Annotated in this window: 185 protein-coding genes, 1 tRNA gene and 1 pseudogene (2 of these 187 running past the window's edge); 91 read left to right on the top strand and 96 right to left on the bottom strand. The window is 71.5% G+C overall.

What is annotated here, in order from left to right; translation table 11 throughout:
• Together WME89_RS09885 and WME89_RS09880 are read left to right on the top strand one after the other, a co-directional pair.
• A protein-coding gene (locus WME89_RS09885) for an efflux RND transporter permease subunit (protein ID WP_438008971.1) crosses the window boundary here: on the top strand, positions 1–257 show its end. It extends 2,914 nt beyond the left edge of the window; 257 of the gene's 3,171 nt are visible here — the last part of the coding sequence; the start codon falls outside the window, past its left edge; it ends in the stop codon at positions 255–257.
• On the top strand, positions 254–1,504 hold the full coding sequence (locus WME89_RS09880) for an efflux RND transporter periplasmic adaptor subunit (RefSeq protein WP_438008970.1): 1,251 nt from the start codon (positions 254–256) through the stop codon (positions 1,502–1,504). The genes WME89_RS09885 and WME89_RS09880 overlap by 4 nt, the downstream gene beginning before the upstream one ends.
• Before the next feature lie 106 nt (positions 1,505–1,610).
• Here the strand turns inward: WME89_RS09880 and WME89_RS09875 are convergent, their stop codons facing one another.
• Complete coding sequence (locus tag WME89_RS09875) at positions 1,611–2,198, bottom strand: hypothetical protein (protein ID WP_438008969.1); 588 nt, start codon at positions 2,196–2,198, stop codon at positions 1,611–1,613.
• A gap of 739 nt (positions 2,199–2,937) precedes the next feature.
• Here WME89_RS09875 and WME89_RS09870 point away from each other — a divergent pair.
• Positions 2,938–3,903 (top strand): STAS domain-containing protein, encoded by a 966-nt coding sequence (locus tag WME89_RS09870; protein WP_438008968.1) that lies wholly within the window; start codon positions 2,938–2,940, stop codon positions 3,901–3,903.
• A gap of 62 nt (positions 3,904–3,965) precedes the next feature.
• On the opposite strand, the gene WME89_RS09865 is transcribed toward WME89_RS09870, so the two are convergent.
• The 4 genes from WME89_RS09865 to WME89_RS09850 form a co-directional block, all read right to left on the bottom strand.
• A complete protein-coding gene (locus WME89_RS09865) occupies positions 3,966–5,579 on the bottom strand; it encodes a vanadium-dependent haloperoxidase (protein ID WP_438008967.1) in 1,614 nt (537 codons plus the stop codon).
• Between the two features lie 223 nt (positions 5,580–5,802).
• Complete coding sequence (locus WME89_RS09860; RefSeq protein ID WP_438008966.1) at positions 5,803–6,864, bottom strand: ABC transporter substrate-binding protein; 1,062 nt, start codon at positions 6,862–6,864, stop codon at positions 5,803–5,805.
• 41 nt (positions 6,865–6,905) lie between these two features.
• On the bottom strand, positions 6,906–8,312 hold the full coding sequence (locus WME89_RS09855) for an LLM class flavin-dependent oxidoreductase (RefSeq protein WP_438008965.1): 1,407 nt from the start codon (positions 8,310–8,312) through the stop codon (positions 6,906–6,908).
• A 67-nt stretch (positions 8,313–8,379) separates the two neighbouring features.
• A complete protein-coding gene (locus tag WME89_RS09850) occupies positions 8,380–9,540 on the bottom strand; it encodes an MFS transporter (protein ID WP_438008964.1) in 1,161 nt (386 codons plus the stop codon).
• Between WME89_RS09850 and WME89_RS09845 the strand changes: the two genes are divergently transcribed.
• From WME89_RS09845 to WME89_RS09835, 3 genes are all read left to right on the top strand, one after another.
• A complete protein-coding gene (locus tag WME89_RS09845; protein ID WP_438008963.1) occupies positions 9,539–9,880 on the top strand; it encodes a hypothetical protein in 342 nt (113 codons plus the stop codon). The two genes, WME89_RS09850 and WME89_RS09845, sit on opposite strands and share 2 nt — an antisense overlap.
• Before the next feature lie 176 nt (positions 9,881–10,056).
• The gene (gene otsB, locus WME89_RS09840) at positions 10,057–10,866 is read left to right on the top strand and encodes a trehalose-phosphatase (RefSeq protein WP_438008962.1); all 810 of its coding nucleotides are present in this window, start codon (positions 10,057–10,059) and stop codon (positions 10,864–10,866) included.
• A gap of 141 nt (positions 10,867–11,007) precedes the next feature.
• Positions 11,008–11,853: a PPK2 family polyphosphate kinase gene (locus WME89_RS09835; RefSeq protein WP_438008961.1), complete on the top strand. Its 846-nt coding sequence runs from the start codon at positions 11,008–11,010 to the stop codon at positions 11,851–11,853.
• Between the two features lie 54 nt (positions 11,854–11,907).
• Here the strand turns inward: WME89_RS09835 and WME89_RS09830 are convergent, their stop codons facing one another.
• From WME89_RS09830 to WME89_RS09820, 3 genes are read right to left on the bottom strand one after another with little or no spacing between them, the layout of a single operon-like run.
• On the bottom strand, positions 11,908–12,771 hold the full coding sequence (locus tag WME89_RS09830) for an SDR family oxidoreductase (protein WP_438008960.1): 864 nt from the start codon (positions 12,769–12,771) through the stop codon (positions 11,908–11,910).
• Positions 12,772–12,800: 29 nt separating this feature from the next.
• Positions 12,801–13,235: a GNAT family N-acetyltransferase gene (locus WME89_RS09825; protein WP_438008959.1), complete on the bottom strand. Its 435-nt coding sequence runs from the start codon at positions 13,233–13,235 to the stop codon at positions 12,801–12,803.
• On the bottom strand, positions 13,235–13,369 hold the full coding sequence (locus WME89_RS09820) for a hypothetical protein (RefSeq protein WP_438008958.1): 135 nt from the start codon (positions 13,367–13,369) through the stop codon (positions 13,235–13,237). The genes WME89_RS09825 and WME89_RS09820 overlap by 1 nt, the downstream gene beginning before the upstream one ends.
• A 141-nt stretch (positions 13,370–13,510) precedes the next feature.
• Here WME89_RS09820 and WME89_RS09815 point away from each other — a divergent pair, with 141 nt between their 5' ends.
• From WME89_RS09815 to ylqF, 4 genes are all read left to right on the top strand, one after another.
• Positions 13,511–14,293, top strand: coding sequence for an endonuclease/exonuclease/phosphatase family protein (locus WME89_RS09815; RefSeq protein ID WP_438008957.1), 783 nt, complete (start codon positions 13,511–13,513; stop codon positions 14,291–14,293).
• 117 nt (positions 14,294–14,410) lie between these two features.
• A complete protein-coding gene (locus WME89_RS09810; RefSeq protein ID WP_438008956.1) occupies positions 14,411–16,108 on the top strand; it encodes a rhomboid family intramembrane serine protease in 1,698 nt (565 codons plus the stop codon).
• Positions 16,109–16,246: 138 nt separating this feature from the next.
• Positions 16,247–16,957 carry a DsbA family oxidoreductase gene (locus tag WME89_RS09805; protein ID WP_438008955.1) on the top strand — a complete coding sequence of 237 codons (711 nt, stop codon included), beginning with the start codon at positions 16,247–16,249 and terminating at the stop codon, positions 16,955–16,957.
• 30 nt (positions 16,958–16,987) lie between these two features.
• Positions 16,988–17,887, top strand: a complete 900-nt coding sequence (ylqF, locus tag WME89_RS09800) for a ribosome biogenesis GTPase YlqF (protein ID WP_437652453.1) — start codon at positions 16,988–16,990, stop codon at positions 17,885–17,887.
• 61 nt (positions 17,888–17,948) lie between these two features.
• Here the strand turns inward: ylqF and WME89_RS09795 are convergent, their stop codons facing one another.
• Positions 17,949–18,521, bottom strand: a complete 573-nt coding sequence (locus WME89_RS09795) for an NADPH-dependent FMN reductase (protein ID WP_438008954.1) — start codon at positions 18,519–18,521, stop codon at positions 17,949–17,951.
• Positions 18,522–18,994: 473 nt separating this feature from the next.
• On the opposite strand from WME89_RS09795, the gene WME89_RS09790 reads away from it, so the two are divergent.
• Positions 18,995–19,921: a DUF808 domain-containing protein gene (locus WME89_RS09790; protein WP_438008953.1), complete on the top strand. Its 927-nt coding sequence runs from the start codon at positions 18,995–18,997 to the stop codon at positions 19,919–19,921.
• An 82-nt stretch (positions 19,922–20,003) separates the two neighbouring features.
• Here the strand turns inward: WME89_RS09790 and WME89_RS09785 are convergent, their stop codons facing one another.
• From WME89_RS09785 to WME89_RS09775, 3 genes are all read right to left on the bottom strand, one after another.
• Entirely contained in the window at positions 20,004–20,426 is a 423-nt protein-coding gene (locus WME89_RS09785; protein ID WP_438008952.1) for a DUF3037 domain-containing protein, read from the bottom strand.
• Positions 20,407–21,270 (bottom strand): HipA family kinase, encoded by an 864-nt coding sequence (locus WME89_RS09780; protein WP_438008951.1) that lies wholly within the window; start codon positions 21,268–21,270, stop codon positions 20,407–20,409. Before WME89_RS09780 ends, WME89_RS09785 begins: the two co-directional genes overlap by 20 nt.
• 431 nt (positions 21,271–21,701) lie before the next feature.
• The gene (locus WME89_RS09775) at positions 21,702–22,829 is read right to left on the bottom strand and encodes a hypothetical protein (protein ID WP_438008950.1); all 1,128 of its coding nucleotides are present in this window, start codon (positions 22,827–22,829) and stop codon (positions 21,702–21,704) included.
• Here WME89_RS09775 and WME89_RS09770 point away from each other — a divergent pair.
• Positions 22,828–23,295 (top strand): hypothetical protein, encoded by a 468-nt coding sequence (locus WME89_RS09770; protein WP_438008949.1) that lies wholly within the window; start codon positions 22,828–22,830, stop codon positions 23,293–23,295. The two genes, WME89_RS09775 and WME89_RS09770, sit on opposite strands and share 2 nt — an antisense overlap.
• Before the next feature lie 111 nt (positions 23,296–23,406).
• On the opposite strand, the gene WME89_RS09765 is transcribed toward WME89_RS09770, so the two are convergent.
• A complete protein-coding gene (locus WME89_RS09765) occupies positions 23,407–23,841 on the bottom strand; it encodes a hypothetical protein (protein WP_438008948.1) in 435 nt (144 codons plus the stop codon).
• 320 nt (positions 23,842–24,161) lie between these two features.
• Positions 24,162–24,632 carry a hypothetical protein gene (locus tag WME89_RS09760; RefSeq protein ID WP_438008947.1) on the bottom strand — a complete coding sequence of 157 codons (471 nt, stop codon included), beginning with the start codon at positions 24,630–24,632 and terminating at the stop codon, positions 24,162–24,164.
• 175 nt (positions 24,633–24,807) lie between these two features.
• Between WME89_RS09760 and WME89_RS09755 the strand changes: the two genes are divergently transcribed.
• Complete coding sequence (locus WME89_RS09755) at positions 24,808–25,308, top strand: hypothetical protein (RefSeq protein WP_438008946.1); 501 nt, start codon at positions 24,808–24,810, stop codon at positions 25,306–25,308.
• A gap of 35 nt (positions 25,309–25,343) precedes the next feature.
• Here WME89_RS09755 and WME89_RS09750 read toward each other — a convergent pair whose 3' ends face one another.
• The 3 genes from WME89_RS09750 to WME89_RS09740 form a co-directional block, all read right to left on the bottom strand.
• The gene (locus tag WME89_RS09750; protein ID WP_438008945.1) at positions 25,344–26,543 is read right to left on the bottom strand and encodes an MFS transporter; all 1,200 of its coding nucleotides are present in this window, start codon (positions 26,541–26,543) and stop codon (positions 25,344–25,346) included.
• A gap of 140 nt (positions 26,544–26,683) precedes the next feature.
• On the bottom strand, positions 26,684–27,856 hold the full coding sequence (locus tag WME89_RS09745; RefSeq protein WP_438008944.1) for a hypothetical protein: 1,173 nt from the start codon (positions 27,854–27,856) through the stop codon (positions 26,684–26,686).
• Between the two features lie 294 nt (positions 27,857–28,150).
• Positions 28,151–28,696, bottom strand: a complete 546-nt coding sequence (locus WME89_RS09740; RefSeq protein ID WP_438008943.1) for a dihydrofolate reductase family protein — start codon at positions 28,694–28,696, stop codon at positions 28,151–28,153.
• 442 nt (positions 28,697–29,138) lie between these two features.
• Here WME89_RS09740 and WME89_RS09735 point away from each other — a divergent pair, with 442 nt between their 5' ends.
• Positions 29,139–30,161 carry an NADP-dependent oxidoreductase gene (locus WME89_RS09735; RefSeq protein ID WP_438008942.1) on the top strand — a complete coding sequence of 341 codons (1,023 nt, stop codon included), beginning with the start codon at positions 29,139–29,141 and terminating at the stop codon, positions 30,159–30,161.
• 10 nt (positions 30,162–30,171) lie between these two features.
• On the opposite strand, the gene WME89_RS09730 is transcribed toward WME89_RS09735, so the two are convergent.
• The 5 genes from WME89_RS09730 to WME89_RS09710 form a co-directional block, all read right to left on the bottom strand.
• Positions 30,172–31,368: an outer membrane protein assembly factor BamB family protein gene (locus tag WME89_RS09730; RefSeq protein ID WP_438008941.1), complete on the bottom strand. Its 1,197-nt coding sequence runs from the start codon at positions 31,366–31,368 to the stop codon at positions 30,172–30,174.
• Positions 31,369–31,646: 278 nt separating this feature from the next.
• Complete coding sequence (gene dinB, locus WME89_RS09725; protein ID WP_438008940.1) at positions 31,647–32,861, bottom strand: DNA polymerase IV; 1,215 nt, start codon at positions 32,859–32,861, stop codon at positions 31,647–31,649.
• A gap of 74 nt (positions 32,862–32,935) precedes the next feature.
• Positions 32,936–33,217: a hypothetical protein gene (locus WME89_RS09720; protein ID WP_438008939.1), complete on the bottom strand. Its 282-nt coding sequence runs from the start codon at positions 33,215–33,217 to the stop codon at positions 32,936–32,938.
• Positions 33,218–33,233: 16 nt separating this feature from the next.
• Positions 33,234–33,947, bottom strand: a complete 714-nt coding sequence (locus WME89_RS09715) for a YcnI family copper-binding membrane protein (RefSeq protein WP_438008938.1) — start codon at positions 33,945–33,947, stop codon at positions 33,234–33,236.
• 155 nt (positions 33,948–34,102) lie between these two features.
• Positions 34,103–35,182 (bottom strand): FG-GAP repeat domain-containing protein, encoded by a 1,080-nt coding sequence (locus WME89_RS09710; protein ID WP_438008937.1) that lies wholly within the window; start codon positions 35,180–35,182, stop codon positions 34,103–34,105.
• Positions 35,183–35,595: 413 nt separating this feature from the next.
• Between WME89_RS09710 and WME89_RS09705 the strand changes: the two genes are divergently transcribed.
• Positions 35,596–36,903, top strand: coding sequence for a hypothetical protein (locus WME89_RS09705; RefSeq protein ID WP_438008936.1), 1,308 nt, complete (start codon positions 35,596–35,598; stop codon positions 36,901–36,903).
• Between the two features lie 75 nt (positions 36,904–36,978).
• Here the strand turns inward: WME89_RS09705 and WME89_RS09700 are convergent, their stop codons facing one another.
• Positions 36,979–37,584 carry a hypothetical protein gene (locus tag WME89_RS09700; protein ID WP_438008935.1) on the bottom strand — a complete coding sequence of 202 codons (606 nt, stop codon included), beginning with the start codon at positions 37,582–37,584 and terminating at the stop codon, positions 36,979–36,981.
• A 279-nt stretch (positions 37,585–37,863) separates the two neighbouring features.
• Here WME89_RS09700 and WME89_RS09695 point away from each other — a divergent pair, with 279 nt between their 5' ends.
• Entirely contained in the window at positions 37,864–38,694 is an 831-nt protein-coding gene (locus tag WME89_RS09695) for a GNAT family N-acetyltransferase (RefSeq protein WP_438008934.1), read from the top strand.
• A 67-nt stretch (positions 38,695–38,761) separates the two neighbouring features.
• On the opposite strand, the gene WME89_RS09690 is transcribed toward WME89_RS09695, so the two are convergent.
• Positions 38,762–40,456 (bottom strand): hypothetical protein, encoded by a 1,695-nt coding sequence (locus WME89_RS09690; protein ID WP_438008933.1) that lies wholly within the window; start codon positions 40,454–40,456, stop codon positions 38,762–38,764.
• Between the two features lie 605 nt (positions 40,457–41,061).
• Here WME89_RS09690 and WME89_RS09685 point away from each other — a divergent pair.
• Positions 41,062–41,682: a Uma2 family endonuclease gene (locus WME89_RS09685; RefSeq protein ID WP_438008932.1), complete on the top strand. Its 621-nt coding sequence runs from the start codon at positions 41,062–41,064 to the stop codon at positions 41,680–41,682.
• Between the two features lie 392 nt (positions 41,683–42,074).
• On the opposite strand, the gene WME89_RS09680 is transcribed toward WME89_RS09685, so the two are convergent.
• Complete coding sequence (locus WME89_RS09680; RefSeq protein WP_438008931.1) at positions 42,075–43,262, bottom strand: hypothetical protein; 1,188 nt, start codon at positions 43,260–43,262, stop codon at positions 42,075–42,077.
• Positions 43,263–43,324: 62 nt separating this feature from the next.
• On the bottom strand, positions 43,325–44,110 hold the full coding sequence (locus tag WME89_RS09675; protein ID WP_438008930.1) for an SDR family NAD(P)-dependent oxidoreductase: 786 nt from the start codon (positions 44,108–44,110) through the stop codon (positions 43,325–43,327).
• Positions 44,111–44,452: 342 nt separating this feature from the next.
• Between WME89_RS09675 and WME89_RS09670 the strand changes: the two genes are divergently transcribed.
• The 4 genes from WME89_RS09670 to WME89_RS09655 all read left to right on the top strand — a co-directional run bounded on the left by WME89_RS09670 (position 44,453) and on the right by WME89_RS09655 (position 51,556).
• Positions 44,453–46,915 carry a lysyl oxidase family protein gene (locus WME89_RS09670; RefSeq protein WP_438008929.1) on the top strand — a complete coding sequence of 821 codons (2,463 nt, stop codon included), beginning with the start codon at positions 44,453–44,455 and terminating at the stop codon, positions 46,913–46,915.
• Between the two features lie 229 nt (positions 46,916–47,144).
• Positions 47,145–49,013: a M16 family metallopeptidase gene (locus WME89_RS09665; RefSeq protein WP_438008928.1), complete on the top strand. Its 1,869-nt coding sequence runs from the start codon at positions 47,145–47,147 to the stop codon at positions 49,011–49,013.
• 3 nt (positions 49,014–49,016) lie between these two features.
• Complete coding sequence (locus WME89_RS09660) at positions 49,017–50,756, top strand: M16 family metallopeptidase (protein WP_438008927.1); 1,740 nt, start codon at positions 49,017–49,019, stop codon at positions 50,754–50,756.
• A complete protein-coding gene (locus WME89_RS09655; RefSeq protein WP_438008926.1) occupies positions 50,753–51,556 on the top strand; it encodes a phosphatase PAP2 family protein in 804 nt (267 codons plus the stop codon). Before WME89_RS09660 ends, WME89_RS09655 begins: the two co-directional genes overlap by 4 nt.
• Positions 51,557–51,577: 21 nt before the next feature.
• Here WME89_RS09655 and WME89_RS09650 read toward each other — a convergent pair whose 3' ends face one another.
• Positions 51,578–52,000 (bottom strand): DUF1992 domain-containing protein, encoded by a 423-nt coding sequence (locus WME89_RS09650; RefSeq protein ID WP_438008925.1) that lies wholly within the window; start codon positions 51,998–52,000, stop codon positions 51,578–51,580.
• 187 nt (positions 52,001–52,187) lie between these two features.
• Here WME89_RS09650 and WME89_RS09645 point away from each other — a divergent pair, with 187 nt between their 5' ends.
• The gene (locus tag WME89_RS09645; RefSeq protein ID WP_438008924.1) at positions 52,188–52,646 is read left to right on the top strand and encodes an SRPBCC family protein; all 459 of its coding nucleotides are present in this window, start codon (positions 52,188–52,190) and stop codon (positions 52,644–52,646) included.
• 120 nt (positions 52,647–52,766) lie between these two features.
• Here WME89_RS09645 and WME89_RS09640 read toward each other — a convergent pair whose 3' ends face one another.
• Complete coding sequence (locus tag WME89_RS09640; RefSeq protein WP_438008923.1) at positions 52,767–53,138, bottom strand: hypothetical protein; 372 nt, start codon at positions 53,136–53,138, stop codon at positions 52,767–52,769.
• Between WME89_RS09640 and trxA the strand changes: the two genes are divergently transcribed.
• Positions 53,137–53,595: a thioredoxin gene (gene trxA, locus WME89_RS09635; protein WP_438008922.1), complete on the top strand. Its 459-nt coding sequence runs from the start codon at positions 53,137–53,139 to the stop codon at positions 53,593–53,595. The two genes, WME89_RS09640 and trxA, sit on opposite strands and share 2 nt — an antisense overlap.
• A gap of 103 nt (positions 53,596–53,698) precedes the next feature.
• On the top strand, positions 53,699–54,292 hold the full coding sequence (locus WME89_RS09630) for a hypothetical protein (RefSeq protein ID WP_438008921.1): 594 nt from the start codon (positions 53,699–53,701) through the stop codon (positions 54,290–54,292).
• Between the two features lie 95 nt (positions 54,293–54,387).
• Here the strand turns inward: WME89_RS09630 and WME89_RS09625 are convergent, their stop codons facing one another.
• From WME89_RS09625 to WME89_RS09560, 14 genes are all read right to left on the bottom strand, one after another.
• Entirely contained in the window at positions 54,388–55,563 is a 1,176-nt protein-coding gene (locus tag WME89_RS09625; RefSeq protein WP_438011916.1) for a sigma-54 interaction domain-containing protein, read from the bottom strand.
• Positions 55,564–55,693: 130 nt separating this feature from the next.
• Positions 55,694–56,449, bottom strand: a complete 756-nt coding sequence (locus WME89_RS09620) for an ABC transporter ATP-binding protein (protein ID WP_437624833.1) — start codon at positions 56,447–56,449, stop codon at positions 55,694–55,696.
• 19 nt (positions 56,450–56,468) lie between these two features.
• Positions 56,469–57,248, bottom strand: a complete 780-nt coding sequence (locus WME89_RS09615) for an ABC transporter permease (RefSeq protein ID WP_438008920.1) — start codon at positions 57,246–57,248, stop codon at positions 56,469–56,471.
• Positions 57,249–57,274: 26 nt separating this feature from the next.
• Positions 57,275–58,135: an ABC transporter permease gene (locus WME89_RS09610; protein ID WP_438008919.1), complete on the bottom strand. Its 861-nt coding sequence runs from the start codon at positions 58,133–58,135 to the stop codon at positions 57,275–57,277.
• A 71-nt stretch (positions 58,136–58,206) separates the two neighbouring features.
• Positions 58,207–59,289: an ABC transporter substrate-binding protein gene (locus tag WME89_RS09605; RefSeq protein ID WP_438008918.1), complete on the bottom strand. Its 1,083-nt coding sequence runs from the start codon at positions 59,287–59,289 to the stop codon at positions 58,207–58,209.
• Positions 59,290–59,460: 171 nt separating this feature from the next.
• The gene (locus WME89_RS09600; protein WP_438008917.1) at positions 59,461–61,164 is read right to left on the bottom strand and encodes a hypothetical protein; all 1,704 of its coding nucleotides are present in this window, start codon (positions 61,162–61,164) and stop codon (positions 59,461–59,463) included.
• 85 nt (positions 61,165–61,249) lie between these two features.
• Positions 61,250–62,779 (bottom strand): amidohydrolase family protein, encoded by a 1,530-nt coding sequence (locus tag WME89_RS09595; protein ID WP_438008916.1) that lies wholly within the window; start codon positions 62,777–62,779, stop codon positions 61,250–61,252.
• 134 nt (positions 62,780–62,913) lie between these two features.
• Positions 62,914–63,165 carry a hypothetical protein gene (locus WME89_RS09590; protein ID WP_438008915.1) on the bottom strand — a complete coding sequence of 84 codons (252 nt, stop codon included), beginning with the start codon at positions 63,163–63,165 and terminating at the stop codon, positions 62,914–62,916.
• 482 nt (positions 63,166–63,647) lie between these two features.
• Positions 63,648–67,007 (bottom strand): glycosyl hydrolase 115 family protein, encoded by a 3,360-nt coding sequence (locus tag WME89_RS09585; protein WP_438008914.1) that lies wholly within the window; start codon positions 67,005–67,007, stop codon positions 63,648–63,650.
• 810 nt (positions 67,008–67,817) lie between these two features.
• A complete protein-coding gene (locus WME89_RS09580; RefSeq protein WP_438008913.1) occupies positions 67,818–68,315 on the bottom strand; it encodes a nitrilase-related carbon-nitrogen hydrolase in 498 nt (165 codons plus the stop codon).
• Positions 68,312–68,974, bottom strand: a complete 663-nt coding sequence (locus tag WME89_RS09575; RefSeq protein WP_438008912.1) for a hypothetical protein — start codon at positions 68,972–68,974, stop codon at positions 68,312–68,314. Before WME89_RS09575 ends, WME89_RS09580 begins: the two co-directional genes overlap by 4 nt.
• Before the next feature lie 13 nt (positions 68,975–68,987).
• Positions 68,988–69,377: a tautomerase family protein gene (locus tag WME89_RS09570; RefSeq protein ID WP_438008911.1), complete on the bottom strand. Its 390-nt coding sequence runs from the start codon at positions 69,375–69,377 to the stop codon at positions 68,988–68,990.
• A gap of 41 nt (positions 69,378–69,418) precedes the next feature.
• A complete protein-coding gene (locus tag WME89_RS09565) occupies positions 69,419–70,717 on the bottom strand; it encodes an FIST signal transduction protein (RefSeq protein WP_438008910.1) in 1,299 nt (432 codons plus the stop codon).
• A gap of 161 nt (positions 70,718–70,878) precedes the next feature.
• A complete protein-coding gene (locus WME89_RS09560; RefSeq protein ID WP_438008909.1) occupies positions 70,879–72,813 on the bottom strand; it encodes a D-glucuronyl C5-epimerase family protein in 1,935 nt (644 codons plus the stop codon).
• Positions 72,814–73,120: 307 nt separating this feature from the next.
• Here WME89_RS09560 and WME89_RS09555 point away from each other — a divergent pair, with 307 nt between their 5' ends.
• The 5 genes from WME89_RS09555 (at position 73,121) to WME89_RS09535 (ending at position 82,135) form a co-directional block, all read left to right on the top strand.
• Positions 73,121–76,330, top strand: a complete 3,210-nt coding sequence (locus WME89_RS09555) for a beta-propeller domain-containing protein (RefSeq protein WP_438008908.1) — start codon at positions 73,121–73,123, stop codon at positions 76,328–76,330.
• Positions 76,331–76,503: 173 nt separating this feature from the next.
• Positions 76,504–77,670: an RtcB family protein gene (locus tag WME89_RS09550; RefSeq protein ID WP_438008907.1), complete on the top strand. Its 1,167-nt coding sequence runs from the start codon at positions 76,504–76,506 to the stop codon at positions 77,668–77,670.
• 130 nt (positions 77,671–77,800) lie between these two features.
• Entirely contained in the window at positions 77,801–79,660 is a 1,860-nt protein-coding gene (locus WME89_RS09545; protein WP_438008906.1) for a Rieske 2Fe-2S domain-containing protein, read from the top strand.
• Positions 79,661–79,907: 247 nt separating this feature from the next.
• The gene (locus WME89_RS09540) at positions 79,908–80,810 is read left to right on the top strand and encodes a serine/threonine-protein kinase (RefSeq protein WP_438008905.1); all 903 of its coding nucleotides are present in this window, start codon (positions 79,908–79,910) and stop codon (positions 80,808–80,810) included.
• A gap of 5 nt (positions 80,811–80,815) precedes the next feature.
• Entirely contained in the window at positions 80,816–82,135 is a 1,320-nt protein-coding gene (locus WME89_RS09535) for a GNAT family N-acetyltransferase (protein WP_438008904.1), read from the top strand.
• A 28-nt stretch (positions 82,136–82,163) separates the two neighbouring features.
• Here the strand turns inward: WME89_RS09535 and glgX are convergent, their stop codons facing one another.
• Positions 82,164–84,293, bottom strand: a complete 2,130-nt coding sequence (gene glgX, locus WME89_RS09530; RefSeq protein WP_438008903.1) for a glycogen debranching protein GlgX — start codon at positions 84,291–84,293, stop codon at positions 82,164–82,166.
• A gap of 67 nt (positions 84,294–84,360) precedes the next feature.
• Positions 84,361–84,615, bottom strand: a complete 255-nt coding sequence (locus WME89_RS09525) for a hypothetical protein (protein WP_438008902.1) — start codon at positions 84,613–84,615, stop codon at positions 84,361–84,363.
• A gap of 665 nt (positions 84,616–85,280) precedes the next feature.
• Here WME89_RS09525 and WME89_RS09520 point away from each other — a divergent pair.
• Complete coding sequence (locus WME89_RS09520; RefSeq protein ID WP_438008901.1) at positions 85,281–86,414, top strand: hypothetical protein; 1,134 nt, start codon at positions 85,281–85,283, stop codon at positions 86,412–86,414.
• Positions 86,415–86,487: 73 nt separating this feature from the next.
• On the opposite strand, the gene WME89_RS09515 is transcribed toward WME89_RS09520, so the two are convergent.
• Both WME89_RS09515 and WME89_RS09510 read right to left on the bottom strand, forming a co-directional pair.
• Positions 86,488–87,675 (bottom strand): glycosyltransferase family 4 protein, encoded by a 1,188-nt coding sequence (locus WME89_RS09515; protein ID WP_438008900.1) that lies wholly within the window; start codon positions 87,673–87,675, stop codon positions 86,488–86,490.
• Positions 87,676–87,689: 14 nt separating this feature from the next.
• Positions 87,690–88,868: a glycosyltransferase family 4 protein gene (locus tag WME89_RS09510; RefSeq protein ID WP_438008899.1), complete on the bottom strand. Its 1,179-nt coding sequence runs from the start codon at positions 88,866–88,868 to the stop codon at positions 87,690–87,692.
• Between the two features lie 216 nt (positions 88,869–89,084).
• Here WME89_RS09510 and WME89_RS09505 point away from each other — a divergent pair, with 216 nt between their 5' ends.
• The 4 genes from WME89_RS09505 (at position 89,085) to WME89_RS09490 (ending at position 93,418) form a co-directional block, all read left to right on the top strand.
• Positions 89,085–89,981 (top strand): hypothetical protein, encoded by an 897-nt coding sequence (locus WME89_RS09505; RefSeq protein WP_438008898.1) that lies wholly within the window; start codon positions 89,085–89,087, stop codon positions 89,979–89,981.
• Positions 89,982–90,009: 28 nt separating this feature from the next.
• Positions 90,010–91,089, top strand: coding sequence for a nucleotidyltransferase domain-containing protein (locus tag WME89_RS09500; protein WP_438008897.1), 1,080 nt, complete (start codon positions 90,010–90,012; stop codon positions 91,087–91,089).
• A gap of 8 nt (positions 91,090–91,097) precedes the next feature.
• Positions 91,098–91,805 (top strand): hypothetical protein, encoded by a 708-nt coding sequence (locus tag WME89_RS09495; protein ID WP_437652511.1) that lies wholly within the window; start codon positions 91,098–91,100, stop codon positions 91,803–91,805.
• Between the two features lie 200 nt (positions 91,806–92,005).
• Positions 92,006–93,418 carry a HAMP domain-containing sensor histidine kinase gene (locus WME89_RS09490; protein WP_438008896.1) on the top strand — a complete coding sequence of 471 codons (1,413 nt, stop codon included), beginning with the start codon at positions 92,006–92,008 and terminating at the stop codon, positions 93,416–93,418.
• On the opposite strand, the gene WME89_RS09485 is transcribed toward WME89_RS09490, so the two are convergent.
• The 3 genes from WME89_RS09485 to WME89_RS09475 form a co-directional block, all read right to left on the bottom strand.
• Complete coding sequence (locus WME89_RS09485) at positions 93,415–94,668, bottom strand: glycoside hydrolase family 113 (protein WP_438008895.1); 1,254 nt, start codon at positions 94,666–94,668, stop codon at positions 93,415–93,417. The two genes, WME89_RS09490 and WME89_RS09485, sit on opposite strands and share 4 nt — an antisense overlap.
• Before the next feature lie 52 nt (positions 94,669–94,720).
• Positions 94,721–96,715, bottom strand: coding sequence for a serine/threonine-protein kinase (locus WME89_RS09480; RefSeq protein WP_438008894.1), 1,995 nt, complete (start codon positions 96,713–96,715; stop codon positions 94,721–94,723).
• A gap of 467 nt (positions 96,716–97,182) precedes the next feature.
• Positions 97,183–97,530 (bottom strand): transcriptional regulator, encoded by a 348-nt coding sequence (locus WME89_RS09475; protein WP_438008893.1) that lies wholly within the window; start codon positions 97,528–97,530, stop codon positions 97,183–97,185.
• Positions 97,531–97,740: 210 nt separating this feature from the next.
• Between WME89_RS09475 and fusA the strand changes: the two genes are divergently transcribed.
• Positions 97,741–99,852, top strand: coding sequence for an elongation factor G (gene fusA, locus WME89_RS09470; protein WP_438008892.1), 2,112 nt, complete (start codon positions 97,741–97,743; stop codon positions 99,850–99,852).
• Positions 99,853–99,935: 83 nt separating this feature from the next.
• Here the strand turns inward: fusA and WME89_RS09465 are convergent, their stop codons facing one another.
• On the bottom strand, positions 99,936–101,567 hold the full coding sequence (locus WME89_RS09465; protein WP_438008891.1) for a L,D-transpeptidase: 1,632 nt from the start codon (positions 101,565–101,567) through the stop codon (positions 99,936–99,938).
• A gap of 252 nt (positions 101,568–101,819) precedes the next feature.
• Here WME89_RS09465 and WME89_RS09460 point away from each other — a divergent pair.
• Positions 101,820–101,893 (top strand) — tRNA-Arg (locus WME89_RS09460).
• 147 nt (positions 101,894–102,040) lie between these two features.
• Here the strand turns inward: WME89_RS09460 and WME89_RS09455 are convergent.
• Complete coding sequence (locus WME89_RS09455; protein WP_438008890.1) at positions 102,041–103,075, bottom strand: GNAT family N-acetyltransferase; 1,035 nt, start codon at positions 103,073–103,075, stop codon at positions 102,041–102,043.
• Between the two features lie 91 nt (positions 103,076–103,166).
• Here WME89_RS09455 and WME89_RS09450 point away from each other — a divergent pair, with 91 nt between their 5' ends.
• The 4 genes from WME89_RS09450 to WME89_RS09435 all read left to right on the top strand — a co-directional run bounded on the left by WME89_RS09450 (position 103,167) and on the right by WME89_RS09435 (position 106,816).
• Positions 103,167–104,624: a PLP-dependent aminotransferase family protein gene (locus WME89_RS09450; protein ID WP_438008889.1), complete on the top strand. Its 1,458-nt coding sequence runs from the start codon at positions 103,167–103,169 to the stop codon at positions 104,622–104,624.
• A 214-nt stretch (positions 104,625–104,838) separates the two neighbouring features.
• Positions 104,839–105,099 carry a SemiSWEET transporter gene (locus tag WME89_RS09445; RefSeq protein WP_438008888.1) on the top strand — a complete coding sequence of 87 codons (261 nt, stop codon included), beginning with the start codon at positions 104,839–104,841 and terminating at the stop codon, positions 105,097–105,099.
• Between the two features lie 302 nt (positions 105,100–105,401).
• Positions 105,402–105,899: a Kazal-type serine protease inhibitor family protein gene (locus WME89_RS09440; protein WP_438008887.1), complete on the top strand. Its 498-nt coding sequence runs from the start codon at positions 105,402–105,404 to the stop codon at positions 105,897–105,899.
• 266 nt (positions 105,900–106,165) lie between these two features.
• On the top strand, positions 106,166–106,816 hold the full coding sequence (locus WME89_RS09435) for a methyltransferase family protein (RefSeq protein WP_438008886.1): 651 nt from the start codon (positions 106,166–106,168) through the stop codon (positions 106,814–106,816).
• Positions 106,817–107,123: 307 nt separating this feature from the next.
• Here the strand turns inward: WME89_RS09435 and WME89_RS09430 are convergent, their stop codons facing one another.
• Entirely contained in the window at positions 107,124–108,446 is a 1,323-nt protein-coding gene (locus tag WME89_RS09430; RefSeq protein WP_438008885.1) for a serpin family protein, read from the bottom strand.
• A 181-nt stretch (positions 108,447–108,627) separates the two neighbouring features.
• On the opposite strand from WME89_RS09430, the gene WME89_RS09425 reads away from it, so the two are divergent.
• Positions 108,628–109,176: a gluconokinase gene (locus tag WME89_RS09425; RefSeq protein ID WP_438008884.1), complete on the top strand. Its 549-nt coding sequence runs from the start codon at positions 108,628–108,630 to the stop codon at positions 109,174–109,176.
• Between the two features lie 163 nt (positions 109,177–109,339).
• Here WME89_RS09425 and WME89_RS09420 read toward each other — a convergent pair whose 3' ends face one another.
• Positions 109,340–110,851 (bottom strand): hypothetical protein, encoded by a 1,512-nt coding sequence (locus WME89_RS09420; RefSeq protein WP_438008883.1) that lies wholly within the window; start codon positions 110,849–110,851, stop codon positions 109,340–109,342.
• 166 nt (positions 110,852–111,017) lie between these two features.
• On the opposite strand from WME89_RS09420, the gene WME89_RS09415 reads away from it, so the two are divergent.
• Positions 111,018–112,259: an NAD-dependent epimerase/dehydratase family protein gene (locus tag WME89_RS09415; protein ID WP_438008882.1), complete on the top strand. Its 1,242-nt coding sequence runs from the start codon at positions 111,018–111,020 to the stop codon at positions 112,257–112,259.
• Positions 112,260–112,475: 216 nt separating this feature from the next.
• Entirely contained in the window at positions 112,476–115,424 is a 2,949-nt protein-coding gene (locus tag WME89_RS09410) for a GAF domain-containing protein (RefSeq protein ID WP_438008881.1), read from the top strand.
• 638 nt (positions 115,425–116,062) lie between these two features.
• Here WME89_RS09410 and WME89_RS09405 read toward each other — a convergent pair.
• Positions 116,063–116,371 carry a hypothetical protein gene (locus WME89_RS09405; protein WP_438008880.1) on the bottom strand — a complete coding sequence of 103 codons (309 nt, stop codon included), beginning with the start codon at positions 116,369–116,371 and terminating at the stop codon, positions 116,063–116,065.
• A 381-nt stretch (positions 116,372–116,752) separates the two neighbouring features.
• Here WME89_RS09405 and WME89_RS09400 point away from each other — a divergent pair, with 381 nt between their 5' ends.
• Positions 116,753–116,890, top strand: a complete 138-nt coding sequence (locus tag WME89_RS09400) for a hypothetical protein (RefSeq protein ID WP_437308771.1) — start codon at positions 116,753–116,755, stop codon at positions 116,888–116,890.
• A 512-nt stretch (positions 116,891–117,402) separates the two neighbouring features.
• Here WME89_RS09400 and WME89_RS09395 read toward each other — a convergent pair.
• From WME89_RS09395 to WME89_RS09380, 4 genes are all read right to left on the bottom strand, one after another.
• Positions 117,403–119,547 (bottom strand): response regulator, encoded by a 2,145-nt coding sequence (locus WME89_RS09395; protein WP_438008879.1) that lies wholly within the window; start codon positions 119,545–119,547, stop codon positions 117,403–117,405.
• A 680-nt stretch (positions 119,548–120,227) separates the two neighbouring features.
• Positions 120,228–121,343 (bottom strand): prephenate dehydrogenase/arogenate dehydrogenase family protein, encoded by a 1,116-nt coding sequence (locus tag WME89_RS09390; RefSeq protein WP_438008878.1) that lies wholly within the window; start codon positions 121,341–121,343, stop codon positions 120,228–120,230.
• Between the two features lie 145 nt (positions 121,344–121,488).
• The gene (locus WME89_RS09385) at positions 121,489–122,709 is read right to left on the bottom strand and encodes a serine/threonine-protein kinase (protein WP_438008877.1); all 1,221 of its coding nucleotides are present in this window, start codon (positions 122,707–122,709) and stop codon (positions 121,489–121,491) included.
• Between the two features lie 283 nt (positions 122,710–122,992).
• Positions 122,993–123,640 (bottom strand): TetR/AcrR family transcriptional regulator, encoded by a 648-nt coding sequence (locus WME89_RS09380; protein ID WP_438008876.1) that lies wholly within the window; start codon positions 123,638–123,640, stop codon positions 122,993–122,995.
• A 154-nt stretch (positions 123,641–123,794) separates the two neighbouring features.
• Between WME89_RS09380 and WME89_RS09375 the strand changes: the two genes are divergently transcribed.
• Together WME89_RS09375 and WME89_RS09370 are read left to right on the top strand one after the other, a co-directional pair.
• Positions 123,795–124,871 carry a Rieske 2Fe-2S domain-containing protein gene (locus WME89_RS09375; RefSeq protein ID WP_438008875.1) on the top strand — a complete coding sequence of 359 codons (1,077 nt, stop codon included), beginning with the start codon at positions 123,795–123,797 and terminating at the stop codon, positions 124,869–124,871.
• 465 nt (positions 124,872–125,336) lie between these two features.
• Positions 125,337–130,427 (top strand): AAA family ATPase, encoded by a 5,091-nt coding sequence (locus WME89_RS09370; protein ID WP_438008874.1) that lies wholly within the window; start codon positions 125,337–125,339, stop codon positions 130,425–130,427.
• Between the two features lie 37 nt (positions 130,428–130,464).
• Here WME89_RS09370 and WME89_RS09365 read toward each other — a convergent pair whose 3' ends face one another.
• From WME89_RS09365 to WME89_RS09350, 4 genes are all read right to left on the bottom strand, one after another.
• On the bottom strand, positions 130,465–131,010 hold the full coding sequence (locus WME89_RS09365) for a cytochrome C (RefSeq protein WP_438008873.1): 546 nt from the start codon (positions 131,008–131,010) through the stop codon (positions 130,465–130,467).
• 159 nt (positions 131,011–131,169) lie between these two features.
• The gene (locus tag WME89_RS09360; protein WP_438008872.1) at positions 131,170–133,320 is read right to left on the bottom strand and encodes a heavy metal translocating P-type ATPase; all 2,151 of its coding nucleotides are present in this window, start codon (positions 133,318–133,320) and stop codon (positions 131,170–131,172) included.
• Complete coding sequence (locus tag WME89_RS09355) at positions 133,317–133,910, bottom strand: hypothetical protein (RefSeq protein WP_438008871.1); 594 nt, start codon at positions 133,908–133,910, stop codon at positions 133,317–133,319. The genes WME89_RS09360 and WME89_RS09355 overlap by 4 nt, the downstream gene beginning before the upstream one ends.
• A 59-nt stretch (positions 133,911–133,969) precedes the next feature.
• On the bottom strand, positions 133,970–134,137 hold the full coding sequence (locus tag WME89_RS09350; RefSeq protein WP_437624781.1) for a hypothetical protein: 168 nt from the start codon (positions 134,135–134,137) through the stop codon (positions 133,970–133,972).
• A 648-nt stretch (positions 134,138–134,785) separates the two neighbouring features.
• On the opposite strand from WME89_RS09350, the gene tssC reads away from it, so the two are divergent.
• From tssC to WME89_RS09335, 3 genes are all read left to right on the top strand, one after another.
• A complete protein-coding gene (tssC, locus tag WME89_RS09345; RefSeq protein ID WP_438008870.1) occupies positions 134,786–136,267 on the top strand; it encodes a type VI secretion system contractile sheath large subunit in 1,482 nt (493 codons plus the stop codon).
• A gap of 91 nt (positions 136,268–136,358) precedes the next feature.
• Positions 136,359–138,473 carry a M13 family metallopeptidase gene (locus tag WME89_RS09340; protein ID WP_438008869.1) on the top strand — a complete coding sequence of 705 codons (2,115 nt, stop codon included), beginning with the start codon at positions 136,359–136,361 and terminating at the stop codon, positions 138,471–138,473.
• Between the two features lie 52 nt (positions 138,474–138,525).
• Complete coding sequence (locus WME89_RS09335; protein ID WP_438008868.1) at positions 138,526–139,155, top strand: glutathione S-transferase family protein; 630 nt, start codon at positions 138,526–138,528, stop codon at positions 139,153–139,155.
• Between the two features lie 320 nt (positions 139,156–139,475).
• On the opposite strand, the gene WME89_RS09330 is transcribed toward WME89_RS09335, so the two are convergent.
• The gene (locus WME89_RS09330; protein WP_438008867.1) at positions 139,476–140,558 is read right to left on the bottom strand and encodes a phosphotransferase family protein; all 1,083 of its coding nucleotides are present in this window, start codon (positions 140,556–140,558) and stop codon (positions 139,476–139,478) included.
• Between the two features lie 49 nt (positions 140,559–140,607).
• Here WME89_RS09330 and WME89_RS09325 point away from each other — a divergent pair, with 49 nt between their 5' ends.
• The gene (locus WME89_RS09325) at positions 140,608–141,807 is read left to right on the top strand and encodes an acyl-CoA dehydrogenase family protein (RefSeq protein ID WP_438008866.1); all 1,200 of its coding nucleotides are present in this window, start codon (positions 140,608–140,610) and stop codon (positions 141,805–141,807) included.
• 248 nt (positions 141,808–142,055) lie between these two features.
• Here the strand turns inward: WME89_RS09325 and WME89_RS09320 are convergent, their stop codons facing one another.
• Positions 142,056–143,039 (bottom strand): lipoyl protein ligase domain-containing protein, encoded by a 984-nt coding sequence (locus WME89_RS09320; RefSeq protein WP_438008865.1) that lies wholly within the window; start codon positions 143,037–143,039, stop codon positions 142,056–142,058.
• Between the two features lie 50 nt (positions 143,040–143,089).
• Between WME89_RS09320 and WME89_RS09315 the strand changes: the two genes are divergently transcribed.
• The 4 genes from WME89_RS09315 to WME89_RS09300 all read left to right on the top strand — a co-directional run bounded on the left by WME89_RS09315 (position 143,090) and on the right by WME89_RS09300 (position 147,545).
• Positions 143,090–144,028 (top strand): serine/threonine-protein kinase, encoded by a 939-nt coding sequence (locus WME89_RS09315; RefSeq protein WP_438008864.1) that lies wholly within the window; start codon positions 143,090–143,092, stop codon positions 144,026–144,028.
• A 679-nt stretch (positions 144,029–144,707) separates the two neighbouring features.
• Positions 144,708–145,580 (top strand): STAS domain-containing protein, encoded by an 873-nt coding sequence (locus WME89_RS09310; protein WP_438008863.1) that lies wholly within the window; start codon positions 144,708–144,710, stop codon positions 145,578–145,580.
• 34 nt (positions 145,581–145,614) lie between these two features.
• The gene (locus WME89_RS09305; RefSeq protein WP_438008862.1) at positions 145,615–146,370 is read left to right on the top strand and encodes an SAM-dependent methyltransferase; all 756 of its coding nucleotides are present in this window, start codon (positions 145,615–145,617) and stop codon (positions 146,368–146,370) included.
• A 362-nt stretch (positions 146,371–146,732) separates the two neighbouring features.
• Complete coding sequence (locus WME89_RS09300) at positions 146,733–147,545, top strand: hypothetical protein (protein WP_438008861.1); 813 nt, start codon at positions 146,733–146,735, stop codon at positions 147,543–147,545.
• Here WME89_RS09300 and WME89_RS09295 read toward each other — a convergent pair.
• The 3 genes from WME89_RS09295 to WME89_RS09285 form a co-directional block, all read right to left on the bottom strand.
• Entirely contained in the window at positions 147,535–148,983 is a 1,449-nt protein-coding gene (locus WME89_RS09295; RefSeq protein ID WP_438008860.1) for a multicopper oxidase family protein, read from the bottom strand. The two genes, WME89_RS09300 and WME89_RS09295, sit on opposite strands and share 11 nt — an antisense overlap.
• Positions 148,971–151,436, bottom strand: a complete 2,466-nt coding sequence (locus tag WME89_RS09290; RefSeq protein WP_438008859.1) for a PAS domain-containing protein — start codon at positions 151,434–151,436, stop codon at positions 148,971–148,973. The genes WME89_RS09295 and WME89_RS09290 overlap by 13 nt, the downstream gene beginning before the upstream one ends.
• Before the next feature lie 259 nt (positions 151,437–151,695).
• The gene (locus WME89_RS09285; protein ID WP_438008858.1) at positions 151,696–152,124 is read right to left on the bottom strand and encodes a response regulator; all 429 of its coding nucleotides are present in this window, start codon (positions 152,122–152,124) and stop codon (positions 151,696–151,698) included.
• A gap of 285 nt (positions 152,125–152,409) precedes the next feature.
• On the opposite strand from WME89_RS09285, the gene WME89_RS09280 reads away from it, so the two are divergent.
• The 8 genes from WME89_RS09280 (at position 152,410) to WME89_RS09245 (ending at position 165,007) form a co-directional block, all read left to right on the top strand.
• Positions 152,410–152,985 (top strand): flavodoxin family protein, encoded by a 576-nt coding sequence (locus tag WME89_RS09280; RefSeq protein WP_438008857.1) that lies wholly within the window; start codon positions 152,410–152,412, stop codon positions 152,983–152,985.
• 260 nt (positions 152,986–153,245) lie between these two features.
• Positions 153,246–155,294, top strand: coding sequence for an ABC transporter ATP-binding protein (locus tag WME89_RS09275; RefSeq protein WP_438008856.1), 2,049 nt, complete (start codon positions 153,246–153,248; stop codon positions 155,292–155,294).
• Positions 155,295–155,441: 147 nt separating this feature from the next.
• On the top strand, positions 155,442–157,106 hold the full coding sequence (locus tag WME89_RS09270) for a glycerol-3-phosphate dehydrogenase/oxidase (RefSeq protein WP_438008855.1): 1,665 nt from the start codon (positions 155,442–155,444) through the stop codon (positions 157,104–157,106).
• A gap of 542 nt (positions 157,107–157,648) precedes the next feature.
• A complete protein-coding gene (locus WME89_RS09265) occupies positions 157,649–158,416 on the top strand; it encodes a hypothetical protein (RefSeq protein ID WP_438008854.1) in 768 nt (255 codons plus the stop codon).
• Positions 158,413–159,444 (top strand): hypothetical protein, encoded by a 1,032-nt coding sequence (locus tag WME89_RS09260; RefSeq protein WP_438008853.1) that lies wholly within the window; start codon positions 158,413–158,415, stop codon positions 159,442–159,444. The genes WME89_RS09265 and WME89_RS09260 overlap by 4 nt, the downstream gene beginning before the upstream one ends.
• A 39-nt stretch (positions 159,445–159,483) precedes the next feature.
• On the top strand, positions 159,484–159,930 hold the full coding sequence (locus WME89_RS09255) for a response regulator (RefSeq protein WP_438008852.1): 447 nt from the start codon (positions 159,484–159,486) through the stop codon (positions 159,928–159,930).
• Positions 159,931–159,933: 3 nt separating this feature from the next.
• Positions 159,934–162,789, top strand: coding sequence for a response regulator (locus tag WME89_RS09250; RefSeq protein WP_438008851.1), 2,856 nt, complete (start codon positions 159,934–159,936; stop codon positions 162,787–162,789).
• Positions 162,790–162,817: 28 nt separating this feature from the next.
• A complete protein-coding gene (locus tag WME89_RS09245) occupies positions 162,818–165,007 on the top strand; it encodes a TonB-dependent receptor plug domain-containing protein (protein WP_438008850.1) in 2,190 nt (729 codons plus the stop codon).
• A 133-nt stretch (positions 165,008–165,140) separates the two neighbouring features.
• On the opposite strand, the gene WME89_RS09240 is transcribed toward WME89_RS09245, so the two are convergent.
• The 6 genes from WME89_RS09240 to WME89_RS09215 all read right to left on the bottom strand — a co-directional run bounded on the left by WME89_RS09240 (position 165,141) and on the right by WME89_RS09215 (position 172,843).
• Positions 165,141–166,271, bottom strand: coding sequence for a substrate-binding domain-containing protein (locus WME89_RS09240; RefSeq protein ID WP_438008849.1), 1,131 nt, complete (start codon positions 166,269–166,271; stop codon positions 165,141–165,143).
• 73 nt (positions 166,272–166,344) lie between these two features.
• Positions 166,345–167,652, bottom strand: a complete 1,308-nt coding sequence (locus tag WME89_RS09235) for an ABC transporter substrate-binding protein (RefSeq protein ID WP_438008848.1) — start codon at positions 167,650–167,652, stop codon at positions 166,345–166,347.
• A 707-nt stretch (positions 167,653–168,359) separates the two neighbouring features.
• Positions 168,360–168,743, bottom strand: a complete 384-nt coding sequence (locus WME89_RS09230; RefSeq protein WP_437510722.1) for a response regulator — start codon at positions 168,741–168,743, stop codon at positions 168,360–168,362.
• A 188-nt stretch (positions 168,744–168,931) separates the two neighbouring features.
• Complete coding sequence (locus WME89_RS09225) at positions 168,932–170,860, bottom strand: PAS domain-containing sensor histidine kinase (RefSeq protein WP_438008847.1); 1,929 nt, start codon at positions 170,858–170,860, stop codon at positions 168,932–168,934.
• Positions 170,861–170,954: 94 nt separating this feature from the next.
• On the bottom strand, positions 170,955–171,647 hold the full coding sequence (locus WME89_RS09220) for a hypothetical protein (protein ID WP_438008846.1): 693 nt from the start codon (positions 171,645–171,647) through the stop codon (positions 170,955–170,957).
• Positions 171,647–172,843 (bottom strand): hypothetical protein, encoded by a 1,197-nt coding sequence (locus WME89_RS09215; protein ID WP_438008845.1) that lies wholly within the window; start codon positions 172,841–172,843, stop codon positions 171,647–171,649. The genes WME89_RS09220 and WME89_RS09215 overlap by 1 nt, the downstream gene beginning before the upstream one ends.
• Before the next feature lie 287 nt (positions 172,844–173,130).
• On the opposite strand from WME89_RS09215, the gene WME89_RS09210 reads away from it, so the two are divergent.
• From WME89_RS09210 to WME89_RS09185, 6 genes are all read left to right on the top strand, one after another.
• Positions 173,131–173,448: a putative quinol monooxygenase gene (locus tag WME89_RS09210; protein ID WP_438008844.1), complete on the top strand. Its 318-nt coding sequence runs from the start codon at positions 173,131–173,133 to the stop codon at positions 173,446–173,448.
• Position 173,449: 1 nt separating this feature from the next.
• Positions 173,450–174,640 (top strand): iron-containing alcohol dehydrogenase, encoded by a 1,191-nt coding sequence (locus tag WME89_RS09205; RefSeq protein WP_438008843.1) that lies wholly within the window; start codon positions 173,450–173,452, stop codon positions 174,638–174,640.
• A gap of 27 nt (positions 174,641–174,667) precedes the next feature.
• Positions 174,668–174,871, top strand: coding sequence for a hypothetical protein (locus WME89_RS09200; RefSeq protein WP_438008842.1), 204 nt, complete (start codon positions 174,668–174,670; stop codon positions 174,869–174,871).
• A gap of 30 nt (positions 174,872–174,901) precedes the next feature.
• Positions 174,902–176,005 (top strand): class I SAM-dependent methyltransferase, encoded by a 1,104-nt coding sequence (locus tag WME89_RS09195; protein ID WP_438008841.1) that lies wholly within the window; start codon positions 174,902–174,904, stop codon positions 176,003–176,005.
• A gap of 172 nt (positions 176,006–176,177) precedes the next feature.
• The gene (locus WME89_RS09190) at positions 176,178–177,344 is read left to right on the top strand and encodes an acyl-CoA dehydrogenase (protein ID WP_438008840.1); all 1,167 of its coding nucleotides are present in this window, start codon (positions 176,178–176,180) and stop codon (positions 177,342–177,344) included.
• A gap of 84 nt (positions 177,345–177,428) precedes the next feature.
• The gene (locus WME89_RS09185; RefSeq protein ID WP_438008839.1) at positions 177,429–177,662 is read left to right on the top strand and encodes a DUF433 domain-containing protein; all 234 of its coding nucleotides are present in this window, start codon (positions 177,429–177,431) and stop codon (positions 177,660–177,662) included.
• A gap of 44 nt (positions 177,663–177,706) precedes the next feature.
• On the opposite strand, the gene WME89_RS09180 is transcribed toward WME89_RS09185, so the two are convergent.
• The 4 genes from WME89_RS09180 to WME89_RS09165 form a co-directional block, all read right to left on the bottom strand.
• On the bottom strand, positions 177,707–178,186 hold the full coding sequence (locus WME89_RS09180; RefSeq protein ID WP_438008838.1) for a DUF2383 domain-containing protein: 480 nt from the start codon (positions 178,184–178,186) through the stop codon (positions 177,707–177,709).
• Positions 178,187–178,483: 297 nt separating this feature from the next.
• Positions 178,484–178,990, bottom strand: a complete 507-nt coding sequence (locus tag WME89_RS09175; protein ID WP_438008837.1) for a hypothetical protein — start codon at positions 178,988–178,990, stop codon at positions 178,484–178,486.
• 284 nt (positions 178,991–179,274) lie between these two features.
• Positions 179,275–180,636: a DNA topoisomerase IB gene (locus WME89_RS09170; protein ID WP_438008836.1), complete on the bottom strand. Its 1,362-nt coding sequence runs from the start codon at positions 180,634–180,636 to the stop codon at positions 179,275–179,277.
• 12 nt (positions 180,637–180,648) lie between these two features.
• The gene (locus tag WME89_RS09165) at positions 180,649–180,990 is read right to left on the bottom strand and encodes a polyhydroxyalkanoic acid system family protein (RefSeq protein ID WP_438008835.1); all 342 of its coding nucleotides are present in this window, start codon (positions 180,988–180,990) and stop codon (positions 180,649–180,651) included.
• A 293-nt stretch (positions 180,991–181,283) separates the two neighbouring features.
• Here WME89_RS09165 and WME89_RS09160 point away from each other — a divergent pair, with 293 nt between their 5' ends.
• The 3 genes from WME89_RS09160 (at position 181,284) to WME89_RS09150 (ending at position 185,005) form a co-directional block, all read left to right on the top strand.
• Positions 181,284–183,224, top strand: a complete 1,941-nt coding sequence (locus WME89_RS09160; RefSeq protein WP_438008834.1) for a hypothetical protein — start codon at positions 181,284–181,286, stop codon at positions 183,222–183,224.
• Between the two features lie 75 nt (positions 183,225–183,299).
• Entirely contained in the window at positions 183,300–184,301 is a 1,002-nt protein-coding gene (locus tag WME89_RS09155; RefSeq protein ID WP_438008833.1) for an N-acetyltransferase family protein, read from the top strand.
• Positions 184,302–184,384: 83 nt separating this feature from the next.
• Positions 184,385–185,005, top strand: coding sequence for an LLM class flavin-dependent oxidoreductase (locus WME89_RS09150; protein ID WP_438008832.1), 621 nt, complete (start codon positions 184,385–184,387; stop codon positions 185,003–185,005).
• Between the two features lie 145 nt (positions 185,006–185,150).
• On the opposite strand, the pseudogene WME89_RS09145 reads toward WME89_RS09150, so the two are convergent.
• Together WME89_RS09145 and WME89_RS09140 are read right to left on the bottom strand one after the other, a co-directional pair.
• Positions 185,151–185,300: pseudogene (locus WME89_RS09145) on the bottom strand (DUF3291 domain-containing protein); the annotation flags it as partial.
• A gap of 60 nt (positions 185,301–185,360) precedes the next feature.
• On the bottom strand, positions 185,361–186,461 hold the full coding sequence (locus WME89_RS09140; protein WP_438008831.1) for a hypothetical protein: 1,101 nt from the start codon (positions 186,459–186,461) through the stop codon (positions 185,361–185,363).
• Positions 186,462–187,242: 781 nt separating this feature from the next.
• On the opposite strand from WME89_RS09140, the gene WME89_RS09135 reads away from it, so the two are divergent.
• Together WME89_RS09135 and WME89_RS09130 are read left to right on the top strand one after the other, a co-directional pair.
• Positions 187,243–188,712 (top strand): serine/threonine protein kinase, encoded by a 1,470-nt coding sequence (locus WME89_RS09135; protein ID WP_438008830.1) that lies wholly within the window; start codon positions 187,243–187,245, stop codon positions 188,710–188,712.
• Between the two features lie 535 nt (positions 188,713–189,247).
• The gene (locus WME89_RS09130) at positions 189,248–190,288 is read left to right on the top strand and encodes a serine/threonine-protein kinase (RefSeq protein ID WP_438008829.1); all 1,041 of its coding nucleotides are present in this window, start codon (positions 189,248–189,250) and stop codon (positions 190,286–190,288) included.
• A 142-nt stretch (positions 190,289–190,430) separates the two neighbouring features.
• Here WME89_RS09130 and WME89_RS09125 read toward each other — a convergent pair whose 3' ends face one another.
• From WME89_RS09125 to WME89_RS09115, 3 genes are all read right to left on the bottom strand, one after another.
• The gene (locus tag WME89_RS09125) at positions 190,431–191,720 is read right to left on the bottom strand and encodes a cytochrome P450 (protein ID WP_438008828.1); all 1,290 of its coding nucleotides are present in this window, start codon (positions 191,718–191,720) and stop codon (positions 190,431–190,433) included.
• Positions 191,721–192,184: 464 nt separating this feature from the next.
• Positions 192,185–192,940 carry an alpha/beta fold hydrolase gene (locus WME89_RS09120; protein ID WP_438008827.1) on the bottom strand — a complete coding sequence of 252 codons (756 nt, stop codon included), beginning with the start codon at positions 192,938–192,940 and terminating at the stop codon, positions 192,185–192,187.
• Between the two features lie 54 nt (positions 192,941–192,994).
• On the bottom strand, positions 192,995–194,041 hold the full coding sequence (locus WME89_RS09115) for an RNA polymerase subunit sigma-70 (RefSeq protein WP_438008826.1): 1,047 nt from the start codon (positions 194,039–194,041) through the stop codon (positions 192,995–192,997).
• A 504-nt stretch (positions 194,042–194,545) separates the two neighbouring features.
• Here WME89_RS09115 and WME89_RS09110 point away from each other — a divergent pair.
• Complete coding sequence (locus WME89_RS09110) at positions 194,546–195,610, top strand: sensor histidine kinase (RefSeq protein ID WP_438008825.1); 1,065 nt, start codon at positions 194,546–194,548, stop codon at positions 195,608–195,610.
• On the top strand, positions 195,607–196,362 hold the full coding sequence (locus WME89_RS09105) for a LytR/AlgR family response regulator transcription factor (protein WP_438008824.1): 756 nt from the start codon (positions 195,607–195,609) through the stop codon (positions 196,360–196,362). Before WME89_RS09110 ends, WME89_RS09105 begins: the two co-directional genes overlap by 4 nt.
• Before the next feature lie 7 nt (positions 196,363–196,369).
• Here the strand turns inward: WME89_RS09105 and WME89_RS09100 are convergent, their stop codons facing one another.
• Positions 196,370–197,407: a serine hydrolase domain-containing protein gene (locus WME89_RS09100; RefSeq protein ID WP_438008823.1), complete on the bottom strand. Its 1,038-nt coding sequence runs from the start codon at positions 197,405–197,407 to the stop codon at positions 196,370–196,372.
• 411 nt (positions 197,408–197,818) lie between these two features.
• On the opposite strand from WME89_RS09100, the gene WME89_RS09095 reads away from it, so the two are divergent.
• The 3 genes from WME89_RS09095 (at position 197,819) to WME89_RS09085 (ending at position 200,640) form a co-directional block, all read left to right on the top strand.
• The gene (locus tag WME89_RS09095; protein WP_438008822.1) at positions 197,819–198,085 is read left to right on the top strand and encodes a hypothetical protein; all 267 of its coding nucleotides are present in this window, start codon (positions 197,819–197,821) and stop codon (positions 198,083–198,085) included.
• Between the two features lie 264 nt (positions 198,086–198,349).
• On the top strand, positions 198,350–198,787 hold the full coding sequence (locus WME89_RS09090) for a nuclear transport factor 2 family protein (protein WP_438008821.1): 438 nt from the start codon (positions 198,350–198,352) through the stop codon (positions 198,785–198,787).
• A gap of 560 nt (positions 198,788–199,347) precedes the next feature.
• Positions 199,348–200,640: a hypothetical protein gene (locus WME89_RS09085; RefSeq protein ID WP_438008820.1), complete on the top strand. Its 1,293-nt coding sequence runs from the start codon at positions 199,348–199,350 to the stop codon at positions 200,638–200,640.
• Positions 200,641–200,869: 229 nt separating this feature from the next.
• On the opposite strand, the gene WME89_RS09080 is transcribed toward WME89_RS09085, so the two are convergent.
• The 3 genes from WME89_RS09080 to WME89_RS09070 form a co-directional block, all read right to left on the bottom strand.
• Complete coding sequence (locus WME89_RS09080; RefSeq protein ID WP_437306593.1) at positions 200,870–201,295, bottom strand: STAS/SEC14 domain-containing protein; 426 nt, start codon at positions 201,293–201,295, stop codon at positions 200,870–200,872.
• An 85-nt stretch (positions 201,296–201,380) separates the two neighbouring features.
• Positions 201,381–201,806: an STAS/SEC14 domain-containing protein gene (locus WME89_RS09075; RefSeq protein ID WP_438008819.1), complete on the bottom strand. Its 426-nt coding sequence runs from the start codon at positions 201,804–201,806 to the stop codon at positions 201,381–201,383.
• A 144-nt stretch (positions 201,807–201,950) separates the two neighbouring features.
• Positions 201,951–202,262, bottom strand: coding sequence for a hypothetical protein (locus WME89_RS09070; RefSeq protein ID WP_438008818.1), 312 nt, complete (start codon positions 202,260–202,262; stop codon positions 201,951–201,953).
• On the opposite strand from WME89_RS09070, the gene WME89_RS09065 reads away from it, so the two are divergent.
• The 4 genes from WME89_RS09065 to WME89_RS09050 all read left to right on the top strand — a co-directional run bounded on the left by WME89_RS09065 (position 202,261) and on the right by WME89_RS09050 (position 205,018).
• A complete protein-coding gene (locus tag WME89_RS09065; protein ID WP_438008817.1) occupies positions 202,261–202,569 on the top strand; it encodes a hypothetical protein in 309 nt (102 codons plus the stop codon). The two genes, WME89_RS09070 and WME89_RS09065, sit on opposite strands and share 2 nt — an antisense overlap.
• 48 nt (positions 202,570–202,617) lie before the next feature.
• A complete protein-coding gene (locus tag WME89_RS09060; RefSeq protein ID WP_438008816.1) occupies positions 202,618–202,926 on the top strand; it encodes a group II intron maturase-specific domain-containing protein in 309 nt (102 codons plus the stop codon).
• A gap of 269 nt (positions 202,927–203,195) precedes the next feature.
• Positions 203,196–204,455: a cytochrome P450 gene (locus tag WME89_RS09055; protein ID WP_438008815.1), complete on the top strand. Its 1,260-nt coding sequence runs from the start codon at positions 203,196–203,198 to the stop codon at positions 204,453–204,455.
• A gap of 410 nt (positions 204,456–204,865) precedes the next feature.
• On the top strand, positions 204,866–205,018 hold the full coding sequence (locus WME89_RS09050) for a hypothetical protein (RefSeq protein ID WP_438008814.1): 153 nt from the start codon (positions 204,866–204,868) through the stop codon (positions 205,016–205,018).
• A gap of 92 nt (positions 205,019–205,110) precedes the next feature.
• Here the strand turns inward: WME89_RS09050 and WME89_RS09045 are convergent, their stop codons facing one another.
• On the bottom strand, positions 205,111–206,382 hold the full coding sequence (locus WME89_RS09045) for an acyl-CoA dehydrogenase (protein WP_438008813.1): 1,272 nt from the start codon (positions 206,380–206,382) through the stop codon (positions 205,111–205,113).
• A gap of 591 nt (positions 206,383–206,973) precedes the next feature.
• Here WME89_RS09045 and WME89_RS09040 point away from each other — a divergent pair.
• Positions 206,974–207,240: a hypothetical protein gene (locus WME89_RS09040; protein ID WP_438008812.1), complete on the top strand. Its 267-nt coding sequence runs from the start codon at positions 206,974–206,976 to the stop codon at positions 207,238–207,240.
• 30 nt (positions 207,241–207,270) lie between these two features.
• The gene (locus tag WME89_RS09035; RefSeq protein ID WP_438008811.1) at positions 207,271–208,695 is read left to right on the top strand and encodes an LLM class flavin-dependent oxidoreductase; all 1,425 of its coding nucleotides are present in this window, start codon (positions 207,271–207,273) and stop codon (positions 208,693–208,695) included.
• A gap of 517 nt (positions 208,696–209,212) precedes the next feature.
• Here the strand turns inward: WME89_RS09035 and WME89_RS09030 are convergent.
• Positions 209,213–210,298, bottom strand: coding sequence for an RICIN domain-containing protein (locus WME89_RS09030; protein WP_438008810.1), 1,086 nt, complete (start codon positions 210,296–210,298; stop codon positions 209,213–209,215).
• Between the two features lie 470 nt (positions 210,299–210,768).
• Here WME89_RS09030 and WME89_RS09025 point away from each other — a divergent pair, with 470 nt between their 5' ends.
• Entirely contained in the window at positions 210,769–211,821 is a 1,053-nt protein-coding gene (locus tag WME89_RS09025; RefSeq protein WP_438008809.1) for a Rieske 2Fe-2S domain-containing protein, read from the top strand.
• Between the two features lie 1,648 nt (positions 211,822–213,469).
• On the opposite strand, the gene WME89_RS09020 is transcribed toward WME89_RS09025, so the two are convergent.
• Complete coding sequence (locus tag WME89_RS09020; protein ID WP_438008808.1) at positions 213,470–214,561, bottom strand: SDR family oxidoreductase; 1,092 nt, start codon at positions 214,559–214,561, stop codon at positions 213,470–213,472.
• 42 nt (positions 214,562–214,603) lie between these two features.
• Between WME89_RS09020 and WME89_RS09015 the strand changes: the two genes are divergently transcribed.
• Positions 214,604–215,575: a LysR family transcriptional regulator gene (locus WME89_RS09015; protein ID WP_438008807.1), complete on the top strand. Its 972-nt coding sequence runs from the start codon at positions 214,604–214,606 to the stop codon at positions 215,573–215,575.
• A gap of 691 nt (positions 215,576–216,266) precedes the next feature.
• Positions 216,267–216,680 (top strand): transposase zinc-binding domain-containing protein, encoded by a 414-nt coding sequence (locus WME89_RS09010; RefSeq protein WP_438008806.1) that lies wholly within the window; start codon positions 216,267–216,269, stop codon positions 216,678–216,680.
• Here the strand turns inward: WME89_RS09010 and WME89_RS09005 are convergent.
• From WME89_RS09005 to WME89_RS08975, 7 genes are all read right to left on the bottom strand, one after another.
• Positions 216,578–217,750 (bottom strand): hypothetical protein, encoded by a 1,173-nt coding sequence (locus tag WME89_RS09005; protein WP_438008805.1) that lies wholly within the window; start codon positions 217,748–217,750, stop codon positions 216,578–216,580. The genes WME89_RS09010 and WME89_RS09005 overlap by 103 nt on opposite strands.
• A gap of 774 nt (positions 217,751–218,524) precedes the next feature.
• On the bottom strand, positions 218,525–219,250 hold the full coding sequence (locus WME89_RS09000) for a cysteine hydrolase family protein (protein ID WP_438008804.1): 726 nt from the start codon (positions 219,248–219,250) through the stop codon (positions 218,525–218,527).
• An 887-nt stretch (positions 219,251–220,137) separates the two neighbouring features.
• Positions 220,138–220,593, bottom strand: a complete 456-nt coding sequence (locus tag WME89_RS08995; protein ID WP_438008803.1) for a GNAT family N-acetyltransferase — start codon at positions 220,591–220,593, stop codon at positions 220,138–220,140.
• 595 nt (positions 220,594–221,188) lie between these two features.
• Complete coding sequence (locus WME89_RS08990) at positions 221,189–221,671, bottom strand: double zinc ribbon domain-containing protein (protein WP_438008802.1); 483 nt, start codon at positions 221,669–221,671, stop codon at positions 221,189–221,191.
• 136 nt (positions 221,672–221,807) lie between these two features.
• Positions 221,808–222,350 carry a YkgJ family cysteine cluster protein gene (locus tag WME89_RS08985; protein WP_437624724.1) on the bottom strand — a complete coding sequence of 181 codons (543 nt, stop codon included), beginning with the start codon at positions 222,348–222,350 and terminating at the stop codon, positions 221,808–221,810.
• Entirely contained in the window at positions 222,347–224,161 is a 1,815-nt protein-coding gene (locus WME89_RS08980; RefSeq protein ID WP_438008801.1) for a WD40/YVTN/BNR-like repeat-containing protein, read from the bottom strand. Before WME89_RS08980 ends, WME89_RS08985 begins: the two co-directional genes overlap by 4 nt.
• Before the next feature lie 118 nt (positions 224,162–224,279).
• Positions 224,280–225,230: a glycoside hydrolase family 5 protein gene (locus WME89_RS08975; RefSeq protein ID WP_438008800.1), complete on the bottom strand. Its 951-nt coding sequence runs from the start codon at positions 225,228–225,230 to the stop codon at positions 224,280–224,282.
• On the opposite strand from WME89_RS08975, the gene WME89_RS08970 reads away from it, so the two are divergent.
• The 4 genes from WME89_RS08970 to WME89_RS08955 form a co-directional block, all read left to right on the top strand.
• Positions 225,193–225,900: a hypothetical protein gene (locus tag WME89_RS08970; RefSeq protein ID WP_438008799.1), complete on the top strand. Its 708-nt coding sequence runs from the start codon at positions 225,193–225,195 to the stop codon at positions 225,898–225,900. The genes WME89_RS08975 and WME89_RS08970 overlap by 38 nt on opposite strands.
• 33 nt (positions 225,901–225,933) lie before the next feature.
• Complete coding sequence (locus WME89_RS08965) at positions 225,934–226,629, top strand: ArsR/SmtB family transcription factor (protein ID WP_438008798.1); 696 nt, start codon at positions 225,934–225,936, stop codon at positions 226,627–226,629.
• On the top strand, positions 226,626–227,102 hold the full coding sequence (locus tag WME89_RS08960; RefSeq protein ID WP_438008797.1) for an SRPBCC family protein: 477 nt from the start codon (positions 226,626–226,628) through the stop codon (positions 227,100–227,102). Before WME89_RS08965 ends, WME89_RS08960 begins: the two co-directional genes overlap by 4 nt.
• Before the next feature lie 199 nt (positions 227,103–227,301).
• Positions 227,302–227,965: the 5' portion of an ABC transporter substrate-binding protein gene (locus WME89_RS08955; RefSeq protein ID WP_438008796.1), read on the top strand. The gene runs 383 nt beyond the window's last position; the window shows 664 of its 1,047 coding nt (coding positions 1–664); its start codon is at positions 227,302–227,304; its stop codon lies off the right edge, out of view.

Below are 227,965 nucleotides of genomic sequence, written 5' to 3'. Positions count from 1 at the left end.
ACGCGGTCGCCGCGGCCCTCGCCGCGGGCATGACGCGCCTCCGGCCGGTGCTCATGACCGCGCTCGCGATGATCTTCGGCATGCTGCCGATGTCGCTCGGCCTCGGCGAGGGCGGCGAGCAGAACGCCCCGCTGGGCCGCGCGGTCATCGGCGGTCTGCTCGTCGCGACGATCACCACGCTGTTCTTCGTGCCGGTGATGTACAGCATCCTCCGCAACAAGGCGCCGGCCCGAGACCTGCTGGCAGAGAACCTATGAGCCCCCCCGATCACCCCGCCACAGCTCCGCACCCGGCCCCGCCGGGCGACGATCTCGGGTTCGACCTGCCCCCGCCCGCCGTGATGACGAGGACGCGCGGCGTCGCGCTCGGCGTGGGCGTCCTCGTCGTGCTCGGCGCGGCGTTCGCCTCGGCCTACCTGCCCCGCCGGAGCGCCCGCGCCGCGCTCGAGGAGGGCGTGAGGGCCGGCGAGGGCGCGGCCCCGCGCGTCGCTACCGTCGCGCCGCAGCCGGTGTCGAGCGACAGGGCGCTCGTCCTGCCGGGGAGCATCCAGCCGCTCGAGGAGACGGTCGTCTACCCGCGCGTGAGCGGCTACGTGCGCAAGTGGAGCGCCGACATAGGCGACAAGGTCGAGGAGGGGCAGGTCCTCGCCGAGGTCGACACGCCCGAGCTCGACCAGGAGCTCGCGCAGGCCCGCGCGCAGCTCGTGCAGGCGAACGCCGGGCTCCTGCAGGCCAGGGCCAACCGCGACCTGTCGCTGTCGAGCGTGAAGCGCTACGAGCAGCTCGTCCCGGCGGGCGTGGCGCCGCAGGAGGAGCTCGAGCAGCGGCAGGGCCAGGCGCACGTCGCCGAGGCGAGCGTCACCGTGGCGCAGGCGGCGATCACCGCGGCGCAGGCGAACATCCAGCGCCTCCTCGACCTGAAGAGGTTCGCGAAGATCGTCGCCCCGTTCGCGGGGACGGTCACCTCGCGCACGGTCGAGCGCGGGGCGCTCGTCACGGCCGGCAACGCGACGCCGCTGTTCAAGATCGCCGCGACGGACCCCGTGCGCGTCTTCGTGGGCGTCCCGCAGGACGTCGCGCCCAGCGTGCGCGTCGACGCCCCCGCGAAGGTCACGGTGCGCGAGTTCGGGGGGCAGCCGTTCCAGGGCACCGTCGCGCGCACCGCCGGCGCGCTCGACGCGGCGACCCGGACGATGAACACCGAGGTGCGGGTGCCGAACCCGGACCGCAGGCTCCTCGCGGGCATGTACGCTGAGGTCGCGCTGACGCTGCCCACGCCGCACCGCGTGCTCGAGATCCCGGCGACGGCGCTCTACAACGACGCCAAGGGGCTCCGCGTGGCCGTCGTGGACCCGGGGAACAAGATCCGCTTCGTGCCCATCGTCGTCGAGCGCGACACGGGCGCGACCATCCAGATCGCGACGGGGCTCGACGGGAGCGAGCGCATCGTGAAGCTCGCGAGCGCGGAGCTCGGCGAAGGGATGGCCGTCGAGGTCATCCCGTGACAGGCGGCGGCCGCGCCCGGCGCGGTGGGCGGGTCGGGCGTGGGTGGCAGCCCGGCCCGAGGAGGGCCCACTGTCGTCGCGGAACCGGGGATGCCCCGGGGCGGCGCTAGTTGTTGAAGTACGCCGGGATGTCGATGAACTCCTGCGTGAACAGCGCCCTGAAGAACTCCGGGTCGGTTCCCGGCGCGAGCTCGATGTACCGGGTGTACTCGAGCAGCGTCTTGTTACCGCACACCCGGGTCGCATCTCCGAACGCGTAATATTGCTCCATGCCCAGCTCCGGCACCGGCTCCACGAGACGAACGAGTATCTGGTTCTCCTCCTCGGAGCGGTAGATGATCTCCTCGTGGAGCGTGATGCCACCCGAGGTGAACTGGTAGCGCGAGGGGATGATCTCCGGGCCTCCACCGTCCTCCCACATGAACGTCGGCGCCACGTCGGGGAGGACGGCCTCCACGAACCGCTCGATGTCGCGGAGCACCGGCCAGACCTCGCTGATCGGCGCGTCGAGCAGCACCCGCTGATAGCTCAGGTACTGATTCTCTCCGATGGGCGTGAGCACGAGCACACTCTCTGTGTCATTGCACTTGACCTTGCGCGCCGCGCCATCGCCGGCGCCCGGCGCATGGTCCTTTGCGGCCGCGCTGCCCGTCCAGAGCAGGGCCGTCAGGCAGCCCGCGAGTACGACCGACAAGCTCGTTGTAGCTCTCATTGTCAAGCTCCTCTCGTTACGCTGGGGAGGCGTTGTTCTCTTCGATGGCGCGGCGCCTCTGGCGTCACGTGCGCGCTCCAGCCCAGAAGGGCTCTCGCGCTCGCGAGCGCGCAGAGCGCTCTCCGGCCAACTGGAGCAGCCTAGCAAGCTCTACCGTGCGTCGTCGAGCGGAAAACCGTTGTTACCTTGCGGTGTTACCTCCGAGGCATCCCCTCAAATTTTTCGAAAAATTCACAGGGAGGCGGGGAGGGAAATCTTCAAAACACTCCCCGTCTCCCCGCCTCCCTGTTCAATTTCCCCGCTGAAAAGGGCTGCACAATGAGGGGATTCCTCAGGTGTTACCTCGCAAGGCCCGCCCCGCGGGTCACGGCGCGAGCGGGGCGTCGTCGCGTCGTCGCGTCGTCGCGTCGTCGCGTCATCGCGTCATCGCGTCATCGCGTCATGCGCAGCGGATGGATCCGGACGTGTGGCGACCACCCGACGTGGAGCAGCGTCTCCCACACGGAACGACGACAGCCACACCATCGTGGATGGCGAGCACGACAGCGGCGCGGACAGGTCCTGTGCAACCCAGCGCACCACGCGCGCTGCGCCCGTACCTCGATTTACACGTGGCGAGCGCTCGAATACCATCCCCGTACAGTGGCGCTACCGCTGGCCCGACCGGCACTTACCTTTCTTCAGGGCAGCGAGGGAGCAGCGGAGCGTCGCAGGACGAGGGATGGCAATCAGCATCATGGGAGAAGGCACGCATGAAGGGACGGCTCCTGCAGGTGCGCCCACGTCCGAGAGCGCGGAGCGGCGGATAGCGGCGCTGGAGAGGGCGCTGGCGCAGGCGCAGGCCGAGCTCTCGGACCTGCGGTCAACGCACCAGAGCCTCCACGACATGCTCATGCACGCGCGCACGCCGGTCTGCATGTGGCGGGGCGACGAGCTCGTGTTCACCCTCGTGAACCCGGCCTACTGCGCCTCTTTGCCGGGCCGTCAGCTCCTGGGGAGGCCGCTCCTCGACGTGCTCCGCGAGGTGCTCAGCGAGGAGGCGGCGCAGGGGTTCCATGCCCTCGTGAACGGCGTCTACCGCACCGGCCAGCCGTTCCTCGGCAGCGAGGTGCCCGTGAAGCTGCAGGACGCGGAGCAGGGCCGCGAGGAGCTGCGCTGGTTCAACATCGTGTACGCGCCCGTCCGCGATGGGTCGGACGGCATCGTCGGCGTGTGCCACTACGGCGTCGAGATCACGGAGCAGGTGCAGGCGCGCCAGGCGGCGGAGGCGAAGGCCGAGGAGCTGCAGCGCAGCGCCGAGCTGATCGCGGCGCAACAGGAGACGATCCGCGCCCTGAGCACGCCGCTCCTGCCGCTGGCGAAGGACGTGCTCGCGATGCCGCTGGTCGGGCCGATCGACGCCCGGCGCTCCGAGCAGATCATGGAAGGGCTGCTCCGGGGGGTCGCGAAAGAGGGCGCCTCGATGGTGATCCTGGACGTCACCGGCGTGGAGACGATCGACACGCAGGCCGCTGACGCCGTGGTGCGGGCCGCGCAGGCGGTGCGGCTCCTCGGGGCGCGGGTGCTTGTCACCGGCATTCAGCCGTCGATGGCGCAAGTCCTCGTACAGCTCGGCGTGGACCTGCGCGGCATCGCCACCTACAGCACCTTGCAATCCGGTATCGCCGCCGCGATGCGCGCACGATAGCCGCCCCGGCGGCCCGCGGCGCGGCGCTGACCCGCCGCCCGCAGCTCCAGCCGGGGCTCCTCTCAACCCGTCTTCCGTCGCCGGCGCAGGGCGGACAGCGCGAGCGCGGCACTGGCGATCAGGAAGCCCGCGCTCGGGCGGCCTGCTCCGGCCCCCGTCGCGGCGGAGCAACCGCTGTCGTCGGCCGGCCCCGGAGAGTCGCCGCCCCCGCCGCCGCCGTCGCTGGCCTGCCCGCCAGCCCCACCGTCGCCCCCGGCCGCGCTCCCGCCGCCGCCGGCTCCGCCTGTCCCCGGCGCGCCCCCCTCGCCTGCGCTGCCCTCGCCGCTGCCCCCTGCGCCGCCGGCCCCACCGCCGTCACCCCCCGCGCCGCCGGCCCCACCGCCGTCACCCCCTGCGCCGCCGGCCCCACCGCCGCCGCCCGAGCCTCCCTGGCCTGCGTCGTCCGGGCTCGGCGGGAGCAGGTTGATGTAGGTCTGTCTGGCGATCTTCTCACCGAGCGTCTGCCCCGCCGCCGTCGAGGCGGGGAAGTGGACGCCGCCGTAATAGCGGCTGCGAGCCGCCTCGCTCACCGCCTGGCTGAAGCTCGCGAAGGTGCGCGTGGTGTCGGGATAGGTGTCGGACGCGAGCGAGAAGCTCACGTCGTCGCCGAAATAGTACCTGAGCACGTTCAGGCCGGCGGAGACCGCTGTCGCCGCGCCGCTCGGGTAATCCGGGTGCGCGGGCAGCGGGCTGAGGAGCGATGTCCACTCCGGATCAGCGACCGTCGCCTCGTTGCCGTCGGCGGCGGCGAGCGGGATCGCGGAGGCGGGCCGCCACAGCTGGTAGAAATACTTGCCGTCCCAGGCCGCGATCCGGGCGTCGGCCAGCGCCGCGTTCAGCAGCGCGAAGAGGCGCGCCTCCTCGGCGATGTCGAGGCCGCGCGCCGCGGACACCTGGCGCGCGACGGCGTTCGGCGTGAGGACCGCAGAGCCGTTCCAGAACTGCGCGATGACCGTCTGCTCCGGCGTCCGCGCGCTGCTGTTCGCGCCGCCGAGGGCCTTCACCTGGTTGACGGTGGCTGCATACTCGGCCGAGTCGAGCGCCGGCGGAGGGGGGCTGCGGTGCTCGTCGGGGCTGGAGAGCACGAACGGATCGACCGAGCGCCAGGTCGAGTCGGCCGTCTGGCCGGGCTGGGGGTGGCGCCACTTGCCCGGCTCGGTCCCTTCCGGGAACGACTCCGAGCCGGCCGAGCCGTCGTCAGCGCGCAGCGCCAGAGTCTCCTCGGCGGCCTGGACGCCGACGGCGACGCCGTTGTCCTCCTCCGCGCCGTCCGGGATGCCCTGGAGCGAGAAGCTCAGCGCGTCGTCCAGCGCCTCGGCCTGGGCGGGGAAGAGCTGCGTCAGCACCGCGTGCGCGGCGGCCGCGGCGGCGGCGTCCGCCGAGGCCGGCCCCGCGGCGACGGGGTGCGAAGAATAGGCCTGATAGCGCGGCACGATCGCGGCCACCGCGTCGTGCACCGCGAGGTGCACGAGGGCGAGATCGCGGCTCTGCGCGTTGGTGCTCCGCCCCGCGGTCTTCGCGGCCTGGACGGTCACCCTGTTCCAGTCGAGGACGACGTCGGCGTGGGCCGTCGCGCCTTGCAGGACCAGGGCGGTAGCCAGGCACGCGGGCGCGGCCCGGAGAATGGATCTCGGCATGTGATGACTCCTCGGAGGCTTTTCGTTGCACAACGAAGCGAAGCGTCGCGCCGCGCCGCCGGCCCGCTGAACGGGTCGTGAAGGGCGCCGGACGGCTCGCGCGCGACGCGAGCTCAGGTCATTTCAGCTGCACGGACGCGGAGGCCGCCCGGAGCGGGAGAGCACCTCTGCGCTCTCCACACCTCATGGGGATCCCTCCTGCGCGCTCGAGCGTTCGACCTCGTCACTGCACCTGCGGCGCGAACGGGTTGAGCTGGTTGGTGTACAGGTCCTCGGCCTTGATCTGCCCCTCTTTGAGCTCGCCGTCCCTCACCAGCCAGTCGATCCAGACCTGGTATTCCTTCGAGGCCAGGAGCCCCCCTTTTCCGGCGACGCCCAGGCTGGTCCAGTACTTCACCACCGACGCGTCCTCGTTGCGCTTTCGCCGCTCGATGATGCTCTGCAGGCGGGCTATCACCTCGTCGCGCGGGGCGCTGCGCGCCCACTCGATGGCGCGCGCCGCGGCCTCCACGAACTTGCGGGCGCTGTTCGGGTTCTCCTGGATGAAGCGCTTCGTCAGCACGTAGCTGCCGGCGGTGAACTCCCCGAACAGCTCGTGATCCGAGAAGAGCGCCCGGATCCCGCCGCGCTCGAGCGCCTTGTCGCGCAGGATGTCGCCGAGGACCGCGACCTCCACCTGCTTCTGCCGGAGCGCCTGCTCCGCGCTCACCGGCGGCAGCACCACCAGCGTGACCTGCTCGATCTCGGCGCTCGTCAGCCCCTGCCGCGACAGGTACTCCTTCAGCATGAACTCGTGGTGCGCGCCCAGCGTGTTCATGGCGACCTTCTTGCCGAGCAGGTCCCGCGGGGCCTTGATCGGGCTGTCGTCGAGCACATAAAAGCCGCTCCACCGCTTCGCGTCGACCCCGTAGCCGCCCACCACCGCCCGGAGCGGCGCCCCGGCGGCGATCAGCTTGATCACCGCGCCGTTGAACGCCTGCCCGAAATCGGTGTCTCCGGTGACCACCGTCTGGATGTCCTGCGGTCCGCTGATCGTGTTGCCGACGTAGCTCAGCTTGATCGGGGCGAGATAGCCGAGGTCCTCCGCCAGCTCCGGCACCGAGACCGCGCCGGAGAAGCCCTGATAGCGCAGCTCCAGCACCTCGGGGTCGCCGGCGGCCCTGTCGCCCTTGCCGCCGCCTGGCTCGGCCTTCGAGCAGGCCGCGAGCGAGAGCGCGGCGCAGAGGGCCGCGACGAACGCGCGGCGGGTCCTGGTGATTCGAGATGTCCGGTGAGAGTCGCGCATAGTTCAGGGCCTCTGGGAGCGCCGTTCGTGTCGTCAGGGCCTCAGGCCGAGGCCCTCGCCGCGGCGGGGGCCGGCGGGGCGACGGCGGGCTCGATCTTGCCGGGCCTCGGCCGCTCGCCGGTCCGGAACTTGTTGGCGGGGCGCGGCAGACCCAGGTTCTCGCGCAGGGTCCGCCCCTCGTACTCGGTCCGGAAGAGGCCCCGGCGGCGCAGCTCCGGGATCACCAGATCGATGAAGTCGGTGAGCCCGCCGGGCAGGTACGGCGGCATGACGTTGAAGCCGTCCGCCGCGTCCTCGAGGAACCACTGCTCCAGCTGATCGGCGATGCTCTGCGGCGTGCCGACGAGCTGCCGGTGCCCGCGCGCCCCGGCGATCCACTCGTACAGGCCGCGGATGGTCAGGTTGTTCCGGCGCGCCAGATCGACGAGCAGCTTCTGCCGGCTCTTGCCGCCGTTGCTCTCCGGCAGATCCGGGAGCGGCCCGTCCACCGGGTACTGCGACAGATCGGTCCCGCCCGACATCCCCGACAGGAGCGCCAGCCCGACCTCGGGGTGGATCAGCGCCTGGAGCTCGCCGAACTTGTCCTGGGCCTCCTGCTCGGTCCGGCCCACCACCGGGAAGATCCCCGGCATGATCTTGAGGTGCTCCGGCGAGCGCCCGTGGCGGTCGAGGCGGTCCTTCACGCTCCTGTAGAACGCCTGGGCGTCTCCCAGCGTCTGCTGCGCGGTGAAGATCACCTCCGCCGTCTCCGCCGCGAGCTCCTGGCCTGGCTCGGACGACCCCGCCTGCACCATCACCGGATACCCCTGCGGCGGGCGGGCCACGTTGAGCGGCCCGCGGACCGAGAAGTGCTCGCCCTTGTGGTCCGGCACGTGCAGCCGGCCCGGCTCGAAGAAGAGGCCAGACTCCTTGTTCCGCACGAACGCGTCGTCATCCCAGCTGTCCCACAGCGAGGTGACGACGTCGACGAACTCCCGCGCTCGCCGGTACCGCAGCGCGTGCTCCAGGTGGTGATCGCGGTTGAAGTTCAGCGCCTCGGCCGGGTTCGCGGAGGTGACCAGGTTCCACCCGGACCGCCCGCCGCTCAGGTAGTCGAGCGAGGCGAACTTGCGCGCGAGGTGGAAGGGCTCGTTGTAAGTCGTCGACACCGTGGCCACGAGCCCGATGTGCTCGGTCACGGCGGAGAGCGCCGACAGCAGGGTGATCGGCTCGAAGTGAACGACGCTGGTCCGGCTGAGCGACTCCGGCGAGCGGTCCCACACCGCGGCGCTGTCGGCCAGGAACATCATGTCGAACTTCGCGCGCTCGGCGGCCTGGACGATCTGCTTGTAGTGCTTGAAGTTCAGGCCGGCGTCGGCCTGCGCCGCCGGGTGGCGCCAGGCGGCCACGTGATGGCCCGTGGCCATCAGGAACGCTCCGAGCTTCAGTTGACCCTTGCGCTGGCTCATCTCTCTCCTCCTCGCGACTCCCTACTTCACGGACACGCCCGCTCCGCTCGCGTCTCCCGCTCGCTCGTCACTCGGCGGCCGCGGGCGCGGCGGACGCCTGAGGCACCGCCGCCACGGCGCTGGACGTCCTGCGCGCCACCGCGAGGAGCACGCCGAAGAGCACGGACAGGAACAGGAACATGGACTGGAGCCCCAGGCTCCGGCCCACCAGGCCTCCGACGGTGCTGCCGAACAGCCCTCCTGACGGCCCCACCAGGGCGTGCAGGCCGGCCACCTTCCCCCGCCCCACCCGCGCGCCGATCCGGGCGATGCGGGTGAGGTTCGCGATCTGCAAGAGCCCGAGGCCGAGCCCGAGGATCAGGCCGCCGACGCGGAGCGGGGCCAGGTCGCTCGACAGCCCGAGCAGCAGCAGCGCGCTCGGGACGAGGATGAGGCTGGCGAGGTACGTGCGCTCGTGCCCCACCCGGCCCACGAGGCCGCCCAGCGAGAACAGCGCGAAGATGTAGGTCACGCCCTGCCAGGCGAGCAGCCCCGAGGCCTCGGCCGCCGTCAGGTGAGCGACGGTGACGCCGATCGGGATGATGAAGAACATGAAGAACGAGTTGACCGACTGCGTCGCGAACTCGATCACGCACACGCTGCGGAGATCGACGTCCTGCGCGAGCAGGGCGAGGTCGGACCGGACGCCCGACAGGCGGAGCGAGCGAGCGGAGGTGGCCCGCACGGCGTAGCGGCCGAAGACGATCGACGACATGAACACGGTGACGAGGAACGAGACCCCGATGAGCCGGTAGGTGCCCGGGAAGCCCAGGGCCCGGGTGAGGCTGGCCGCGAGGATGGGGCCGAGGAGGAACATGCCGACCATATGCGTCCCGCGGTACCAGCCGGCCTTGCCCTCTCCCACCGTCTCGAGCTGCTGCATGAACACGGTGCTCAGCGAGACGAAGCGCATGGGCATGAAGAAGCTGATCGCGGTCGTGCAGGCCAGCAGGAACACCGGCGACGGGACCGCCGGCAGGGCCATGTAGATCGTCCCGGCGACGAGGCTCCCGAGCACGAACAGCCGCGATGGCCCGAGGTGATCGACGAGGAGCCCGATGGGGATGCTCATGAGCAGCACCCCGATGCTCTGCGATCCGGCGATCAGCCCGAGCAGCGCCTCGTCCGCCTGGAGATCCAGCGCGTACAGCGTCGTGGTCACCTTGGCCACGCCGACGCTGATGCCCATGACCGAGGACAGCGCCGCGAACACGAGAAGAAAGCGGTTCTTGTCGATGAAGGTGCGCAGTTGGACCTCGGTCGATGCTCGGCCGGCGCCCGGTCAAAGCCCGGTGGACGCTCGGCAAACGCTCGGTGAGGCGATCGAGTCAGCAACACCCATGCCGCATGTCCACACGCGATCCGGCGGCGCCGCCCGGGCGCGCGCTGCTGCCCTGGAAGCAGCCGGTGATGATCGGCTGCTCCGTCGCGAGCAGGGCCACGCCGCTGCGCCCGGCGCCGGCGGATCAAGCGCGGTCGAGGGCAAGACCGAAGGCCGCCGCGTTCACGAGGTCATCATCCGTTTCTGACCCGCGCCGCCGCGAGCGGCGCGCTCCCTCTCGCTGCGGCGAGCGCCAGAGAACGGCGCGACGCCGCGAGGCGGCGATGTGTCGCCCTCAAGAAGTGATTCCCAATACAATCGAGCGTCCGTACCGGCGGCTTGGAATCGTCTCCCGCTCCCGCTCACGGTAAGCTCCGGGACAGCATGGACGTTGGCCAGTTCATCGAGCGCGCGGCGGCCGCGCCGTCGTTGCTGCTCGCGACCGACTTCGACGGCACCATCGCCGAGATCGCCGCGGTCTCGGGCGGGGCGGCGGCGGCGCCTGTCGCGCTCGAGGCGCTCCAGGCGCTCTCGCACGCTCCGGGGACGGCCGTGGCGGTCGTGACGGGCAGGACGATCTACGACGTGGCGGCGCGCACGGCGACCCTGGATGCGGTCTGGCGCGTGGGCGAGCACGGGGCCGAGATCGCGGCGCCGGGCGGGGCGCTCGTGTACACGGCGGAGGCGCCGGTCGAGGCGCTCGACGCGCTGGAGCGCGACGCGGACGAGATCGCGCGGCGGGTCCCCGCGTTCTGGGTCCAGCGCAAGCGCTGCTCGATCGCGCTCCACTGGCGGCTCGTCTCGGCCGAGGACCGGCCCGCGGCGTTCGCCGCGGTCGGGGTGTGGGCGGAGGCGGCGCGGCAGCGAGGGCTCGTGGTCATGGAGGGGCGCAGCATCCACGAGGCGCGGGACGCCGCGCACGACAAGGGCGGCGCCCTCGCGTTCATGCTGGCGCGGCTGCCGCCGGGGACGGTGATGGTCTATGCGGGCGACGACACGACCGACGAGCCGGCGATCGCCTACGCGCGGGCGCACGGGGGCGTGGGCGTGTACATCGCCTCGTCCGAGCGGCCGGAGCCCCGGGTAAAGCCCGACCTGACGCTCGACGAGCCCGGCGCGTGGATCGCGCTGCTCCGGGAGCTCGCGGCGCGCCGCGGCGGGCTGGTCAGCACGGCGGCGCTGCGCTCCGCGTGAGCGGGCTGGTCAGCGCGGCGGCGCTGCATTCCGCGTGAGCGGGCTGGCGAGCGGTCGAGGCGAGCGCGCGGGGCCGCGCCGCTGCCGCGCGCTCGACGCCGCGCTGGCGGAGGGCGCGGGGGGATCTGTAGGCTGGCGCGTATGCCCATCACGCGACTCACGAAGCCTGATTCGAAGTTTCGCCTGGACGACGTCTCGACCGACCCGCCCCGCGACGCGAGCAAGCAGGAGGCGGCCGAGCGGCTCCACGATCTCGGCAAGGAGCTGCTGGAGCTGCAGGAGCTCATGTGGGGCGCGAGGACGCACAGCGTCCTGATCGTCCTCCAGGGCCGCGACGCCGCCGGCAAGGACGGCGCGATCAAGAACGTGGTCGGCGCGCTCAACCCGCGCGGCGTCTCGGTGAGCTCGTTCGGCGTGCCCACGAAGGAGGAGCGGGAGCACGACTTCCTGTGGCGGATCCACCGGCAGGCGCCGCGCGCGGGGGAGTTCTCGATCTTCAACCGATCTCACTACGAGGACGTGCTCGTCGTGCGCGTGCACGATCTGGAGCCGAAGTCGCGCTGGGGCGAGCGCTACGACCACATCAACGACTTCGAGGAGCTCCTGGCCGAGCACGGGACCATCGTGATCAAGTTCTTCCTGCACATCAGCAAGAAGGAGCAGGAGGAGCGGCTCCTCGAGCGCGAGAAGAGCCCCTCGACCGCCTGGAAGCTCAACGTGAACGACTGGAAGGAGCGGGAGCACTGGGACGAGTACACCGAGGCTTACGAGGACGTCTTCCGGCGCTGCGCGGCCAAGCACGCGCCCTGGTGCATCGTCCCGGCGGACGCCAAGTGGTACCGCAACCTCGTCGTCGCCGAGACGGTGCTCGAGGCGATGCGGGAGCACCGCGACGAGTGGCTGGAGACGCTCGACCGGGCCGGGAGGGCGGGGCGCGAGGAGCTCGAGGAGTACCGGAAATCGAAGGGAGTCCGGCACAAGGGGTGAGCGTCCGCTGAGGCGGAGTCGCGCGGCCCGACCATGGCCGTGAAGCCGGCCGGGCTACGCGCCCGCGAGCGCCTCGAACCAGGCCCGCAGCGGGCGCGTCCCGCGCGCCGGAGCGACCGAGTCGGACATCGTCACGGCCGCCACGAACTCCAGCAGATCCGACAGCCGCGGATGGATGCCCGCGAGCAGCACGCTCGTGGACCGGAACACCCCTGCGGGGACGTGCACGATAAGCCCCTTCTTGCCGACGGCGTCGAAGGCGAGGCGCATCACCTCGTCGCGGGTCATGACGTCGGGCCCGCCCACGGGCAGCACGTCCGGGCCTCCGGCGACCACCTCGGCGAGCGCCTCCGCGACGTCGACGGGGTGCACCGGGTTGGTCCTCGCGAGGCCGTCGCCGGGCACCGTGCCCAGGCCGGCGCGGGCCATCCTGATCATGTCGCTCAGCGCAGAGTAGACGCCGGTGGGGCGCACGAAGGAGAACGAGATACCCGAGGCGCGGATACGCTCCTCCATCTGGAGATGGGCGGCGAGGTAACGGGTGTGGGCGTAGCCCGGGCCAGGCTGCGCCGAGAGGTAGACGAAGCGCCGCGTCCCCGACCGCTTCGCGGCCTCGAGGAGGTGCGTGTTCGCCACCACGTCGACGTCGTGATAGCTCCTGCGCTCGCGCAGCGTCATCGAGACATTCGCGCCGAGGCAGGAGACGATCGTATCCACGCCGGCGAGCGCGCCGCTCACGGCCCCCGGCTCCGCCGCGTCGGCGACGACGACCTCGGAGGCGAGGCCGAGCAGGCGCGTGGCGTTCCCCTCGACGCGGGAGAGGGTGCGCACGAAGCACCCCCGCGCGCGGAGCAGCCGCAAGAGCTCGAAGCCCACCGCGCCCGTGGCGCCGGCGAGGAGGATCCGCTGCGTGGTCATCGGCTCACCCGTTCCTTTCGCTCCACAGCTCAGGCCATCACCCTGACCATCCTCGTGTGCAGGATCCCCGCCTCGTCGAAGGTCGGCCCCTCCTCGACGAACCCGAGCTTGCGGTAGAACGGCGCGGCCGAGACCTGCGCGTTCAGGACCAGGGCGCGCGCGCCCTGCGCCGCGCCGATGCGGATCGCCTCCTCGAGCAGGCGCCGCCCGAGGCCGGCGCCGCGGAGATCCTTCCTGACCGCGACGCGGCCCACCTTGAGCGCGCCGTCGTACGGCACGATCCGCATCGTCGCGACGACCTCGTCGCCCTCCAGCACCACGTAGTGCTGCGCATCGGCGTCGAGCTCGTCGCTCTCGACGTCCGCGGGCACGGCCTGCTCGACGACGAAGACGTCGAACCGCAGGCGCAGCGCGCCGGCGTAGAGCGGCGAGTCGCTGCGGATCGGGATGATCTCGCCGGCCATCACGCCCTCTCCCCCGCGGCGCAGGGGGCGCTGCCCTCGGCGCCCGCGCGCGGCAGGGCCGCGGCCGCCCGGGCGCCGGCAGACACGGGGACGAGGTGCAGGGCGCCCTGGAGGCCTCGGTGCTCGGTGCTCATCGTCGGCTCCATGGTCTGTCAGGCCGGGGCGCGGCCCCGCGCGCGGCCACGTCCGCTTCGTGCGCTGTCGCCGGCGCCGCGTCCACCGGATTCAGCGCGCCCTGGAGCCGCTCCGCGGTCACGAGCTAGCCTGATCCCGAGATGAAGATCATGACCTTCAACATCCTCTTCGGCGGCGAGGACCGCTTCGACGCGATCCTCGCGATCGCCGCGGCGGCGCGCCCGGACCTGCTCGTCCTCCAGGAGTGCGTCGGCTGGGGGGACGGCGCCCGGCTCCGGGCCGTCGCCGAGGCGATCGGCGCGCCGTCCGGCGACCGGCACGCCGTGCTCGGCCGCGCCAACCCGCGGCCGAACGGCCGGCGCAACCACGTCTGCGTGGTCAGCCGGGCGCCGCTCGTCGAGGCGCGCGTGCACGCGCCCGAGGCGCTGGCCCACTGCCTCGTCGAGGTCGAGCTCTCGCTCGCGGGCGAGCCGCTCGTGGTGCTCGGCACCCACCTCAACGCGGGCAGCGAGGACCGCCGGCTCACCGAGGCCCGCTGGCTGCTCGCCCTCGTGCCGCCCGAGCGGTTCGCCGCGGGCCTCTGGGCGCTCGCCGGCGACCTCAACGCGCTGTCGCGGCGCGATCCCTACCCCGCGGACCTCGACGCGCGCCTCGCGGCCGCCGGCATCGAGAAGTACGGCAGCCCGCCGCGGTTCGACACGATGGACGCGATCGAGGCGTTCGGCTGGACCGACGCCCTGCGCGTCCGGCCGGGCGCCGCGCGCTGGGCCACCGCGCTGCGCGGGCGCCCCGGCGCGCAGGTGGAGACGCGGACCGACTACGTGCTGCTCTCACCGCGGCTGTCCAGACGGCTCGCGCAGGCCCACGTCATCGACGTCGGCGCCGCGTCCGACCACCACGCGGTCGTCGCCGAGATCGCCTGAAGCACGCGCCGCGCAGCGCGCGCCGGGCCGGGCGCGCTTCGCGGTCCTGCTCGCGCCGGCTTTCCGCTACGCTCGCGGCGGGGCCTCTCCCAGCAGCGCACGAGGAGGAGATAGAGCGTGGTGGAGTTGCCGACCATGGGCCCGGCGCCCGGGGACGAGACCTTGATTCAACGCGACCGCCTGCTCGCCGCGCTGCTGGTGGGGCGGGACGACCTCCTGCTCCTCCACTGCGATGCGGTCGTCGCGGAGCTCGTCGGGCGGACGGCCCCGGTGCGGCTCGTGCTCGTCACGACCGCCGCCGACGCCTCGGCCGACGAGATCCGCGCGCGGCTCGGGGCCCTGGTGAAGGCGATCCCCCCCGGCGGGCCGCCGGCGCACTTCGTCGTGGTGGGCGGCGGCGCTGCCGCGGGCCAGGCCGCGCTCTCCCGGGCGTCGCCCATCCTCCAGCCCGTGCGCATGGGCTTCCACCACCTCGACGCGGCGGGCGCGCTCGCGCGCGTGAAGGGGCCGGCCTTGCCGCTCCTCGCGGCGGCCCACGCGCGCCTCGCCGAGGTGGGCCCGATCGGCCCCGAGGCGCTCGCGGAGGCGCTCGCGCTGGCGCAGCAGGAGCGCGCGATCGTGGACCGGCTCTCGGGCAGCCGCCGCGTCACGGCGACGCTCGTGATCGCGTGCGCCTCGCTCCTCGCCGTGAGCTACGCCTTCGGCTCCGGCACCCACGACGCGGCGCTCTGGCGCATGGGCGCCGACAACGCCGACGCGGTGCGCCGCGGCGAGGTCTACCGGCTCTTCGCCTCGGCCTTCCTGCACGCCAACCCGGTGCACCTGTTCGTCAACATGCTGGCGCTCTGGTCCCTCGGCCCGATGCTCGAGGCGCTGGTCGGCCCGCGGCGCTTCCTGCTGCTCTACGGGGCCTCGGCGCTGGGCGGGGCGATCGCGAGCACCGTCGGCAGCGTGCTCGACGAGGGCCGGTGGAGCGTCGGCGCGTCGGGCGCGATCTGGGGCCTCATGACCGCCGGCATCGGCGTCGCGCTCCGGCCCCACGGGCTCCTGCCCCCCTCGATGATCGCGCGGATGCGCAGCCGCGCGTGGTGGCCGCTCGGGCTCAACCTCGCGATCAGCCTGATACCCGGCGTCGATCTGCTCGCGCACCTCGGCGGCGGCGTCGTCGGCTTCGCGCTCGCCGTCACCGTCCTGCCCCGGGGCCTCACGCCGCTCGATCAGCGCCAGCGCCCGTCGGACGCGGAGCCGAGGCCGCGCCCCCTCCTCACGGCGGCGGCCGCGCTCATGGGTGTGGCGATGGCGCTGTCCGTGGTGGTGGCGCTCGCCGTCGGCCGCCCCTGGGAGCTCGCCGCGCCGCCGGCGCTGACGCGCACCGCTGTCGCGGACACGGGCGTCGCGCTGGACCTGCCGGAGTCGCTCGCGCGGGCCCCCTCCGTGGAGGAGCTCGACGGCGTCCGCGTCCACACGTACGGGCGGCTGCCCGACACGCCGGTGGTGTTCCAGCTCATGGTGTTCCCGCGCCAGGGCGAGACGACGCCCGAGCAGCTCGACGCGGACCTCGAGCAGGGGCGCAAGGACCTCGACCAGATGCCGCCGGAGGGCGCGGCCGCCATGGGCCCGGCGAAGCGCATCACGCTGGGCGGCAGGCCGGCGCTGAGCGTCAGGCACCAGCTCAAGAACGGGATGCAGATGGCTTCCTATGTCGTCGCGCTCGAGGACCGGGACGTGTTCCTCAAGGCCTACGTGGCGGCGGATCGGCCAGCGTCCTGGGGCGGGCTCGAGGACAAGGTGGCAGCCACGCTCGGGCTGCAGTGAGGCGCGGCAGCGCGCGGCGGGCAGCGCCAGCGGCCGGCATGGCAGGCGAACGGCGGACGGAGACCTGACCCGTGGAGCACCGGCGCGCCGGCGGTGGGCGCCTGGCCGGACGCGCCGCGGGGACCTACGTTGAGCTCCATGAAGAAGCTCCGTGTCGATGTCTGGTCCGACATCGCGTGCCCCTGGTGCTACGTCGGCAAGCGCCGGCTCGAGGCCGCGCTCGCCAGGTTCCCGCACCGGGATTCGGTCGAGGTCGTCTGGCGCGCGTTCGAGCTCGACCCCTCGGCGAAGCGCGTGCTCGAGCCGCCCGTCCCGTACGCCGAGCGCCTGGCGAAGAAGTACGGCGCCTCCGTCGCCAGGGCCGAGGCCATGATCCGGCAGATGACCGACGTGGCGGCGGCGGACGGGCTCGAGCTCCACTTCGAGAAGGTCCGGCCCGGCAACACCTTCGACGCGCACCGCGTGCTGCACCTCGCGGCCGAGCGCGGCGTGCAGGACGCGGTGAAGGAGCGGCTGCTCCGGGCCTACATGACCGAGGGCGAGGCGATCGGCGACCCGGAGGTGCTCGCGCGGCTCGCCGGGGAAGCGGGGCTCGACCCGGACGAGGTGCGCGCCGCGCTCGCGGGCGACGCCCACGCGCGCGAGGTGCGGGCCGACGAGGACGAGGCGCGCGCGCTCGGCATCACGGGCGTCCCGTTCTTCGCGTTCGGCGGGCGCTACGGCGCCTCCGGCGCGCAGCCGGCGGAGCAGCTCCTCGGCGTGCTCCAGAAGGCGTGGGACGAGGCGGCTGCCGAGCCCGAGCAGGCGTTCGCCGAGGGCGCCGCCTGCGGCCCGGACGGGTGCGCCTGAGCCTCCGGGCGTGATAGAGCTACGCGACGGATGTCGATTCAATGGTATCCCGGCCACATGACCAAGGCTCGGCGCGTGCTCGCCGAGTCGATGCCGTCGCAGGACGTCATCATCGAGGTGCTCGACGCCCGCATGCCCCGGGCCAGCGAGAACCCCGTCGTGGCCGAGCTGCGCGGCCAGAAGCCGTGCATCAAGGTGCTGAACAAGAGCGATCTCGCGGACCCGGCCGTCACGAAGGCGTGGCTCCGTCACCTCGAGGCGGAGCACCCGGCGCCGCCGGGCGGGGCGCCGCCCGGCGGCCAGGTGCTCGCGCTCGCGATCTCCGCGAACCAGTCGTCCGAGGCGCGGCGCCGGATCCCGGAGCTCTGCAAGCGCCTCGCGCCCCCCAAGAACGGCCCTGGCAAGGTGGTGCGGGCCATGATCGTGGGGATCCCCAACGTCGGCAAATCGACGCTCATCAACACGCTCATGGACCGCAAGGTGGCCAAGGTGGGCGACGAGCCCGCGGTCACGAAGAGCCAGCAGCTCGTCACCTTGAAGAGCGGCATGGCCATCTCCGACAACCCGGGCATCCTCTGGCCCAAGATCGACGATGAGGCGGCCTCGTTCCGCCTGGCCGTGGGCGGGGCGATCCCGGACACGGCGATCGATTACCAGAGCGTCGCCCTCTTCGCGGCGGGGCACTTCCTGCGCCGCTATCCCGAGCTCCTCGTCGCCCGCTACAAGCTGAAGGAGCTCCCGGCGTCGGCCGCCGCGCTGATCGAGGAGATCGGCCGCCGCCGCGGCTGCCTGCGCGGCGGCGGGGCGGTGGACCTGCACAAGGCGTCGGACATCCTGGTCCACGACTTCCGCGCCGGGCGGCTCGGGCGCATCAGCCTGGAGGAGCCGCCGGGGCTGGAAGAGCCGTCGGGGATCGAGGAGAGCGCCTGAGCCGCGCCGCGGTGGCGCGGTCGATCCGGGCGCCTCCTTGCTGACGGCCGCGCCGCCGCCGCTACGCCGCCTGCTCCGGCGCGGCGCGCTTCGCCTCGACGATGGCGCGGGCGAACCAGAGGTACTCGTCCAGGAACCTGCTCGTCGACTTCGCGACGTTCTCGCCCTTCACCTGGAGCGACTCGTCGAACGCGCTCTGGACCTCCGGGACGAGCAGCTTCGTCGGCAGCGGGAAGGCCCCGAGGCTCAGGATCACGTGCTGGAGCTGGGTCGAGGCGTTGATGCCTCCGAGCTTCCCGGCGGAGACCGCGGCCACGCCGATCGGCTTTCGATTGAACTCCTCCCAGAAGTAATCCAGCGCATTCTTCAGCACGCCGGAGAAGCTGCCGTGGTATTCCGGCGTCACGAACACCAGGCCATCCGCCTCGCGGAGGCGGGCGCTCAGGCCCTGAACCCGCGCCTGGAGCTGCGGGTGCCGGCCGCTGCGCTCCTCCAGGATGGGCAGCTGGCTCTCCGCCAGGTCGATGAGGTCGGTCGCGACGCGCCTCTCCTGCAATCTCCTCTCCAGGTAATGGGCGACCTTGTGCGACTGCCTCCCGCTCCTCGTGCTGCCGAGCAATATGCCTACCTTCATGACGGCTTCCTCCAGCGATGGTTGGCGCTCCTGCCCCGGACGACGGCGCGGGGTCCGGCTGCGCTGGCCCGGCTCCGCCGTCGCCTGCGCTCGCCCTCCGCTCGCGTATCCCGCCGGCGTCCGTGGCTGACGTCCAGCTGCTTTCAAGGTGAGGCGGGATGTCCATTCTGTCAGACGGCGCGCCAATCCCTTGGACAGTTACCAATCGGTCGTCGTGCCCACGTCGCCGCGCGCGCCCGCGGCTGTCGAGCACCGCGCCATACGCCACGAGCGACGGACCACGCGCCGCGCGGGCGAACGCGGCGCCGCTCGGGACCGGCAGCGTGCTAGGCTCGCCGGTCAACGTGAACGCCCGGGGATCTTCGACCCGGGGGCGGCGCCCGCTACCATGCCGGCCGCGGCGGCCCCGCGGCGGTTCCACGGCGCGCCGCGGCGACGCCATCCACCCATCCATTCGACGAGGACCTCACTCCATGGCCGGAAGCAGCCTGCTCGCCCTGATCGACGACATCGCCACCGTGCTGGACGACGTGGCCGTGCTGACCAAGGTGGCCGCCAAGAAGACCGCCGGCGTGCTGGGCGACGACCTGGCGCTCAACGCCCAGCAGGTGACCGGCGTCAACGCCGACCGCGAGCTGCCGGTCGTGCTGGCGGTGGCCAAGGGCTCGCTGCTCAACAAGGCCATCCTGGTGCCCGCGGCGCTGGCGATCAGCGCCGTCATTCCCTGGGCCGTCACCCCGCTGCTGATGGTGGGCGGCGCCTTCCTCTGTTACGAGGGCTTCGAGAAGATCGCCCACAAGCTGCTGCACAGCGAGCACGACGAAGAGGCGCACCACGCCGAGCTCGTGCAGGCGCTCGCCGATCCGAAGATCGACGTCGTCGCGTTCGAGAAGGAGAAGATCAAGGGCGCGGTGCGCACCGACTTCATCCTGTCGGCCGAGATCATCGCGATCACGCTGGGCACCGTGGCGGATTCGCCGCTCGTCACGCGCGTGGTCGTGCTGACCGGCATCGCCTTGCTCATGACGGTGGGCGTCTACGGCGTGGTCGCCGGCATCGTCAAGCTCGACGACGCCGGCCTCCACCTGACCCGCCAGAGCAGCGCGGCGCAGCAGTCGCTCGGCCGCGGCATCCTGAAGGCGGCGCCCTGGCTGATGAAGGGCCTGTCCGTCGCCGGCACGGCGGCGATGTTCCTGGTCGGCGGCGGCATCCTGACGCACGGCATTCCCTGGCTGCACCACCACATCGAGGGCATGACCGACGGCGCCGGTCCGGTGATCGGCGCGGTGGTGCCGTCCCTGGCCGATGCCGTCGTCGGCGTCGTGGCCGGCGCCGTGCTGCTCGGCGTGGTGACGGCCGTGAAGCGGGCGCTGGGCCGCGGCGACAAGGACGGCCACTGAGCGCGAGCCGCGGGCGCGCGCCGGGCCGGCCTCGATCGAGGGCGCGCCGGCGCCCTCCGCCGCGCCGGGCGCGGTCCGCCGCTCAGCCCGGCCGCACCAGGGCCGCGAGCAGCCTCTCGAGCGCCGCGGCCGGGTCGGCGCAGAGGCCGGAGTGGACGCGCGAGGGCTGCACGATGGTGCTGGTCGGGGAGACCACCCAGCCGAAGCGCTCGGCCTGGGGCAGCCCGGCGACGTACCCGCACGCCGGATCGCCGGCGCAGAGGCGGCGGACGAAGTCCAGGTGGCCGCGGACCGCCTCGAGGTCGAGGGCGGGCCACAGGGCGAGCAGGCGCCGCTCGTCGGGCTCGAGGCGCGCGTCGAGGAAGCTCCGGGCGCGGCAGAAGAGCACCACCCCCACGTTGACGCGCTCGCCGCGCTCCACGCGCGGGACCACGCGCAGCAGCGCGTAATCGAACGCGTCGGCGGCGTCGCGCGCGGGCGGAGGGCTAGCGCCGGGCGCGGGCATCGCGCGCCTCCTCGGCGAACCCTCGCGGCGACGCGAGGCGGTGGGTCAGGTAGGCGGCGTAGGCCGCGCGCCGCGCCCCCGCGAGCGACGAGACGGCCGGCGCGGGCGGCTCCTCGACAGCGTCCGGGGCGAACGCCGACCGCCGGTCTCCCGCCAGCCTGACCGGCGGCGCCTGCTCGACCAGCCACGCGTCGGGGATGACGGCGACGATGTCGGCGATGCGCTCGGGCGTGAGCCGGGCGCTCAGCGCGGCGTCGGCCGCGGCGAGGTCGCCGGCGAACGGGAGCAGCACGTGGTTGCTGACGAGCGGGAAGCGGTCGGGCGCGTCGGCGAGCGGATCGGTCGTGTCGGTCCAGGCGTGGTGGACGTAGAGCGCCGCCCCGTGGTCGATCAGCCAGAGCTGGCGGTGCCACAGGAGCAGGTTGGGGTTCTTGGAGGTCCGGTCCACGTTGCTCACGAAGGCGTCGAACCAGACGACGGCCGCCGCAAGGGCCGGGTCGAGCTCCGCGCCGGCGAGCGGCTGGAACGGGAGCGACCCCGGCAGGTAGTCGAGCGCGAGGTTCAGGCCGGCGCTGACCGACAGCAGGTCGGACAGCTCCGGGTCCGGCTCGGCGCGCCCGAACTCCGGGTCGAGCTCCATGAACACGATCTCCGGCACCGGCAGCCCGAGCGCGCGCCCGATCTCCCCCGCGACGAGCTCCGCGATGAGCGCCTTCGGCCCCTGGCCGGCGCCGCGGAACTTCAGGACATAGAGCCCGTGGTCGTCGGCCTCGACGAGGGCCGGCAGCGACCCGCCCTCACGGAGCGGGGTGACGTAGCGAGTCGTGTGGACGGTTCGGATCATGCGGACCTTGGCGACCTGGCGGACAGCGCCCTCGGATCGGCGGGCGGCAGTTGACGACAACTCGGCGCTCCATGCCAGCGCGTTCGGAGAGCATGCGACGCTGACGGTGAGGGCCTTTGCATCGGCGGGGGTTTGCAGGGGCGCGCCGGGAACGTGCGCGCTCCGAGAGATGCCGCGCTGCGGTCGCGCCGCCGCTCCCCTCCTCTGCTGACGCAAGGAAGGCTGGACTGCCGCTCTCCGCCGGCGCCGTCTGCCAGGACTGGCATCGCGATGGCTCTTGATTGCTGGCGAGCGCTCCCGCGGCGCGCTCACGGCGCCGTTCACCGGGGGAGATGGCTCAGGGAGGGAACGAACGACCGGCGCGAGCGCGCCGGAGCGCGGCGCTCACTCCGCGCAGAAGCGCGAGAACGAGCGCCGCGGGCGAGCCTGGCTCACTCGCCGAGGAAATCCAGCCTCGATCCAGGCACGGTCAAGTAGTCACCGAGCCCGAACTCCTGCAGGTCGGTCGTGAACTCGAACGGACCGACGACGTGAACCACGTCGCTGCTCGCGCCGCCGGCGCCGCCCTCGCCGCTCGCGCCGCCCTCGCCGCCCGAGCCGCCCTCGCCGCTCGCGCCCGCCGAGCCGCCCTCGCCGCTGGCGCCCGCCGAGCCGCCCTCGCCGCTGGCGCCCGCCGAACCGCCCTCGCCGCTCGCGCCCGCCGAGCCGCCGGCGCCGCCCTCGCCGCTCGTGCCGCCGGCGCCGCCGGCGCCGACCGTGCTGCCAGCGCCGCCCTCGCCGCTCGTGCCGCCGGCGCCGCCGGCGCCCGCCGTGCTACCAGCGCCGCCCTCGCCGCCGGCGCCCGTCGTGCTGCTAGCGCCGCCCTCGCCGCCAGCGCCGCCCGTACCGCCGGCGCTGCCGGACCTGGTGACGATGATCGAGTCGACGTAGACCACGGTCGGGTTGGCCCAGGGCCCCGCGGTGCCTGCGTCGACCTTGAGGCCGATGCGCCTCACCTGGGTCTTGTCGAACGTCGGGGCGTCCACGGCGGCGGCATCGACGTCGATGGTGAGCTCCGTCCACTCGCCCAGGCTGCTGAGGTCTGTCCATGCCCAGGGGACGCCCACCCAGCTCTGCGCACCGCCGTTCTGCACGAACGTCTGCACGCCACCGCCGGTGGCGGCCTGCGCCTTCACGCGGAACGTGACGGTGGCGCCGGTCAGGTCGACCAGCCCCGGCCAGTCGAACTGGAACAGCGTCCCCGTGCTGGCCTCGGTGAGGGGCACGGCCAGCCGGGCGCAACCCGAGCAGCTCTCGTCCGGACCCGGACCGATGTCAGGAGCGCCGCCCGCGCCACCCTCGCCGTTGTCGCCACCCGCGCCGCCTTCGCCGCCGACGCCCGCGCCGCCTTCGCCGCCGACGCCCGCGCCGCCTTCGCCGCCCGCGCCGCCCTCATCCCCGGTCCCCGTGGAGGTCGAGGTGCCGGAGCTGCTCGACGAGCTCCTCGAGCTCGTCGACGTCGTGCTCCCGCCCGCCCCGCCGTTCCCGCCGGAGCCTTCGTCATCACCGCAACCCATCATGGCGATCGAGCCGGCCAGCAACCCAAACATCGCCAAGGAAAGAACTGATCTCATCCGTACCCTCTCTTTGTTTCACGCGCACACGAGGCCCGCGCGGCTGCGGCCGCCGTTCGCCGTACCTGCTCTTGCCGTACTCGATCCCTCTCCGGACCAGCCGCGCGCGCCGCGACGTTATCCCGAAGCCGGAATTTTCTCAACAGCGCCTGCGGAAGAGCCCGAAATGGACGCGCCGCTCGGCGGGCGCTCCTCGCTGCCTGCCTCACTGCCTCGCTGCCTCGCTGCCATTGCAGGCGAAACGCCGCATCACCGGCGCATCGAGCCGACGGGCGATCCCGGCGTGGAGCGCGCTTTGCCGGCCTCAGCACGGCACACCCGGCGCATTCGTCATTTCTGCCGTGAGGAGAAATATCTCGCCATCCGGCACAGACCCCCGCGGTCGCGCCTCGGGCGCCGGGAGTCGTCATGATGGCTTGATCTGATTTTCAGGCCGCGCAAGGCCCGAGGATCGACAGGGAAAGCGGACGGCGCGCAGCGCACGCGGGGTCGGCGCCGGCTCCGCGCTGGCGGGTCGCGTTGCTCAGGCCTGCTCGATGCTCTGCAGCGGCCCCCCGGCCAGGCCGGTCCCGGCGATCTCGGCGGTCCCGGCGGCCGGCGCGGAGAGGGTCCCCCGCTGCACCGGAGGCTGGCCGGGGAGCGCGTCGCCGATGTGCCCGCCGACGACGCCGATCTCCTCGTCGAGCGCGGCATCCCGCAGCGCTTCCCGCTGCCGATCGCGCGCGACGACCACCTCGGCGACCGTCCCGACGAGCGTGCCGATCACCGTGCCGGCGACGGCACCGGGCGGGCCGGCGATGGCGCCCACCGCCGCCCCCGCCGCGGCCCCGGCGAGCGCGCCCGCCGCGGCCTTCGCCAGGGTCGAGGTCCGTGGAGGCACGCCCGCGGGCATCGGCTCCTCGTCCCAGCGGCGCGCCCTGAAGTCCTTCTCGGCAGCATCAAAACCGGTGTCGTACATGGCAATCATCCTCGCGGAGACCGGAGCCGCCCGCCTCGCGGGACGGATCGCGGCTGTTCCGTCGTTCTCCGTGGTCGTTGTTTTCGGTCCTCCTGCGGGCCAAAGCACGCAGCGTGCCGACCACGGCTCGCCGCGTTCGGCGCGCTTCGCCGCGCGCGCGTGCGCCCATCGCGCCGCCGCGCCCGGGGCGCGCGGCGCATTTCGCCTCAGGCGCGCGGGCGCGTGCTCGACAGGCGGCCCCGGAGGAGCCATGTGGCGCGCCGTTAAGGTGACGACGGCGGCGGACGGCGGCGCGCGGGGCGCCGGCCGAGATCGCCAGCTCAGCGGCCTCCCGACGACGGCGCCGCGGTCGGGTCGAGCAGCATCAGCGCGATGGCGATGACATAGAACGAGAGGCCCACGAGCAGGAACGCGATGGCGACGCGGTAGATCGTTGTCTTGCGATCGCGGTAGGCGAGCGCGACGAGGAGCCAGCCTCGAATATCGCCGCCCGGCTGCTGGGTGAGCCACCGGATGTGCTGCACACCCCAGACGATGAGCGTGGCAGAGAGCAGCACGGTCGCCACGCCGGCGATGATCAGCCCCTGCGCCGCGCGGCTGGTGCCCGCGATGAGGCGCCCCGAGAAGCCGGTCGTGGTGATGACGATGCCGCACAGGCCGATCAGCACCTGGGCGCGGTTATGGAGGACGGCGAACTGCCGCTCCAGGATCCCGTGCATGACCTCCCAGGAGCCGGCGCCGGCGAACTCGATGAACCGGTCCGCCTCTTCCTCTCGCCCGACCTTCTTCATGGCCGACGCCGCAGCGCCCCGCGCAGGGTCGTAATGGCGGTAATGGCGACGACAAAGCGCACGGGACCTGCGATAGGCCGTCGTGGCAGGGTGCGGTCGCGACGGCCTGCTGGCCGGCGACCCGGCGCGACCGGGCCTTGCAGCCGGGGAAGCGAGCTGGTTAGCATGTCGCGCCATGGTAGTGGAAATCCGGCAGATGAACGCGATCTGCGTCCTCGGCTGGGTGGATCGGCTGCACATCGCCGTCTGGAGGGGGAGCGGCGTCGGCGAGTCCCACATGTTCTATCGGGAGATGAAGGCCGGCATCGCGCGCTTCGGCTCCGGGGTAGGCCACCTCGCCGTCATCGAGCCTGGCACCCCGCTGCCGCCGCCGGAGGCACGGAAGGTCATCGCCCGCGTCTTCAACGAGCACCCCGGGGCGGTGAGCGCCGTCTCGGTCGCGTCCGAGGGGCAGGGCTTCTTCGCCTCCGCCGTGCGCAGCGTGGCGACCGGGCTCATGATGCTCGCCAGAACGCCCGTCCCATTCCGGCTCAGCGGGAGCGTGGTCGACTCGGCCGCTTTCCTGTCGAAGCACATCGTCTCCCCCGACGGAGCGCCGCACGACGGGAGGCTCTATGTGCATGCGGTCCTCGAGATGCGGCGCAAGCTGCACCAGCAGGTGCCCAGATCGGCATGAGCCGCGGCCGGCACCCCGGCGCGACGCCGCGCCGCTCACACCCTGTTCTCCTGGTGTGACGGCCTCGCCGCGCGGGCGCGGAACAGGCCGAGGGCGACGAGCGTGAGCGCCACCATGAGCGCGCCCGAGGCCCACAGCACGGGGCGGTGCCCGTGGCGATCGACGCCCATGCCCACGGCCGGCCCGAGCAGCGCGAAGGCGGCGCGGAACAGGAAGCTGCGCAGCGACACGCAGCTCGCGCGATCGTCGTCGGGCACGAGGCGCTGCTCCTCGTGGTGGAGCAGCGGCATGTGCAGCCCGCGCACGAACGTGAGCAGGAAATAGAACGCGAACCCGAGCGCGTGGTGGGAGAGCGCGAGGCCGAGATACCCGGCCGCCACCAGGGCGAGGCACGCGAGCAGCGTCCCCGTCATGCCCAGCCGGCGGCCGGCGCCCTCGCTCAGCATGGATCCGAGCGCGGTGGTGAAGCTCGCGACGGCCCACATCGGGCCGATCCACGTGACGCTGGCGCCGGACTCGGTCGCGTACAGCGCCATCAGCCAGGTCGGCAGGTACGCCGCGAGCGCGAACACCACGCCGAGCAGCATCACCGCGCGCAGGTCGGCGCGCTCGACCAGCGCGCCGCGCACGACCGCGCGCATGCGGCCGAGGTGGTCCTCGACCCTGGGCTGCGCGCGCGCCGTCTCGCCGAACCGCAGGGCGATCCCGAGCGCGACGACCCAGCACGCGACCTCGATCGCGAACGGCAGGCGAGACCAGCGCGCGTAGAGGAAGCCCGCGACGAGCGCGGCGCTCCCGGAGGAGATCTGCGCGGCCGAGCGCATGCGGCCGTACCAGCGGGCGAACTCGTGCTCCTTGCCCTGCTCGCGCAGCGAGTCGTAGAGCAGCGCGGCGTCAGCCCCCGAGATGAGCGAGAACCCGACGCCGAGCACGAGCTCCGCCAGCACCACCGACCAGAGAGAGCGCGCGAGCGCGTAGGCCAGCCACCCGGCGAGGATGGAGACGCTGCCGAGCACGAGGGCGCGGCGGTGGCCGAGGCGATCGGCGATGTAGCCGGAGGGGAACTCGAAGAGCGCGATGCTCAGGTTGAAGAACGCCTGGACGCTCATCATCGTGGCCACGCTCATCCCGATGTCCCTGGTCCAGAACAGCGGGAAGATCGCCGCCGGGAACATCATCGAGTGCACGCCGTAGAAGGCGCAGATGAGCCATGGATTGTGCTTGACGGACGGCATCGCGCGGGCGCGCGAGCCTACGCGCTCCCGGGCGGAAGATCCTCACGGATCGCGAGGGTACCGTGGTGGATGGGATCGGCGCTCGCGGCCTCGCGAGCGCCTGATTCGTGCGCGCCGGCGATCCCGAGCGCCGGCCCCGATCACTCGGGGATGTGGAGCAGCGTCGAGCCTGCCACGGGCATGTAATTGCTGATCGCCATCGGCTCCACGCTGGTCGTGAACTCGAAGGGACCCACCACGTGAATCACGTCGGGGCCGGAGCCGCCTTCGCCGCCTTGGCCTTCGCCGCCTTCGCCGCCAGAGCCGCCAGAGCCGCCGGTACCGCCGTCGCCGCCCGCGCCACCTTCGCCGCCGGCCCCCGCCGTGCCGCCTTCGCCGCCGGCGCCGGCCCCGGCCGTGCCGCCTTCGCCCCCCGCACCGCTGGTGCCGCCCGCGCCGCCGTCGCCGCTGGTGCCTCCAGCGCCGCCCACGCCGCCCGCGCCGCCGTCGCCGCTGGTGCCTCCAGCGCCGCCCACGCCGCCCGCGCCGCCGTCGCCGCTGGTGCCTCCAGCGCCGCCCACGCCGCTCGCGCCGCCGTCGCCGCTGGTGCCTCCAGCGCCGCCCACGCCGCTCGCGCCGCCGTCGCCGCTCGTGCCCCCGGCGCCGCCCTCGCCGAACTCGTCGCTCGCCCCCCCGGCTTTGCGCTGACCGCTCGTGCTGCTGGGCCTCGTGACAGTGATGGAGTCGACGTAGATGACGGTCGGGTTGGTCCAGGGCCCCGTGTCGCCCGCCGTGACCTGAAGCCCGATCATCTCCACCAAGGTGCGGTTGAAGCCGGGGGACGCCGCGGCGGCGGCATCGACATCGATCGTTAACTCCGTCCACTCTCCGAGGTCGGCGACCGGATTCCACGTGTAGCCGATGTACGCATAGAATAGCTCGTCCCCGTTTTGCACGTACGGCTGCAAGCCGCCGCTGGTGCCTGTATGGGCCTTCACGCGGAACGTGACGGTGGCGCCGGTCAGGTCGATCGCCTCGTCGAACCCGATGAAGAACTGCGTCGCTTGCCCCCTGCCCGTGAGCGGCACGGAGAGCCGCGCGCAGCCAGAGCATTGCTCGCCCGGATCGACGGTGCCTCCGCCCGTGCCGGTACCGCTGGCCGGTCCGGTGCTGGTCGAGCTGCCGGTCCCGCTCGCCCAGCTCGACGACGTGCTGGAGCCGGAGGGATTCCCGCCGGCGCCGCCGCTGCCCGACGCATCGTCGCCGCCGCAACCCATCATGGCGAGCGCGCCGACCAGCAACCCGTGCACCGTCACAGAATGAACTGATCTCATCCTTGCCCCTCCTCGATATGCACCGCGAGGCTGCGCGACCGGAGCCACCATTCGCTGTAGCGGCTCACTCCGCACCCGAGATGCTCCGAGCCAGACCCGTATATCGCGAGACTATCCCGGGCAGAAAATCTTCTCAACAGCCTGGACAGGTGAATCCGTCGTCTGGTGCTCAGCGCGCATGGCGAGCGTCGCCGCTGGCTCCACTGCGAGTGCGGCATCCACATCAGACCACCTGTGGAGTCGACCGACGAGGGCGACGCGGTGGGGTCGAGTAGCATCATGGGGAGGCGTCCCCTACGCCGCGCCCCCGTACTTCACGTCGTATCTAAGGAGGGCCGCGCCGCTCGCGTACGGCTTCGATTCGAGGAGCGCCAGCTCTACCTTCCTCGTGCTCTCGCCGAAGAGCCGGATCCCGTGGCCGAAGAGGATGGGATTCAGCTTGAGGACGATCTGGTCGACGAGCCCGTGGTCCAGGAGAGAGCCGGCGAAGGCGCCGCCCCCGCAGAGGTAGATGTCCGCCCCGTCGCCCTCCTTCAGCCGCCGCAGGACCGCGAGCTCGTCGCGATCGACGACATGGACCTCCGCGCCCTCGTCGAAGCGCAGCGTCTTCGAGAAGATGTAGTGATCCATGTTCGGATACGCTCGCTTCCCCGGGACGAGCCCGAAGGGATAGCCCCACTCGTACGTCTTTCTCCCCATCACGACGGTGTCGTAGCCCTTCAGGCGCTCGGCGTACTCCGTGACGTGATCTCCCTGCATCAGGAAGCCCTCGACCGAGCCGTCCTCGTGCGAGATGAAGTTGTCGAGCGTCACCGCGACATCATAGACTATCTTTCTCATACGAACCCTCCTTCAAGGCCTGTCTTGTTCACGCCCCGGTCGCGCCGCGGCAGCGCCGGACCGACCCGCCGCGAGCCCCCCGGCTCGGCGCCGCGGTGGCCCCGGGAAAACGTCCCTCCGGCCGCGCAGCGAGCGCCGCCGTCGCCATCATGACCGTCACTGCCGTCGCTGCGCGCCACGGCACCGCGCGCCGTGGGCCGATCGTCAACGAGCGCGCGACGCACGCGAACGACAGGCGCGGTGCGCGGCGCGACGGACGGCTCACCTCGGGCGGCCGAGCGACGGAGCGATGGCTTCAGCGAGGGGTGATCATGAGCGACGCGGGTGAGGCGTCGCTGGCGACATTAGCATGGGTCCGCGCGCTTGCCTACCGCCTCGGCAGGTTGCCCTGCTCGGTATGCGCTGGTAGCGTCGTCGTCACCCGAGCAGAGGAGAAGATCCCATGAGGAGCGACACGAACCGGTGCTGGCGGCTTGCCTCACGTCCTGTCGGCCTGATCAAGGACAGCGATTTCACCTTCGGTGAGGAGCCCATCCCGGCGCCGAAGGACGGCGAGATCCTCGTGCGCACGCTCTATCTGTCGGTCGATCCCACGCAGCGGATCTGGCTCGACCGCGACTCGTACATGCCGGCGATCCCGATCGGCGATGTCGTCCGCGCCGGCGGGATCGGCAAGGTGGTGCGCTCGAACAGCCCTGCTTTCGCCCCGGGCGACCTCGTCCAGGGCCTCCTCGGCTGGCAGGACTATGCGGTGCTGGCGACCGGGAAGGACTCTCTGCTGCCGGCGACGAAGCTGCCGCCCGGCCTCGCGCCCGAGCTGGCGCTCAGCGTCTTCGGCGTCACGGGCCTGACTGCCTACTTCGGCCTGCTCGACATCGGGCGCGTCAAGCAGGGAGAGACGGTGGTCGTCTCGGGCGCCGCCGGCGCGACCGGGATGATAGCGGGACAGATCGCCAGGCTCAAGGGCTGCCGCGCGATCGGGATCGCAGGCGGCCCCGAGAAGTGCGCGTGGCTCACGGGTGAGCTCGGCTTCGACGCCGCCATCGACTACAGGTCCGAGGACGTCGAGGCCCGGCTCGGCGAGCTCTGCCCCTCCGGCATCGACGTCTATTTCGACAACGTGGGCGGCGCGATCCTCGACGCCGCGCTCGCCCACCTCGCGATGCGCGGGCGGGTCGTGCTCTGCGGCTCCATCGGCGACTACAACGCTTCCGAGGCGCCGGCCGGCCCAAGGAACTACCTGAGCCTGCTCATGAAGCGCGGCCGGATGGAGGGGTTCATCGTCAGCGATCACTTCGGCCGCCTGGAAGAGGCGGTCTCCGAGCTCGGCGGCTGGGTGAGCTCGGGCAAGCTCAAGAATCGCGTGGACGTCCAGGAGGGCCTCGAGAAGGCCCCGGCGACGCTCAACCGCCTCTTCACCAGCGCGAACGTGGGCAAGCAGCTGCTGAAGGTCGCCGATCCGTGAGCGCGCCCGGCTAGAACTCGGTCCCGATCACGTACCTGAGCTGCCCGGTCTTCAGCGAGAACACGTAAACCGCCGTCCACGTGGCGTAGAAGACGTCGTTCGCCGAGGTCGAGATACCGCTGGATACCTGCGACTTCTTGTGGACCTGCACGTCCCAGAGCCGCTTGCCGGTGCCTCCGTCGAAGCAGGCGAGGCGCGTGCCTTCCTTGCTGTCGTTCATGTCATAAGGGACGACCAGGAGCCCGCCCTCGTAAGCCGCCTCGTCCGACCCCATCGCCTTCGTGGTGAGCGGATCGACGCCGGGCACCACGTCCTTCCAGAGGACCTTCTTCTTGTCCACCGCGGCGACCATCTTGACCTGGCTGCCCTTGCTGCGGCGGCCGAGCAGGAACCGCGGCCCGGGCCCGCTCGGGACGAGCGCGTCGTGCGCCGTCATGCCCTCGATCTCGTGCAGGCTGGGCAGGCCGAGCTCGTCGAACTCGGACCAGCCGACGAGCTTGTAGCCGGGCGCCTCGGCCGCGTTCGAGCTCGGGACCGGCTTGCACGCCGCGTCCTTCGCGAGCTGGCGCCGCGCTCCGCTCGCCGGCTCCAGGCCGTGCTTCACGTCATCGACCGTCTCGACGACGATCACGCCGTTGCCCTGACAGACCCGCTTCGCCTTCTCGCCGAGCGACACCGACCATGACGGGCTCCCGGTGCGCAGATCGTAGGCCTGCGCCTTGCCCAGCCCGTCGATCGAGATCACCCGGCCGGCGGCCACCGCGCGCCGCGCCTCGTGGCTCGTCGCGTCCTTGGTGAGGACCGCGGTCTTCCAGATCGGCTTGCCGTCGCGGCCGTCGTAGGCCGCGATCCACTCTTCCCCGGCGGGGATGCTGCTCTTTCCGATCACGTCCGTCGCCCCGTCGCCGTTCACGTCGGCGAGCATGGGCCGGTCGCCGAAGTACGTGCGTGGTCCGCTGCCGAGCAGAGGCCGCGCGCCGGCGCCGGCAGCGGACGTCGCCGGCGCGCGCATCAACAGAAAGCCAGCCACGCCGCCGGCCACCATCATGGAGGTGACCGCCCCGAGCACGATGAAGGGCGCGGCGCCGCTGGACGGCGGGGCGACCCGGACGACGTGCATGCCCTGCGGGATCGGCGCGGTGGTCGGCTTCCTGCCGCGATCGATCAGCGAGCGCGCGCCGCAGTACTGGCAGGTGACTGCATCCATCCCCGGCTGAACGGGCAGCGGGGCGCCGCATCGCGGGCATCGGGTATCGACGATCCGGGCCATCGTTCCACTCTACACGAGCTCCTCGCTGGATTCGCAACGCCTTCGTCGCGAGGGACTCCACTTCGCCGCGTCGTCCTTGTTCCCGCGCGTCGTCCTTGTTCCCGCGCGTCGTCCTTGTTCCCGCGCGTCGTCCTTGTTCCCGCGCGTCGCCCTTGCCCCGCGCGTCGCCCTTGCCCCGCGCGTCGTCCTTGCCCCGCGCGTCGCCCTTGCTCCCTCTACTTCCTCTCTCGCTCGCTCCCGCGCCCTCCCCTGGCCGCGCCGCGATCGCCCGAGGGCGGCTGTTCCAGGAGGGCCGCGCGGGTGAGCCCCTTGCCCCCGAAGCGCTCGGCCACGTCGGCCACGACGCCCTCCAGGCGGCGGCGGCGCTCGGAGGCGACCGGGAACAGGCTCAGGGTCGGGCTGGCCGTCTGGCTGGTCAGGTCGCCCGCGGCGATGCCGACCAGCCGCACCGGCCGCGACAGGTCGAAGCGCGAGAGCAGGCCCTTCGCGCACGCGTAGATCGAGTCGGTGTCCCCGACCGGCTCGCCGAGCTTCGTCTGGCGCGTCCGCAGCGTGAAGTCCGAGTACTTGAGCTTCACCGAAACCGCGCGGCAGGACAGGCCCGCCTTGAGCAGGCGCCGCGCCACGCGGCCCGACAGCTCCAGCAGCCAGCGCTCGATCGGCGCCCTGCCGAGCAGGTCCTCCTCGACGGTCTCCTCCGCGCCGATCGACTCCGCCGCGCGGCCCGGCACCACCTCGCGCTCGTCGATGCCGGCGGCGAGGAGCCGCACGTGCTCGCCCCACGCGGGGCCGAGGAGCTCGTGCAGGCGCGGCGCCGGGCAGCGCGCGAGGTCGCCGATCGTGCCGAGCCCCGCGCCGTGGAGGCGCTCGGCCGCGCGCGGGCCCACGCCCCACATGCGCTCGAGCGGCAGCGGCGCGAGGAAGGCGGCGACGTCCCCGGGGACCACGACGAGCCCGTCTGGCTTCCGCAGGTCGCTCGCGATCTTCGCGGCGAACTTGCACGGCGCGACCCCGGCCGAGGCCGTGAGCCCGATCTCGTCGCGGATGGCGCGCTTGATCCGCGCCGCGATCGCCTCGCCGTCGCCGAAGAGCGACCGGCTCGCGGTCACGTCGAGGAACGCCTCGTCGAGCGACAGCCCCTCCACGAGCGGCGTGAACCTCCGGAAGATCGCGAAGACCTGCGCGCTCACCTCGGCGTAGCGCGCGTGCCGCACCGGCACGACGACCGCCTGCGGGCAGCGGCGGAGCGCCTCGGCCATCGGCATCGCCGAGCGGGCGCCGGAGGGGCGCGCCTCGTACGAGGCGGCCGCGACGACGCCGCGCCGCGAGGCCCCGCCCACGAGGACGGGGCGGCCCCGCAGCGACGGATCGTCGAGCTGCTCGACCGACGCGAAGAACGCGTCCATGTCGATGTGGAGGATCTCTCGCATCGCGGGTCCCCGATCGCACTCCAGGATCGCGCCGGGATCAACCGAGCACCCTGGCTCCGGGGGTTTCCTCGCGCTCAGCGGACCGGCGGCTTCAGGTCGTCCGGCAGCCTGCCGGCGGGCGGCCGCGGCAGCTCCGGGGGGCGCTCGAGCGGCGACAGCGGCGCCGCTGCGTCAGCCCCGGCGTCCGTCTGGGCGCCCGCGTCGGCGTGGGCGCCGCCGTCGGGCTGGCCCCCCGCGTCGGCCCCGGGTTTGCCGGCGTCTGCCGCGTCGCTGCCCGGGTCGGGCGGGGGCGCGCGCCTGTCGTCGGAGCAAGCGCAGAGCGCGCACGCGGCGATCAAGAGGAGCCATGCTCGCATGATCTGCCCCCCGCGCTCAGTACTTGACCCAGATCTCGGTGCCGGGATGGATCATCGTCAGCACCTCCGTGTCTGGCTCCGTCATGATCAGGCTCTGGGTGCTCGGGTTGGGGCTGTACGCCGCCTTCCCCGCCCAGACGATGAGCGCGTCGCTGAAGACCGAGAGGTCGTGGACATGCTCGTTCACCGTGTACTTGTTCCACCCGGGCGCGCGCGGCGGCAGGATCGTCAGCGCCGGCGCGGGGTGCGTGGCCGGGGCGCCCGCGTCCGTGTCGTGGCTGCCGTGGTCGCCGGAGGTGTCGGTCCACTCGGCGGTCGTCTCGGTGCCGTCGGCGGCGCGGCAGGTCTGGATCGTGGGGAAGTGAAGGGTCGTGAACGGCGAGTCAGGGACCTTGAAGCGCACGGCCAGCTTGTAGAAGTTGGTGTCCGCCGGGAGCACGTCGGCGGCGGGCTTCGTCCAGACGACGGCGGTGACGTTGCCTGTCGCGTCCTTCTCCAGGACGGCCTTGCCGAACGTGCTGTCGAGCGGTCGCACCGAGGTCACCGCGGCCGGGATCTGGACCTTCACCCGGTAGGTGTCCGCGCCGTCGCACCCGTGGCCGACGCCGAAGGTGGCCTCGTGGGTGGCGCCGGCGAACGCGGGGCCCGACACCGAGATGTGCGCGTGCGCGAGGGTCGCGGTGAACAGCGAGCCTGCGACGATCAGGGAGCTCTGCAACCTCGTCTTCATCTCAAGACCTCCACCGGGGAAAGCACGGGCACTCTAGCGAGGGCGCCCTCCCTTGAGAATGCGACGCTTTGTCGCAGCGCAGCCTGTCGACGCGGCGCGGCCTGTCGGCCTGTCGACGCGGCGTACGCTGTGGGCAGCGCCTTGCCGCGGCGCTGTCACCCGCCGTCGTAGGGTCCCAGGATCACCGGCCCTGGCGCGAGGAGGTGCGTCCCCTCCATCAGCCACACCGCCGCCTGGTTCGTCCCGGCGGCGTACCAGAGCACGTCCGCCATGCTGTCGAAGTTGACGTCGTTGCTGGGGCGCGCTTCCCAGCCGCGGCCGAGCGGCCCCGGGATCGCCGGTCCCGGCGCGAGGAGCTGCGTTCCCTCCATCAGCCACACGGCCATCAGGTTCTGTTCCACGTTGTTCCAGAGCACGTCCCCCATGCTGTCAAAGCTGAAGTCTGTCGACGTGACGATGCGCCAGCCGCGGCCGAGCGGCCCCGGGATCGCCGGTCCCGGCGCGAGGAGCTGCGTTCCCTCCATCAGCCACACGGCCATCAGGTTCTGTTCCACGTTGTTCCAGAACACGTCGCCCATGCCGTCGAGATTGACGTCCTGCGCGGTGGTCGCCACCCATCCCTCGCCGACCGGACCCCGAATGAACGGTCCCGGCGCGAGCTGGTGGCTGCCGTCCATCAGCCAGACGGCGATCAGGTTCTGTTTCGGGTTGTTCCAGAGCACGTCCACCATGCCGTCGAGGTTGAAGTCGGTCAACGAGTGCACTTCCCATCCCTCGCCGACGGGTCCCGGGATCACCGGCCCCGGCGCGAGGAGCTGGCTCCCGTTCATCAGCCAGACGGCGATCAGGTTCTGCTCTGCATTGAGCCAGAGCACGTCCGCCATGCCGTCGAAGTTGAAGTCACCCGCGTTGGCCGCCGCCCAGCCCTGGCCGATCGGCCCCGGGATCACCGGCCCAGGCGCGAGGAGCCGGTCTCCCTCCAGCAGCCAGACCGCCATCAGGCTCTGCTCCTTATTGCTCCAGAGGAGGTCCGCCATGCCGTCGAAGTTGAAGTCGTTGAGGCGCAGGGCCTGCCATCGGTAGTCGCTCGCCCTCGATGTCGCGACGCCCAGGGAGGACGCCGGGGGTTCGACCGACCCATCGTCGTCATGCAGGTCGATACCGGGCGCGCACGCCTCCGTGGCGTGAGCCACAGCGGCGGCGCACAACGCGGCCCTCACAACCGAAGACCTCATCAGACTCGCCTCACTTGCGCCGCGCGCGGGCACGGATGTCGGTCCGGCAGCTCCGATCCCGGCCTTGTGCTCGCCGCTCACGCGCCTGGCGGGGGCGGCAAGGGCCAGTCCATCGAGGCCATTGTATGCGCCGGATCTCGGCGAGGCGCCTACATACGAGCTTACCCGGCGATTCCCCGCTTCTTGCATCCAGGGTCGTCGCACAGGGATTCTGTGCTGATCGAGCCCGGGGGGCCCCCTGGTACCAGGGTGACCTCAGCGTCTCGTGAAATGGCTCATGGGTTCTGGTCGTCTGGCTCGCCCAGGGCAAGGTCTCGCGGGGCGCCGAGGGGCTCGACCCACCGGACCAGGGCGTTCTTCGAGCCCGGGCGGCCGTGCCATGCGCTGTTCGGACTGCAACCTGGGGAGCGTAGATGTTTGTACCCGACCTGAGGATCACGCTCTGTACGGCAATGGTGCTCGCTCCGTCCCTCACCTGCGTGGGCCCGCGGGAGGCGCCCGAGGCCGCGGGCAGCGGCGGCACACGCGTCGTCGTCGGCGAGGCCCGCGGGCGCCTCTGTTTCAGCCAGATGATCGCGAATGTGGTCGTCTTCCCGGAGACGTACCGCTGGGAAGATCCCGCCCATCTGCTCAGCGTGGCGGAGGGGGTCGGCCCGCGGATCCTCGACGTCTCCGTGTCGGCGAGCGTCGAGCCATCGGTGAACATCACGGGCACCATCACGGGCACCTTCGAGCCACCGAGCTCCCAGCCCGCCTCGGGCACGGCGGGCGGACCTGGCATGTCCGGCATGCCAGGCTTGTTCGGTCTGCCGGGTGTGCCGGTGATCGGCGTACCGGGCGCGCCGGGCGCACGGGCCACGCCGGGCTCCCGCTCGCCCACGGGCGACCCGTCCTTCTGGGGCGCGCCGGGCAATGGCGCTCCCCCGAGCTATCCGCCCTTCTGGGGCGCGCCGGGCGACGGCGCTCCCCCGAGCTATCCGCCCTTCTGGGGCAGGCCGGGCCACGACGCGCCGAGCGAACAGCCCCCCTGGGGCATGCCGGGCAACGGCGCCCCGAGCGAACAGCCCCCCTGGGGCATGCCGGGCAACGGCGCCCCGAGCGAACAGCCCCCCTGGGGCATGCCGGGCAACGGCGCCGCCCCGAGCGCACAGCCCTCATCGAGCCTACCGGGATCGAGCATGCTGGGCGGCTGCACCCCCTCGAGCGCGGACATCTCCAATGCGGTTGGATTCAGCGTGAGCGAGAGCATCACGCTCGAGGCCAGCACGTCCTACTTCGTCCCCACGGCTGCATACGCGCGCGTCTCGGCGTACCCGGTGTTCCAGAAGATCACCTGGGATGTTGTCAGCCTCGGCGGTTGGAGCCTTGGAGCCGGCCCGGCAGGGGGTGTCGTCGTGGGCAGCGGCGTCGTGCTCAAGCCGGTCGGGGTCTACTTCGCGACGTACCGCGTCTATGACCTCGCCGCGATGGGCGGGGGCGTCGTCAGCCCGGGCCCGATCCTGGACCCCCCGGGCGGCGGAGGCGGCGACCAGGGCGCTAGCAGCGGAGGCGGCGACCAGGGCGCGGGCGCCGGAGGCGACGACCAGGGCGCGGGCGCCGGAGGCGGCGGCCATGGCGCGGGCGGCGCAGGCGGCATCCAGGGCGCGGGGAGCGCGGGTGCCACCGGCGGAGGCTGGTGGATCGGCGGGACGGGCGGCGGTGGCTCGGGCGGCGGCCCGTGAGGCTCCCCCTCCGGCAGTTCGGTGCGCCTCGACGGCCGGCCCGCGTCGTGGCGCCGCCGGCCCTCGGGCGTCCGATCAGGGGGTGACCGGATCGAGCGGAGGGAGCGACTCGCACGGTGTCTGGCTGAGGACGCTGACATCGGAGCCGCGCACGGCGATGCCCACGCAGCGCACGTGGGCGTAACGGCCCGGCCCCACGCTCCGTCCGATCGTGACCTTGTAGCGCGCTGTGTAGCCGCGCCCCGGGAGCGGCATGGCTTCCTCGATCTTCATCACGTCCATGTGATATCGCCAGCCCACGAACTCCACGATGCGCTGGAGACGATCGAAGCCGAAGGTCTGCCCATCTCCGAACACGATCCCCTCTGGATCCAGCAGGTAATCGTGCTGCTCGTTGTTGTCCCAGTACTCGCGCTCGGCGACGACAACCTGGATCGCGAACCGCGCCGGCTCCGCGTGGTCGGCAGGATAGATGATCCCGGAGAACACCCACCGCTCGGGGGAGCCCCACGGGGGTGCGGACTCGTACCTCGCCGGGACAGCGCGCCATATTCCGCCGGCGTCCCGGTAATGCACGATCACCTGCTTCTCGGGGGCGATGTTGTGGACGAGCACGACGCCGGAGACCTCCGACACAGCGGGATCGCCGACGCACTTGCGCGTCGCATGTTCAAGACGCACGACGTCGTTCGTACGTGTCATGACACCCGCGCAGCACTCGGCGGGCCGGCTGCGGTGGGCACCGCTGGCACACCGGCGCGCCGCCACGAACGAAGCGCCGGCGACTCGGCGCGCCGCCGTGCCCGCGCGCGGCGAGCGGGCATCGCGCGGGCCACCCCGTCGAGCGCCGCGCGGTGACCCGGGCCGAGCCGCGCGAGCGGCGCGCGCCGCATTGCGAGCGCCGCATCCCGGGGCCGTTCCCTGGCGCGGGAACGTGATCTCGTGTCAGAAGGAGGCCTCGTGAGCACGACCTCTATCGCAGGCATTCCGGCGCCCGAGCTCGCCGCGGCCGCAGACGACAACATGGCTGTCCACGCGAGCTGGGCGCAGGAGCGGCTCCCCGGCGCCCGCGTCGCGCGGGGCGCCGATCTCGTCCTCGTCGACTCCGGGCTCCCCTGCGACACCTTCAACTTCGTCCTGCGGGCCCGCCTCGACAGCGCGACGGCGCAGGCCCGCGTGGAGCAGGCCATCGCCTGGTTCCGCCGCGCCGGCCACCCCTTCTCGTGGTGGGTCGGGCCCGCGGACGAGCCCGGGAACCTCGGCGACCTCCTTTGCGCTGCCGGGCTCGCGCCCATGGAGTCCGAGGTGGGCATGGCCGCCGATCTCCACGCGCTCCGCGACGACCACGAGGCGCCGCGCGGCCTGGAGATCGCGCGCGTCAGGACCCCAGCGCAGGTGCGCGACTTCGCGCGCGTCCTCGCCGCCGGCTGGACGCCGCCCGATCCCCTCGTCATGCGGTTCTACGAGATGGCGACCCCGGCGCTCCTGTCGGACGACGCGCCGCTGTGGCTCTACGTCGGCTACCTCGCGGGCGCGCCCGTGGCGACCTCGGAGGTCACCGTGGGAGGCGGCGTCGCGGGCCTGTACAACATCATGACGCTCGAGCCGCACCGGCGGCAGGGGATCGGCCGCGCGATGACGCTGCGCCCCTTGCTGGACGCGCGCGCTGCCGGGGTCCGGCGGGCCATCCTCCAGGCCTCGGCCGACGGGCTGAAGGTCTATTGTCAGATAGGCTTCGTCGCGACCGGCCAGATCACGGAGTACAAGCCGCCCGGCGAGGCCGCCCCCTGAGGACAGCGCGCCGGGATCCACCGCTCCCCGCCGCGCGGCGCAGCTTCCGCTGCGCCGCGCCCGCGGATCAGCGCGCCGTCCGCGCGACCTCGTCCGCCGCGCGCGCCCGCTCCTCCGCCGCCTGCGCCAGCGGCCCGGTCAGGAGCGCCTGCGCCTCGCGGAAGCGCGCGGCCACGTCGGACCAGTAGCGCGCGTCCGCGCCCTGCGGGGCGGCGATCTGCTTGATCAGCGCCGCGTCGTACGCCGCGATGCCCGCGTACGGCGAGGCGGGCTTCGCGCGGGCCACCCAGTCGAGCGCCGCGAGGTCGCCGAGGCCGAGCCCCGCGAGCGGCGCCCGCCGCATCATCAGCGCCGCGTCCTCGGGGCCGTTGCGCAGGCCGAGCGACAGCGCGAGCAGCATCGTCGCCTCGGGGGAGCGCGGCGTGCCCTCGGGCCTCGCCGTGAGCAGCGCGGTCGCCTGATCGAAGTCCACGGCCCGCCAGTACAGCCGGCCGAGCTCGATCCGCGCCCGCGCATAGAGCAGCCGCGCCTCGGGCGAGAGCTCGGCGGTGCGCAGGGCCGCGCGGTGCTGCAGCGGGACGCCCCGGCCGAGCAGGACGCGCAGGAGCTCCGGCCGCGCCGCCGCGTCGGCCGGGAGCAGGCGGCCCGCGTAGTACGTCGGCAGCCTGGCCGCGAGCCGCTCGGCGCCCGAAGCAGGCGCCGCCGCCTCCGGGAGCGGCGGCAGCTCCAGCGCGTCGAGCGCGTCGACGCGCCGGCCGCCGTAGAGGCGGGAGAGCATCGCGCGCGCGCCGTCGACGCGCGGGTCGCGGAGCACGCCGACCGACGAGAGCTCGCGCAGGCCGACCAGCGCGGCGTCGCGGCCGCGGGTCTTCCAGGGCTCCAGCAGCTGGTCGAGCTCGGCGTAGTAGACGTTGCTGAGCTCCGCGTCCTTCCGCATGGCGTCGGGCAGCGGCGCCGACCGGACCGCCTCGACGAGCCGCATGTCGGCCCGCCCCGACTCCACGGCGACGATGCCCTTCGCGTAGAAAGGCAGCTCGACCCCGAGCCGCCCGAGGTCCTCGATCGCCCTGGCCTGATCCGTCACCCACGCGAAGAGCGGCCCCTTGGTGAACGCGAGCACGCGCTGCTGATCGTAGGGCGGCCGCAGCGCGGGCGGCTCGGTCGCTGTGCGCGCGAGGCGGGCGGAGAGCGTGAGGCCGAGCAGCACCTGGTAGAGCTCGCCCTTGAGCGTCGCGGGCGGCGCCTCGAGGAACGGCGCGGCGATCGCGTCGCCGCACGCGACGGGCGCGAGCTCGGCCCGGAGCGCACGCGCGAGACCTGCCTCGAGGCCCGCGCAGGTCTCGACCCCCGCGAGCCGCGCGTCGCGCTTCGCGGCGTCGTCCTCGGCGAGCGCGGCGTCGAGCGCGTCGAGGGCGCCCTGCGCGTCGCCGCAGGCCCGCGCGGGCGCGACGGGCGCGCGCCGCGCGAAGGCCTCGCAGGCCGCCGGCGGGGCGGGCACGCCGGCCGGCGCCGGGGGGACCAGCGCGGATTTCGGGTTGAAGGGGGTCTGCTTGAGGAGCGGCAGCCACTCGTCCTTGAGCGTCCCGCGGACGGCGAACGCCTCTTCCTCGGGGAGCGGGGCCGGCGGCGGGGTCGCCGCGCGAGCGTCGCCCGGCGCGGCCGGCGCGTTCGGCGCGGGCGGAGGAGCCGCGGCGCAGGCCGCGAGGGAGAGCCCCATCGCGGCGGCGAGGGCGGTGAAGATCGAGCGGGGGATCGAGCGCATCACGTCTCCTTGGACACGGGCGACCCGCGAAGGTTTCACGGCGGCCGGCGGGCGGCCGTCGGGACCCGGGCGGGGGCGGTCGTGGATACCACCAGAGGGGCGGGCGCGGGGGGCCGGCGCTCGTGACGAGCCCGAGGGGAGGTCATGATCTGGAGACCGGCGTAATTTTACAGGGATGTCCAGATCGGGACCTGGGCGCCGCATGCCGGGCAGGGTCCTGGGGAGGTCGCGACCTGGGCGGTGGTCCCGGGACGGTCGTCTGGCCAGGTCGCGATCTGGGTGCTCGCTCAGGGGCGACGTTCCGGCAAGGTCGCGATCTGGAGGGTGGCTCCACGACGAGCCTTCGGCCAGGTCGAGACCTCGGGCGCTGGCTGCAGGACGAACCTTCGGCCAGGTCGAGACCTCGGGCGCTGGCTCCGGCGCGACCCTTCCGCCAGGTCGCGCCCTGATCGGTGGCATCGAAGCGAGCTTCGGCCAGATCGCGACCTGGACGCTGGTTCCGAAGCGAGCCCCCCGCCAGGTCGTGACCAGGACGGCGGAACCCGGATGACCCTTCGGCCAAGCGCGAGGCTCGCCGTGAGCTGCGCCCCGGGTATCCTCCGCGCATGCAGTCTGTCCCGACGCACACCGCACCTGAGGCCGAGCGACAGCGGCCCCATCACGAGGAGAGCGACCAGCACGTCATTCTCCACGGGATGACGTGGAAGGATTACGAGATCCTCCTCGCCGTGCGGGGGGACCGGGCCGGCGTGCGCATGTATTACTTGAACGGAGCGATCGAGCTGACGAGCCCGTCGCGCAGCCACGAGGGGATCAAGACGACCATCGCGCGGCTCCTCGAGGCCTACTGCGACGAGCGCGGCATCGAGCTCAGCGGGTATGGCGCGTGGACGCTCCGCAATGCGCCCAGGGAGCGCGGGGCCGAGCCCGACGAGTGCTACATCGTCGGCGACACGAACAAGGAGATTCCAGATCTGGCGATCGAGGTCGCCTGGACGCACGGCGGCCTCGACAAGCTGGAGATCTACAGGGGCCTGGGCGTCGCCGAGGTCTGGATGTGGGATCGCGAGGAGGGGCTCCGCATCTTCGCGCTCTCGGGCGAGCGGTACGAGCTCCGCGCGCGGAGCGCGTTCCTTCCCGAGCTCGACCCGGCGTGGCTCGCTGGCTTCCTCGATCAGCCGACGCAGAGCCAGGCCGTCCGTGCGCTGCGCGCGGCGCTGCGGTGAGCTCGGTCCGCTGCTTCGGCCTGAAGTGACAGAAGGCTGGAACCGCCGAGAGGCCACGAGCGCCGAGAGCATCGAGAGAACGCCAGAGATTCTCTTCCCTTGGCGCTGCTGGCGTCATGGCGGTTGAGCCTTCTCTCGGCTTGACACCGGCTCACCGGTGCCGCGCGTTGCAGCCGGAGCGCGCACGCGCACGCGCACGCGCACGAATGACGAGCACGGGGGACGGGAGACGGGGGACGGGGGACGGGGGACGGGAGACGGGGGACGGGAGACGGGGGACGGGGGACGGGGGACGGGAGACGAGGGACGACCAAGGGGCCGCCGGAGACCCTCGGTGAGGTGCTGGCGTCAGCTCGAGAGAGGCACTCGAGCCAGCACGAGGCTCGCGCTCGTCAGTACCACTCTCCGCCGACCCCTATCGTGAAGGTGAAGGTCGTGGACTCGGGCATGAACACCGGGTGGAGCTCCGCGGCGAGGGCAAACCCGCTGCGCCGCGGGCCATCCCCGGACAGACCGCCCAGGATGAGGCCGCCGCGCGCGTGCACGCCCGGATACCAGTCCGAGGTGCTCTCGCAGCCGGCGCCCGACTCGAGGCCCGCGTACTCCGCCGCGCAGCTCGCGACGGCCACGTAGTCCATCGACGGCCCTGCGCCGAAATCGAGGACATGAAACACGGTGAAGCTCGCAAGGATCGAGTTGTAATCGATGAACCCCGCCTCGAACCCAGCGCTGTTGGCGGTGCTCTCGGGGGTGAGCGTCAGCATCGGGGTGTTCTGGTAATAGAGCCCGAACGTGTGGTTGATCTGGAGGCCCACCCGGCCAGTCCACGCGAAGACGCCGCCAGTGCCCGTCGGCGACTTGATGATCCCGCCGCCCAGCGTGCTGCCATACCGGAGCCGGACGCCGTCCCGCTCGTCGTCCTCGGGCTTCTCCTCTTTTTTCTCCTCGGGCTCGACCGGTGACGACGTCGCCGCCGGCGCCACCGCCTCCGCCTCCTCCGAGGCCTCATCCGAGGGCGGCGCCGGGCGCCGCGGCGCGGGCTCGCTCCGGGGCGGAGACGACGGCCGCAAGGACGGCGGCGCAGGCGCATACGGCGGCGTCTGCGCGGGAGGCGCGGGCGCATACGGCGGCGCAGGCGCATACGGCGGCGCGGGCGCGTACGGCGGCGTCTGCGCAGGGGGCGCGGGCGCATACGGCGGCGCGGGCGCATACGGCGGCGCGGGCGACACCGGCGGAGGCAACGGCGCAGGCGCCGCGGGAGGCGGCAGCGGCGCAGGCGCAGGCGCGGGGGGGACCGGCGCGGGCACAGGCGCGGGCGGCGGGGCAGGCGCGGGCGGCACCGGGGTGGGCGCTGGCGCAGGCGCGGGCGGCACCGGGGTGGGCGGTACCGGCGGGGGCGAGGGGGTGGGCGCAGGCGCGGGCGGCACCGGGGTGGGCGGCGGCGGGGGCTGCGCCGAGGCCGACGGAATTGGCTCAGGAGACGGCGGCAAGGGCGCGTCCTGCTGGGCCAGGCCCGTCGCCGGGACCGCGCAGGGGACGGTGAGCGCCAAGAGTGCGGCAAGCCAACGAAGGGGTTTCATCCAGGGCTCCTCGGCCTGAGCTTATCCCGAGCGAAGCGGCGCGCTACATGTGCGCGCTGCCCTCACATCCCCGAGCGGCTCGCCATCCGCTTCGAGACCCAGCGCATCGGACCAGGGGCCACGCGGGCGGCGAGGCTCGCCGCCTTCACGAACAGGCTCGTCTCCAGGACCTCCCTGCCCGATTCGACAGCGCGCACGACCCCCTCGGCCACCGCCTCGGGGCTCTGCGGCCGGTGGCCCGGCGGGCGGTAGCCGACGTTGTCGTCGGTCACCACGGCGTTCGCGCGGAACGGGGTCGCGACAGGGCCCGGCCGCACCACGAGCACGCGCACGCCGCGCGACGAGACCTCCGCGCGGAGCGACATCGCGAGCGCCTCCAGCGCGAACTTCGACGAGGCATACGGGCCCATCCGCGGCGTGGCGACGACCCCCGCGACCGAGGAGACCATGACGATGGTGCCCTTCGCGGCCGAGAGAGGCTCGATCGCGAGCTGCGCGAGGCGCACGGGGGCGACGACGTTGAGCCGGTAGATCGCCTCGAGCTCGGCGGGGTCGATCTCGAGCGAGGGCGCGTAGTAGCCGCGCCCGGCGTTGTTCACCAGCACGTCCAGCCGCCCGTACGCGCCGAGCGCGCGCTCGCAGAGCGCCTTGCGATCCTCCTCGACCGTGACGTCCCCGACCACCGCGAGCGCGTCGCCGCCCGCCGCGCGCACCTCCGAGGCGACGCGCTCGAGCGCCTCCTGCCCGCGCGCGCTCAGCACCACGCTCGCGCCGCGCTTCGCCCAGGAGAACGCGAGCGCTCGACCAATCCCGCTGGATGCACCGGTGATGACGACGACGGAGGCCATGTCGGCGAGAGTATACGCTCCCCGGTTGAGCTGAGGGAAATACGCTGTTGTCGCCAGCTGGCCGCGTCGGCCGCCCTGCGCCGACACGCCGACACGCCGGCACGCCGACCCCCGCCGCCGCAGATCGCGCACCTGCGCGGCGCGCCGGCCCCCCCCGGCGGATCCAGCGCGCCAGAGGGCGAAAGCGCGCTCCGCGGCGGCGGTCGGAATCCTGCGCGCGCGCGCGTCCGTGCTGCGTATGTCCGCGCGCTTCGCCTACCATGCATCGCTTGCTCGCTGCGCGCAGCGACGACGACGACGCCGGATTCGCGCTGCTCGTCGGGTCCTCTTCACCAGGTGCACATGAAGAAGCTTGCCGGAACGTTGTTGATGGGCTCACTCCTCGCGATGGGCGCTGCCTGCGGCGACGACGCGCCGACCGAGCCGCCCTCGAGCACGGGGACGGGAGGCGGGGGCAGCTCGGGAGACGGCGGGCGGGGCGGAGGTGGAGAAGGCGGCAGCAACAGCGGCGGCGACGGCGGCGGCGATGAAGGCGTCCGGTGCGCGGGCTCGGACATCGTCTGTCCCGAGGGCGCGCGGTGCCAGATCGACACGGAGGGCAGGCCGTCGGGCTGCACCGCGACGTGCGACGAGGCGCGCGCCTGCGGCGACGCGGCGTGCTGCAGCCCCGGCGCCACGTGCGTGGGCGGCGAGTGCATGGCGGCCGACCTCGTGCTCGAGCCCGCGGAGCGCGGGGAGCCCGTCACGTTCGACGCTGTCAGCGTCGCCGAGGACGCGTGCGAGGTGCAGCGGGGCTGCGTCGGCGGGAGCGGGCGGCGGGCGCTCATGCGCTTCAACGTCTCGCTCAGGAACGCCGGCGAGGTGCCGCTCGAGCTCGGCGCTCCCTCCGAGAGCGACGTGTTCGAGCCGAACTTCTGCGAGAGCAGCTACGTCGTCCCGCGCCTCTTCCGCGCCGTCCTCAGGCAGGGCGACGCGGTCGCCGCCGAGGCCGAGCTCGACGCGCGCTGCGTCGCGATGGCGAGCGGCCAGTACAGCTGCGACGCGCAGGGCCTCGGGCCCGGAGACCACGTCGAGCAGCCCGGCACCGTCGCGTGCAACGCCCTCGACGTGACCGGGGTCCCGGCAGGGCTCTACGAGCTCGAGATCACCGTCAACCCGCGCAAGACCCTCGCCGAGGCGAGCTTCGACAACAACACCATCGTCCTGCCGGTCGACTACCCGGCGTGCGACGGCACGATCTGCGGCGGCGCGTGCTGCCCCAGCGGCCACGAGTGCAAGGCCGACGTCTGCATGGTGCCCGACCTGCGGCCGGACGAGGGGCGCATCGTCGACACGCTCCGGTTCTCGTACCAGACGTTCCCCGCGGACGCGTGCGAGATCATGGAAGGGTGCATCGGAGGCCCCGGGCGGCGGCACCTGCTCCAGTTCGAGGGGCGCATCGAGAACGCAGGGCCCGGCCACGTCGACCCCGGCCCCGAGTTCGACAACCCGCTCTTCGAGTACGCGCAGTGCCACCAGCACTTCCACTTCCTGAACTTCACCGACTACCGGCTGGTCGACGACGGCGGGGCGGTCGTCACGCAGGGCCACAAGCAGGCGTTCTGCCTGGTCGACATGGCCCCTCTCGACCCCGTGTCGCCGGCGCCGCGGGGCTTCCCGAGCTCGGGGGGCACGGGGTGCAACTTCCTGAGCGCGGGGTGGGCCGACATCTACGAGGTCGGCACGGCGTGCCAGTGGGTCGACGTGACGGACGTGCCCGAGGGGGACTACGTCCTCCGCGTCGCCGTCAACCCGGCCGGCGCCATCGCCGAGCAGTCGATCGAGAACAACGTGGTCGAGGTGCCGGTCCACGTGCCGGCATACACGCCCTGCGTGCCCGAGCCGGAGATCTGCGGCGACTTCATCGACCAGGACTGCGACGAGATCCCCGACAACGGCTGCGGAGGGGGCGTGGAGTGCGCCTTCCCGATGCCCGAGATCTGCGGCAACGACGTCGACGACGACTGCAACGGGGTCCCGGAAGACGGGTGCACGCCGATACAGGGCGCCGATAGCTGCGAGACGCCGGGGGAGCTCACGGGCTCGATGAGCTACGCCGCGGAGATCACCGCGGACAACACGCCGGAGGTGGACCTGTCGTGCGGCGGCGCGGGCGGCGAGGTGTTCTTCCGCTTCACGCTCCCGTCCGAGGAGGTCGTGTACCTCGGCACCCTGGAGTCGGAGATCGACACGGTGCTCGCGGTGCTCGAGGGCGACGGCTGCAGCGGCGCCGCCGTCGGCTGCGCGGCCCACAGCTGCGGCGAGCTCACGATGGGCACGAACTTCGCGGCCAGGCTCCCGGCGGGGACCTACACGGTGGTGGTCAAGGCCGCGATCCCCGGGGCCTCCGGCAGGGTGCGCCTCGCGTTCCAGCGCACGTCGTGCCTCGGCGAGGACGCCGAGGTGATCGCGAGCAGCGGCCTCGTCAGCGGCGACACGACCGGGAGGCCGATCCCGCCCAGGTCCGCATGCGGCCCGAGCAGCCCCGAGCAGACGTTCTATGTCCCCGTCTGCCCGGGGAGGGCCGTCGTGGTGTCCTCGTGCGGGCTGACGAGCTTCCCGATGACGATCGAGACCGCGGCCGACGCCTGCAACCCGACCACCGCCCAGTGCTCCAGCCCGTTCAACGCGTGCGCGGGCGATCCCGAGGGGACCAACGCCGCGGTCATCGGGACACGGGCGGGAGGGGGCCTCGGGGCCATCACCGTCAGTGGGCGCACCCCGGTGGACTCCGGGCCCTACCAGCTCTTCGTCACGTCGTTCTAGGGACCGGGCACGCCCCCGGGACCGGGAACACCGCCGGGCGGTGGCCGGGCTGGAACGTGAAGGTGGGAAGGAAAAATCGACGTTCTCTCCGCCTCCGGACCTTCCTGTGAGCTCTCCGGCAGCTGCGACCGGGACCCGCCGCCGGGCGTGATCCGCGCGGCGGCGATCCGGCCTCGCCGCGAGCGAAGTTTGCGCTCCGCCTCGGTCGATCTGCGGTAGAACCGCGCGCATGCGAGCCCACCATCCGTCCCAGCGGAGGCGCCTACGGGCGCTCTCGTCCCTGCCGAGCGCGCTCGTCGCCGCGCTCGGCCTGACGTTGCCCGCCTACGCCGCGCCGCCGGCCGCAGCGCCACCGCCCGCGGCGGCGCAGCCCGCAGCGCCGGCGCAACCTGCCGTCAAGGCGGCGGCGGCGCAGCCCGCGGCGGCGCAGCCCGGGGCGAAGCCGGGGGCGGCGGCGCCGGCCGGTGCAGCGCCGGGAGCAGCGGCGGCGCAGCCCGCGACGAAGCCGGCGGCGGCGGCGCCCGCCTCGGCCAGCGTGAGCGTCATGATCCCGGTCGAGAAGTACACCCTCCAGAACGGGCTCGAGGTGATCCTGCACGAGGATCGCCGCACGCCCGTCGTGGCCGTCAACGTCTGGTACCACGTCGGCTCCAAGGACGAGCCGAGAGGGAAGAACGGCTTCGCGCACCTCTTCGAGCACCTCATGTTCCAGGGCTCGAAGAACGTCGGCGAGGACATGTACTTCAAATACCTGGAGCGCGCCGGCGCGAGCGAGCGCAACGGGACGACCAACACCGACCGCACGAACTACTTCGAGACCGTCCCGGCCAACGAGCTCGCCCTCGTGCTCTGGCTGGAGAGCGACCGGATGGGGTGGCTGCTCGACCACGCGAACGAGGAGACGTTCGCGAGCCAGCGCAACGTCGTGAAGAACGAGCGCCGCCAGAACTACGAGAACGCGCCCTACGGCCTCGTGCCGCAGTTCATCCGCGCGGCCACGTTCCCGGAGAGCCACCCCTACCACCTGCTGACCATCGGCACGCCCGAGGACCTCGACGCCGCCCGGATGGATGACGTCCGGGCCTTCTTCAAGACGTTCTACGCGCCGAACAACGCGACCCTCGTCATCGCGGGCGACATCGACAGGGCCAGGACGAAGGAGCTCGTCAACAGGTACTTCAGCTCCCTCTCGAAGGGCGCCCCGCCGCCCGTCGTGTCGAAGCCCGATCCGGGCGACCTCGCGACCGAGAAGCGCCTCGAGATCGAGGCGGACGTGGAGCTGCCCCGCCTGACGATCAGCTGGGTGACGCCGCCCAGCTTCGCCCCCGGCGACGCCGAGCTCGACCTCGTCGCCAACGTCCTCTCGTCCGGCAAGACGAGCCGGCTCTACAAGCGGCTCGTCTACGACCTCCAGATCGCGCAGGACGTCTTCGCGGGCCAGCAATCGAGCCAGCTCGCCAGCACCTTTCAGATCACCGCCACCCTGAAGAAGGGCAAGTCGCCGGAGCAGGCGCTCAAGCTGATCGACGCCGAGCTCGAGAAGCTGCGCAAGGCGCCGCCGACGCAGGACGAGCACGACCGGGCCCGCGCGAAGCTGCTGTCCGACCTCGTCTTCAGCATGGAGCAGGTGACCGCGCGCGCGAACGCCATCAACAACTACAACCAGCTCGCCGGCGACCCGGGGTACTTCCCGAAGGACGTCGCGAGGTACGAGACGGCCACGGCCGCCGACCTGCAGAAGGCGACGGCGGATTTCCTGCCCCAGGGCAGGCGCGTGATCGCCCTCGTGACGCCGAAGCCGGGCGCCCCGAAGGCCGGGCGCCTCGTGAAACAGACCGCAGCGGCGGCGCCGGCGGCGGCGAAGCCCGCGGCGGCGGCGCCGGCGGCAGCGAAGCCCGCGGCCGCGGCGCCGGCGGCAGCAGCCCCCGCGGCGGCGAAGCCCGCGGCGGCGGCGCCCGCGGCGGCGAAGCCCGCAACGGCGGCGCCGGCGCCGGCGAACGACAAGCCTGCGGCAGCACCGGCCGTCAAGAACCCCGCGGTCGGGAAGCCCGCGGTCGAGAAGCCCGCGGCCGGCACGGCCGCGCCGAAGGGGGGTTGAGCCATGCGCATGAAACGAATCCTCTCCGTCTCGCTCGCCGCGCTGGCGCTCGCCGCCTGCGCCCAGAAAACGTCGACGCCGCCCGCCACGACCGCGAAAGCGCCGCCCGCGCCGACCTCGGCCGCGCCGCCGGCGCCCGAGGCGCCGGACGCCTTCCGCCGCTCGCCGCCGCCTCCAGGGCCCGATGTGGTCTTCGTGCCGCCGCGGATCGAGGAGGCGAAGCTCGCCAACGGGATCCGCGTCCTCGTGGTGGAGCGGCACGAGCTGCCGATCGTGGCGGTGGACGTGACCACCGTCCGCGGCGCGGACCAGGCCGCGCCGGGCGTCGGCGCGTTCGCGGGCGCGATGCTCACGCAGGGCACGAAGACCCGCAACGCGCTCCAGTTCAGCGACGCGCTCGGCAAGCTGGGCGCGAACTTCTCGTCCGGCGTCAACTTCGACGGCGGCGGCGTGCAGGGCGAGAGCCTGGCGCCGCGGTTCGGCGAGATGCTCACGCTGCTCGGCGACGCGTACATGAACCCGGCGTTCGCGCCCGCGGAGATCGAGCGCGAGCGGTCGCGCCGCATCACCCAGCTCGCCGAGATGAACGACCGGCCCGCGTCGCTCCTCTCCATCGCCCAGGGCATGGTCCTCTACCCCGAGGGCCACCCGTACAGCGCGCCGCTGCTCGGCACCGAGGCGGCGCTCAAGAAGATCACCGCGGGCGCCCTCGCGAAGTTCCACGCGGCGCAGTTCCGGCCGGAGCTGACGACGGTGGCCATCGCCGGGAACATCACCAAGGCCGACGCGGTGAAGGAGGTGGAGCGGGTCTTCGGCGCCTGGAAGGGGCCGCTCGGCGCGCCGCCGGTCCCGGCGCAGGCGGAGCTCCCCGCGGACCCAGCGGCGCTCGGCGCGGGCGCGCCGCGCATCGTGCTCGTCGACCGGCCCGGGCTCACGCAGTCGACGGTGACGGTGACGCTGCCGGGCGTGCCGCGCGCGACGAAGGACTACGACGCGATCCTCGTGATGAACACCCTGCTCGGGGGACAGTTCTCGAGCCGGCTCAACCTGAACCTGCGCGAGAAGCACGCCTACACCTACGGCGCGCGCTCCGGCTTCGACATGCGCCACGGCCCCGGCCCGTTCGCCGCTGGCGGCGCGGTGGTGCGGGAGAACACCGGCCCCGCCGTGCGGGAGATCATCGCGGAGATCGACCGGATGCGGAGGGAGCCGGTCACGCTCGAGGAGCTCGCGGACGCCAAGGCGAACCTCATCCGCCAGCTGCCGGCCCGCTTCGAGACGGCAGGGGCGACCGCGTCGACGGTGGCGAGCCTCGCGGTCTACGATCTGCCGCTCGACGAGTTCGGGACGCGGCCGGCCAGGATCCAGCGGATCACGCCCGAGGACGTGCAGCGCGTGGCGCAGAAGTACCTCGCGCCCGAGCAGCTGCGGGTCGTCCTGGTGGGCGATGCCAGCGCCGTCGGAGAGCAGTTCTCGGCGCTGCAGCTCGGTCCGGTCACCGTGCAGAAGGCGCCCGGCGTGACGGCGGGACAGCCGCCGGCGGGCAAGCCTGCGGCGGCGGCGCAGCAGGCCGGAAAGCCCGCGGCGCCCGCGCAGCAGGCGGCCCCCGCGCAGCCCGCGACGCCCAAGGCCGGAAAGCCCGCGGCCCCCGCGCAGCCCGCGGCGCCCAAGGCCGGAAAGCCCGCGGCCCCCGCGCAGCCCGCGGCGCCCAAGGCAACTCCACCCGCAACGAAGAAGCCGTGAAATACGCCGGCCCGCTCGCGTGCGCGTGCGCGCTGGCGTGGAGCACGCCCGCCGCCGCGCAGGTGGGCCCGGCGGCCCCGGACTGGGCCTTCGGGACACCGGCCGGCGAGGTGGCCGTCGTCGCGGCCTGCACCGCCTCGCTCGCGACGTACCTGCTGCCCCAGCGCCGCTCGGCGTGGGGCGCCGCCTCCAGCGAGGAGCGCAACGAGGCGATCGGCCTCGCCAGCGACATCACCGGCGCCACCCTGGGCACGCTGCTCCTCCTCGGCAGCGGGTACGCCCTCGAGGGCAGCTACCTCGCGGGCGCCGGTGTCCCCGACCCCTACTCCCGCGCGCTCAGGACGTCGCTGATCGAGATCGAAGCAGCGGCGCTGTCGACCGGCCTCTCGAGCATGATCAAGCGCCTGTCGGGCCGGTGCCGCCCGCGCGCGTGGCGGACGGATCGCTGCGGCGAGACCGACCTCGATTTCGACGCCTTCCCGTCCGGCCACACGACCCCGGTCGCGGCCATCGCGGGCGCGCGCCTCAACCTCGCGCTGCGCACGACCGGCGATGCCACGCCGCGCCTCGGGGCGCTCGCCCTCGCCGAGGTGGCCACCGTGGTGACGATGGCCCTGCGGATCGGCTCGGGCGCGCACTCGTGGCAGGACGTCGGCGCCGGCATGATCCTGGGCCACGTCACGGGCTTCGCGATCGCAGCCATCCACCCGATCCAGCCGACCCGGGCGCCGTATGCGGCAGGCGCGCTGCCCGAGCCGGCGCCGGAGCCCGCCGCGATCACCTGGTCGTGGAGATTCTGAGCGAGGGCGCTCGCCGGACCGTCATCGAGCGCTCCTGCGCGGCGGGCGCGACCCGGCGCCGGTCCCTGAGGCGAGCTCCGCGCCCGCCTGCGCCGCGCCGTCGAGCAGCCTCACCAGGACGTGCTTGCCCGAGGCCTCGAACAGGACGCTGAGGCGCAGCGCTCGATCCCGCAGCGTCTGCGCGAGCCTCTGCCGCGCAGTGCCCTCGGGGGCGCGCGCGAGCGCCCCGCGGAGCTCGGCGATCTCGCGCAGGAGCAGCACCTCCTCGGGCGCGCTCCCTGCGCTCCGCGCGAGCAGGACCTCCGTCCGCTCGTCGCGGGTCAGCCCGGCGAGATCGTCCTCCTTGAGCGGCTTGCCCCGGCCCGGGAGCCGATCGAGGTCTCCGCGCGCGATCGCAGCTTGAATTCGCGACTCCACCAGCTGTTCCAGCCCGTCGATCGCCATGCCGCCGTCCTTTCCGTCCGATGGTCCTTTGGCGCTGGAGCGCCGCGCGTTTCCTCTCTGCGGTTCTTCTCTGGGGAACGCTCTCCACCTCGGCAATCTCCCTCGCCGCCCGTCCAGGGCTCCGGGACAGGGCGCCGTCCCCGGCGAGGCGCGGGCGCGCAGGCAGGCCGCGATCCATGGTGCGGCCATGCCCATCTTCGAGAAGCGCACGCGCATCGCCGCGCCCCCCGAGCGGGTCTTCGCCTTCCACGAGGAGCCCGACGCCCTCGAGCGCCTGACGCCCCCCTGGGAGCACGCGCGCGTCCTCGAGAAGACCGGCGGGATCCTCGTCGGCGCGCGCGTGGTGATGGAGACGCGCGTCGGCCCTGTCCCGCTGCGCTGGGTCGCCGAGCACACGCAGTACGAACAGGGCCGGATGTTCCAGGACACGCAGCGCAGCGGGCCCTTCAAGCGCTGGGTCCACACCCACCGCACGGACCCGGACGGCGCCGGCGGCTGCTACCTCACCGACCACGTGGACTACGATCTGCCGCTCGGCGCGATCGGCCGCCTCGGCGGCGAGCGGTTCGTCCGCCGCAAGCTGGAGCGGATGTTCGCCTACCGCCACGAGGTGACGCGGCGGGCGTGCGAGGCGCCGCCGCGGTGACAGGCTCGGCCCGGCGCCGCGTCAATCGCACCCGCGCCTTCGCCACGCAGCGCCGAGCGCCCGCGCCTTCATCATGCCGTGCCGGGAACGCGTCGCGGCGCCCTGCCCTTCAGCCCGCTGTCACCGGCGCGGATCGCCCTCGGGCCGCCCGCCCGGATGCTCCGGATCGAACTGAGCCGGCCGGTCGTTCTGCGGTCCGTCTGCCGTGTATCCCCGCTGTGACGCCCCCTGCTGGCGGGCGATCTGCTCGACGTCGCTCGAGCCTTGCGTGGTCTCGTCGTTCAGCTGCCGCGTCGGCGCTCCCGGCTCCTGCTGCTCGCCGCCGATTTGCTGCTGAGCCTGCTCGCCCGGTCCTGCGTTCTCTTTCGTGGGTTCCATGATCCGACCCTGGAGCCCGATCGCTGAGTGTAAAGCCCCCGTTGCCAAGGCAGACGTCGGATCCAAGATCTTCACGATGCCGCGGCAGGCGGCGATGCCAAGGAGAACGAGCATGGCTATCTACCGTTGCGGCCGGTGCGGGTCGATGAACCGGGTCGCGGACCAGCGGGTCAAGGACCGGCCCCTCTGTGGCCGCTGCAAGGCTCATCTCGACACGACGGGCGCCCCGCAGCCGGTGGACGGGGCCGCGCTCGAGCAGGCAATCGCCAGCTCTCCCATCCCCGTCCTGGTCGACTACTGGGCCACCTGGTGCGGGCCGTGCCGCGTCGTCGCGCCCGTCCTCGACGAGCTGGGTCGCGGAAACGCGGGCAAGGTGCTGGTCCTGAAGCTCGACATCGACGCCGATCGGGCGGAGGCCGAGCGCCGGCGGATCCAGGGGGTGCCGACGTTCGTGCTCTTCCACGGCGGGCAAGAGGTCGACCGCCGCAGCGGCGTGACCTCGCGCGCCGATCTGGAGCGCTGGATCGCGAGCCGGGCCGGGCAGCCCTCCATGCGCGCTAGCCACGCCTGAGCCACCGCCACAGGCCACGAGCGCGCGCCGGACTGGCCTCGCGAGACGTGGAGACGCGTCGCGCCCTGGTGGGCAACACGGGCGCTCTGCTGGCGCTCTTTCAGTGAAGCACTCCAGCCCCGGTGAGGTCGGCGCGACGGCGAAGGAGTGGTGTATTTCGGGCAGGTCGACGGGGCCATTTCGATTTCCGCGCGCCGTCGTCGAGCGCGCGTTCGAGCGGACCGAGCGGCTACCGCGCGCGTTGCGACGGGCCCAGCAGCGTGCGATCCTCTCCGTGCTCAGCGAGCGGATGCTGGAGTTCCTCAGGGAGGCCTCGATGAACCCCGACAAGATCCCCGAAACTCCCGCTGCCAGGAAGCTGCGCCTCTTCCTCGAAGCGCAGGGGCGGAAGAAGGGGCGCGCAGAAGGCGAGGCCAAGGGGCGCGCAGAGGGCGAGGCCAAGGGGCGCGCCGCAGGCGAGGCCAAGGGCCGGCAGGAGGCGCTCATCACGCTGCTGCGGGCGCGCGGGCTCGCGCCTTCACCGGACGATGAGGCGCGCATCCGGGGCTGCGCCGACGCGGCGAAGCTCGATCGCTGGATCGCACGGGCTGCCACGGCCACGACGGTGCGCGAGGCCCTCGGGACGCGGACCCAGAGCACGAGGGCTCGACCCCGCCCGCCGGGCCGCTCGCGCCCGACACCCGCGCCGCGCTCCTGAGCCGCGCCGCGCCGGCTCCGCGACGGCGCTGGCCGGGCCGGCTCCGCGACGGCGCTGGCCCGTGCAGCGGCGCCGACGCGCCCCTCAGGTCGCCCTCAGGTCGTCCCCGGGGCGCGCGACGAGGAGCGCTCCTCCCCCCGCCCGAACGCCGCCGCGGCCGCTCCGCCGCGCACCGCGCGGTAGCGCGCCAGCTCGCCGAACTGCGCGAGCCGGGCGCGCACGATGTTCCTGCTGATCCCGAGCAGCCGCGCCGTCTGGAGCTGGTTGCGATCGCAATAGCGGTACGCCGTCCGGATGATCGTCTCCTCGATCTGCTCGTGCAGGTTCGGCAGGTTCTGCTCGAACAGCGCCAGCAGCGCGCCCTCCAGCGACGCCGCCTGCTGCGCCGGCCTGACCTGCGACTCGACGTCCGCTGCCCACCGGTCACCCCCCCTGTCCGAAGGAGGAGGCAACGTCGCCGTCCTCGGCTGGAGCGCGGTGAGGCGAAGGTCCGCCACCGCGATCTGGCTGCCCTTGCAGACCAGGAGCGCGTGGTGGATGGCGTTCTCGAGCTCCCGGATGTTGCCGGGCCACGGGTGCTCCAGGAGCCGCGCCGCCGCCTCCGCCGTGAGCGCGGCCGGCGCCGAGCCGAGCCGCTGCGCGTAGAGATCGACGAAGTAGCGCGCCAGCGGGAGGATGTCGCCCGGCCGCTCGCGCAGCGGCGGGAGCGCGAGCGTCGCCACGTTGAGCCGGTAGAACAGGTCCTCGCGGAACTTCCGCGCGGTCACCGCCGCCTCCAGATCCACGTTGGTCGCCGCGATGAGCCGCACGTCGATCGGGATCGGCTGGCGCGAGCCGAGCCGCACCACCTCGCGCTCCTGCAGCACCCGGAGCAGCTTCACCTGGAGCGGCAGCGAGAGATCCCCGATCTCGTCGAGGAAGAGCGTGCCGCCGTCCGCCGCCTCGAACCACCCCGCCTTCGAGGTCGTCGCCCCCGTGAAGGCGCCCTTCTCGTGACCGAACAGCTCGCTCTCGACCAGCGACTCCGACCAGGCACCGCAGTTGACCGCCACGAAGGGCCGGCCACGGCGGTGGCTCAGCGCATGGATGTGGCGCGCGACGAGCTCCTTGCCCGTGCCGGTCTCCCCCGTCACGAGCAGCGTCGCGTCGCTCGGCGAGAGCTGCCGGATCCGATCGAGGATCGCCTGCGACTGCGGATCCTCGAAAACGAGCGCCTTGGCGCGCAGCGAAAGAGCCAGGGCACCCGGGTTGGGAAGCGTGAGCAACGGCATCGTCATCGGGCTTTACTCACCATGATAGCGGATGTTCCGTCCATTATAACGGACGACATGGCCGAGCGCCAGCGTCTTGTCGGGGCGTGACCCTAGGGGCGCCCCCGGCGCGCGGGAGCCGCGCGGCGCGTCACGCCTCGAGGAGGTAGCTGCGCACCTCGTCGGTGAGCGCCTTGATGTCGTGATCGGTGCGGGACCGGGGGCGCGGCACGTCGACGGGGACGACGCGCTTGATGCGCCCGGGCCGCGGCTCGAGCACCACCACCCGATCGCCCAGGAACACGGCCTCATCGACGTCGTGCGTGACGAGGATCATCGTGATCTTCTCCTTCTGCCAGATGCGCTGGAGCTCCTGCTGCAGCTTCGTGCGGGTCAGCGCGTCGAGCGCGCCGAAGGGCTCGTCGAGGAGCAGGATGCCCGGCCTGTTGACCAGCCCGCGCGCGATGGCCGCCCGCTGCGCCATGCCGCCGGACAGCTGGTGCGGGTAGGCCCGCTTGAACGCCGACAGGCCCACGAGCTCGAGGTGCTCGTCGACCGCGCGGGTCTTCTCGGCCTGCGGCCACGTCGAGCTCTCGAGCCCGAGCGCGACGTTCTGCTCGATGGTGAGCCACGGGAAGAGCCGGTGCTCCTGGAAGACGATGCCCCGGTCGAGGCTCGTCCCCTCGACGCGCGCGCCGCCGACGAGGATGTCGCCCTGGTAATCGCTGTCCAGCCCGACGATGAGCCGGAGGAGCGTCGATTTACCGCAACCGCTCGTGCCCACGACGCTGATGAACTCGCCGGGGTGGATGGTCAGGCCGATCCCCTGGAGGACCTGCAACGACTCGTCTTTGACAACGTACTTCTTGCTGACGTCGCGAATGTTGATGACTCCGGGCGAGCTCATGACTTGTTCCTCCAAGATTTCACACGCCGCGGACGCGCCATCGCAGCAGGCGGTCCTCCGCGGCCGTGGCCAGCACGTTCAGGCCGAAGCCCACGAGGCCGGACACGATCAATCCGACCAGCACCACATCCATGGCGAAGCGCTCGCGCCCGTCGACCATCAGGCTGCCGACGCCAGGGGCGGGCTCGAGCAGGTACTCGGCCCCGAGGGTGCCGAGCCAGGCGTAGATGAGCGCCTGATGGAAGCCAGCGAAGAGCGAGGGCGTCGCCGACGGCAGGATGACCTTGCGGAGCACCTGCCACCGCGAGAAGCGGAGGACGCGCGCCACCTCGATGTGCTCGACACCGACGCTCCGCACGCCCTCGTAGGTGTTCACGACGACCGGGTAGAAGGCCGAGAGCGCGATGAAGGCGATCTTCGCCTGCTCGCCCACGCCGAGCCACACCGACATGAGCGGGATCCACGCGAAGAGCGCGACCTGCTTCGCGGCGTGGAAGCTCGGCGAGAAGAGCCTGTCGGCGACGCGCGAGACGGCGAGGAGGCCGCCGACGGCGATGCCGGCCGCGGTCCCGAGCGACAGCCCGAGGAGATCCCGGGTCAGGCTGGCCCGGAGGTGGTCCCAGAGCTCCCCGCTCTCGTGCAGGCCCCTCGCGGCCTCCCAGACAGCGAGCGGTGGGACGAGGATGCGGGTGTTGGCGAGCTCGTAGCGGCAGACGACGATCCAGGCGAGGACGACGAAGACGGGCAGGACCAGGCCGCGCAGCCGCGGCGTGTCCAGAGCATGGGTGATGGCGCTCATGTTCGATCCGAGGGAGTGTGCGAGGGTTACAGGGCGGCGCGCCGCCAGCGGAGGAGGCGGGCCTCGATCTTCTCGAGCCCCTTGTCGAGCGCGAGCCCGAGGACCCCCACGACGAGGATCGCCGCGAGCACCACGTCGAGCTGGAAGAGCTGGCGGCCCCAGACGATCAGGAACCCGACGCCCTCGGAGGACGCCAGGAGCTCGACCGTGACGAGCGACAGCCACGCTTGCGTGAGGCCGTACCGGATCCCGACCGCGATCGACGGGACGGCGGCGGGGAGCACGACCTTCCTGAGCAGCTGGACGTTGCTGAACCGGAAGACGCGCGCGACCTCGATGTACGACCGGGGGACGCTCTTGATGCCCTGGAGCGTGTTCAGCGCCACAGGGATGAGGCTGGCCTGCGCGATGAGGACGAGCTTGAGCGACTCGCCGATGCCCAGCACCATCATGAACAGCGGCAGCCACGCGAGCACGGGGACCTGCGCGAGCGCCTTGAAGAGCGGGTGAACATAGTCCTCGACGCGCCGCGAGAGCCCCATGGCCACGCCGAGCAGCAGGCCGGCCGCGCCGCCGATGGCGAAGCCGCCGAAGACGCGCCCGAGGCTTGTCGCGATGTTCGTGTGCAGATCTCCCGAGCTCGCGAGCTCGGTCAGCGTCTGGACGACCAGCCCCGGCGCCGGCAGGATCTGCGGCGGGATCAGCTCGCGCTGCGAGGCGTAGCTCCACGCGAGGAGGAGCGCCGCCGGGAAGATCAGCCCCACGGCGACGTTGCCCACCCGGCGCGACAGGAGGCGCGCCGCGCCGCCCGCGGGCAGCGTCACCTCGGGCGCCGCGAGCTTGTAGGCGGCCTGGGCCTGGCTTTCTTGAATTCCCTGCTGCGTCATCTTGAGTGCCTTTCTGTTGTGGTCGGCCGCCCTGCCGCGCGCGCGGCGAGACCGCCGCGCGCGGGCTGCCCTCATTGCCTGCCGGGGTGCTTGATCTTCCCGTTCGCGTCGAACTCGGGCCAGTAGCCCTCGAGGTTCAGCTCCTTGAGCGCCGCGTTCAGGAACCTCAGATCGATCCACGAGTCGACGTCGAACGTGTTCCTGATCAGGCCGAACCGCTTCGCGTCGGCGGCGGCCGCCTTGTAGCGGGAGATCAGGTACTCATCGAACAGCGGGCTCGCGCGCACCTTGAGCGAGTCGCCCGTCTGGTCCGCCTTGAAGTTCGAGTACGGCACGCCCGACTTGGACCAGAGCTGGTAGATCGGCGCCGGGTTCGCCTCGTTCTGTGCGATCCAGTGGGCGGCCTGGACGACGACCTTCACGACGCGCTTGGTCACGTCCGGGTACTTGTTCGCGAAGTCCTCGGTGACGATCAGGTGTGCGTGCCGCAGGTACGCCGGCGAGTCGTTCTTCGTCGAGTAGACGATCTTCGCGATGCCCTGGTCCTGGAGCGTGAGGAGGTCGTACCCGCCGAACGCCGCGTCGATGTCGCGGGTGGCGAGCGCCGCCTTCGCCGTCGCGGAGTCCATGTTGAGGATCCGGAGATCGCGCTCGGTCAGCCCGCTGCCCGCGAGGATCTTGTTGACGGCGAGCTGGAGGTTCGTGCCCTTGAAGAGGGCGACCTTCTTGCCCTTGAGGTCGGCGAGCGACGAGATCGACGAGTCTGACGGGACGGCCAGGTAGGTGTGCTGTCGCGTCGACACCCCGGCGAGGAGCTTCGTCTTGAGCCCTCCTGCGCGGCCGATGCTCGACGGCAGGTCTCCCTGGAGCGCGAAGTCGAGGAGCCCGTTCGCGTACGCCTCGTTGACGGCGGGCCCGGCGCCCTTGAAGAAGGACCACTGGATCTTGATGTTGTCCTTCTTGAACTCCTCCTCGAGGAGCCCGCGCGCGTGCACCACGCTGAGGCTGCTCCCCCCCACGAACGGCCGGTTCCCGATCCCCACCCCCGCGAACGCGACCCGGATGACGCTAGGCGCATCCGCCCGCGCCACCTGCGCCGAGAACGTCAAGACCGCCGCGACAAATATCTGAAGTATAACAAGAGCTCGTCTCATGATGTTCCTCTGTAAATTCTCTGGATATCGCCGGCTAAACCGCCGCCAGAGCGATGCGCTCCCGCACAGGAGACGGGCCCAGATCGGCGTCTTCGGCGCGCAGGCGCACTCCAGTGCGCCGAGCACCGAAGACGTCGAGGTGGGCCCGTATCCGAAGCGGGTGCGCATCGCTCAGAAGCCGCCTTGGAGCTGGGCCAGGAGCTCGTGCCGGGCCCCCTCCTTGCTCGTGCGGTCGTCCCGGCGGTTGAGGTTGAGCTGGAACTTCGTCGTCTCCGCGAAGAAGAGGTTGAAGCCGAGCGTGTACACGTCGACCCGGTTCGCTGGCACCTCGGTGCTCGGGTCGAAGAGGTCGACGCGGATGAACGGCTGGTAGGTCTTCGGCCACCAGTCGTCGTACCGGCCCTGGTTCCGGTAGCCCCTCAGGAACTGCTCACCCCAGTTGTAGAAGAAGGTCGCCACGTGCGACAGGCTCGAGAGCCTCGTCTTCCGGGGATCCTCCGGCGTGGTCCCGAGCGTCACGTCGTCCTGGCCGTAGATGAACTCGTAGGTGACGCCGATCGGGTAGTGGTTGTAGTAGATGTCACCGCCGTAACGGCGCTTGACGCCCTTTCCGGACAGCGTCTTCTTCTCGTCCTTGAGGAAGGTGTTCTGCCAGCCGATGTACGCGCTCCCGCCGAGCGTGATCTGGCGAAGGAGGGAGTTGTAGTCGGACGGCACGGTGAACGCGAGCCGACCGATGATGTCCTTCTCGCTGTTGTCGTCGGGCGTGTTCGGCCCGCTCCCGTTGACGAGGCCCACGGCGTAGGCGAGGACGGGCGCGCGGTAGTTGTAGCCGTAGTCCACCTGCGGCAGCACGTCGCCCCGGATGATGAGGCCGAGGTCGCGCCGGTTGAGCCCGAGCTTCGTCGTGAACTGCGCGTTGGTGATCACCGGCTTGAGCTCCTCGCTCGCCGGGACCTCCAGGCCGAACGGCAAGAGCTGCTGGCCGAGCGTGACTTGCAGGACCCAGTCCTCGGGGGCGAGGGTGGGCAGCACGGAATACGAGAGCTGGGCGTCCAGCAGGTTGAGGAAGCTGTTGTTGCTCGCCTGCTGGGGCGAGGCGCCGAAGCGCAGCGAGTAGGTCAGGTTCCGCCCTTCCTCGTAGTCCTTGTAGAGGATGCCGTTGAACGAGAGGAGCGCGGCGCCGATGTCGAACGTCACCTTGCGGTCGTTCGAGGTCGCCGTGGTCACCGGCTGCTCCGTCCACCCGATGCGCGCCTGGACGACGCCGCCGACGAGGAGCGAGCGGGTCGAGATGGCGGTGTGGAGATCGCGCTCGCGCTGCCACTGGAACTTGAAGTTCTCGAGGTCGGTGACCAGCCCTTGCAGGTCGTCCCGCGTCGCGACGTTGGGATCGGGCTCGACGAAGGCCTCCGCGGCAGCGTCGCCCGCGGGCGCGGCGCCCGGGGCGGGCTCGCCCGGGGCGGCGCCGGGCGCTGCCGGGGCGACCGCTGCGGTGCCTGGCGTGGCCGCGGCGCCCGGCGTGGCCGCCGCGGCGCCGGCGGGGGCCGGGGCCTGCGCGGCGCCCGCCGGCGCAGGAGCGGCGGCGCCGGGCGTCGGGGCGGAGCCAGCGGGCGCCGGGGTCGCGCCGCGAGGAGGCGGGGCCGCGCCGGCGGGCACAGCGGCGGCGCTGGGCGCACCGGCAGCGCCGGCAGGCGCAGGGGCGGCGCCGCGATTTGCGGGGGCCGCGCCGGCGGGCGCCGGGGCAGCGCCAGCAGGGGCAGGCGCGGGGCGCTGGCCGGGCGGGTTCTGCGCGCTGGCCTCGGTCACGCAAAGGGCGATGGTCGTCGCCAGGATCGTGGAGATAGCTGTTCTTGAACGGTCAAGCAGACGCATGAATGGATCCAAAGAGGTTCGTTTTTTTCGAGATCCCCCCCGCGCGGGGCCGCATCCGCCGGCCCCGCCCAGCGCTTCTCCTCCGTCAGGCCGCCTTGCTCTTCGGCAGCTTCTGCTCGACCGCGGTCCCTGCGAAGAAGCCGGGGTTCTTGCCGGCGAAGAAGTTGTAAGGATGGGTGAACACGAGATCGCGGAAGTTCGCCTCCGTGAGCGCCCCCCGCTCGACGAGGCTCCACGTGTCCGCGAGGACCTCGGTCAGATCCGGCACGTCCCAGTGGCCGCTGTCGGACGCCCAGAAGGCGTTGAGCTGCACGCCGAGCGGGTTGACCTTCGTGTTGAACGCATACGCGATCGTCGGGTCGTCCGCCTCCGAGCCGAAGTAGAAGTTCGGCACGAACCGGTCGCGGATGTCCTCGATCCGCTCGATGCCCGCCGCCGCGAAGTCGTCGAGCGCGCCCGGGTCCTGCGGCTGGCGGCGCGAGTTGTTCGACACGCCGAGCGCCCCGCCGAGGACGGCGTTGATGTCGCCGAGCCGCGCCTCGACCTCCTGGCCGCCGTACTGCTGGTAGAGCGCGTAGAGCAGCTTCGCGTCGATGAGGTCAGGGTTGTAGTTCTGGACGGCCTTGCCGTTGCGCTTCTCCCAGTGGCCGACGAGATCGGCGAAGAGCGTCGCGCCCCACGCCGCGCCCCCCTCGAGGAAGCCGACGCGGAGGTCGGGGAACCGCCGGGTCACGCCGCTGAAGAAGAGCGACTTCGCGAGCGCCTCGGAGGCGGAGGCGAAGTGGCCGATGTGATTGTACATGTAGCTGGAGACCGAGCTGCGGCTGGTCCACCCCATCCCGGCAGAGTGGGTGGTCAGCACGGTCTTGAGCTCGACCGCCTTGGCCCAGAACGGGTCGTAGTTGTATTCGCTGTCGACGCCGAACGTGTCGAGCCAGTTCGCGTGCCGCGCGACGTCCGGATGGTGGCGGGACGGGTACTTCTCGGCCACGGCGCGGATGGGCCGGCGGAGGTTGCCCGGGATGAGCGCGACCTTGAGGCCGAGCTCGCGCACGGCGAACTCGAGCTCCTCGATCCCCTCCTCCGGCGTGTGCAGCGGGATGGCGGCGACCGGCGTGAGGCGGTCGGCGTACGGCCGGTACGCGTCGGCGTGGTACGCGTTGACCGCGCGGATGAGCACCCGGCGCAGGTCCTCCTTGCCGACGTGGGTGGCGAAGGTGGAGACGTTCGGGAACAGGACGGCGAAGTCCGTCCCCGACTCGCCGAGCCGCTCGTGCAGCAGCCTGGGCAGCGACACGGTGGCGAGATCGAGGGTGTTCTTGGTCGGCAGGGCCCACCACGGCGGCCGCACCGAGCGCTGCGCGGCGCGCTGCTCGGGCGTGAGCTCGTACCACTCGTTGCTCAGGTAGCCGAAGCCCCGGTTGATCGCCTGGCGGAACTCGTCGACGTACTTCGCGCCGCCGTACTTCGCGATGTAATCCTCGAGGATCGGCGCGAACTCGATCGTGTGCAGATCGGTGTCGATGACGGGGTAATCGAGCTTGTCGCGCACCGCCCGCGAGCGAGAGGTCTTCTTGCCGTCTTTCAGCGAGAGGTGAGAGGATGAGATGCTCATGTCGATGATCTCCATGGCGCGGTCGCGCGGCCGCGCCGTCGTCGGCTGCGCTCGGCAGCCGCGGTCAAGGCGTGATGGGGCGGCGCGCCGGAAAGGCGCCCGCTCCTGTCCTGGTAACGTGAGAGGCCTACGAGCTAGAGCGCCGCGAGCGCGGCGCCCGGACAGCGCGTGGCGGTCCATCGCGCGCGTCGGCGCCGCGCGCCGCTCCGGCGGAGCGCGACGCGCGGCGAGCGCCTGCGGGGCGACGAGGAGCGCCCGGGCGCCAGGGCGGCGCCCGCCCCGGCGCGGAGCTGCACGACGGCCAGCGCGCCCGCGAGGGCGCTTGTCATGGTCGTGCTGGCGAGGACGAGTGAAATCGCGTCGAGCGCGACCACTGGAGTTTTCATGGCTGCCTTCAGATGTGCTGTCGCCCTGACGCGATGCATTGCGCGGACCACGCCCTCGCGGGGGCCGGAGGGCGCGCGCGGAGGCTCGGAGGTGCGCCCGCATCGCGGCCGCGCCCGCCCTTCCTGAGCGCCGTCCCGGGGGGAAGAGACAGAGGAGGCCCGAATGGCCGGACGCCTCCCGGTGGCGAAGGAAGATCAGCGGAGCGCAGCAGGCGCCGCGCACCCTGTCAGGAGAGCAAATCGATGAACGTTGCTCCGCCGTCGTCTACGTTCTGCACGGGTCATACCAGGCTTACGTCCGCTGTGCAAGACGCGGATCCGCTATACCGGATGCCCCCCCTGCTGCTCCAGCAGCAGGCGTGTGCTGCGGATGTGTTGCTGGAGCAGCAGGCGGCGGCCCCATGCCGGGCGCACAAACGGCGAGAGCCCGCCGCGCAGCTCGTGCACGGCGGGCCCTCTGATCGGTTACCGGGGACTCTGGGCTATTCCAGGCCCTTGCCCATCCAGTAGCTCTCGGGCGGACCGAGGTAGCTCTCCTCCACGCCACCGGCGTCCACGACGATCTTCTGCAGGATCACGCCCGGATGGACCATCCAGAACTTCAGCGTGTGGTCACCCGGCTGGGAGATCGTGTGCTTGGTGCGCATGATGTTGGCGTTGTCCGAGGTGTGCCTCTCCCAGATCTTGTTGCCGTTGCCGTTGAGCTCGACGGCGTAGCTCATGTTGACGGTCTCGATGTCGCCATCGTCGATCGACACGGCATACTGCATCCCTTCGGCCCAGTTCTGGAAGTTGTTCCTGGGCGACACGTACACCCAGACCGTGACCTCGCCGCTGCTGGTGAGGTGCATGTCGTACTCGAGGCGAGGCGAGTCGCCGCCGGGCTCCTGGGCCTCGGCGGTCACCGGGAACGGCGTCACCCCCGCGCCGGTGCGGCCGATGTCCGGGAGCCGCTTCCACGAGATGTCATCCGTGTCGACCGCGCGGCTGTAGTGCTCCGCCTCCATCGACACGTAGCCGTTGGCCTCGATGAACTGGTTGGGCTTCCAGGCGATCTTCCGCGGGTCGTCGACCCGCGCCGTGACCACCACCGAGCTGCCGTCCGAGGCCTGGACCGTGATCGGGATCTCGAGCGGGAACTCCAGCGGCAGCCACTGCGACGGGTTCTCGGGGTTGGGGTACGTCGTGGGAGCGAGCGTCCAGTCGACCCTCACCGTCGCGCGGACCTCCTTGTCGACGGTGCCATGGCTCGGGTAGATGGTCAGCCACGACGGGCACGGCGTGTTCGCGGCCCAACCCGAGGGGCACTCCACCGGGAGCTCGGCCTCGATCGTGTACTCGAGCGGCTCGCTGCCGCGGTTGAACAGCTCGATGTACTGCTCGGGCTGGGTCTGGTACGGGCTGAACGCCGGCAGCACGGGCTGCTCGTCGCTCGCGTCGCCCGCTCCGGCCGCCGTCCAGTAGTTGCTCGAGCCGTCGATCGCCACGCCGAGCTCCGCAGCCGCGGGGACGTCGAGCGAGACGAGCTCGGGCCAGATGAACTCCTGGATGTTGTTGTACTGGTGCTCGGGCTGCTGCCAGGACGGGTTCCCCGGCGCGCCGTAGCCGATGTGCGGCTGCGTCTGGAAGCCCTCCCACTTTCCGTCGGAGAGCTCGTGGTTGTAGTAGTACGCGAGCGCCAGGTCATCCTGGAGCCGCGCCTCCGCGATGGAGGCCATCTCGTTGGTCGCAGCTCGCCCCTGCGCCGCGTAGAGCCGGTTCTTGAACCCTGCCAGGCGCAGCGCGTACAGGTTGGCCGTCGCCTTCACCTCGTAGAGCACGAGCTGGAAGTACGCGTCCTGGGCCTCGTGCGGCAGCAGCTTGCCCGCGAACTCCGCCTGCTCGGCCAGCGCCTCCCACTCCTCCACGACCTGCTCCAGCTCGCGGTAGCTCGTGAGGCTGAACGGACTGGCGCTGTCGTCGTACGTGACGGCGGCGGTGTCGGGATCCGGCACAGCGGTCGTGGGCTGGCTGACCAGGACGTCGTAATCGACCGTGATCTTCCGGTTCGTCAGCTCCGGCTTGCGATCCGACTGCAGCAGCGAGTAGCCGTGCAGGATGTCGGCGATGACGTCCGCGTGCTCCGCGCCGAACTGCTGCTCGGTCCACTGCCGCTCCCACTCGCCGAGGCGCTCGATCGGCCAGCGCTCCGGGTTCCAGGCGTAGTCCAGGAAGAACTGGAGCGGGAGCTCCTCGTTCTTGAAGTCCCCGACGTTGACGACCCAGAGCCGATTCACGCCGTAGCTGTAGGCGAGGTGGAGCTGCTCCCAGACGTTGGGCAGGAGCGTCGTGTCGACCCACTTGTAGTTACGGCCGCCGCCGACGTAATCAAAGTGGTAGTAGAGGCCATAACCGCCGGCCCGCTGCTCACCGGGCTTGGGCAGGCGCTTCATGTTGCCCCAGTTGTCGTCGGCCCAGACCACGGTGACGTCATCCGGCACGCGGATGCCGGCGTCCCAGTAGCCCTGGATCTCCTTGTACAGCGTCCAGACCTGAGGGATCTCCTCCACGTCCTGCTCCATCACCTGGTCGAGGATCGTCCGCTGGGAGTCGATGATCGCCTCCATGAGCGGAATGCCGTCCTCCGGAGCCAGGCTGACGTCGCCGGGGCCGCGCATGCCCAGCGTGACCACGCCCTCGATGTTCTCGTCGGCCATCCGCTTGATGCCCTTGGTCCAGTGCGCCTTCAGCGCATCGGAGTTCACCGAGAAGCGCCAGTCGCCGGTGCCGCCGTACGGATCCGTCTTGGGAGTGACGATGTTGCCGGCCGCGTCCTTCACCTCCGGGACCACGTGGCGGTTCCACTCCTCGATGCCCTGCATCATCGGGGCCTCGTGAGAGGTCCCCATCACGATGCCGTAGCGCGAGGCGGTCTTGTGGTTCTCGGGGTCGTCCTCCGCGAACGCCCGGCCCCACACGGCGGGCCAGATGTAGTTCGCCTTCATGCGGAGCGCGGCCTCGAAGACCTTCTCCCAGTAGAGGTGATTGAGCCCGCCCGGGAAGCCCGGCGCCTTGCCCGGCCCGAACATCTTGGCGGCCCAGTTGCCCGTCGCGGGGTTCTCGTCGTTGACGAAGAAGCCGCGGAACTTCACCGCGGGCTCGCCCTGCGTGTGGAGCCCGGGCAGCACGTACAGCGCGTGCTTCTTCTGGGCCGGGACGTCATCCCACCAGTACAGGGGCGAGACGCCGATCTGCGCGGAGAGATCGTACGCGCCGTAGATGGCGCCGCGCTGGTCGCTGCCGGCGATCACGAGCGCTCGCTCCACGCCCTCGACCGGGGCCTCGACGATCTGCGTGACGAAGGTCTCCCACTTGCCGGTCACACCGGAGACGTCGAGCTTCCCGGACTCCTCCAGCTGCTCGATGAGCGGGCTCTTGCCCAGCGTCCCGACCAGGATCACCTCGGTCGCCCCCTCGGGGATCTCGTTCTCGACCACCGGCGTGACGTCGGTCACCCGCGCGATGTCCGCCGCGAGGTCGTTCACGACGCGGACCACGCCATCGTGATCGGTGGAGCTGACGACCAGCGGAGGAACCTTGCCGTTCACGGCCAGGGGGAAGCGCCCCGCGCCCCCCTCCATCGAGACGTACTTGCCCGGCTCGACCACACCTGTCGCGGGGTCGCCCGGCTCGCCCTTCTCCCCCGGAGCGCCGGGCTCGCCCTTCTCCCCCGGCGGCCCGGCCTCGCCCGCCGGGCCCGGCTCGCCCTTCTCCCCCGGCCCGCCTGCCGCCTCGTCGTCCCCGCAGGCGGTCAACGTGGCGAGCGACAGGGGAAGCAGCAAGCAGAGTAGCGAGGATCTCATCCGACCCTTCCTGATGGCAATGCGTGCGTAGCTCATAACGGTGTTTCCTCGTTGATGCGGCTGACCGGTGTCGCCGGCCGCCCGCGCTGGGCGCCGGCCGTGGACATCGGCGCTGAGGCCGGCCGCTCCTGTGCGATTGTCGAAGTACCTCGAAAGACGTGCGCCTGCGGTGGTCCGGTCCGTGGTGGCCGACGGCGCAACGAGCACCGTCGACCACGGCTGGAAAATTCTGCCAGACCCATCGACCGTCGATCCCGTCCGAGTGAACGGAGTCGATCGAGATCTAAGCGTCGTTATTATTCCCTCGGAAGGGCGATCTGATCACGCGATAACATTCGATCTCACGTAAGCGGGACAACCCTCATCGGCCGAGCTCAGAGCGCACGTCTCGCGATCTTCGACGACTCGTGAGGAGCTCGAAGCCTGCGACGCATCGGCCTGTAACGAGCCGACGCGCCGCCCCGAAGGGCGCTGCGCCGCTCGGCCTTGCGGCCGGCATTTCTCGCCTCGCCTCATCGCGTGCTCGTCATTCCCGAGCACGATGTCGACGCGCGAGCTGTGGAGTGAGGGCGCCCCCGTGGATGCGCGGATGAGGGTTATCGATAGCCCGTCGCCTCTTCAGGGGGGTCGGTGGATCGCACAAGGGATCTTCGATCACCCGAGGCGGACGTGGTGATTCGGCCTTGACATCCTCGAATGGTTTTGCTGTCCCTTCCCCCCTCCCCGCCGCCGGCCCCGCCTTCGCCGCTGCTGGCGTCGCCGCCGGCTCCGCCCGCGGCCGCGCTCGTCGGCCCGGAACCTCCGCCTGGATCACCGCTGGAGGAGCAACCGGCAGCGTCGAGGAAGGCGGAAGGAAGCGGGGCAGGAAAGGTGCGACGCATGCGCCGTTATATTACACCCGGTGACCGGGGGGCGGGAAGCCGCGCGTGACGCGCTGCTACCGATGATCCCCCGGCGGCGGCGAAGCTCCCGGAACGGCGCGAGGGCCGGGGTGGAGCGAGGGCGATCCGGGGATTGGCCGGGTGATCCGGGGCACATGACGGTCGAGGCGCGCTCGGGCGCGCTGGCGACCAGCGCGACGCCGCAGCTCGCCGCGACCTCCGCGAGCCGCCGGACGATGTCCTCGGGCGAGGTCTCCCGCAGGATCCCGGGCACCAGCGCGGGCGCATAGCCTGTCGTGAAGAGCTCCGGGGTGACCAGCAGCTCAGCGCCGGCCGCGGCGGCGCGCCGCGCCGCGCCGGCGATGCGCGCGAGGGTTTCGCCCACCTGCCCAGGGACGGCGTGGGCCTGCAGCACGGCGATCCTCATGGGGCCAGCGCCTCCGGCGGTCTCCCGCGCTCGGCAGCAGAGCTCCGCGCCTCCAGGTGAGCGTGGAAGTCCGCGGGCGTCCGCGCGCCGTGCTCCACCACGGCCGCGTAGATGTCCACGCCGCCGATCTGCTCGGGGTACTCGGGGCGGCGCGACCACACGTCCTTGATCCAGAGGATCGCCTGCCGGAGCTCGGGATCGAGGTCGCGCAGGCGCCGCGTCGCGTCGAGCTGCGTGCGCGGGGCGTCCGACTGCCACACGGAGATATCGACCTTCCAGGCATGTCCCGCGGGCGTGCGGTAGCGCAGCACGAGATAGTGACGCTGGTCCTCTGGCCGCCCCGACGGGCTGCGCTCCCCGGTCTCCTCGCGGTAGTGGACCTCCAGGACGCCCGGGTGCGCCAGCACCGGCAGGAGCGCCGTGAGCACGTCGCGGGAGCCGGGCGCCCGGCAGCGGACGCCGAGGTCGAGGTCGCGCCAGACCATGAGCCCGGAGGCCGCGCTGCCGATCTGCTCCGGGACGCCGAGGCGCGACGCACAGGCGAGGAGATCGAGCTGCGCGAGCACCTCCGAGGCCTCGGCCTGCAAGGCCTCCTGGCGCGCCCAGAGCGCGCTGGCCTGCTCGGGCGAGAGTCGCGTCGGGAGGTCCGCCGCCGGCATGTGACGCGCGAAGCTAGAGGTTGACCTTGTAGTTCAGCTTGACCTCGTCGCCGTGCATGCCGCGGAACCCCCAGTCGTGCGGCGGCGACTCCGAGATACAGATCTCGATGTCCTGGTGGTCGATACCCACCTCGTCCCGGATCCTGTCGAACAGGAGCCGCACGAGCTTCTTCTTCGTCTCGACGCTGCGCCCGGTCATCATCGAGATCTCGATGATCGTGTACGCGTCGGTGCGCCCGCCCGGCGCCAGCATGTCCTCGCGCTCCATCGGGAAGAAGCGGTGCGCCCGCTTGTCCTGCGGGAGCTGCAGCGCCTCCATGACGCAGCCGTGGATCACCTTCGACAGGGTCTCCTTCACCGGGTTGAGCCTGTCCTTGATTCCGTAGATCTTCACCTGAGACATCGAGGGTTCTCCTGGAGCGGCGCGCAGCTCGACGGGTGGCGTTACTGCCCGAACAGGACGACGGCGATGGACAGATTCGCGTGCTGGTTCTTGCCCCGGACGAAGCAGCCCTGCTCACCGAAGCTGAACGTGCCGAGGAACGGCGTCGGCCCCAGCGCGGCGGCCATGCCCTTGACCACGCGCTCGATGTCGTCGCGCACCGCGAGCATGCACCCGGCGCAGAAGATCACCAGCGCGCCCTGCGGCTGGAACGAGGGCCGCGCGGCCTCCAGCGCGGCGCCCGCCACGGACTGGATGCGATCGAGCAAGCCCTCCCTCGAGCCGGTCATGAGCACGAGCTCGTCCCCCTCGTTGATGTGCACGCCGAAGGTCAGCGCGTTGTCCTTGTCTATCGCGTTCGGGTGGATGAGCAGGTACTGCGGGACCTTGCCGGCCCAGCCGGATGGCCGGCCGAGCGGGCAGAACGAGCTCTCCGCCCCGATCGAGCCGCCGCCGAGCTGCGCGGCGAACAGGCCGTCGGCCCAGCGGTTGTAGACCTCCGCCGCCGGGAGCCCGTCGATCTCGGGCACCCGCCGCCCCTCCGAGCGGGTGACCCAGCCGCGGTGCTCGGTCGGGGTGTAGCCGGAGCTGAAGGCATGGGCGATCTCGCCCGACGGGTACAAGGCCGACAGGAGCACCGCGCCGCGGTGCGCCTTCCCGCGCTCGACCTGCGACAGCACGCCATCGAGCGAGTTCGCCGCGGAAGAGCCGCCGAACACCGGCACGTCAGGCCCGACAGCGTCCTCGATCCCGAGGAGGACCTGCTCCTCCACCCCGAGCGGCGCGGTCAGCCAGAACAGCGCCGGCGGCTTGCCCTCCCGGCCGGCGTCCTCCATCGCGCGGCGCGCGGCGCGCGCGGCCGCCTCGCGCGCGGCGCGCGGCGACTCGCCGATCGGCTCGGCCGCCGCGCCATAGGCGCCCTGCGCGTCCGCGACGCCGAACAGCGCCAGGCCAGGGCCCCCTGCGCCGTGGATCCCAGCCGCGGTCATGACCGAGAGGCAGGAGCTCGAGCCGTGGACCCGCACCGACGCCGGGAGCGCCGCCGTGGCGCGCGCGAGCTCATCGAGATCGTAGGCGTCGGTGTAGCTCAGGAAGACGTGGTCCGGCTCCCGGCCCAGGCTCGCGCGGAGCGCGGAGATGGCCTCGGCGAACGCGGCGTCCGCCGAGCCCGCCGTGGAGGACGCGGTGGCCATCTTCATCGTGCCCGCCACGCCTGCCGCCGCCTCGGCGCCCGCGCCACCCGCCCCGGCATTCGCGCCGGAAGAAGCTCCGCCCACCGTGTTCGCTTCGTTGTTGTGCATCGGCCTCTTGCCTCCTGCGGTGCCCCCCGGATCGGGTCGATCACGCCCGATCCATATACACGAATCCGCCCCGTCCCCGGCCGGATTCGACCGCAGGAGTGGGCACCTCGGCGGACTCGGCCCACCGCGTCTCCAGCGCTTCGCCGGGCGAGGCCTCCGCCTCAGTCGTCCGGGTCGTCGCCCTTCGCCCCGGAGCGCCTCGCCGCGGGCTCCTCGCCGTCGTCGCCGTCCTCCTCGGAGGGCCCTGCGTCCGGCGCGCCCGTCGCCTCCGCGGCGAGCGCCATCTGCTCGGCGAGGGGCCGCTCGGGCAGCGTGAGCAGCGGGCCGTCGCCGAGCTCGCCGATCATGTTGAGGTACGCGTTCATCGCGTGGCACACCGAGTCGGTGCGCACGTAGCGATCCCTGACGCTCCAGAACACGCCGCCGGCGGCCACCTGCGGGTTCTTCACCACGAACGAGTTCTCCGGCCCGTAGGTGTATTGCAGCAAGAGCCGGATCGCGGCGACCACCGCGTCCTTGTACCGCTCGCAGCCATCCATGCTCTTCTGCCGGCAGTGGTGGTAAACCTCCGACATCACCTCGGCGAGCCACCCGGTCCCGCTGCTCGACAGCGACCGCTGCCAGCGGCCGTAGCGGTACGCGTCCTCGGGCCTGCGCCACTGCCGCTTCACGAGGTCGTCGGCGCAGCGGAACACGGCCTGCTCGAAGCGCGGATCGCCGCTCGCCTTGGCGAAATCGAGCAGCGAAAGGACGGCCCACGAGCTCGAGATCGGGTTGGGCTTCCGGTAGTCGTCGCCGAGAAAGCAGCCCTTCTTGGCGATCCTGGCGAGGAGGAAGTCCGCTGTCTGCCCCGCGGCGTCGAGGTACTTCTTGTTGTTCGTGGCCCGGTAGGTGCGCGACAGCGCGGAGAGGACCTGGCCCGTGTAGAGCATCGACTCCTTGCCCTGGACCTTCCACGCGCCGCCGTCCTGCCCGCTCAGGGCCGAGCGCACGCTGCCATCGGGCCGCTGCATCGCGATCAGCCAGTCGGCCGCGCGCACGGCGGACTCGAGGTACTTCTTGTCCTTGGTCACGCCGTGGAGCTCGACCAGCGTGAAGATCGACTTCGACGCGGTGCCGACGACGAGCCGGCGCTCGGGCTGCTTGCGCTCCAGGTCGAACGAATAAAAGAAGCCGCCGGCCGTGCGATCGCGCTCGTCGTGGCTCTGCATGCCCATCATGAAGCCGGCGGCCTCGGTCGCCTGGCGGAGCAGCCGCTCGTCCGGCTTGTAGGCGTGCAGCTTCAGCAGCGTCAGCGCCGTGGACGCGGTGTAGATCGTGTGGAGCTCGTTCTCGAACCGGTCGGCGGGGGCGTGATAGTACTTGTGAACCCCCTTGTGCTGCGGGTCGATGACGCGCAGGAGATAGCCCTTGCCGTCCTCGATGCGCTTCGTGAGGAGCGCCTTGTCGAGGGCGCGGACCGGCACGAGCCCCTCGATGAGCTCGACGCCCTTGCGCTTGCCCTCGACGCCCTCGACGCTCTCGAGCACTGACTCGTGATGATCGGGCAGCTCGACGACGAGCCGCGCGCCGGCGAGCGCCTCGCGCGCGCCGCCCGCCGCGGCCACGGCGCGGCGCGTGGCTTCCTTGAGCGCGACGCAGAGGCCCGCGTCCGACGCGTCCCCGCGGGCGATCTGCTTGCCCTCCTGAAAGCCCATCACGAGGGCGCGGAAGGGGCGCCTTGAGGACAGGGGCAGATCGCACGTCACCCTGTCGGCGCCAGCGGCCACCTGGCGGACAAAGGCGATGGTGCGGTCGCGGAAGGTGCCATTGTCGAGCTCGGCGCTCGCGCCCTCCGGGAGCTGGATCGCCGGGTCGGGCACCCGGGACAGATTCGCCGCAATCTGGGTGGCGAAGCGGTCGTCGCCTGGGGTCGAGGCGCCCTTGCGGGCCTCCGGAGCGCTGGCGCTGGTCGTCGCGGCCGGAGCGGAGGCGGCGGGCTTGCCGACGGCGGCCTGCTCGCCGGGCTTGCGGCTGTCGCAACCGGTCGTGAGCGCCGAGGACACAGCGGCCAGCGCCGCCAGGGTTGCGAGGGTGAGAGCGCGTGCAGACGGCATGGATAAGTACCCCGGAAGCAGCGATTTCGACGCGTATCAGCAACTCCGAGGCTCCGCAAGGCCGAACGGGGCGCGGAGGCGAGGCGCGCGTGCCCGCGTCCGCCGCGCGGCGGCGGCTCACATCGTCGCCGTGTGTACGCGCGGCCGTGCGTGTCTTGCACGTACGCGGCCGCCTGTGACAGGCGCACGACGGCGCGGATCGTCGATGTACTCGGGCTATTTCTCCCTTGCGCCGGAAGCACGCGGTGGCGATACAAACCACTCTCGCTCTCTTATCAGGCCTGAGGGAAAGGAGCCGGGTGGTGGAATGAGCTTCTTAACACAGCGCGGCGCAGCGTTGACATGCTGGCTCGGGGTGGCGCTCCTCGCGGTCGGTCCGGGGTGCACGGCCGGAGCGGATCGCGCGGACGAAGGCGCCCTCGCGGAGGAAACGGCCGAGTTCGCCGATCCCCTGAGCGGGACGACATCGTTCGTGTCGGCGGACGATCTGCCCACGGTGTTCTACGGCGAAGAAGAGGAGGAAGAAGAAGAGGAGGAGGAAGAGGAAGAAGAGGAGGAGCGCGAGCTCGAAGAGGGCGACATCTATCGGGTCCTCGGGGACGGGCACCTCCTGAACCTCAACACCTACCGGGGGCTCCAGGTCATCGATATCCACGATCCGGAGAGCCCGGCGATGATCGGTCAGATGCCGGTCTCCGGGACTCCTGTCGAGATGTACGTCGACGGCGACCGCGCGATCGTGCTGCTGAACGACTGGGTCGGGTTCCGCGCCACGCCGGGCAGCCTCACGATGGAGCGCCGCGCGGGCGGGGCGGTCCTGCTCATCGACATCGGCAACCGGAACGCGCCCGTGCTGCTGTCGCAGCTCGACGTGCCGGGGTACATCCAGACGAGCCGGTACGCGAACGGCGCGACCCGGGACGCCCTCTACGTGGCCAGCACCAACTGGGGGTGGGTCGAGCGGGGGAACGGCGACTACGAGTATCACAACGAGGCGGTGGTCAAGAGCTTCGACGTGACCCAGGGCGCGCTCGTCGAGCGCAGCCAGCTCGACCTCGGCGGGTACGTGACCGGCATCCACGGCGAGGGGGACGTCCTGCTCGTGGCGCGCGGCCCCGAGGGCTGGGACAACGAGAACAGCCAGGTGTCGCTCGTCGACGTCTCGAGCATCGACGGCTTCATGACGCTGCGGGACACGGTCACCGTGGACGGCTACGTGCGCTCGCAGTTCCACATGGACTTCCGCGACGAGACGCTGCGCGTCTTCTCCGGCCCGCAGTGGGGCGGCGGGGCGAGCCACCTGCAGACGTGGGACGCCTCGGATCCCGACAACCTCACGCCGATCGATGAGGAGGACTTCGGCGACGGACAGTCGCTCTACGGCGCTGTCTTCCTCGACGACCGGGCGTTCGCCGTCACCTACAGGCGCATGGACCCGTTCCACGCGTTCTCGATCGATCCCGACGGCAACGTCGAGGAGAAGAGCGAGTTCATCGTCTCCGGCTGGAACGACTTCCTCCGCCCGGTGCTCGGCGCGACCCGCCTCATCGGGATCGGCGTGAACGACGAGGGCGGGGGGCGCAGGCTGGCGGCGAGCCTGTACGACATCACCGACCTGACCAACCCGAGCCCGATGATCGCGCGCGCCGAGGTGGCCGGCAGCGAGGGCGGCTGGAACTGGTCGGAGGCCAGCTGGGACCACCGCGCTTTCACCGTGCTCGACGGCGCGGTGAACGTGGCGGCGCCGACGGGTGAGGTCGAGACAGGCCTCGTGCTCCTGCCGTTCTCCGGCTACAGCGTGACGGGCGACTGGTGGACGTACGAGTCGGCCGTGCAGATCTTCACGTTCTCGGGCACGACCCTGACCCGCCGCGGCGTGATGAAGCACGCCTCCCCCGTGCGCCGCTCGTTCCGCGCCGGCCCGGACACCGCGGCGAACGTGTCGGAGACGCAGCTCAGCCTGTACGACCAGCGCGATCTCGACAACCCGGAGAAGCTCGGCGAGCTCGACCTCGCGCCCCACTACAGCACGATCCTCGGGTACGGCGAGTACCGCGTGCGCATCCGCAACCCCGAGCAGGAGTCGTGGGAGCGCGAGGCGGGCCAGATGGCCAAGGCGGAGGTCGTCGCCGCGGCGGACGTGGCCGCGGTCGCGACGCCGCTGGCGAGCTTCCCGGTGGCGCCGGACGCGAGCTATTACAAGGTCGGCGACGACCTGCTCGCCGTCGTGACCTCCAGGTACGTGAGCTGGCCCAGCTACGAGACCACGATCGGCTTGTTCGACCTCTCGGACCCGCTGCGACCGCGCGCGGCGGGGCAGCTCGTCACGACGGACCTGCCCCCGACCTACGGCCATTACTACGACTATTATTACTACGCGCCGACGCGGGTCCACGTCACGAACAGGTCGCTCACGTTCGCGGGCAAGACCGACTCCTGGACCGTCCTCGGGTCGGGCGAACAATGCGAGTCGTACGTCACGTACGGCCGCGGCGACTACTCCTGCTCCGGGCTGGACGGCTGCACGTACTACACCGGGCGGCGCACCTGCCAGTCCATCGACGGCGGGCCGGAGTACTGCTCGGGCGGATTCGCCGAGTGCACGACGCGGCTCGGCTCCGAGGACGCGTGCGCCCCCGTCGTCGACGAGGCCGCGCTCGACGGGCTGCTGGAGTCGTATTGCTTCGAAGGCGAAGCGAGCCGCCAGCTCAGGCAGATGACCGTCCACGTGGTCGACCTCTCGGACCCGGATCACCCGGCCCTGGCGCCCCCGCTCGCGCTCCCGGCCGAGGAGGACGCCGTGAGCACGCTGGCGCACGAGGGCGACCTCTACGTGTCGGTCAAGCTGCCCGCCACGGTGCCTGACGACCCGCGCCCGCACGCGCGCTACTTCCTCCGGCGCGTCGACCTGTCCCGCCCCGGCGCGCCCGCCCTCGGCGCGGCGATCAACGTCCCCGGCGAGGCCCTCGCGCTCCGCGGCGCGAAGGTGTTCACGCGAGACAGGGTGTGGGGGAGCTACTTCATCGAGCCGGCGATCGCGCGATCGACGCTGCACGGCGGGCTCGCGCACCTGAACAACTACCAGGAGCTCGCCGGCAAGGCGATCGACGACACCCTCGTCATCGATCAGCACCAGAGGGCCCTCATGACGTACGGCGAGCGGAGCTGGCCGACGTACTGGCGGTGGAGCTACGGCTACGAGTCCGGCAGCCTCGCGATCCTGAGGCCGAGCGACACGATCTCGTCGACAGGGTTCGACGTGATCTCGGAGACGCCGATCGATCGCTATATGTTGCTCATGCCGTTCGCCGCCGAGCGCCGCGCCTTCTTCACCGTGTATAGCGGCACGCTGATGGTCGATTACGAGGACCCGCGCCAGCCCGTGGCACAGGCGTTCTTCACGGGCGCGTGGCGCCCCGAGATCCTTGTCGACCGGGCGCGGGACGAGGTCCTCGTCGCCGCGGAGCGGTTCGGCATCCACCAGCTCGATCTCGACGTCTCGAACCTCCTCCCGTAGCGCGCGGCGCCTTCTCCCTCCCTCCCCTCCCTCCCCTCCCCTCGCCGCCCGGCGCACGGCGGCGCTCCAGCCGACAGGCGCCGACAGGCCTGCAGAGCTCGGCGACCGTCCTCTCATCGCCCCGATCTCGAGGCCAGCGCTGCGGGCGCCGCGCGGCGCGCTATCCTGCTGGCATGGGACCCGCGCAGATCAAGGGCAGGAACGTGGACATCAAGATGTGGACCCGGCCGGAGGAGGTCGAGGCGGTCGCGCTGGAGCAGCTGCGCAACATCAGCGCCCTGCCGTGGGTGTTCCACCATGTCGCCGCGATGCCGGACGTCCACTTCGGCAAGGGCGCGACCGTCGGCTCGGTCATCGCGATGCGGGACGCCGTCGCGCCGGCCGCGGTCGGCGTCGACATCGGCTGCGGGATGGGCGCGCTCCGCACGAACCTCAAGGCCGCTGATCTACCGGACGACCTCAAGCGCATCCGCAGCGACATCGAGCGGGCGATCCCCGTCGGGTTCGCCGCCCACGACGCGCCGCCGAAGGGGTTCGCGGGCCTGCCGCTCTGGGAGGAGTTCAAGAGCCTGACCCCGAAGGTCCAGGGGCTGTTCACGAGGGCGCGCTGTCAGCTCGGCACGCTGGGCGGCGGCAACCACTTCATCGAGCTCTGCCTCGACACGGAAGGCGGCGTGTGGCTGATGCTCCACTCCGGCTCTCGCAACATCGGCAAGGAGCTCGCCGAGATCCACATCGCCACGGCGAAGAAGCTCGCCCACAACCGCGACCTGCCCGATCGCGATCTCGCTGTCTTCCTCGCCGGCACCCCGGAGATGAAGGCCTACCGGCACGACCTCTTCTGGGCGCAGCGGTACGCCCGCGCGAACCGTGAGGCCATGTTCCACCTCGCCGAGGACGTCCTCCGGCGGCACTTCCCGCAGCTCGAGATCGAGGAGGCCATCTATTGCCACCACAACTACGTGGCCGAGGAGCACCACTTCGGCGAGGAGGTGCTGGTGACGCGCAAGGGCGCGATCCGCGCCGGCAAGGGCGAGCTCGGCATCATCCCTGGCTCGATGGGCACGCGCTCGTACATCGTCCGGGGCCTCGGCAACCCCGAGGCGTTCGAGAGCGCGTCGCACGGCGCGGGGCGCAAGATGAGCCGCGGCGAGGCGAAGCGGCGCTTCACCGTCAAGGACCTCGCCGCGCAGACGGCCGGCGTCGAGTGCCGCAAGGACGGCGGGGTCCTCGACGAGATCCCCGCCGCATACAAGCCGATCGAGCGGGTCATGGAGGACCAGCGCGATCTCGTGGAGATCGTCGCCGAGCTCCGCCAGGTCCTGTGCGTGAAGGGCTGAGCGGGGCGGGCGCGCGAGGCGGCGCCGGGCCGGGCCTCTTCGGCGCGCGCACCGGATTCGCGGCCCCGCCCCGCCCTGCTCTCGGCTACGATGCCCGGCGCCGGCGCGACGCACGCCGTGTGGAGAAGCCATGAAGTCGGACTGGATCGATCTGGGCCCCCTCTCCGAGTTCCCGGCGGAGCAGCCCCTGCTGCGCAAGGACGACGCGGGGCGGCGCTTCGTCTGCGTCCTCCGGGGCGGCGAGGTCCACGCGCTCGACGATCGGTGCCCGCACCAGGGCTACCCGCTCTCGCAGGGCGCGCTGCGCGGCGGCGTGCTGACGTGCGCGTGGCACAACTGGAAGTTCGACATCGCCACGGGCGCCTGCTCGTTCGGCGGCGAGCCGGTGCGGCGCTACGCCACCCGCGTCGACGGTGGGCGCGTGCAGCTGAACCGGGCCATCGACATGGCGGCCGAGGTGCGGCGCCTCGTCGCCGGCCTGCGCGAGGCGATCTGGCGCGACGAGCCGGCGCGCGCCCTGCGCGAGGGCCTGCGGCTGGGGGCGCTCGGGCTGCACCGGGCGGAGACCGGCCTCGGCAGCCTGCACCTCGCGTTCGAGGTGCTCGCCAAGGACGGGGCGGAGCGCGCCGAGCACGGCTTCGATCACGGCCTCGCCCTGCTCGCGGACCTCTGCACCTGGATCGAGCGCGGCTGGGTGCCCGCCGAGGAGGCGTTCGTCGTCGCCGCCCACGCGGTCGGCGAGGCGTCGGCCCGGCTCGGCCCGCGCGGCAAGGGCCCGGGCAGGGCCGGCGGGGGCTCGCCGCTCGCGCGCATCGCCGATTTCGAGCTCGACGAGCCGGAGAAGGTGAGCGAGGCGCTCGCGGCGGAGCGGCGCGACGAGGCCGAGGCGCGCATGCGCGAGCTCGTCGAGGTCCGCGGCGCCGCCGGCGCGCGCCGCGCCCTCATGCCGTTCGTCGCGCAGCACCTCTTCAATTACGGGCACGGCGCGATCTTCCTCGCCAAGGCGCTCGAGCTGGCCGGGCGGTTCTCCGCCGCCGCGGACGAGGTCCTCGCGGCCTCCACGGTGCAGCTCGCCTGGGCCACCGCCGACACGAGCCTGCCCCCCTTCGCCGCCACGCGCGCCGCGCTCGCGCGCGTTGCCGAGCTGCCCCTGTCCGGGCCCGAGGGCGCCGCCGTCTCCGCCGCCTCCGTGACCTCCGTGGATGGAGGCGCCGCCGCCCCCGCGGCCTCCGCGTCCACGCGCGCCGCGCCGCTCGACCCCGCGGAGCGCGCCGCCTTCGAGGCGGAGGTGCTCGCAGGAGAGCGGCCGGCCGTCGAGGCGACCGTGCGCTGGCTCGCGCGCGGCGCCGGCCCGCTCGCGCTGCTCGGCGCGATCGGCCACGCCGCGGCCGTCCGCCTCGCGCGCTTCGATCCGGCCTGGGAGCAGCGCCTCGACGCCGAGGTCGGGGTGCTCGACGTCACGCACGCCGTCACCTTCGCCGAGGCGGCCGCCGCGCTCGGCCGCGAGGCCCTCCCGCGCGAGGCCGCGCAGCTCGCCGTGCTCGCGGCCGGCTTCGTCGGCAAGCTCCGCGCTGCTGACGTCGCGCACGTCGCGCACGTCGCGCACGTCGCGCACGCCGCCGCGCCGGCCGGGGCCGCGGCGCGGGCGCCCGGCGGCACGCTGCTCCAGGCGGCGGAGGCGCGCGACGTCGGCGGGGCGCTCGCGATCGCGCGGGAGCTCGACGCCGGGGGTCGCCGCCGCGCCTTCGCCGAGCTCGCCCCTTTCGCCGCCTTCGACGCCGCGGTGAGGCCGATCTTCACCGCGCACGCCGTGAAGACGCTCGAGGCGCTGCAGCGGCTCGAGTCGTCCGATCCGCAGCCGGACGGCGCGTACCTGGAGGCGCTGCTCACCTACGTCGTCCCCGTCCGGCGCGAGCTCCACGCGCGGCGGATCGCGGCCATCGCGCGGAAGTTCATGTCCGATGGACGGCCGCCCGAGGGGCTCTACTGAGCCGCGCGGCGCCGCGCCGTGAGGGCGCCGTCGTGGGCCAGCGCGCGCCGGCGCGACAAGCGCGACCGCGAGCGCTGCGAGCGCCGCGCGCGACGAGGACACGGCGAGGAAGCAACGCGGACATGGCGAGGAAGCGAAACAGCTCCAGGAGAACGCGGCGATACGATGACCGGCGCGCCCCCTCTGCCCGCCGCGCGGCGTCACGCCCTGTGGCCAGCGCAGGACGCTTCATGCATACTGGCCATCTATGCGGCTCGAGCCCGGGTCCCAAGTAGCGCCGCACCTCACGCTCGTGACCCTCCTCAGGATGGGCGGGATCGGCAGCATCTGGACGGCGCACCACCAGGGGCTCGGCAGGGACGTCGCCGTCAAGTTCATCTCTGCGTCGCTCGCGACCGACGCGACCGCTGTCGCCCGGTTCCACCGCGAGGGCGCGCTCATGGCGAGGATCAAGAGCCCTCACGTCGCGGAGGTCCACGAGCACGGCGTGGCCGGGAACGGCCTCCCCTACATCGTGATGGAGCTGCTCCGCGGTGAAGAGCTGTCCGACCGGCTCGCGCGCGCCGGGCGCCTCTCCCTGGCAGAGACAGTCACCCTCGTATCGGAGCTCTGCGCCGGGCTCACCGTGGCGCACAGGCTCGGAATCATCCACCGGGACATCACGCCGGAGCACGTCTTCCTCGCCGACACCGGCGGGAGCACCTGCGTCAAGCTGCTCGACTTCGGGGTGGCCAGGGGCGATGTCGACCCCGAGGGGACCACGCTGACGGCCACGGGCGCGGTCGTCGGCAACCTCGTTTACATGAGCCCGGAGCAGTTCTTCAACCCGAAGAGGGTCGATGGCCGCTCGGACCTCTGGTCCGTGGCCATCATGGCGTACCAGGCGCTCACCGGCGTCCCGCCGTTCGAGCAGAAGGGGCTCGAGGCGCTGCTGGGCGCCATCCGGGTCGGCGTCTTCCCGCTGCCGAGCGAGCGTCGCGCCGACGTCACGCCCGCCCTCGACGCGTGGTTCGTCAAGGCGCTGTCCCGCGAGCCGTCCGGCCGCTTCGGCGCGGCCGAGGAGATGGCGGAGGCGCTGCGCCGGGCCGCCGCCGCCGGGCCGCCGCCGCCGGCGCACGGCCCGACGGACGCGCCTGGCAAGGCGGGCTAGCCCTCATGGCGCGCGCCCGCATCCCGAGCCGTTCCAACCATGAGCTCGTGTTCCGCAGCGCCCGCAAGGGCGAGGAGGGCACCCTCGCCACGGTCGCCTACCGCGCGTTCCAGGCGGGCGATCCGGAGGCGTGGCTGCGGTATTTCACCGAGCACGCCCACCTCGCCATCGACAACGTGATCGTCGCCGAGACCGACGGCCAGATCGTCGGGCACGTCTCCTCGCTCGACCTGACCATGAGCTTCGCGGGCGCGGACGTGCCGTTCCAGGGCCTCGCCTCCGCGGCGGTGCTCCCGGAGTTCCGCCGGCGGGGCATCGCGGATCGGCTCGTGCGCGAGAGCCTCCGCCGCATGCGCCGCCGCGGCGAGGCGCTCACGCTGCTCCACCCCTTCCGGCTGTCGTTCTACCGCAGGTTCGGCTTCGGCGTCTGCGAGCTCCGGGACGTCGTGCGCACCTCGCCCGATCGGCTCCCGGACTCGGTGCTGCGCCGCCACGTGCGGGCCTTCTCCCGCCCTCGCGACGAGCCGCTCGTCAAGCAGGCCTACGACGTCGCGCGCACGGACACCACCGGGCAGCTCAAGCGGAGCGAGTACTGGTGGGACGTGCGCGTGTTCAAGCGCTCTCCGAGCGGCGCTGTCTACGTGGATCCGGGCTCCAAGGCGATCGCCGGCTACCTGCTCTTCGACGTCCCGGAGGGCGGCGCCTACGGCGTCCAGCAGCTGCTCGTCCGCGAGCTCCGCGCGCCGACGCCGGGCGCCTACCGCGGGCTCATCGGCTTCCTCGGCGCGCTCGGCGACCAGTACGAGGTCGTGGAGCTCATGCTCCCGCGCGGCTACGGCGCGCCCCTGCTCGACGAGCCCGGCATCCGCGACGAGCCGGTCGTCTACGAGACGGCGGCCCGGCACCCCGGCCTGTGCCCGCCCGTCCACGCCGCGCACCGCCGCAACGTCCTCGGCCTGACGGCGGCCGGCGCGATGGGGCGCATCATCGACGTCCCCGCCGCGCTCGCGCTTCACCCCTCGCCGAGGAAGCACGGCGTCCGCGGCGCCATCGGCCTCGACGTCGAGGATCCCGTGTTCACCGACGCGCCGCGCGCCTTCGACGTCACCTTCGCGGCGCGCGGCGTCCAGACGGCGCCCGGCAGCACGGCGGGAGACCGCCTGTCGCTCTCCATCGAGCGGCTCACGCAGATCTATTTCGGCGCCACCTCGGCGCGCGATCTCCTGAGCCAGGGGTTCGTCGTGGGCAGCGCCAAGGCGGCCGCGCTCCTCGACGCGGCGTTCTCCGGCCCCCCCTTGTTCCTCGGCACCTTCAACGGGTTCTGACGGGCGGCCGCGGGCGCGGCCGCGCCGGTCAGGCGCCGCGCCGCGCCCGGAGGAAGAGCTTGAGCGAGCGCGATGTCAGGTGCGTCTGTTCGCCGCCCTCGCGCGTCTCGGTGGCGGTGTCGTCCTGGGTGTCCACGAGGAGCTGCCACGGCCTGGCATCATCGGCGAAGGGGAGCGCGAAGCTCATGTCGCCCGGAGACGCGTTGAGCAGCAGGACGAAGTCGTCGTCGACGAGCCGGTCGCCCGACTCGTCCACGTCGTCGAGCCCCTCTCCCGACAGGAACACGCCCAGGCACTGCGTGCAGTGGTTGCCCCAGTCCTCGTCGGTCATCAGCTCTCCGTCCGGGCGATACCACTGGATATCGTAGGTCTTGCCGCCGCGGATCGGGCGCCCCTTGAAGAAGGTCGAGCGCCTGAGCCCGGGGTGCTCGTGCCGGATGCGCAGACACTTGCGCGTGAACTCCAGGAGCGCGCGCGACGGATCGTCCCATGTCCACGGCTGCCACGTGAGCGGGCTGTCCTGGCAATACCCGTTGTTGTTGCCCTCCTGCGTGCGCCCCCGCTCGTCGCCGTGGAGGATCATGGGCGTGCCCTGCGAGAACAGGAGAGACGCCATGATGTTCCGCATCTGCCGGGCGCGGAGCTGGAGGATCTCGGCGTCGTCCGTGGGCCCCTCGGCGCCGCAGTTCCACGACCGGTTGTCGTCCGCGCCGTCGCAGTTGCCCTCGCCGTTCGCCTCGTTGTGCTTGTGGTTGTACGAGACGAGGTCCGCGAGGGTGAAGCCGTCGTGGGCCGTGACGAAGTTGACGCTCGTGTACGGCTTGCGCCCGTTGTTCTCGTAAAGGTCGCTGCTCCCCGTGAGCCGGAAGCCGAGGTCCGAGGCCGTGCCGCCGCAGCCGCGCCAGAAGTCGCGCAGCGTGTCCCGGTAACGGCCGTTCCATTCCGCCCAGCGCACCGGGAAATTGCCGACCTGGTAGCCGCCGGGGCCGACGTCCCAGGGCTCGGCGATGAGCTTCACCTGGCTGAGCACCGGGTCCTGGTGGACGATGGTGAAGAAGCTCGAGAGCTGATCGACGTCGTGCAGGCCGCGCGCGAGCGCCGCGGCCAGGTCGAACCGGAACCCGTCGATGTGCATGTCGAGGACCCAGTACCGCAGCGAGTCCATGATGAGCTGGAGCGCCTGCGGGTGGCGCACGTTGAGGGTGTTCCCCGTGCCTGTGTAATCGAAGTAATAGCGCTCTTCGCCGGGGACGAGGCGGTAGTAGGTCGGGTTGTCGATGCCGCGCAGGCTCAGCGTCGGGCCCAGGTGGTTGCCCTCGGCCGTGTGGTTGTAGACGACATCGAGGATGACCTCGATGCCGGCGGCGTGGAGCGCCTTCACCATCTCCTTGAACTGCCGGACCTCGGCGGTCACGTCGCTGCCCGCGCGGTACCCGACGTCCGGAGCGAAGAAGCCGATGGTGTGATAGCCCCAGTAGTTCCGGAGCCCCTTGTCGAGCAGGAACTTCTCGTGCACGAAGGCGTGCACGGGCAGGAGCTCGATGGCGGTGATGCCGAGGTATCTCAGGTACCCGATCATGGCCGGGTGGGCGATGCCCAGGTACGTCCCGCGGAGCTCCTCCGGGATCTCCGGGTGCAGCATCGTCAGGCCGCGGACGTGCGCTTCGTAGATGACGCTGCGGTGGAACGGGACGCGCGGGGACCGGTCTCCGGTCCAGTCGAAGGACGGATCGATCACGACGCCGAGGGGGGCGCCGAGCGCCTCTTCCTCCGACATGCGGAGGTCCCCGTCGGGCTCACCGATGCGGTGGGCGAACGAGTTCGCGTTCCACTGGACCCGGGACGCGAGCGCCTTCGCGTAGGGGTCGAGCAGGCGCACATGCGGGTTGAAGCGCAACCCCCGCTCCGGGGCCCACGGGCCATGGACGCGGTAGCCGTACCGCTGTCCTGGCGCGATCTCCGGCACGTACACGTGCCACACGAAGGAGGTGCGGTGACGCATCGGCAGGCGCTGCTCGTTCCCCTCGTCATCGACGAGGCACAGCTCGACCGCCTCAGCATTCTCCGAGTAGAGCGCGAACTGCGTACCAGAACCGTCCCATGTCGCACCGAGCGGATACGGATCCCCAGGTCGCAGTCCCTTGCGCTTGTAAATCATTCTGGTCTCCAGGCCGGGCGGGCCCCCCCATCGGCCCTTGTGATCTAGGTGACGTTCGTGGCGATGGCTAGGCGGAGTGAACTCGCCGGCTGCACATGACGTCGGTCACGGCGTCCGCCACGCTGCGGGCCATCCCCTCTGCGATGCGGAGCGTCTGGGCCTGGTCGCCTTCCGGGGTGCAAACCCTGAGGCGTTCGATCATGTCGGCGAGCCGCCGGGCTAGCTCGCACGCCTCCGCCATGGAGGCTGATGACTCGAGGGAAGTCCTCCGGGGCGGGAGGGTGACCAGCTCTTCGGTCGGCGTCATCGAGGTTGAAATCATGCCTGGCTCCTTACGCTTCGGGTGATGCCTACAGACAGCTACAGCCGAGAGCAGGCATCGTGCCATCACCGTTCCGGTGCGTTCGCTCACTGCGGACACAACGGTTGGTGGGACCCGGCGGAGCTTGGTACTACAAAAGCGCCACAGGTGGGGCGAATTGTCTCCCACAGCAGGGACCGGATCGTTCGCTGGATAGCCAGACTCCAAAATTGTAAGCACGATGCGCGCCGTCGGGGAAAGGACCGCGCTGGCTGTCCCGAACGGCAACGTGGCGTGCGCCGGGGGAATGTGGCCGGACCCCTGGCGGCTCCATGCAGAGCGCGGTGCGGGCGGGCGGCGTCCTGCCCCGGCGCCGGGTGTCGCGTCGTCTGCCCGCTGCTGCCCCCCTGCGGGGGTCCGACGCAGCTCGCTCGACCGAGCGCCGCCTCGGGCTTCGGGCGAGGAGTCTGCGGAGCGCCGGTCGCGCGCAGCAGGATTGCGACGCAGTCCGACCGTGGTGCGTGTGTGCGCCGGAGGGGGATAGACCGCGCGCGGCGCGCGCGCTGGAGAGGTGATCTCGATCGCAGCGCCGACCGCGCTGCGGCTGTAGCAGTGCTCCGGTGACCAGGTTAGTATCGCCCCGCCGCGGCGGCCGCCGGTCCCATGCGTCGCGGTCGAGAGAGCTCATGATCGGAACACTCCAGGCGAAGATCCAGTATCTCAAGAACAAGAACCTCCACAACTGGCTCGGCGGCTACGCCCGGCAGAGGATCGAGAACGCCCGCGTTCCGCGTCCGTTCGGCCCGCGGCACCTCCTCTTCGCGGTCTGCGACCACTGGGAGCCTGGGTGGGAGAACGCCACGCCGGAGGTCGGCGATGCGCGGGTGAGGGCGTGGTCAGAGCGGTATCCCGAGATGGCCAGCGCCTACCGCGACGGGGACGGCCGGCACCCGCGCCACAGCTTCTTCTTTCCGGGGGAGCAGTACACGCCTGGATGGCTCGATGCCCTGGCGGACCTCACGCGCCGCGGCTTCGGCGAGGTGGAGCTGCACCTGCACCATCACAACGACACGGAGGAGAACCTGCGCGCCGACATCCTCAGGTACCTGGACATCCTGGGGAAGCACGGGCACTTCTCGCGCGACGCGGACGGGCGCATGCGCTACGGGTTCATCCACGGTAACTGGTGTCTGGCGAACTCCGGGCGGGACTCGCGGAACTGCGGAGTCGACGCGGAGCTCCCGCTCCTGTTCGAGACGGGCTGCTATGCCGACTACACGTTCCCCTCGGCGCCTGACGAGTCGCAGCACAGCATCGTGAATCAGATCTACTGGCCGACGGGCAACCTCGCGCGCCGGAGGGCCCACGCCGTCGGGGCGCGCGCCAAGGTCGGCGAGGTGCTGGAGGACCGTATCCTGATGATCGAGGGTCCGCTGGCGCTGACGCTGACGCGCCGGGGGAACCGGCCGCGGGTGCGGATGGAATACGGCGCGCTCCAGGCGGTCGACCCGCCGACGCCGGACCGGGTGAAGACGTGGGTGGATCAGAACATCCACATCGAGGGAAGGCCCGAGTGGGTGTTCGTCAAGGTCTACACGCACGGCGCGCCCGAGGATCAAGCGGAGTCGCTGCTCGGCGAGGGGAGCCATACGCTCCACCGGGAGCTCACCACCCGGTACAACGACGGCAAGGAGTGGGTGCTCCACTACGTCACCGCGCGCGAGATGTACAACATCGCAATCGCGGCGCTCGACGGCAAGACGGGCAACCCCGGCGACTACAGGGATTACCGCCTGAAGCCCCCGCCCTGCGCGAGCTGACCTGGAGGGAGCTCTCCCGCGAAAGCGCTCACCTCCAGACGACACGATAGGGCCGGGCGGCCAGGTGAGCGCCTCAGCCGCCCCCGCGACGCTCCCTGACGACCTCTTCCAGGAGCGCGTGATAGCGCTCCCCCACCACATCCCACGAGAGCGCGCCCACGCTCCCCCGCAGCGCCGCCGGATCCCACGCCGTCTCGAGCGCCCGGACCAGCGCATCCCCGAGCGCCTGAGGGTCGCCGGCCGGGACGAGGAGGCCGTTGCCCCCTTGCCCCTCGCGCACGAGCTCCGGCACGCCGCCCACCCGGGTCGCGACGACAGCGCGGCCCGAGGCGAGCGCCTCCAGGACGACGTTCGGGCACCCCTCGCGGCGGCTCGGCAGGCAGAAGACGTCGCACGCCGCCATGTAGTCCGGGATCTCCGTGGGCAGCGCCCAGCCGAACAGCTGCACGCGGTCCCCGAGGCCGAGCTCGCTGACCCGCACGCGCAGCGGCTCGAGCAGCTCGCCGCCGCCCACCATCATCAGGTGCACGTCGCGGCGGCCTGACCGGTCGAGGTGCGCCATCGCCTCCACGAGGACGTCCACGCCCTTCTCGGGCACGTGATAGCCGGCGTAGAGCACCACCTTCGCGTCCGCGGGGACGCCGAGGCGCTGCCGCGGCGCCGCCCGGTCCCGGATCGAGAACCGCTCGCCATCGACGGCGTTGAGCTGCACGACGACGCGCTCGCGGGGCACCCCGAGCTCGACCAGGCGCTCGCCGAGCGCCCCGCTCACCGAAACCACCCGGGCGCAGCGCTGGAGCGCCGGCGCGATCTGCGCCCGCAGCACCGCGTTCCTCGGCTGCTCGTTGATGTCGCTGCCGAGCACCGTCGTGACGATCGGCACCCCGGCCTCCCGCGCGAACGCCTCCGCAGCCACCGTGTCAGGGTAGGCCCACGCGGCCAGGATCACGTCGTAGGGGAACTCGCGGCGCAGCCCGGCCATCGTGCCCCGGAGCGACGCGTGGATCGCCCGCGCGTGCAGCCGCGGCAGCCCCGGGATCGACCAGTAGGTGGGGAACAGCGCGTCGATGCCGGTGTGCGACTCGCGCGTGCCGCCGAGGAGCTCCCGCGACGCCCCCCGCGCCCGCGTCCACCAGGGCGTCGGGGCCACGAGCCGGAGCTCGCAGCGCCGCGCGAGCGCCCTGTACGTGTGATAGCTGTACGGCGCCATCGTCGGCAGCCGCTTTGACGGATAATGATGGGTGAAGACGAGTACCTTCATCGCGCGCTCGCCCGTCACGTGAGGCTGAGATAGAGCTGCTCGTACTTGCGCGTCATCTTCTCGAACGAGAAGTCGTCGCGGACCCGGACATGCCCCGCCTCGCCGAGCCGCCGCCCGAGCGCCGGATCGCGCGCGAGCCGCTCGATCGCGCCCGCGAGCGCGTCGGGGTCGTCCACCGGGACGAGCAGGCCGTGCTCCTCGCTGCGCACGACCTCCGGCACGCCGCCGACCGGCGTCACCACGACAGGCAGCCGGCGCGCCATCGCCTCGAGCACCGCGAGCGGCAACCCCTCGTCGCGCGAGGGCAGGACGAAGAAGTCGGCCGCCAGGAGCAGATCGGGGACGTCCTTGCGAAACCCGAGGAAGCGCGCCTCCTTGCCGTGGATCCCGAGCTCTCTCGCGAGCCCGTGGATGCGGTCGCGCTCGTCGCCATCGCCCACGATGAGCACCGTGACCGCGACGCCGCGATCCCTGAGCCGCGCGAGCGCCCGGAGCAGCACGTCGTGCCCCTTCACCGGATGGAACGCGGCCGGCATGATCCCGAGGAACGCGCCGCCGGATGAGACCGCGGGCTCCGACGCCGCCGCGGGCTCCGACGCCGCCGCAGGCTCCGACGCCGCCGCAGGCTCCGACGCGGCCGCAGGCGCTGCATCCGCGCCGAAGCCGAGCTCGGCGCGCACCTCCTCGCGCGTCCGCCGCGCCGGGGTGATGTCGATGCCGTTGTGAATCACAGAGATGTTGCTGGCCACGCCCACAGCGCCGCTCTTGTCAGCGGTGTCCTGCGAACAGCCGACGACGGCGTCCGTCTCGCGCCACTCGAAGCGCGAGGGCACGCGGATGATCCCGCGCGTCTGGGCGTGATCGGTGAAGACCAGTCGCGCCCGCGTGAGCAGCTTGCCGACCGTGGCGTAGTGCAGCGACGTGGGGTTGTGCGCGTGAATGACGTGCGGCCGCCGGCGCGCGAAGGCGAGCGCCCCCTGCGCGACCCGCGCGGGGAGGCGCCCGCGCAGCACCGTGACCGGCAGCGCGCGCTGACGCGCCAGCTCCTCGAGCGGGCCGCCGCGCAGCGCGAGGATGGAGGCGTCGTGGCCGTGACGCCGCTGCGCCTCGGCGAGGCGCAGCACGAAATGCTCCATACCTCCGCCGTTCAGGCTGCTCACGGCATGGACGATCCGCAGCATCGAAGTCCCCATGAGGCTTGCTACCCGAATCGGGTCTCCTGTTGAAGAGCAAACAGCACCGCGCCACCGTCACCCACGCTGCCAACACGCCGCCAACGCGCGTGCCCTGCGCGCCAGCGCGCGTGGCGTATGGCGCGCAGGCCACGCGCACGCTGGACCACGGTACCACCTCGCGTGGCCGTCACCTCGCCTTTTGATTTGGCGAGCGGAAGCGGCTACTAGACGAGCATGAACCCTGAACTTCGGCGCGCCCTCGACCAGGGCTTGCGCCGCGTGCCAGGCATGGACAGCGCGACGCGGCTGCTCGCCGCGCGGCTCGAGACGGTAAGAGCCCTCCTCGCGCGGCGGCTCGACGAGAACCCGCTGCCCGTGCCAGACGCCGTGACCCCGAGCGAGATCCCGTCGGTCGCCGAGCTCGGCCCGGGTGACAGGGTGCTCGCCGAGCTCGATCAAGACGGCTTCGCCTTCGCGATCCACCCGGCCGACGTCGCCTTCTTCAACCGCCGGAGCGAGAAGATGCCGCGCCTGCGGTACCGGCTGCACGTCGTCCTGCACCGCGGCTACGTCTGCGTCCGCAAGCGCTTTATCGGCCAGCCGAGGAACGCGCCCCTCGACGCGCACCTCTTCGCCCTGCTCGGCCTCTTCTTCTACAATGAAGCGGCGTCGCTCCTCCGCCTGCGCGACCTCCCCAGCGTCCCGAGGATCCGCGGCATCCAGCTCACGACGCGCACCCTGTTCCTCGACTACGTGCGCGGCCGGACGCTCCAGCACCTGGTCGCCGAGCGCGGGGAGAAGGTGCTCGACATCGACCTCGCGCCGCTCGGGCAGCTGTTCGATCCAGACCGCGACCGGCGGGAGATCGAGGCCTTCACGCAGGGCGGCGGCGACGCCTACCGCGGCCGCATCGAGGAGATCGTCCGGGCGATGAACGCGCGCGGCGTCGCGCCGCTCGACGTCAAGCTGGGCAACGTGCTCGTGGGGGAGAAGACGGGCGCCCTCTACTGGGTCGATTTCGAGCGGGCCGCGCTCGAGGGCACCCCCCGCTACCGCGAGCGCCTCACCGAGCACCATGGCCTCGTGAAGCGGTGGTTCGGGCTCTCTCTCCCGGGCGACGGCGGGGCGTGAGGCGCGCCGGACGCGGCAGGAGCGAGCGATGAAGCGAGACGAAGGCGGGGCGCCGCGGAGCGCCATCGATCGGATCGGCGAGAAGGCGGGGCGGTCGTGGCCGAGCATCGAGGCGGCCGCGCGGCTCTCGGCGGAGACCCGGGCGCGGCTCGCGACGCTGCTCCGCGAGCAGATCCCGTGCGACACGAGCGCGGTGGTCTTCGGCTCGCTGGCGCGGGGCGAGTACACGACCGGCAGCGATCTCGACTGGACGCTGCTCATCGACGGTCAGGCCGACGAGGGGCACTTCAGCCAGGTCCAGGCGATCACGAAGATCCTGAGGGACGCGAAGTTCCATGAGCCGGGCCCGACGGGCGTGTTCGGCAACGTGGCGTTCAGCCACCCGATCCTCCACCAGATCGGCGGGCAGGAGGACACGAACAAGAACACGACCCAGCGCATCCTGCTGCTCCTGGAGTCGCTCGCGATCGGCAAGCCGGACGCCCACGAGCGCGTGCTCAGGCTCGTGCTCTCGCGCTACGTGGAGGACGATCGCGGGCTGCTCTACGGCAGCAAGCGCGAGATCATCCCGATGTTCCTCCTGAACGACATCGTCCGCTACTGGCGCACCGTCGCCGTCGATTTCGTCTACAAGCAGCGGGAGCGCAGCTCGGGCTGGGCGCTCCGCAACGCGAAGCTCAGGATGTCGCGGAAGCTCATCTTCGTCAGCGGGCTCATCACGTGCTTCGGGTTCGAGCTGTTCGGCAAGGACCGGACGACGTGGGCCGACGAGGGCGGGATCTCGACCCCGGCGCTCGTGCGCTTCCTGGGGGAGCGCATCCGGGTGACCCCGCTGGAGAGCCTGGCCGAGGTGCTGCTCCGGCCCTCGGTCTCCGCGGAGACGGCGCGCATGCTGTTCGACAGCTACGATGCGTTCCTCACGCTCCTGTCCAACGAGGAGGAGCGCGGCCGGCTGAAGCAGCTGCCGCTCGACGAGCACCTCGGCGATGATCCGACCTTCAAGCGGGTGCGGGACATCGGGCGCGAGTTCCAGGGCGGGCTCAACCGGCTCTTCTTCGAGGAGGATCCGGAGCTCCGCAAGCTCATCCAGACGTACGGGGTGTTCTGATGCGACCCATGGGCTACTCGACAGGGGCGCTCGCGCTGAGCGACGTCGAACGGGCGCTCTCGATGCTGGAGGGCAGCTCCGCGACCGCGGTCGAGCTCTCCGCGCTGCGCATCTCGGAGCTCAAGCCGCTGCTCCGGCTCCTCGGGTCGCTCGACCTGTCGCGGTATAGCTACGTGTCGTTCCACGCCCCGAGCCGCTTCGACGCCGCGGAGGAGCGCGTCGTCGCCGACGCGATGGCGGAGGTGGCCGCGCTGGGCTGGCCCATCGTGCTCCACCCGGACACCCTCCACGATCTCGGGGCCTGGCGGCAGCTCGGCGGCCTGCTCGCCATCGAGAACATGGACAAGCGGAAGCGGACCGGCCGCACCGTGGAGGAGCTCGAGGCGTTCTTCGACGCGCTACCGGAGGCGTCGTTCTGCTTCGACATCGGCCACGCGCACCAGGTCGATCGCACGATGACGGAGGCGCATTTCCTGGTGAAGCAGCACCGGGCGCGGCTGAAGCAGCTCCACGTGAGCGAGGTGAACGCGGGGAGCCGCCACGACGCCCTGAGCCAGAGCGCGGCCCAGGCGTTCCAGCGCGTCGCCGCGCAGGTCCCGAGCGAGGCGGCGCTGATCCTGGAAGCGCCCGCCTCGCACGAAGATCTGGAGCGGCAGATGGCGATCGCGAGGGCGGCGCTGTCGCTCCCGAGGGGCCCGGAGAAGGCGCGCGCCTGAGCCCGGCCGCGCCGCGGAGGTGGCGCCAGCGCGGCGCCTTCGCCAGGCACCGGCATCGATCCTGAAGACCCCCGGCTCGATCGCTTCGCCGGGGAGGCCTCGGGAGCTTCCGAGCACCGGCGGACGGTCCGCGGGCCCCCGAGGCGCTACGATCTGCGCGTTTTCCGGCGCGCTCACGGCGGAAATCGGGGGAAACAACGATGAAGCTGAAGACGCTCGCGGCCGCGAGCACCGCGTCGCTCGCCGCCCTCGCGCTGCTGACGGCGAGCGGCCTCACGCTCGGCACGGCGTACATGGACCGCGAGGTCACGTGCCTCTTCAACATGGTCCGGGAGGTGCGGACCATCATGGAGCTGGAGGTCCACCTGCTCTCCTACGAGCGCGAGAGCGCCCGCGTGGCGCTGACCCGGCTCCCCGAGCACGCCAGCGCGCGCGACGCGGCGGAGCGCGAGGTGAAGCGGTGGCTCGACGAGCTCCGCACCAACCCCGTGAACGCGCAGAACCCGGGCGCCTTCGGCGCGGTCGAGCTCGAGGTCGAGCGCTACCTCGCCGCCCGCGCGGGGGTGGGCGAGCGGGCGCTTCCTTCACTCGAAGCCCAGCTCGCGCGCCCCGAGGAGGCCGATCGCGCCTACGCCGCGCTCGAGCGGCTGCTCGCGGCCAAGCTCGCCGAGGCGCAGGTCGCCCGCGCCCGCGTCGACGCGGTGAACAGGCTGTCGAACACCATGAGCCTCGGGGCCGCGGCGGCGCTGCTCACCGGGATCCTCGCGGCGCTCTGGCAGGTGAGCAGGCACGTCTATGGCCCGCTCCTCTCGCTCCGCGCCGCGATCGACCGCTACGGGGCAGGCTCGCACGACGCCCGCGCGCCGCAGGGCGGGCTCGACGAGCTCCGCGCGATCGCCGTCGCGTTCAACGACATGGCCGCCGCCCTGGACGAGCAGCGCCGGAGGCAGCTCGGGATCCTCGCGAGCGTGGCGCACGACCTGCGCAACCCGCTCGCGGCGCTGAAGCTCACCGTCGACCGGCTGAGGCCGGATCGCCCCCTCCCGCCCGAGGAGCGGCTCAGGCCGATGCTCGCCCGCATCGGGCAGGAGGCCGCGCGCTGCGACCGCATGCTCACGGACCTCATGGACATCGCGCGGCTGGAAGGCGGCGAGCTCGAGCTGCGCTGCGAGGTCCGGGACGCGCGCGAGCTCGCCCAGGAGGTCGTGGAGCTCTACCGCCCGACCGCCACCGCGCACGAGCTCGGGCTATCGCTGCCCGAGGAGCCCGCCCCGCTGCGCTGCGATCCGATCAGGATCGGGCAGGTGCTCAACAACCTGGTCGCGAACGCGATCAAGTACTCGCCGCGCGGCGGCGCCGTGCAGGTCGCCGTCGCGCGCGAGGGCGCCGAGATCACCATCGCGGTCTCGGACCGCGGCGTCGGCATCGCGGCCGACGACCAGGCCCGGCTGTTCGAGCGCTACTTTCGCGCGCCGTCGTCGGGCCGGGTGGCCTCGGGCGTCGGCCTCGGCCTGTGGGCCGCGCGCCGCATCGCCGAGGCGCACGGCGGCCGCATCGAGGTGACGAGCGCCCCCGGCAAGGGCTCGACGTTCACCCTGCACCTTCCCTGCTAGAGCTCGTCCGGGTCGAGCTCCCAGCCGAAGACGCCAGGGGTGCGCGCGCGGTGCTTGCCGAGCACCTCGCCGGGCAGCCAGGGGCCGTCGGCGGCCCAGCGGGCGGTGAAGGCGTCGCGCAGCACGAGCTCCGCCAGCTTGCCCCTCGGCGAGAAGCCCCACTCGGCCTCCTGCGACACGTCGTCCGGGTCGGCGTAGAGCCGCCAGACGAAGAAGCCGGCGCAGGTGCGCGCGTCGAGGAACGGCGCCACCACCGCGGCGTAGGCCTCGGCCTGCGAGCGCTCGTCGACCACGACGCCCTTCATCCGGTCGGGCCACTCCCACGGGCGCACCGCGGGGTCGCGGCGCGTCGTGTAGCCGATCTCGGTGAGCAGGACCGGCTTGCCCCAGGCGCGCGCCACCGCGTCCACCCCTTCCGCCACCTTGCGCCCGCCGCGCAGGAGCTCCTCGAACGACGCGCCCTCGCGCTCCGCCAGCGGGTAAAACGCGTTGATGCCGATGAGGTCCAGCGCGTCGAAGATCACCGTGTGCTCGACGTCGTCCCAGTTCGCCGAGTAGGTGAGCAGCCCCGGGTACACGCGGCGCACGGCCTCGATGATCGGCAGGAAGCTCGCCGCGCGCGGCGTCGTCACCCAGCTCCGCAGCTCGACGCCCACGCTGAGCATCTCCGCGCCGCCCTCGCGCGCGACGGCGGCCCACGTGAGCAAGAACCGGCGGTACGACTCGGCCCAGCGCGCCCAGCCGGCGTCGTCGCCCGGATCGATCTGCGCCCGCCACTCGCCGCTCTCGACCCAGAGGTGCGGGACGAGCAGCACCTTGAGCCCGCGCGCGTGCGCCTGCGCGATCGCCGCGAGCACGTTGCGCCGGTTCTCCTGGAAGGGCGCCTCGAAGACGAGGTCGACGCCGGTGCCCTTGCCGTCCCACACGCGGCCGAACGGCGTCAGGCTGATCCAGGTCGCGCCCATGGCCGCCGCCTCGTCCATCGCCCGCCCGCTCGCCGCGCTGCCGTAGCCGCGGCCCGGGTGCCGCAGGTTCTCGATCGGCCCGATCGTCACGCCGCGCACGCCGCCCCAGCCCGACACGGACCAGCCCGCCGCGCCGTGCGGCAGGTGCTCCGGCGCGATCGGCGGCGGCGCGGCGTTCGCAGGAGGCGCAGGAGGCGCAGAACGCGCAGCACCGCCGACCGCCGCCGTGGACACGGCGAGCGCGGCGCCCGCCGCCCGGGCGAGCGCGCGTACCCCTCGGCTCATCGCTGGCACGGACCGCCTTATATCAGGCAAGCGCGCGGCGGTGTCGCGGACGTCACCCGCCTTCCGGGCGCTGCGCGCCGCCCTCCGCCGGCGGCTGTGGCTGCGGCTCGCGCGCGCCCTCCGCCGGCTGCGGCGGCTGCGGCTGCGGCTCGCGCGCGCCCTCTGCCGGCGGCGGCGGCTGCGGCCCGCTCACGCCCTCCGCCGGCGGCGGCGTCCCCCGCCTGCCCGCATCGCGCTGCTGCAGCGCTCGCGCGGTGTCCTCGCGCCACTTCCGCTCGCGCTCGAGCTTCTCGCGCCGCTGCCGCTCGCGCTCGACCTCGTCGTAGATCACCTCGGGGCGACGCGGCTGGTACCGGCCTGCCCCGGGCGCCGCGGCCTGCGGCGCCTCGACGTCCGGGCCCGCGGCGCCCACGGCGTCCAGCTCGGCCGCCGGGGGCTCCGGCAGGGGCGCCGGCTCGGCGGGCGCTGCCGCGGCCGGCCGCCTGGCCGCAGCGGCGGAGCGCGCCGCCTGGGCCGCGCGCCTCGCCACGCCCTTCGCCGCAGGCTGGGCGCCCCTGCCAGCGTCGAGCGTGTGCGCCTGCACGAGCCAGACGCCGCCCAGCCCCGCGAACAGCCCGAGCACCGCGAGCGCGACCGCGAGCCGCCGGGGCCACGGCGAGGGCCCGCGGCGCACCACCGTGAGCCGCTCCGTCTCGGCCGGCGTGACGCGCAGCGCCGCGTCGGTGCTGACACGCTGCGCCGCCCTGCGGCCGACCGGGATGGGCGTCTCCTCGTCCGAGGGCCGCTGCGGTACGTTCGCGGCCGGATCGGACGACCGCCCGGGCGGGGTCACCGTGACGACCGGCGGGGGCGGCGTGCGGCTCGCCCGCAGCTGCTCACCGCCGTCCCACGACGCGCCCGCGTGCGAGACCAGCGTGACGTCGGAGTGGCTGCCTCTCCCGGGAGAGTCCCACTTGGCCGTCGTCTCGAGGTCGCGCATGAGATCGTCGGGCGACATCCGCGGCAGGTCGGCCAGCGTGTCGGCCTCCCACTCGTCGGCGCTCGGATCGGGGGCCGGCTTCGCCATGCGGACGGTCTCGTCTTCTGCCCGGAGCGCCTCCCACACGCGCTCGGCCGCGTCCTCCGAGCCCTCGCCCCCGAAGCGCGCGAGGGAGAACGCGAGCTTCGCGACGTCCGGGGGGCGCGCCTCCGGGTTCTTGTCGAGGCAGCGCAGCAGGAGCGCCCTCAGCTCGGCCGGCTCGACGTGCGCGGGGAAGGGCGCGGGCGGCTCGTTCAGGACCCTGGTGCAGACGTCGAGCTCGGTGGGCGCCTCGAACGGGCTCGCGCCGCAGAGGAGCGCGTAGGCGACAGCGCCGATCGACCAGATGTCGGCGCGCTCGTCGATGCCGCCCGCGGACCGCATCTGCTCGGGCGCCATGTAGAGCAGCGAGCCGCGCATGGCGCCCGAGGCGGCGTTCGGGCCCTCGCTCTCGACGCCGCAGGCGACGGCCGAGACGCCGAAGTCGAGCACCTTCACGCTCGGCGCGCCGTCGCCGAAGCTGATGAACAGGTTCTCGGGCTTGATGTCGCGGTGGAGGAGCCCGGCCGCGTGCGCCTCGGCGACGGCCTCGCAGATTTGCAGGAGGTACTTCACCGCCTCCCTGACCCGGAGCGGCCCGCGGCGCTGCAGGTAGCTCGCGAAGTCGGACCCCTCGAGGTACTCGCTCACGATGAACGGCGCGCCGCCGTCGACCCCGAGGTCGAGGACCCGCGCGACGTGCCGGCCCGAGAGGGAGCGCGCGGCGTGAGCGCCCCGGAGCAGCCGCTCGACGGCGTGCCGGTTCTGGGCGATCTTCGGATCAACGCGCTTGAGCGCGACGTGCCGGCCCGACTGGAGGTCGGTCGCGAGCTGGACGACGCCCACGCCGCCGGCGCCGATCCGGGTCTCCACCGCGTACCTGCCGGCGACGACCTCCCGCCTCCCCGGGCCGCCCTCGGCCGCCCGCGACGCGTCGTTCCGCTCCGGTGCGGCCGCGCGATCCTCTGCTCTGGGCTTCAGCGACGTCAACGCACGGCCTCGATGTGTGTCCCGCGAGCTCCGCGGGTGGAGTCGAACCTGTCCTCTGAATAGCAGATTCAGAATGCTGCTATCGCGTCCATGACGTGTCGTCTAGCGACACATCCGCACGGGAGTGTCCTTTCTGTGCTGGCCGGCCAGCTGGCCGGCCGGCCACGCAGCCGCACGCAGCCACACAGCCATGCCCGGCCGTGCAGCGCCCATGCGCGCTCCTCGCGATCCCGCCGCGATCCCGCCATGCCCGGCCGCGCATCGCTCCTGCGTATGTCGCTGGCAGCCTCCAGCCGTCCCCGGCCGTGCAGGCATGAACGTCGCTGGCCGCCTCCAGCCGTCTCCGGCCGTGCCGGCATGAGCTCGCAGACCTGCAGCCGTCCCCGGCCGTCCGGCCTGCTGCCATGCGCCGTCCGCGCCGTGCAGCCACGGTCGCCTCGCCGTCTGGCCGCGGCCGTCCACGCGGCTCACGGTGGGAGGCCCAGCAGGAGCGCTACCACGTAGTCGATGCCGCTCATGACCAGGACGATCGCCGACGTCGACGCCGCGCCGAGCCCGAGCGCCTTCAGCGCGCTCCAGCGTCGTGTCCGGCCCGCGGTCAGCCGCCCGCGCTGGACGTCGCGCGTGACCCAGCACCACCCGAGCATGGACAGCGGGCCGAACGCGTAGAGGGCGGCGCCCCATGTCGCTCCGTTCCAGCAGGCATTGCGCTGCTCCGGCGTGACGGGCGTGAGCCGCCGGCGGTCCCAGAGCTGGAGCGCGAGCGGCAGCGCGATTCCGAGCACCATCTGGATTGCGAGGCGGAGAGCGCTCATGTCGCGCGCCGAGCTCCCGCGCGCCAGACCCGATCAGGCAACGCCGGACACGCGCTGTCCACTCGAGCACGCCGCAGCGCGTCGCGGCAGAGCTCGGGTGAGCGACGCGCCGCACGTCTTCGCTGTCCTTGCGCGTCCGCGTCGAGGAAAGCGCCGCGAAAATCGCCCACCGGCCTTCTCGTTGCCGACGGGGATTGATACGAACGAGGGATGACAACGACTGAGGCAGGGGACATCAGGAACGTTGCAATCATCGGGCACAAGGGGGCTGGAAAGACATCGCTTGCCGAGGCGATGCTGTACGTCACCAGGGCGACAGGCAAGCTCGGCAAGGTGGACGACAGATCGAGTGTCCTCGACGATACCGCCGAGGAAAAAGAGCACGTTTGCTCGTTCGAGGCGAGCGTCGCGCACCTCTCCTGGGGAGGGAAGAAGATCAACCTCGTCGACACGCCAGGAGAGGGGAGCTTCCTCGCCGAGACGCGGCTCGCCCTCGCGGCGGTCGACGCGGCCATCGTCGTCGTGAGCGGCAAGGACGGCGTGCAGCCGATCACCGAGCGCGTCTTCGGCTGGGTGAAGGAGGCGAAGCTGCCGTGCCTGATCGTCGTCACGAAGGTCGACGCCGAGAACGCGCGGCCCGACGAGGTGCTCGCCGACGTCCGCGCGCGCCTCAAGGCGCCTGTCGCGGTGATGGAGGAGCACATCGGCGAGGGGCTCAAGTACCGGGGGGTCGTCGCGCTCCGGACGAAGAAGGCCTGGCTCGACAAGCCCGAGGCCCCCGCCGCCGCCGCGGGCTCCCCGGCGCCGGCCGACGTCGCCGGCGCCGTCGAGAGGGCCCGGGGCAAGCTCGTCGATGACGTCGCCGGCAGCGACGACGACCTCACCGAGCGGTACCTGACCGAGGGCGATCTCACGCAGGAGCAGCTCGATCAGGGGCTCCGCGCCGCGGTCCGCCGGGGGGCGCTCGTCCCGGTGTACTTCGCCTCCGGGGTCCGCCCGAGCGGCGTCGCCGCGCTGCTCGACGCCATCGTCGAGCTCCTGCCGCCGCCCGCCGAGCGCCCGGCGTGGAGCGGCGTCGTCCCGAGCAGCAAGCCCGGCGCCGCGCCGCAGCCGGCCGAGCGGCCGGCGGCGGCGGACGCGCCGGCGGCGGCGTTCGTCTTCAAGACGTCGATCGATCCGCACGCCGGCCGCACGTCGTTCGCGCGCGTGCTCTCCGGCGTGCTCCGGCCCGACGCCGCGCTGCTCAACGCGAGCACCGGCGTCGCGGAGCGCCTCGGCAAGATCCACGTCGTCGTCGGCAAGGACCACAAGCCCGTGGACGAGGCGCGGGCCGGGGATATCGTCGCGCTGCACAAGCTGAAGGCCACGCTGAGCGGGCACACGGTCTGCGACGACAAGCAGCCGTTCCTGCTCGGCGCGCCGGAGCTGCCGCCGGCGCTCTTCTCGCGCGGCGTGCGGTTCGACGCGAAGGGCGGCGAGGACAAGGTCGGCAACGCGCTCCACCGGCTGACCGAGGAGGACCCGGGGCTCACCGTGCACCAGGACGCGTCGACCCGCGAGCTCGTCGTCTCGGGCCTGGGCGCCCTGCACCTCGAGATCACGGTGGAGCGCATCCGTCGGCGCGTCGGGATCGACTGCCGGCTCGGCCCGCCGCACATCGCGCACAAGGAGACGATCACGCGGAAGGCCGCGGGCGTCGAGGGCAAGCACAAGAAGCAGACCGGCGGCCACGGCCAGTTCGGCGTCTGTTACATCGACATGGAGCCCTTGCCGCGCGGCGGCGGCTTCGTCTTCGAGGACGCTGTCGTGGGCGGCGCGGTGCCGCGGCAGTTCATCCCCTCGGTCGAGAAGGGCATCGTCAAGGCGATGTCGAAGGGCGTCCTGGCCGGCTACCCGATGGTCGACGTCAAGGTGCGGCTCATCGACGGCAAGTACCACGACGTCGACTCGTCGGACGCGGCCTTCCAGATGGCGGGCAGCAAGGCCTTCAAGGCCGCCGCGGCGCAGTGCGCGCCGGTGCTGCTCGAGCCGATCGTGCGGCTGTCGGTGACGGTGCCGAGCGCCGCGATGGGCGACATCATCGGCGACATCAACAGCCGCCGCGGGAGGATCATCGGCACGGACTCGGTCGAGGGCCAGACGATCGTGAGCGCGTTCGTCCCGCTCTCCGAGGTGCTCGAGTACGAGTCGAAGCTGAAGAGCATGACCCAGGGCAAAGGCACGTTCACGATGAGCGTCGAGCACCTGGAGATCTGCCCGCCCGTGGTGCAGGACAAGGTGATGAAGGAGAGCGGCTTCAAGGCCGAAGCCGACGAGGACTGACGCCGCGCCCCGCGGCCCGTCCCCCCGGCCCCGCGGCGGCGAGCCGCGCCGCGGGCCGCGTCTCTGGCGGCCGGGCCGCCCGGCTACGGATGGATGTGGACGATCGTCCCCTCCCCCGTGGCCTTCCCCGTGCTCACGCCGTGCCACCCTTCGGGCACCGGCGGATCGGTCCAGAGGAACACCCGGCGCGCGTCGATCGGCGACAGGTTGATGCACCCGTGGCTGCGCGGCTTGCCGTAGTCGTCGTGCCACGGCGCCGCGTGGATCGCGTAGCCGGCCTCGAAGTACTGCACCCACGGCACGTCGCGGAGCTCGAACTTGTTGTCGACCTCGTGCGCGTCCATCGTCGTCGTGACGTGCTTGTCGCGGATGCGGAACGTCCCGCGCACCGTGGAGAAGGTCTTCCTGGGGTCGCCGAGCCCGTCGCGGCCCGTCGCCGCCGCGGTCGCGAAGACGGGCTTCTTGCCCTCGTAGAGGACGAGCGTCTGGCTGAGGATCGAGATGTCGATCCACTTCACGTTCCCCTGCGCGAACGACGGCAGCTCCGAGGGCTTCACCGCGATGGCGACGTCGGAGTCGCGCACCCACGTCCCGTCCTTGGCCTCGACGAGGCGCGCGCCGCCGACCTTCTTCGAGCGCCCCGTGAGCTGCACGGCGGTGTGCCAGGGCAGCTCGCCCGCCTTCTCCATCTCGCCGCCCGAGATGTCGTAGCGCCTCGCGTCCTGCCGGTGCACGAACGCGAGCGGCAGCTCCCAGCCCTTGGTCATGTCGACGCCGTGGAAGGTCGAGCCGCGCGCGGGCTTGAGCTTCGAGGTCGGCACGAGCCGCGCGTCGGTGGTCAGCGCGAAGCGCCGCCCGCCGTCGCCCATGAAGGTGTCGATGAGCGCGAGCCCCGCCTTGCGCGCGATCCGGTTCGTGATGATCGCGTAGCCCGGGACCTTGAACGACGAGATGTTCGGGAGCTGCCGCCCGCCCTTGAAGAACCAGGGGATCTCGTCGCTGCCGTTGCCGCCGAAGAGCTCGCTGTCGCCGAGCTCGGGCGGCTCGGCGGGCGGGTCGCCGACGGCGTTGCCCAGCGCGTCAAGGGGGACGTCGTTGGCGCCGACCTTGATCTCGTCCCACTTCTTCTTGAGCTTCTTGTAGCTGCGGAGGTGCCGCTCCAGGCTCATCTCGTACTGGAGCTGCTCCTTCGTGGAGGGCATCCGGTAGTAGTTCGGCGCGATCGCCCTGACGAACGCGTACGGGTACGGCATCGGCCTGGACAGGTCGGGCCGCCGCGTGAGCGCCCGGAGGATCGGGTGCTGCATGTCGATCGTCGCGTCGCCGTCGGCGCACATGTACCCGGCGGGCAGCACGCGGAAGTAGCCGCCCTGGCAGTCGTCGAACGAGACGGGCTTCTCCCCGCGGGGCGCCGTCCCGCCCGCGCGGAGGTAGCCGAGCTTCGGCGAGCGGCGGTCCGCCTTCTCGTAGATGGGCGCGACCATCTGCACGGCGCCGATGCGGGGCCCGTCCACGCGCGGGAGGGTGGCCGGGTCGTTCTCGGACGTCGTCTGGGCCGCGCCCGCGGAGAGGCTGATGATGCCCTCGGGCGTGGCGTTCTCCCCGCTGCTGCAGGCCGGCAGGACCGGCGAGGCGAGGGCGGCGACAGCCAGGGCAAGCGGGAGGGAGCCGCGCGCGGGGGCCGAGATCGCAGAGCTTCGCTGTCGGGCATCCATGGCCTGGGGATGCCGGACAGACGGTCCGGTGGCCAAGTTTTGGCCGGCGCCGCGGTCTCGCAGGGCAGGGCGACGCCGCGGGGCCCCGCGGGTGGGACGGCGCCGCGCGATCTGATCCGGGGAGCGTCCGCGGGGGCAGCGAGGCGATCAACGATGGCGACGACGGCGACGGTGCGCGATGGTGCTGGAATGGGGTTGCGCTGGAGCCCGGCCTTGGGTAGGTTCGGGGCCCTCGCGAAACCCCGCGAGAGTGCGCCACTAGCTCAGCTGGATAGAGCGTCGGCCTCCGGAGCCGAAGGCCAGTGGTTCGAATCCACTGTGGCGCGCAGGGTTCTCGTCGGGCGGCCCGGCGAACCGGGCAACCGTCCGGCGAACCTGGCGCCCGCGACGGCCGGGTCAAGCCGTGGCCGCGCCCGGAGAGACCCGCGGAGGAGCTGGACCGGGCACAGCGGGAGGATGCTCCCTCGGGGTCGCTATCCCCTGGTGAGCACCATCTCGGTCGACACGAAGGGCCGCGGCGGCAGGTCCGCGCGGTGCTGGAACCCGAACCGCGCGTAGAACGTGTGCGCGTCCTGGGTGCCCAGGTGGACGTGGAGCGCGCCGCGGACCGCCGGGTGATCGAGCAGCAGGCGCACCACCGCCTCCCCCACGCCGAGGCCGCGCAGCGACGGGGCGACCATCACGTCGAACATCCACGCGCGCTTGCTCCCGTCGCTGATCGCCCGCGCCGTCGCCACGAGCCGGCCCGCGCCGTCGCGCGCGCCCACCCACGCCGGCGAGCCGAGCTGCGCGCGCGCGAGCGCCTCGCGCGACACGCCCTGGTTCCAGTAGGCGCCCTCCAGCAGAGCCACGGCCGCTTCCACGTCGCGCAGCCCGAGCGCGCACGCGAGCGCGCACCCCGCCGGCGCGCTCAGGAACGCGGGCACCGGCGTGTCGGGGCACGCCGCGCGGAGGGCCTCGATCGCCGCAGGGTCCCCGGGCAGCCCCCGCTCCCAGAGACGCGTGAGGAGCCGCGCCCGCTCCTCGGGCGCGCGGTTCTGCGCGAGCTTCGCCTTGCCGTCGAGCCGCTCGAGCGGCACCGCGAGCACGAGGATCCCCGCGATCGCCTTGCGGTAGAGCGGGCTCGCGGCGTCGAGCGGCGTGTAGCCGCCCTCGGGCTGGTACTTCCGCATCAGGGCCTCGAGCACCTCGGCCTTGTGCTCCGGGTCGTCCACGCGCTCGATCACCCCGTGCACCTGCGCGCTCCGGTAGAGCGTCGTCGCCGGGCAGGCGCGCTCCGGATCGGTGAAATAGCTCGGAATCGACGCGACGATCTCCTCGCACGAAACGACCGCGGGCCGCCCCACGATCTCGGTCTTCTCGCCCGCGGGCGCGCCGTGGAACGCGATCGCCCCGCGCACGAGCGCCCCGTGCACCGTCCGCAAGAGGGGCTCGCCCTCCGCGGTCGTCGAGGCCACGTGCACCACCGGCGCGCGCGCGATGAGCGCCTCGGCCTCGGCCCGATCCATCCGAAAGATCTCTCTGCGCATGGGCGGAGACTGCCGCGCAGCTGGTACGTCCAGAAGATCCGGATCGGAGATTTCTGCTAGACCAGTCCGCATGCCCTGGGAGCTCTCGCTCGCGGTCGATCCCGCCGCGCCGCAGCCGATCTTCCTGCAGATCGCGCGCGCCCTGTCCGACGACATCCGCCGCGGCCGGCTCCGCGCGGGCGCCGAGCTCCCGGGCAGCCGCGCGCTCGCGCGGTCGCTCTCGGTCCACCGCAACACCGTGCTCGCCGCGTACCGCGAGCTCGCCGCCGAGGGCTGGATCGAGGCGAGCGCCGCGCGCGGCACCTTCGTCGCGGCGGAGCTGCCGTCGCCGTCGCCCCGCCGCTTCGCCCGGCGCGCCGCCGCCCGGGCCGAGGTGCCGGCGAGGCTCGGCTTCGACCTCGGCGCGACCTCCCTCCGGCCCATGCCGCTCGTCCCGCCGGACACGCTCCGGATGAGCGGCGGCCTGCCCGACATGCGCCTCGTCCCGACGGCGGAGCTCGCGCGGGCCTACCGCCGCGCGCTCCGCGCCGAGCCGAAGCGGCTGCTCGACTACGCCGATCCGCGCGGCAACGAGCGCCTCCGCGCCGCCCTCGCCGCGATGGTCTCGGCGGTGCGCGGCCTCGCCGCCGGCCCGGAGTCGGTCCTCGTCACGCGCGGCAGCCAGATGGCGATCGACCTCGTCGCGCGCGCGCTGCTCGCGCCGGGCGACGCTGTCGCCGTCGAGTCCTACGGCTACCGCCCCGCCTGGGAGGCGCTCCGCCTCGCTGGCGCGCGGCTCGTCCCGGTGCCGGTCGACGCCGCGGGCCTCTCGGTCGACGCGCTCGCGGAGCTCGCCGATCGCGAGCGCCTCCGCGCCGTCTACGTCACCCCGCACCACCAGTACCCCACGACCGCGGTGCTCGCGCCGGGCAGGCGCGTCGCGCTCCTCGAGCTCTGCCGGCGCCGCCGGATCGCGCTCATCGAGGACGACTACGATCACGAGTTCCACTACGACGGCCGCCCGGTGCTGCCGCTCGCCAGCGCGGACGCGGCCGGCGTGGTCGTCTACGTCGGCACCCTGTCGAAGATCCTCGCCCCCGGGCTCCGGCTCGGCTTCGTCGTCGCGCCCGAGCCCCTGATCGAGCGGCTCTCCCTCCACCGCACCTTCGTCGACCGGCAGGGCGACCACGCGGTGGAGCGCGCCGTCGCCGAGCTGCTCGAGGACGGCGAGGTGCAGCGCCACGCGCAGCGCGCCCGGCGCGTGTACAGGGCGCGGCGCGACCTCCTCGTGGAGGCGCTGCGCGCGCGGCTCGGCGGCGCGCTCGACTTTCGCGTGCCCGCCGGCGGCATGGCCCTGTGGGCCAGGGTGGACGCCGCCATCGACGCGGACGCGTGGGCGGAGCGCTCGCTCGAGCGCAAGGTGGCGTTCTCGCCGGGGCGGCGGTACGCGTTCGACGGCAGGAAGCGCCCCTTCCTGCGGCTCGGCTTCGCGGCGCTGGATGAGGAAGAGATCCGCGACGCGGTGGAGAGGATGGCCAGAGCGCTCTGAGCGGCGAGGCCGGCGGCCCGCCTTGCCTCCGCGGCCCTCCGCCGCGGAAGGTGCGCGCGCAGGCGGCAGCCGGGAGATCCCCTCTCTGCGCGTCCGGCGGCGGCGCCTGTTCCTCGGGACCGAGGCACCTCGACAAAACATCCGTATCTCCCTGTCTCCCCGGGTAGTCCTGCCCTATGCAGCAGGGGCGAACCGAAGGGATACGAAGAAACAGATGCAGCCAGAAGTAGTGACCGCGCTCGGCCTTGTCGCGGCGAGCCTCACCACGATCTCCTTTTTACCGCAGGTGCTCCGCACGCTGCGCACGCGCGACACGAGCTCGATCTCCGTCGGCATGTATGCGACCTTGGTCACCGGCGTGGGCCTGTGGCTCATTTACGGCCTGCTCACCGGGGACGTGCCGATCATCATCGCCAACGCGATCACGTTCGTGCTCTCGGGCATGGTGTTCATCCTCAAGCTCCGATACGGCTGAGCCGCCCTCCTCCGTCGCTGGACGGCGACCCAGCCCACCACGCCTGCGCCGAGGCCAACGCCGCTCGGCCGCCCCCGGGTCGCCAGCGAGGCCTCTCCCACTGATTCCGCTGAGGCCGATATTTTTCAACCTTGCTTGACAGAGCATTTCGCACGTCCTAGTACCTCGCCAGTCCGAGGCAGCAGACGAGGGCGCAGCTCCTCCAGCGAACCACGTCGGGCATTGCGCGCCTGGGGCAGGGGTCGGATCTGCGTCGAGATCGCCGCGTGCCATGGACTTCCTTTATCCGGAGAGGTTGATTCATGAGACGATTCGACGGACTGAGTATTTTGCTCGCGCTCGCGGCGTCGGGCTGCGCGGTGTCCACGGAGATGGACCTCGCGCCGGTCGGGGCAGCCGAGGGCGCGCTCGAGCCGGAGGTGGTGAGCGCGGCCGCCGCGGAGCTCGGCCAGGCGCCCCGGGGCGCCGCGGCCTGCGGCGCGGCGTGGGTCGGTGACGGCGGCTGCGCGCCCGATACCCGTGCTCCGATCGCCGAGGTGGGGGAGAGCTGCGGTGGCTTCACGCGCGGCCCCGCGCCCGTGTGCGCCGCGGGGCTCTATTGCAGCTACACGCCCGAGGACGTGTGCGGCTGGGCGGACGCATCGGGCTTCTGCGCGGAGCGACCTGCGTCCTGCGCGGAGGTCTACCTGCCCGTCTGCGGCTGCGACAACCGGACTTATGCGAACGCCTGTAAGGCCGCTAGGGGCGGCGTCGCCGTCTACGCGCACGGCGAGTGCGAGGCCGCGCCGCAGGAGGAATGATCAAGCGCCCTCCGCAAGCGCAGAGAGCGCCGCTCCCCCTCGCGAAGAACACCGCCAGGCTGTCCCCGGCAGACAGCGTGTGTCCCTGGGCCCCCGCCGCCGCGGCGCGCTGCGCCCGCGCTGGATGGCTGACGGGTGGTTCGCGGGCGATTGACGGCGATTGACGGCGATTGACGCATACGACACGACGTAAAGCCGTGCTGGCTTGACCGCGCTCGCGCCCGCTCTCACCCTCTATCGTAAGGGGGATCACAATGAATGGCGCGGTGCTCTACGACCTCGCGATGCGGCTCCCGCTCGCCTTCCTGATGTTCTATAACGCCCTGTTCGTCGGGCGTGATATCCATGCTCACCTGTTTCTCTGGCGCGGGCCCACCGGGCTCACGTACGGGACGACGCTGGCGGCGCTCCTCGCCACCGAGGCCTACCTGCTGCTTGTCGCGACGCTCACGCTGGTGCGCCTCCGCCCGCTGCGCAAGCTGAAGGGCGTCGTGCCTCGCGTCACCGCGCTCGCCGCCGGCCTCCTGCCGGCGAGCCTGGCGTGGCTGCCCAAGGTCCCGCCGACGCCCGGGCGCCAGATGGCGGGCACGCTGCTCATCGTCATGGGGATGGCGCTCGCGGTGGTCAGCATCGGATGGCTGGGCAAATCGTTCAGCGTCATGCCCGAGGCGCGCCGCCTCGTCATGGGCGGCCCGTACCGGTTCGTGCGCCATCCTGTCTACCTCGCCACGATGATCCAGGGCGCCGGGCTGATCCTGCTCTATCCATCGATCGCCGCGCTCCTGATCTACACGACAGAGATGGCGTTGCAGGTCATCCGCATGGGGTACGAGGAGCGCGTGCTGCGCGAGACGTTCCCCGAATACGACGACTATGCGCGCCAGACCTCCGCGCGGCTCGTCCCCCGCGTCTACTGACATCGCACGTCGCACGTCGCACGTCGCGCTCCCCTCCCCTCACCGCGCGAGCCGGACGAACCGGATGAACCGGGCACCTCGCCTCCAGCGACTGCGCGACAAAATGCCACGTGTGTCGCAAGGGCGCCCAGCGCGGCGAGCGACGGATCCAGAGCGCGGAAGATCGCGGTGAAGGGATATCCGGGGTGGGGGCGCCGCGATCCGATCGCGAGAGGAAGAGCGCCTCGACGAGCTCAGCACCGCGCGCCGGCGCGGGTGTCACCGGCAGCGGGGAGCGGCGGCACCGGCGCTGGGCGGACTCTGCTGCTCACTCGGACGGGTTCATCACGCGGCCGACGAACAGGACCGCCCCGGTCTCGATGTCCCGGATGAAGAAGAGGAACGGACGGTCGAAGCGGATGGTGGCGGGCTCGGGCGCCGATGTCTCGCCGATGACCACCGCCGTCGCCGCCGCCGCCTCGGTGCCCGCCTCGTCCACGGAGACGAACGCCTTGTGGAGCACGTCGCTGATGAAGAGCCCGCCTTGCCCGTCGATGCCCGAGAAGTCCGCGAGGCCGGTGAAGGCGATGGGCATCCCCAGCTCCGCGAGCTGCGGGACGAGGTCCAGGGTCGACTCGAACTTGAACTTCGGCAGCGTCATCGTGACGCTGCGCGTCCCGAGCGAGCCGATCACGCCCTCGAGGCGCTCCCGGTCGAGACCCGCCTCGAGCTCCCCGCCCTCGGCCGGGAGCACGAGCACCATCGACAGCTCGCCGCCATCATAGGGCAGCTCCAGGGCCTCGTAGCCGTCGCCCTCGCCATAACCGACCTGCGCGCTGCCGTTCATCATCGGCACGGAGACGGCGGTGCCGTCCAGCAGGGTGAAGTCGCCCGGGGCCGTGTCCTCCTCGCCAAAGGGGAACTGCCAGGCTGCGTTGAAGTAAACGGCGTTCGTCAGCACCAGCCGGGTCGCGGGCCGGATGGCGCCCTCGGGCAGGATGTCCTTGATCCGGTCCTCGGTGCGCTCGGCGACCCAGCCGTTGATGATCCCCCGCGCCTCGTCGGGCGCCTGCGCAAAGTCGACGACGCGCAGCCCGGCCCCGTAGCTCTCCGCGAGCACGTCGAGGAACGACGGCGCGAACGATGAGCCGACCTGCCCCCAGAGCGCGTTGGCCACCTTGAGCCGGAAGCCCTCGCCGTCCTTGCCCTCGGCGCCCTCGCCGCGGCGTGCGAGCGCCAGGTCGAGCGCGTTGAACGCCGGGTGCAGCCGCTCCTGCGGCAGGGTGAAGCGGAGCGCGCCCGCCATCTCCGTCTCCGTCGCCCCGCGCGCGCCGGCGTACGTCATCGCCAGCGCGCTCGACATGCTGTAGGGCGAGTAAAAGAGGTTGCCCGGCATGCCGGCGAGCTGCTGGTAGAGGGCGAGCGCGAAGTCCGTGTTACCGCGGACGAGCTCCTTGAGGTCGGCCGCCGGCACGGCAGGCTCGCTGATCCGCCGCTTGTCCGAGGCGACGACGCAGCCCGCCGTGCCCGGATCGCTGCACGCCGAGGGCTGCGGCCCGGGCTCGGGCTGCGGGTCGACGCTGTCGGAGTTGCAACCCGCGAAGATCAGGGACAATGGCAACAGGACGGCGGAGATCGGAGGCCTACGCATGCCGCCCGGCAGAGCAGGGGACGTGCCGGAGCGCCGCGACAGGGCCGCGGCACAGGAGCTGCGCTGCGCCGGCCCAGCGGTTGCGCTCGCTGGCGCCGCAGATCAACGCGCCGTGACCGCGGGGTCCGGAGGCGGCCCACTGCGGCGCACGCCAGCGGCGGTGCGTGCGCCGCAGGCGCGCATGGTAGACTGCGCCCGCCATGCGGAGAGACCGAGAGGCAACCCTCGAGGAGGCGCGGCGCCCGTGATCGTGATCGTGATGGGCGTGAGCGGCGCCGGCAAGACGACGGTGGGGGTACAGCTCGCGCGCGAGCTGGGGTGGGCGTTCGTCGACGCCGACGACCTGCACCCCGCCGCGAACATCGAGAAGATGCGCTCCGGCAAGCCGCTCGACGAGCAGGACCGGGCGCCGTGGATCGCCGCGCTCGTGGCGCGCATCCGCCAGGTCCTCGACGAGGGCCGCAGCGCCGTGATCGCCTGCTCGGCGCTCAAGGAAGCTCACCGCGCGCAGCTGCTCGTCGACCCCGCGCGGATGCGCCTCGTGCACCTGACCGGTGATCCCGCGCTCATCGCCGCGCGGCTCGCGACGCGGGCGCACCACTTCATGCCCCCCGGCCTCCTCCCGACGCAGCTCGCCGCGCTGGAGCCGCCCGAGGACGCCCTCCGCGTCGACGTGGGCGGGACCCCGGAGGAGATCGCCGCCACCATCCGCCGCGCGCTCGGCCTGTGAGCCGGGCCCGCCCCGCGCGCCGGCGCCGCGCTGGATCGAGCGGCGTGCAGCCGTAAGACGCCAGCGGCCGCTCGCCGGACAGGCGATGATCGTCGAGCAGGTGCCCGCCGGGAGCGCGCGCCGCGCCGCGGGGACGCCTGGATGACCGGGCGCCCGGGCGCGGTCAGTCCGACTCCGCCAGGCGGGTCACGAACAGCGCGCCCTGCTCGCTGGAGAACTGACCGCTGCCGAGCGTGATCGTGCCGCGGAAGGACCCGGCCAGCACCGGCTGCGCCATGGGGCCCACCTCCAGCCCAGCGACCTGGACGTCCGCGCCGATGCGCTGCGTCCACCGCGCCTCTCCATCCTCGCTCAGCCCGGCCGCCCAGGCGCTGCATGACGCCGGATCGTCCGCCTCGCACAGCGCGTCGCCGGCCAGCACCACGGTGTCCTCGCTCGCCGCGACCCGGCGGGGGTTCTGCGCGTCGAAGCGCTTCACCCAGACCACGTCGCCGCCGTCGTCGAGCTTGGCGACGAACGGCCGCGGGCCGCCCGGCAGCGCGGGATCGCCGAAGACGCCGCTGCCGGAGAGCAGCGCCGCGCCGTCCGGATCCACGGCGATGTCGAACGCCATCTCGAGCTGATCCGAGGAGCCGCGGAACCGCTGGTGCCACTCGACCGCTCCGTCCTCGTCCAGCTTGGTCACGGACGTCGCCGTGCCCCGCGCGTCCTGGCTCGCGAGGATCGCGTCGCCGTCCTCGTCGACCTCGATGCCGATCTCCTCGCTGTCAGCGCCGCTCGGCGGATAGCTGACCCACGCGAAGCGGCCCGAGGCGTCGAGCCGGACGACGAAGGCGCCGATCGACCGCCGCTCGATCCGCACGCCGGCGACCGTCGCGGCCCCCTCGAGCCTGCCGAGCACGAGCGCGCCGCCGTCGCGGTCGTCGGCAGCGAGCGCCGTGCCGCTCAGGATCGCGTCCTCCTCGGGGGTGATCTGCGCCGCCCAGCGGGTGGCGCCTTCCGGGCCGAGCTTCGCGAGGAACAGGTCGGCGCCCCACGGCGACGCGGCCGTGAGCTGGCGCGCCCCGAGGTCGAGCGTGCCGGAGAAGTCGCCGAGCACGAGCGTATTGCCCCCGCTGCCCGCGGCGACGTCGATCGCGCCCTGCGCCGCGGCGTCGCCGAACCGCTTGATCCAGAGCGGATCGCCGCAGGCGTCGAGCTTCGCGACGAAGGCGTCCGACGCGCCCACGCTCACCAGCCGGGTGCCGCCGAAGGTCATCTCCCCCTCGAAGGAGCCGGCGAGCAGCGCGCGGCCCGTCTTGTCGAGCGTGAAGCCGCGCAGGGTCGCGCCGGCGCCAGCGAACTGCCGGCTGAACGGACGCCGCCGGCACGCCAGCTCGTACCGCTCGCCCCCGCCGGGCTCGCCCGCGGCGGACGCGCTCGCGCTGGGCTCGCCCGCGGCGGAAGCGCTCCCGCCGGGTCCGACCGCGGCGTCCTGACACACCCCTGCGACGTCCGCTGCCCCCGTCCCGCACATCCCGGACGGGGCTCTGTGCTCCGTGTTCGCCCCCGCCGCCTCGACGCCGCCGCGCCCCGGCTCGCCCTCCAGCACGCCATCCGCGGGCCCGGAAGCACAACCAGCTCCCCAGCCGATGACCCCGCAGAGCGCGCTGAACACCCCCAAGACAGACCGCATACCGCACTTCTCCTCTCCCGCGTCGGCGCGGGCAGGATGGAAACATTGCAGGATGTGGACCATGCACCGTCCCTCTCAAAGTTCTCCCCGGTACGCGCAATCCGGTTTTTCTCGATGCGTGCGAACTCGGCTGGGAGAGGAGGGCGCGATCGGTTACAACCGCGTCATGCCCTCCTCACGCCGCCATTTCCTCTCGATCACCGCCGCGGCCACCGCCGCGGCGGGCTCGATGGCTGTGCTCGGCTGCTCACCAGCGCCGCGGCTCAGCTCGCCCGCGCGCGCCGGTGCGGGGAGCGGTCCGGCGCGCGCGCCCGGTCCTGTCGGGCAGCCCGCAAAGCAGCCGCCCGCGACGTCCGGCGACGGCAAGAAGACGCTCCTCGTCCTCGGTGGAACAGGCTTCCTCGGGCCCGCGCTGGTCGAGGCGGCGAAGGCGCGCGGCTACACCATCACCCTCTTCAACCGTGGCAAGACGCGGCCCCACCTCTTCCCTGATATCGAGAAGCTGCACGGCGACCGGGATCCGGCCAAGGGCGACGGGCTCAAGGCCCTCACCGGCCGCCCATGGGACGCCGTCATCGACAACTCCGGCTATGTGCCGCGCATCGTCAAGGCATCGGCGGAGCTGCTCGCCCCCAGCGTGCGACAGTACGTCTTCATCTCGAGCCTGTCCGTGTACGCGAGCCACACGACCCCTGGCGCCGACGAGACGGGGCCTGTCGCGACGATGCCGGATCCAACCGTCGAGACGATGGGCAAGGAGTTCGAGAACTACGGCCCGCTCAAGGCGCTCTGCGAGCAGGCCGCCGAGGCCGCCATGCCCGGCCGGGTCACGCAGGTTCGCCCCGGCTTCATCGTGGGTCCCGAGGACCCGACCGATCGATTCACGTACTGGCCTGTCCGCGTCGCCAGGGGCGGAGAGGTCCTCGCCCCGGGCACGCCGCTCGACCCGATCCAGATCATCGATGTCCGCGACCTGGCCGAGTGGCTCGTCACCCTCGTGGACACCCGGACGACAGGCGTCTTCAACGCCGCCGGGCCCGGCGAGCCGCTCACGATGGGCGGGCTGCTCGACGCATGCAAGGCCGCCTCGGGCGCAGACGCGCGCTTCACCTGGGTCAGCGCGAAGTTCCTCGAGAAGCCGCCCGGTGAGCCGGTCGACCTGCCGATCTGGACGCCCGCAGAGGGCGAGACCAGGGCCTTTCACCTGCGCAGCGCCGAGCGCGCGCGCAAGGCAGGGCTCAAGTTCCGCTCCGTGCAGGAAACGGTGAAGGACACGCTCGCGTGGTGGAAAACACTGCCGCCCGAGCGGAATGCAAAGCCGCGGGCGGGGCTCTCACCGGAGCGCGAGGCCGAGCTGCTCAGGGCCTGGCGAGCGCAGCCAAAGAAGACCGGAGCACTGCCACCGTAGCGCACCCCTGCCCACTTATTGTAGGATGCTGATGCACGACTCCGGCGGACGTCGCGCCGCTGGAGGAGCCCGCTGCCGCGGGCGACGCCCCTCCATGGTCCCCTCCCCATCTACGATCACGAAGGAGCTCCCTGCGAGCAACGGGGCCACCGCGCGGACGCCCACGCCGCCTCCAGGCTCTCTGCAGGCGCCCCCGCGATCGCCCCGGAGATCGTGATGAAGCTCCTTTGCAAGCCAGCTGACGAGCGCTATCCAGGCGCGCAGGCGCTGAAGGTCGACGTCGACGCGTACCTGCGGCGCTGGGACGCGCGCGCGGGCACCGCCTCGTGGGACCTCGGCGCCCTCGCGGAGCCGCAGCTCCTCGACGACGGCGCCTCGAGCGCACAGCGCCCGCTCGACCGGCTGTCGCCCGCCGCGCGGCGCGCCGTGGCGCTCGGCGCCTGCATGGGCCACGAGCTCGACGCGGCCACGCTCTCGCAGCTCGCGGAGCAATCGCAGGCCGAGGTGACCGCGCTGCTCCGCGAGGCGGAGAGCGCCGGCATCCTGGCGCCGCAGCGCACCGACGATGCGCCCCAGCCCCTCGACGATGACGCGCTGCGGCTGCGCTTCCTGCACGACGGCGTGCACCAGGCCGCCTACGCCGCCCTTCCGGACGCGGAGCGGTGCGCGGTCCACCTGCGCCTCGGGCGCATGGCCGAGGCGCGCTCGCAGCGCCAGCGCTCGGACGAGGCGCTCTTCGAGGCCACGCAGCACCTGAACCTGGGCGCGCCCCTGATCGTCGAGCCGCGCGAGCGCGCGGAGCTCGCCGCGATGAACCTCACGGCCGGCCTCAAGGCGAAGGAGCGAGGCGCGCCCCCCGCGGCGGCCGGCTTCTTCGAGGCCGGGATCTCGGCGCTGCCGGACGGGAGCTTCAGGCAGGACCACGAGCTCGCCTTCTCGCTTCACGCGGAGGCCGCCGAGTGCGCGTACCTCGGCGGCCAGCTCGAGCGCGCGGAGTCGCTGCTCGACGTGCTCGCGGCGGAGGCGCGCTCGGACCTCGAGCGCGCCCGGGCGCACGAGCTGCGCATCGCCGTGTACACCACGCAGGGCCGGCTCGACCAGGCGCTGGCGCTCGGGAAGACGGCGCTCGCGATGCTCGGCGTCTACCTTCCCGAGGAGGGGCCGGCGCGGAAGGCGGCCGCGGACGCCGAGCTCGCGGCCGCGCGCGCCGCGCTCGGCACGCGCCGGCTCAAGGACCTGCTCGGCGAGCCCGAGACGTCGGACGCCCGGACGCGCGCGGCGCTCCGGCTCCTCATGTCCCTGACGCTGCCCGCCGCGTCCGTGAGCCCGCCGCTCTGCACTTTCATCGCGGCCAGGCAGGTCAACCTGTCGCTGGAGCACGGGCACGGCGGGGCCTCCCCGTACGGCTACATGGCGTACGCCTGGGTCGCCGCGCGGATGTTCCGCCGCTACGGCGAGGCCTATGAGCTCGGCGAGCTCGCGCTCGAGCTGAACGAGCGGTCCGGCCAGCACGAGCTCTCGTGCCGCCTCCGCCTCCTGCTCGGGGCGCACATCAGCGCCTTCACCAAGCACCTCCTCTCGAGCCTCGATCTCTTCAAGGAGGCCCAGGAGGCGGGGCTCCGGACGGGCGATCTCACCTACCTGGCGCAGGCGTGCGTCCACACGGCCCTGGTTCGCTTCGGGCTCGGCGACGAGTGCGAGGCGGTGCGGGCCGAGGTCGACGGGTTCCTGTCGCTGGCGCGGCGAGCGCGGGAGGAGCTCGCAATCGCGGCGCTGACCAGCGTGCGCCGCGCGCTCGACGAGCTGATGAGCCCGGCGCGCGGCGGCGCGACGCTCGCGCCGGAGAGCGGCGCCGTCCACGGTAGGCTCGATGAAGAGAAGCTCGCGGCGCCGAGCTACAGCGCCGTCGCCTTCATCCACCACGCGCTGAAGCAGCAGCTCTGCTTCCTCCACGAGGACTACGAGGGGGCGCTGCGGATGGGGTCCCTCGCCGAGGCGAAGATGCAGGGCGGGGTCGGCGATCACCTCGCGACCGAGGTCTTCTTCTACACCTGCCTCGCGCAGCTCTCGCCGGCGCTGTCGCGTGGCCGGCAGCTGAGCGCGGCCTCCCTGCCCAGCTACCGCGACCGGCTCGCGGAGTGGGCCGAGCAGTGCCCGGACAACTACCGTCACAAGCACCTCCTCGTCCGCGCCGAGTCGGCGCGCGCCGCTGGCGAGGAGCTCGCCGCGATGAAGCTCTACGATCAGGCGATCGAGGTGGCGAAGGTGAACGGGTTCGTCCGGGACGAGGCGCTCGCCAGCGAGCTCTGCGCGAAGTTCCACCTGGCGAGCGGGCGGGAGCGGATCGCCCACATCTACATGACGGACGCCCACGAGGGCTACGCGCGGTGGGGTGCCACGGCCAAGGTGCGACAGCTGTCGCGGAAGTACCCACACCTCGTGGCGCGCGTCTCGCTCCTCGGCCAGCAGAGCCGGCCGCCGGAGGCCTCGGCGCCGGCGAGCGTGGAGCGCTCCGGCTCGCTCGACGCGATGGCCGTGCTCCGCGCGTCGCGGGCCATCTGCGGGGAGCTCGTCCTCGAGCGGCTCTTCGAGCGGCTCCTCCGGGTCTTGCTGGAGAGCACGGGGGCGCGGCGCGCGGTGCTGCTCCTCGAGCGCGACGGCGCCCTGACCGTCGAGGCGGAGCGCACGATCGACCTCGAGGCGAGCCGCATCGGACCGGCGACGCCGCTCGACCCGGCGGCAGATCTCGCCGTGAGCGTCGTCCAGCACGTCGCCCAGACGCAGCAGCCGGTCGTCCTCGCCGGCACCGCCGCGGACGATCGCTTCGCGGACGACCCCTATGTGGTCGAGGCCAACGGGCGCTCGCTCCTGTGCGTCGCCATGACGCACCAGGGCCGCCTGGCGGGCGTGCTCTACATGGAGGGCGACGCGGCCGCCGGCGCCTTCCGGGCCGGCCAGGTCGAGCTCTGCGGCCTCCTCGCATCCCAGGCGGCAGTCGCCGTGCACAACGCGTTGCGCTACCGCGAGGCGCAAGAGACATCGAGCGAGCTGCGGCGCTCCAACGAGGCGCTCGCGGCAGAGGTCGCCCGGCTCGACGAGGAGCTGCGCCGGGCGAGGTGCGAGACGCCGAGCACCCAGGGCGACAAACGGGTTGAGCCCACTTGAAACGAGCAGAATTTCGCACCGCCAAGGACGCCAAGTAAGGAGACAATCTCTTGGCGGCGTGGCGGATCATTTCTCGCTCGATCAGCGTGATCGGTGTTCCAGGGCGGCGCTTCGGTGAGAAGGCGCTGAGACGCACGCTGGCTGCGCGGCTCAGGGCACCTGGGGTGGCGCTTCGACGAGAGAGAGAATTGAACCAGGACGCCGAGGACGCCGGGGGAGGAAAGAGATCGAGAGAGATCTCCGAGTCATCCCGGCGGTCTGAACGCTTTGGATGTTCCATCCCCGCGCCAGGGGGATGTGAAGCGTGAGCAGCAATGCGAAGCGGGCGCGCTGCAATGCGAAGCGCACGTATCGCGTTGCGAAATGGGCGCGCCGCCGCGCGAAAGCGGTGTAGCAGCGCGGCGCAACAGCGCAGACGCCGCCTGACGCATTGTCCGTCCATACCGGGTTGAGCCGGCGATGACGGAACCGTGAGCTGAGTTGAACGTGCTCGGGACCTCCGGGAAGGTGGAGAGACGCAACAGCATCTCCCGTCTCCCAGCCCTCCCGTGATCCCCTTCCGAGCTCAGGAAGGAGCCCTTCCCCCGCCACCCGCACTGCGGGTCTGACGGAGGAAGAGCGCTACCGCCGAGCTCGTCTCAGGCGCCGCCGCCCGCGCCGCCAGCGCCGCCGGTGCCGCCGCCCGCGCCGCCGGTGCCGCCGCCCGCGCCGCCGGTGCCGCCGCCAGCGCCGCCCTCGCCGCCGCCAGCGCCGCCCTCGCCGCCGCCAGCGCCGCCCTCGCCGCCGCCCGTGCCGCCCTCGCCGCCGGTGCCGGAGGTGGTGGTCACCGAGCTGGACGTCGTGGTGGACGTCGTCGTGCCTTCATCATCGCCGCATCCGGCGCCGATCATCATAACGGTCGCGCCAAGCAGCAGCGCGCTTGCAAAGATGCTCTTCGAAGCTTTCATGTATCGTTCTCTCCGTTGGGTTGTTCCCCCCCAAAGAATGGCTCGGTACAGCCCCGCATCGACCACTGCCCCACAGCCCGGCGGTTCACTCCACTCCGACAGCTGCGTAAAAATGTGCGCTCGCGAGCCACACGAACGCGCCATGCGCAGTGGTTCGATTACAGTATCATTGTGATTCCGTTATTGTGGATGATAGGCCACCATACTGGATTACGCAAGCTTTTTGTCTCACTGCATCATCGTTGCATGTGGGTGGCCCACCGCGAGCGCCCGACGGTCAAGCACATTCGCCGACGCGGCGAGGCGCGCGTGGACACGGGAAAAGGCGGTGCTTGACAGGGCATCCGTTATAACGGATAAACCTCCAGAGGTGAAGCCCCCATGAACCAGAGCACTGCTCGCGTGATCGACCTGGAGGAGTACCGCCGCCGCCGCGCGCTGCGCGACCAGAGCCGCGCTGTTCCGCGGATGAGCGTCGTCTGGCTCCCGATCTGGGGTTGGATCCCGGTCTGGTCATGAGGGCACGTTGCTGACCGGTGGAGATCATGTGCAAGTCCCAGGCCTGGGGCTCGCCTGGCGTGAGTCCCCGGCGCTGCGCTCGCCTTCGCGTGGATGAGGCCGCGGGGAGCTATGAAGCCAGGCGCCGACGCCTGACAACGCTGTCATGCTCGCTCACCAACAGCGGTGAGGCGGGCATGAGGCCGCTGGGCCGATGCGCCGCGGACGACAGAGAGACGTCGCTGAGGGCGGAGAGACGATTGCGCCCTCCGTTCAGGAGCGTCCTTATCCCTCCTCGCGAGCGCGGGCGCGCCCGGGAGAGACTCGATATCGATGACGACTGATTGCGACCGATCGCGACCGATCGCGGTCGGGCTCGCTCAGGCGGGATGAGCGCGCGAGACGGAGCGCCAGCGCGCTCCAGGAAGAGAAAAACGACGCTCCGTCACCCGACGGCCCTCCGTGCGCCCCCCGGGATCAGCGGAGTCGAGCGCCCGTGAGCGCTCCTCTCCCGTCGGCGCTCCCCTCGGCCGTCACGGGTTGATCTCCTCGCTCGAGCCTCGATCCCGGGCGCCGGAGAGCTCGCCGGCGCGGGCCCTGGCCGCGAGGCTCGCCACGGCGGCCACGAGCGCGGCGGGCTCGATCGGCTTCGTGGCGTGCATGTGGAAGCCGGCCTCGAGCGCGCGCTTCTGGTCCTCCTTGCGGGCGTAGGCGGTCAGCGCGAGCGCGGGCAGATCGCCGCCGGCGTGCGCCGGGCGCTGCCGGATGGCGCGGATGAGCTCGTACCCGTCCTCGCCCGGCATGGCGATGTCGCTCACGAGCACATGCGGGCGAGCCGCGACGAACGCCGCGAGCGCCTCGCTGGCCGACGCCACCGCGGTCACCTCGGCCCGATGCTGCGACAGCACCTCCTGGAGGAGCTCCCTCGCGTCCGCGTCGTCCTCGACGAGCAGGACGTGGAGCCCGCCGAGATCGGACGTGGCCTCGGAGGCGGCCAGCGCGCGCGAGCGCGCCTCCCTCAGCGGCGTGGCCAGGTGGCTGCGCTCGGCCCCGAGCAGCGGGAGCCGGACCACGAACGTCGACCCCTTCTGAAGCCCCTGGCTCTCGGCCATGACCGAGCCGTTGTGGGCCTCGACGATGTGGCGCACGAGCGACAGCCCGATGCCGAGGCCCGCGTGCGACCTGCGGCTCGTGCTGTCCGCCTGGCGGAAGCGCTCGAAGACGAAGGGCAGGAAGTCCGGCGCGATCCCCTCGCCGGTGTCGCGCACCGTGAGCTCCGCGTGGCCGCCGGCGCGCCGGAGGGAGACGAGGATGTGGTCCCCGGGGCGCGTGAACTTGAGCGCGTTGGACATGAGGTTCGAGACGACCTGCTGCAGGCGGTCCCCGTCGCCGTTCACCTCGAGCGCAGGGTCGAGCGAGACGTCGATCGTGAGCCGCTTCGCCTCGGCCGCCGGGCGGATCGCGTCGATGGCGACCTCCACGACGGACGCGAGCGCCATCGGCGCCGCGCTGATGCGCAGCTTGCCCGTCGCCACCCGGGAGACGTCGAGCAGATCCTCGATGAGCTTCGTCTGCGCGGCCACGTTGCGCTCGATGACCTCGAGGCCGTGGGACACGCGCTGCTCGTCGAACGGCTCGCTGCGCAGCAGGTGTGTCCAGCCGAGGATCGCGTTGAGCGGGCTGCGCAGCTCGTGGGAGAGCGTCGCGAGGAACTCGTCCTTCATGCGGTTCGCCTCGCGCGCCTCGGCGTGGACGCAGTTCTGGATGGCGATGGACGCGAGCTGCGCGAGCTGCACGAGGACGGTCTCGTCGTCGTCCGTGAACTCGCCGTCGTGCCGGTCCGAGAGCTGGATGCACCCGATGTTCTGGCCGTCCGCGGCCGTGAGGGGCACGGCGAGGTACCCGCGCGGCGCCGGCGTGTTCCCGCAGTCGTCCAGCCACTCCGGGTGCTGCGAGAGCTCTCGCTGCGTCATCCGGAGGGGCCGGTTCCTGCCGCACACGAACGCGGACAGCCGGCCGGCGATGGGGGGCGGCGACTCCTGCTGGAACGTCGCGTACCGCTCCGAGAGCGACACAGCGGTCCGCGCCCGCTCGCCTGGCTGCTTCTCGAGCTTCACGACCGTCATGGCCTGGTGAGCGCCGGTGACGTCGCGCGCCGCCTCCGTGATCGCGGCGACCATGGCGTCGAGCGACAGGGCCGAGTTGATCGTGAGCGCGGCGCGGTTGAGCCGCTGGAGCTGCTCCGCGTGCGCGCGCAGCGACTCCGCCTGGAGCCGGATCTGCTGCGTCTTCTTGAAGAGATCGACGAAGACAGACACCTTGGTGCGGAGGACCTCGGGGGCGAACGGGGTCATGATGTAGTCCACAGCCCCGAGCGAATAGCTGCGCTCGACATAGACGCGATCGGTGTGCGCCGTCAGGAAGATGATCGGCGTGTGCCGCGTGCTCCTCCGCTGGCGGACGAGCGTCGCGGTCTCGAAGCCATCTATCTCCGGCATGTTGATGTCGAGGAGGATGACCGCGAACTCGCCCTGAAGGAGGTTGCGGAGCGCTTCCCTGCCGGACGCCGCCTTGACGATGTTCTCGCCGAGCGGCGCGAGGACAGCCTCCAGGGAGAGGAGCTGCTCGGGCCTGTCGTCAACGACCAGGATGTTGACCCTGCCTACTTCTGCCCTCATCCCGCGTCTCCTTGCCCCCTGCCGCGACGTCAGCGCCGTCGCCAGCCTCGCAGCATCCTCAGGAAGTCTTCTCTGTCCACCGCTTTCGGGCGGGCCCTGACGCGCCGGCGTTAAGGCTCCGCCCGAGGAGACTAAGGGAGCCAATGTCGCCTCATGGGCGCCACGCGCGATCGCGGCGCGCGCGCCCCTCGAGGGCGGCGAGCGTGGCCACCGCGCGCGCGCGGCGACGCCCCGCCGCAGGTGCCCGGGTGCACAGGCGCCGCCTCCCCGGCCCTGCTGCCCCCGCTCCCGGAAAGCTCGGACCTCTCGGCGAGGCCGCTCCGTTGATCCATTTCAGCCCTCCCTGAACCGCACTGACGAGCCTGTATCGTAATCGAGCCGCTCTCGTACCTGCGACCCAGGGCTCACCTGCAGTGCCAATGAGGGGGCTCCTGATGCTGCTGCATGATCCCCGCACAGGAACCCTACACCGAAGCGCGTCCGCGTGGAAAGAGGAATTCTACACCTCACCGGGTGAGCGCCGATTCCCGGAGAGGCCGTGAGGAAGATCGCGAATCAGAGAGACCACGAAACCAACACGAAAAGACGCAGAGTTCGAGGGGCTCCGCCGACACCCTGCGTGTCGCTCGTGTTTCGGCGGTGCGGAGTTTCTCTCTGGCGCTGCGCCTCGCGCGCCGACGCTAGGGGGACGAGCGGCGCTCCTGCAGGGAGCGCGAGTGCCGGAGGATGACCTCGAAGACCTCGGCGACGCCGTCGGGGTCGAGGCCGAGCTCGGCGGCGCAGCGGCGGCGCGACTCCATGAGCCGCGCCTCGCGCACGGGATCCCGGACCGCGGCGCCGATCGTGGCCTTGGCGCGCGCGGCGCGCTGGACGAGCTCGGAGCGCCGCGCGAGCAGGCCGACGAGCTCCAGGTCGAGGTCGTCGATGAGCTCCCGCGTCTCGCGGAGCTCGGGGGAGAGCGAGCCGAGGTCGGGGATCGCGAGCGCGGCGATGTCCTCGGGCGCGGCGTCCTCGGTCGGGACGTCGAGGGTACGGTCGATGGAGACGAGCGCGTTGATAAGCCGGCGGCGCGCCTCGCCCGCGAAGGGGTTCTCGCGGTGCAGCGCCGCGAACAGGTGCCCCGCGTCGACGCGCACCGTCTCGATCGTGTGCGCGATGCCCTGGAACGAGGGCGGCGCGTAAGGCGCGCCGGCCGGCACGCCCGCGTCCAGCATGCCCTTGGCGATGAAGAACGCGAGCGCGTGCGTGAAGGCCATCACCCGGTCGTGCTCCTCCGGGGCCTGCTCCAGCACCTGGCAGCCGATCCGCTCGAACAGCGCGACGACGCGGCGCGCCGCGTCCGGGTGCGCCGGGTTCGGGCACACGACGGCGCGCAGCGGGCGCTCGCCGCGGGCGAGGCTCGCCGGGCCGAACAGCGGGTGCGTCGCCACCCACGGCTGCTGCGCGCCGAGCAGCTCGGCCATGGCCCGCGCCGGCACGGTCTTCACGCTGCCCACGTCGGCGACCACCTGCCCCGGCGCGAGGTGCGGCCGCAGCGACCCGAGCGCCTCGCGCATCGCCGGCACCGGGACGGCGACGAGGACGAGGTCCGCGCCCGCCACGAGCTCCGGGAGCGAGGCGGCCCGCGCGGCGCCGTGGATCTCGGCGCCTGGATCATACGCGCGCACCGCGATCCCTGCGTCGCGCAGCAGCGACCCGAGCGCCGCGCCGAAGCGGCCATAGCCGAGGAAAGCGACCTTGCCGATGCGCGCGGGCGGAGCGGAAGCGCCCCCATCGTGTGGGAGGGAATGCGGCATGCGGCCGATATTACGACAGCCGCTCTGCGCCGATGCGACGTTTTCTCGGCGCGGTCGCGAGGGGGCCCGCGCCCGCGGGCGGCGCGACCGCTCTCCGGACTCTCCATGCCGCGACGCGCTCCGGGGCCCGCGGCGACAGCGCCCCTCAGCGAGGAGCGGTCTGCGTCGACGCGGCGGCCTCCGGGCGCGCCGCGGGCCGGTCGCCGCGGGCCCCAGAGCGCGCCGCGGCCGCGCCGACGATGGCGAGGAGCGACGCGAGGGCCGCGATCAGCGCGACGCGCGCCGCGCTGTTCCCATGGCCCGGCGCGGCCTGCTGGGAGGGCCGCGAGGGCGCCGGCGTGCGCGGCGCGGCGCCCCGCTGCGGAAGGCCGTCCTGCAGGAGGCGCAGCGCCGGGCGCGGCCTCGCGTTGAGCCCGAGCCCGATCGTCGGGAGCGAGGCGCGGGGGCGCGGCGGGAGCGTCGCGCCGAGGATCCGCGTGGCGCGCTCCGCGTGGCCCTGGCTGGCCGCGGACGCGTACGGGGCGAGCGCGAGCGCCAGCTCGGCCACGCTCGCCGGCCGCCGCGCCGGGTCCTTCTCGAGGCAGCCGAGCAGCGCGCGCTCGACGGCGGGCGGAATGTCGTACCGGAGCGCGCTCGGCAGCGGCGGCTCCGCGCCCGCGACGCGCGGCGTGAGGTCGGCCAGCGAGCGCGCCTCGAACGGCGGCTGCCCCGTCAGGAGCCGGTAGAGGACCGCGCCGAGCGCCCAGATGTCGGCGCGGGCATCGACGAGGCGCGACGGCCGCAGCTGCTCCGGCGCCCTGTAGAGGGGAGCGCCGGCCGCCTCCTCGGGCTGCGCCAGCGAGCCGCCGTCGCCCTCGCTCGCGCCGGGCAGCTCGCTGAAGAGGCCGAGATCGAGCACCTTGACGAGCGTCGCGCCGTCGGGGGTCGTGGTGAGGAACAGGCTCGCCGGCGTGAGGTCGCCGTGCACGAGGCCGGCGGCGTGGGCCTCGGCCAGCGCCACGCAGGCCTGCAGCACGTAGTCGATGGCCTCCGAGAGCTCGAGCTGGCCGCGCTCGCGGAGCAGCTCGGCGAGGTCTCGCCCGTCGAGGTGCTCCGTGACGGCGTACGGGACGCCCGAGTCGAGCTGGCCGACGTCGAGCACCCGCGCGATGTGCTCGCCCTTGAGCCGCGACGCCGCGCCCGCGTCCCGGAGGAACCGCTCGGCGCGCGCCGGGCTGCGGTCGCCGAGCAGCAGCTTGACCGCGACCCGCTGCGGAGGGGCGAGGTGGCTGGCGTCGACCACCATCCCCGTGCCGCCGCTGCCAAGGATCCGGTCGACCCGGTACTTCCCAGCGATCACGTCCCCCGCGACGACAGGTGCGTTCATCAAAGCTCCCCGCAGCGCGCACCGGCTCAGGGGCAGCCGCCCACCCCCCCCGGACGTGCGTGGGTACATCCTAGCATCTTCGCTCGATCGATTGGCGATCCTCGCGCGCCGGCGCGCGACGTCGCGCCGCTCAAGCCCGCTCGCGCAAGCGAGGTCGACAGCGGCCGGGAGCGCGCCGCATTGCCGCCAGGGCGCGCCGGTTCTCGTCGGTCTGTCGCCTCGTCGGTCTGTCGCCTCGTCGTCCTGCCTGCTCCGATGCGGTCTCGTGTCTGCTCCGATGCGGTCATGTCTGCGCGGCGGGAGGGACCTTTGCGCTGAACGCCCGGAGGAAAGCGTCGAGGTGCGTGGCGGCGAACGCGTCGAGGTCGAGCGGCCTGCACACCCGCCCGCCGAGCGGCCCCTGATGGAGCAGCGCGAGAAGGAGCGGGCCCAGCAGCGCGAGCGCCGCGTGCCGCAGGTCGCACGGCGCGAGCTCGCCGGCAGCGACGTGCCGCGCGAGGCGCGCCTCCGCGGCCTTGAGCGTCGGCTCGAGCAGCTCGTTCACGTAGGCGGGGCCGAGGGCGGCGTCGCCGAGGCCCGCGGCGAGGCCGAGCGCGTGCAGCCGGCTCAGCGGCCCGCGGCGGAAACCCTCGATGACCTGGGCGAGCAGCCACCCGAGCGAGCGCGGCAGCGGATCGAGCGGCCCGGTGGCGACCTCGACGAGATAGCGCAGCCCGTCGCCGTGCGCGCGCGCGAGCGCCGCCGCCACGACCCCCTCACGCCCGCCGAAGTAGTGGCGCATCGTCGCGACGCTCACCCCGGCCGCCGCCGCGAGCTCGCGCAGGCTCGCCCCGGCGCCGCCGGGCTCCATCAGCCGCGCGAGCGCGGATCGCGCGAGCTGCTCCCGCGTGGCCTCGAAATCCGGGTTCCGGCTCCCGGCAGGTCGCCCCATGAGGGGAACATTCTACAGGACGATCTACGGATCACGCGGGGAGAGCGGCCCTGAGCGCCATTGTACGCCGCCCGGCCCAGCTCCTGCCGGGCCAGTTTGACCTCGCCCGGATATAAAATATACTGTTTGATATAATAAACCTCCGGAGGTGGTCATGTTCGAGGGGTTCGCGCGGGTGTGGACGCCAGTCGAGGTCGCCGGGCGGCTCGGGAGCAAGCCGCTGGCCGTCCGGGTCGCCGGCGAGGACGTGGTGCTGTTCCGCGGCGCCGGCGGCCGCGCGGCGGCGCTCGTCGACCGGTGCCCGCACCGGGGGGTGGCGCTCTCGCTGGGGCGCGTGGGGCAGGACGGGTGCATCGAGTGCCCGTTCCACGGCTGGCGCTTCGACGGCGCGGGGGCGTGCCGCGAGATCCCGCTCAGCGACGTGCCGCCGGAGAAGCGGGGGCGCCACGCGGCGACGGCGCTCCCGGTCCGGGAGCTCGGGGGCCTGCTCTGGCTGTTCACCGGGCCGGACGCCGAGGGCGAGGGAGAGCCGCACGTCCCTGACGGGCTGCTCGATCCACGGCTGTCGCGCTCGGTCCACGCGCAGGACTGGAGCACCCACTGGACGCGGGCCATGGAGAACATGCTCGACTTCCCTCACCTGCCCTTCGTCCACCGCTCGACGATCGGGCGCGACATGCGCCGCGCGCTCCGCCCCGGCTCGGTGATGCACGTCGACACAGCGGAGACGCCCTCCGGGATGCAGGTCCACGCGTGGCTCGACGACCAGGAGCAGAAGGGGGTCCGCCTCGACTGGGTGCGCCCGAACGGCATGGTCCTCCGGATCAACATCCCCGGTCGAGATCTCCGGATACACGTGTTCTGCACTCCCATCGACGCGGCGCGGACACGGATGCTGCTGATCACGACGCGCGACTTCGGCCGCTATAACCCGCTGATGCGCCTCTCTGCCCTGTTCAACCGGCGCATCCTCCTGGAGGACCGCGCCGTGGTCGAGTCGTCCCGCCCCGCCGAGGTGCCCGAGGCCCACGAGGAGGTCAGCGTCGCGACGGACCGCGCGACGCTCGTCTTCCGCCGCTATTATCACCGGGAGCTCAGGGGATCGCGCGCCGACAGGCCCCCGACAGGCCACCTGCAGGCCGCCAGCGCGCCGCCAGAAGGCCGGCTGGACGGCGTGGTGCCCGCCGCGTCGCTCGCGAGGAGGAAGAAGGACGCTATCCACACGGCGTGAGGCGACACGGCGTGAGGCGACGCGGAATGCGTGCACGCGAGTCGACACCTGCCAGGCGGGCGCCTGCGCCAGCGGGAGCCCGATCGCGTGCGCCGCGCCCGACAGCTGCCATGTCGCCTCGTGCGACCCCACGACCGGCGGGTGCGTCGTCGCGCCCGTCCCCGACGGCGCCGCCTGCGAGGTGGACGGCCGCAATCGCCGGCCTCGGACTGCTCCTCGCCTCGCCCCGCAGACGTACGAGCAGCGCCACCCGCGCCGCGTGACCCGCCCGCCCGGCAGCCCCGGGCGCCCCACCAACGCGCGCTCGGCCGCTCAGCGCGCTCAGCGCACATCGATGCGCTGAGAATGCCCCCATCAGGCGCATCAACCCACGTTCCTGCCCCGTCGCGAGGGTGAGGACTTTCCAGCTCGCACGCTCACGCATCTTGCTCTATATCCTCAAGGGCCGCGCGAGGGGGGACGCGTATGACTCGGGTGGAAGCGACGGAGGTCCACCGTTGCGGCCGCTTCCTGCTCCGCAGGCAGACGATCGCTGGCAGGACGGTCGTGGAGAAGAGCGCCCGGGGGAGCCCTCCGTCCCAGGGCGCGGCGGCGCTCCTGCTCCGGGAGCACGCCTTCCTGCGCCGGCTCGACGTGCCGGGGGTCGCGCGGCCGCTCACGCTGGAAGGCCCGGCGGGCGCGCCCGTGCTCGTCGTCGAGGACGCAGGCCCCGAGGACCTCGAGCGGCGGCTCGCCCGGGGGCCGCTCACGCTGGACGCGTTCTTCGACGTCGCCATCGCGCTCGCCGATACATGCGCGCGCATCCACGCGAGCGGCGTGGTTCACCGCGCGCTCGCCCCGAGTCACGTCGTCCTCGGCGCGGAAGGGCAGATCACCCTCGTCCATTTCGTGGACGCCGCCGAGCTCACGAGCGCGCCCGGAGCCGTGGAGGTCGAGCTCGAGAAGCTGAAGGCGCTCCCCTTCATGTCCCCCGAGCAGCTCGGGCGCACGGGCCGGTTCATCGACGCGCGCTCGGACCTCTACGCGCTGGGCGCGACCTTCTACGCCATGCTCATCGGCGCGCCGCCGTTCCAGGACCTGGATCCGCTCGCGCTCGTGCACGCCCACGTGGCGAGGAGCCCCGTGCCCGCGCACATGGTGAGCCCCTACGTCCCGGTGGCGCTCTCCGAGCTCGTGCAGCGGCTCCTCGCCAAGATGCCGGAGCTGCGGTACCAGAGCGCCGAGTGCCTCGCAGAGGACCTGCGCGAGGCGCGGAGGCGATGGCGCTCCACGGGCGACATCGAGCCGTTCGAGCTCGGCTGCCTCGACCTCGCGCGGCGGCTCCCGCTGCCCGACCGCTTGTTCGGGCGCGCGCGCGAGCTCGCCGCGCTGAACGGCGCGCTCGCCCGCGCGTCGGAGGGCCGGACCGAGCTCGCGCTGGTGACCGGAGAGGCGGGCATCGGGAAGACCGCCCTCGTCAAGACGCTGCAGTGTGCGGTCGCCGAGCAAGGTGGGCGGTTCATCGAGGGGAAGTTCGATCTGCGCGCCGCCAACGTACCCTACGCCTCGCTGGCGGAGGCGCTCCGCACGCTCGCGTCCGCGCTCCGCGCCGAGCCGGAGGACAGCCTCGCGCAGCTCAGGGACGCGGCGAGCGCGCCGTACCGCGCGCTCACCGAGCTCTGCCCGGAGCTCGCCGACCTCCTCGCGGAGGCGCCCGAGCTGCCCGCCGTGGATCCGATGCGCGCGGAGAGCCGCTTCCTGCTCGCGATCCAGAACTTCGTGCGGGCGGTGGCCAGCCAGCGGCCGCCGCTCGCGATCTTCCTCGACGATCTCCAGTGGACGGACGCCGCGTCGCTCCGCGTCCTGCGCGCCCTGGCCGCAGATCCAGGCAGCCGGCACGTGCTGCTGATCGCCGCGTACCGGCCGAGCGAAGCAGGCATCGCGCACCGGCTCCGCGGAACACTGGAGGAGCTCCGGCAAGCCCAGATCCCGATCACCCGCCTCCCGCTCGGCCCGCTCGACGCCGAGACGATCGTCGCGCTGCTCGCCGACGCGCTCCGCTGCGAGCCGGCGCGAGCGCAGCCGCTCGCGGCGCTCATCCTCGCCAAGACCGCGGGCAACCCCTTCTTCATTCGACAGCTCCTCCGATCGCTCCAGGAGAAACGGCTGCTCCTCTTCGACGCGAGCCGCTCGACATGGACATGGGACCTCGGCCGGATCGAGCGGGTCGGGGCGACCGACAACGTGGTCCAGCTGATGACGGAGTCCGTCCGCAAGCTGCCCGACGAGGCGCAGGAGCTCCTGCAGATCGCCGCGTGCATCGGCAAGCGCGCGCAGCTCAGGGTCGTCGCGGCGCTGTCAGGGCGATCCATCGACGAGACGATCGCGTCGCTCGGCCAGCCGCTCCGCGATGGCCTCATCTGCCCGGACGGCGCGCGCGCGCATGGCGCGGAGCTCGCGGTCCGGTTCGCCCACGATCGCGTCCAGCAGGCGGCCTACGAGCTCGTGCCGCAGGAGCGGCGGAGGCAGCTGCACCTGGATATCGGCCGCTTCCTCGAGGCCTCCTCCGGCGACAGGGCGGAGGGCGCGCTGTTCGACGCCGCGGACCACCTGAACCTCGGCTCGGCGCTGCTCGACGCGGAGCAGCGGGCCGACCTCGCGCGGCTGAACCACCGCGCCGGCCTCAAGGCGCGCCGCGCCGCGGCCTACGGCCCGGCGCTCGCGTACTTCCGCAGCGGCCTCCGGCTGCTGCCGGAGAACGCCGCTCGATCGTGCTACGGGCTCTGGTTCTCCCTGCACCGCGACGCGGCGGAGTGCGCGGCGCTGACGGATCAGCACGCCATGGCCCGCGCGCTCGTGGACGAGGGGCTCCGCCACGCGACGTCGATCCCCGAGAAGGTCGATCTGGAGACGATCCGGATCATGAGCGCGACGATCACCGGCGAGCACGAGCTGGCGCTCGGCTGGGGACGCGACGCGCTGCGCGCGGACTTCGGGGTCGAGCTGCCCGCGGCGGATCTCGACGGGGCGATCGCGGCGCAGCGATGGGCCATCGCCGGGAACCTCGCGGCGCGCTCGCCCGAGTCGCTCGTCGACCTCCCCCGCGTGACCAGGCCAGAGGAGCGGGCTTACATGAAGCTCCTCGGCGAGATGGTGGCCCCTGCGTGGTTCGCCGACCGGAAGCGGCTCGTGCTCGTCACCTCCCTCGGTGTCCACTTCGCGCTGGAGCACGGCAACTCGAGCGAGTCGATCCTCTCCTACGCAGGGCACGCGATGCTCCTGGCGGCCGAGGGCGAGCTCCAGGGCGCCCAGGGCTTCGGCCGGCTCGCCGTGGAGCTCGCGCGGAGGTTCGAGGATCACGCCCAGGAGACGATCGCCCGGTACATGTACAACGAGTTCGTTCACCCGTGGGTCGCGCCGCTCGCCTCGAGCGCTGGGCCGTTCCGCGAGCTCATCGCCCTCGGCGTGTCGTCCGGCGAGCTCCGCTTCGCCGCCTACGCGCACACCGGGCTCGTGGAGCACTCGTTCGCCGCAGGGGTGGAGCTCGATCGCTTGCTGGTGGATCTGAACGACGCGCTCGCGTTCAGCCGGCAGACTGGCAACAAATCGACGCTCCTCCACCAGCTCGCCTACCGGCAGACCATCCGGTGCCTCAAGGGGCTGACGAAGAGCCGGAGCCTTGCCGATGACGCCGAGTTCGACGAGCGGGCCTTCCTCGAGGCGGCGCAGGGGGAATCGCCGGCGAAGTGCGTGTATCACACCCTGCGCCTCCAGGCGTCTTACCTGTACCGGGACCTGGCCCAGGCCACCGCGCACTCCGACGCGGCGGTCCCGTACATGCACTTCCTCGGCGGATACATCCCCGAGTGCCAGCACGCGCTGTTCACCGCGCTCACGCTGCTGTGGCGGTGCGACGAGTCCGACGAGGGAGAGAGGGCGGCGCTGCTCGCGCGCGTGGCCGACCTGCAGCGCGTCCTGCGAAGGTGGGAGTCGGGCTGCGCGGAGAACTTCCGCCCGAGGCGCCTCCTCGTCGACGCGGAGGTCGCCCGCGTCGAGCGCAAGTTCGAGCTCGCCGGTGCGCGATACGACGAGGCCATCGACGAGGCGGCGCGCGCGGGGTTCATCCACCTGGCGGCGCTCGGCAACGAGCTGGCCGGACGCTTCTACCATGGGCTCGGGCGGGCGCGGATCGCGGCCCTCTACCTGCGCGCCGCGCGGCAGGGGTTCGCCCGCTGGGGGGCCTCGGAGAAGGCCCGCGCGCTCACGGACGAGTTCAGGCTCCACGGGCCCAGCGAGGAGCCCGAGCTCGTCGAGGAGCGGCTGCCGGCGGTCGCCCTCGACGCGCTCAGCCTGCTCAAGGCGGCCGAGACCCTCTCCGGCGAGATCGTCCTCGATCGGCTGCTCGAGAAGCTCCTCGGCGTCTGCCTGGAGGCCGCCGGCGCGCAGCGCGGGGCGCTCGTGCTCGAGGAAGAGGGGGAGCTCTTCGTGCGGGCCCTGGGGTCGGTCGCGGCCCCGGTCTCCATCGAGCGCACGCCGCTCTCCCGGTCGTGCGAGGTCCCGCGGCGGGTCGTCGAGCACACGCACAGGGCGCGGGAGACCCTCGTGCTCGACGACGCGGCCTGCGAGCCGGAGCGCGATCGCGATCCGCGCTTCGCCGAGGGCGGGTCGAGGTCGGTCCTGGTCCTGCCCATCCAGCGGAAGGAGGCGCGGCTCGGGGTGGTCTACCTCGAGAACAACCTCACCACGCGCGCCTTCACGCGCGACCGCGTGCACGTGCTGGAGCTCCTCTCGGGCCAGATCGCGATCGCCCTGGAGAACGCCCGCCTCTACCGCGAGGCGCAGCACGCGGTCCGCGTCCGCGACGACTTCCTCAGCATCGCGTCGCACGAGCTCAGGACGCCCGTCACCTCCCTGCGCCTCGGTCTCCAGGCGCTGATCCGCCGGGGCGACCACGGATCCGAGGAGCGCCTCGCGCGCGCCCTGCACCGGATCGACAGGCAGGTGCAGCGGCTCATGCGGCTGGTCGACGATCTGCTGGACGTCTCGCAGCTCCACACCGGCCGGCTGGAGCTGCACGTCGAGCCGGTCGACCTCGCGGAGGCCGTGGCCGAGGTCCTGGAGCGGCTCGGCGGCCGCATCGCGCAGTCGGGCTCGCCCGTGAGCGTGCGCGCGGAGCCGTGCGTCGTGGGCTCGTGGGACAGGAGCAGGCTGGAGCAGGTGATCTCGAACCTGCTCGACAACGCGCTCAAGTTCGGCGGGGGCAAGCCGATCGAGATCACCGTCGCGCGCCAGGACGGCACGGCAGAGCTCGCGGTGCACGATCAGGGCATCGGCATCCCGGCCGAGCGGCTGCCGCACGTGTTCGAGCGGTTCGAGCGCGCCGTGTCGAGCCGCCATTTCGGGGGGCTCGGGCTCGGGCTCCACGTGGTGAAGAGCATCGTGGAGGCGCTCGGCGGGGCGGTGAGCGCGGAGAGCCGGCCGGGCGAGGGCTCGCTGTTCACGGTGGAGCTGCCCTGCGAACCGCCGGCAGCGACGCCGCGCGCGACGCCGTCGTCGCTCGGCGGCGCGCGCCCCTGAGGCGAGCGGCCGTGAGGCGAGCGGCCGAGGGAGGGTGCTACGGCCTCGCGGCCGGTTGCTGCGGGACGAACAGGATGTACGGCGTCGTGGGCTCCTCGCCCGGCGGCACCGGCTGCGGCGCGCGGGCGCCCTTCTCGCCGAGGCTCCGGATGAAGCGGTACATCGCCACGAGGTCGCGCTCGTGCATGGTCGTGTAGTTCAGCCAGGGCATCGGCGGGCGCCCGGCGGCCGCGCGGAACATCTGCACCCAGGCCTCCTCGCTGAGGTTCTGGACGGAGATCCGGAGGTTCGCCGCGTAGCTCGTCCCCCACGGACCTCGGTAGCCGACGTCGTTGCCCGTCAGCCACTCCGAGGCCGGCAGCCTGCCGCTCGAGCGGTCCCAGCCGACCGTGTGGCAGTCGTTGCACCCCCCCACGAGGATCAGGTAGCGGCCGGCCTCCTCCGGGCTGGACGCCTGCACGTACGGCGAGGCCTCCGGCTGGGCGAAGGCCGCACACCCGATCATCGCCGCCAGGGCCGCGCCCGGCAGCCCGCGTACAGCCCAGCTCGCCGCGCGAGGCCGCGCGGCGGCGGAGCCGGTCAAGTCAGCTCGCGTTTCGCTCCCCATTCCAACCATTCTATCCGGAGTGCAGCGCGTGTGCCGAGCAGCGATGCCGCGCGCGGCAGAATGCGCTCTTCCGCGCGTCCGGCACGCGTCCGGCGCGTCCGACGCCGGCGGACGCGCCGGGGCGGACGCGCCGGGCTACGCGCCCGCGGCGCGGGGCCTCCGGCGCGGCGCCGCCATGAGCGGACGGAGGCCGTTCACGCAGGCGAGGACCGCGGAGCCGTTGTTCATGAGCGTCGCCATGACCGGGTTCAGGAGCCCGGGGATCGACAGCGCGTACGCGACCGCGTTCACGGCGAGGATCATCGTGAAGTTCTGGTGGATGATGCGCATCGCGCTGCGCGAGATGTCGATCGCCTCGACGAGCTTCGACAGGTCGTCCTCCACGAGGACGACGCCGGCCGTCTCGCGGGCGATCTCCGCGCCCGCGGAGACGCAGATCCCGATGTCGGCGTACGAGAGCGCCGGCGAGTCGTTGATGCCGTCCCCGACGACCGCGACGGTGCGGCCCTCCTGCGTGAGCCGGCGCGTGATCTCGGCCTTGTCCTCGGGCAGCATCTCCGCAAAGAACCGCGTGATGCCGAGCTCGAGAGAGACCTGCCGGGCCACCTCGCGGCTGTCGCCCGTCAGCATGACGATGTCGTCGATGCCGCGCTCGCGCAGGCTCCGGATCGTCGCGCGGCTCTCGGCGCGGATCGCGTCGCGGTAGGCGAGCGTGGCGACGTGCCGCCCGTCGACGGCGAGGAAGAGCAGCGACTTCGCCGCGGCCTCGAGCGCCTTCCGGGCGCCGGCCTCGGTGCGGCACGGGATGCCGAGCTCCTCGATGAAGCGCGGGCTGCCGAGCTGCACGACCCGGCCGAGGACCCTCGCCTGCACCCCCCGGCCGACGAGGTAGCGGGACTCCTCCCGGTCCGGCACCGAGAGCCGCCACGCCTCGGCGAGCCGGAGCACCGCCTGCGAGACGGGGTGGGTCTGCCGCGCCGACACCGCGGCGGCGAGCGTCGCCGCCTCGCGCTCGGACAGGGCGTCGTGGACGAGGAAATCGGTCACCTCGGGGACGCCGGAGGTCAGCGTGCCCGTCTTGTCGAACACGACGGTCGACACCTTCGCGAGCTTCTCGAGGTAGGCGCCGCCCTTGATGAGGATCCCGCGCCGCGCCGCGGCGTTCATCGAGGCGAGCACCGTCGTGGGGGCCGAGACGCGCGGGCCGGTGCCGAAGTCGATCGTGAGGATCGCGGAGACGCGGCCGAGATCCCGCGTGGCCGCGAGCACGACGGCCGAGCACGCGAGCGCCGGCGGGACGAGCCGGTTCGCCACGACCTCCGCGTAGTTCTGCGCGCGCGTCTCCAGCGCGGGCGCGCTCTCGATGAGCCGCGCCGTGCTCGCGGCCGTCGTGTCGCCGCCGACCCTGTCGGCGCGGATGTACAGCTTGCCGTCCTTGATGACGGTCGCCGCGAAGCAGCGGTCGCCAGGACCCTTGAGCACGGGCACCGACTCGCCGGTCAGCGTCTGCTGGTCGACGAGCCCCTCCCCGTCGGTGACCGTCCCGTCGACAGGGATCACCGAGCCGGTGTAGACGACGAGGACGTCGCCGACGACGAGCTCGGCCACCGGGACCTGCACCTTGGCGTCGCCGCGGACCACCCACGCGAGGTCCTGCTGGTACCCGAGCAGGCCGCTGATCGCGCGCCGGGCGCGGGCCTGGGTGCGGTCGCGGATGTGGTCGCCGAGCGTGACCAGCCAGATGATGCCGGCGGCGTTGATGGCGTCGCCGGTCGCGACGGCCGAGGCGATCGCGAGGCTGTCGAGCAGGTCGACGTTGAGCTTGCGCTGCCGGGCCACCGAGTCCCACGCCCGCCTGAGGATGGGCAGGGACGTCGCGGCGATGAACGGGTACGCGAGCAGCGGCGAGACGAAGCCGAGCGAGAAGAGCATGCCGGCGCTCGAGAAGTAGAGCGGGCGCCGCGCGAGGGCGGCCGCGAGGCGCGACTCGCGGGCGCGGCGCGCGACGCGCAGCGCCCCGCGCGGGGCCGGCGCCGCGGAGGCCAGCGCGGCGGCGCGCACGATGGCATCGACGTCCACCTGCCGCGGGTCGTGCTCGACGACGGCGCTCGACGCGCCCTCGGCGACGCGCACCGACAGGACCCCCGGCACCGCGGTGAGCCCGGCCTCGAGCAGCGGGCCGAAGGCCTCGTCCCGGCGGAGGCGCGGGAGCCGCAGGCGGACCCTGCCGGGGATGGCGTGGACGACGGAGACCGGCGCGGCCCCGCTCGACAGAAGCGCTGTCATGGCCGCCCCATCTCGCCGCCGGTGGGCGCCCCCGAGCTCGCGAAGAAGCCCTGGATACGGCCGTGGTTCAGCACCACGAACGCGTCGAGTCCATACTTGACCAGCGTGATCCAGTGAGGCGCGCTCGGGGCGCGCCGCAGCAGCACCTGGAGCACCCCGGAGCCGACGAGCAGCCCGGGGATCAGGAGCTTGAGGTCGACCTGCGGCGGCGGTACGGCCTGCGTCGCGGCGTTCAGCCGGTCCGCGGCCTTGACCACGAGGCGCACCGTCCGGTCCGGGCTGGGCGGCTCGACCGGCCCGGCGCAGCGCGGCGGCGGCGAGAGCTCGTCGAGCGCGCGGCAGCCGCAGCCCGAGAGCTCCGGGATCTGCGCGAGCTCGGCGAGGACCTCCTCGAGCGGGACATCGGGCTCGTGCTCGACCGTGAGGCTCCCGGCCCAGGCGCTCGCCCGCGCGTCGACGACGCCGGGGCACGCGCGCGCGAGCTCCGCGATCTCCTCCGCCCGCGCCGGGTCCCGGCGGAGGGCGCCGACGCCGAGGCGCACGCGCCCCGGGATGCAGTGAATGATGAAGACCCCTCGATCGCTCGACATGGCTCACCTCCCGGCCGGCGAGGCCGGGTCACCCGGACACCCCTCTCCTCGGCTCGTCCTCAGCCCGCGGGCGGCTCCATCTTGACGCGCACCCCCGAAGACGCGTCGGCGCCCTGCTGCTGCCGCGCCATCTCGTCCCGCACCTCGGCGGTGAGATCGGCGAGCCGCTCCCTGCCCTCGCCGAGCGCGCTCTTGAGCGCCCCGAGCGCGACGAAGCCGAGCTTCATGGCCCTCTTGACGGTCGGACGGGTGACCCTTGTCAAGCTGGCGAGACCAACACCGATGATGATGCCAAGCCCGAGGCGTTCCATCCCCCCTCCTCTCCTTGAATGACACGAGCGGCGACGCCGAGCAGCGCGCCCTACGGACGACAGAGAACATGACCCCAGAGACACAGAGGACACGGAGGGAGAGAGACAGAAGCGGACCTCTGCTCTCCGCGCCTCCGCGGCTGGCTCCTCTGGATTCCGGGCCGCGCGGGTCGCTAGGGCCGCGCGACGGCGGCCCTTCGCGGCCACGACCAGGACGGGCGCCGCCTCGGGGGCGGCGGCGCCGGATCCGGGAATACGAGAGGGCGCCTTCGAGCGAAAACCCTTGCTTCCGCGACTTCCGTGAGAGCACCCACAAAGGATTTGTAACACTGTAGTCGCTCGATCGCCACGTACATTTCATGTCCACTCGACACCTGACTTGCGTGTCGGCTTACGCGCCGGTTTACGTGGTGGCTACGTGGTGAGTTGCGTGCTGGCGGAGCGTTCTGTCCTGGCCTCCGGCCCGCGCGGCGCCGCGCGGGCCGGCGCTGGACGCGGGGGACGCTCGCGCGCCGGCGTGTCCGTCGCTTCCAGGCGGCGAGCGACCGTGGTAAATTTGTGTACATGCAAGAGGGGCAGCACGAAGAGCCCGCGCGAGAGGGCGGCGGCTCTGTCGTCGCGGAGATCCTGGCGCAGACGGGGATCGGGCCGGCCAGCGCCGCGTACGAGGGCATGGAGCGGGGCGTGAAGGCCGCGCTCCGCGAGGCGGTCCGCCGGCGGGAGGGCGGGGCGGGCGGGGCGGTGATCGACAACGCCCTGGTCGACCTGTGGATCTCCGAGATCGACCAGCGGCTGTCGCGCCAGATCGACGAGATCCTGCACCACCCGACGTTCCAGCGGCTGGAGGCGGCGTGGCGCGGGCTCAAGTTCGCGGTCGATCACATCGACTTTCGCGAGAACATCCGGCTCGAGCTCCTCAACTGCTCGAAGGACGACCTGCTCGCCGATTTCGAGGACTCGTCCGAGGTGGTGAGGAGCGGTCTCTACAAGATCGCCTATTCCTCGGAGTTCGGCTCGTTCGGCGGCAAGCCGTTCGCCGCCATCGTCTCCAACTACGAGTTTGGCCCCGGGCCCCAGGACATCGCGCTCCTCCAGAAGTGCGCGGCGGTGGCGTCGATGGCGCACGCGCCCTTCCTGGCCGTCGCGGGCCCGCAGTTCTTCGGGCTCACGGACTACCGGAAGGTGCCGCACCTCGGCGACATCAAGGCGCTCTTCGAGGGGCCGCAGTACGTGAAGTACAACGCGTTCCGCGAGTCCGAGGACGCCCGCTACGTGGGCCTGCTCCTCCCCCGCTTCCTCCTGCGCCTGCCGTACGGCGCAAGCACCTTGCCGGTCAAGACGTTCTCGTACGAGGAGGACGTCGTCGGCAACCACGCGGCGTACTGCTGGGGCGCCCCGACCTACGCGCTCGCGACCCGGCTCGCCGAGAGCTTCGCGCGCCACCGCTGGTGCCTGCACATCATCGGGCCGCAGTCGGGCGGGACGGTCGAGGGCCTCACGCTGCACGAGTACGAGGCGCTGGGCGCCATCCAGACGAAGATCCCGACCGAGATCATGCTGACCGAGCGCCGCGAGTTCGAGCTCAGCGAGGAGGGCTTCATCGGGCTCACGTTCCGGAAGGACACCGACAACGCGTGCTTCTTCTCCGCGAACTCCATCCAGAAGCCGAAGTTCTTCGGCCAGAGCGAGGAGGGGCGCGCCGCGGAGATCAACTATCGACTCGGCACGCAGCTGCCTTACATCTTCCTCGTGAGCCGGCTCGCCCACTACCTCAAGGTGATGCAGCGCGAGCAGATCGGCACATGGAAGGAGCGCGGCGACCTGGAGCGCGAGCTGAACGCGTGGCTCGGCCAGTATGTCGCGGACATGGATGTCGTGGCGCCCGCGGTGCGCTCGCGCCGGCCGCTCCGCAAGGCCAGGACCGTGGTGACCGAGGTCGAGGGGAGCGCGGGCTGGTACCGGGTGCACCTCGAGGTGCGCCCGCACCTCAAGTACATGGGGGCTTACTTCACCCTGAGCCTGATGGGCAAGCTCGACCGGGAGTGAGGCGGACCGCGCGCCCGGACGGGCGCGCTGGCGCGGACCTCGGCCGACATCACGGGATCCGCGCGGCGCGCGGTCCGTGGTAGAGCGCGGCATGCGCACGCATCGACAGCTTGCCGCTCCCCTCGCGATCACCCTGGCGCTCGCCGCGCTGCCGGCCTGCGGCCCCGCCGCGAGCCCGCCGCCGCTCCCCGCCGCCACGGCGCCCGCGGCGCCCGCGCAGCCGGCGCCCCAGGGCCTGCCCGTGGTCGAGACGAAGCTCGAGAGCGTCGGGCTCGACGAGGCCGCGATCGACCGCTCGGCGAACCCCTGCCAGGACTTCTACCAGTTCGCCTGCGGCGGGTGGCTGGCGAAGGCCGAGATCCCGGGGGACGAGTCGTACTGGATGCGGAGCTTCAACGAGATCGAGAAGCGCAACGAGGCGGAGCTCCGGCGCATCCTCGAGGAGGCCGCGCAGGCCGGCGACAGGGATCCGGTGAGCAAGAAGATCGGGGCCTACTACGGGGCCTGCATGGACGAGGCCGCGGTCGAGGCCGCCGGCGCGAAGCCGATCGCGGACCTCCTCGCGAAGGCGCGGCGCGTGCGCGACGCGAAGGGCGTCGGGGCGCTCGTGACCGAGCTCCACGTCCGCCGCATCTGGGCGCTCTTCGACATCTCCTCCGCGCAGGACATGAAGGACGCGACGCGCGTCATCGCGCAGCTCGACCAGAACGGCCTCGGCCTGCCGGACCGCGACTACTACCTGAACGAGGACGACAAATCGAAGGCGCTCCGCACGAAGTACCAGGAGCACGTCGCGCGGATGATGCGGCTCGCGGGGGCGCAGGAGGCCGCGGCGAAGGCGGCGGCGGCCGACGTGGTGCAGATCGAGACCGAGCTCGCGAAGATCTCGAAGACGCGGGTCGAGCGGCGCGATCCGAAGGGCCTCTACAACAAGCTGGACCGGGCGGCGCTCGCGAAGACGGCGCCGGATTTCCCGTGGGACGCGTACTTCCAGGGGATCGGCCGCCCGGACATCAAGGAGGTGAACGTGACCTCCGTGCGGTTCTTCGAGGGGCTCTCCCGGCTGCTCAAGGCGGCGAAGCCGGCCGCGTGGCAGAGCTACCTCGCGTGGCACGTGGTGCGCTCGACCGCGCCCGCGCTGCCCAAGGCGTTCGTCGACGAGAGCTTCACGCTGCAATCGGCGCTCACCGGGCAGACGGAGGTGCGGCCGCGCTGGAAGCGCTGCGTGGACTCGACCGACAACGCGCTCGGCGAGCTGCTCGCGCAGCCGTTCGTGAAGACGAGCTTCCCCGGCGAGAGCAAGCCGGCGGCCGAGTCGATGGTGCGCGAGATCAGCGACGCGTTCGCGCGCGAGGTCCGGTCGCTCGACTGGATGGATGAGGGCACGAAGCAGCGCGCGCTGACGAAGCTGAGCGCAATGGCGTACCTCATCGGGTATCCCGACAAGTGGAAGACGTACGATTTCGAGGTCGATCCGAGGGCGTACGCGAAGAACGCGCTCGCGGCGCGCGCCTTCCACACGCGGTGGGATCTCGGCAAGATCGACAGGCCGCTCGACCGCGACGAGTGGCAGATGAGCCCGCCCTCCGTGAATGCCTATTATGACCCGCAGCGGAACCACATGGTGTTCCCCGCCGGCATCCTGCAGCCGCCCTTCTACAGCGTGAAGTCGGCCGTGGCGGTGAACCTGGGCGGCATCGGCATGGTGGTGGGTCACGAGCTCACGCACGGGTTCGACGACGAAGGGTCGCAGTTCGACGCGAAGGGCAACCTGGAGGACTGGTGGTCCAAGGACGTGGGCGCGGCGTTCAGGACGAAGACCGGCTGTGTCGACGCGCAGTACTCGGCCTACGAGGCGCTGCCGGGGCTGAAGCTGAACGGCAAGCTGACGCTGGGCGAGAACATCGCCGATCTCGGGGGCCTGAAGCTCGCTTTCATGGCGTACCGCGCGATGCGCAAGGGCGCGGCGGAGCAGACGGTCGCGGGGGGCTTCACGGAGGATCAGCAGTTCTTCCTGGCGCACGGGCAGGCGTGGTGCGGCAAGATGCGCGACGAGGCGCTGCGGCTGATGGTGCAGGTGAACCCGCACTCCCCGCCGCGCTTCCGCGTGAACGGGCCGCTCGCGAACCTCCCGGAGTTCGGCGAGGCGTTCAAGTGCGCGCCCGGCACGCCGATGCGGCCGACCAACATGTGCACGGTCTGGTAGCGCCCGGGGCCGCGCGTTGCCGCGGCCGGCGCCCTCGGTTACAGGCGGATCCATGATCCTGATCGGCCAGTACGATTCGCCTTTCGTGCGCCGCGTCGCCGTGGCGCTCCAGCATCACGGGCTCGCGTACGAGCATCGACCGTGGTCGGTGTGGGCAGACGCGGAGTCCATCGCGCAGTACAACCCGCTCCGGCGCGTGCCGGTGCTCGTGATGGACGACGGCGAGGCGCTCGTGGAGAGCGCGGCGATCCTCGACGCCCTCGACGGCCTGGTGGGGGCCGAGCGCGCGCTCCTGCCGCCCTCGGGCGAGGCGCGCCGCGCCGGCCTGCGGGTCTGCGCGCTCGCCACGGGCTTCGCGGACAAGGCGGTGAGCCTGCTCTACGAGCACGTGCTGCGCGCCGGTGACCGCCGCAGCCCGGTCTGGGTCGACCGCTGCGTCACGCAGATCTCCGAGACGCTCGATCTGCTGGAGCGGGAGCGCGCCGCCCGGGGCGGCGACTTCTGGCTGGGCGCCTTCAGCCACGCCGACATCGCGGTCGCCTGCGCGCTGCGCTTCCTCGGCGAGGCGCACCCGTCGCTGGTCGACACCGCGCGGCGGCCGGCGCTGGCCGCGCACGCGGCCCGCTGCGAGGCGCTCCCGGTGTTCGCCGCGGTGGTCCAGCCGCTGCACGTGGCCGTGTAGCTCGCGACAGCCGGACGGGGACCCTGGGCAGCGGCGCGCGCTCAGCTCTTGGCGGGACGGTTGAAGCGCCCGACGCCTATCTCGTCGGGGGAGCCTTCGCAGAGGACGACATCGTCCGGCGCGGTGAGGTTCTCCTGGGCTGGCTCAGAAGCCGACCCTGGCGAGGAAGGCGTCCTGCGCCGTCGCGGCCACCAGCGAGCCGCCCGCCCATGTCGTCCGGAGCAGGCCGGTGAAGCCATGCAGCAGAGCCGCTGGACCCTGCGTTTGCCACCAGGTGGAACGTCACCACCAGAGCGAGGTCCACTCCTGCTGACGCGATGCTAGCGCGGAGAGATACCCGCGATCTCGCAGGCGAGCTCGGACAGCACCGTCACGGCCGCGCCGTAGCCGCCGGCGTCCTCCGAGCTCGCGTTGCCCAGGAGGCTCCGCCTGTAAACCCCCTGAGCGATCGCGGCGAGGCGGAAGATGCCGAAGGCCATGAAGTACGGCCACGCCTCGATGCGGTCGCGACCGGACAGCTTGCAGTAAGAGGCGACCATCTCGTCCTCGGTCGGGATCCCGAGCGACGCGACGTCGACCCCGGCGAGACCGCCGCGACCAGGGAGGTTGACGCGATAGCCCATGCAGGCGTACGCGAGATCGCTCACCGGATGTCCGAGCGTCGAGAGCTCCCAGTCGAGCGTCGCTATCGCCTCGGGCGGAGAACCGGACGAAAATACGAGGTTGTCAATCCGGTAGTCGCCGTGGACGAGCGTCGTCTCGTCGTGCGCCGGGACGTTCGCGGACAGCCACCGCATGAGCGCCTCCATCGCCGGCATCTCGCCCGTGCGCGAGGCCTCGTACTGCTTCGACCAGCGGTCTACCTGCCGCGCGACGAAGCCGCCGACCTTGCCGTAGTCCGCGAGCCCCACGGCGGCGTGATCGACGCGGTGGAGCGCCGCGAGGACACGGATGTATTCGGCATAGATGGCGCGGCGGTCTCCGGCGGTCCCGAGCTCGGGCAAGACAGGATCCCAGAAGATGCGTCCGGCGACATACCGCATGACGAAGAACGGTGTGCCGATCACCGAGCTGTCCTCGCAGAGGGCGAGCGCCTCCGGTACGGGCACCGCCGTGTCGCGGAGAGCGCGCAGGATCCGGTGCTCGCGCTCGACGGCGTGCGCGGAGGGAAGGAGCTTGCCGGGCGGCTTCTTCCGCACGACGAGCTCCAGACCTCCGCCCGACCCGCCGTCGACGCCCACCCAGTACGTCGGGTTCGACTGGCCGCCCTTGAACTGGGCCACGGCCACGGCGCCTCCCGCGCAGCCTTCGACGTGCTCGGCGAGCCAGCGACCGAGGGCCGCCTCGTCGATCCGGTGCGCCTCGCGCGGCGCGCGCGTGTTGGTCGGCGGGGTGAGAGCCATCGCGCGTCCCACCCTATCACGCAGCCCATCGGCCTCCTATACTGCCGCCGTGACGATCTCCTTCGATCTGTCCCCCGAGCTGGCTGATCTCCGCGGCCGCGTGCGCGCGTTCGTCGACCAGCACGTCATTCCGAGCGAGCCTGCGATCCTCGAAGAGGATCGCGAGCGACGGAAGGACACGCTGACGGCGCTCCGCGAGCGCGCGCGGGCCGCGGGCCTCTTCGTTCCGCACCTGCCCGTGGAGCACGGCGGGCTGGGGCTCGGCATCATGGGCATGTGCGCGCTATTTCGCGAGATGGGCCGCTCTCCGCTCGGCGCGGCCTGCTTCAACTGCGACGCTCCGGATCAGGGCAACATGGACCTCCTGCTCAAGGCGGCCTCGCCCGCGATCCGCGCGAAGTACCTCGCGCCGCTCGCCCGCGCCGAGATCACGAGCGGCTTCGCGATGACCGAGCCCGCCCCCGGCGCCGGCGCCGATCCGTCGAACCTGCGCACGAAGGCGACCAGGGTCGACGGCGGCTGGGTGATCGACGGCCACAAGTGGTATACGACCGGCGGCGGCGAGGCGGCGTTCCTCATCGTGATGGCGCGGACGTCCGACGATCCTCGCACCGGCGCGACGATGTTCGTCGTCGATCGTCACGCCGAGGGCGTCGAGCACGTGCGCGACATCCCCGTGATGAGCCCGCCGATGCTCGCGCACCGCGAGGCCGAGCTCCGCTTTCACGCCGTGCGCGTCGGCGACGACGCGGTCCTCGGCGGCGTCGGCGAGGGCTTCCTCCTCGCGCAGCGGCGCCTCGTGCCGGCGCGCCTCACGCACTGCATGCGCTGGCTGGGCTGGGCCGACCGCGCGCTCGCGATGTGCCGCGAGTACGTCGTCACGCGGGAGAGCTTCGGCAAGCCGCTCGCGCACCACCAGATGATCCAGAAGAAGATCGCCGACGCGGCGTCCGGCATCCACGCCGGCAACCTGATGACGCTTCACTGCGCGGCGATGCTCGAGCAAGGCAAGGAGAAGGAGGCGCGCCCCTACTCCTCGATGGCGAAGAACCATGTCGCGCGGCTCCTCTGCCAGGTGCTCGACGACGCGATCCAGATGCACGGCTCGCTCGGATACAGCGAGGACATGCCGTTTTCTCTCTGGTATCGCTTCGCCCGGTCCGCTCGCATCGCCGACGGGCCGGACGAGGTCCACGACGTCGTCGTCGCGCGCGACTTCCTGCGAGGCACGTTGACGACGTTGATCTGAGGGGGCGGTCTCCGGCGGTATATCGAACGACAGCGACCGTCCCCACGCGGGCTGGGCCCATGCTGGAGCCCAGCTGTCCTCGCGCGCGGCGCATTCTGGACCGATCGTTCCAGAACGATCGGTGGTGAGGCTGGGCTGGTGAGGCTCGGTCGAGCCCGCTTCCGGTGTGGCCCGACGGTGGCGCGCCAAGCCGGGCCGCGCGCCGGGCGCCCGCATCGTCTTGTCAGCGTGGTGCTCGGCCGGGTCGGTCAGCGATCGAGCGCACCGTCCGCAGAGAGCGCGCGCTGCACGAGCGCGCGCAGATCGGAGAGGCCCGCCCCCTCGAGCGGCGCGGCCCCGGTGTCCAGCGACGCGGGATCCACGCCCCGGCCGAGCGCGTCGAGGAGCCAGCGCGCCGTGAGGACATCGCCGCCGAGCCACGCGCGCGCCGGCGCCCCGCCGAGCGCGGCGGCCTCGATCCAGCCGATCGGCACCCGCGCGAGCACCGCGGGGCCGGCGCCCGGCGGCGCCGGGTCGTCGGGCGCGGTGATCGGCTGGAGCCGCTCGGCCTCGAGCTCCGGCGCGCCGCCGTCGATCAGCGGGAGCCCCGCGCGCAAGGCGATCTCCTCGACGACGGTGCGCGCGAGCGCCTCGGGCGAGGAGCGCGCCGGGAGCACCTCGGCGAGCGCCGCCGGCGCCTTGCCGAGCCAGCGGTCGACGGCGCGCTCGTCAGGCGCCGCGAGCTCGGCCGGGATCGCGAGCGGCGCGTCGTGGCCGGCGAGGACCTCGATGAGGACCGCGCCGTCCTCCGCGGCGTCGACGCCGAGCAGCGCGGCGGGGCGGTGCTGCAGCGATATCCACTCGCGCCCGAAGTAATGCGCCGGCGCGCCGGCGCGGGTGAAGCCCCGGAGGAAGCCGCGCACGTTGCGGTTCAGCAGCGTCCGGGCCGTGGCGTCGGGCGCCAGCGCGGCGACGTGCGGCAGCGCCAGCGTCCAGAGGACGCCGCGCCCGCCGAGGAACGCGGCCGTGCCGGTCGTCGAGCGCCGGAAGACCGGCGCGCCGCGCGCCGCGCAGGCGGAGAGGTCGACCACGCGCCCGGCGCGCTGGGCCGCGCCGAGCACCACCGCGGGGCCCTCGACGAGGCTCGCGGCGAGCCACGGCGCCGCGGGCGCCGAGCGGGCGCGCGCGAGCAAGGCGGGGCCGAGCGCGAGCGCGTCCGCGAGCGGACGATGGGCAGGCGGGAGGGAGCGCATGGCGAGCCTCGAGTATGCTCCCTCGCGCGCACCGGTGATACCATCGCCCCATGGTGACCGAAGAAGAGCTGGCAGAGCAGCGCGTCGGCACACGGATCGGCCCATGGGCGGTGGAGCGCGTCCTCGGGGTCGGCGGCATGGCGAGCGTCTTCTATTGCCGCCGCGCCGACGGGTGCGTGGCGGCGGTCAAGGTCCTGCACGCCGAGCTCGCCGAGCTCGACGAGGTGCGGAAGCGGTTCCTGCGCGAGGGGCCGATCGGGAACGCGCTCGCCGCCGTGGCGCCGCTCTGCGAGGGGCTCCCGCAGGTGCTGGAGTCGGGGGCCACCGACGACGGCGCGGTCTACATGGCGATGGAGATGCTCGAAGGAGAGACCGTGTTCGACCGCATGGTCCGGCACGGGACGCTCCCTGTCGGCCAGGTGATCGCGCTCGCCGAGCGCGTCCTCGACGTGCTGATCGTGGCGCACGACCACGGCATCGTTCACCGCGATCTCAAGCCCGAGAACCTGCACATCGGCAATGACGGGCGCGTGCGCGTGCTCGACTTCGGCCTCGCGCGCGTCCTCGATCCGTTGCTCGAGGACGTCGCCGGCGTGCCGGAGATGACGAAGACCAGCACGGGCGTGTCGATCGGCACCGACGACTACATGGCGCCCGAGCAGGGCCTGGGCCTCATCCGCGAGATCGACGGCCGGACGGACCTCTTCGGCCTCGGCGCGACGATGTTCCGCCTGCTCGCGGGCCGCACGATCCACGGCAAGCTGGAGGACGCGCACCTGCTCATCGCCGTCGCCACCGAGAAGGCGCCGCCCCTCGCGCAGCACGCCCCCACGGCGCCGCCCGGCCTGTGCGCCGTCGTGGACCGCGCCCTCGCCTTCCAGAAGCAGGAGCGGTACCCCGACGCGAGGACGATGCGCGCCGACCTCGCGGCCTTGCGCGCGGGCCGCGAGCCGCCGTATGCGACGGCCGCGGCGAGGGGGCGCGGGTAGCCGGGGGCCCGGCGACGGGCGGCCTGCGGCGCGCGTCGCCGGGCACCGTCACCTCCCCTGGGAGCGCGCTGGCCAGCTCCGCCGCGCCCGTGCTCGCGGGTCGACAGGCTCACGGTTCCAGCGGCGACCAGGGACATGTTTTCGCGTCGACCGTGCTCGGCACGATCTGGGCTTATCACCTCAACGGCGGCAGCCACGGCCCTCACTTCCTCGAGAGATACGTGTCTCTCACCTGGGTTTGATCGCTGCGGTTCACGGTGATCGTGATGCTCCCCGTCTGGCTGCCTGCGTATGTCACCGCACAGGCGCGCTCCTGCACAGTCACATCCTGCCGAGCCAGCATGCGATGTGGCACATCGTGCGAGCGCCATCGGCGCCACGGCGCTGACGCACCTGGTGTGATGGCTGCGCCATCGCGCGCCGCGCTTGTAACCGATCACATCGAGTCGAGACGCTGATAAGGTGGACGCGCGGCACGGGAGCGTTCGGCTGAGTGTCGTGGGGGAGCACCTTGCGGAGTCACGACATTCGTCTGCATGGCGAGTCGATGCGGCCTGGCGTCGAGGTCCAACCCAGCCCGCTCTCCGATGGGCGCGCGCACCCCGGAGGTCATCCACTCTCCCACTCCCCGAGCACCCATGTGACGCAGGCTCGCCAGGGCCGAGAAAGCGGACCTTCCATGCAGAGCTGGATAGACCCGGAGCACCAGGCGATGACGAGGAGCGCCGCGAAGGCGCTCAAGGTAAACGCCCTGCACAACCGCAGCGGCCTCCCTCCGTTCCGGCTTCCGCAGGTCGCGCAGCAGGTCCTCGCCGAGCTGCTCCGCTTCGTCTCTGCCGGCGACACGGCGCCCGCCCTGTCGCTCGGGCACAAGCTCGGAGCCCAGGGCCTCGGCCTGCGCGCCGTGCTCGGGCTGAGCCGCGCCCTCGTGCGCGAGGTGCTGGCGCGCCTGCCCGACAGGACGCCCGGAGCGCTGGAGGAGGCGGCGCGCGTCAACGACTGTCTGACGCTGATCGTGGACGCGGTGGCGGAGCAGGAGCGGCGCGAGATCGGCGTCCAGCGCGACGAGATGCAGGTCGCGCTCGAGCGCGCCATACAGAACCGCGAGCGCGAGCTGCGCCGCATGATCATGGAGCTCTCGACGCCGATCATGCCCGTGTACGACCACATCGTGGTGCTGCCGCTCATCGGGAAGCTCGATATCGAGCGGGCGGACAGGATCACCGAGTTCCTCTTGCGGGACGTGGTGGAGCGGCGAACGCGCACCGCGATCATCGATGTGACCGGCGTGCCGGCCGTGGACGAGGTGGTCGTCGCCGCGCTCGTGCGCACCGCGCGCGCGCTCACCCTCCTCGGCACCCACCCGGTGCTCGTCGGCATCCGCCCCGAGATCGCGCGCGCGCTGAGCGACCAGAGCGCCGGCCTCGCGGGCATCGTCGTCCTCGCCGACCTTCAAAGCGGTATCCTCTATGCGCTGCGGCGGGAGGGGCTCGAGGTACGCAGCAGCCCCCGCTCGCAGCGCGCGCCCGCGCACTCGTACCGCGGCCGCTGACGCGCGCGCCGCCAGCTCGCTCCAGGAGGGAACGATGGAGATCGACACCAGCAAACCGCACATCGGTCGGGTCTATGACTACGTCCTCGGAGGGCACCATAACTACGAGGTGGATCGCCACACGGCCACCGAGATGATGAAGATCGTGCCGACCTACCCGAAATGGGCGAAGCTCAACCGCTGGTTCATCCAGCTCGTGGGGCAGCGATGGGCCGACACGGGGATCACGAGCGTGCTCGATCTCGCCTCGGGGCTGCCGACGCAAGGCCACCTCAACGACTACCTGCCGGAGGCGCGCATCCTGTTCTCGGACATCGATCCGGTGAGCGTGATCTACGGCGAACAGCTCCTGGCTGACAGGCCCAACATGCGCTACATTCAGGCCGATCTGCGCGAGCCGTCACCCTTGCTCGCGGCGGCGGCGCAGTTCTTCGGCGCGGACCGGCGCATCGCGGTGGGGAGCATCGGCATCCTGTACATGATGAGCGATGAGCACACGCGCGATCTCCTGCAGAGGATGCACGCGTTCTGCGCCAGCGGCAGCACGCTGGCCCTCAGCTTCGCCGTGGCGCGCGGGGCCACCGCCGGGCACCAGCTGAACGGCGCCTCGTCCCTCGCCGGGCAGAAGATCTACCTGCGCACGCCCGAGGAGATGGCGGCGCTCGTGGCGCCGTGGAAGGTGAGCGAGTGCCGGCCCCTCGTGGAGTGGCTCGACATGGAGGACTTCCTGACCCCCGCGGAGATGGAGTCGAACCCGTTCGAGATGATGGGCTTGATCGCGCACCACTGAAGTGTCGCCGCGCCCGTCCGCGCCGCCAGGGCCGAGGAGCCCTGTTCTTTGCGCAGCGCGGGGATCCCGCCGGGCTCACCTGACCCTCGCTCCTGCGGATCGTTCTGGACCGATCGTTCTGGAATGATCAGTCCAGAATGAGCCGCACGAGCGGAGGGCACCTGGGCTCGCCCCCCGCTCCTGAGAGGACCGTTCTGGAATGATCAGTCCAGAATGAGCCGCAGCAGCGGAGGCACCTGGGCTCGCGCGTGATCCCTGCTCGTACCGCGAGGCCAACAGGGGCTCCTCGGGCCGCACAGCGCTGTGAGACCTCCCGCACGACAAGGGATGAACTCGGGCGGCGAGGTACTAGCCTTGCCCCCGTGGATCCGTCCGACCCCGTGACCCGGTACCTGCCGACCCTCGGGCGCGCCCGCGCGGAGGGCCTCGCGCTGCCGCCCGGCGCGCCGGCCGAGGAGCGCCGCGTGGCCGCGCTGGTGGTGCTCGCGTCGCTCGTGCGCCGCGAGGGCTGGGCCGAGGTCGTCGATCTCAGCCCGGAGGCCGCGGGGCAGCTCGAGGCCGGAGAGCCGCCGCTCCCGCGCGCCTTCGAGGCCCGCGCGCACCGGCGCCTCGCCGAGGATCTCGGCCTGTGGCCCTGCCCCGCGTGCAGCGGCGCCGGGGCGAAGCTCATCTTCTGCGCGACCTGCCTGGGCGACGGCCACGTGCGGCGGGTGCGCCTCCGCTACGTGCAGGACCGCCTGATCGAGGTGCGCGAGCTCTATGCCCCGCCCGAGATGTCCTTCGTGCCGGCGCTGTTCACGCTCGATGGCGCCCTGAAGCGCGCCCTGGGCGAGGCCGATCCCCCCGAGCCGCTGCGCTGCCTCGACCTCCGCCCCCGCGCGACGCGCACAGCGTACCGCGGCGGCGCCGACCGGGTGGTCGAGCCGGATTTTTACACCCACCGCTTTGCCGGCACGATCGAGTGCGCGACGGCTGGCCTCGCCGCGCTCGCCGCCGGCGGCCGCGTCGTGGCGCAGGCGGTGCGGGCCTACGCGTGGCCGCTGCTCTGGCTGCGCTACGGCCCCGGCGAGCCCGCGCGCGACGCGGTCGTCTTCCCCGATCTCACCGGCGCGCTCCAGGTCTTCGCGGGCGCGAGCCCGGGCGGGCGCGAGGGCTCGCGCGCCGTCACGGCATGAGGCGCAGCATCCCCATCATGCCTGCCTCGGCGTGGTCGAGGATGTGGCAATGGAACATCCACATTCCTGGCCGGTTGTCGTAGCGGACCACGAAGCGCGTCGTGCCGTCGACAGGCACGTTCACCGTGTCCTTCCACTCCAGCGGCCTGGCCGGCTGCCCGTCGGCGCCGAGCACCTGGAAGAAGAAGCCGTGCAGGTGGAACGGGTGGTCGAACACAAACGTGTTCTCTACCGTCCACACCGCTGTCTCGCCCACCGCCGCCATGAGCGGCTCCGCCTCCCACGAGGGCACGCCGTTGATGCCCATCACGAGGTCGCCCGGGCCCTCCTGCAGCGTGAGCTGCAGATCGACGCGCCTCGCCGCCGACGTGTCGAGCGCCGAGATGGCCCGCGCTACCTCGGGGAGCGGCTCGTCCTCGGCCGCCGGCTCGTCCGCGAGGTGGAGCCGGAAGGCCTCGACCTCCGGCCGCCCGAAGATGGCGCCATAGCCGCGGTCGTAGGGCACCCAGCGCACCGAGAGCGTCGAGCCCGGCGCGCCGCGCGGCTCGACCAGCACGTCGGCGCGCTCGCCGGGCGTGAGGACGATCCTGTCCATCTGGACGGGGTGCTCCAGGAGCCCGCCGTCGCCGCCGACGCGCGTGAAGCGGTGATCGGCGATCACGAGCTGGTAATAACGGGTCTTGGCCGCGTTGACGAGCCGCCACCGCTGCCTGAGCCCGGCGCGCGCCTCGATCACCGGGTTGACGCGGCCGTTGATCAGCAAGAGGTCGCCCTCGCGCCCGAACAGCGTGCCAAAGTTACCGCCCGAGTTCGGGTCCACGAGCGCGCCGTCCTCGTCCACGCCCATATCGCTGAGCACGAGGACGAGCTCGTCCCCGAGCGCCGCAGGCTCGCTCGGGTCCTCGACGAGCAGCGGGCCATAAAGGCCGTTGCCCGCCTGAACGGCGGAGTCGACGTGCGGGTGATACCAGTAGAGCCCCGCGTCAGGCACGATGAAGTCGTACGTGAAGCCGCCGCCCGGCGGCGTCTCGGGCTGGCTGTGCCCGGGCGCGCCATCCATCGACGCCGGCAGGCGCACGCCGTGCCAGTGAACCGTCGTGGGCGCCGGGAGCTCGTTGCGGAAGTGCACGATCAAGCGATCTCCGGCCCTGGCGCGGAGCAGCGGGCCAGGGACGCCGCCGTCGTAGGTCCAGGCCGGCGTCCGCTTGCCGGGGACGAGCTCGAGCTCCTCGACGCGGGCCGTCAGCTCGACCTCGACGACCCCCTCCGTCGCGTCGAGATCTCGCGGCGGGCGCAGCGCCACCGCGCTGTCCCACCCCTCGGGCTGCGCCGGGGGATCGCCCGCGCAGCCGGCCGCGGCGGCCGCGAGCAGGAGGCCAATACGAAGCATCGTCTTCGCGCGCTGCATGAAGTCGACCCGGGTCGCTATTTCGGCCACGTGAACCGGAAGACGGCGCCCTCGCCGAGCGCCGACTCGACCCACACCCGCCCGCCCCGCGTCTCGACGATCTTCTTGACGACCGAGAGGCCGATGCCGGCCCCCTCGACCTTGTCGCGGGCCTCGAGCGTCTGGAAGATGCCCCAGATGCGCTCGTGGTACTCGGGCGCGATGCCAGGGCCGTTGTCGGTGACGGTGAACTCGTACGCGTCGCCCGCGTCCCGGGCGCGCAGCTGGACTTGCGGATCGGGGCGGTTCAGCGTCGAGAACTTGATGGCGTTGCCGAGCAGGTTCATGAACACCTGCTGCAGCGGCACCCGCTCGGCCGTGAGCGTGGGCAGCGCCGGCTGCACGTCGAGCCGCACGTGATCCGGCGGCGCGAGGAGGTCCAGCACGTCCCTCACCATCGCCACCGTGTCCACCGGCGCGGCCGCCTCCCGCACCCGCCCCGCCCGGGAGTAGGCGAGGATGCCGTCGATCAGCGCCTCCATGCGGTGGACGCGCCCGAGGAGCAGCTTCACGTGCTCGTGAGAGCCGGCCGACAGCTGCTCGCCGACGTCTTCCTGGATCCACTGCGCCAGGCTCGCGATCCCGCGGAGCGGCGCCTTGAGGTCGTGCGACGTGACGTACGCGAACCGGTCGAGCTCGCGGTTCGACTGCTCCAGCGCCTGCGTGAGGCGCGTGAGCTCCGCGGCCCGCTGCTCCGCCTGCTGGCGCGCGCGCACGATGTCCGTGACCTCGATCGCGTGCGTCATGACGCCGAAGGCGCTGCCGTCCTCGCCGATGAGCGGCTGGTAGACGAAGTTGAAGTACGCCTCCTCGACCCGCCCGAAGCGCTCCACCCGCACGGGGGCCTCGTTGCCGATGTACGGCTCGCGCGTCGCGAGCACCTGGTCGTACAGCGCCGGGAAGCCCTGCTCGATGAGGTCCGGGAACGCCTCCCGCACCGTCCTGCCGAGCAGCGGGCGATCCCCGGTCACGTGCGCGTAGAGGGGGTTGGCGGCCTCGATGAGGTGCGTGGGCCCGCGCGTCACCATGATCGCCGCCGGCGCCTGCTGGAACACGTCGTTCAGCCGGTTGCGCTCGAGCTCCAGCTGCCGCTGGAGGCGGTGCTGCTCGGTGACGTCACGGGCGGTGAGCACCACGCCGATCTGCCCGCCTCCGTCGCCGTAGACCGGCACGGCGCTGCCCTGGATACGGCGCGGCGGCGCGCCAGAGCTCCGCACGATCCACGCCTCGTCGATCACCCGCTCGCCCCGCTGCGCCCGCGCCGCGGGGCTCTCCTCGGCCGGGTACGGCGTGCCGTCGAGCCGGTCGAGCGAGATCCGCTCCGCTTGCTCGGCGAACGTCGCCCCGGCGCGGAGCTCCGGATAGAGGGAGCGCGCCATGTCGTTGAGGAAGTTGATCCGGCCCTCGCTGTCGAAGGTCACCACCGCGTCGGCGATCTGGCCCAGCATGGCCGCCCGCTCCGCCGCGAGCTCCTCGACGCGCCTGCGGGCGAAGACCTGCTCGGTCGTGTCGACCGCGTGGGCCATGATGCCGAAGACGCTCCCGCTCGGGTCCTTCAGCGGCTGGTAGATGAAGTCGAGGTAGACCTCTTCCAGCGTGCCGTCGCCGCGGCGGTCGAGCTTCACGAGCGCCTCGTGGGCCACGTACGGCTTGCCGGTGCGCCGCACCGAGTCGAGGAGCTCCAGGAACCCCTGGTCCACGACCTCGGGCAGCGCCTGCCGCACCGGCTTGCCGACCACGTCGCGCCCGCCGACGAGCGCGATGTAGTGCGGGTTGGCCACGGTGAAGGTGTGCTCCGGCCCCTCGAGCACGGCGATGATCGCCGGCACCTGCATGAACACCTCGTAGAGGCGCTCGCGCTCCGCCTTGGCCTCGGCCAGGGCGCGGTCGCGCTGGATCCGGGTCCGCACCTCCTGGGTCACGTCGAAGACCGTCACGAAGACGCCGCCCACCGCGCCCGACTCGTCGCGGACGGGGTTGTAGCAGAGCGTGAGGTGATACTCCTCCACCTGGCCGTGCGGCGCGAGCGGGTACATCGTCTCCTCGAAGGAGACCGTCTCGCCGCTGAAGATGCGCGGATAGATGCTCTCGTTGATGTGCCAGACCTCTGGCCAGCACTCCCGGTTGCCCTGCCCGAGCCCCGCCGGGTGCTTGGCGCCCATGAGCAGCCGGTACCCGTCGTTGTAGATCTGCACGAGCTCGGGCCCCCAGAGCACGATCATCGGAAAGCTCGAGCCGAGGACGATGCTCACCGCCGTCTTCAGGCTCTGCGGCCAGCGCTCGACAGGGCCGAGCCGCGTCGCGCCCCAGTCCTTCGCCCGGCAGCGCGCGCTCAGCTCGCTCGCGCCCGGGAAGATGTCCTCGATGGAGGTCGCGGGGCGGCCTCCACCAGCGGCCATGGCGGCCTCTGCGGGGGCGAGCGGCGTGGGCGAGGTTGGTTTCATGCCTTGATGTCCGTGTGGACAGACGAGCGCACGCATCCCTGGACGTCAAGGTCCATCGGCCCGCGCATTTCCCCCGCCTCCCGAGCCGAGCTCATCACCAGGGCGCGCCGGGAGCGCGATATCTGCCCGAGCGCCCCTGCCGCCGCCCCGCGCTCCTCGGCGGCCCGTCGACCGACTCGACGTCACGGACGACACCGCATCTTCAGAGACAGAGGATGTCCGGAGACCGGCAGCGTGGCGGAGTGAGGCGCCCGGCGCGTCAGACGTAGCGCCCGATCACGTCGAGCAGCGCGCCGAGGCGGACGGGCTTCTTCAGGATATCGACGTGTCCGAGCTCCGCCGCCCGCGGCGCCGCCCCCGCCGTGAACACGACGACGGGGACGCCGGCGATCGCGGGCGTGCGCAGCTGCTCTGCGCGGAAGGCATAACCATCCATGACGGGCGTCATCAGGTCGAGCACGATGAGCGCCGGCGTCGGCCCCTCGCGCAGCCTGGCCAGCGCCTCGGCGCCGTTCGCGGCCGTCGTCACCTCATAGCCCTCGCCCGACAGGACATCGACGAGCGCGCCCATGAGGCCCGGGTCGTCCTCGACGACGAGGATCGTCCTCGGCGGCGAAGGGGCGCGCTCCGCGAGGGCCCCGCCGGTCGCGCGCGGCGACGGCGAGCCGGACGGATGGCCGCGATTCACCCTGCTCCCCCGACGCCGCTCCGGCGCGCGGGACCGCGCGTGACACCATCGATGTCGCCCGCGCGCGGTCCGCTCCCGTCCATCGACGGAGCCATAAGGCTTCCCTCCACACCGCGCAATTTGAATCGCGCCGCGGGTCGAAACGCGCGCCGCGCGCCGCGGGATCGCTCGCGACGAGCCGCGCAGGGAGGCGCGAGAAGCGAGCTCTTCAGGGGCGGCGCGGAGCGCCCCGCGCGAGCGGGCGACGGTACGACGGCTGCATACCCGCTCACCATGAACGTGGCCGTGATCTTCTATTCTCTCTACGGCGATACGGCCGCGCTCGCGGCCGCCGTCGCGCAGGGCGCCGAGCAGGCCGGGGCGACGGTGCGGCTGCGGAAGCTCGCTGGCCTCGCGGCGCCAGACGGCCGCGCGAGGACGAGTGAGCGGATCCGTGCCACCCGGGAACACCTCGCCTCCGTCCCGCTGGCGCGGGTCGACGACCTCCTCTGGGCGGACGGCATCGCCCTCGGCTCGCCCGCGCGCTATGGCGCGATGAGCGCGGAGCTCCGGCGCTTCCTCGATGGCTCTCCTCATCTCGCGGGAGATCTCGCCGGCAAGGTGGCCTGTGTGTTCTGCTCGCCGTCTCCCATCCAGGCAGCGCAGCGCGCGGCGCTCCACGCGATGATCGCCGCCCTCCTCCGCCAGGGAGCCCTGGTCCAGGCCCCCGCTCGCGCGGAGATGGATGCGGCGAGCGCCGCGGCGCAGCGCGGCGGCCCGCCCTGGGCGGCTGGGGGCGAAGCATCCGCCCGGCTCGATCTCGCCCCGGCGCGCGCGCTCGGCCGACGGCTCGCGCTGGTCGAGCGGCGGATTCACGGGTAGGCGCGGAGACCCGGCCGATCCGTCGGCCTGTGCCGTGACGGCGCCGGCGCGCGCCAGCCCTGGAGTCCCGGACAAGCGAGCATCAAATCAGCACGAGCGCGCCTCGCCGTGGCGCATGCGGAGAGCGCGGCCGCGATGGGCTGTTACACCTCGGCCCCGATACCTCGCTACCGGTCAAAACCGGACGCATCGCCAGGCGGGGCCCTACGGGCCTCGGGCGATCCGCCCCCACCGTGGACAGGAAGAAGGCCCAGCGACCCATGAGCGCACCGGCTCACCGCAAGAACTATCGCCCTTCGCCGCCGCGGCGCGAGGGCAGGACATCGAGGCTCTCCCCGAGGACCACGCTCGCCGCGCCCAGCCGCTCGGCCAGCGCGGAGCGGCTCCGGTTCTTCCTCCGGGTGGGCGCCTATTTCAAGGGCGAGTGGGCGCGCCTCGGGGCGCTCTGCCTGCTGGTCGGCGTCTCCATCGCGATAAGCCTGCTCCAGGTGTGGCCGGTCGCCGTGATCGTGGACCTCATCTCGACCGGGCCGCGCCAGGGGGACCTCGTGCATCGCCTGCTGCTCGCGCCGCTCCCGGACAGCCTGCTCGGGCGCGTCCTCGGGCTCGCGGCGATCACGCTCGTCCTCCGCGTCGCGCAGGAGTTCGTGGGCATGGGCCGCACCCTGCTCAACTTCCGCATCGGCTACGGCGGGCTCATGCGCGTGCGCTGCGACCTGTACCGGAAGCTCCAGGCGCTCCATATCGGCTACCACCGCGCGCAGCCGCAGGGCGACGCGCTCTACCGCCTCAACCAGGACGCCACGGGGTTCCACGGGATCCTCAACGTGGCCGTCGCGGTGATGGGCAGCGCGCTGACGCTCGCGGTCATGCTCTGCATCATGGCGTCGCGCAGCCCGGCGCTCACCCTGCTCGCGCTCGCGGTGGTGCCGCCGCTGCTCCTCACGAACGTCAAATTCGGGCGCGCGCTGCACCGGAAGTGCACCGAGGCGAAGGAGGTCGAGAGCGAGCTCACGACGTCCGTGCAGCGCTCGATGGCGTCGATCGGGCTCGTCCAGGCGTTCGGGCGCGAGGCGGACGAGGAGGCGCGCTTCCACGCGACGCTGGGCAACAGCGTGAAGGCCTGGCTCAGGCTCCACCACGACGAGCTCCGCCACACGCTCACCGTGGGCTCGATCCTCGGGCTCGGCGGCGCGCTCGTGCTCGGCTACGGCGGCTACCTCGTCGTCGAGGCCCGCGCGGGCGCGGGCGACCCCGGCATGACGCTGGGCGCGCTCACGGCGTTCCTCGGCTACCTGGGCATGCTCTACGACCCGCTCTGCAAGCTGACCGGCGCCGGCGCCGCGGTGCAGGGCGGCGTCGCGGGCGCGCAGCGCGTCTTCGAGGTGCTGGACCGCGACCAGGCGGTGATCGACACGCACGACGCGGCCGCGCTGCCGCGGCAGCCGCGCGCGCTCGAGCTCGAGGGCGTCGGGTTCGAGTACCGCCCGGGCCACCCGGTGCTGCGCGGGATCGACGCGACGATCCGCCCGGGAAAGATGGTCGCGTTCGTGGGCTCGGTCGGCTCCGGCAAGACCACGCTGCTCAGCCTGCTGCCGCGCTTCCACAACCCGACGCGCGGCGCGCTGCGGCTCGACGGCATCGACACGCGCGCGATCCGCATGGCCGACCTGCGCCGGCACATCGCGCTCGTCCTCCAGGACGGCATCCTCTTGCCCGCGACCATCGCGGAGAACATCGCCTACGGCCGCCCCTCCGCGACCGACGCCGAGATCCGCAGGGCGGCCGAGATGGCGGGGGCGGCGGGCTTCGTCGAGGCGCTGCCGGACGGCTACGCGACGCAGATCGCCGACGGCGGGCTGAACCTGTCGGCCGGCCAGCGGCAGCGCATCGCGATCGCGCGCGCGCTGCTGACGGACGCGCCCATCCTGGTGCTCGACGAGCCGACCGACGGCCTCGACGCCGAGCACGAGCGGACCATCGGCGAGGCGCTGCGCGCGCTGAAGGGGCACCGGACCATCGTGCTGATGAGCCACCGCCTCAGCACCGTCGTCGACTGCGACGAGATCTACGTGATGGAGCGCGGCCGCGTCGTCGAGCGCGGCGCGCACGCGGATCTCCTGCGGCGGGGCGGCGTCTACACCGAGATGGCGCGCTGGCAGCTGCTGCACACGGGCCACGCCGGCGTGCACCCGGGGCATGCCAGCGCGCCGCCGAGGAGCAGCCCGCGCCGCGCCCACCCCCCGGCGCCCTCGGAGTCGTACCGGGGTGACGACGCCCTGTGGGCTGACGATGGGCTGATGGGCTGATGGGCTGAGCCTGCACGGATCTGGACGGACGCGGCGTCGACGACGCGCGACGCCGCGCTTTCCGGCCCGCCCGGCGCCCCGGACCGCCCCGGGACGTGATAGAGCTGCGGGTGCGCGCGCGCCGCGCCTGACGCCGGATCGCCATCGATGCTGCGGGCCACGAACATCGACAGCCTGAGCCGCGGGACGTTCGACGTCCTCGTCCTGGGCGCCGGGATCAACGGCGCCGTCGCGGCCGCCGCCCTCGCCGCGAAGGGGGCGAAGGTCGCGCTGATCGACCGCGGCGACTTCGCGGGCTTCACCAGCCAGGAGTCGTCGAACCTCGCCTGGGGCGGCATCAAGTACATGGAGAGCTTCGAGTTTCCGCTCGTGCGGAAGCTCTGCGTGTCGAGGAACCTGCTCCTCAGGAGCTACCCCTCGACGGTGCAGGAGATCCGGTTCTACACCGCCCACGAGCGGGGCTTCCGCCACGGCCTGTTCAAGCTCTTCCTCGGCACGTGGCTCTACTGGATCATCGGCAGCTTCTTCACGAAGATCCCGCGCCTGCTCTCCCGCCGGACGATCGCGCGGGAGGAGCCGATCATCGACCTGGAGGGCTGCGACGGAGGATTCGAGTACTCCGACGCGTACCTGGTCGACAACGACGCGCGCTTCGTCTGGGGCTTCGTCCGCTCCGCGCTCGATCACGGCGCGCGCGCCGCCAACTACGTCGAGTCGCTCGGCGCGCGGCGCGACGGGGACGCGTGGCTCACGCGCGCGCGAGACGTCCTGTCGGGCCGGGAGCTCACCATCCGGTCGCGCGTGCTCGTGAACGCCTGCGGGCCGTTCGTCGACGCGCACAACGCGCTGACGGGCCAGCGGACGAGCCACCGCCACATCTTCTCGAAGGGCATCCACCTCATCGTCGAGCGGCTCACCTCGAGCCGGCGCGTGCTCACGTTCTTCGCGGACGACGGCCGGCTGTTCTTCGTCATCCCGATGGGGCCGAGGACGTGCATCGGCACGACCGACACCCGCGTCGAGCGCCCGCACACCGAGGTGACCGCCGAGGACCGCCGGTTCGTGCTCTCCAACATCAACAAGCGGCTCAGGCTGCCCCGGCCGCTGACCGAGGCGGACATCATCGCCGAGCGCTGCGGGGTGCGCCCCCTGGCGGTCCAGGAGGGCGGCGGCGCGGCGGACTGGCTGCAGCTGTCGCGCAAGCACGTCATCGAGGTGGACCGGCAGCAGGCCCACGTGAGCGTCTTCGGCGGCAAGCTCACCGACTGCATCAACGTGGGCGACGAGATCTGCGCCGCGGTGCAGGAGCTCGGCGTCGCGCTGCCCCGCCCGGCGCAGCGCTGGTACGGCGAGCCGGGCGAGCGAGCGCGCGCCGCGTTCTTCGAGGAGGCGCGCCGCCTCGAGCTCGACGCGCTGACGCCGCCGCGCTCGTCCGAGCCGCTCAGCGCGCGCCTGTGGCGCCGGTACGGGGCCGAGGCGCTCGAGCTGCTCGAGGCGATCCAGCGCGACCCGCGCATGGCCGACGCGCTGATCGAGGGGGTGGACGACCTGCGGTGCGAGGTCGCGCACGCCGCGCGGCGCGAGATGATCGCGAAGCTCGACGACTTCCTCAGGCGGCGCACGAAGATCTCGCTCCTGGTCCGCCGCGAGGAGCTCGCGCGCTCGCCCGGGCTCCGCGAGGCGTGCCGGATCCTGTTCGGGGACGAGGCCGACCTGCGGCTGGAGGAGTACTTCCAGGGATCGCCCGGGACCGCTCACGCCGATAGCGCCTGTGGTCGGGAGTGTTACTCCGCCTCGGACTTCACCCCATAGACAAGCATGTAGGTCGACAAGGCAGGATGTGCCGTGACAATCGGGCTTGCTATCCGCTGAATCCGCCAGACATGAACACCTCCACACGAGGGCGGCCCGCGGCTCGACATCGAGCTCGCAGGCAGACGGACGTGTCAAGCGCGCACCTGCGCGCGCCGCGTGTGCGGCGATACCGGCGGGAGCGATGCTGGCCCCTCGATTGACGAGGGTAGCTGCCGTCCGGTGTTGCGGCCCACGCCGACGCCCCCAGTGCGCCAAGCTCGATCGGAATGTCGTGGGCGCCTCCCGTGGGCGCTTGACAGGTAGGGTTGCGGGTCGTCTAGGCTATCTACCAGGATGACCAGGAGGGCATGAGCGGGGTGGAAAGGACATGCAGGCGCTCCACACGGGGAAGGCGGTCAGCGATCGAGGCCGCCCTGGCGCACCTCGCGTATCCAGCGCGCGTCGCGCACCGCTTTCTCTCATCGTGTATGCCGCGAGACAACCACCTGGCTGCCGCTGCTCGGTCCGGCGCATCTCGCCCTGATAACAACACCACGGCCGTGCCTGTCCGGCTCGAGGAGGCCCGGCGCTCGCCTGGCCGGCCGCTCCGCTCCGCGCGCGCGCCGGCGGCCCTCGTCGCGGCGGCGCTGCTCCTCGGGTGCTGTCTCCTGCTGATCAGCCCGCCGACCACGGCCGGCCCCCAGGCCACGCTCTATGTCTATGCGGTGACGCCGCTCCGCGCTCGCGCCCTCGAGCAGAAGATCGAGGAGTCGATGCCCGGCGTCGATGTCACGGTGTTTGGCAAATTGAGCGATTTCAAGACGGCGCTCGAGGCGAGCCCGCCCAACGCGGCGCTCTCGCCAACGCCGGTCCTGGCCTCGCTCAACCGGGCGCCCGACCTCCAGGGCGTGAGGGCGGGGAGCGACGTGGAGCAATATCTCCTGGTCTCCACGAGGTCGCTGACCAAGGACATGCTCTCGTCCCTCAGGTACGGGATGGTCGACCTGGTCGAGCGCAGAGCGCTCCCGAAGTTCGTCGCCGGGCTCCTGGGCGTGAGCGCGACGCCAGACGTCCAGCGCGTCACGAAGGTCGAAGATCTGCTGCAGCTGCTCCAGTTCCAGACGGCCGACGCGGTGCTTCTCCCGGAGCGCTTCCGCTCCGATTTCGAGTCGAAGAGCAAGATGAGCTTCACGATCCTCAGCCTCCCGACCGCCAGGGTCGGGCACGTGGCGGTCACGTTCCTCAGCGACCGCCAGCCTGTCGAGAACGCGATCCGGAAGCTCCCCAAGGCCGTGCTGGCCGATCTGGGGGTGGACGAATGGAAATGAGGTCGACGCGTCCCCGCTATCGCCGTCTGCTCTGGCGAGCCCCCGTCCTCGCGGGCCTCGTGTTGACCCTGGGCTGCTCGTCGGGCCCCGCCTCGCACACCGCGAAGGACCCGGATCCGCTGGCGGCGCTGCCGCCTCCGGACGGGAGGCCCGCCATCTCCATCATCGCCCCGTCGGACTCGCAGCTCGACGACATGCTGAAATCGCTCCGCGTCGAGCTGTCCGAGTCCTACCGCGTCACCATTTCGCCGATACGCGTCGAGGGCTCGAGCCCCGAGCTCATGGCGCAGATCGTGGCGCGGGATCGCCCGCGGGCGGTGGTGCTCGTCAACAACTCGACCGTGCTCCTGTACCGCAGCTGGGCGCGGACCGTCGCGGCGCCGCCCGTCGCGCTGATCCTGATGGCGTCCTTCGCCGAGGAGCTCCAGCGCACCGTCCCCAACTCGGTGGCGATCTCCTACGAGGTGCCTGCGGTCACGGCCATGGTGGGGCTGCGGACGCTGGGCCTCGATGTGCGTCGGATCGGCGTCGTGTACCGCCAGGGCTTCGCGAGCCATATCGCCCGGCAGGAAGCCCTCATGCAGGTCGAGAAGCTCACCTTCGTGAGGCAAGAGCTCTCGAACAGGCCGCGTGTGCAGGACCTCCGCGCCGCGCTGGTGAACCTCCAGCGCGACACCGTTGACGCGATCTGGCTGCCGAACGACAATGGCCTGCTGAACCCGAGGTTCCTGACCAACGTCTGGCTTCCTTATGTTGGTCGGCTCGGCGCGCCCGTGGTGGTCGCCGTACCTTCGCTCGTGAACGAGCACGCGGAGTTCGGGACGTTCGCGGCCATCCCTGACACACAGGCGCTCGCGGTGCAGGCCTCTGATCTCCTCTACGAGCTCGCGGACGCCGAATGGAAGCTCCGGGCGTCGGACGTCCGCCTGCCCATCTCCGTGAAGCGCCTCGTCGACGTGAGGCTGGCGCGTCGCTTCGGCCTCGATTCCAGCCAGTTCGGGCAGGTTGATTTTCTCATCGGTCGGTGAGCGCGTGTCGGTGGGAATGGAGTCCCGGAGGAGGTTCTCATGATTCGGGTGCTCGTGATCGATGACGACGACATTGCTCGCGAAGCGATGTGCGCCGTGCTGGTCAAGGCTGGCTTCTACGTCTTCGAGCTGGCCACCCCGATCGGCGCGACGTCGGTGATCAAGCGCGACGGGATCACCGCCGTCGCGCTCGACATCAACATGCCCACCATCAACGGCGACAAGCTGGCCAAGCTGCTCCGGGAGAACGCGCAGCTCGCGAACCTGGGGATCGTCCTCGTCTCCGGCTGTGACATCGAGCAGCTGAGCGCGCTCGGGGAGAAGGTCGGCGCCGACGGCATCGTCTCGAAATCCAAGCTGCACGTCGCCCTGGCGCCGGCGATCGAGCGCGCGGTGGCCGCGCGCGCCGCCAAGAGCAGCAGCACGCCTGCGGCGGTGCCCTATCCCAATGCTGGCCCGCCTTCCTCGTCGCGGCGCCCCAGGTAAGCGATGGCTACCCCGAACATCCACGGGTCGCTCCGCATCAAGCTGCTGCGCCTGATCCTGGGCGCGCTGCTGCTGCTCGGCGGCGCCACGCTGCTGTCGATCGGCGCCCTCATCTACTCCGCGGATCGCGAGGTCCAGGCGAAGCGCGAGCAGGAGCTCCTCGCCAGCCTCGAGGAGAAGGCCCGCCTGCTCGGCTTCAACCAGGCGCTGGCCCTGCGCAGCCTGGTGGCCGACAACCTCTTCGGGGACGTCAAGGCGCTCATTTACCAGACCGTCTCGGAGAACAACGACATCGCCTATGGGCTGTTCTTCGACGCGGAGGGCCGGGTGTGGGCGGCGAGCGGCCTCGGCCAGGCGAGCAGCGCGAAGGACGCGCCGCCCCTCACCGCGAAGGACCTCCAGGCCCTCGGGATCAGCGCGGAGCACAGCCCCCGGCCCGTGCTGCGGCGGCGGGCGAACCCGATGGGCGGCGACGACGTCCTGGAGGTCGCCGCCCCGGTCGTCTCCGAGGGGACCCACGCCGGGACGGTGATCTACGGCATCAGCACGAAGGGCGTCGTCGAGCGCATGGTCCAGGCCCGGAGCCTCGCCTCCGCCCGCCTCGTGACCACGCTCGGGCTGATCGGGGCGCTCATCCTCGGCAGCGTCGCGGCCAGCTACTTCCTCGTCAAGCGGGTCGCGGTGCACATCACCGAGCCGCTGCTCGCGCTGCGCTCGGCGGCGGGGGCCATCGCCACCGGCCTCCGCTCGAGCTCGCCGTCGGACCAGGCGACCGGCGTGCAGCTGAAGCAGTGGGAGCGCGTGCAGATCGCGAGCGGCGACGAGCTCGAGCTGCTCGGCGCGGCGTTCAACAGCATGGTCGAGGCGAACGAGCAGGCGTTCGAGGAGCTGCGCGTCAAGACCGAGCAGGCCCTCGAGGCCTCCCGGCTGAAGAGCGAGTTCCTCGCCAACATGAGCCACGAGATCCGGACTCCCATGAACGGGATCCTCGGGGTCATCCGGCTCATGCAGAACCAGGCGCTCGACGGCAAGATGCGGCGTTACGTGGAGACCGTCGACGCCTCCGCGAACACGTTGATGGCGATCATCAACGACGTCCTCGACTTCTCGAAGCTCGAGGCCGGCAAGTACGTGGCGCAGCACGTCTCCTACGATCTGCGCCTCGTCATCCAGGAGGTCGCGGAGCTGATGGCGAGCCAGGCGCACGAGAAGGGGCTCGAGCTCGTGTACCGCGTGGAGCGCCGCGTCCCCACGGGCGTCGTGGGCGACCCCGACCGCTTTCGCCAGGTGCTCACCAACCTGGTAGGCAACGCGATCAAGTTCACCGAGCGCGGAGAGGTGCTGATCGACGCCTCGGGGGGTCAGCAGGACAAGACCTCGGCGCTCATCAAGCTCGCCGTCGTGGACACCGGCCCCGGCATCGCCGCCGACGACCAGAAGAAGCTCTTCTCCGCCTTCACGCAGGTGGACGGCTCGATGGTCCGCAACCACGGCGGGACGGGCCTCGGGCTCGCGATCAGCAAGCGCCTCGTGGAGGTCATGGGCGGCGAGATCGCCGTCGAGAGCACCCCGGGGCAGGGCAGCAAGTTCTGGTTCACGATCAAGGTCGGGGTCACGGCCGGGGGCGAGCAGATCCGGTCCGCCGAGTGGGCGAGCGGGCGCCGCGCGCTCGTGGTGGAGATCAGCAAGAGCTGGCGCGACGTCGTCGTGGAGCACCTCGTGGCCTGGGGCTTCGACGCCGAGTCCACCGCGTCCGGGCGAGACGCCATCAACCGGCTGGAGCTCGCGCAGCTCGAGAACCGGCCGTTCAGCGCCGCCGTCGTCGGCGTCCAGATGGACGATCTCGGCCTGGAGGAGTTCCTCCGGACCATCCAGTCGGTGCCTGGGCTGCAGACGCTGCCCGTGGTCGCGCTCTACCACATGGGCTCGAGCGTGGCCCTGAGCGGGCTCGACTCCAGCCTCGTCACGCAGCTCCCGAAGCCGCTGCGCGTGTCCGAGCTCTACAACACGCTGCAGAGCGCGCTCACGGGCACCAAGGCCGCGCCCGTCAGCAAGCCTGGCGTGGAGCCGGGCAAGATCGCGAGCAAGCTCCCCGTGCTGGTCGTCGACGACAACGAGATCAATCGCTACGTGGCGATGGAGCAGGTGGAGCAGCTGGGCCTGCGCGTGGAGACCGCCGCCAATGGCCTGGAGGCGCTCGAGTGCGTCAAGCGGAAGCAGTATGTCGCCGTGCTCATGGACTGCCAGATGCCGGTCATGGACGGGTACACGGCCACGCAGAAGATCCGCGAGTGGGAGAGCGACAGGAATCGCCACACGGTGATCATCGCGCTGACGGCGCACGCCCTCGTCGGCGAGCGGGACCGGGTGCTGGCCGCGGGGATGGACGACTACCTGGCCAAGCCGGTGCGCCCGCAGTCCCTGCAGAAGACGTTGTGGCGGCACGTGGTCCTGCACCGGGACGAGCCGGAGCCGGTCTCTGCGCGCGCCAGCAACGGCAAGCAGCCGGCGGCCCTGCCGGTGCTCGACCCCGAGGTGCCGCGCTCGCGGAAGCTCATCGAGCTCGTCCTGAAGAACGTCCCGTCGCAGCTCGACGGCCTGGAGGCGGCCATCCGCGAGACCCTCACCGCGGAGGTGAAGGCGAGCGCGCACAAGCTGAAGGGCAGCATGCTCTCGATCGGCGCGTCGCGCGTCGCGGAGCTGGCGGAGAAGATGCAGCACGCGGCCGGCCAGGGCGAGCTCCCTCGGACGGACGACCTGGCGCGGCTACGGCAAGAGTTCGATTCCGTCAGCATCGCCCTGCGGGAGGAGCTCTTCGCAGCCGAAGCCGAAGTGAGCGTTGCGCGCAATTTGTCCTAGTCAAAGGCTCAGAACCAATCGCACCCGCATGACCTTTGTCTCGCTCGAAACCAAGTGGATTGTCGCGCTGGTGATCGCCGCGACGCCGGGGCTCGCATGGGCTCAGCCCACCGCCGCCACAGCGCGGGGGGCGCCGAAGGCCACGGGGAGCGAGCACCGGAACGACGCGCTCGAGGACGTCGACCTCCTCAGGCTGCTCGACGTCGAGGTGTCGACCGCCACGAAGACGCTGGAGACGCTCGACGACGCGCCTGCCATCGTGACGGCGATCACCGCGGAGGAGATCCGGCGCTGGGGTTACGAGAGCGTCGGCCAGGTGCTCAGGCACGTCATCGGGTTCTATCTGATCGACGACCACATCCTGCCGAACGCCGGCGTGCAGGGCATGACGGGCGGGCTGGGGTCCGAGAGCGGCGGTATCAAGGTGATGATCGACGGGCGCTCGGTCGCGTTCCGGACCACCAGCGGCAACTGGCTCGGGACGGAGCTGATCCCGCTGTCGGCCATCAAGCAGATCGAGATCGTCCGCGGCCCGGCGTCGGCGCTCTATGGCGCGGACGCGTTCCTCGGCGTCGTCAACATCATCACGCTGTCGCCGGAGGATATCCCCTTCGTCGACGCCACGGCGCACGCCGGCCTGACGCTGGACAACCCGAGCGGCCGCCTCGACGCCGTGGGAGGGATGTTCACCGACCGCTTCGATATGATGTTGACCGCCGCGGCGGAGCTCGGCGATCGAAGCGGCCTGAAGCTGCCCGAAGGGTCTCCGCTCCCCCGCAAGCCGGCGTACAACGAGGGACGCTTCGTCGCCGAGAACCTCAGGCGGTCGGCGGCCGTCCTCGGCTCACGCCTCGCCTTTCGCGATCCGGACCACGGTCACCACCTCATCGTCAGCGGCTACTGGTCGGCCTTCAGGCGCGGCGGCGACTTCGCGCAATGGGCGCAGCTCACCGGCGGAACGGACGCGAAGGGGCGTTCAGCCGGCACCGTGGTCAACCTGCAGCAACACCGCGTGGCGGTCGACGGGCTCCTCCAGCTGAACCGGGAGTTCGCGCTCGCGGTGCAGGGGATGTACTTTCAAGGCGGCGTCCTCCCGGGGGACCGCGTCGACGTCGCTGGCGGCTGGTACTACATCGAGCGGCGCATGGCCTACCGCGGCGTCGACGCGAACGTCGAGCTCCGGTGGGTTCCCCTGGACCGCTTCAACGTGCTCCTGAACCTGGAGTCCGTCTACGACCAGGAGGATCTCCCCTCCTTCCGTCGGGTGAGCAAGGACACGGGGCAGACCTTTGGCTCGCCGGAGCGCGAGCGCCTCTCGGCCGAGCTGGTCGACGTAGGGGCGCTGCTCAGCGCCAACCTCAAGGTGCTCGATCCATGGCTGAAGCTGACGGGGGGAGTCCGCTACGATCACCACAGCAGGTATGAGAATCAGCTGACCGGCCGGTTCGGCGCTACCTCGCACCTGGGGAAGACGGTCGTGGCCAAGCTGCTGTACGGCAGCGCCTTCAAGGCGCCGTCCCCGTACCTGCTGTACGCCGAGCCCCTCGTGCCGGGCGACGTGATCGGGAACGACGACCTGAAGTCCCAGGTCATCCACACGCTGGACACCGAGGTGACGTGGCGGCCCGCTGCTTCGTTCTCGGCGAGCACCGGCGTCTCGTACAGCCGCCTGAACGACAAGGCAGAGTTCGTCCCGCGGGGCATCAACCAGACGGCCCAGAACGTCGCCACCCAGATGTCCGTGATCTGGGCGACGCGCGCCGAGCTGCGGCGCGGCGAGAACCTGGGCGGCTACGGGTCCTTCGAGACCGTGTACTCGACCAGGGACTCCGGCCAGGTCGGGTACCAGGCGGAGCTCGTCGGTCCGGCGATGGTCGCCTACCCGCGCTGGATCGCTCGAGCCGGCGCCTACGTGAAGCTGCCGTCGCCGAGATCCATCCCGCTGGAGCTCTCGACGCAGGGGATCCTCGTGGGCCCCCGGCGGGCGGCGGACGCGAGCATCCTCGAGAAGGGTGGCAGCTTCGACCTGCCCACGTACCTCTGGTGGAACGCCAGCCTCGTCGCGCGCAACCTGTGGGTCATCCCGGGCCACGAGACGACCGTCGCGCTGCGCGCCAAGAACATCCTCGGCGCCAGCGGTCCCGACCCCGGGTTCTCTGGCTTCGAGTACCCGCTGGCGCCGCGCGAGCTCTACCTCGAGCTACGGCACCGCTACTGACTGGAGCCGATCGCGTCGAGGAGGTCGTTGTAGGCGTCGACCTCGTTCCCGACCCCACGACGGGCGGGTCCGCTGCCTCGATTCGAGGACCGATGGTCAAGGACGACGCACGTCGGCAGCGCCGACGACACCGCTATTCATTTGCGCCGATCGAGTCGAGGAAGGCGTTGTAGGCGTCGACCTTGTCCCCCGGGACCACGTCGATGCCGAGGTTGAACAAGCTGCCATCGATCAGCTGCGGCGCGAGGATCTCCTTGGTCGCTTCGAGGCCGATGCTCCTGATGCCGTAGAGGATGTAGGGCACGAGGTACCCCTCGTAGTACTGCCGCTGGATGTGCGTTGCCTTGATGCGCCCCTCGCGCATGTAGTCGACGGTCCTCGCATCGAAGTCGAAGGCGACGATGGGGAGGTCCGGCTTGCCCGCGGCGTCCGCGGCCATCGCGCACCGAAACGAGAGGTTGAACATACCGAGCAACCCCACGACCGGCGGGTCTGCGGCCTCGATCTTGTCCTTCATCCATTCGACGTCATCGGCCTCGCCCTCGTCACCCCAAGTGACCTGGCGCACCAGGACCTCATAACCGGCCGCCTCGAGCACGCCCTGGGCGCCCTGCGTTCGATCCAGCCCGTCGGCCCAGGTCGGGTCGCTGCTGCCGTGGATCACCACCGTACCCGGCGCCGGGGGCAGCATCCCGCGCAGGGTCTCCCCTGCCTTGGCGCCGGCGGACGAGTTGAGGGTCCCGACGTAGATCGCGCGCTTCGAGGCCTGCAGGTCGCTGTCGAGCGTCACCACGTGGACCCCCTTCGCGATGGCCTTGTCGAGCACGGCGACGCTGGCGTCGCCGAAGGGCGAGATGCCAATCCCTTGGGCGCCATCCATCACCGTCTGTTCGATCTGCTCGTTCTGGAGCCTCATGTCTTCCTGCTGATCGCCCGGCTCCTGGATGGGCCCGATCACGTTCCCCGTGACCCCGAGCTCCCCCATGGCTCGGTTCGCGCCCGTGGCGATCGGCGCGAAGAACGTGGAGAGGGTCTTCAGCATCACCGTCATCTGCATCGACTCGGTCGAGCTCTTGTTGATCTCCGCGACGAGGTTGTCGATGGTCGTCTCGAGCTCTCTCGGGGTGAACTCGTTCTCCAGGGCCGGCGCCCGCCGGATGGGCGTGACTTTCCCGCCCTCGATGGATGCATCGTCCGATCCGCACGCCGCCGTCAGCAGCGAGAGCCCGAGGGCCGCCATCCAGCATCGTCCAACTCTCGTCATGAGACCCCTCCTTGTTGGTGATTCGCTCGGTCGAGCGCGGTGCCCCCGCGTCGAAGTCATGCTTGCAGCGGGCTCATTTCCAGGCCTCGCATGTGATGGGGACAGAGGCGACATCGACGAATTTGCCTCCATCGATGGTCCATTTCTGCATGAAATAATGCGCGTTCGCCCCGTACATGTCGAACTCGTATTCGGCGGCTGCTCCGACGTACCGCTGGCGGGTGCCCGCGCGGAGCCTGGCCATCGCCGCCTCCAGGTCCCTCCACGAGGCCGCTTCGTGGTCTGGGCTGTTGAGCCCGCGGATGATGTTCCGCAGATCATGGCCGGAGGAAGGGATCGCCCCGCTCGTCGCCTGGGCGTACACGAGGCCCATCGCGATGAGGACGACGCCGTCGTAATAGAAGTGAGCTGCGGGGAGCGGCACCTCGCCGCCCCACCGGCGGGAGAAGTGCTCGATGAAGGCGGCGGCGTTCCCGGTCGTGCAGTCGGCCGTCTCCTCGGCTCCGTCGGTGATCTGGCACTCGCTCCGCAGGCTGAGCGACGGCGAGACCCCGAAGAACCCGTCGAGAGAGCCTGTCGGGATGTTGGCGAGGAGCACCTCGGTGCGCAGCGCGGGACCGAGTAACCAGGTGCCCGGCCTGCCGGAGACGGCCCATTCGGTCACGATGGTCGAGGCGGTGGCCGGATGGGCGGCCAGGAGCGTGCGGCCAGCGTCGAAGTCGAAGGCGGTGGAGATCTTCTTCGTGTACGTTTGTTCGCCCGACGTGAACGTCACCGAGGGGAGAACTCTGCCCTTGAGCGCCGCGAAGTGGGTGGTGAAGCTGCTGCTGACGCTGGCGTTGTAGTCGTCCCGCGCGGCGAGGCTGTTCGCTGTATCGGTGCCCTCGCGAACGGCGATCTTCGCCAGCGCGCAGCCGACGTCGAAGGGGGAAGGGGCGAGCCGCATCCAGCCTCCCGTCGTCGCGCTGCGCGCCACCGTGGGCGCGGCATACCCCGGCAGCATGTGAAACAGATCGAGCCCCTGCATGTCCTGCGCGATGTTGCGGGCGAGATCGTTCTCTTCGGGCCCCATCACGTAGGACACCCGATCCGTGTAAATCAGCTCGAGCAGCTGGTCTAACCCTCGCTTCGAGCTCGAGTGGCTGTCACGGCTCCGGAGGTCGAACGGCCTCCCGTCGAGCCCGCCGGCGGCATTCAGGTCCTCGATCGCGAGCAACATCGCCTGCTCGAGGTTGCGGCCGATGGCCGACTCGCTGCCGGAGAAGGGCAGGACGGTCCCGATGACGACCGCGCCCTCGGGGTGCTCGGGCGCCGTCGGCGAACATGACGTAGAGAGCAGGGACGCGAGCCCCACGAGCAGCCCGGCCCTCATACAGCGCATGTGTCGTCCCGGATGAGCGAGCGACATCCCGGCTCGATGGAGGCGACGCAGAGCGGCAGGCATCGTGAGGGACATGCTCGACCTTCGCATGGATGACATCGCATCGGGGACCGATCGTCAAGAGGCCGCAATAGCGAACAACGAGGACCTGAGCGGAGGATCACAGGGTAAGTCGACGCCATCATGCAATGGGGATCACAACGTTCAGCACCGTCATGAGCCGCCGTGCTTGTCCGCTGATCGCGGCCTTCAGGCGGATACGTGAGCGTGATCACGAGGGCGGAGGGGCCCTGAGCGCGGAGACGTGCACCTCCGGCGAACCTCGCCCCCAGGATCGTACCGGTGCGCTCCTGCAGCCCCGGCGCGGTCCCCTCGCCGGCCTTTCAGCGCGCCAGCGAACAACCTGTGCTTCACGCCACGTCGAGCGACCTGGAGGGTGGTGAGCTCGCGGTCCAGCTCGGCTTGAAGCCGAGCTCGGCTTGAAGACTGAACGCTGAAAGCTGAAGGCCGATGGCGCCATGCCCACTTGACAGCTCGAGCCGGCGTGGGGTCCGATTATCAATCATCGCAGACGACGCATGCGCTGAATCAGCATGACTCCATGCGACGGCGGCGCGCGGCTCGACTACCCCTGACGCGGGCGAGGACTCGACGCCCATCAGGCGAGCGCCGACTCGCTCGACGCGAGCCAGTAGCGGCGTCTCGGCTCATCGCCCCGGCGCGCCGCAGATCCGGTGGACCAGCTCGAGCAGGGGCTCGATCTGGAGCGGCTTCTTCAGGAGGCCCGCGGCGCGGAGCCGCGACGCCTCGTGCTCGGCCCGCACGTCGGCGGACACGATCACCACCGGGACCGACGCGAGCGCCGGATCGCGCTGGAGCTCGGCGCGGAGCTGCCATCCGTCCATGACCGGCATCATCAGGTCGAGCAGGATCAGCGCGGGCGGCTGGCTCGCTCGCAGCAGCGCGAGCGCCTCGGCGCCGTCCGCCGCCTCCTCGACGTCGTAGCCCTCGAACAGGAGCAGCTGCGACAGGATGCTCCTGATGTCCAGATCGTCCTCGACGACCAGGATGCGGCCCGTTTTCTCGCCCATGCTCGAACCTCACCACGGGCGCGCGCCGCTCGGCGCGCTCCCCCTCCGCTGATCCGCTGAACAGCCCTGCTGCTGGCCGTGATCGATCGAGCGTTCACGGGCCGGTGCGGCACATTGGGCGCGCGCAGCCGCCCTTGCAAGCGGCCGGTCCGCCCGGTGCGCCCGTCCGCCGGGGGCGGGCGCCGCGCCTACTGCGCTGCCTCTTCCGGGTACTCGTCCACGGCGCCGCCCGGGGCGTCCCCGCCCTCGTCGTCGGCGCCGGCGCCGGCGCGCCAGACGGGCAGGAGCACCCGGAAGCACGCGCCGCTGCCGACCTCGCTCTCGACCGCGATCTCGCCCCGGAAGCGCGTCACGATGCCGTGGCAGATCGCGAGGCCGAGCCCCGTCCCCTCCCCGATGGGCTTCGTCGTGAAGAACGGGTCGAAGATGCGGCTCCGGAGCTCGGGCGCGATCCCGGGCCCCGTGTCGCGCACCTCGATGAGCACGCGGCCGGGCGGCGCCAGGGCGGTGGTGATCCGGATCTCGTTCTCCGACTCCTTCCCGTCCGGCAGCGCCTGCGCGGCGTTGACGAGCAGGTTCAGGATCACCTGGCCGAGCTGCGCCTCGTTCGCGTGGACGGGCGGCACCGGGCCGAGCTCCACGACGAGGCGCGCCTTGCTGCGCACCTGCTGCTGCGCCATCCGCAGGACGAGCTGGATGACGCGGTCGACCTCGACCGGGCCGAGCGCCCCGTCGTCGGCGCGCGAGAACGTCTTGAGGCCGCTCACGATGTGCCGGACCCGCGCCCCGCCCTCCGCGGCCTCGTCGAGCGCCGCGATCAGCGCGTCGACGCGCGCGGCGGCGCCCTTGGCGCGGAGCTCCTTGCGCGCGAAATCGACGTTCGCGACCATGTACGCGAGGGGGTTGTTGATCTCGTGCGCCACCCCGGCCGCGAGCGTGCCGAGCGACGCCATGCGATCGGCGAGCTGGAGGCGCGCCTCCATCTGCCGGCGCTCGGTGACGTCGGACACGGCCCCGAGCATCCGGTACGCCTTGCCGGCCCCGTCGCGCAGGACGATGCCCCGGTCGTGGACGTCGGCGTAGCTGCCGTCCGCGAGCAGGCACCGGTACCAGAGCTCGAACGTACAGCCGCCCCCCTCGATCGCGCGCCGCAGGCCGTTCATCACGCGGTCGCGGTCCTCGGGGTGGACCCGCTCGAACCACCACACCGCGTCCTCCTCGATGTCGGCGCCGCCCGTGCCGTAGAAGCTCCGCATGCGCTCGCTCCCGGTGACGCGCCCCGACGAGAGGTCCCAGTCCCAGAACGCGTCGCTCGTCGCGCGCACGACGAGCCGCAGGCGCTCCTCGTTCACGCGGAGCGCGCCCTCGGCGGCCTTGCACGCCGTCATGTCGAGGGTGAAGCAGACGCCGCGATCCCGGGACCCCTCGAGCAGCGCGGGGGCGATGAGCACGGGCAGGCGCCGCCCGGCAGGGAGGAGGAACTCCTTCTCGAACGGCGGGCAGATGCCGTTCTTGAGGACCTCCGAGAGCGCGCGCTCGTCGGCCGCGCGGTGCTCGGACGGCGTGAGCGCCACCCAGCTCAGGCGGCCTGCCTCGAGGTCCTCGCGCGCGCAGCCCACCATGCGGAGGAACGCGTCGTTCGCGTCGAGGATGCCGCCCGCCGCGTCCCAGACGAAGAGGCCGATCATCTCCGTGGACGCGTCGCGGAGGGAGCGCGCCGCGCTCCCGAGCAGCGCGCGCTCCGCGGGCGCGCGGTCGGCCACGTGCGCGGCCGGCCGCCGCACCCACCACACCGCCGCCTCGATCTGGATCGCGATCGACCGCTCGTCCGCCGCCGCCACGGCCGTCGCGCCCGCCTCGAGCAGGGCGGTGGTCGCCTCCGCGCTCCCGGCGACGGCGACGACGGCCACGCGGTCGCCCCCCGGCGCCGCGCGCAGCCGCCGGCACAGCGCGAGCGCCGCATCGAGCGGCCCGTCGGCCGGCACGACGGCCACGTCGAGCGGCTGGGTCGCCAGGAGATCCAGCCCGGCCTCGATGTCCCGCGCCGGGACCGCGACGTGGCCGCGCGCCGCCGCGAGCGCCTGCGCAGCGCCCGCAGAGCCGCCTGGGAAGATCAAGATCCTGGGCTGCTGTGCTCCCGCCACCCGCGCAACATCCCGCGCGCGGCGCGCAGACGCAATACCGGCGCGGCGCTTCCCTCCGCCGTCCGGGTCACCCGACCCCGGTCCTCCGGTCGTCGAACCACTGCCAGGCGTTGGCGAACCCGGCGCGCTGCGACGACTTCTTGTAACAGAGGAAGTACAACCTTCCGCCCTGAACACCGCACTCCGTGCGGTCTTTCCAGCAGGCGAGGAGGTCCGGGTCCACCGCCGGGTTGCTCGAGAAGACCGTCCCCTCCTCGAGGTCCGGCACCTCGCCGGGGACCGGGCAGAGCACCGGGCCAGCGGCCGGCGAGCTGGCGGCCGCCGGGACGCCGACGGTGTTCGACTCGACGCCCGTGTTGAAGAGCGCCTCGGCCACGCGGCGCGCGGCGGCGGTGCGGTCCGGGCCGCAGAGGGAGAGGATGTCGAGGCAGGAGCGCTCCACCTGGACGAGGACGAAGTTGCGCCCCTCGGTGATGGTGAGCTCGAGCCCGCCCGCGGCGAGCTCGTGACGGAGCAGGTCGGGCGTGTCGTCCGTGGCCGCGTGGAACGCGTGGCGCGCCCCCAGGGCCTCGTTGTGCGGGTTGAGCTCGCTCCGGAAGATCGAGTCGCACCAGTAGAACGAATCGGCCCGCGCCTGGGCGGGCACGTCGTCGAACCGCTCGACCGGCGTGAAGCCGTCCGGCGGTACGCGCGCCACGGCCGAGAGCCACGCCGCGACGCGCGCCTCGATGTCCTGTCCGAGATGTCCTCGCGTGCTCATCACCCACCTCCCGAAGATCTATAGGTCGCCACGATCTCCTCGACGCGGTACCCGTCGTTCGGCGCCGAGCTGAACCAGATGAGCCCCCAGAAGACGCCGAGGATCGGCTCCAGGCTGTCGAACACCCCCGCGCCTCCCGCGTAGTACCTCGTCTGACCGCCGTGCGAGAACTCGAGGCACGCCTCGTACCGGTTGAGCCCCGGGCTGAGCGTGCCGTCGGGGAGGCGCGTGTGGGAGGCTGGATAGGTCCTCCCCTCCTCGACCGGACCGTCGACGAGCGCCGCGCGCCACACGCGGTCGCCCACGGTCTTCGTCACGTCGAGCCCCGCCCACGGCTGCTCCTCCAGGTTGGCCGAGAGCGTCTCGCGCCCGCCGCCCACGTTGGGATCGCCCCAGATGACGAGCACGCGCGTCCGCCCGGGGATCCCGAGCTGGCGCAGCATGCCGCGGACGAGGCGGACGATCGCCTGGCACTCGCCCGTCTCCTCCGGATAATCGCTCATCGCCCAGGCGCCGCCCTCGTCGTTCAGGTACGTCGGGTGGTGGTACCGCCGGGGCACCCTGGGGCTCGGCAGGAGCGTGTAGGTCGGGAACCTGGCGAGCAGCCCGTCGACGATCGCGTGGGGATCGAGGGTGTCGAGCGGCCCGATCCAGGAGACCGCCCTGTCCATCCGGTTCAAGGTCACCCCATCTTCCTCCCAGACGTGCTGTTTGTCGGTCTGGGGCCTCCCCATCGTGACATAAACGATGTTCGAGGTGTGCGCGGGCGACACCGTGGCTCCACCCGCGGACCACCTCAGGGTGAGGTTGATCTTCTGGATCTTCCTCTCGATCTTCCGCGACGAGGCGAGATCGAGCGGCGCGCCGCCGCGCGCGAGGCGCCGGCTCTCGAAGGTGATCCCCCCCGGCCCGGCGGCGCGGATCCCGGCCGGCGCCGCGCCGGGGGCGCCGCCGCTCGACTCCAGCCCTAGCCGGATCACGAGGTTCCTGCCCATCGAGACCGACACAGGGACCGCGTGCTCCGGCGTCCACTCGGTCCGGGGGCACGGGTCCCCGGCGTTCCTCCAGCCGCTCTCTCCTTTGCAGTCCCTCATGAGACCGTGATCGGACCGGAACTCGATGGAATGCAGCGCGATGGACAGCGCCGCATCGGGCGCAGCCTCGGGCTGCGGGCTCTCCGTGGTCGGATCCGCCATATGGACCTTCCTCGCTCGCGGCGCTCATGGACTCGGCACTTGCCGGGCCACGCGCCGACTCACGAGGATCGTAATGGCGCAGTCGGCCGGGCCAAGTCAGGAGCCGACGCAGGGGCCGGAGGCGCTCTGCCGGAGCGCCCCTCGGCGACGGCCCCTGGGCGCCCCAGGTGGCGCGGGCGATGGACGCGGGCCGGCGCGGGCTGGCGCGGGCTGGCGCGGGCTGGCGCGGGCTGGCGCGGGCCACGACCCGGGTTCCTGTCGCCGCGCGACCGAGCTAGATTGCGCGCATGCCCAACAGCCTGTTCATCGTGCATGTCCACGTGCATGTCAAACCCGAGCTCGCCGACGCCTTCCGCCAGGCGACGGCCGAGAACGCGCGCGAGAGCGTCAAGGAGCCCGGGATCGCCCGGTTCGACGTCGTGCAGGACATCGAGGATCCCGCGCGCTTCGTGCTCGTCGAGGTCTACAAGACCAGGGAGGCGCCGGCCGCGCACAAGGAAACGGCGCATTACAAGCGGTGGCGGGACACCGTCGCGGACATGATGGCCGAGCCGCGGACCAGCCGGAAATACGTCAATGTCTTTCCCGACGACGCGGGGTATTGACGTGGCCTCTCAGGACCACGCGCCCGCCCAGGCGCTCGCCTTCGAGTTCGCCACCGCGACGCGCATCGTCTTCGGCGCGGGCAAGCTCGCCGAGGTGCCCGCGGCCGTGCGCGGCCTCGGCGGGACGCGGGCGCTCGTCGTCACCGGGCAGCGCTCCGGCCGCGCCGCGCCGCTGCTCGCCGCGCTCGCGGAGGCGAAGGTCGGCGCCGTCACCTTCGCGGTCGCGGGCGAGCCCACGGTGGAGATCGCCCGCGAGGGCACGGCCACGGCCGCGGCCGAGGGGTGCGACGTCGTCGTGGCCATGGGCGGCGGCAGCGCGATCGACGCCGGCAAGGCGATCGCCGCGCTGCTCGCGAACGGCGGCGATCCGCTCGACTACCTCGAGGTCGTCGGTCGCGGCCAGGCGCTCTCCCGGCCGGCCGCGCCGTTCGTCGCGATCCCCACGACCGCGGGCACCGGCTCGGAGGTGACGCGCAACGCGGTGCTCGCGTCGAAGGAGGCCCGCGTGAAGGCGAGCCTGCGCAGCCCGCTCATGCTGCCGCGCCTCGCGGTGGTCGACCCGGACCTGCTCGCGGGCGCGCCGCCGGAGGTGCTCGCCTCGAGCGGGCTCGACGCGCTCTCGCAGCTCATCGAGCCGCTCCTGTCGAGCCGCGGCAACCCGCTCACCGACGGCCTCGCGCGCGAGGGCATCCGCCGCTCGGCGCGCTCGCTCCGCCGCGCGGTGCTCGACGGCCCCGACGCGCCGGCGCGGGACGACCTCGCCGTGGCCAGCCTGCTCGGCGGCCTCTGCCTGGCGAACGCCGGCCTCGGCGCGGTCCACGGCTTCGCCGCGCCGGTCGGGGGCATGTTCGACGCGCCCCACGGCGCCGTGTGCGCCGCGCTCCTGCCGGCCGTCCTCGAGGTCAACCTGCGGGCCCTGCGCGCGCGCAGCCCCGCTCACCCCGCGCTGCCGCGCTTCGACGAGGTCGCCGCGCTCGTCACCGGCCGCCCCGGCGCCGTCGCCGCGGAGGGGATCGCCTGGGTCCGCGAGCTCTGCCGCGACCTCGCGGTCCCGGGGCTCCGGCGCTACGGCATGAGCGAGGCGGACCTCCCGGCCGTGGTCGAGAAGGCCAGGGCGGCGAGCAGCATGAAGGCGAACCCGCTGCCGCTCACCGACGAGGAGCTGACCGAGATCGCGGCGGCGTCCTTGTGATCGCGGCGCCGGTGGTATGATTCCGCGGTGGCGAGCCCCTACCGCACGAGACCGCCCTCTCCACCTGCCCGGTCGACCGACGAGCGACGGCTGGGCGCGGCCACCCTCGCGTTCGGACTGTTCTGCGGCGTGATGGGTCTTTCGCTCGCCGAGGAGGGTCGGGCAGAGTGCGCGCTGCTCGCGGGCCTCGGCGGCTTCGCCGCGCTCCTCCACCGCGAGGGCGCCCGCTAGCCATCACCCACCCCCGACGACCGGAGCTCGATGAAGAACGATCCCGCCCCGAACCCCACCCTCGACGCCATGCTCGCCGCCCAGCGCATCGCGTTCGCGCCCGTCATGTTCCAGGTGGCGCGGGTCATGCGGAACCGCGGCGTCCTCAAGGCGCTCCAGCGCGCTGGCAGGAGCGGCAGGACGGCGGCGGAGGTGGCGCAGGACACGGGCCTGTCCGCCTACGCGACCAAGACCCTGCTGGAGGCGAGCCTGAGCTTCGGCCTCGTGGAGACCGCCGGCGCTCGTGGAGAGCGCTACACGATCACGCGGGTCGGGCTCATCGTCGAGAACGACCGGATGACCCGCGTCAACATGGATTTCATCCATGACGTTTGCTACGAGGGCATGCGCTTCCTCGACGAGGCGATCGAGGACGGCAAGCCGGCGGGCCTGAAGGTCTTTGGCGAGTGGCCGACTGTCTACGAGGCGCTCCCCGCGCTGCCGCCGCGGGTGAGGGAGAGCTGGTTCGCCTTCGATCACCTCTACTCCGACTCCGCGTTCCCGGAGGCGCTGCCCATCGTGTTCGAGCGGAGGCCGAGGACGCTCCTCGACATCGGCGGCAACACCGGCCGGTGGGCGATCCAGTGCTGCACCCACGACCCCGACGTGCGGGTCACCGTGCTGGACCTGCCGGGCCAGCTCGAGGACGCCCGCGCCAACGTGGAGCAGCACGGCCTGCTCGGCCGGGTCATGGGCACGCCGATCGACTTCCTGGATCACGGCCAGGCGTTCCCGACAGGCTTCGACGCCATCTGGATGAGCCAGTTCCTCGTGTGCTTCTCCGAGGCGGACATCGTGCAGATCCTCCGGCGGGCCCGCGCCGCCATGGGGGACGAGACGGTGCTCTGGATCCTCGACACCTTCTGGGATCGGCAGACCAACGAGGTGGCGGTCCACTGCCTGCACGGCTCTTCCCTTTATTTCACGTGCCTCGCGAACGGGAACAGCCGCATGTACAGCGCCGCCGACATCAAGCGCTGCATCGATGAGGCGGGGCTCACCGTCGACGCGGAGATCGACCACCTCGGGCTCGCCCACACGCTGCTGCGCTGCCGCAGACGCGACGCGCCCGCCGGCGCGGGGAAGAGCGCGTAGCAGCCTGGACGATCCGGCCTCGGGGCGAGCGGCGGCGAGCGTCGGCGAGCGTCGACACGACGGCTGAGGCGGCCCGCGGCGCGCTCGAGCGGCTTTCGCCTGCGGTCCTCGCGTAGCATAGTGGGGGCCCCTGACGGCGCGCCGCGCCACGGGCCCACAAGGAGAAACCGTCGTGTCCCACCCTCCGCTCACCCAGCTCTCCGACGAGGAGCGCCTCTTCCGCGACTCGGTGCTTGATTTCGCCCGGAAGCGCATCGCCCCGCGCGCGGCGGCGATGGACGAACAGGGCGCGCTCGACCGCGATCTGCTCCCGCCGCTGTTCGATCTCGGCCTGATGGGCATCGAGATCCCGGAGGCCTACGGCGGCTCCGGCGCGAGCTTCTTCGACGCGATCCTCGCGATCGAGGCGCTCGCCGTGGTCGACCCGAGCGTCAGCGTGCTCGTCGACGTGCAGAACACGCTCGTGGCCAATGCGCTCCTGCGCTGGGGCACCGACGCGCAGAAGGAGGGGTACCTCCCGCGGCTGAGCCGGGAGTGGGTCGGCTCGTACGCGCTGAGCGAGGCGGGCTCTGGCTCGGACGCCTTCGCGCTCGCGGCGCGGGCCGAGCGCAAGGGCGACCGCTGGGTGCTGAACGGCCGCAAGCTCTGGATCACGAACGCGAACGAGAGCTCGCTCTTCCTCGTGTTCGCGAGCGTCGACCCCTCGAAGGGCTACAAGGGCATCACGGCGTTCGTGGTCGAGCGCTCTTCTCCCGGGTTCTCGGTGGGCAAGAAGGAGAACAAGCTCGGGATCCGCGCCTCGAGCACGTGCGAGCTCGTCCTGGAGGACTGTGAGATCCCGGAGGGCAACGTGCTCGGCGAGGTCGGCAAGGGCTACAAGATCGCGATCGAGACGCTGAACGAGGGCCGGATCGGCATCGGCGCGCAGATGCTCGGGCTCGCCGCCGGGGCGTTCGAGCACGCGATGCGCTACATGGGCGAGCGGAAGCAGTTCGGTCAGTCGATCGCGAGCTTCCAGGGCGTGCAGTTCCAGTATGCGCGCGTGGCGATGGAGATCGAGGCCGCGCGCCTCCTCGTCTACAACGCCGCGCGGCTCAAGGACGCGGGCCAGCCGTTCGTGAAGGAGGCCGCGATGGCGAAGCTGTTCGCCTCCGAGGTGGCCGAGCGGGCGGCCTCGCTCAGCATCGAGTTCATGGGCGGCGTCGGCTTCACCAGGGATTATCCGGTCGAGAAGCTCTACCGCGACGCGAAGATCGGCAAGATCTACGAGGGGACCTCGAACATGCAGCTCTCCACGATCGCGAAGCTCCTCCAGGCGGAGTACGGCGCGAAGGGGTGAGCGGGGGTATGCTCCTCATCTCGGGGTGCGCCTTGTGGCGCGTCCCGGGAAGGAGGACAGGGCGTGCAACGGAAGGAGGTTGCCATGAGCTGGCATGAGCGCATCGTGACGGATCCGGCGGTCTGCCACGGCAAGGCGTGCATCCGAGGGACGAGGGTCATGGTGTCCGTCGTGCTGGACAACCTGGCCGCGGGTCTTTCGTCGGATGAGATCGTGAGCAGTTATCCCTCGCTCACGCTGGACGACGTACGCGCGGCCGTCGCGTATGCCGCGGAGCTGGCGAGGGAGCGCATCCTCGACCTGCCAGCAGCATCGTGACGAGATGAGGCTCGATCCCGCAGCCGCCGAGCGGGCGCCTCGCTTCACGGGATCTGCCGCTTGATGTTCGTGAGCCAGCGGAGCGTGGACACCTGCTGGGGCAGGATCACGTCCCGGACCAGGACGTGCGATTCGACGTCGAGCTCCTCGAGGTCGTTGCGGTAGTCCTTGAGGCCATGGTCCTCGCCCTCCGCGAGCACCGAGAGCGCCGTCTTGTCGCCGAGCGCCACCGCGGTCCTCTCGATGACCTTCGCGAGCGCGCCCCACGGCCCGGAGCTCTCCGGCGGGTCGCCTCCGAGCTCCTCGATCCGGCGGCGCAGCATCTTCACCCGCGCCTCGTGCGACGCCAGGTTGAGCCGGAGGTGCTGAGCCACCCAGTCTTCCCGCGCGGCGGCGATGGCCTGGCGGTACGTCTCGACCGCGGACATCTCGCCCCGGCAGAACGACTTGAGCTGCTCGATCGCGTCGTCGTCGATCAGGCCGTCCAGGCCCACGCTCTCGTCTGCGAATGCGACCTGTTCCATGGGTACTCTCCTGAGGTGTCTGGTGAACGCCGATTGCCTCTCCTCCTTACCTCCCGGGCACCATCTTCTACGCCGACCGTCCGCGCAAGAACCGTGAGCGAGACCGCCCAATTTCGGCCTCGCAGCGGCGAGCGCGCGACCATCTGCCTCAGGGGTACAAATTCGCCTCATGCCGAGTCAGTCTCGGCTGATTTCTTTGAATGACATTCAAATCGCGTTCCAGCGAATGCCCCGCTCGCAAGCAGGAGCGGGCTCATCTCTCGATACTTGGAAAGAGAGCCGCTGGAGCGATGCGCATCACAGAGCCGCGAAGACGCGCGCGCCCTTGCTCGTGCCGCAGGACTCGCCGCTGCCGACGCCGCGCAGCAGCGCGTGCAGCGCCGCTGCATCCGAGTCGTCGCGGGCCACGACGCCGACGAGCATCGACCCCTCCTTGAGGCGCTGCTCGACCTCCGGCGCGCGCTGCTCCGGGATCCCCGCGTCGACGAGCACGCTGCTCAGGCTGCCCGTCGTGCTCGCCGAGCTGCCGTCCGCGAGCTGCACCGCGATGGGACCGGCCACCGTGAGCCGCAGCCCGGGGACCACGAGGCCCGCGCACGCCCCGGCGAGGATCGAGCTGAGCACCTGCCCGTGAACGGCCGCTCCCTGCACGCGCGACCGCGTGAAGTGCTGACGGCGGGCTGCCTCGCTCACGATGACACAGATGTCCCGACGCGAATGCCCGCTGTCCAGGAGCCGCCGGATGGCGTCCTCTGCCTCCACACGTGTCCGCACCATCTCGGTGATCAACCTCTGGGTCGCCATGCAGATCTCCTTGGCTCGGGGTTCGCGCCGCCTGTCGGAGATCCCGCAGAACACGAAGCATACCGGGCGCGTCCTTGCGCCAGGACCTCGGGATCCTTCACGAACCGGCGACCGTAAGGTCGCGTCCGGGGCACAACGCCACAGCGCCCTGCGCGCGCTGTGACGCAGCGACACGACGATCTCTTCGGGGGGGTTTGGCCGCCAGCGCGCGGCCGCGGTTGGGCCGCCAGCGGGCGGCCGCGGCGGCGGCTCGGGTTGCTGCGGCGGCTCGGGCTGGAGGCGGCTCAGGCCGCGGCGCGCCGCTCCTTGGCGGGGCGCCTCGCGCTCTTGCCTTTGCCGGGGCGCCTCGCGCTCTTGCCGTCTCGCTGCGCCCTGGCCGCCCGCACGCTCGCGCGGAGCTGGGTCGCGAGCGGCACGGCGTCGCGCTCGCTGAAGCCGCGGACGATCCGGAGCATCTTGGCCTCCTCGGGCCGGAGCGCCGCGAGCGCCTCGTCCGTGACGGCGTGCTCCGCCTCGAGCAGGGTCTGCAACGCGCCCTCGGTGTAGGCGCGGATGACCGAGGGGTGGACATAACAGCGCTGGCAGACAGCGCGCGTGTTGCCGAGCCGCGCGGACACCATGTCGATCACCTGCGCCACGCACTTCTTCATCTGGCGGGCCGTCGTGGCGACCTCCATCTCGCAGAAGAACGACGCGCACAGCACCGTACCGGTCCAGGTGCGGAAGTCCTTCGCCGTGAACTCCTGGCCTGCGATCGCGCGCAGGTACTCGTTCACGTCGTCGGAGTGGATCCGCTGCCGCTGGCCGTCGCCGTCGATGTACTGGAACAGCTCGTGACCGGGCACGTCCTGGCAGCGCTTCACGACGCGCGCGAGCCGCCTGTCGCGCACCGTCAGCTCGTGCTCCTTGCCGCTCTTGCCCCTGAAGTGGAACCTGATGAGATCTCCCTGGATCTCGACGTGCTCGTCGTGGAGCGTGGTCAGACCGTACGACTCGTTGTCGCGCGCGTACTCGTCGTTCCCGATGCGGATCGAGGTCTCGTCGAGCAGGCGCACCGCGGTCGCCAGCACCTTCTCGCGCGGCAGGCCGGGCAGCGCGAGATCGCGCTCGGTCGCCGCGCGGATCGCCGGGAGCGCCGAGCCGAACGCGAGCATGCGGTCGTACTTCGTCTCGTCGCGCACCTCGCGCCAGCGCGGGTGATACCGGTACTGCTTCCTGCCGCGCGCGTCGCGGCCGGTGGCCTGGATGTGCCCGCGCTCGCTCTGGCAGATCCACACCTCGGTCCACGCCGGCGGGATCGCCAGGCGGCGGATGCGCGCGAGCGTCTCCTCGTCCTTGATGAGCCGCCCCTCGGCGTCGAGGTACTTGAAGCTCTTGCCCGCCTTGCGCCGGGAGATGCCCGGCTCGCCGTCGTTGACGTAGCGCAGGCCGGCCGATTTCGCGGACTCGACCGGCGACGGGGTGAGCGGCGCGGCCGCGGCGACCGACCCGGCCTCGCGGGCCAGCGCGACGGTCTCGACGGTCTCGACGGCCAGGCTGACGCGGTGCCGGCGGACCGCGCCGCCCGGCGCGGAGCGACGCTCGCGGCGCGGAGAGCTCCGGGAGCGTCGCTTGGATCGTGCGGGTGTGGCGCTGGCAGTCTGCATGGCGTCACCAGCTCAGACGGCGTCCTCCACGACCGGGGCGCTCCTGGAGCGCTCGCGGTGCACCTCGCCGATGAACCGCCGGACCTCGGCGTCGATCGCCGCGATCGCCATCCGCTTGAACATGCGCAGCGGCAAGGGAACGTCGATCTCGAGGTCGACGGTCCGCGGCCGGAGATCGAGCCGCCCCGCGAGCTTGAAGCCCTTGACGGAGAAGCCGAGCTCCGCGCTCCGCTCGCTGCTCCAGAGCATGGAGGGAGAGTACTCCGCGTACCTGTCGCAGTACTGCGCCAGCGCCCGCATGACGGCCTTCTTCGCTTCTTCGTCGTTCAGGTCGTGATGGACCGTGTGCTTCATGGTGACCTCGGTTTCATGCTGGAGAATCGGGTCCAGCGGGAGCTGACGTGCGACAGACTCGGCAGCGCAGCGGTCGCCAGCGTTAGCAAGCCGGGTGCCCGGCGGGCCCGGCGCTGGCGGAGGCCCCGCGGCGCGCTCGCTTCCCGGGAGATCTCCGGGGAATCGCCCGTCCTGCGCGCTCCGCGCCTGGCGACGTTCGCCACGATCGAGGCAGATCGCTACGGCGAGCCCTGAGCCCGCCTCCGGCGCTGCGGGCCAGCTCGGCGGCACGGCGCGTGCGATCCAGGGGGCTCATGCATGCAGCTGGAGCGCTGAAGTCGCCGTCTGGCCTCAGGGAACGGCTCGAGGAGCGGGTCGGGCCGCGGGTGACCAGGGTGCTGAAGGTGCTGTTGCTCGCGCCGATCGCGCTCTGGCTCGGCTACGTCGTGATCGTCAACGTCATGCTGAGCACGAAGCTCATGGCGCGGCTCATCAGCTACAACCCCGGGGACGCGTCGCTCTACTACGGGTCGGCCTGGAGCCTCTGGCCCGGCGTCGTGCACATCGAGGAGTTCCGGCTCAGCGGGGGCGACAGCAAGCTGGAGTGGGCGGTGGAGCTCGACAAGGCGGATGTGGACATCCACCTCACCGATCTCCTGCGCAAGAAGTTCTACGCGGAGGACGTCCGCGCCGAGGGCTTCGTGTTCCGGATGCGGCTGCTCGTGGATCCGACGAGCGAGCGCGATCTCGCGGCCCCGCACATCATGGCGCTGCCCCCCATCCCGGAGTTCAGGAACCCTCCGCTCAAGCCGGCGCTGCCGCCGGAGAAGGATCTCGAGAACTCGGACGAGGGCTACAACCTCTGGACAGTGCACCTCGAGGGCGTGGACACGACGCTCAAGGAGGTCTGGGTCCAGCAGTACCGGTACGCGGGCGGCGGCCGCGTCCGCGGAGGGTTCTATTACAAGCCGCTCCGCGCCGTCCGCGTCGGGCCGCTCGCGCTCGAGCTCCGGTCGGGCGAGGTCCACCTCGCCGACCACGTCGTCGCGCGCGTCGAGGGCGACGCCGACGTGACGATGAACACGTTCGACCCGCGCGAGATCGACGGGCTCGACATCTTCGACACGACGTGGGCGCGCGTGCGCCTCGACGCCCAGCTCCCCGGGCTCGACTTCCTCCAGTTCGTCAGGGGCCCGGACGCCGAGCCGCGCCTGGAGGACGGCAGTGGAGAGCTCCGCACGAACCTCGTCGTGAACCGGGGGAAGGTCGAGCCGGGCAGCTCCGCCTCGTACGCGACGAGCCACCTCGTGGCCTCCGCCTCGTCGTTCCGCGCGACGGTCGACACGAGCCTGGACCTCCGCGTCGGCGAGCGCGGCGAGGCGCGCCTCGAGGTGCGCTTGCCCCGCGCGACGCTCGAGCGCCCCGGCAAGGGGCTGCCGCCCATCGTGGTGGAGCGGGCGAGCGCCGTCCTCGACGCGGCGGAGCTCCACCTCATGCGGCTCCCGCCGGGGTTCTCGTCGAAGGTGGATGTCGTCGCCGCGGCCGTCCCCGACCTGCGCTGGCTCAACCAGGACGACGCCGCGCCGGACGCGCCGAGGTTCACCGGCGGCGCCGCGTTCCTTCGGAGCAGCGTCGAGCTCGACCCGCTCGGGCGCGGCTCGGGCTCGCTGAGCCTCCTCATGAAGCACGGGGCATTCAAGTGGAAGGAGACGACCGTGAAGGGCGACGCGGAGGCGCGCTTCGAGCTCGCGGCGGCCGACCTCATGAGCTCGGCGGTCAGGCTCCGGAAGAGCCGTATCGAGATCAAGGACCTCGCGGTCGAGCACAAGGGCGAGACGTGGCCGGACTGGTGGGCGCGCGTCGACATCGACGAGGCGAAGCTGGGGCGCGGGCTCATGGAGGCGGCGGTCCGGATCGAGTGCAAGGACGCGCAGCCGGCCGTGAAGCTGCTGGACGCCGAGGACGCCATCCCCGGGTGGGCCGCGGGGCTCCTCACGATGGAGGGGCTCAAGGCCTCCGCGACGGTCCGCCGCAAGGCGAGCGACGTCGATTTCAGGCTGCTGGAGGCGCAGGGCGGCAGCCTCGCGATCCGCGGGCGGCTCACGAAGTCCGATGGGCAGGACCCGCTCGGCGCGTTCCTCGTGAGGAGCGGCGTGCTGTCGGTGGGGATCGACCTCGATCGGGAGGGCGCCGGCGTTCACCCGCTCGTGGGCGACGACTGGGTGAACGAGAAGATCGCCGCGCTGGGCAAGTGAGCCGGCGCCTCCACGGCGGCGGTCCGCCGGCAGAACCCCGTCCGGTCGAGGTCCGCCGCGCGCTACCCTCGCCGGATGAAGCGCACCATCGAGATCCGCCCGGCGCGGCCGACCGACGCTGACCGGGAGGCCGTGGCGCGCCTCAACGCCGCGGTCCCGCCCGAGGAGCGGCACGACCTCGAGCCGCGCTCGCCGGACGCGCTGAGGGAGCTCGACGAGCTGCTCGCGCGGCGCGGCCACGTCCTCCGCCGCCACGTCGCCGAGGTCGCCGGGACGGGCGCGGTCGTGGCGTACGCGCACGGCTTCCACGTCCCGTGGGACCATCACCCCGCGCGGTTCTGGTGCACGGCGCGGTGCGACCCCGGCCACCGCCGCCGCGGCATCGGCGCCCGGCTCTTCGCGGCGGTGGAGCGCGACCTCGAGCGCCTGGGCGCCCGGGAGCTCCGCGCCATGGCGCGCGAGACGCAGCCGGAGATGGTGGCGCTCGCGGCGCGGCGCGGCTTCCGGGAGCTCTTCCGGAGCTGGGATTTCGAGCTCGACCTCGCAGCGCGGCGCGCGGACCGCCTGGACGAGCGCCCGCCGCCGCCGGGCATCGCGATCGCGCCGCTGTCCGAGGAGCGGGCGCGCCGGCCCGGGTGGCTGGGGGAGCTGCACGCGCTCTACCTCACGGTGAACCGGGAGGTGCCGCTACCGAACCATGTCGACCCCGAGCTGCCGGCGGAGGAGTTCGCGGCGTACCTGGAGCGGTCGCCGACGTCGCTGCCCGAGGCGTGCTTCGTCGCGAAGGACGGCGACAGGGTCGTCGGGCTCTGCATCCTCCACCGGAGCGAGGAAGACCCCGCGCGCCTCGACCACCTGTTCACAGGGGTGGAGCCGGCGAGCCGCGGGCGCGGCGTCGCGAGGGCGCTCAAGCTGGCGACGATCGATTTCGCGCGACGCCAGGGCCACGCGCGGATCGCGACGGCGGTCGAGTCGAACAACCCGGGGATGCTCGCCTTGAACGAGGAGCTGGGGTTCGTGCGGCGCGGGGGTCTCGTCGTGCTCGAGCGGCAGATGAAGTGGAATCTTGCAGGGTGACAGCGTTGCACGCGCGGAGCTGGCCAGTTACCTCACCATCTTCAAACGGAATTATTCATCTCAACTGATATAGCGAGTCCGCGATGCTCAAGGCCTGGACCCAGGACAGGCCGTTCAACCACGAGGGCAGGTTCTTCAACCTGCGCGGCGTGATCGCGGATCCGAAGCCGCGAGGCGGCAAGGTCACGCTGATGAGCGCGGGCGCGTCGAGCGCGGGCCGGAGCTTCGCGATCCGCCGGTGCGATCTGCTGTTCTCCATCCTCACCACGCTGGAGGCGTGCCGGGACGAGGTGGCGAAGGTGAAGCAGGACGCCAGGGGCATGGATCGCCGCGTGGACGTCTACACCGGGGCGTTCATCGTCTGCCGCCCGACCCGCAAGGAGGCCGAGGCGTACCACGAGCACGTCTCGCGCGAGATGGCCGACGAGCCCGCGATCGACAACGCCATGCGGCAGCTCGGCGTGAACTGCCACTCGTTCACCCCGGAGTTCTATGCCGCGTTCCGGGGCCGGTTCGCCAGCGGGTACGGGCACTATCCGATCGTCGGCGACCCGAGCGACGTCGCCGAGCAGCTCCGGCGCGTCCGCGACACGGGCGTCCGCGGCCTGGCGCTCAGCTTCATCGACTTCGCTGGCGAGCTCCCGTATTTCAGGGACGAGGTCTTGCCCCGCCTGGTCGAGATGGGCGTGCGCCGGGCCGGCTGAGCCCCGCGCCAGCCGCTCTTGACGCACGAGGCTCGACGCGACGGCACCCCCTGCGCACTCCCGGTTCCAGGGGCGCTCCTGTACCGCTACAACCACACCTGAATATGGGTCCGGTTGAATCCAGGACCCGCCCATGGGTCCGGGGTCAAGCGAGCGGCCCGCGCCCAGGGAGAGCGCGTGTCACGCCCGCGCTCGGCGCCCGGCGGGGGAACAGCTGGCGGAAGGTGAATGCGTGGGGCGTCGGGCCGCGCCGCCGCAGGTGCTCGATCCGCTCCTCGGCCTCGGGGCGCACCCGCGGACAGGCCTCCTCCGGCGCAGGAAGGGGGTGCCCGCGGGCGCGCCGGGGTGGTCCTCGCTACTGGCAATAGCCGCCGGGATAGCCGCAGTAGCCCTGCACGCAGGAGCCCTGCCAGCCGCCCGGCGTCGGGATGTTCGACCAGTCCTTGCAGCACGACTGGCCGACGGTGCCGCAGCCGTAGCAGCCGCCATTGTACTCGACGAGCCCCGCCTGGCAGCGCTGGCCCGACGAGCACACGAGCTGGTTGTGCCCGCCGCAGACGGTGGTCCCCGGCGGCGGGGCGCCGCTGTCGAGCACCCAGCGGACCGCCAGCCCGACGCGCGGGTCCGGCCCCGAGCCGTACAGCCACGCCTTGCGGTACTTCGAGCCGGTGCCGAGGTACGTGCGCAAGCTGCGGTTGGCGATCCACTCGCTCACCTTGGTGTCCCAGCACAGCGACATCCCGAGGAAGCCGCACGGCTTGCTGCGATCGACGCGGAAGTGAGCGCTCGAGTCGAAGCTCTGGTTGAACGCCGTCGCCTTGTACCAGCTCGTCCACCGCTTCTTCGTGACGGTCACCCAGGTGGCGTTGGCGGCGAAGTAGCCGGCCGTGCCGCCGGTGTAGAAGTTCTGCGAGAACCAGCTCGCGTCGGCGTTCCAGTCCCATGCGACCGCCGACGCCCCCGGCTTGGCGAGCTCGCCGTCGGACACGAACGCGTCGTCGGGCGGCTGCACCTCGTAGTCGGGCGCGCTCTCGCGCGCCGCCGCGCGGGCGTCGGCCTGGACCAGCGCGGCCGGGACCGAGGTGCCGGGGAGCAGATAACGATGGATGTCGGCGAGCGTCCGCGGAGCGTCGTCGATGTCCGCGAGCCGGCGCTGCGCGGCGTCGCGATCGGCGTGCAGATCCTCGTAGACCTCGAGCGAGCCGTCGGCGCTCTCGGTGAATTTGACGGTGTGGGTGAGGCTGAGCCGCAGCTCCGCGAGCGTGACGTCGGCGTCGGCGCGCGTCTCGGTGCCGCCGCGCTCCAGGGGCGCGCTCGTCTCCCCCAGCTCCGCTTCGGACAGATCCACCTCGGGCTGCTCCGGCTCCGGATCGGCGCTGGAGCACGCCGCGGCGAGCCCGAAGAGCGCTGAGACGGTGACGAGGCAGCGTGCTACATGGGATCGGATTCGCATCATGATGAGGTACACTTTCGCGTTGTGTTGACGGTTCGTGGGGTGGCGCTCCGCCGCTCCCGCCGCGCGGGCCCCGGCCGCCTCCCCGTGTTCGATGGAGGCTTATGCGCGGCGCCCTCCGCGGCTGACATCGCACGCCGCCTTCTTCCTCGTCAGCTGACGCTTCCCCGAGCCCCGGTGCGGCCTGCACCGTGACGGCCTCTCCGCCTGCGCTCCGGACGGCGGCTCCGGCGGTCAGGGGAGGCCGGAGCCCTGACGCGTCTTTCAGGTGCTGTATGCCCCACGTGCCCGAGAGTCGCCGGCTTCGCGCGCACGCAGCAGCCTTCCGGCCAGCGGATCGTCTCGCCCGTCATCGGCACCGGAGAGCCCGGCTGAGGGTGGTCGTCGGCGGCGGCGAGCACGGTGAGGACGCGCCTGTCGGCGAGGTACGCGGCCTGGCACTCGTCGCAGAACGCCGGGTCCTCGGTGTGGTTGAGCTCGATCTCTCGACGAGATTTTGCACGATGAGCTCTGAGCCCGCGGCGGGCCTGAACGTCGATCGCGATCGCAGAGCGGACGTCGCCGTGAGCGGCACGACGCCGCTCGTCCACGATCCGACGACGGGGCTACCCGCCGCGGGCAAGGGCAAGTGGAAGGGAAGCGCGAGAAGTGGAGGGGGAAGGGCCTTCGCTTCAAGCTCCATTGCCGGTGCAGAACGTCTCATGGTATCATCGAGCCCCCGCCGGGCTCAGCGGGGATGTTTTGCCGATCCTCGCATCCGGTGTACATTGGAGCCTGAACCTCGATGAGTGATGATCCCCAGCTAGCACACTGTACAGCACGGATCGGAACAGTCCTCCGGGGCAAATGGCGCATCGATTCGCTCATCGGCGTCGGCGGGATGGCTGCGGTTTACGAGGCGACACACAGGATCGGCCGGCGCTGCGCGATCAAGATCCTCCATCCGGAAATCGCGGTCTCCAGGGAGCTTCGAGCCAGGTTCGAGCAAGAGGCGCTCGCGGTGAACCAGCTCGGTCACCCCGCAGCCGTCAATGTCATCGACATTGACACGAGCGAAGACGGCTCACCGTTCCTGGTGATGGAGTTGCTCGACGGCGAATCGCTCGGCAAGCGCGCCCACGGCTCCGGCGGCGTCGAGGAGCGCGAGCTGCTCCGCGTTGTCTCGACCGTGCTCGATGTGCTCGATGTCGCGCACGGGCTCGGCATCGTTCATCGAGACATCAAGCCTGACAATCTGTTCTTGACCTCTTCAGGCGGCGTCAAGGTCCTCGACTTCGGGATTGCTCGCATGAAACAGGGCGGCTCCAATGTTCGCACGCGCATCGGCGCGATGCTCGGGACCATACCTTACATGTCGCCCGAACAAGTCGCTGGTGGCCAGATCGATGGGCGGGCCGACATCTTCGCCGTTGGCGCGACGATGTTTCGAGTCCTGACGAAACGCCATGTGCACGAGGGCTCCACGGAGAGCGATCTCCTCATCAAGATGGCGACGCAGCCTGCGCCGGCCCTGCGCTCCGTTGCCCCCTCTGTCAGCCCGGAGGTCTGCGCCATCGTCGATCGCGCGCTCGCTTTCGATCCATCGCGCCGCTATCCGACGGCCCGCGCCATGCGCGAAGACATCGAGCGAGCTCTGGGCGCCAACGCTGCCCCTCACGCGCCAGCCCCAGCGTCGATCCGAGCCGACGTGTCGTCTGCAATCAGCGTCGATGCCCCGACGATGGCCGCTCCTGCTCCCGGCCAGGCGATGCAGGCGCCCATGGTCGTATCCGTGCCGCCTCAATCTGCTGCAACCAGCCCACGAGCGGGCTCGGATTCGCCATTCTTGCTGATCGCAGTGATTGGCTCCTTTGCTGTCGCTGTTTTCCTCGCCGTTGTCTTCCTCGTTGTTCGTTCGCGAGGCTCCGTCGAAGACACTCGTGAGAGCGCGGACGATGAGACATCTCAAGAGGACAAGGCGAGCGGCAGCTCTCGCACGATGGCCACGTCTTCCAGCGCCAGCACGCCCTCCTCGACCGCTGGGCCCTCAGCGACCGCTAAGCCCCCATCGGCGCGCCGGCCCGTCCCAGATGGCAAATATCGCCTCCTCATGAAAGACGGCAAATATCCATTCTGCGTCACGTCGAAATTGAAAAAGGCGTATCCAGTACGCACGAATGATGAGGGCGTCAAAGTGTGCAGCGGCACCCCCGAGGGGCCCATTCCGATTGACGACCTCAAGGCCTACCACCCCTCCGAGCTCCAATGGGAATAGCTTTGTGAGGAGCGGCGGCCTTGTCTTGCACCGTGTCGGCATGCCGAAGAGCGCGCCGCCGCCCAGCTCCCCGATCGCCCGACCTCGATGTCTTCATCGCGCCGTCGGGGCGGGCCTGGAGGTTCCGGCGATGCGGGCGGCGACCAGCGAGCCACGGCTCGATGCGCTGTGGTCACCCTTGTAGGCTGATGTCGGCGCACGGAACCAGAGCCACGAACATCACGGAACTGCACAGCTTTTCCGTGCGATGGGTGGCTCGAGCAGGATCTCCACTCGGACGGCGGTGCGGTTCCTCCGCTCTCAGCACCTTGGTGCGAGTACACTCCTCGGCATGCCAGGGATGACCCCACCCAAGGGGGGCTCAAGCACCGACGACGTCACGGTGCCGATGCTCGGGAAACAGCGCGACGCATCCGTCGTTGAGCTCTCGAGCTCGGCGCTTGGGGAGGAAATCGAGACGGCGGCACGGCCGTGGTCGGACGACGCACCCACGTTGGTACGCTCGGACAACAGAGCGCCAGCGCTGAGCGGGAGCTTGATCTCGGAGCGCTACCGCGTCCACGAGCTCATCGGGGAGGGCGGCATGGGAGCCGTGTACCGCGGCGAGCAGGTGCACCTCCGCAAGCAGGTCGCGATCAAAGTCCTCCAGCCGAGCGCCCGGAACCTCCCCCAGATCGTGGCGCGGTTCGAGCGCGAGGCGATCGCGGGGGCGCATATCCAGCATCCGAACGTGGTCTCGGCAAGCGATTTCGGTCAGCTCGCGGATCGGTCGCATTTCCTCGTCCTCGAGTATGTCGAGGGCACCCCGCTCCAGGACGTGATCGCCTCGGCGCCGCTCCCCGGGCGACGCGCGCTCCACATCGCGAGGCAGATCGCGTCGGCCCTGGAGGCGGTGCACGCGAAGGGGATCGTGCACCGCGACGTGAAGCCGCAGAACATCCTCCTCGGCGCCCGTGATCAGGTGAAGCTCATCGATTTCGGCCTCGCCAAGGTGAACGTGGAGCTCCTGTCCACCGAGAGCCGCGAGGCCGCGCGCAAAGGCCAGGACCTCACCGCTGCCGACCAGGTCCTCGGCACGCTCAATTATCTCGCGCCAGAGGCCGTGCGCGGCATGGATGCCGTCGATGCTCGCGCAGATCTCTATGCGCTTGGGATCATCTTGTACGAAATGCTGTCCGGGAGAGGCCCGTTCGACGCGAGCGACGGCCAATCCTCCTTCCGGCAGCGGCTCCTCGAGGATGCGCCCCCGCTCCGCCAGCGTGCTCCGGGATCAGGTATCCTCCCCGACGTGGAGGCGATGGTGATGCGGCTCGTCCAGCGAGACCCAATCCAGCGCTATCCGACGGCTACCAACGTGATCGCGGCCATCGACGGGGCCATCGCGGCGATGGAGGGCGCGCCGCGGCAGCTCGAGCCGACCGTCACGATGCACCCCGGTGCTATGGGGCACCAGACGAGCGCGACATCGCTCGCGTCCAGGTGGACCTCGCCGGCGATGCGGCCGTGGCTCATCGCGTCCATCGTCGTATCGCTCCTGCTCAGCGTCGCGCTCTTGATCGCCATCCTGCTCAGCTGACAGGGACCGGTGACGGCGCCTTCGGCCCGCTGTGCCCACAGGGACGTGAGGGGCGCCGAGCGGCGCCTCGGCGTCGCGCCCTCACGACCTCTCCCCCGAGCTCCAGGTCGCTTCGATCTGGCTCGCGGCCATCACCGCCGATTCACACGTCCCACGCGATCTTCAGCTCCCTGATGCCGCGGTGGATCGGGTTCACGATGTAGCTGAGCTCCTGGTCCGGCGCGAGCCGCAGCCCCGGCAGGCGCTGGAGCAGGAGCTCGAGGGCGACCCGCACCTCCAGCCGCGCGAGCGGCGCGCCGACGCAGAAGTGGATGCCATGGCCAAAGGCGATGTGCCGCGCCACGTCCTGGCGGCGCAGGTCGAACCGGGCGGCGTCGTGGAAATACGCCTCATCGTGGTTCGCCGAGGCGAACGTCAGGGCGAGGGTCGCCCCCTTCGGCAGCTTGACCCCGCCGATCTCGACCGGCTCCGTCGTGGTGCGCATGAGGACCTGAACCGACGTGTCCGCGCGCAGCGTCTCCTCGACCGCCCTCGGGATGTTCGCCGGGTCCTCGCGGACGAGGCGGAGCTGGTCGGGCAGGCTGAGGAGCCGGTAGACGCAGAGGCCCAGGAGGTTCGTGGTCGTCTCGTGGCCCGCGAGGACCAGGACCGCGCAGGCGTTGATGAGCTGCAGGAGCGGGACCCGCGGCTCCTCGTCCTGCGACGCCTTCACCAGGTCGCTGAGCAGGTCGTCGCGCGGCCGCGCGCGCCGCTCCTCGATGAGGCGCGTCCAGTAGCGCTCGGACTCGAGGAGGCGGCCCACGACCTCGCGCTGCTGCTCGGGGGTGAGCTGGACCGCGACGAGCGCGATCCAGTCGTCCGCCCACTGCTTGAGCTGCGCGAGGTCGTCCTCCGGCGCGCCGAGGACGCTGAGGATCGTCCGCATGGGCAGCGGAAAGGCGAGCTCGCTCACGAGGTCGGCGGCGCCGCGCCTCGCGAACCGATCGATGAGGCTCGCGGCGATGGCGCGGACGCGCGCCTCGAGGTCGGCGGTCTGCCGCGCCGCGAAGGCCTTGTTGACCATGCGCCGGATCTGCGTGTGAGAGGGCGGGTCGTTGTTGGTGAGCGAGCTCTGGGACAGGTAGCTCGCCCGCACCGCCTCCAGGGTCTCGGGCGTGCGGTCGAGCGGGACGTTCACCGACTGCGCGGACGAGAAGCGGGCCGGGTCCCTCAGCACGGCGAGGATGTCGTCGTACCGGGTCACGTGCCACATCCGGGTCAAGGGGCTGTAGAAGACTGGCTCTTCCCGCCGCGCGCGAGCATAGAACGGGTACGGATCCTCGAGCTGCGCGCCATGAAACGGGTTGAACTCCTCGCCGAGGCGCGAGACCGGGCAGGTCTCTGCCGGTGTGGCGGGCGACGTGGTCGCGTCATCGGCCGGGTCGATTGCCATGGTTGCGTGTTCCTGTCTCGAGGCGCTCGGGCACGCTGGGGCCCGCCTCGGGCCTCGGGCGTGGCCGCGCGTGGTTCGTGCGGAGTTGCGGCGCCACGCCTGTCGGCATGGCTCCTGGATGGATGAGCGGAGCCTGTGGAGGGGAACAAACGCCATGTCGCCTGTCAAGGCCCGCTCCGGCGCCCCGGTGGGCCACACCGGAGCCACCCTCGCCTGCCCCCCGAGCCGCGCCGCCGCCCTCGCGGATGAGGCGGCGGCCCGGGTCGTTCGCAACAGCAGTGGCTTGCATTCGGTGTCGAGCGCGGTGCGCTGTACGCTCTTGCGGTACCACGTCGAGCCGAGTTGCACGCGTCGATTGGCGGCGTCGATGTCCATGTACGTGGTACGTGGTCATGAAGACCGCGCGGCCGCTTCGCACATCGATCACGACCGCGCGCGTGGAGCGCGGGGACGCCCGCTGACGCTCACCCGTCGAGGAACGGCTCCAGCACCGGCACGAGCAGGGCGGGCGCGATGTCGTGGGTGGCGCCCTCGATCGTGACCGCCCGTCCGCCGGGCAGCTGCGCGGCGAGCGTCTCGGCGACATGGCGCATGACCGGCGCGCCCGCGCCGCCGGCGATCGCCAGCGCCGGCTGGCGGACCTCCGCGAGCGCGGCGGTGATGCGCCCGTCGGCGACGAGCGTCGCGTCGTAGACCAGGGTGTGCGCCATCGCCTCCAGCGCGGGGCGGAACGGGGCGTGCCTGAGCTGGGCCACGACCTCGTCGGGGATCCCGACCATGCGCCGCTGGAAGTACTCCACGGCGTCGCCGCGACGCCCGGCCGCGACCAGCGACGCCAGCGCCTGCGCGTGCTCGGCGGGCTGGGCGGGCGGCGTTTCGTAGAGCGCCAGCCGCGTGATGGCCAGGCCGCGCGCCGCGGCGGCCAGCGCGAGCAGCGCGCCGGAGGAGTAGCCGAACACGGCCGCGGCGCCGCCCGCGGCCTGGATCACCGCGTCCAGGTCCTCGACCTCACGGTCGATCGCGTACGTCGCCGCGTCGCCGCTGTCGCCGCGCCCCCGGCGATCATAGGCGAGCACGGTGAACCGCCGCGCCAGGGACGCTGCCAGCGGCGCGCCCGTCGTCCGGTCGTTGAACGCGCCCAGCACCAGGATCACCGGCGCCCCCTGCCCGGTCTGGTCGAACGCGATGGTGGTGCCGTCCCTGGAGGTCGTCTTCTTCATCTCGGGTCTCCTTTTCTCCGCGGTCATGTCGCGTAGACCCGGGGCGGCGAAAAACTAATCGGTGAGCGTCGGCGGCAGCCGGAACCCGGCGCACAGCTCGGCCGAAAACGTCGTGATCTCCGCGATCTGGCCGTCAGAGACGCGCAGCACGTGGATCCCCGACAGCCGGAACACCGCCTCGCCCTGGCGGCGCAGGTAGGCCGCGGCCGCCGGCTGCCGGTTGGCGCCGACCGGCGCCATCCGGAATTCGCGCCCCTGCCAGCGGGGCGGGAACAGCGCGAGCAGGTTGGCGATCGCCGCGCGGCCGTCGAACCAGAGCGGCGCGGGCGGCATCGCCCAGCGCGCGTCCTCGCGGAGGAGCCGGGTCAGCTCGGCGGCGTCCCCCTGCTCCCACGCGTCCATGAACACCTTGAGCGCGGCGCGCTCGCGACCCGTGACCGGCGCGCCGGCGGGCGGGTCCGGCGCCCCGGCGGGGAAGCGCGCGCGCAGCGTCGAGCGCGCCCGCTGGAGCGCGCTGGTCACCGACGGGACGGTCAGCTCGAGCAGCTCCGCGATCTCGGCCGCCGACCAGCCCACCACGTCGGACAGGATGAGCACGGCGCGCTGACGCGGCGGCAGGTGCTGCAGCGCGGCCAGGAACGCCAGCGCGATGGTCTCGCGCGCCTCCACCACGGCGTCGGCGGGCGGCTCGGCGTCGAGCAGGTCGTCCGGGAACGGCTGGAGCCACGGGACCTCCGGCGCCCAGGGCGGCGTGGAGCGCGCCTGCGACGCCGGCGTGGAGGCGGTGACCGGCGGCGCCAGGTCCTGCGGCAGCACCCGCGGCGGGGCGCGCTCCAGCGCGTTCAGGCAGGCGTTGGTGGCGATGCAGTAGAGCCAGGTGCGGAACAGCGATCGCCCCTGGAACCCCTCGCGGCCACGCCAGGCGCGGAGCAGGACCTCCTGCACCATGTCCTCGGCCTCGTCGAACGAGCCGAGCATGCGATAGCAGTGCGCGCGGAGCAGGCGGCGGTAGCGCTCGCTCAGCGCGGCGAACGCCGCGTGGTCTCCGGCGCGCGCCGCGGCCAGGACGGCCGCCTCCTCTTCGCCATGGTCCGCCGGCATGCCTCGCCGGGCGAGATGGTGGACGGGCTCGGGAAGGGGCGCAAGCGCAGGGCATGGGTTGCGCGTTCTCTCGATCGCTCACCGAAGGACAGCGGGCCGAGATCTCCGGGCTTCTTCGATCTCGCCGGGCTGGACCCAAGACGTACGCATGGATCCGAACCTGCGCGATGCCTCCGGCGGAGACGTCGGGAGCGCACATCCACGCAATCTGCGGCGCCGCACCCAGCATCGAGATCGAGGACACGCTGCACACGTCGTCTCTGGATACCGAGGTGGTCCTGACCTTCGGCGCACGACATGACGCTGCGCTGAGTCGACACGAGCTGAGTAAGTACGAGAGCCCGATCTTCCATTCTACCGCTGGGAGCTCCTGGCCTGGCACATGGGACGGGGTGGGCCGATGTGGGCAGGAGCCGTCCGCCGGGTCGGCGCGCGGCGATGACGTTGCGGACGCCACGTTCCCGTGATGTCTTTTCCTCAGGAATCCATGGCCGAGCCCGGACGATGCTAGCCCAGACTGGTGGCGTCGCGGCGGCGGCGCACGAGCCCACCAGCCACGGGAAGGCCCACCTCGGCAAGGCCGTGCTGATCACGACGGCCGTGCTCTGGCTGCTCGACTGGGTCAGCACCAGCAGGTTCGACGCCCGGGAAGCACTGGGGATCGCGGCGTGGGTGTCGGCGGTCCTCGGCGCGCTCACGGTGGTGGGGCGCAGGCTCGACACGCAGCGCATGCCGGTCTGGCGGCAGCTGCTTGCCCTCGCGCTCACGGCCGGCATCGCCAGCTCGCTGAGCCACCTTGCCCTCCTCCTGCTCGTCATGGCGCTGCCCGAGTCCTTCGCCGAAGGCCCGCGGCAGGCGTTCGGGGCCACCGCCGTCGTCGGCTTCTTCGACGGTGACGCGCTGTTCGGCTTCTGGGCCCTGCTCGTCGAGTTGCCGCGCCGGATCGGCGCCGAGCGAAGGCTGGAGCAGGAGCGACACGCGCTCCGCCAGGAGGCCGAGCTCGCGCGCATCCGCGCCGCGCTCGAACCTCATTTCGTGCTGAACACCCTCAACACGATCGCAGGCCTCGTGACCGAAGAGCCGCGCGAAGCCCGCAACCTCATCGCGACGCTCGGGGACCTGCTGCGAGACGCCATGCAGGAGTCGCGACGCCACCATCATACGGTGCGCGAGGAGGTGAGCTGGCTCCGGGGCTTCGCTCGGATCCTGGAGTCCCGGCACGTCGGGCGGCTCGCGTTCGAGTGGGACGTGGACCGCTCGGCGGAGGACTGCGTCCTTCCGGCATTGCTGCTGCAGCCGCTGCTGGAGAACGCGGTTCATCACGGCGCGCTCCGTCGGCCGGACCGCGGCCGTGTCGCCCTGCGGATCGCCCACGACGCGGACCGCTTGCGCTGCATCGTCGAGGATGACGGGCCGGGCTTCGACCCGGGCTCCGCCCGCCCCGGGGGCCGGGGGCTAGACCTGGTGCGGCGCCGCATCGCCCTCGAAGCCGCCCACGCTTCGCTGCGGGTCGACGCGATGCCCGGCCGGACACGCGTCGAGATCGTGTTGCCAAGGAGGACCGCATGAAGCCCCTGTCCGCTCTGATCATCGAAGACGAATGGCCTGCTCGCAACTTCCTGGTGGAGCTGCTGCGCGACACGGGAAGCTTCGGGGACATCGCCGCGGTGACGAGCGTCGAGGATGCCCGAGCAGTGCTCGAGCGCCCTGAGCTCGGCGTCGAGGTCGCGTTCGTCGACGTCCGCCTCGTCGATCGGCCCGGGGATCGCTCGGGGCTCGACTTCGCCCGGTCGCTCGCCGGCCTGGCGAGCCCCCCGGCGGTGGTGCTCGCCACCGCCTCGGCGCAGTATGCGCTCGACGGGTTCGAGCTGGGCGTCGTCGACTATCTCCTGAAGCCGTTCACGCTCGATCGCATCACCACGTGCGCGGCACGGCTGCTCGCGCGGCGCCGGCCGCCGACCCATGGCGCCGCGCGGCGGCGCCTGGTCGCCCGGAAGAGCAACAGCCTGGTCTTCCTGGACCTCGATGGCATGCTGGCATTTCAGACCGTAGATCGCCTCACCTACGTCCACCACGTCGATGGTGTATTCTCGATGGACCTCTCCCTCAACGCGCTCGGGGCCGCCCTGGGCAGCCGCGTTCTACGCGTGCACCGCAACTGGCTCATCGCCCCCGCGCACGCGCAGGGGCTGAGCCGGCTCGCGGGAGAGCTGATCGTCGAGGTCGGCCCCACGCTCCGCGTCCCCGTGTCGCGCGATCGGGCGCGGGAGGTCCGGCAGCAGTTGCTGGAGAACACCGTGGGCATTCGTCAGCCAGGCTGAGCTCGTCCTACCTCGCCGAGAGGACGAATTTGGCCAGCTCGCCCCCGAACTGTTCGATATCGAACGCGTCGGACGCGTTCGTCCCGAGGATCACGCGGCTGTTCGCCTCCGGGCAGTCCGCCGCGTATCCCCCGAAGCCGTAGTCACTGCCCCCGGCATAGCCGTAAACCGTCTTGCCCTCGAAGGTTACGCCTGAAAGGTACAGCGTTCGGTAGGCGTCGAGCGCCGCCGGGTCCAGCACGTCCCCGCCCCAGACGGCGACCAGCCAGCGCTCCATATCGGAGACCGTCGTGACCAGCCCGCCGTTGCCGACCAGCGACCACGTGTACGGCCACGCGGCCGGGTCGTTGCTCCCGAACGTCGAGTCGCCGTACCCGATTGCGGTGTCGACCCGTTCCCACACCGGGTCGCCGAAGAAGCCGCTGTGTTGCATCCCGGCCGGCGTCAGGAGCTCGTCGCGCACGTAGTCGGTGAACCCTCGCCCCGAGACGGTCTCGACGACGTCGGCCAGCAAAGTATAGCCCGAGTTCGAGTAGTCGACCTCGCTTCCCGGCTCGAACCGCAGCTCCTGCGCGAAGATCCGCTGGCGGGCTTCGAGGCGCGCCATGGGCTCGAAGTCTCCCTCGGTGTCGTGGTACTCGTGGAACCCGGCGCTGTGCTGGACGACTTGCAGGACGGTGATCTCGGCTTTGTCGGCCGGCACGTCGTCGAAGAGGGTCGCGAGCGAGGCCGTCACGCTGAGCTTGCCCTCGCCTTCGAGCTTGAAGATGGCCGCCGCCGTGAGGTCCTTCATGACGGAGCCGAAATCGTACGCAGTGTCGGCGACGTCGGGCACGCCATTGTCTCGGTCCGCGAGGCCGTAGCCGCGCGCCAGCACCGTGCCCCCGTCCACCGTGACCAGCGCCGATCCGGAGAACCCGGCCATCGCCGCGGCGTCGAGGCGGCGCTCCAGCTCGTCGCGGAGGTCGTCAGGCGCGTCCGGCGTACCGGAGCTCGATCCGCATGCGGCGCTGAGAGCGATCAGCGCGGTAAGGGCAACTACCATCGACGGAGGATCTCGTCTTGTAGGGGACGTCATAGGACACCCACGTTGCCAGACGGGGTGGCGAGATCGAGCGACGGATGACCAGGCAGGGGTTTTGCCCGACGAGCGGCGGGTTCTCCGGTACGAGGCGCGGGGCGGTGCCGGCGGAGCGGACGGTCTCTCTTCGGGCTCGCCGGTCGGGTCCGGCTTGGGGCCATCCCCAAGGGGCTGGTGTCACGGCGCCGTGCCATTGAAGCCAAAAAAATCGACATCGGCCCGTGCCCAAACTGGCTCCCCCACGTTCTCCATCGGGTGAAGGGGCCGGCGGCAACGGCGGGCCGCTTCCGGGGCGCCGCGCTGCGTGGGCCGGCCGGCTCCCCTCCATCCACACGTTGCGAGCTGCAGAGCTGGATTATGCGCAAGAGTTATCTCATGGCGTCGATTTTCATTGCGACCGCGCTCCTCGCGGCCGGCTGCAAGACGGGGAAATGCGCGGATGCCGTCGAGCACGCCGCGGCCTGCGGGGTCGACGACCTCGAGCTCGAGGACGACCTCGCCGGCTGCTCCGAACACGAGGAGTGTCGCGCGTCGTGCGTGCTCGACGCGCCCTGCGACGAGATCAAGGCGTCTTTCGCCGGCGGCACGGACCGCAGCACGGAGGCCTGGCGCTGCTACGAGCAGTGCCCTCTCTCCGATTGATGGCCATTCTACCGATCGGGTTTTCTCGGCTCTCGGCGCTCGTCGGGGCGGCCGCGCCCTCGGCCTCGTACGCGGCCTCCGTGCAGTGGAGCGTGGCGTGGCGGCGCGCCGGCCCCGGCCCCGAGCGCCACACTCCGCTGCGCAACGCGGCGGACGCACGCAGGACCGCGAGACGCACCACCGGCGCGAAGAGGCGACGAGGCCGATATCGCGGCCACCTTTGGCCTGCTCCAGCCGCTTCTCGTGGAGGGAGCAAACGACGAGATGAGCGTGCTCTTCGGCGCCGTCGGGGAGGAGGGGCTGGCCTCCTGGCTCGCGCTCGCCGCTCCGCCGCCCTCCGATCCGGCGTCGACCTCGCCGGTAATCCGTGTGTACCAGCAGGCGTGGATGGAAGGGGCGGAGGGGCGCGCGGCGCTGATCGAGCAGAGCTGGGCGGACGGCGCGCGCTACGTCGATCCGACCGCCGACGTCACGGGGCGGCCCGGCCTCGACGGAGTCATCGCAGCATTCCAGCTGGCTCTACCGGGGGCGACCCTCGTACCAACCAGCGGGGCGCTCGAGGCTCACGGCCTCGTGCACTTTCTCTGGCGCGTCGAGGGCGATGGCATGCCGCCGCTCGACGGGATGGATGTGGGCTTCGTCGACGGAGCGGGCGCTCTGACGTTGATCGCAGGATTCTTCGGTCCTTTCGCGCCGCCTTGAATCCTGTGCGCTTACGGGCACGAGTTCCGGTATTTGCTGCCCGTCGAGCCGCGGGAGCTCCGGCGAGCGCTCCGGTCGTCCTGCTGCCGCACGGGCAACCACGCATGAGATGCCGCTTTCGCCACCCGGGCAGATTTTGTGAAGGTTGCGCGTCCCCTGCGGTATTCAGTCATCAGGCCTCGCGCATACCGCACGCCCAGCCCAGGGGGCCCTCGGAGCAACCGCCGATGGCGGCATGCCACATACCATCACAAGGAGAACTGATGCATTCAACTATCGGCGTTGCGGGCATCTTGGCGCTCTTGTTGTCCGCCGCTTGCACCATCGTCACGGCGGATGAGGGCGAGCCCGCGGGCCCTGGTGGCGGGGGTACCTCGGGTGTCGGTGGGGCCGGCCCCGCTTCAAGCGGCTCGGGCTCCGGCGGCTCCGGCACCGGAGGCGCCGGCGGGGTCGACCCCTCCTCGGGAGGCGGAGGCGCCGGCGGGGTCGACTCCTCCTCGGGAGGCGGAGGCGCCGGCGGATCGGGGGCGGAGGAGACCTGGAGCAAGGCTTTCGGCGACGTGGACATGCGCACTTCGGAGTCCGCCGTCGGCGTCGCCACCGACGGCGAAGGCAACATCGTCTTGCTGGCGTTCACCCCCGAGCCCATCGACTTCGGCGGGGGGCTCCTGTCCGCAGGAGGCAGCGTTCGCACAGCATCCCTGGCGAAGCTCGACCGCGCAGGGAATCACCTCTGGAGCACGAGGTTCGAGGTCCCCGACGGCCTCCTGCTGGCGCAGGACCTCGCGATCGACGCCTCGGGCAACATCATCGTCGCGGCGCAGGCCGTCGGGACGAGCGTCGACCTCGGCGGAGGAGCCGTGGCCCTGCCCGGACCCAACTGGAACACCGTCGTCGCCAAGTTCGACGCCGCCGGGAACACGCTGTGGAGCGAGGCGTTCGGCAACGTGTACGCGCGAGCCGTCGCCGTCGACGCCGCGGGGGACGTCGTACTCGCGGGAGGGTGTGATGCGGACGCCGATCTCGGCGGCGGTGCGCTCGGGAGCACAGGCGCATGCGCGGCGAAGGTGGACGCAGCCGGCCATCACGTCTGGAGCCGGCACGTCAGCGGCCCGAGCCTCAGGGACCTGGCTTGCGATGCGATGGGCGACATCGTCCTGACGGGATACGTCGGCTACATCGAGGGCGAGACCATCGATGATCCCGGAACGGCGGACGTTTACGTCGCAAAGCTCGATTCTGCCGGCAACGACCTCTGGAGCGAGACCTTCGGTGGTGAGAGCGTGCAGATCGCGAACAGCGTCGCGATCGATGGATCGGGTGACATCGTCCTTGCAGGGACCTTCTTTGGCAGCGTTGATTTCGGCGGCGGGCCCCTGGTGAGCGCCGGCGGGCGAGCTTACGATCCCCACTGGGAGGGCACGCTGCAGTGGGGCGGCGATATATTCCTTGCCAAGCTCGACGGCGCGGGCGACTTCGTCTGGAACAGGAGGTACGGCGACGCTGGCGTGCAGGCGCCCTGGGGCGTCGCGGCCACGGGGGACGGCAGCATCGCGCTCACCGGCGGCTTCCTTGGCGTCGTCGACTTCGGCACCGGCCCGCTGACGGGGAACAACAGGTCTGGAGACGTGTTCGTGGCGAACCTCGACGCCACGGGCAACACGTCGTGGAGCAGGGTCTATAGCGGCGGGCCCCAGCAAGTGGGCCAGGCCGTCGCGCTCGGCCCTGCGGGGCACGTGATCGTCGCGGGGGTATTCCACGAGAGGATCGATTTCGGGTTCGGCCTGCACGAGACCAGCGCCGAAGAGTACGAGCAAAGCGACATCTTCCTGGCAAAGCTCGACGGCCGCTGACCTGCTGCTAGCGGCCTCGAGGCGCAGCATGGCAGCTCCCGGCGCGCGCCTGCCCGATCGCCTGCGCGAGGCGCGACACGGCGCGGGGCGAGCGCCGCGCCGCGCCGCGGGCGACCGCGCGCCCGTCAACGGAGGCGCTGGAGCGCCGCGGCGGCGCAGGGAACTTCGAGCATGGAAGATGCGAAGAAGGCGCACATCCGCCCCCGCAGGCGCGTCGCGGAGGGTGACGTCACGCCTGGATCCGCCGCCCGGCCCGGAGCGCTCCCCGCTGCTTGAGGAGCCACGCGCGCGCTTCGGCTTCCGTCTCGAAGAACACGAGCAAGGGGAACCGCTTCGTGAGGAGGTTGATGCTCTTCACGATGAGCGTCGCCATGACGCGGATTGGGAAGCCCGCTCCGAAGACCGCGATCCCGTCGAGGCGCGCCGTGCGCAGCCCGTCCAGGTACACCTTGCGCGCCGCCGGCGTGACCGCCCCGCAGCGACGCGCGTCGGCGAGCACCAGCACCTCGCGGCCGCTGTCCGTCAGGCGCTGGAAGGCGTCCACGAGCGCGCGCGCGTTGTCCTCCAGGACATCACCGTCGGTCGCGATGACCAGGAGGCCATCGGGCTCCTCGCGGAGCTCGAAGCGCGCGCCCGCCGGACGGGGATCGCTCATGCCAGGCATGGTAGCCCATCCCCGCGACGCGAGTCCTGCGCGCCGGCGCTGCGCCGATGGCGCGCGCCTCGGCGGGCGGCGGGCGTCATGCGCCCTGCCGCTGCGTGGCCCGGAGCGCGTCGCGCTGGGCGAGCAGCCACGCGCGCGCCTCGTCCTCCGTGTCGAAGAACGCCAGCGGATAGACCTCGCCCGTGAAGAATTGCACGCTCCTCGAGGCGAGCGTCGTCACGACGCGCACGGAGAAGCTCGCCCCGAAGCTCGCGACCCCGCCGAAGCGCACGCCGCGCAGCTCTTCCGCCAGCGCGCTGCGCGCCGCCGCCGTCAGGGACCCGACGCGGCGGGCGTCGGCGAGCACGAAGACCTCGCGACCGCTCTCCCACACGCGCCGGAACACGGCGCAGAGAGAGCGCGCGATCTCGTCCGAGATATCGCCCTCGATGGCGAAACAAAGAAGGCCGTCGGCGTCCTCGCGGAGGAAAGGGCATGCGTCCTCGGAATGGGGCTCGCTCATCTCCAGCAGGCTAGCGCATCGGGCTCACGGCACGACGAGCGCTCGTGGGGCCGGCGCGGGAGAGCGCTCGCCGGGTGACACGCCTCACCGAGCGCCGCTCCGCGCGCTGCCGCCGAGCGCGTCGCCCGGCGCGTGAGCCCCCGCTCAGCGCCGGCGCCGGCGCGCGGCCAGCGCGAGCAGCGAGGTGCCCAGCGCGCAGCCGAAGGACGCGGCGGAGCTCGCGGCCGCGGTCGCCGGCGCCCCGACGCGGCAGCCGCACCCGCCGTCGTCGACGCCGCCCGCTGCGCCCTCGGCGGGCGCCTCGCCTCCGGCGCCTCCGCCTCCGCCGGCGCCCTCCGCGGCGGCCCGGCACGCGGCGACCTCGTCCGGCGTGCCGATGCACAGCGGCGGCTTGCGCGAGTCGCCTTCTTGCAGGCCGTTCACCACGATCACGGCGAGGTCATCGGCGCCCGCCATGTCGACCAGCGCCGCGCCGGAGGCGATCGGGCGGATGCTCCGAACCCTGACGCCGCTCCGAAACGCAAGCGTGGCGGCTATTGAGCGGTCGACAAACCGCGCCGAGCTCTTGCGCCGCACATTTGCGATCGATGTCCTCGAGTGCCCAGCTTGCAAGGGGCGGATGAAGCTCGTCGCCATGGTCACCGAGCCCCGGAACATCGCCCGCTTCCTCTCCGCGCTCGGCGAGCCGACCGATGTTCCAGCACGCTCTCCCAGCGTCCACGCGGCGACCACCGTACTGGAAGAGCACCGTTGTGCGCCGTAAGGCGCTCGGTGACGCCGTATAGCGTCTCGCGACGCGGGCAAGTGGGCAGTGAAGACGCGAACGGCATCGGATCGCTTCCAACGGGCATTGAGGGGTATCTCGCAGTGGTGCAAGGCCCATCGCCATGAACCACTCGAGAGGCAGCAGCACGTCTTGAACCTGAAGCTCCGAGGCCACTACGGCTACTATGGCCGCCCTGGCAATCGGGCGAGGCTCTGGACTCTTCTGCACTGGGCCACGCTTGTGTGGTGGCGGTGGCTGCATCGCCGCTCCCAGCGTGGTCTCTCCTGGGCGGCAATGAATCGGCTCCTGAAGCGCTACCCGCTTCTGAAGCCGACCGCCGTCCGAATCGTGTAGCGAAGCCGTGTTTCGAAGAGCCGGATGCGGGAAATCTGCACGTCCGGATCCGTGGGGGCCCCGGGAAGGCGACGACCCGGGGCTACCCGACCGCCGGCAGGGCGCCTGTCGACACGGGCCCGCTGGCTCCGCGCTGGCATGTGCCGCGTCCCGTGCCAGCGCTGGCGCCGCCTGGAGCAGGTGATCGCGCCGCTCCCGGAGGGCGTCACCGATGAGATATCCTCCGGGCTCGGCCCGCTCCTCCCCAGGGCCGTCCAGGAGGCGACATCGTGAAGGCAGCTCCGGAGCAGATCCCGCCGCCGCCGAGGGGCTCCCTCGGCGAGCTCTTCAACCCCTTCCTCCCCGAGCAGATCGAGGACCCTTACCCGATCTATGCGCGCGCGCGGCGCGAGGAGCCGGTCTTCTATAGCCCCCCGCTCGACGTGTGGATCGTCACCAGGTACGCCGACATCGTGGCCGTCCTGCGGGACACGGACCGGTTCTCGTCCTTCAACTCGCTCTACGTCAGGGCCGAGCCGATCCCCGAGGTCCGCGCGGTCCTCCGCGAGGGGTACGAGGAGTTCACCTCGCTCGTGCAGAGCGACCCGCCCGATCACACGCGCGTGCGCGCCGTCTTCGGCAAGGCCTTCACCCCGCTGCGCGTGGCGGCGCTGGAGGGGCACATCCGCGAGCTCACGCGGGAGCTGATCGACGCCTTCATCCGCGATGGGCACGCCGAGCTGGTCTCGCAGATCGCCCTGCCGCTGCCAGGGTACGTCATCTGCGATCTGCTCGGGGTGCCGCGCTCCGAGATGAAGCAGCTCAGGGCGTGGCACGAGGACAAGCAGGCGCTGATGGCGGGGAGCGCGCCGCCAGAGGCGCAGGTGGCGAGCGCCCGCGGATACGTGGCGATGCAGCGCTATTTCCAGGCCCAGATCGAGGCGCGCCGCGCCAAGCCGCGGGAGGATCTGCTCTCGCTCCTCGTCCCGGAGGAGATCGGCGGGAGCGCGGCGCTGAGCATGCAGGAGGCGGTCTGCAACGCGATGGATCTGCTGGCCGCCGGGCACGAGACGTCGACGGCCCTGCTCGCGAGCGGGATCGACCTCTTGCTCGCGCACCCGGAGGTGGCAGATGCGCTGCGCGGGGACCCGTCGCTGATCCCGGGCGCGATCGACGAGATGCTGCGCTGCGAGTCCCCGGTCCGCGGCTTCTTCCGGGCGGTGACGGAGGACGCCGAGGTGGCCGGGGTCCGTATCCCGAAAGGCGCACGGGTGTACCTGCTGTATGCGTCGGGGAACCGGGACGAGGCGGAGTTCGCCGACGGCGAGCGCTTCGACATCCACCGCAGGGACACGGGCAAGCACCTCGCCTTCGGCAAGGGCATCCACTTCTGCGTCGGCTCGCTGCTGGCGCGCACGGAGGCGAAGATCGCCCTCGAAGAGCTCCTCGAGCGGCTGCCCGGCCTGCGGCGCGGGAAGGACCCCGCGCGCCGGAGCCCGTTTATCCTCATGCGCGCGTTCGACTCGCTCCCCATCGCGTGGGACGCGTAGCCCTCCCCCGCGCCGCGCCGGCGACGTGGCAATTGTACCCCTTGTGCCTTCAGCTGGCGCTGCAGGTCGCGGATATCGGTGAACGAGGCGAGCTTCTGGGCGTTCTGCTCCTGATCCCAGCCGGGGTTGAAGGTGAGGATGTTCTCCTCGAGCATCCGGTACGGAGACGGATGCCGGACGACCTGCCGTTGTGCCGCGGGCGCGGCTGCGCGGCGCCGCCCGTCCGTCAACGGACCGCGCCGCCTTGACCGCGCCCTCCCGCATCGTGATCGGGGCGGCGCTATCGCGCTCCGCGTCCGGGCTCTCTTCCGGCAGGGAGGGCATGCGCCGCGACCGCTCGTCATCGACCGTTTTCTCTGGCGGTATTTCCGTGCGGATGCGGCGCGAGTCGTCCCGATCTGCTGCGCGGCATGGAGCGCCTGGGATGGAGCGAGTGGTTGCCCCGCGAGCGCTGGTTCCCTGAAGACGTGATTTTCTCTGCCACGCTGCGCGCCGTGCGCAAAGCGTACGACAACGCGGGGGAGCCACAGCAGGAGGGGGCGGTCGTCTGTTATCTCGTCTGACACCGTCAGACTATCTCGCAGACCGGTGCCGCCGCGCCTCCCCGATCGGGGTGGCGCGGCAGCTCGGGAGCATCGCTCGGAGCTCGAACGGCTCAGAAGTAGCCGTTGAGCGGAGGGGCCTTGCCGTTGACGACGAAGTCGCCGATGGCGGTGGCCTTGCCGTGCGTCGGGTTGTGGGTCGATGCGGTGCGAATGTTGCGCCAGTGCCGATCGAGATTGTAGACGGACTGCGTCGCCGAGGCGCCCCCGACGTCGAACAAGCGGGCAGCGGTGGCGTAGGAGAAGCGGTCGATGGCCACCTTGGCGAGCGCCGAATGGATCTGGGCGCGCTCGGCGAGCGCCTTGTCGGGCAGGCCATCTTTCACGGACCGAGCCGCCTCGTCGATGACGTCCGCTGCAGCCAGCACGATGGCGTCGGCGGCGAACGAGTCGGCCGCGATCTCGCCGACGACCTGCAGCACCTGCGGATCGGCCGTGGGCTCCTTGGCTTGGGCGTGGGCAAAGTTGCGCTTGCGCCGGCGCACGAGCGCGACGGCGTCGTTCTTCACCGCGCGCAGGATGCCGGCCGCGACCGCCTGCAAGTACAGCTGCAAGAAGGCGTACTGGTAGCTCGGCGCCTGCGGGCCGTCGGGATGACCGTAGACCTCGACCTCGTCGTCGGCCACGAAGACGTTCTCGAGGAGGGTGGTGCCCGTGCCCGTCAGGCGCTGGCCGAAGCCGTCCCAATCGTCCTCGAGCTTGAGGCCTTCACGGCTCACGGGGATGGTGGCCGCCGCGACGTTGCCCTCGGGTGTCGACGCGAAGATCAGCGTGTAGGTCGAGAAGAGGCTGCCCGTCGAGTAGTACTTCTTGCCGTTGAGGCGATAGCCCTTGCCGGACGCGTCTGGCGTGAGCGTGGTCTCGAAGTAGAGGCCGACCGCCTTCGTGCTCTGCTCGCTGAAGCCGTTGCCGAAGATATGGCCGTCGTTGACGAGCTTTATGTTGCGAGCGCGGAGCGGATCGCTGAGCGGCCGCTGCAGCTGCGCCTCCACGAACCAGTAGTGCACGCGGAGGATGTGCACCACGTTGGAGTCGGCCTCGCCGAGCTGGATCAAGAAGTCGAACAGCTGGCGCAGCGTGACGCCCGCGCCGCCCTCGGCGACCGGGATGCGAAGCCGCCCGAGCCCCGCGTCCGCGATCTGCCGGATCTGCTCGTGCGGGGCGATGCGCTTGGCTTCGCGCTCGGAGGCGCCGGCAGCGATCTGCGCCAGCAGCGCCTTCAACTCGGGCGAGCCGAGCTGCAAAATGGCAGAAGGGCCATGGCCGTTGCTGGCCTTGGCGCTCGATTTGTGGGGGGTGTCACTGGTCGCGGCCGACGTCGTCATTTAGATTTCCATCTCTCGTTGCAGCGAGCCATGCCCGCCGTTTGCCAGCGCCCTGCAGCCAGCATGCCAGGCGAGCGCAGCCCGCATGCCAGGCCGGATGGGTCTGCTCGCGTCACAAAAGCCGAGACAGGCGCGCTGTGGCGCGTGGCGCTCGCGGCGTTGCTGCCCGAGCAACAGCGCGAGGGCACGGCTGCGCGCTGGGCAGCAGCCGGCGGGCGGTTGGCTCGCCGCGCGCCAGAAGCGCCAGCAGGACTCGATCCGCGCCGGGGTTTGCAGCCGGAGGACGCGTCTTCTCAATGAGACAGAGGTTGTCCGAGAGGTGACGCGCGGGGCTCGCCGCCGCGCTGATGCTGGGCTGCGCGGGCGGACCGGCGGTTCTCCCCGCGAGCGCCGAGGGCGTGAGCTTCGCTGCCAGCCGCTCTGTCTTCCCGACGGTCACCCGCGTCATGTCACCGCTTCCCCCGCGGTGCTGCGCCCACCCCAGCGCGCGTGTGGCACGAGCGTTGCTCGACCCTCGCACTCGATCGCCGGAGTTCGGCTCGCGCGTTGTCTTCCGCGGAATTCGTCATGGATGTTCATTTTGGATACTGGATGCCGCTCGGCAGCGGCGGCATGGTGATCAGCAGCCTTCCACAGCGTACAGACTGGACGCTGGAGTGGAACGCGCAGATGGCGGCGCGCGCCGAGGATTCGGGCTTCGAGTATGGTCTGGCGCCCGCGCGCTTCATCGCGAGCCACGGCTGGGAGTTTCGACAGGAGCCCACGGTTTGCGCCTCGGTGCTGTCCGCGAGTACGAAGCAGCTGAAGCGCGCAAAGGCCCGCACCGAGCTGTGGAGCAGCAACGGCGTGCTCGCCTGAATCTCCCCCTTCCCCTCCGCGAAGCCTCAAATGTCTAACCTATCCAAGCGAATTCTTCTCAATGCGTTCCACATGAACTGCGTGGTGCACCAGTCTCCCGGGTTGTGGATCAAGCCGGGCGACACGATGGAGCGCTACACCGAGCTCGACACGTGGGTAGAGCTCGCCAAGGTGCTCGAGCGCGGCAAGTTCGACGCGCTGTTCCTGGCGGACGTGGTCGGCGTCTATGACGTGTTCCGCGGCAACCGCGAGGCGGCCGTCTCGAGCGCTGCGCAAGTGCCCGTGAATGACCCGCTGCCCTTGATCCCGGCGATGGCGCAAGCGACCGAGCACCTCGGCTTCGCCTGGACGAGCTCCGTCCTGCAGAACCATCCCTTCGCGTTCGCTCGCACGGTCTCCACGCTCGACCACCTGACCCGCGGGCGCGTCGCCTGGAACATCGTGACCTCGTACCTGGAGAGCGGCGCCAAGAACTTCGGACAGAAGGGCCTGCCCAAGCACGACGAACGCTACGACATCGCCGACGAGTACCTCGACATCTGCTATCGGCTGTGGGAGTCGAGCTGGGAAGATGGCGCCGTCATCAAGGATCGCCAGCGTGGCCGCTACACCGACCCGTCGAAGGTTCACAGCGTCGACGTGGATGGGAAGTACTTCCAGGTTCACGGTATCCACCTGAGCGAGCCGTCGCCGCAGCGCACCCCGCTGCTCTACCAGGCGGGCAGCTCGCCGCGTGGCCGCCAGTTCGCGGCGCAGCACGCGGAGTGCGTGTTCGTGCTGGGGCCGAACCCCGGCGTCGTCGGCCAGTACGTTGCCGACACGCGCAGTAGAGCGAGCGCGCTCGGCAGGAACCCGGATGATCTGAAGTTCCTCTCCTACGTGAAGGTGATCACCGGCGGCACCGAGGCCGAGGCCAAGCGCAAGTACGACGACTTCCTGGAGAGCATCAGCTACGACGCCAGCATGGCCCTGCTCTCGGGCTGGTCGGGCATCGATTTCGGCGCGTTTACCCCCGATCAGCCGCTCGAGTACATCGAGACCAACGCCATCCGAACGCTGCTTCACGGTTTCACCGAGGCCGACCCGACCCGCAAGTGGACGCTGCGCGATCTGGCCAAGTACATCGGCATCGGCGGCGCAGGGCCCGTGCTGGTGGGCGCGCCAGAGCAGATCGCCGACCAGCTCGAGCGCTGGGTCGCGGCAGGCGTCGATGGCTTCAACCTCGCGTACGCGATCACGCCGGGCACGTTCGTCGACTTCGTGGACGGCGTCGTGCCGGTGCTACAGCAGCGCGGCCTCACGCAGCGCGAGTATCAGCCAGGCACGCTGCGCGAGAAGATCTACGGCGCCGGCCAGAAGCGGCTGCTCGATCGGCACCCCGCCGCCAAGTACCGCACCATCTCTTCAGGGCAACGGCACGAGCCGGCGGCATCCCTCGACGCCGTAGCCGAATAATCAGACGTTGAGCAAGGACGACACCATGTCGACGATGACTTTGCTTGACTCACCTCCATCGAACTGCTGCCCGATGCGTGGGCGCGAGCGTCGCCCGCGGCTGCGGCCGCTGGCGACGCCGCCGCGCCCTGAACGACGCGGACCTCACTCTTCGCGCCGCGGGAGACGCTCTCGCCGGCCCTCTCGCGTCCGCCCGCGCCCGCCTGAGGCCTGGGCAGCCGCCGCCCGCGACCAGCATCGTCGACCCCGGCGAGAGCCGCAAGGGGTCGCCCCCATGGCGATGGCTGGACGCGCTTACGGCGAAGCGGCGGCGGTAGACGCGAGGGTCCAGGTGCACCGCCCCTGGTAGGGTCGAGGGGCGAAGCCCCCGTGGGGTACGGCGCAAAGCCCCGCTGGGGTTGCGGCAGAAGGTTGCGCGATGAGCTCCAGCGGCGTCACCGCGCCCCAGAATCCAGACGCCACACGTTTCGTCGGTCCCAGGCGGGGCCTCGTTAGAACTGGGTGATGAACGCCCACATCAGATCACTAGCCCCGGGCGGGAGACCGTGTCCGCCGTTGAATGTACACGCCTTGACTGGATATCCGGGCCTGCACCCGAGGAAGTCGTAGCAGAGCGTGTTGCCCGATTTCCATGTCGGAATGTCCGCCGGCACCATGCATCCATTGTCGGTGGCGTGTTCGATCGCGATGTACTTCGCACCTTGAGTCGTGCTGTTTCCATTGACCCAGGGGTCGTCCGGTCGCTCATCCCGGTCGTTTGCATCCAGGCGATCGGCTCGTGCGTCTTGGGGGGTAGCCAGATGTTGTAGTTGGCCGGGCCCATGCCGATAGCGGCGCGAATATCCTTCTGATGATTCAGGGACAGCGAGTAGCTGTACATGCCGCCGAAGCTAAATCCAAGCACGAAGACACGCGACGTGTCGATGCAAAGGTTCTGTTTCACAAGGGCGAGAATGTCGTCGAATAGAGGGTGGTCCTTTTCTCCCCAGGCGCCGCCGAGTCCGCTGGGCGCGAGGAAGATCGCGGGGTCGTTGGCGGCGTCCGCCACGCGCTTGAGGCCATAATAGTTCTCCCTTGTTATGTCGTTACCATTCCCGCCAAGGCCATGCGACGCGCAGATGACGCGATACGCCTTGTTCATGTCATAGTTGGTGGGAATGGTGATGTTGTAGTGGCGCTGATCCCCACTGCTCACGATCATCTTGCTGCCGTCCGTCATCATCGGCGCTTTGCCACAACCGGCACTCGGGACCGGCGGGTTCCCCAGGGGGTATCCGCCGCTGCCGCCGCTGCCGCCGCTGCCGCCGCTGCCGCCGCTGCCGCCGCTTCCCGAGCCGGGCGCGACCAGCTTCCATTGCTGGTTGGCGCCGCCGCCGTAGCGCCACTGGACGACCGATGTCCCGTTCACGGCCGCGGCCGCGTAGGCGTCGAGGGACTTTCCGCTGAGGCGCGACGTGATGCGCAGGGTGTCGCCGCCGAGGTCGGTGACGGCCCATTGCTGGTTGGCGTTGCCGTGGCAGGTGTACTGGACGATGGCCGCGCCGTCCGCGGTCGAGGCGCCGCGGACATCGAGGCACTTGTTAGGTGACCGAGCTCGTTCCACACGAGCTCGGTGCCGTCTTCGTGATAAGCCCCGTCGAGGAAGACCACGTGCAGATGCGGATTGAGCCGCATGTCGCCGGAGCGCGCCGCGTCGCCCGTCGGGGCGGCCGCCGGAACGAAAGCCGTCGCCTACACGGATATCTTCGATCAGGTCTACTGGACCAAGAAACCGGTATACATACGCGGCACCGATTGGCAACAGAGGAAGCCGGCTGCTGGGAGCAACGTAGCCGATCCTAGGGCGGTTGAATCGCGGCGGGGCGCCGGATTTCAACGCATGGGCGCAAGGGCGCAGAGGCGAAAAAAGCAAGGCGCTTGGGGCGCAGCTCCGCGCGCTCGTTGCGGCGGCGACGCTGAACGGTTCCGGCCTCGCGTCCGCGAACTCAACATGGCTGCCTGACCTCACGCATGGTTCGGCGACACCAATGATCTAAACTTGACCTATGTGTCGCAACATGGCAGAAAGGTTCCATGTCCCATTCCCCCTCAAGCCCTGCTATCGATCCGAAGCAATTCCCCGATGCACCCCCCATGCTTCGAGAATACTGGTACACCGCCTGCGCTACCTCGCAGCTTGCAAAAGAGCCTCGTGGGGTGCGCGTGCTCGACCAGGATCTTGTCGTCTTCCGCGATGGTGCGGGTCAAGCCCGCGCGTTGCTCGACCGCTGTTGTCATCGCGGTGTGCGGCTCTCGCTCGGCTCCGTCACCAAGGGGAACATCGCCTGTCGCTATCACGGATGGTGCTTCGACGGCGAGGGCCGGTGCGTTCACATTCCGTCGCTCACCAAAGACCGCCGGATCCCCGAGAAGGTCGGAGTGCCATCCTTTCCTTGCGAGGAACGCGACGGCTATGTTTGGGTTTTCCTTGGCGAAGGCGCGCCTCCACCGCTTGAGGGCATCCCGCGCTTCGCATCACGCCGGTGGATGCAGGGCGCGATGGATATGCGCTGCGACTACCTAAAGATGATCGAGAACAACGTCGACGTGTGCCACCCCTACTTCGCCCATCCCTGGACGCATCTCCAGTTCTTCACGATCCTATTCCGGGGTTTCCAGGAGTACGAGTACGAGATGCGCGTCACCGAGCGGGGGATTGTGGTCTTCACGCCGGCGACCTCGGATCCCGAGGCTCCGATCCCACCGGACGCCATGATGACGACCTACGAGCTTCCCAACCGGGTGACGGTGGAGACCACCAAATTCCATGCGCCCATCATAATCCTGCACTTCGTTCCCACCGGGGAGAACAGCTGCCGGCTGGAATGGATGGTCACGAACCCGATGCCGTTCGGCCGCAAGGTCGGGTGGTCGAAGCAGGAACCGAAAATTTTCGCTCAGGATCGTATCCTTCTTGAGAGCGCGCAACCCTGGTATGACCGCGGCGGCGGGACCTTTGAGAGGAGCGTGGAGGCTGACGCTTCGTCCCTGCTCGTGCGGCGGGTCGTCGAGCTGGCCGCTCGTGGCGCTTGGGAGAGCACGCGGGCTTCGCTGCCAAAGCGCCGGCTGGTCGGCGTCCGCGCCTAGCTCATAGGTTGCCGTCTTTGCAGGCCCGCCCGCCGGCGCCGATGCCCTCTCGCGGGCAAAAATCACCCTTGTGTCCACCGCGTTTGGAACCAGGATCCTTGGCGCGCCACCCCGCGAGACTCCATGACGGAGAGGTTGCGCTTGCGCAGCGCCACGATGAGACCACGAGCGCGCGACTTTTTCGGCTGCGCCCTGCGGCAAAGCGCCGTTTCTCGCATTGGCCCAGCGCGGCCGCGGCGCATGTCGGCCTTCATTCAGCGCAGGAAACGCGTTCCCATCCAATCGCAGTCATCCGGCAGGGCCGCCTCGGCGCGCCTACGGCGGAAAGCCCAGCTAGCACTACGCTGCCGCGGCGGCGGAGGCGCTCGCCGAGCACCCGCCTCGCGCTCGATATGTCGGCGCGCGAGAACGCAGAGCGCGAGCGCGCAGCGTTGCAGGAGGAGATCATCCGGGTGCAGCAGAGCCGGCTAGCGGAGCTGTCCACGCCGATGATCCCGATCACCGAGCAGGTGATGGTCATGCCTCTCATCGGGACCATGGATGAGCAGCGTGTCAGGCTCGTGCTTGAATCTGCGCTCTCTGGCGCCGAGGCGCATGGTGGGCGTGCCGCCTCCGTGCCAGCGTGCAGGAGCCTGTTCGCCGCTCGTTTTCCCACCGCTCCCCGTGGCGTCCGCAGTTCCGCCATGGCGTCGCCATGCAGCATCGCGGCGAGAGGGTCGTCGCCTGCGCACGCCGCCGCCGTTGCCTCCCGGCACAGGCCTGCTGCTTGCCGGCATCACTTTCCGGATGCCTCCGGGGCGCTTCGGCACGCAACCGCCGCGCGCGGGCGATCCCAGCAGAGCCTGCGGCACTGGCGAGCGGCAAGGCTCCGGCAGCGAGTCGACGCGAGCGGCGGGCTCGACGTTCGGCCCAAGCTTGCTCACCCCTCCGGTGCCACCGGTAGCCCGAGCAGCTGACCGATCGCCTCGTGCACGACCCGGGCTGCCTCCGCGTCCCCGAGGGCGACGGCTCGGCTCAGGGTGCCGGCGAGCGACGCAACCACGGCGGCTCGAGGCGATGGATCGACCGTCGCGAGTTGCCCGGGCCCAGGGCTCGGCGCTTGGGCCCGGGTTGGGTCCATGCCACCCGAGGGGGTGCGATCCGTCGTCACGCCCCCTCGAAATCCCGCCGAAAGTAACGGATCGCGACGGTTCGACACCGCACCGGAATCCTGGCGGGACGATTCCGCGGGGGCGAACCATCACGATCCGTCGCATCCCCGGGGATTTTGGGAGAGCGTGACGACGGATCGCAGCCCCTCGGAAGGCGTGGGCCCAACCCGGGCCCAAGCGTCAAGCCTCGGGCCTGGGGAGCTCGCCGTGACCGAACCGTCGCGTCGGGCGGCGGTGGTCGCCTCGCGTGCGAGCACCCTGAGACGCGCCGTCGCCCTCGGGGATGAGGCGGCGGCCCGGCTCGTTCACGAGGCGATCGGTCGGCTGCTCGGACTGCCGGTGGCACCGGAGGGGTGACCAAGCTTGGGCCGAACGTCGAACCCCAGCGGCAAGCGGCTGGGGACGCACGTTGTGGTGAGCGCCGACCGCTCCCCTCCTGACCTGCGGCGTCTCGCACGGGCGCTCCGCTCCGGACCGGCGGCGACCCCGATAGCGGATCAGGCGACGGAGGACGCCGGCCGGCGGCCGGGCGCATTCCCGGGTGTGGCGCCGAAGCGCGTCGTCACCAGGTAGTCGCACCAGCGCTCCACGCTGGTGTGGATCGGCGGCATCACCAGGCCGACCGCGCGGGCGTGGGCGTCGGCCGCGCTGGTGTCATACGCATCCTCGGCGAGGAACGATAGGCTCTCTCGCGTCACCCCGGTGAGCGCCTCCGGCAGTAGGCGCACCAGGCCGAGGGGCAGCATCCACGCCGGAGGGCTGCGCCTCAGGTGGGCGGCGATGCCGCGGACCAGCGCGGGCAGCCGCGGAGTCGCCTGATCGAGGACGCAGAGGTCCTGTTCCGCGGTCTCCGAGCGCTCGGGCACGCTCGCCAGGAAGCGCGCCAGGTAGTCGACCGTCACCAGCGGCAGGAAGGTGCGCTCGCTGCCGACCAGAGCCGGCAGGCGGTCCCGCCAGAGCTGCTCGACCATCTCGCCGACGCCCATGAGCTGCGTGGTCTCGCCGGTGCGCGAGTCGCCGATGACGCTGCTCGGATGCACGGCCGTCCAGCGCAGCCCGCGCTCGGCCGCGAAGCGGCGCACGGCGAGGAACGACTCGTGCTTCGACCCCTCGTACGCGCCGTACTGGCGGTAGAGCCGGTCCCGCGCTCGCTTCGTCAGCACGCTCTCCGCGCCCGACCGGGCGCTCGCGTGCATCATGCGGTAGCCGCCGAGGTAGACGAAGCGCCGCAGGTGGGGCCGCTCGAGCGCCCACTCGGCCGCGTGCAGCGAGCCCTCGACATTGCAGCGCCGCGCCTCCTGTACGCCGAGCCCGAAGGCGAAGCGCGCCGCCAGGTGATAGACGTCGCGCACCTGCTCGAAGCGCTCCGACAGACCGAGCGACGCCGCCTCGACATCGCCCTCGACCACCAGGAGCCGCCGCGAATCGCCGCCGTGCGCGTCGACGAACGCGGAAAGCTCGGCGGCCCGCTGCCGCGCCTGGCGCACCGGCGCCACCACGGCCTTCGTCCGGGTCAGCTCGGCCAGCAGCCAGCGCCCGATGAATCCCGTACCCCCCGTCACCATGACCTCGACATCGCACGCTCTCATAGGCCGCCCAGCATGCGTCGCTGGACCCATGAGGAAAATGGGATGTATCTCATACCAGGCATGAGCGAGATCGATATACGGAGCATCAACCTGAACCTCCTCCCCGCCCTCGAGGCGCTGCTCGTCGAGGGCAGCGTCAGCGGCGCGGCGCGCCGCGCCCACGTCAGCCAGTCGGCGATGAGCCATTCCCTCGCGCGCCTGCGCGAGCTCTTCGGCGATCCCCTCCTCGTCCCCCTCGGCCGCGGTCTCACCCCCACGCCGCGCGCGCTCCAGCTCCTCGCGGCCCTGCCCGCCGCCTTCGAGCACCTCCGCCGCGCCCTCGCTTCCCCCGAGCCCTTCGATCCGCGCACCTCGGCGCGCAGCTTCCGCGTCGCCACCGTCGACTACTTCGAGCTCACGACGCTGCCCGACGTGCTCGACTACCTGGGCGAACACGCCCCCTTCGTCCGCCTGGAGATCGAGCGCTTCTCCCCTGACGTCACCCCCGCGCTGGTCCTCGGCGACATCGATCTGGCCCTGTTCGGCGCCTCGCAGCCCGTGCCGGCCGCGGGCCTCCGCCGCGCCCCGCTCTACCAGGATCCCTTCGCCGTCATGGCCCGTAAAGGCCACCCGGCGATCAAGCGCCGCCTCGATCTCGACACCTATGTCGCCCTCGGCCACGTCCTCGTCAGCGTCGAGGGCCACCGCGACGGCGCCGTCGACCGCGCCCTGGCCCGCCTCGGTAAGACCAGACGCGTGGCCCTGCGCCTGCCTCACTTCATGTCCGCGCCCCTCGCCGTGCGCAGCTCCGACCTCCTCTGCACGATCGCGAGCAGCGTCGCCCAGCGCGCCCGCGAGCTCTTCGGGCTTCGGGTGTTCGCGCCCCCCTTCGAGCTGCCCGCCGCCCAGGTCGTCGCCGTGTGGTCGCAGCGCCACGACGACGACCCGGCGCAGCGCTGGTTCCGCGACCTCTTCTTCTCGGGCCGCGCCCTCTCGCCGCGCCTGCGGGCCCTGATCCGAAGGGGCGCGGCTTGATCCGGGGATGTTCTAGATGGGATGAGGCATCCTGGGCATTCGAGGGGGCCCCCCGGACAGAGCCTGGAGCGTCGATCCGAAACTCGATGCTCGACCAACCTTTGCATCCGCTCAAAACGAACTGAATCGAAGAAGGAGGCAATGCCCGCATCGAGCACCCAATTGACCTTCCTGCCACGTGCCACCGCCAACGCATCAAGGGCATCATATTGGCTTCGACCGGGCCGAAATCCGCACGAAAATCCAAGAAATGAAGGCTCGTAGATCCGCTCCAGAATGGTGCGGTGACAGGGAGGACGGTCACGGCCGCGGGAGGCCGCGCGGTCGCCGTGGCCCGTGCTCCGGGAAAAGAGCTACTCCCATTCCGGTGCTTGAATGAAATACCGGAGGGCCGGCACCCTAGCCGCCAGAGGGGCTTCCGGGAGGCATCGAGCTCCGGGGCAGGACCACTGTACGGTGGGACCGTGATGCCGCGGCCCTTCACCGCGGGCGACGCGGCGGCGGAGGGCGCCCCGTTGGGCCACACCGGAGCCGCCCTCGGCGGCCAAGCAGGCGGAAGCTATGGGAATAGCTGCTATTTCCGACGACCGCTCGCCATCGACGGGTGTTTCTGGCGGGACGATTCCGCGGGGGCGACCCGTCGCGATCCGTCGGATGTACGCGGCGATCAACCTCTCGCCGCGACGCGGCCATGGCGTCGCCAGGCATCATACGGTTCCATTGCGATGAGCGCGGTCAGGACCTCCTGGTCGCTTTCTCCTGCAAGGGGCGCGGCCTCTGCCCGAGCTACGGTGCGCGGCAGATGTGCAACACGGCGGCGCACCTCGTGGATCGGGTACTGCCAGCCGTACCGGTGAGACAATGGGTCATTTCGCTTCCATTAAAGATCCGGGGCTTAGCTGCATTTCAGGTTGCGGATCCGAGTGTACATGCTCCGACCGGTTCGTTCCATGTTGGACGAGAGCCTCTGCGCGCGGCGCTCCCGCGTGCGGACATGGACAATCAGATCTGTGAGGTATCCAGCCGAGCCGCCGCCATGTTGAGCAGCGCTGCCATGGCGTCCCAGGCGAGCTGGCGTGTTCGGGGGAGGTGCTGGACGAAGTAGGCTTCGTGCTCCATCCACTCGTAGCTACCGCGTCGCTGCTTGATCGATGCAGCGCCCGTGCTGAGAAAGAGTGGCTTGCGGCGTTCGATCGACAATCTGAACGTGAACGCGAGCGCCATTCGGTAGCACGGGAAAGAGTTACGCGGAAGCTGAGGGTCGTAGCCGACGAGCGAAGACACGAGCCGCCCAGGATCCTCGAAGTAGGTAACGAACGCCACCAGCTCCCCGGTATCCTTACGCTCCAGCAGCGCGATCGGAGTCATGCCGGTCGACGTTACCACGTGAAAGAACCCGGCGTTGAAGCAGGCGTTCAGCCGGGAGTGCTTGCCGATGTACAAAGCGTGGTACAGCCACGCGACGCGCTGCGCCTCGGCAGGGGCGAGATCCTTCGGCTCCCGCACGCTGAACGGTCCGTCGTGGAAGAGCGCGAGATCCTTTCGGACCGCTGCTCGTTGGTTGGCCGACAGCCGGGCAATACGCGTTGGATCCCACTCGTGCACGGGTCGATGCGCAATCAATCGGTAACCGCAGGCGGCAATCACCGCCTTTTTCGTGATCTCACGCGGATCGACCGCTCGCATTACAAGCGCATGTTCTGGAAACAGCCGGCAGAGCCCGGCAGTGAGCGTGGCCAGCTCGTCTCGCGTGAGCTGGTTTTGGGGCGATGTTGTCAACAGCCAGTTATTGATCGAGACGCAGCGATTGAAGCCCGCTCGGGTCACGACCCTCCCGAGCAGCCCGACGGCGCGCTGCAGCGGCCAGGTCTTCCAGCGCGGGCGTATCTTGCTCATCTCGAACATCATGTAGAGGATATAGTGACAACGCGTCGAGACGAGGTAGCAATCGTCCACGTCACCGTCGTTGACAACCAGCGGGACGAGCGCGTCGCCCACCACCGCGATGAACGCACGTGTGCTGCGGCCGTTGTCCATCAAGCCACTCGGGCCATGACGTAAAAATTCGACGAAGTAAGCCCGACGTTCTGGTGTGTATCGATCGTCGGAACAGCTCGCGATGCGTCGCGCGAACGCGTCCGCCTGTCCGGAGCGGAAAAGTTCGACTTCAGGCATTGCCGTGTCCATTGCGGTAGATCAACAGCGCCATCAGCACGAGTCTCGCAACCGAGAAATATGCATCGATCGCACGCTCACGCAAGCGCCGCTGTTACCGAGCCAGCTCATTGATGGCCATGAAATCCGTCTGGATGGTGGCCATCATCGCGCAGCAGCACGCCCACCACGGACGCGATGGTGCGGGCGTACTCGGGCGCGTCAAGGGTGCGCTCCCTGCCGGTCGCCGCTGCGCGCCTTTGACCCGCCCTGCGTGCGCCCGCTGGCTAGCGCCCCGGGTGATGGGCATACGGATGTGACTCCGCGGCTCTATCGCCCTGCCTGCGCGTACCCCTGTCAACGCTTCGCGGACCCCCTCGCGGGAGCCTGCTCATGACTCGGGGCCATCTTGGCTCGCTACGCCTTCAATGTAGGTCTCTCTCATACCCATCTCCGTGCCGGTTTATCCCGGCGCACCCACGTTCCCATGATGCCTTCTCCCTCGCGCTCGGTGGGCGAGAGGCAGGCGAAGAGGATAGCGGCATCCTGGCGCCGCGCGGGGGCGCCCGCGCACGAAACGTGCAGCGCGAGAGCCACCATCGACCTGAGCAGGCGCTCGCTCGTCGCGCTCGCCTGGGCAGCGAGCCATGTCGGGCAAACCGACCCTGGCAGGTCGCCGCCGCTTGACGAAGAACACGGCTGCTTGGCGGTCATCCCGCCGGGAGAGAGGGGACCTCCCGGAGCAGAGACGGCGATGAAGGCGGTCGTCCAGCCTCACCTCCACCGACGGGCGCCTCACCCCAGATTCTCGAATGCATCCAAAAAGCGGGCTGACGTGGATACCCAGCCGACGATGCCGCCTTGGGCTTTGATCATATCGAGGGCCGCTCGCTGAAACTCCGGAAAATAAGACGCAACGCAATCTTCCAGGACGAGACACCTGTAGCCCCGGTCGTTGGCTTCGCGAGTCGTTGTCTGAACGCAGACCTCGGAGGTCACGCCGGTGACGATCAGGCTGCTAATTCCGATATTTCTCAAGATCAGGTCGAGGTCGGTGGCGAAGAACGCCCCTTTGCCAGGCTTGTCGATGACGGTCTCTGTCGGCAAGGGCGACAGCTCATCAATGATGTCATGGCCGTACTCCCCGCGCACCAGCACGCGGCCCATTGGGCCTTCGTCGCCTATCTTGATCTTCAGTCGTCCGCGTTCGCGCTTGGAAGGTGGGCAATCGCTCAGATCGGGGCGATGTCCTTCTCGTGTATAAAGTACTGTCAAGCGTCTCTGCCGGCAGGCCGCGAGTACGCGGCGCGTCGGCTCGATCGCAGGGTGAAGCAGCTCGACCTTGTTTCCAAGAAAATCGCCGAACCCACCCGGCAAGATAAAGTCTCGCTGCATGTCAATGACAATCAATGCCGTGCTGGCCGGGTCGAGGGTGAACTCGTACGGTTCCGCTTCCACCGTTAAATGCGTTTTCATCTTGAGCTCCACGATTTCAGGTGATTCCGCCAGATGCGGATCCATGTCGGCATTGATTCGTGCTTCTCGACTCCGGGGCGTTTGCGAGGGCGAAGCCTTCTGGCATGGTGCGGCGCCTCGCGCTTCACGGGGCTGCTGCGAGCGCGAGGCGGTGTGCGATGACCTTCTGACCCATGGTTTGAGGCTTTGGCGGAGCTGTCTCGCGCGCATCGCTCGGTGATCGGAGCAGGATATTATCCATGTGGAGGTCAACGGCCTCTCCGTCAACCTGAGAAACCAGCTCACTTTGCAGCCGTTTCCGGCTGAAATTGAACAGGGAGGCGCGGGCTACCGGCGGCGCGTTGGGCCCGCGTTGGGCCATGCCGGAGGCTCGCTCGGCCGCGAATCAGCCGGAATTATTTAAAATTATTGATATTTCGTCCGCGTCCGCCTCGTCGTCGCAGAAGTCCTGGCGGGACGATTCCGCGGGGGCGAACCGTCGCGATCCGGTGCTTTGCCCGGGATTTCAGGGAGGCGTGACGACGGATCGAAGTCCGTCGGTGGGGGTGGGCCCAACCGGGGCCCAGCCGGCGAGCCTCGATCCTGGGAAGCTCGCGTCGGCCGACGCGTCGCCTCGGGCCGTCGTGGTTGCCTCGCTCGCCGGCACCCTGAACCGCGCCGTCGCCCTTGGGGATGAGGAGGCGGCGCGGATCGTTCACGAGGCGATCGGTCGGCTGCTCGGCCTGGTGCCAGCACCGGAGGGGAGAGAAAGGTCGCGCCGACGGTAGCAAGCCGCATTGACGAGGCGCCCAGATGGAGTGGCGAGTGGCGCAGACGGCGCTCCTGGTGACCACGAACATTCAGTACGACACGCCATCGAGGACTAACAGGATCCGGAGATCGATTCACGTGGCCGATATCGTGGAGGCTCGGCCAGCGCGAGCGGCAGCGCGTCAGCGCGACAGGTCGAGCTCGAAGAGCGGGAGCAGCCGGCCAGGGATGCTGGCAGAGCCCTTCTCGCCCACGCGCCGCGCGCCGCAGGCCTCGTAGAACCGCCCGGCGTTCGGATCGCCCTGGATCACGAGGACGCGGTACCCGCGTCGCCGCGCTTCGTCGCGTGCGTGCGCCAGGAGCGCGCGGCCATGACCGCGCCCCATCTCCTCCGGCTCGACGAAGAGGTAGCCGAGCTCCACCCGGGTCGGGCTCAGGGCCTCGAGCGTGTAGAACCCGAGCGCCTCGTCTCCGCGTACCAGGACGAAGGTCGGATGCCGCGCCACGTACGCCGGCGAGATCGAGAGCTCCGCGCGGCACGCCTCCATGAACTCGCGCGTGTAGCCCCAGTGCGCCTTGGAACGGAGAGCGAGCGCGCCGAGGAGCTCAGCCTCCTCGGGGCGAGCGGCCCGGATCACGGGGACCTCAGGCAGGCGAGCCGACCGGGCGCGCCGGGGACGGCGGCGCGCCGGTCTCCGCCGGGCGTTGTCTGCTGGCGCAAGGGCATGGCTTCGGCATTCTAGCGACGGGCTCCTGATCTCGCGATGGCCTTCCGAGGAGCGAGCGCCTGTCGGCTACAGGCTGCCTCGTCTGACCTCCTGAGCCGGAGGGACGCTCAGCCCTTCCCGCTCGTCGTCCCAGGCAACCGCGCTGATCTTCCAGCCGGCGGGCGTCTTGACCAGCTGGATGGACTTCGTGCCCCTCGCCTCGAAGCGCTGCCCCGAGAGCAGCCCGGACTTGCGATATACACAGAAGCGCTGCGCGATTCAGAGGATAGCCCGCGCAAAGCCATTCCGACCTGTTAAGAATTTCCTGCCAACAACCGGCAGTTGACATGACGTACAAAGTACGGATCCACCGATCCGCCTACAAAAATCAACAGATCCAACGAGTTCACTCGGCTGTGTAATATTGTCTACACCACGCTGGCTCATCACGTCGGCGAAGCAGGCGGTCCAGGCGCCCATCACGGGCGACCTTGCATGGCTTCACAACGCGGGCGGATGCGATCGATCAACGATACGGTCCCTGGCGCGGCGCCTCACCATTGAGCACCGACACGTCCACGTGCTCGTCGAGCCCCTCGAGCTCCTTCACGTGCCACTCGACCAGCATGCAGCCCGCGCAGATGTACGCCTCGAGCTTGCCGACCCTCCGGCTGCTCCAGACGCTCGGCTTCGCGATGGCGAGATCGCTCCGACCGTCGGCGTCCGCGTCGAGGACCTTGGGCGCGTGGAGGATCTTCCTCGCGCCGCATGCGGGGCAGCGGAGCTCGTCGCGCATCGACGCGGATCGCCGCTCGAGCAGCGCCTGGACCTCGCGCTCGAGCCGCCCCACCCGCTCCTCGAGGGAGCGCTCCGCCGGCGCGCTCGCGGCGTGGGGATCGGTGACGGGATCCGCGACGGGCGCGCTCGCGGCGCGGGGGAGCCGGGCGCCGCAGTCCAGACAGAAGACATAGGCCTCCGGGTTCGAGCGGCCGCACGCGGGGCAGTGCATACCGACAGGATACGGGCGATTTCCCGCGGAGCGAACAGCAGGAAGCCCCGATCTCACGCCACCAGGATCTCCACGGCCACGAGCCGGTTCTCGCGTGTCCCGTCACCGACGGGTCGTTCCGCGTCCGGAGCGCGCGTCACCCCTCTCCCGCGAGCACCGCGGCGATCGCGACGCGCTCCCCGCGCGGCCGCCCGGCCGCGTCGGCGTGGGCCATGTCGAGGGCGGCCAGCACCGTCGAGAGCGTCGTCTGGTCCAGGACCGACGACGCCTCGATGGCCTGGAGGTCCTCTCCCACGAAGTTCTTCGGGCACGCGTCGATGACGGGCAGCGCGCGCCCGCCCGGCGGCGCGAACCGGATCGGCAGGCCGTGCGTGCGGCAGATGAGCGGCCGCGCCGCGTAGACAGCGCACCTCCCCTCCCCGTCGAGCGCCGGGCACACGCCCGGGTCGCCCGCCCGCGCGCGCGCGGCGAGCGCCGCCCGGTCGGCCTCGGGGAGCGCCGCGAGCGCCTCGCGCAGGGCGTCGGCCTCGATCGACGTCACGGAGAACCGCCGCCGGCAGCAGTCGCTGCACCCGGTGCGGCAGGCCATCCGCGCGCCATGGCGGGCGCTCGCGCTCGCGAAGAACGCGTCGACCTTGGCAAAGAGCTCGCGGAGGCGCTCGCGCGGCGGAGGACTCATCCGCCGGGTTCTAGCAGCGGCGCGTCCTCCTGCAGGCGCGGCTCGCACGGTTCGCACCGCTCGCGCGGCTCGCGCGGCTCGCGCGGCTCGCGCGGCTCGCGCGGCTCGCGCGGCTCGCTGGCTGCCCGGCGCAGCAGGACGTTCTCTCCCAGCGCCCACATCTCGGCGCCGTCCCCGCGCACATCGAACAGGGTGCCCCAGGTGCCCGACGCCTCGCCCCGCCAGGTCCCGCCGCCATCGGTCGAGCGCAGGAGCGCCCCGTCCCGGCCGCACGCCCAGAGCGTCCCCTCCTCGTCCCCCCAGATGCCCCGGAGGCCGCCGGAGACCACGGCCAGCAAGTCCCATGTCGCGCCGCCGTCCCGGGAGCGCACCACGTCGCTGAGGGTCAGCCCGCCGACCGCGAAGAGCTCGTCGCCCCTGCCCCAGACCGCCTCCAGATCGCGCGTGCTGCCGCTCTCGACCGCCTCCCACGTGGCGCCGTCGTCGACCGTGCGGACGACGGCGCCGCCGCGGCCCACCGCCACGGCGAGCTGCGCCGGCCCCGCCCAGACGGCGCGGAGGCGCGGCTCGCGCGGGGCCTCCAGCTCGATCCACCGGAGGCCGTCCGCGCCGAGGCGGCAGACAGCGCCATCGAGGATCGCGAACGCCCTCCTCGCCCCCTGTCCATGCACCGAGGCTCCTCCAGGCCTGCCCGTCACTTCGATCCAGGAATCTCCGCCGTCCTCGGACCGGAGCTGCGCGAAGCCCCCGCCGACGGCCAGCATCGTCTCGCCGCTCCCCCACACGGCGATCAGCGAGCCGGCGTCCTCCTCGGTGCTCCTCGCCCAGGTCTGGCCGCCATCGCGGGTCTGCACGATGGTGCCACCGTCGCCCACCAGCACGACGCGACCAGGCCCCGCGACCCAGAGACCCCGGAGCTTCCCGCGGACAGGCACCTTCTGCCAGGGGCCCTCGAGCGGCGCGTCCCCTGCCTGGACTGGCACCTTGGCGAAGCTCTTGCCACCATCGGTGGACCGGAAGGCGGGCCCGGTCCCCACGCACCAGATCGCGCCCTGGTCGTCGCCCCACGCCGCGGCCCGGGGCTGATCGGACCTGAGCTGCGGGCGACGCCAGGTGCGGCCCTCGTCCTCGCTGACGGCCACGAGACCGCCATCGCCCGCCGCGACGACAAGACCGTCGGCGCCGAGCCATAGCCCGTGGAGGGCGCTCCCGCTCCCGGTGGGGCGCGATTCCCAGGAGGCGCCCCCGTCCCGGCTGGTGTGGACACGGCCATCGCCATCGCCCACGACCACGAGCCCCGCGCGCGCGCAGAGCGCCCGCGGACACCGGCCAGGGACCTCGTGACGAGCCCACGCGCCTCCTCGCAGGACGGCGAGCTCACCTTCGAGCGCGAGCGCGAGGAAGCGCCCCTCGGCGTCGACCGCCGCGGCCTCCAGGCAGAGCGCGTCGAGGCTCGGCCCTGCTTCCCAGGTCCGGCCGTGATCGCGGGACCGGAGCACCGTCCCGCCGAGCCCCACGGCGATGGCCTCGCCGTCGTCCCGCAGGGCGACGCCGCGCAGGTCGGCCTCCGCGCTGGAGCTCACGTCGGACCAGCGCCGCCCTTCATCGAGCGAGGACAGCAGGGTCCCCCGATGTCCGGCCGCGATCAGCGCCTGGCCGGCCCCCGCGACCGCAGCCAGGTCCTGGCGAACGGGCGTCTGCGCCCGCTTCCAGCGCTGGCCTCCGTCCTCCGAGCGCAGCGCGTGCCCGCCGGAGCCCACGAGGACGAGCAGCTGGCCTCGCCCCCAGACGGCCCGGTGGACGAGGCTCATCGGGCGGCGACGCGACAGGCCGAGGCGGCCGCGGCGCGCGGATCGTTGCGGCTCACGAGCTCGCGGGTACCACCTCGGCCGGCGAGCGCGCAAGCGATCCGGCGCCGGAGCGCTCGTGTCAGGGCGCCGCGATCTTCCCCTTGACCCACCGTCCCGAGTCGGTGAGCTGCCCGTCGGCCCAGGGGCCGCCCGCGCTCGCGCCGGACCGGAGCGCCGCGCACGCCTCGGCCTTGTCGACGATCGACCAGTTGAGCCAGCTGATCTTGTTGGCGCTCAGGAAGTCGAGCCAGGTCTGCGCCTCTCCGAGGTCGAGCGCGCCGGACCCGCTGGCCTCGCAGGTGCCCCACTCGGTCACGAACAGCGGGAGGCCCGCGGCCAGCGCGTTGGTCGCCTTGGTGCGCAGCGCGCCCTTGTGCGTGGCGGCATAGAAGTGCAGCGTATAGGCGATGTCCTCGTAACGCGTGATCGGGTTCCCGGCGGCGATGTCCACGTCCTGCGACCAGGTCGGCGTCCCGACGATCACGAGGTTGTCGGAGCCGGCGCCGCGGATCTCCCCGATCACCTCCTCGGCATATGCCTTCACCTGAGGCCATGTCTCGTCGTTGGGCTCGTTGTAGACCTCGAAGATCACGCCGGGCTCGTCGCCGTACTCCGTCGCCATCTCCCGGAAGAAGCGCTTCGCCGCTTCCTTGTGATCGTTCAGGGCCGCGTCGTGATCGTGCCAGTCGATGATCACGTAGATGCCTCTGGCGATGGCGGCGTCGACGATGGCCTTGACCTTGCGCTTCTCCGCGTCCGGGTTGCGGAGGTAGCCGAGCCCCATCCCGGCGCTGATGGTCATCGCGGCGCGGACGACGCTCACATCCCAGCCGTCCACGAGCGTGTTGACGGCGGACGCGTTGTAGAACTTCTCCCCCTCCCAGACGCTCCAGAACATGCTCATGCCCTTGAGCTGGAGCTCTGCCCCGTACTCGTCGACGACGCGGTTGCCCATCACCCCGAGGCGGCCGTGCCGCTCGACCGGCGTCCCCGTGACAGGGCCCGTCCCGGTCGAGGTCGTCGAGCTCACGGCGGTCGTGGTGGTCGTCACGGCCGACGTCGACACGTCGGCGCCGCCGGCGCCGCCCGCGCCGCCAGCGCCGCCGCTGCCGCCCGCACCCGTCGTCGTGGTCGTCACGGCCGACGTCGATACGGCCGAGGTCGATACGGCCGAGGTCGATGCGTCGCCGCCGCTGCCGCCCGTGCCGGACGTCGTGGTCGTCACGGACGATGTCGATGCGTCGCCGCCGCTGCCGCCCGTGCCGCTCGTGGTGGATGCCACCGTCGACGCATCGCCGCCGGTGCCGCTCGTCGTGGATGCCACCGTCGACGCGTCGCCGCCGGTGCCGCTCGTGACGGATGCGACCGTCGAGGCGTCGCCGCCAGCGCCGCCGCCGCCGCTGGCCACCGACGTCGATGCGTCACCGCCGCCCACGCCTCCGCCGCTGCCGCCCTCGCCGCCTGTACCGCCGCCCGAGGACGCCGACGTCGAGCCGCTCACCGTGGAGGACGCCGACGTCGATGACGCCGAGCCGCTCGCCGTGGAGGACGCCGACGTCGATGAAGTCGAGTCGCCCCCTCCAGATCCCGAATCCCCTACCGAGCCATCGCATGCGATGAGCATCATCGCCGGCAGCGCAAGATGCAGAAAGCCGCGCGTCCACCGCGGCCCGACAAACAACCCCGCGTTCACGTCGTGATTCATTGCATTCTCCAAGCAAGGCGCTCGCTCGATGGACCTGGCATCGAGCAACGGGCGTCCAGTACGGGATCAGGAAAGCAAGTCAGCCGCGCAGATAGCAGGCTCGGCGCGAGGGGTGAAGGAGAAAGTCGGAGCTCCACCGAACAGCGCGCGCAGAGATGGCTTCACGCAAAGCGTCATCGCGACCGCCGCGCGAACACCCACCACCCCGCGCAGCGGTCAACGCATGAGCACGCGGCCCCCGCGACGAGCCTTCCGGCGTTCGCGCCGCGTCGGCCGTCGCCGCGGCGAGGCCGTCGGTGCGCGCGAGCATCCGGCCGGGCCTCGCCAGCGGCCACCGCGCCGCATATATTCCTTGACGAGCATATACCCGATCGGGCATATTCTCCTCGTGATGGTCGAGACGTTCGCGGCGCTCGCCGATCCAACACGCCTGCGCATCGTCGAGCTGCTCCGGGCCGGGCCCCGGCCTGTCGGCGAGATCAGCGACCGGCTTCCCCTGCCGCAGCCTCAGGTGTCGAAGCACCTGCGCGTGCTCAGGGACGCCGGCCTGGTCGACGTGCGGCCGCAGGCGCAGCAGCGCATCTACGGATTGCGCGCGGGGCCGCTGCGCGAGCTCAACGAGTGGATCGAGCGATTCCGGTGCATCTGGGACGCGCGCTTCGAGCAGCTCGACGAGCTGCTGGTCGAGATCCAGCGCAACGAGGAGGAGGAGAAGAGGCGATGAGGGACGCGACGAATCTGGAGATCAGGTCGGACCGTGAGGTCGTCATCACGCGCACGTTCGCTGCGCCCCGGCGCATCGTCTTCGAGGCGATGACGAAGCCAGAGCACGTGAAGCGCTGGTACGGCCTGAGATCCCTCACGATGTCCGTTTGCGAGATCGACCTGCGCGTGGGCGGCAGGTGGCGCTACGTGCTGCGCGCGCCGGACGGGAGCGAGCACGGGTTCACGGGCGTTTACCGCGAGGTCGAGCGACCGGAGCGGGTCGTCAGCACGGAGAACTACGAGCCGCTCGGGCCAGGTCACGAGATGGTCGTGACGGCGACGTACGACGAGCGCGACGGGAAGACGATGTTGACGAGCAGGATCGTCTATCAGTCGCAGGCAGATCGCGACGCGCACCTCCAGTCGGGCATGGAGGCCGGCATGCGCGAGACGTTCGAGCGGCTCGAGGAGCTCCTCCCCACGCTCTCGTGAGGGCCCGGTGACGGCGGCGGGACAGGGGTGGATCCGGGCGGCGCGTCCGTCAGTCCGCGACGCGCCACCGCTGCTGCTCCAGCAGCAGCTCCGGCGTCACCGCGCGATACCCCCTATCGCTCGACCGCCGCGTCCGTTATAACGGACAAACCGTCCGCTCGATAGTTCGCGAGGGACGCCAACCGGAAGGGAACTTTGCATGAAACGGCTGTTCAAGCTGCTCGCCCTCGTGCTCGCGCCGCTCTGCATCGCGCTGAGCGCCCAGGCTGCCGAAAAACCCAGCGAGATCCGCGTCGCCAACCCCGGCGTGGGCGTCGGCAATCGCCCGGCGGTGGGGGGCTCGGCCTGGTCGCTGCTCAGCCTGCGCAGCGCGCTCGAGAATGAGTTCAAGAGCGACGGCGTGCCGGTGCGCTGGAGCTTCCTGCGCGGCGCCGGACCAGCGGTGAACGAGACGTACGCCAACGGGCTGACCGATTTCTCGCTGCTCGGCGACCTGCCGTCGATCATCGGCCGCGCCGGCGGCCTGAAGACGCGCATCCTCGCGAGCGGGCCGAAGACCAACCTGTACATCGCCGTGCCCGCGGACTCGCCCATCCAGAGCGTCAAGGATCTCAAGGGGAAGCGCTTCGCGGTGTTCAAGGGCACCTGCTTGCAGCTCTCGGCGGCGCGCATCCTGGAGGCCCACGGGCTCAGCGAGCGCGACCTCCGCGCCATCAACATGGACAACGCAACCACGAAGGCAGCCCTGGCCACCAAGGACGTCGACGCCGCCATCGGCCTCAACGACCTGCTCGCCCAGCGGGATCAAGGCCTCGTGCGCATCATCTATTCGACCAAGGGCGACCCCCGCTACACCTGCAACA

Origin of the sequence: Sorangium sp. So ce321, assembly GCF_051530195.1 — a bacterium.
Taxonomy (GTDB): domain Bacteria; phylum Myxococcota_A; class Polyangia; order Polyangiales; family Polyangiaceae; genus Sorangium.
The sequence above is the reverse complement of the archived record's forward strand: the minus strand, read 5'-3'. Positions and strand labels throughout refer to the sequence as shown.

What these genes read in the sequence shown, in the direction of transcription:
- WME89_RS09150 (WP_438008832.1), top strand. Translation starts at nt 184,385, where the DNA reads ATGCTCAAGGCCTGGACCCAGGACAGGCCGTTCAACCACGAGGGCAGG.
- WME89_RS09565 (WP_438008910.1), bottom strand. Translation starts at nt 70,717, where the DNA reads ATGCACAACAACGAAGCGAACACGGTGGGCGGAGCTTCTTCCGGCGCG.
- WME89_RS09835 (WP_438008961.1), top strand. Translation starts at nt 11,008, where the DNA reads ATGCCCATCACGCGACTCACGAAGCCTGATTCGAAGTTTCGCCTGGAC.
- WME89_RS09120 (WP_438008827.1), bottom strand. Translation starts at nt 192,940, where the DNA reads ATGAAGAAGACGACCTCCAGGGACGGCACCACCATCGCGTTCGACCAG.
- WME89_RS09315 (WP_438008864.1), top strand. Translation starts at nt 143,090, where the DNA reads ATGGTGACCGAAGAAGAGCTGGCAGAGCAGCGCGTCGGCACACGGATC.
- WME89_RS09495 (WP_437652511.1), top strand. Translation starts at nt 91,098, where the DNA reads ATGGGCTACTCGACAGGGGCGCTCGCGCTGAGCGACGTCGAACGGGCG.
- WME89_RS09465 (WP_438008891.1), bottom strand. Translation starts at nt 101,567, where the DNA reads ATGGATGCCCGACAGCGAAGCTCTGCGATCTCGGCCCCCGCGCGCGGC.
- WME89_RS09450 (WP_438008889.1), top strand. Translation starts at nt 103,167, where the DNA reads ATGCCCTGGGAGCTCTCGCTCGCGGTCGATCCCGCCGCGCCGCAGCCG.
- WME89_RS09555 (WP_438008908.1), top strand. Translation starts at nt 73,121, where the DNA reads ATGAGCTTCTTAACACAGCGCGGCGCAGCGTTGACATGCTGGCTCGGG.
- tssC (WP_438008870.1), top strand. Translation starts at nt 134,786, where the DNA reads ATGCAAGAGGGGCAGCACGAAGAGCCCGCGCGAGAGGGCGGCGGCTCT.
- WME89_RS09020 (WP_438008808.1), bottom strand. Translation starts at nt 214,561, where the DNA reads ATGAGAGCGTGCGATGTCGAGGTCATGGTGACGGGGGGTACGGGATTC.
- WME89_RS09305 (WP_438008862.1), top strand. Translation starts at nt 145,615, where the DNA reads ATGGAGATCGACACCAGCAAACCGCACATCGGTCGGGTCTATGACTAC.
- WME89_RS09310 (WP_438008863.1), top strand. Translation starts at nt 144,708, where the DNA reads ATGCAGAGCTGGATAGACCCGGAGCACCAGGCGATGACGAGGAGCGCC.
- WME89_RS09560 (WP_438008909.1), bottom strand. Translation starts at nt 72,813, where the DNA reads ATGCCGTCTGCACGCGCTCTCACCCTCGCAACCCTGGCGGCGCTGGCC.
- WME89_RS08960 (WP_438008797.1), top strand. Translation starts at nt 226,626, where the DNA reads ATGAGGGACGCGACGAATCTGGAGATCAGGTCGGACCGTGAGGTCGTC.
- WME89_RS09375 (WP_438008875.1), top strand. Translation starts at nt 123,795, where the DNA reads ATGTTCGAGGGGTTCGCGCGGGTGTGGACGCCAGTCGAGGTCGCCGGG.
- WME89_RS09005 (WP_438008805.1), bottom strand. Translation starts at nt 217,750, where the DNA reads ATGCCTGAAGTCGAACTTTTCCGCTCCGGACAGGCGGACGCGTTCGCG.
- WME89_RS09475 (WP_438008893.1), bottom strand. Translation starts at nt 97,530, where the DNA reads ATGAGCGCTCTCCGCCTCGCAATCCAGATGGTGCTCGGAATCGCGCTG.
- WME89_RS09180 (WP_438008838.1), bottom strand. Translation starts at nt 178,186, where the DNA reads ATGGAACAGGTCGCATTCGCAGACGAGAGCGTGGGCCTGGACGGCCTG.
- WME89_RS09670 (WP_438008929.1), top strand. Translation starts at nt 44,453, where the DNA reads ATGAAGAAGCTTGCCGGAACGTTGTTGATGGGCTCACTCCTCGCGATG.
- WME89_RS09570 (WP_438008911.1), bottom strand. Translation starts at nt 69,377, where the DNA reads ATGTCTCAGGTGAAGATCTACGGAATCAAGGACAGGCTCAACCCGGTG.
- WME89_RS09330 (WP_438008867.1), bottom strand. Translation starts at nt 140,558, where the DNA reads ATGGCTCTCACCCCGCCGACCAACACGCGCGCGCCGCGCGAGGCGCAC.
- WME89_RS09320 (WP_438008865.1), bottom strand. Translation starts at nt 143,039, where the DNA reads ATGCGCTCCCTCCCGCCTGCCCATCGTCCGCTCGCGGACGCGCTCGCG.
- WME89_RS09240 (WP_438008849.1), bottom strand. Translation starts at nt 166,271, where the DNA reads ATGACGAGAGTTGGACGATGCTGGATGGCGGCCCTCGGGCTCTCGCTG.
- dinB (WP_438008940.1), bottom strand. Translation starts at nt 32,861, where the DNA reads ATGCGAGAGATCCTCCACATCGACATGGACGCGTTCTTCGCGTCGGTC.
- WME89_RS09230 (WP_437510722.1), bottom strand. Translation starts at nt 168,743, where the DNA reads ATGGGCGAGAAAACGGGCCGCATCCTGGTCGTCGAGGACGATCTGGAC.
- WME89_RS09515 (WP_438008900.1), bottom strand. Translation starts at nt 87,675, where the DNA reads ATGAAGGTACTCGTCTTCACCCATCATTATCCGTCAAAGCGGCTGCCG.
- WME89_RS09770 (WP_438008949.1), top strand. Translation starts at nt 22,828, where the DNA reads ATGGCGATCGAGCCGGCCAGCAACCCAAACATCGCCAAGGAAAGAACT.
- WME89_RS09845 (WP_438008963.1), top strand. Translation starts at nt 9,539, where the DNA reads ATGACCGAGGACAGCGCCGCGAACACGAGAAGAAAGCGGTTCTTGTCG.
- WME89_RS09775 (WP_438008950.1), bottom strand. Translation starts at nt 22,829, where the DNA reads ATGATGGGTTGCGGTGATGACGAAGGCTCCGGCGGGAACGGCGGGGCG.
- WME89_RS09425 (WP_438008884.1), top strand. Translation starts at nt 108,628, where the DNA reads ATGGTAGACTGCGCCCGCCATGCGGAGAGACCGAGAGGCAACCCTCGA.
- WME89_RS08980 (WP_438008801.1), bottom strand. Translation starts at nt 224,161, where the DNA reads ATGAGCCTCGTCCACCGGGCCGTCTGGGGGCGAGGCCAGCTGCTCGTC.
- WME89_RS09585 (WP_438008914.1), bottom strand. Translation starts at nt 67,007, where the DNA reads ATGAGATCCTCGCTACTCTGCTTGCTGCTTCCCCTGTCGCTCGCCACG.
- glgX (WP_438008903.1), bottom strand. Translation starts at nt 84,293, where the DNA reads ATGATTTACAAGCGCAAGGGACTGCGACCTGGGGATCCGTATCCGCTC.
- WME89_RS09400 (WP_437308771.1), top strand. Translation starts at nt 116,753, where the DNA reads ATGAACCAGAGCACTGCTCGCGTGATCGACCTGGAGGAGTACCGCCGC.
- WME89_RS09510 (WP_438008899.1), bottom strand. Translation starts at nt 88,868, where the DNA reads ATGGGGACTTCGATGCTGCGGATCGTCCATGCCGTGAGCAGCCTGAAC.
- WME89_RS09090 (WP_438008821.1), top strand. Translation starts at nt 198,350, where the DNA reads ATGAGCGTGCTCTTCGGCGCCGTCGGGGAGGAGGGGCTGGCCTCCTGG.
- WME89_RS09385 (WP_438008877.1), bottom strand. Translation starts at nt 122,709, where the DNA reads ATGAACGCACCTGTCGTCGCGGGGGACGTGATCGCTGGGAAGTACCGG.
- WME89_RS09125 (WP_438008828.1), bottom strand. Translation starts at nt 191,720, where the DNA reads ATGGCAATCGACCCGGCCGATGACGCGACCACGTCGCCCGCCACACCG.
- WME89_RS09010 (WP_438008806.1), top strand. Translation starts at nt 216,267, where the DNA reads ATGGCGTCGCCAGGCATCATACGGTTCCATTGCGATGAGCGCGGTCAG.
- WME89_RS09620 (WP_437624833.1), bottom strand. Translation starts at nt 56,449, where the DNA reads ATGAGCTCGCCCGGAGTCATCAACATTCGCGACGTCAGCAAGAAGTAC.
- WME89_RS09580 (WP_438008913.1), bottom strand. Translation starts at nt 68,315, where the DNA reads ATGAGGATCGCCGTGCTGCAGGCCCACGCCGTCCCTGGGCAGGTGGGC.
- WME89_RS09245 (WP_438008850.1), top strand. Translation starts at nt 162,818, where the DNA reads ATGACCTTTGTCTCGCTCGAAACCAAGTGGATTGTCGCGCTGGTGATC.
- WME89_RS09550 (WP_438008907.1), top strand. Translation starts at nt 76,504, where the DNA reads ATGGGACCCGCGCAGATCAAGGGCAGGAACGTGGACATCAAGATGTGG.
- WME89_RS09600 (WP_438008917.1), bottom strand. Translation starts at nt 61,164, where the DNA reads ATGCGTCTGCTTGACCGTTCAAGAACAGCTATCTCCACGATCCTGGCG.
- WME89_RS09765 (WP_438008948.1), bottom strand. Translation starts at nt 23,841, where the DNA reads ATGTACGACACCGGTTTTGATGCTGCCGAGAAGGACTTCAGGGCGCGC.
- WME89_RS09575 (WP_438008912.1), bottom strand. Translation starts at nt 68,974, where the DNA reads ATGCCGGCGGCGGACCTCCCGACGCGACTCTCGCCCGAGCAGGCCAGC.
- WME89_RS09260 (WP_438008853.1), top strand. Translation starts at nt 158,413, where the DNA reads ATGAGGTCGACGCGTCCCCGCTATCGCCGTCTGCTCTGGCGAGCCCCC.
- WME89_RS09830 (WP_438008960.1), bottom strand. Translation starts at nt 12,771, where the DNA reads ATGACCACGCAGCGGATCCTCCTCGCCGGCGCCACGGGCGCGGTGGGC.
- WME89_RS09360 (WP_438008872.1), bottom strand. Translation starts at nt 133,320, where the DNA reads ATGACAGCGCTTCTGTCGAGCGGGGCCGCGCCGGTCTCCGTCGTCCAC.
- WME89_RS09535 (WP_438008904.1), top strand. Translation starts at nt 80,816, where the DNA reads ATGGCGCGCGCCCGCATCCCGAGCCGTTCCAACCATGAGCTCGTGTTC.
- WME89_RS09255 (WP_438008852.1), top strand. Translation starts at nt 159,484, where the DNA reads ATGATTCGGGTGCTCGTGATCGATGACGACGACATTGCTCGCGAAGCG.
- WME89_RS09155 (WP_438008833.1), top strand. Translation starts at nt 183,300, where the DNA reads ATGAAGCGCACCATCGAGATCCGCCCGGCGCGGCCGACCGACGCTGAC.
- WME89_RS09505 (WP_438008898.1), top strand. Translation starts at nt 89,085, where the DNA reads ATGAACCCTGAACTTCGGCGCGCCCTCGACCAGGGCTTGCGCCGCGTG.
- WME89_RS09000 (WP_438008804.1), bottom strand. Translation starts at nt 219,250, where the DNA reads ATGGATCCGCATCTGGCGGAATCACCTGAAATCGTGGAGCTCAAGATG.
- WME89_RS09035 (WP_438008811.1), top strand. Translation starts at nt 207,271, where the DNA reads ATGTCTAACCTATCCAAGCGAATTCTTCTCAATGCGTTCCACATGAAC.
- WME89_RS09730 (WP_438008941.1), bottom strand. Translation starts at nt 31,368, where the DNA reads ATGGATGCAGTCACCTGCCAGTACTGCGGCGCGCGCTCGCTGATCGAT.
- WME89_RS09590 (WP_438008915.1), bottom strand. Translation starts at nt 63,165, where the DNA reads ATGAAAACTCCAGTGGTCGCGCTCGACGCGATTTCACTCGTCCTCGCC.
- WME89_RS09710 (WP_438008937.1), bottom strand. Translation starts at nt 35,182, where the DNA reads ATGAGGTCTTCGGTTGTGAGGGCCGCGTTGTGCGCCGCCGCTGTGGCT.
- WME89_RS09075 (WP_438008819.1), bottom strand. Translation starts at nt 201,806, where the DNA reads ATGAGCGAGCCCCATTCCGAGGACGCATGCCCTTTCCTCCGCGAGGAC.
- WME89_RS09250 (WP_438008851.1), top strand. Translation starts at nt 159,934, where the DNA reads ATGGCTACCCCGAACATCCACGGGTCGCTCCGCATCAAGCTGCTGCGC.
- WME89_RS09340 (WP_438008869.1), top strand. Translation starts at nt 136,359, where the DNA reads ATGCGCACGCATCGACAGCTTGCCGCTCCCCTCGCGATCACCCTGGCG.
- WME89_RS09175 (WP_438008837.1), bottom strand. Translation starts at nt 178,990, where the DNA reads ATGGCGACCCAGAGGTTGATCACCGAGATGGTGCGGACACGTGTGGAG.
- WME89_RS09165 (WP_438008835.1), bottom strand. Translation starts at nt 180,990, where the DNA reads ATGAAGCACACGGTCCATCACGACCTGAACGACGAAGAAGCGAAGAAG.
- WME89_RS09870 (WP_438008968.1), top strand. Translation starts at nt 2,938, where the DNA reads ATGGCAATCAGCATCATGGGAGAAGGCACGCATGAAGGGACGGCTCCT.
- WME89_RS09865 (WP_438008967.1), bottom strand. Translation starts at nt 5,579, where the DNA reads ATGCCGAGATCCATTCTCCGGGCCGCGCCCGCGTGCCTGGCTACCGCC.
- WME89_RS09790 (WP_438008953.1), top strand. Translation starts at nt 18,995, where the DNA reads ATGGCCGGAAGCAGCCTGCTCGCCCTGATCGACGACATCGCCACCGTG.
- WME89_RS09140 (WP_438008831.1), bottom strand. Translation starts at nt 186,461, where the DNA reads ATGATGCGAATCCGATCCCATGTAGCACGCTGCCTCGTCACCGTCTCA.
- WME89_RS09795 (WP_438008954.1), bottom strand. Translation starts at nt 18,521, where the DNA reads ATGAAGGTAGGCATATTGCTCGGCAGCACGAGGAGCGGGAGGCAGTCG.
- WME89_RS09170 (WP_438008836.1), bottom strand. Translation starts at nt 180,636, where the DNA reads ATGCAGACTGCCAGCGCCACACCCGCACGATCCAAGCGACGCTCCCGG.
- WME89_RS09405 (WP_438008880.1), bottom strand. Translation starts at nt 116,371, where the DNA reads ATGAAAGCTTCGAAGAGCATCTTTGCAAGCGCGCTGCTGCTTGGCGCG.
- WME89_RS09080 (WP_437306593.1), bottom strand. Translation starts at nt 201,295, where the DNA reads ATGAGCGATCCCCGTCCGGCGGGCGCGCGCTTCGAGCTCCGCGAGGAG.
- WME89_RS09235 (WP_438008848.1), bottom strand. Translation starts at nt 167,652, where the DNA reads ATGCGCTGTATGAGGGCCGGGCTGCTCGTGGGGCTCGCGTCCCTGCTC.
- WME89_RS09370 (WP_438008874.1), top strand. Translation starts at nt 125,337, where the DNA reads ATGACTCGGGTGGAAGCGACGGAGGTCCACCGTTGCGGCCGCTTCCTG.
- WME89_RS09820 (WP_438008958.1), bottom strand. Translation starts at nt 13,369, where the DNA reads ATGAGCACCGAGCACCGAGGCCTCCAGGGCGCCCTGCACCTCGTCCCC.
- WME89_RS09065 (WP_438008817.1), top strand. Translation starts at nt 202,261, where the DNA reads ATGTCGACCAGCGCCGCGCCGGAGGCGATCGGGCGGATGCTCCGAACC.
- WME89_RS09815 (WP_438008957.1), top strand. Translation starts at nt 13,511, where the DNA reads ATGAAGATCATGACCTTCAACATCCTCTTCGGCGGCGAGGACCGCTTC.
- WME89_RS09040 (WP_438008812.1), top strand. Translation starts at nt 206,974, where the DNA reads ATGCCGCTCGGCAGCGGCGGCATGGTGATCAGCAGCCTTCCACAGCGT.
- WME89_RS09750 (WP_438008945.1), bottom strand. Translation starts at nt 26,543, where the DNA reads ATGCCGTCCGTCAAGCACAATCCATGGCTCATCTGCGCCTTCTACGGC.
- WME89_RS09395 (WP_438008879.1), bottom strand. Translation starts at nt 119,547, where the DNA reads ATGAGGGCAGAAGTAGGCAGGGTCAACATCCTGGTCGTTGACGACAGG.
- WME89_RS09610 (WP_438008919.1), bottom strand. Translation starts at nt 58,135, where the DNA reads ATGACGCAGCAGGGAATTCAAGAAAGCCAGGCCCAGGCCGCCTACAAG.
- WME89_RS09855 (WP_438008965.1), bottom strand. Translation starts at nt 8,312, where the DNA reads ATGAGCCAGCGCAAGGGTCAACTGAAGCTCGGAGCGTTCCTGATGGCC.
- WME89_RS09805 (WP_438008955.1), top strand. Translation starts at nt 16,247, where the DNA reads ATGAAGAAGCTCCGTGTCGATGTCTGGTCCGACATCGCGTGCCCCTGG.
- WME89_RS09705 (WP_438008936.1), top strand. Translation starts at nt 35,596, where the DNA reads ATGTTTGTACCCGACCTGAGGATCACGCTCTGTACGGCAATGGTGCTC.
- WME89_RS09195 (WP_438008841.1), top strand. Translation starts at nt 174,902, where the DNA reads ATGAAGAACGATCCCGCCCCGAACCCCACCCTCGACGCCATGCTCGCC.
- WME89_RS09860 (WP_438008966.1), bottom strand. Translation starts at nt 6,864, where the DNA reads ATGCGCGACTCTCACCGGACATCTCGAATCACCAGGACCCGCCGCGCG.
- WME89_RS09440 (WP_438008887.1), top strand. Translation starts at nt 105,402, where the DNA reads ATGAGACGATTCGACGGACTGAGTATTTTGCTCGCGCTCGCGGCGTCG.
- ylqF (WP_437652453.1), top strand. Translation starts at nt 16,988, where the DNA reads ATGTCGATTCAATGGTATCCCGGCCACATGACCAAGGCTCGGCGCGTG.
- WME89_RS09520 (WP_438008901.1), top strand. Translation starts at nt 85,281, where the DNA reads ATGATCGGAACACTCCAGGCGAAGATCCAGTATCTCAAGAACAAGAAC.
- WME89_RS09215 (WP_438008845.1), bottom strand. Translation starts at nt 172,843, where the DNA reads ATGGCGGATCCGACCACGGAGAGCCCGCAGCCCGAGGCTGCGCCCGAT.
- WME89_RS09690 (WP_438008933.1), bottom strand. Translation starts at nt 40,456, where the DNA reads ATGCGCTCGATCCCCCGCTCGATCTTCACCGCCCTCGCCGCCGCGATG.
- WME89_RS09720 (WP_438008939.1), bottom strand. Translation starts at nt 33,217, where the DNA reads ATGCGAGCATGGCTCCTCTTGATCGCCGCGTGCGCGCTCTGCGCTTGC.
- WME89_RS09025 (WP_438008809.1), top strand. Translation starts at nt 210,769, where the DNA reads ATGTCCCATTCCCCCTCAAGCCCTGCTATCGATCCGAAGCAATTCCCC.
- WME89_RS09185 (WP_438008839.1), top strand. Translation starts at nt 177,429, where the DNA reads ATGAGCTGGCATGAGCGCATCGTGACGGATCCGGCGGTCTGCCACGGC.
- WME89_RS09110 (WP_438008825.1), top strand. Translation starts at nt 194,546, where the DNA reads ATGCTAGCCCAGACTGGTGGCGTCGCGGCGGCGGCGCACGAGCCCACC.
- WME89_RS09380 (WP_438008876.1), bottom strand. Translation starts at nt 123,640, where the DNA reads ATGGGGCGACCTGCCGGGAGCCGGAACCCGGATTTCGAGGCCACGCGG.
- WME89_RS09540 (WP_438008905.1), top strand. Translation starts at nt 79,908, where the DNA reads ATGCGGCTCGAGCCCGGGTCCCAAGTAGCGCCGCACCTCACGCTCGTG.
- WME89_RS09275 (WP_438008856.1), top strand. Translation starts at nt 153,246, where the DNA reads ATGAGCGCACCGGCTCACCGCAAGAACTATCGCCCTTCGCCGCCGCGG.
- WME89_RS09595 (WP_438008916.1), bottom strand. Translation starts at nt 62,779, where the DNA reads ATGAGCATCTCATCCTCTCACCTCTCGCTGAAAGACGGCAAGAAGACC.
- WME89_RS09490 (WP_438008896.1), top strand. Translation starts at nt 92,006, where the DNA reads ATGAAGCTGAAGACGCTCGCGGCCGCGAGCACCGCGTCGCTCGCCGCC.
- WME89_RS09430 (WP_438008885.1), bottom strand. Translation starts at nt 108,446, where the DNA reads ATGCGTAGGCCTCCGATCTCCGCCGTCCTGTTGCCATTGTCCCTGATC.
- WME89_RS09135 (WP_438008830.1), top strand. Translation starts at nt 187,243, where the DNA reads ATGAGTGATGATCCCCAGCTAGCACACTGTACAGCACGGATCGGAACA.
- WME89_RS09685 (WP_438008932.1), top strand. Translation starts at nt 41,062, where the DNA reads ATGCAGTCTGTCCCGACGCACACCGCACCTGAGGCCGAGCGACAGCGG.
- WME89_RS09880 (WP_438008970.1), top strand. Translation starts at nt 254, where the DNA reads ATGAGCCCCCCCGATCACCCCGCCACAGCTCCGCACCCGGCCCCGCCG.
- WME89_RS09455 (WP_438008890.1), bottom strand. Translation starts at nt 103,075, where the DNA reads ATGGATCGGGCCGAGGCCGAGGCGCTCATCGCGCGCGCGCCGGTGGTG.
- WME89_RS09160 (WP_438008834.1), top strand. Translation starts at nt 181,284, where the DNA reads ATGCATGCAGCTGGAGCGCTGAAGTCGCCGTCTGGCCTCAGGGAACGG.
- WME89_RS09825 (WP_438008959.1), bottom strand. Translation starts at nt 13,235, where the DNA reads ATGGCCGGCGAGATCATCCCGATCCGCAGCGACTCGCCGCTCTACGCC.
- WME89_RS09755 (WP_438008946.1), top strand. Translation starts at nt 24,808, where the DNA reads ATGGTAGTGGAAATCCGGCAGATGAACGCGATCTGCGTCCTCGGCTGG.
- WME89_RS09850 (WP_438008964.1), bottom strand. Translation starts at nt 9,540, where the DNA reads ATGGGCATCAGCGTCGGCGTGGCCAAGGTGACCACGACGCTGTACGCG.
- WME89_RS09745 (WP_438008944.1), bottom strand. Translation starts at nt 27,856, where the DNA reads ATGAGATCAGTTCATTCTGTGACGGTGCACGGGTTGCTGGTCGGCGCG.
- WME89_RS09605 (WP_438008918.1), bottom strand. Translation starts at nt 59,289, where the DNA reads ATGAGACGAGCTCTTGTTATACTTCAGATATTTGTCGCGGCGGTCTTG.
- WME89_RS08965 (WP_438008798.1), top strand. Translation starts at nt 225,934, where the DNA reads ATGGACCTGGCATCGAGCAACGGGCGTCCAGTACGGGATCAGGAAAGC.
- WME89_RS09665 (WP_438008928.1), top strand. Translation starts at nt 47,145, where the DNA reads ATGCGAGCCCACCATCCGTCCCAGCGGAGGCGCCTACGGGCGCTCTCG.
- WME89_RS09050 (WP_438008814.1), top strand. Translation starts at nt 204,866, where the DNA reads ATGGAGCGCCTGGGATGGAGCGAGTGGTTGCCCCGCGAGCGCTGGTTC.
- WME89_RS09095 (WP_438008822.1), top strand. Translation starts at nt 197,819, where the DNA reads ATGGCGTCGATTTTCATTGCGACCGCGCTCCTCGCGGCCGGCTGCAAG.
- WME89_RS09415 (WP_438008882.1), top strand. Translation starts at nt 111,018, where the DNA reads ATGCCCTCCTCACGCCGCCATTTCCTCTCGATCACCGCCGCGGCCACC.
- WME89_RS09660 (WP_438008927.1), top strand. Translation starts at nt 49,017, where the DNA reads ATGCGCATGAAACGAATCCTCTCCGTCTCGCTCGCCGCGCTGGCGCTC.
- WME89_RS09525 (WP_438008902.1), bottom strand. Translation starts at nt 84,615, where the DNA reads ATGATTTCAACCTCGATGACGCCGACCGAAGAGCTGGTCACCCTCCCG.
- WME89_RS09545 (WP_438008906.1), top strand. Translation starts at nt 77,801, where the DNA reads ATGAAGTCGGACTGGATCGATCTGGGCCCCCTCTCCGAGTTCCCGGCG.
- WME89_RS09105 (WP_438008824.1), top strand. Translation starts at nt 195,607, where the DNA reads ATGAAGCCCCTGTCCGCTCTGATCATCGAAGACGAATGGCCTGCTCGC.
- WME89_RS09650 (WP_438008925.1), bottom strand. Translation starts at nt 52,000, where the DNA reads ATGGCGATCGACGGGCTGGAACAGCTGGTGGAGTCGCGAATTCAAGCT.
- WME89_RS09715 (WP_438008938.1), bottom strand. Translation starts at nt 33,947, where the DNA reads ATGAAGACGAGGTTGCAGAGCTCCCTGATCGTCGCAGGCTCGCTGTTC.
- WME89_RS09290 (WP_438008859.1), bottom strand. Translation starts at nt 151,436, where the DNA reads ATGAAACCAACCTCGCCCACGCCGCTCGCCCCCGCAGAGGCCGCCATG.
- WME89_RS09220 (WP_438008846.1), bottom strand. Translation starts at nt 171,647, where the DNA reads ATGAGCACGCGAGGACATCTCGGACAGGACATCGAGGCGCGCGTCGCG.
- WME89_RS09615 (WP_438008920.1), bottom strand. Translation starts at nt 57,248, where the DNA reads ATGAGCGCCATCACCCATGCTCTGGACACGCCGCGGCTGCGCGGCCTG.
- fusA (WP_438008892.1), top strand. Translation starts at nt 97,741, where the DNA reads ATGACAACGACTGAGGCAGGGGACATCAGGAACGTTGCAATCATCGGG.
- WME89_RS09485 (WP_438008895.1), bottom strand. Translation starts at nt 94,668, where the DNA reads ATGAGCCGAGGGGTACGCGCGCTCGCCCGGGCGGCGGGCGCCGCGCTC.
- WME89_RS09640 (WP_438008923.1), bottom strand. Translation starts at nt 53,138, where the DNA reads ATGCTCGTTCTCCTTGGCATCGCCGCCTGCCGCGGCATCGTGAAGATC.
- WME89_RS09210 (WP_438008844.1), top strand. Translation starts at nt 173,131, where the DNA reads ATGCCCAACAGCCTGTTCATCGTGCATGTCCACGTGCATGTCAAACCC.
- WME89_RS09645 (WP_438008924.1), top strand. Translation starts at nt 52,188, where the DNA reads ATGCCCATCTTCGAGAAGCGCACGCGCATCGCCGCGCCCCCCGAGCGG.
- WME89_RS09410 (WP_438008881.1), top strand. Translation starts at nt 112,476, where the DNA reads ATGAAGCTCCTTTGCAAGCCAGCTGACGAGCGCTATCCAGGCGCGCAG.
- WME89_RS09780 (WP_438008951.1), bottom strand. Translation starts at nt 21,270, where the DNA reads ATGATCCGAACCGTCCACACGACTCGCTACGTCACCCCGCTCCGTGAG.
- trxA (WP_438008922.1), top strand. Translation starts at nt 53,137, where the DNA reads ATGGCTATCTACCGTTGCGGCCGGTGCGGGTCGATGAACCGGGTCGCG.
- WME89_RS09740 (WP_438008943.1), bottom strand. Translation starts at nt 28,696, where the DNA reads ATGAGAAAGATAGTCTATGATGTCGCGGTGACGCTCGACAACTTCATC.
- WME89_RS09735 (WP_438008942.1), top strand. Translation starts at nt 29,139, where the DNA reads ATGAGGAGCGACACGAACCGGTGCTGGCGGCTTGCCTCACGTCCTGTC.
- WME89_RS09015 (WP_438008807.1), top strand. Translation starts at nt 214,604, where the DNA reads ATGTATCTCATACCAGGCATGAGCGAGATCGATATACGGAGCATCAAC.
- WME89_RS09680 (WP_438008931.1), bottom strand. Translation starts at nt 43,262, where the DNA reads ATGAAACCCCTTCGTTGGCTTGCCGCACTCTTGGCGCTCACCGTCCCC.
- WME89_RS09625 (WP_438011916.1), bottom strand. Translation starts at nt 55,563, where the DNA reads ATGCCGTTGCTCACGCTTCCCAACCCGGGTGCCCTGGCTCTTTCGCTG.
- WME89_RS09115 (WP_438008826.1), bottom strand. Translation starts at nt 194,041, where the DNA reads ATGCCGGCGGACCATGGCGAAGAGGAGGCGGCCGTCCTGGCCGCGGCG.
- WME89_RS09335 (WP_438008868.1), top strand. Translation starts at nt 138,526, where the DNA reads ATGATCCTGATCGGCCAGTACGATTCGCCTTTCGTGCGCCGCGTCGCC.
- WME89_RS09390 (WP_438008878.1), bottom strand. Translation starts at nt 121,343, where the DNA reads ATGCCGCATTCCCTCCCACACGATGGGGGCGCTTCCGCTCCGCCCGCG.
- WME89_RS09100 (WP_438008823.1), bottom strand. Translation starts at nt 197,407, where the DNA reads ATGGTAGTTGCCCTTACCGCGCTGATCGCTCTCAGCGCCGCATGCGGA.
- WME89_RS08990 (WP_438008802.1), bottom strand. Translation starts at nt 221,671, where the DNA reads ATGCACTGCCCCGCGTGCGGCCGCTCGAACCCGGAGGCCTATGTCTTC.
- WME89_RS09785 (WP_438008952.1), bottom strand. Translation starts at nt 20,426, where the DNA reads ATGCCCGCGCCCGGCGCTAGCCCTCCGCCCGCGCGCGACGCCGCCGAC.
- WME89_RS09270 (WP_438008855.1), top strand. Translation starts at nt 155,442, where the DNA reads ATGCTGCGGGCCACGAACATCGACAGCCTGAGCCGCGGGACGTTCGAC.
- WME89_RS09445 (WP_438008888.1), top strand. Translation starts at nt 104,839, where the DNA reads ATGCAGCCAGAAGTAGTGACCGCGCTCGGCCTTGTCGCGGCGAGCCTC.
- WME89_RS09500 (WP_438008897.1), top strand. Translation starts at nt 90,010, where the DNA reads ATGAAGCGAGACGAAGGCGGGGCGCCGCGGAGCGCCATCGATCGGATC.
- WME89_RS09355 (WP_438008871.1), bottom strand. Translation starts at nt 133,910, where the DNA reads ATGTCGAGCGATCGAGGGGTCTTCATCATTCACTGCATCCCGGGGCGC.
- WME89_RS09760 (WP_438008947.1), bottom strand. Translation starts at nt 24,632, where the DNA reads ATGAAGAAGGTCGGGCGAGAGGAAGAGGCGGACCGGTTCATCGAGTTC.
- otsB (WP_438008962.1), top strand. Translation starts at nt 10,057, where the DNA reads ATGGACGTTGGCCAGTTCATCGAGCGCGCGGCGGCCGCGCCGTCGTTG.
- WME89_RS09070 (WP_438008818.1), bottom strand. Translation starts at nt 202,262, where the DNA reads ATGGCGGGCGCCGATGACCTCGCCGTGATCGTGGTGAACGGCCTGCAA.
- WME89_RS09420 (WP_438008883.1), bottom strand. Translation starts at nt 110,851, where the DNA reads ATGCGGTCTGTCTTGGGGGTGTTCAGCGCGCTCTGCGGGGTCATCGGC.
- WME89_RS09045 (WP_438008813.1), bottom strand. Translation starts at nt 206,382, where the DNA reads ATGACGACGTCGGCCGCGACCAGTGACACCCCCCACAAATCGAGCGCC.
- WME89_RS09350 (WP_437624781.1), bottom strand. Translation starts at nt 134,137, where the DNA reads ATGAAGCTCGGCTTCGTCGCGCTCGGGGCGCTCAAGAGCGCGCTCGGC.
- WME89_RS09675 (WP_438008930.1), bottom strand. Translation starts at nt 44,110, where the DNA reads ATGGCCTCCGTCGTCGTCATCACCGGTGCATCCAGCGGGATTGGTCGA.
- WME89_RS08985 (WP_437624724.1), bottom strand. Translation starts at nt 222,350, where the DNA reads ATGAGTCCTCCGCCGCGCGAGCGCCTCCGCGAGCTCTTTGCCAAGGTC.